We start from the raw sequence: 230188 nt of genomic DNA, 5'->3' as shown, positions 1-230188 counted from the left end.
GTGGCGTCCATCCCGTCGACGGCGGAGACCACGAACAGGGCGGCGTCGGCGGCCCGCAGGCCGGCGCGCAGCTCGCCGACGAAGTCGGCGTAGCCGGGGGTGTCCAGCAGGTTGATCTTGACGCCCTGGTGCACCAGCGGGGCGCAGGCCAGGCTCACCGAGCGCTGCTGGCGCACGGCGGCCGGGTCGTGGTCGCAGACCGTGGTGCCCTCGGCGACCGAGCCGGCCCGGCCGATCGTGCCGGTGGCGGCGAGCAGCGCCTCGACCAGGGTCGTCTTGCCGGCCCCGGAGTGCCCGACGAGCACCACGTTGCGTACCCCGCCGGGCTCGGTCACCGTCGGCGCGCCGCCGACGGCTCCCTTGTCCTGACTCTTCTGCGCCATGGGGCGCACCTCCCTTGGCCGGTGGTGGGTGGCGACCGCCGCGCGCGACGGGAAGCGGCCCGATGCCGCTGCCGCGGCGACATCCTCCGGTGATCCGCCGCACGGCGGGCACGGGACGGTCCGGCGGGTGAGCTAACTCACCCCCACGCTCGATCTCACACCTCTTGCGGAGCCGGCACAAGACTTCCTCGGGCGGGTCGGCGACCGGGGCGTACCGTCCCGGGGTGCCGGCCGTTATCGTGGGACCGCCATGGCGAAGATCTTCCAAGTGTCGGCCCGCGCGGGGATGACCCGCGTCGTCGAGCCGATCGCGCGCCGCCTGCTCCGCGCGGGCGTGACCCCGAACGCCGTCACCGTGACCGGCACCCTCGGGGTGCTCGTCGGTGCGCTCGGCCTCGGCGCCCGCGGCCATCTCGTCGCCGGCGCGCTGGTCGTGACGTTCTTCGCGCTCACCGACCTGCTCGACGGCACGATGGCCCGGATGAGCGGGGGCTCGACGCGGTTCGGCGCGTTCCTCGACTCGAGCATGGACCGGGTCGCCGACAGCGCCGTCTTCGGCGCGGTGGCCTACTGGCTGGCCACCGAGGGCGACCACGCCGGCGTCGCCGCCGCGCTGCTCTGCCTGGCCGCCGGGGGCCTCGTCTCCTACGTCAAGGCCCGCGCCGAGGGCCTCGGCATGACCTGCAACGTCGGCATCGCCGAGCGCACCGAGCGGCTGCTCATCGTCGGCGTCGGCGGCCTGCTCACCGGCGTCGGCGTCCCGTACGCCCTCCAGGTCGCCCTCTGGTTGCTGGCCGCCGTCTCGATCTTCACCGTGGGTCAGCGGATGGCCCACGTCTACCGGCAGGCCCAGGCGAGCACGCCGAGCGGGTCCCGGGGGTGAACCTCACCGAGCTGGGCTACGTCGCCGGCTGGCGCCTGGCCCGCGCGCTGCCCCGGCCCGTCGTGGCCGCGGCCTTCCGGGCGGGCGCCGACCGCGCCCACCGCGCCGGCGGCGGGGGTACGGCCCGGCTGCGCGCCAACCTGCGCCGGGTCGTCGGCCCCGAGCTGCCCGAGGCGGAGCTGGACGACCTGGTCCGTCGCGGCCTGCGCTCCTACGCCCGCTACTGGATGGAGGCGTTCCGGCTGCCGGCGCTGAGCCGCGCGCAGCTCCTCACCGGGTTCCGGCTCGCCCCCGACGGCGTCGACCGGCTCGCCGCCGACGTGGCCGCCGGCCGGGGCGCGGTGGTGGCGCTGCCGCACGCCGGCAACTGGGACGCCGCCGGGGCCTGGGTGGCCGCCACCGGCTGGCCGATCACCACGGTCGCCGAGCGGCTCAAGCCCGAGGGCGTCTACCAGCGCTTCCTCGCCTTCCGCCGGGGCCTCGGCATGGAGATCCTGCCCACCCACGGCGGGGACCGCCCCGCCTTCGACGTGCTGGTCGACCGGCTGCGCAGCGGCGCGGTGGTGCCGCTGCTGGCCGACCGGGACCTCTCGGCCCGGGGGATCGAGGTCGACTTCTTCGGCGCGCGCACCCGGATGCCCGCCGGCCCGGCGCTGCTGGCCATCCGCACCGGTGCCCCGCTCTACGTCGCCTCGATGTGGTACGAGCCGGACGCCGCGTGCGCCTCGATCGCCGGCCCGCTGCCCCTGCCCGACGCCGACAGCGGGCCGCTGGACCAGCGGGTCCGGGTGCTGACCCAGCACATTGCCGACGGTCTGTCGGCGGGCATCGCCCGGCATCCGGAAGACTGGCACATGTTGCAGCGGATGTGGCTGGACCAGCGCGGCACCGGCGACGGGTCCCGGCCCGCCGCCGGCCCGCCGGCCGCCACCGGGACGGCCTGAGGCGAAGGGGCGCGGAATGCGGATCGGCATCGTGTGCCCATACTCCTTCGACGTGCCCGGCGGGGTGCAGAACCACGTGATGGACCTGGCGGAGGCGCTGCTCGGGCTCGGGCACGAGGTGAGCGTCCTCGCGCCCGCCGACGAGGACTCCCCGCTGCCGCCGTACGTGGTGCCGGCGGGCCGGGCCGTGCCGCTGCCGTACAACGGGTCGGTGGCCCGGATCGCGTTCGGCCCGGTCTCCTCCGCCCGCGTCCGGCGCTGGATCGCCCGGGGCGACTTCGACGTGCTGCACGTGCACGAGCCGCTGACCCTGAGCCTGTCGATGCTGGCCGTCCTGTCGGCCAAGGGGCCGGTGGTGGCCACCTTCCACACCGCGATGACCCGCTCCCGGGTGCTCGCCGCCGCCCAGGGCGTGCTCCAGATCGTGCTGGAGCGGATCACCGCCCGCATCGCGGTCAGCGCGCTGGCCCGCAAGGTCCAGGTCGAGCACATGGACGGCGGCGCGGTGGAGATCCCCAACGGCGTCACCGTCGCCAAGTTCAGCCACGCGGCCCCGCTGCCCGGCTGGCCCGGGGGGTGCGGGCCCGGCGAGGGCGGCACGCTGGGCTTCCTCGGCCGGTTCACCGAGGCCCGCAAGGGCTTCCCGATCCTGCGCGACGCGTTCGTCGAGCTGGCCGCCGTCCGGCCCGGGCTGCGGCTGCTGGTCGCCGGGCCGGGCGACCCGGACGACCTGTTCGACCGGTTTCCCGCCCCGCTGCGCGACCAGGTCATGTTCCTCGGCCTGGTCTCCGAGGCCGACAAGGCGCGGATGCTGCGCAGCGTCCACCTCTACGTGGCCCCGAACACCGGCGGCGAGTCGTTCGGGATGATCCTCACCGAGGCCCTGGCCGCCGGCACGACCGTCGTCGCCAGCGACCTCGACGCGTTCCGCCGGGTCCTCGACGGCGGCCGGGCCGGGCAGCTCTTCCCCACCGGCGACGCCGGGGCGCTGCGGGCGGCCCTCACGGGCCTGCTCGACGATCCGGCGCGGCGGGCCGAGCTGACCGCCTGCGGCGATCAGGTGGTGGCGCACTTCGACTGGCCCGTGGTCGCCCGCCGGGTCCTGGAGGTCTACGCGGCGGCGATCGAGGCGACCGACGGGCGGGTCATCGACCAGGAATGGGCGGGGCCCGGCTGAGTGGTGTGACCGGGGTGGCTTCCGTGACGGGAGTGACGCCGGCCGCGTCGGCCGCACCCCGGACGAGGCGAACGGAGCAGCACTACGATGCCGGGCATGTGGTGGGTGGTGGGCGCGAGCCTGGTCGTCGGGCTCGTCGCGGCGTACCTGATCTGGACCGCCGGCCGGGTCGAGCGGCTGCGCGTCCGCGCGGAGTCCGCCGCCCGGGCCCTCGACGCGCACCTGCTGCGGCGCGCGGCGGCGGCGGCCGTGCTGGCCGAGCGGCGCTACGGCGTCGAGCTGTACGCGGCGGCCCGGATCGCGCTCGACGCCGAGCCGCAGGAGCGGGAGGCCGCCGAGAACGACCTCACCCGGCAGTTGCGGGCGGTGCGGCTGGACCCGGCCGACCCGGACTGCGAGGCGGTGATCGCCGCGAGCCGGCGGCTCGCGCTGGCCCGCCAGGTGCACACCGACCTGGTCCGCGACGCCCGCTCGGCGCGCGGCCGCCCCCTGGTGCGGCTGTTGCGGATGGGGCGGCGGCACCCCTGGCCGCGCTACTTCGACATCGACGACCCGACCCTGGAGCTCCCGGCCGACGTGCCCGCCTGAGCCGCGCCGGCCGGGTGACGACGGCCACAGGGCAGGCCACCGTGGGTCTGATTGGCTGTCGGAGCGGCGTTGCACCCGACGTAGCATTCAGCTAGCCGTCACCCCCCGAGCACGCCGAGGAGCGATGACCCGTGCCCGAAACCACCTCCCCGAACGCCAGCGCCACCCCCGTCGTCGGGACCGCCCGCGTCAAGCGTGGCATGGCCGAGATGCTCAAGGGCGGCGTGATCATGGATGTGGTCACCCCCGAGCAGGCCAAGATCGCTGAGGACGCCGGCGCCGTCGCGGTGATGGCCCTGGAGCGGGTCCCCGCCGACATCCGCGCCCAGGGCGGGGTGTCCCGGATGAGCGACCCCGACATGATCGACGGCATCATCGACGCCGTGTCGATCCCGGTCATGGCCAAGGCCCGCATCGGCCACTTCGTCGAGGCCCAGGTCCTCCAGGCCCTCGGCGTGGACTACGTCGACGAGTCCGAGGTGCTGACCCCCGCCGACTACGCCAACCACATCGACAAGTGGGCGTTCACCGTCCCCTTCGTGTGCGGGGCGACCAACCTGGGCGAGGCGCTGCGCCGGATCACCGAGGGCGCGGCCATGATCCGCTCCAAGGGCGAGGCCGGCACCGGCGACGTCTCCAACGCCACCATGCACATGCGCAGGATCCGCCAGGAGATCGCCCGGCTCAGCTCCCTGCCGGCCGACGAGCTGTTCGTCGCGGCCAAGGAGCTCCAGGCGCCGTACGAGCTGGTCCGGGAGGTCGCCGAGACCGGCAAGCTCCCGGTGGTGCTGTTCACCGCCGGGGGCATCGCCACCCCGGCCGACGCGGCGATGATGATGCAGCTCGGCGCGGAGGGCGTCTTCGTCGGCTCCGGCATCTTCAAGTCCGGCAACCCGGCGCAGCGCGCCGCCGCGATCGTGAAGGCCACCACCTTCCACGACGACCCGGACGTGCTGGCCAAGGTCTCCCGGGGCCTCGGCGAGGCGATGGTCGGCATCAACGTCGACGAGATCCCGCAGCCGCACCGCCTGGCCGAACGCGGCTGGTGACGGTGCAAGGAGGGGCCCCCTGTTAACGCATTCTGCATAGGAAGGGCCCCTTCCTCACCAACCGGCCAAGGAGAGGAGCGAACGTGACGGCAGCACCCGCCATCGGTGTGCTCGCGCTCCAGGGCGACGTCCGGGAGCACGTGGCGGCCCTGACCGGCGCGGGCGCGCACGCCCGCCCCGTACGCCGGCCGCGGGAGCTGGACGCGGTCGACGGCCTGGTCATCCCGGGCGGCGAGTCCACCACGATCAGCAAACTCGCCGACATCTTCGACATGCGCGAGCCGATCGACAAGCGGATCGCCGCCGGCATGCCGGTCTACGGCTCCTGCGCCGGCATGATCATGCTGGCCACCGAGGTGCTCGACGGCCGCCCCGACCAGCGGGGCTTCGCCGGCATCGAGATGACGGTCCGGCGCAACGCGTTCGGCCGGCAGGTCGACTCGTTCGAGGCCCCGGTGGCGATCGCCGGGGTCGCGGGGGAGCCGTTCCACGCGGTGTTCATCCGGGCGCCCTGGGTCGAGCGCGTCGGCGTCGGGGTCGACGTGCTCGGCGAGGTGACCGAGGGTCCGGCCGCCGGGCGGATCGTCGCGGTCCGGCAGGGCAACCTGCTGGCCACCTCCTTCCACCCCGAGCTGACCGGCGACCTGCGACTGCACCGCTACTTCGTGGACCTGGTGCGCGCCGCCTGAGCCGTGGCCGAGGGCCCGCCCGGACATCCGGGCGGGCCCTCGGCGCGTCCGCAGCCGGGCGTGCCGGTGCCGGGTGTGACACCGCCGCGTGCCACCTCGGTAGGATTGCCGCGGTTCGGCAGGGCTCCGCGCCCGCCGCGGCCATCCACGCAGAGCCGACCGGCCCGTCGTACGCCGGTGGAGAAGTGGAGTTGGCGCGGGCAGTCGACGCCGGCGTGATCAACAGACGGAGGTAGCAGATGTCCGGCCACTCAAAGTGGGCGACCACCAAGCACAAGAAGGCCGTGATCGACGCCAAGCGCGGCAAGATGTTCGCCAAGCTGATCAAGAACGTCGAGGTCGCGGCCCGCACCGGCGGCGGCGACCCGGCCGGCAACCCGACGCTCTACGACGCCATCCAGAAGGCGAAGAAGAACTCCGTACCGAACGACAACATCGACCGGGCGGTCAAGCGCGGCTCCGGCCTGGAGGCCGGCGGCGCCGACTGGCAGACGATCATGTACGAGGGGTACGGCCCGAACGGCGTCGCGATGCTCATCGAGTGCCTCACCGACAACCGCAACCGGGCGGCGACCGAGGTGCGCACCGCGCTGACCCGCAACGGCGGTTCGCTCGCCGACGCCGGCTCGGTGTCGTACATGTTCTCCCGCAAGGGCGTGGTGATCGTCCCCAAGGCCGGCACCAGCGAGGACGACGTGATGCTGGCCGTCCTCGACGCGGGCGCGGAGGAGGTCAACGACCTCGGCGAGGCGTACGAGGTGGTCTCCGAGCCGGGCGACCTGATCGCGGTCCGCACCGCCCTGGAGGACGCCGGCATCGAGTACGAGTCGGCCGAGTCGTCCCTCGTCCCCAGCGTCAACGTGCAGCTGGACGAGGACGGCGCGCGCAAGGTCTTCAAGCTGATCGACGTCCTGGAGGACTGCGACGACGTGCAGAACGTCTACGCGAACTTCGACGTCTCCGACGAGGTCATGGCGGCGGTCGGCTGACCCTTCGCGCCCGGGTGGCGCGCCGCCCGGGCCGGCCCGCAGGTGGCGGACCGGCCCGGGCGCGGGGCCTCAGGCGGCCCGGCGGCGGGCCTGCCCGGCGATGGCCACCGTGTTGCGCACCAGCGACGCCACCACCGCGACCAGGGCGATCGTGTAGACGACGTCGAGGTTGGCGCCGTCGCGCAGCCAGTCGACGCGCTGCACGAACTCGGGGTTGAGCAGCCGGTCGGTGAGGACGAGCCAGGCCACCGGCACCGCGAACGCCAGGTCGAGGGTGACCTTCGTGGCGACCAGCGGCCAGGTCCAGCGGCCGGCCCGGTGCCTGGCCACCTGGAGGGCGATCTCGGCGACCAGCAGGGCGATGAGCGCCGGCAGCCAGAACCGCCACAGCGCGGGGTCGAGCACCGGGATGTGGTCGCCCGCGTCGTCGCGCACCCAGGACCGGAAGTGCTGCCAGGGCAGGAACGCGATCAGGAGCACCAGGGCCGCGATCGACACGGCCGTGTCGGCGAGCGGGGCGGCGCGCCCGGCCGGCCGGTCCTCGGGGAGCTGGTCGACGGTCCACCGGGGCAGGTGGACCGGCAGGCTCAGCCGCTCGACGACCGCGAAGGTGAGCGTGACCCAGAAGGCGACCTGGACGACCACCTCGATGCCGGTGGTGACGCCGACGCCGATGGCCGAGCCCACGCTGCCGCCGTCGACGGCGTCGAGCACGGCCACCAGGGCACCGATGGCGATCGGCACGGTGGCGAGCAGCAGCCGCAGCAGCCGCCGCCAGGCCAGGTAGTAGGTGGGGCCGATGAGCTGGAGGCGATGGTCGGCGTACCGGGCGGCCAGCCGTTCGGGGTTGCCCAGCTCGGTGAGCACCTCGCGTTCGGCGGTCTCGCGGTCCTGGCCGGCGTCGGTGCGGCCGTCGATCATGTCGGCGATGGAGGCCCGCAGTTCGTCGGCGATCTCCGCCCGGCGCGGGGCGGGCACCGCCCGCAGCGTGGCGGCGAGGTAGCGGTCGGTCAGGGAACTCATCGGGCCACTCCTTCGATCAGGCCGGTGAGGGATCTCTGCACGGCGGAGAAGTCGGCGAGCAGCAGGCGCAGCACCGATTCCCCCTCGTCGCTGGTCCGGTAGAACTTCCGGGGCCGGCTCTCCTCGGTGTTCCACTCGCTGGTCAGCAGGCCCTGCTCCTCCAGTCGGCGCAGCAGAGGGTAGAGCGTGTTGGCGTCCACGGGGAAGCCGTGGTCGGTGAGCCGCTGGAGCAGGGCGTAGCCGTAGTCGGGTCGGCGCAGCGCGACCAGGCTCGCCACCACCACCGTGCCCCGGCGCAGCTCCTGGAGATGGGTCCGCAGGATGTCGTCGCTTACCACGACTCACACGATAGTGTGTGGCACACAATATTGCTAGCCGCCGGGGCTGCCGCTGCCGTTTTGTCCGTTTAACGCACCATTGGGGCATAGATCTGTTTTCCTCATGTGGCGTACTCCTTCCGAGGGCGGGAGGGCAGATGGACAAGAGGCAGAGCGTGAAACTGGTAAGACGAATGGCATCAGTGGCGACCGTTGCCGTCGCCGGAGCGGGGATGGCGGGGCTCGTCGCCCTGACGACCGGTGGTCCCGCCGTCGCGGCACCTGGTGACGCCAGCGCCCGTGGTGTGGTGGTGGATCTCTCCGCCAGCGTCCTGGGGGTGCCGGTCATCACCGCCAACGCCACCATCGGCAGCGCGACCGCGCCGCCCGGCGGCGGCACCGACACCACCACCGGGCTCGCCGTGACGATCCCCGGTGCGGTGGGGGTCACCGCCAGCGGCACCGTGCTGGAGGTCAGCGCCACCCGTGGGCCGACGGCGTCGTCGGCGAACGCCGACATCGCCGAACTGGCGCTCGGGATCCTGGGCGTTCCGGTCGTCGCCGCCGACCTGATCACCGCCGACGTGAACTGCCCGCAGAGCGGCGCGCTCACCGCCGACACCAACGTCGTCGGGTTGACCCTGTTCGGCGCGCCCGCCGTGCTGGTGCCGAACACCCCCGGGGTGACCGCCAGCGCCGCCGTCGTGGTGCCCGGCCTGACCGAGGCCAGCCTCACCGTCACCCTCACCGCGGTGGAGGAGACCACCGCCGACACCGCCGCCGCGGTCGCGGTGCTGGCCACCGTCCAGTTGACGGGCTCGGTCGACGGCGGCCAGGTCGTCGACATCCCGGTCGGCACCGTCATCCTCGCCGAGGCCAACTGCGAGCGGCCGTTGGCCCCGACGTCGCCGACGGCCACCCCGACGCAGCCGTCGGCGTCGCCCACCGTGACGCCGACGGCGTCGCCCACCCAGCCGACGGCGTCGCCCACCGTGACGCCCACGGCGTCGCCCACCCAGCCGACGCAGTCGCCGACCGCGTCGCCATACCCGACGCGCCACCCGCACCTGCCGGTGACCGGTGACAGCGGAACGGGGCTGTGGTGGACGCTGGGCCTGGGCACCGGGATGGTCACCCTCGGCGCGGGCGCCGTACTGGCCGTCCGTCGCTCTCGTCGGATGACCGGGGCGTCCTGACCGGGGCGTGCTGACCGGCTGTCGCCGCTGAGGCGGCGCGGGGTGGGACCCGGCGAAGGCCGGGTCCCACCCCGCGTCCGGGCGGCCCGATGCGGTCCCGACCCGACCCGTCATCGCGCGGGACCGCGGTCCGGGATCGTGGATGGGCGGTGACCGGCGATCCTGCCGACTGGGACAATCAGCTGGTGCCCAACCTGGACTTCTACGCCGCAGACGCCGACTGGTTGGCGGTCGTCGAGGCCGTCTTCGAGCTGGGCCTGTTCCGTGTCTTCGAGTCCGACTCCGAGCCCGGCTGCGAGCTGCGCGAGTTCCGAGCCGCCGCCGAGGCCGCCGCCGCGCCTCGGGCACGACACCTGGAGTTGTTCGTCGTCGGCTCCGGGCCGGAGCCGACGGTCAGCCGGATCGACCTTCTCGCGGAGGCGCCGGGCGACCCGACGTTCCGGCACTGCTGCGAAGGCTGGGGGCTCGTCCAGCTCCACTACGGCGGGCCGTTCGGCGCGCAGGAGCTGCGCTGGAGCCACACCAACCACAACTCGGAGAAGCGGGCCGCGGCGTGGGCGGCGACCGTGCCCCGACTGGGCGATCCCGCCGCGTGGGACTGGCCGGCGGTCAGCCGCGCCTCAGGCAGGCTGAACCGGGTGATCCGCCGGATGGCCGTGAGCAGGATCGGCGCGCACCCCGTGCTGCCGCACGCCGGCCGGCTCATCGCAGACGCCGGCCTGCGGTACGAGTACGGCACGGGGGCCCACGCGACTCCGTCCCACGGGTAGCCTTCGCGGCTCGTACCCTGAGCTGTCGCCGACAGGCACGGACTGCGCCGCCGCCCGACGTCGGCCGCCGACGCGGAGGGAGGACGATGGGCGGCTGCGCCGCCTGCGGCGACCGGGAGAGCCGCCTGGTCCGCGTCGACCTGTCGGGCGTGCCGCACGGGCAGCCGGGGCACCGGGTCTACCACCGCTGGACCGACCTGTACGCCTGTCCCGGCTGCGACGCCGGCCGGCTGGTCGTCTGGGCAACCTGGGGCCGGTCTTCCGGATGACCGGCCAGCCGCGCGAGGCCCTGCGGGTCATGGAACAGGCGCTGGAGCTGAACCGGCGGATCCGCCGCACCGCCGGCGTCGCCGTCAACCACAACAACCTCGGACTGCCACCAGCCGGGCACCGAGCGGATCGAGAAGCTGCTCGCCGTGCTCCCGACGGTCACCTCGCCCGGCTAGCCGCACCGGGAGGGCCCGGAGCCACCCTGCGGGTCGCGTCCGGCGCGACCGACGGGGACCGGCCGTAGGCAAGGATGGGTCCATGACCGAAAAGTTGACCGTCAGCGTCCTGGGCACGGGCATCATGGGTGCCGCCATGGCCCGCAATCTCGTCCGAGCGGGGCACGCCGTGCGCGTGTGGAACCGGTCTGCGGAGAAGGCGGCGGGGACCGGCGCGACCGTGGCGGACTCGCCGGCCGACGCCGTCCGCGACGCCGACGTGATCATCACGATGCTGTACGACGGCGGCACGGTGCGCGACGTGATCGGGCAGGCCGCGCCGGGGCTGAGGGCGGGCGCGCTCTGGTTGCAGACGACCACCGCGAGCCTGGGCGACGTGGCCGGGCTCGCCGCGACCGCCGCCGAGCACTCGGTGGCCTTCTACGACGCGCCGGTGCTCGGCACCCGGCAGCCGGCCGAGGCCGGCCAGTTGACCGTGCTCGCCGCCGGGCCGCACGCCGGCCGGGAGCGGCTCGCCCCGGTGCTCGACGCGATCGCGGCCCGGGTGGTGTGGCTGGGCGAGGACGGCGCGCGGGGCGACGGCACCCGGTTGAAGCTGGTGGCCAACAGCTGGGTGCTCACGGTGACGCACGGCGCGGCGGAGATGCTCGCGCTGGCCGGGGCGCTCGGCGTCGACCCGGACCGCTTCTTCGAGGTGATCGGGGGCGGCCCGCTCGACATGGGCTACCTGCACGCCAAGGCCGACCTCGTGCGGCAGGGCCGGCTGTCGCCGGCGAGCTTCGCGGTGGAGACCGCCGAGAAGGACGCCCGGCTGATCGTCGCGGCGGGCGAGGACCACGGCGTACGCCTCGACGTGGTGGCCGCCGGCGCGGAGCGGTTCCGGCGCGCGGCGGCGCAGGGGCACGGCGGGAAGGACATGGGGGCGTCCTACTACGCCAGCTTCACCCCGTGACCCGGCAACCGCCCCGCGCGGCGGCACGGACGAGGTCGACGGCGGCGGGGCCGGGTGTGGCGTGCCGTCACAGGTAGTCGGCCGGCCAGTGGAACGCCCCGGGCGCCGCCGTGATCGCGGCGACGTGGTCGGGTGTCGCGTGGACCGGCCGGACCATCCCGGTGGTGTCGGCCTCCGCCGCCGGGGCGGCCAGCAGGAACGGCAGCGCGGCGTCGATCGCCGGGTCGGCGGGCAGCCGGGCCACGCAGTGCCGCACGTCGCGCGCGGCGGCGGCGCGGGCGACGGCGCGGAACAGGGCGGGCAGGGCGTCCGGCCGGTCGGGCAGGGCGGCGGTCTCGACCACCCGGACGCGCCCGGGAGCCCAGTGCGCGGCCAGGTAGCCCGCCACCCGGCCCCGGTGGCGGGCCACCAGCAGTTCGGTGGGCGGGGAATACCAGACCGGCACCCGGAGCCGCCAGTCGTCGGCGTCCCGCACGGTGCTCAGCGGCCGGTCGGCGTTGAACGCCGCGTGCACCGGGGCCAGCTCCGCCCAGTCCACCCCGGGTTCCGCCCGCACCGTCCAGCCCGCCGGTGGGGCCGTGGCCGTGGCCGCCGCCGGCCGCCCGGCCGGGTAGCGCAGGGCGAAGGGCCGGTAGCCGCTGGACGCGTACACGCCGGGCGTGCCGGTGAACAGCAGCGACCAGGCGCAGCCGTCCGCGGCCATCGCCGTGACGGCCAGGTCGAGCAGGCGGCGGACGTGCCCGCGCCCCCGCGCCCGGAGCCGGGTGGCCACGTTGGCGACGCCGCCGACCAGGTCGACACCGCCGGCGGCGTCCCGGATCCGGCGGGGCAGGTAGTAGACGGCGGCGACGACCGTCCCGGCCTGCACCGCCACGAAGGTACGCGGAAGGCGGCCGGGGTCGCCGGACCACAGCCGGACGACGTGCGCGTCGTCGAACGCCTCCGCCCAGGTGGCGTGCAGCGACGGCACGTCCGCCGCGGTGGCCGGACGGTACGCGACCGGGGCGGTCACGCCGGTGCGAGTTCGGTGCGCTGCCGGCCGAGTCCGTCGATCTCCATCTCCATCACGTCGCCGGCGGCGAGGTAGGGGAACCGGCCGGAGAGCGCCACCCCCTGCGGGGTGCCGGTGTTGACCAGGTCGCCGGGTTCGAGCACGGTGAACTGGGAGAGGTGCCAGATCAGGTACGCCACGTCGAAGATCATGTCGGCGGTGCGGGAGTCCTGCCGTGGCGCGCCGTTGACCCACGAGCGCAGCCGCAGCGCCTGCGGGTCGCCCACCTCGTCCGGGGTGACCAGCCAGGGGCCGAGCGGGTTGAAGGTCTCGCACGACTTGCCCGTGGCCCACTGGCCGCCGGGGTCGGCGAACTGGTAGTCCCGCTCGGAGACGTCGTTGGCGACCGCGTATCCGGCCACGTGGTCGAGGGCTTCGGCGGGCGAGTCGAGGTAGCGGGCCGGTTTGCCGATCACCACGGCCAGCTCGACCTCCCAGTCGGTCCGGGTCGAGCCGCGGGGGATCAGCACCCGGTCGTGCGGGCCGACGACGGTGTTGGGTGGTTTGTGGAACAGGATCGGCCGCTCGGGCGGGGCGACGCCGGACTCGGCGGCGTGCGCGGCGTAGTTCTGCCCGATGCAGAGCACCGCGCCGGGCCGGGCGATCGGCGCGCCGACCCGCTCCCCGGTCACGTCGAGACGCGGCAGCGGACCGGCCGCCCGCACCCGCGCCACGGGGTCCCCGGCGAGGAACGCCGCGTCGATGTCGGCGGTGACCCCGCTCAGGTCGAAGTGGTCGGTGCCGTCGAACAGCACCGGCCGTTCGGCGCCGACCGGGCCGATCCGCATGAACTTCATGGTGTCCTCTCCAGATGGTGCGGCGGGCCCCTCGACGGGCCCCGGTGGTGGGGGGTGGCCGCGCCGGTCAGCCGGTCCGGGTGAGCAGCTCGGGCGTGACCGCGTGGGCGAGGGGCCGCCCACTGGCGTACCGGACGATCTCGTCGACGACGATCTCGCCCTGCCGCCGGCGGCCCTGCACGGTGCCGGCGGCCTGGTGCGGGGTGAGCAGCACGTTGGGCAGCCCCCGCAGGGGATGGCCGGTGGGCAGCGGCTCCTCGTCGAAGACGTCCAGGGCGGCGTCGATCCGGCCGCGGGTCAGCTCCGCGACGAGCGCCGCCTCGTCGACCAGCCAGGACCGGGCGGTGTTGACCAGCCCGGCGCCGTCGGGCAGCAGCGCCAGCTCGCGGGCGCCGAGCAGGTGCCGGGTCTCCGGCAGGGTCGGCGCGTGCAGCGCGACGATGCGGCTGCCGGCGAGCAGCTCGTCCAGGCCGACCAGCCGGGCGCCGAGCCGGGCGGCGTCCGCCGGGGTCAGGGTCGGGTCGCAGACGCTGACCTCCGCGCCGAGGGCACGGACCAGTTCCAGGTACGCCCGCCCGGTGCGGGACGCGCCGACGACGCCGACCGGGCAGCCGAGGATCTCGTGCCGGGGCGGCGCCTGCTCCGCCCGGTGCCACCCGGCGCCCGCGTGCAGGGCGTGGTCGAAGCGGGGCGTCTGGTGCAGCAGGGCCAGGGTGAACGTGAGGGCGACCTCGGCCACCGACCGGGCCATGCCCTGCCCGGCCTGGGTGACCGCGACGCCGCGGGCGAACAGCTCGGCGGTCACGAACGGCTTGACCGACGCCCCGGTGTGCGCGACCAGCCGCAGCGCCGGGGCCCGGTCGAGCAGGGCCGCGTCGAGCCGTGGCACACCCCAGGAGGTGACCAGCACCTCGGCCCGGGCCAGCACCGACGCCAGGTCGACGCCGGTGAGCGCCGCGTGGTCGTCGACGAGGGTGGCGTCGGTGGCCGCGGCCAGCCGGTCGCCGACCCGGTCGGGGAAGAACTGGGCCCGCAGCGCGGCGGGCACGCTGACCACGGTGACCGGGCGGCGCGCGCCGGTGGGCGGGGTCACCGCCGGGCCGCCTGCCGGCCCGGCGGCTGCCCGCTGCTCACCGGAGCCAGCCATCGCGGTGCTCCGCGACGAAGTCGTCGTCGGTCAGCCACGGGTAGGCGGCGCTCACCCGGGTCAGCTCCTCCGCCTGGCCGGGCGACAGCCCCTCGGCCGGGTCGAGGCACCACACCCCGTCGAGCAGCCCCTGCCGGCGCAGCACCTCGTGCACCCCGGCGATGCAGCCGTGGAAGCCGTTGGCGGCGTCGAACACCGCCGCGTTCGCGTCGGTGACCGCCGCGCTCCGGCGGGTCAGCTCCGCCAGCGCCGCCGCGTCGCCGTCCCGGGCCGCGCGGGCCCGCGCGAACAGCCCGACGGCGGCGCGGGTCCACACCGCCCACTGGCCGAGCAGCCCGCCGGCGAACCGGCGGCCGGCGAACTCGCCGAGCAGGTCACCGACGATGTGGTCGTCGTTGCCGGTGTAGAGGGCCACCTCCGCGCCCCGGTCGGCGGCGGCGATCCCGCGTACCGCCTCCAGGGTGCGGTACCGGTCGAACGGGGCCAGCTTCACCGCGACGACCGACGGCAGGTCGGCGAACGCGCGCCAGAAGGCCGGGGACAGACGCGGCCCGCCGATGGCCGGCTGGAGGTAGAAGCCGACGACCGGCAGCACCTCGCCGACCGCCCGGGCGCGCCGGAGCAGGTACGCCTCGTCGGCCCCCGGCACGACGGGGGACAGCAGCACGGCGTGGTAGCCGAGGCCGGCGGCGAGTTCGGCCTCGGCGACGGCCTGGGCGGTGTCACCGCACGCCCCGGCGACCTTCACCACGGGCCGCCCGGCCTCGGCGTCGACGGTCTCGGCGGCCAGGGCGAGCACCGGCCGCAGCAGGCCGGCCTGCCGGATCGTGAACTGGGTGGTGTGCACGCCGACGGCGAGGCCACCGGCCCCGGCGGCCAGGTAGTAGCGGGTCAGCGCGCGCTGCCGCCGCTCGTCGAGGCGGCGGTCGGCGGTCAGCGCGAGCGGGTGCGCGGGGATGACGGTCCCCGCGCGCAGCAGGTCCAGGGACACGGTCAGAACCTCCCGTCGCGGACGGCGAACCTGGTGGGCTTGCCCGAGGTGGGCAGGCCGGCGGCCAGCCAGTCGGCCTGCCAGTCGATCAGGGTGCCCAGCGCGACGTCCGGGTAGCCGAACAGCGCGTGGCAGCGAGTGGCGTCGTTGAGCAGTGCGGTCGACGCCTCCTCGCCGGTGTAGCCGACCGGCCGGCCGAGGCGCTCGCCCATCCGGGCGGCGATCCGGCGCACCGGGGCGGTCTCCGGGCCGGTCAGGTTCAGGGTGAACACGTCGGTGCTGGCGTGCCCGAGCGCGCGCAGCGCCACCTCGTTGGCGTAGCCCTGCCAGACCACGTTGACGTGGCCGGTGGTGACGTCGACCGGCTCCCCGGCGAGCACCGCGTGGCCGATGTCGGCGAGCACCCCGTAGCGCAGGTCGACCGCGTAGTTGAGCCGCAGCACCGCGACCGGGGTGTCCCGCGTGGCGGCGGCGTGCGCGAACACCTGCTCGCGGCCGAGGCAGCTCATCGCGTAGTCGCCGAGCGGCCCGGTCGGGTCGGTCTCCACGCAGCCGCCGGTGCCCACCGGCACCATCGGGTAGACGTTGCCGGTGGAGAAGGCGGCGATCCGGGCCGCCGGGTAACGCCGGGCCACCGCCGCGGGCAGCACCGCGTTGACCACCCAGGCCAGGTAGGGGGCGCTGGCGGTGCCGAACTTCGCGCCCACCATGAACACCACGTCGGCGGCGTCGGGCAGCCCGGCCAGGTCGCCGTCGCCGAGCAGGTCGAACGCGACCGGCTCCACCCCGTCGGCGGCCAGCGCGGCGGCGGTCGCCCGGTCCGACCAGCGCGACACGGCGTACACCCGGTCGCCGGTGCGGCCGGCGGCGTCGAGCCCCCGGCGGGCCAGCCGGCACAGCGACGGACCCATCTTGCCCCCGGCGCCGAGGACCACCAGGTCGCCGGCGCCGCCGGCCAGGTCGGCGACGAGCGCCGCCGAGGGCCGGGCGAGCCGCTCCTCCAACTCGGACTGACTAGTGAACACTGCACTCATCCCTTGATTCCGGACATCGTGACGCCCTCGGTGAAGTACCGCTGGCCCACGAGGTAGGCGGCGAAGATCGGCACGAATGCGACGACCGAGCCGGCGAGCATGACGTTGAGCGGCACCTGCTCCTTCTGGAGGGAGGCGATGCCGACGGTGAGGGTGCGCATGTCCCCGCTCTGCCCGATGATCAGCGGCCAGAGCAGGTCGTTCCAGTGCCACAGGAAGACGAACACGCCGAGGGTGGCCAGGATCGGCTTGCACAGCGGCAGCACGATCCGCACGAACATCCGCCACTCGGACGCGCCGTCGATCTTTGCCGCCTCGAAGAGCTCGTCGGGCAGGCCCTGGATGAACTGCCGCATCAGGAACACCGCCTGCGCGTTCGCCAGGGTGGGCAGGATCAGCCCCCAGTACGTGTCGACCCCGCCGACCTTGGCGATGAGGATGAAGGTGGGGATGAGGGTGACGTGGTACGGGACCATCACCATCGCCAGGAACGACCAGAACATGGTCTCCCGGCCGGGGAAGCGCTTCTTCGCGAACGCGTACCCGGCCATGGCGGCCAGCAGCAGCACCGCGACGACGCTGACCACCGAGTAGATGGTGGTGTTCAGCAGCCACCGCAGGATGTCCCGCGAGTCGAGCACCGTCGCGTACGCGTCGAACTCGATCGGCCAGGGCAGCAGGCTGCCGGGGAACTCGACGGCGGCGGCGGGCTTGAGGCTCAGCACCACCATCGCGTAGAACGGGAACAGCGTGACCACGCTGGCCACGGCGAGCAGCACGTAGCGCAGCACGACGCCGCCGGGCCCGGGTTGCAGGGCCCGGTACGAGCGCCGCCGGCGGCGCGGCGGGGGCGCCGGGGTGGGCGCGGGGGCGGTGGTCGTGGCGGTCACTTGTCCCTCCCGAGGGTCAGCCGCTGGATCAGCGCGACGACCAGCGTCATCACGAACAGGGCCACCCCGATCGCGCTGGCGTAGCCGAGGTCGAAGTACTTGAAGCCCTGGTCGTACAGGGCCATGACGAGGGTGTAGCTGGCGCGGGCGGGGCCCCCGCCGGTCATCGCGTACACCAGGTCGAAGACCTGGAACGAGGCGGTCGTCTCGATCACCAGCAGGAAGAACAGCACGGGCTTGAGCTGGGGCAGCACGATCCAGCGGAACCGCTGCCACGGGCCGGCGCCGTCGGTGAGCGCGGCCTCCTCCTGCTCGCGGGGCAGGTCCTGGAGGCGGGCCAGCACGATCAGCATGCCGTAGCCGAAGTGCGACCAGACGCCGACCAGGGCGAGCGCCGGCAGCACCAGCGTGCTGGAGGCCAGCCAGGAGTCGTCGGGCAGGCCGACCCAGCCGAGGATCCGCGACCACGGGCCGTCGGAGGAGAACACCCAGGAGAAGATCGTGGCGACCAGCACCAGGCTGGTGACCACCGGCAGGAAGAACACCGACCGGAACAGGCCGACGCCGCGGAAGCCGCGCCGGACCAGCAGCGCCAGCCCGACCGACGCGGCGACGGTCAGCGGCACGTACAGCACGGTGTAGCCGGCGGTGACCCGCAGCGCCTGCCAGAAGACCGGGTCGTCGACCAGCCGCCGGGCGTTGTCGAGGCCGGTCCATTCGGCGTCGCCGCCGATCGTGTAGTCCATGAAGCCGAGCACCAGGCCGGCGATCGCCGGGCCGAAGCGGAACGCCAGGAACAGCAGGAACGCGGGGAGGACGAAGAGCAGACCCCATCGTGCCTCGCGCCGGGCGATCACCCGCCGGGCTCTGCGGGCCGGCAGCTGAGCAGGTACGGCCATCTCGCCATCCTCTTCGCAGGTTCGACACCGGCCGGTCGGGCCGGTGTGGTGGTGCCCGGCCCGCCGCCGCACCGCGGCGGGCCGGCGGGGCTCAGAGCAGCGCGTCGGCGGCCTTCGCCGCGTCGGCGAGCGCCTGCTCCGGGGTCTTCTTGCCGATCAGGGCGGCCTGGATCTCGGGGGCGAGCACGCCCATCACCTCGCGGCTCTTCTCGTGGAGCGGGCCGACCGTGGTGGCGCCCAGGGTCTTCTCCATCTCGGTGCTCACCGGGTCCTGCGGGTACAGCGACCCGGCGGAGGTCTTGGCGGAGAAGTAGCCGCCGGCGACGTCGTACGCGGAGGCGACCGCCGGCGCGGTGACGAAGGTGATCCACTCGCCCGCGGCCTTCTTGGCCTTGCTGCCCTTGAGGATCGACAGGCTGCCCACGGTGCCGTAGCCGACGCTCTTCACGTCGCTCAGCGGCGGGAAGATCTTGATGTTCTCCTTGCCCCAGAACTGCTCCACGTCGGCGGGGACGTGCTGCCAGGTGCAGGCGACCTTGTTCTTCGCCACGTTGGTCTGCTCGAACGCCGGGATGCTGGTGATCAGGTCCTTCTGGACGTAGCCGCCGTCGACGAGCTGCTTGAGGAAGGTCAGCGCCTTGACGCCCTCGGGCCCGGCGAAGGCCACGGACGTGCCGTCGGCGGTGAACACGTCGCCCCCGGCCTGCCAGAGCAGCGGGTAGAAGGACTGGTTGAGCGTGGCGCTCGGGTCGGCGTAGTAGTTGGTGGCGTCGAAGCCCTTCGCCTTCAGCTTCGGCGCGAGGGCCAGCAGGTCGGCCCAGGTCTTCGGGTATTCGGTGAGCCCGGCGGCGGCGAACACCTTCGCGTTGCACATCAGCGGGTTGCTGCTGGTCAGCAGCGGCGCGCCGAGCATCTTGCCGTCGAGGGTGACGGCGGTCCGGACGTTCTCCCGGTAGTCGGCCTTCGCGTCGGCGGGCAGGTAGTCGTCCACCGGCTCGATCATCTTCTGGAACTTGCCGAGCTGGTCGGGGATCAGGTAGACGACGTCCGGGCCCTTGCCGCCGGCGATCGCCGCCGTCAGCGACTCCTCCCGCTTGGCCCACGGGAAGATCTCGACCTTGACGTCGACGTCCGGGTGGTCGGCCTTGAACGCGGCGACCTGCTTGTCCCAGAAGCCCTTGTGGGTGGCCTCGTCGGGGACCACCGGGTAGATCCACATGGTGACGCTCTGCCTGTCGCCGCCGGCCTCGGAGCCGCCGCCGCAGGCGGTGAGCAGCCCGGCCGCCAGCGCGACGGCCGCGACCGGTGCGAACCTGCGAAGTCTCATCTGTGCGTTCCTCTCGAAGTGGTTCACTGCGCGGGCACGGTCACGACCGTGCCGGTGTGCCGGGCCGTCTCGGCGGCGAAGACCGCGAGGTGGCTGGCGAGGGTCTCGTCCAGCCCGGACCGGATGTGGTGGCGGTCGCCGGTGGCCACGGCGCGGACGAAGGCGTCCATCAGCCCGGTGTCGCCGCCGCCGTGGTCGTCGGCGGCGGTGGACCCGCCGACCGTGCCGGCGTCGAGGACCTCGATCCGGTCGGTGCGGAAGTCGTGCACCCGGACCCGCTCGCCGTCGCCGGACAGGGAGCCGTGGGTGCCGAACAGCTGGGTCTGCCGGTGGGTCTGTTCGGTGAAGGCGGTCATGGTGAACGTGGCGGTGACGCCGCCGGTCAGTTCCATCGCCACGACCTGGTGGTCGACGACGTCGTTGTCGCCGGAGTACACGCACCGCCCGTACGGGCCGGTGCGCAGCGCCTCGACCAGCGCGGCCTCGTCGGTGCCGTCGGTGACCACGCTGACCGGCCAGATCGGCCCGTGCTCGCGCAGCACCGGCAGGTACAGCTTCGGCGCGGAGTAGGGGCAGCCCGGTTCGACCGGGCAGTCCAGGCACCGGGCGGCCGCGCCGGCCGGTGCCTGGTCGGGCCGGAAGTGGCGCAGCCCGCCGAAGCTGGCGACGCGCTCGATGCGCCGGCCGGTGACGTAGCCGAGCCAGTCCAGGTCGTGGCTGGACTTGGCCAGCAGCATCGGGGTGGCCAGCTCCTCCCGCCGCCAGGGGCCGCGCACGTAGGAGTGGGCGTAGTGCCACCAGCCGACCGGTTCGAGGTGCTGGACGCTGACGATCTCGCCCAGCACCCCGCTGTCCACCACCCGCTTCACCAGGTCGGTGTAGGGGGTGTACCGCAGCACGTGGCAGACGGCGAAGAGCACGCCGGTGGCGCGTACCGCGTCGACGATCTCCCGGCACTCGTCGGCCGTCGGCGCGAGCGGCTTCTCCACCAGCAGGTGCCGGCCGGCCTTGGCGAACGCGACGGCCGGCTCGACGTGCATCCGGTCCTGGGTGGCGACGACGACCGCGTCGACCGCCGGGTCCGCCGCCAGCAGGTCCCGCCAGTCGGCGAACTCCGCCGCGCCCGGGTGGGCGGCGGTGATCAGACCCCGCTGGTGGGGCCGCGGGTCGGCGACCGCGACGAGTCGCGCCCGCGCCGGGTTGGCGGCCACCCAGCGGGCGTACGTCTGGCCCCGGTTGCCCGCGCCCGCCAGCGCCACCCGCACCGGCCGGTCCTGCTGTCGCACCTGGCTCCTCGCCTTCTCTCGTCGTGGTGTGGTCAGACCGTGAGGTTCCCGGCGTCGCGGACGCGCGGGCCGGCGGCGGGCAGCTCCCGGGACACGCCCTCCTCGACGCACCCGGTGTGGTGCAGGTACGAGCCCTCGCCGAAGCCGGCGTCGGCCAGCCGCAGCTTCCCGCCGGTGAACTGGACGCCGACGGCGGAGTACCGGTTGGCGCCGGCGTCGACGGCGACGTGCGCGGTGCCGGCGTCGGCGGTGGTGCTGAGGTAGCCGCCCAGCTCCCACCGCACGACGCCGGTGGCCGCGGCGCGCGACAGCAGCGCCCGGGCGGAGTTGGTGCCGCTGAGCACCGCGCCGCCGCCGACGGTGATCCGCTGGTCGGCGGCGCCCGCGAGGCGGATGCCGGTGTCGGTGAGGGTGCCGCCGTGCACGCGCAGGTCGGCGGACTTGACGGTGGCCGGCGCGGCGTCGGGCGCGCCGACGAGCGTCACGTCGGTCAGGTGCAGCCGCCCGGTGCCGCTGAACGTGTGCCCGTCGACCCCGCGGATGGTGGTGCGGACCAGGTGCACCGGCGTGGTGACGCTGGCCTGCACCACGTCGGTGCCGGCGGTGGCGAGGGTGAAGGAGCAGCCCTCGATGACGTTGGGCCGCTGCGACCGGGTGGACTGCTGGGAGATGATCAGCGTGTCGTCGGCGGAGCAGCCGCGCAGCTGCACCCCGTCGGCGTTGACCCACAGCATCCCGGAGCCGGCCAGCCCGGCCTTGCGGATGACCTGGACGTCCTCCAGGGTCAGGTCGGTGACCTTGACCCGGGCCACGAACCAGGAGCACACGTGCTTGCGGACGGTGATCCGCTTCGCCGCCGAGCCCCAGGCCGCCCCGGAGTTGGCGAACGTCATCAGCCCGGAGTTGCCGGTGTAGACGAGGTCGTGCTCGTACTGGCCGTGGGTGACGAAGGGGCCCTGGTCGTCGCCGTCGCCGTGGCAGTTGGTGACGTACCCGTACGCGGAGGCGGTCCAGTCGTTGAGGTGCCGGGCGTTGGAGGTGCGGCAGTCCTCGACGTGCCCGTACAGGCAGTAGATCTGCTGGGTGAGGTAGCCGGCGCCGCCCCAGGTGACGGAGGTCGGGTTCCTCAGGGTGCACCGGGCGGTGTGGAAGTAGGTGCACCAGCGCCGCATGATCACCGGCCAGAAGGTGCCGGTGGCGTCGATGTCGGCGACGTCGCAGTGCACCGCGTACTCGTAGGCGACCGGGTGGGAGCCGGTGTACTGGTCCGCGCCGTTGCCGGTGAAGACGAGGTTGCGCACGTGCACCCGGCTGACCGGTTCGACCCGGGTCCAGGTGAGGGTGCGCCCGGCGGCCAGCTCCCAGCCGTTCTTGTAGTTGACCCGGATGTGGGTGCCGTCGACGATCTGGGTGACCTGGACGAGTTTCTGCAGCTCCCGCTCCCAGGTGCCGGCGAGCCGGTCGACCTCGACGGCGTACCACCGGCCGACGGCGAACGCCGCGGAGTCGGCGACCTGGAACGAGTCCCAGCCCTCCCGGACGGCCTCGGTGAGGGTGTGGGTGCGTACCTCGTCGGTGACCTTGCCCTGGAAGAACAGCACGGCGGCGAACGGGTCGTCGCGGCCGGCGTCGGCGATGCCGTCGGTGGACATGGTGTGCCCGCCGAAGTCGAGCACCAGGTCGCTGCGGGTGAACCGGTGCCGTTTCACGAAGTGCAGGTCGGAGTGGGCCTCGATGCGGTGCACGGTGGGGTCGGTGACCATCGCGTCGAGGGCCGCGTCGGCGGGGGTGCCGGCGTCGAAGATGCCGAAGTGCCGGAACTCGACGACGCCGTCGTGGAGCTGGAGCCAGCGGCCGGGCCGGCTGCCGTCGGGGGCGAGGACGGTGCCGCCGTTGGCGGGCGCGGTGCTGGCCGCGTCCCAGCGGAGCAGGCGGGCGGCGCCGTCGCCGGCGGCGTGGTAGCCGTCGACGTGCACGACCTGCCCGGCGCGCAGGGTGTGCGGCTTGACGGCGAGCAGGGCGGCGACGGTGCCCACGTGCAGCACCCCGTTGAGGCCGGGGGCCGGCGGTGCCGGCGGGGCGGGCGGGCCGTCCGGCTTGGCGGAGGCGGCGGTGGCGGGGGAGAGGGCGAGGGCGGTGCCGGCGAGGGCGAGCCCGCCGAGCCCGGAGGCGCGCAGCACGACCCGACGGGAGGCCGGCGCGAGGCGGTGGGTGGGTGTCCCGTCGGGGTTGGCGTTGTCGGCGTGCATGGGGTGTCTCCTCCTGCGGGGGCGGTCAGAGGGCGAGGTTGTCGCGGGTGACGACGCGGGCGGACTCGGCGGGCAGCTCGCGGGCGACCCCCTCCTCGACGCACCCGGTGTGCAGCAGGGTGGAGCCGGCGCCGAAGGCGGCGTCGGCGAGCGTCAGCCGGCCGCCGGAGAAGCGGGCGCCGACGGCGCGGTACCGGTTGACCCCGGCGTCGACGCGCACGTGCGCGGTCTGCGCGTCGGCCGCGGTGCTGCGGTAGTCGCCCAGCTCGATCCGGACCGCTCCGGTGCCGGCGGCCCGGGTCAGCAGGGCCCGGCGGGCGTTGGTGCCGGTGACCGCCGCGCCGCCGTCGACGACGAGGCGCTGGTCGCGCACGGCGGACAGCTCGATGCCGGTGTCGGTCAGGGTGCCGCCGCGCACCACCACCTCGGCCGCGCCGATCAGCAGCGGCGCCGCGCCGGGCGTCCCGGTCAGCGTGCAGTCGGTGAAGCGCACCGGGCCCGAGCCGCGCAGGATCGCGCCGTCGAGGCCGCGGAAGGTGGTGCGGACGAAGTGCACCGGGTTGCTCACCGGGGTCTGCACGATCACGGTGCCGGCGGGCTGGTCGAAGTCGCAGTCGGCGATGATCGTGGGCCGGCCCGATCGGGCCGAGCGCTGGGCGATGCTGAGCGTCCGCGCCGAGCAGCCGCGCAACTGCGCGCCGTCGGCGTTGACCTGGAGCGTGCCGGCCGGGTCGAACGTCGAGCGGGGGACGACCCGCACGTCCTCCAGGGTCAGGTCGGTGATCTTGGTGCCGGCGACGAACCAGGAGCAGACGTGCCGGCGGACGGTGATCCGCTTGGCGCTGATGCCCCACTGGCCACCGCTGTTGGCGATGTCCATCAGGCCGGAGTTGCCGGTGAAGACCAGGTCGTGCTCGTACTGCCCGTGGGTGGTGAACGGGTTGCCGCCGGCGTCGTCGCCGTCGCCGTGGCAGTTCTCCACCGTGCAGTACGCCGAGGCGGTGAGGTCGTTGAGGTGCCGGGCGTTGCTGCTGCGGCAGTCCACCACGTGCCCGTACAGGCAGTAGATCTGCTGGGTGAGGTAGCCGGCGCCGCCGTACATCACGGCCGGCGGGTTCTTCAGGGTGCAGTTCGCGGTGGTGAAGTGGGTGCACCAGCGGCGCATGATCACCGGCCACCAGGTGCCGGTGGCGTCGATGCCGGAGACGTCGCAGCGCACGGCGTACTCGTAGGCGACGGGGTGGGAGCCGCTGTACTCGCGGTCGTCCGGCCCCGACCCGGGGTACTCGCCGGTGAAGGCGACGTGGCCGAGGAAGACCATGTCGCGTACGTGGGCCCGCTGGACCGGCTCCACCCGCTGCCAGGTGATCCGGCGGCCCGGCTCCAGGGTCCAGCCGTTGAGGTAGCCCACCCGGATGTGGGTGCCGTCGACGATCTGGGTGACCTGGACCATCTTCTGCAGTTCGCGCTCGTCCGCGCCGGTGAGCGCGTCGCTGGTGGCGGTCCACCACTGGCCGACGGCGAACCGCGCCGAGTCCGGCACCTGGAAGACGTCGGTCAGCTCGGGGACGGTCTCGGTGAGGGTGTGGGTGATCACCGTGTCGGTCACCGTGCCGCGGAAGTACAGCACCGCGCCGAACGGGTTGTCGTGGGTGTTGCGCTCGATGCCGTCGGTGTGCACGGTGTGCCCGCCGAAGTCCAGTTCGATGTCGCTGCGGCCGAAGGTGTGCCGCTTGACGAAGCGCAGGTCGGTGTGGGCCTCGATCCGGCGGATCGCCGGGTCGCCGACCATGGCGTCCAGCGCGGCGTCGGCGGGGGTGTCCCGGCCGAAGATGCCGAACCGCCGGAAGTCGCCGGTCCCGTCGTGCACGGCCAGCCACCGGCCGCGCCGGTCGCCGCGGCCCGGGTACGGGGCGTGCACGGTGCCGCCGTTGCCGGCGGCGGTGCTGGTGGGGTCCCACCGCAGCAGGCCGCCGCCGCCGTCGCCGGGGCGGTGGTAGCCGGCGACCCGCACCAGGGCGCGGGCGGCCAGCGTGGCGGGGGCGAGCCGGGCCAGGTCGGCGACGGTGTCGACGCGCAGCATCTGGTCGTGGGGGGTGGGCGTGGACGTGCCAAGTAGACCCATGGAGAGCCTCAACCTTCGCGGTCCAGCCGTCCGGCGGGGCGCCGGACGGCGGCTTGAGGGCCTGGGGGCGCCAAGGGGCGGCCACAGGCGGGGGAAGGTCGGGCAAACGCGCGAGGCGCGCAGGCGGCGGAGCTGCTGACCGGAACGCCCGGCGCCGGGGCTGCGGCGCGACGGGAGTCAGCTGTTCGCCCGAGACGGCCGCGGCTGGGGGGCCGCGACCTGCCACGGCCGGGGCCGTGGCGTTGGCGGGAACGTTAAACAGCAGGTGAACCGGCTGTCAAGGGGTCTGCTCCGCCGGGACGTGGCCGAGCCGGACGGAGATGGCCTCGGCGGCCTGGCGCACCTGCCGGCCCAGCTCCTGGTAGCGCCAGCTGGGCAGGCCGAGCTTCAGCCCGGTCACGCTGATCGCGCCGCAGCACCCGCCGCTGTGGTCGCGCAGGGCGCTGCCGATGCAGAACACCCCCTCGGCGTCCTCCTCGTCGTCGAGGGCGTACCCGGCCTTGCGGACGTCGTGGAGGTGGGCCACGAGCGAGTCCAGGTCGGTGATGGTGTGGTCGGTGCGCCGGGGCAGCCCGACCCGGCCGATCAGCTCGGCCACCTGCGGCGGGGTCATCTCGGCCAGCAGGGCCTTGCCCAGCCCGGTGCAGTGCGGCAGCTCGCGGGTGCCCATCCGCAGCTCGATCTGGATGCGCTCGCCGTTGCTGACCTGGTCGATGACGACCGCGTGGGCGCCCTCGGGGACGGCCAGCCGGGAGCTGAGCCCGGTGTCGCGGGTCAGCGCGGCCAGCACCGGACGGGCGATGTCGCGCAGCGACAGCTGCTCCTGGGCGCGGACGCCGAGGCGGGCCAGGGCCATGCCGAGCCGGTAGCGGCGGTTCATGCCCTCGCCGTCGTCGGCGGCCAGGCCGTGGTGGCACAGCGTGTGCAGGGTGGCGAACGCGGCGCTCTTGGACAGGCCGCAGGCGCGGGCGACGTCGGTGACGCTCAGCCCCTCGTTGGGAGCGGCGGCGGAGAGCACCTCCAGCACCTCGGCCGCGCGGCTGACGCTGCGCACCAGGTAGCGGGAGCTGTCGCCGTCTTCGGTGGTGGTCATGGTCCCTCTTTCGGTCAGGGAAGCCGAATCTGTTCGCCAAGGCCGAACAGCGTAACAAACCCGTTCGGAAATCGGGTCCCCGCTGTTGACCGTCGCGATTTCGCCTGCCTAGTATGCCGAACATCGTTTGGTATGGCCGAACACTGTTCCGAAGTTCTGATGGGTTCCTCCCGCGGCGGACAAACCGCGGCGTCGCGACCGGGCTGGGTCGCCGCGCCGCACCGATGAGGAGAAGGTGTGAATTCACGATCGGCCCCGTCCGGCGTCACCCTCGCCGAGCGGGCACGCCGGGTCATCCCCGGCGGCGTCAACAGCGGGCAGCGCAGCATCCCGGGCCTCACCGAGATGGTGATCGCCCGCGCCTCCGGCGCGCGCTTCTGGGACGCCGACGGACGCCAGTACACCGACTACCACGCGGCCTTCGGGCCGCCCCTGCTCGGCCACAACGACCCGGACGTCAACGCCGCCGTCGCCGAGGCCGGCACGCGGGTCGACCTGTGCGGGGTGGCCGTCACCCACGGCGAGATCCAACTCGCCGAGACCCTCGCCGAGCTGGTCCCGAGCATCGAGAAGGTGCTGCTCACCAGCACCGGCAGCGAGGCCACCTTCCACGCCCTGCGGGTCGCCCGCGCGGCCACCGGCCGACGCCTGGTGGTCAAGTTCCAGGGCTGCTACCACGGCTGGCACGACTCGGTCAGCCTCAACGTGATCTCCGCCCCCGACCGGGTCGGCGTGCCCGACCCGATCTCCACGGGCATCCTGCCGGAGGTCCTCGACGCCACCCTCGTGCTGCGCTTCAACGACGTGGCCGCCGTCCGGGCCGCCTTCGCCGCGCACGGCGACGACATCGCCGCCGTCATCGTCGAGCCGGTGCCGCACAACGTCGGCTGCCTCCTGCCCGACCAGGAGTTCCTCCGGGCGCTGCGCGACGAGTGCACCCGGGCCGGCAGCGTCCTGGTCTTCGACGAGGTGATCACCGGTTTCCGGCACGACCTGGGCGGCTGGCAGCGGATCAGCGGCGTCACCCCCGACCTGACCACCCTCGGCAAGGCCATCGCCAACGGCTACCCGATCGGCGCCCTGGGCGGCCGCGCCGACCTGATGGACCTGTTCAGCACCCGTCCGGGCGCGCCCGCCTTCTTCGCCGGCACCTACAACGGGCACCCCGCGGTGGTCGCCGCCGCCCTCGCCACCCTCGGCAAGCTGCGCGCCGAGCCCGTGCACGAGCACGTCTACCGCCTCGGCGAGCGGGCCCGCGCCGGCATCCGGGAGGTCCTCGCCGACCTCGGCGTCCCCGCCGTGGTCACCGGGCACGGCTCCGTGTTCGTGACCTACTTCATGCCGGGCCCGGCACCCCGCAGCTACGACGACCTGCTGCGCAACGATGCCGGCATGTTCATCGGCTACCGTCGGCGGATGCCCGAGCACGGCATCTTTGAGCTGCCGCTGAACCTCAAGCGCAACCACATCTCCTACGCGCACACCGACGCCGACATCGACCACCTGGTCGAGGCCACCCGGGCGGCGGTGCGCGACACCCTCGCCTCCGGCGGGACGACCGAGCTGGCCGGCACCGCCACCATGGGCGGCGCGGTCGCCGGCGGGGAGGGGCGCTGATGCTCACCGTCGACAAGACCCGGCCGGTCGGGCCGGCCGGGCGGATCAGCCGGGTGGAGACCCTCACCCTCGGCACCGCCTGGCGCGACTTCTCCTACGTGCGGGTGCACACCGACGCCGGGCTGACCGGCGTCGGCGAGATCACCCACCCGTACCGGGCCCGGGAGACCTGCCAGCTCGCCGAGGCGATGGCCGGGCGGCACCTGATCGGCGCCGACCCGTTCGACGTCGAGGAGATCTGGCTGCGCATGTACCAGGGCGACTTCCTGCGCGGCGGCGACGTCGGGGGGATCGTCGTCTCCGGCGTCGACCAGGCCCTCTACGACCTCATGGGCAAGGCCCTCGGGGTGCCCGCGTACCGGCTCACCGGCGGCGCCTGCCGCGACCGGGTCCGGGTCTACGCCAACGGCTGGTACACCGGCGACCGGGAGCCCGCCGCGTTCGCCGAGCGGGCGCGGGCCACCGTCGCCAAGGGCTACCCGGCGCTGAAGTTCGACCCGTTCGGCGCCGGCCTCGGCGAGCTGTCCCGGGCCGAGCTGCGCCGCTCGATCGACATCGTCGCCGCCGTCCGCGCCGCCGTCGGCCCCGAGATCGAGCTGTTCGTCGAGGGCCACGCCCGCTTCGCCATGCACACCGCCGCCCGGCTGGTCCGGGAGCTGGAGCCGTTCGACCTCGGCTGGTTCGAGGAGCCGCTGCCGTGGACCCACATCGAGCGGTACGCCGAGCTGCGCGCCCGGGCCACCATGCCGATCTCCGGCGGCGAGCACTTCCACAACCGCTACGAGTACGCCCGGCTGTTCGCCACCGACGCCGTCGACATCATCCAGCCGGACCTCTCCATGGCCGGCGGCTTCACCGAGGTGCGCAAGCTCGCGGCCATCGCCGACCAGCACGCCATGGTGGTCGCCCCGCACAACTCCAACTCGCCGCTGTGCACCACCGCCTCGGTGCACGCCGTCCTCGGGATGCCGAACTTCAAGATCCTGGAGACCTTCGACGGGCTGCTGGAGGACTATGTCTTCGACGCCGTGCGGGGCGCCCTGCCGGTGGTCGACGGGCACATCGACCTGCCCACCGCGCCCGGCCTCGGCGTCGAGCTGGTGGACGAGGTGTTCGCCGAGCACCCGCCGAGCCACGGCTTCTGGAACATGTTCGCCGAGGGGTGGGAGAAGCGGGACCGCCGATGATCGTCGACGTGCACTCGCACCTGTTCGACTGCCCCGACCACGTCGGCGACCCGTTCGCCGCCGAGGCGGCGCGGGCCCACGGCGGCGAGGTCGACCTGACGGTGCGGTGGTCGCAGTACGCGGCCACCGCCCCGGCGGACACCCGCACCGTCGTCGTCGGCGGCAAGGCCCGCCGGTCCGGGCTGTGGGTCGACGACGCCGCGGTGGCCGCGTACGTGGCCGCCCGGCCGGACCGGCTCGTCGGGTACCTCGCCCTGGACCCCACCCAGCCCGGCTGGCGCGACGAGCTGGAGCACGGGCACCGCGACCTGGGCCTGCGCGGCATCAAGCTGATGCCGATGTACGCCGGCTTCGACCCCGCCGACCCCGCCCACGACGACCTGTACGCCTACGCCGAACGGCACGGGCTGCCGCTGCTGGTGCACACCGGCACCACGTTCGTCTCCACCGCGCCGCTGCGCTACGCGCTCCCGGTGCACCTCGACGAGGTGGCCATCCGCCACCCGGAGTTGCGCATGGTGCTCGCCCACCTCGGCCACCCGTACGAGGGGGAGTGCATCGCGGTCGTCCGCAAGCACCGGCACGTCTACGCCGACGTGTCCGCGCTGCACTACCGCCCCTTCCAGCTCTGGCACAGCCTGCGGCTCGTGCAGGACTACGGCGTGTGGCACAAGCTGATGTTCGGCAGCGACTACCCCTTCACCACCGTCGACGCCTCGATCGAGGGGCTGCGGGCGGTGGGGCGGGTGCCCGGCATCCCCGGCCTCGACCCGCTCGACGCCGAGCAGATCGAGCGGCTGATCCACCGCCCGTCCCTCGACCTGCTGGGGTTGGCATGACCTCCTCCGTCCCGCCGTCGTTCGACCTGTCCGGCCGGCTGGCCGTGGTGACCGGCGCCGCGCGCGGGCTCGGCGCCGCGTTCGCCGCCGGCCTCGCCTCGGCCGGCGCCGACGTGGTGGTGGTGGACCGGCCCGGCGTCGACCTCGACCCGGTCGTGGCCGCGGTGACCGGGCAGGGCCGCGCCTGCCACCCGTACCCCTTCGACCTCGCCGACACCGAGGCGATCGCGGCCTGGTTCGACGGGGTACGCCGCGACCGCGGCCCGGTGCACATCCTGGTCAACAACGCGGGCGTGGCCCGGCTGGAGCACTTCAACGAGATCACCGTCGCCGCCTGGCGGGACGTGATGCGGGTGAACGTGGACGCCGTCTTCTTCCTCGCCCAGCGCGCCGCCGAACACATGATCGCCGACGGCGTGGCGGGCCGGATCGTCAACGTCTCCTCCAAGAACGGGCTGGTGGCCGAGGCCGGGCTGGCCCACTACAACGCCTCCAAGGCCGCCGTCGAGCTGCTCACCCGGTCGCTCGCCGCCGAGCTGGGGCCGCACGGCATCACCGCCAACACGATCGCCCCCGGCATGATCGCCACCCCGATCGACGGCGAGTTCCCCCTGGACCGCGAGGCGTTCGAGGCCGCCTGGGCGGAGCGGATCCCGCTGCGCGGCGGCTACGGCACGCCGGCCGACTGCGTCGGCGCGCTGCTGTTGCTGGCCTCCGCCGCCGGCCGCTACATCAACGGCACCCACCTGGTCGTCGACGGCGGGGTGCTCGCCGACCAGATGCCCCGGCTGCGGTTCATGCCGCCCTACCGCAGCAGCCTCTGACCCGCGACCGGTCCCGCCGTGGTGTCCCCGGGCCGGGAGCGCGAGCGGTGCGACCGCTTCCGGCGCTGCCCCACTGTCGGTAGGTTGAAGCTGCCTCCGCGTGACGGCCACGGGGCGTCGTGAGGTGGCCGGCCCCGGGTTGGCGCCGAGCGGACAGGGGAGGCCCTCGAATGAAGATCGTCGCGTTGTCCTGCACGCAGAAGCGGCTGCCGTCGGTGACCGACGCGCTGCTCGAAGCGGCGATCGGCGGCGTCGTCCGGGAGGTCGGCGACGCGCGGATCCAACGGATCCGGCTGATCGACCACCGCATCGGGATGTGCGAGGGCGAGGACACCTGCCTCGATCCCGAGGTGGGCCGGTGCACCCTGGACGACGACTTCGCGCACGTCGTCGACCTGGCCGAGGGCGCGCAGGCGATGCTGCTCGCCATGCCGGTGTACGCGGGGAACGTGCCGGCCGTGCTGAAGATCTTCCAGGAGCGCCTGAAGAGCTTCATGAACGCCCGGCAGCGCCCGTTCGGCAACCTGCTGGTGGGGACGATCGTCCATTCGCGCACGATGCTGACCGAGCCCGCGTTGGGCTCGCTGTTCCCCTGGTACCTGCGCCTGCGCAACCGCAACGTGGCGTCGGCGTGCGTCACCCAGAACGACCACCAGGACCTGACCCGCACCGCGGCGATCGACCTGTGCGTGGCCGTGGGCCGGCAACTCGGCATGACGCTCGACGTCAGCCGGTCGCCGGCCCCGGACCGCACGGCGCTGCCGGTGGTTCAGCCGGTGGCGCGTCCCCGCTGCGGCGACCCGGCCGCGTCGCATTCCGTGGGCTGAGGGGACTCGGCGCGCCAGGTGCACCCGTCGCCCGCCTGCTCGCAGGTGACCGTGACGTCCGGTTCCACGTAGCGGGCGGCGATGGCGGTGTTCAGCTCCTGGCAGTACGCGCACGGCGACGAGAACGTGAGCACGACGCCCGCGCGGGCGGCCCGCTTGCGGTACCGCAGGATCCCGCAGTCGGCGTTGCGCAGGACGGTGCCCGAGGGGCCGGCCTCACTGGTCACCGCCGAGTCGTACAGCAGGAGCTGGTTGCGCAGCCGGGTCATGAAGTGGTCGGTGGCCGACACGCCGGTGGGCCGCTGTGCCCGCAGCAGCTCCGCGGTGATCCGGGAGTTGGCCTGGATCCACGCGGCCAGGCCCGCTTCGCCGTGCTCGCCGAGGACGAACTCCTCCGCGGCGGCCTGGGCCTCGAAGAACCGCTGACGCCACAGGTCGACCTTCTCGGCCGGGCCGAGGGGGGACGGCTCACCGGTCACGGTCCGCATCCTTTCCCGCGGTGGCGTCCAGCTCGGCGAAGACCTCCTGGGCGACGCGCAGCCCGTTGTTGGCCACCGGCCAGCCACCGTAGTAGGCGAGCTGGATGATGACCTCGACGACCTTCTCCCGCGACATCCCGAGGTGCAGGGCGGCGCCGATGTGGCCGCGCAGCTCCCAGTCGGTCCGGGCCAGCGCGACCGCGGTCAGCGCGACCAGCTCCCGCTCCTCGACGCTGAGGTGGGGGCGGGTCCAGATCTCGCCGAACAGGTGGTCGACGGTGATCCGCAGGAACTCCGGGTGGGAACCCGGGCGCGGTTCGCGGCCGAAGACCTGGTGGAACATGGCCACGCCCTGCTCGTGCCGGGCATCCGGCTGACTCATCGATCAACTCCTTCGCTTGGGCCGAACAGTTGGCAACGCCCACGACGCCACGAGGGCGGCGGACAGCAGCGCGGCACCGCTGCCGAAGGCGGCCGGAACCCCCACCCGCTCGGCGACGAGGCCGACCACGACCGGCCCGACCACGGCGCCGACATCGGTGCACATCGAGAAGACGGCGACGCCGCTGCCGGCGCGGCCGGCGACGACGTCCCCGATCAGCGCGGCCGGCGCGGCGTTGAGCAGCGCCGATCCCGCCGCGTACCCGCAGAGCAGCACGACGAGCCAGGCGTAGCTGTCCACGAACGCCAGGGCGGCGACGGCCGCCGCCGCCACCCCGGTGCCGGCGATCATGGCGGGCCGGCGGCCGGCCCGGTCGACGACCCGGCCGGCCGGCACGATCAGCAGCGCCTGGACGACGGCGGACGTGGTGAACGCCCAGCCGACCCACGCCACGTCGTGCCGCCACGCCACCACCACCGTGGGGACCAGCGCGCTGCGCAGCCCGAACAGCACCCAGCCCTGCGCCAGCGCGGCGAGGCACGCCACCTGGTAGCGGCGGTCCCGTAGCAGAAGTGGCAGCCCGACCGCGCCCCGGTCGGGCCCCGCGCCGACCCGGGGGCCGGTGCGCAGCACCGCCAGGGCCAGCCCGGCGGCGGCCAGCAGCAGCCCGGCGTACGCCAGGAACGGCGTGGACAGGTCGACGAGGGCGAGGAGCCCGCCCAGCGCCGGCCCGCAGATCCCGCCGAGCAGGAAGCCCGCCTCGAACACGGCGCTGGCCCGGCCCCGCTGGTCGGCCGGCGCGATCGACAGGAGCATCGCCAGGGCGGACACCGAGAACAGCACCGAGCCGACGCCGCCGAGGCCACGGAACACGAGGAGCTGCGCGTAGGACGAGGCGAACGCGGTGAGGGCCGAGGAGACCGCGCACAGCAGCAGGCCGGCGACCAGGACCCGCCGCTCCCCGAACCGGACGCCGAGCCGGCCGCAGAACGGGCTGGCGGCCAGCCTCAGCAACGCGAACAGGGCGACGAGCACCCCGATCTGGGTGGGCCCGGCCCCGAAGGTAGCCGCGTACACCGGGAGCACCGGGAGCACCAGTCCCAGGCCGAGCATGACGCAGCCGCCGACGACGCTGAGGACGTGGACCTCGCGCGGGAGGCCCGGCTGGGCGGTGGCAACGGGTGGGACGTTGCCGGTGTCGGCCGCCGTCACTGCCCGGTCACAGGATGATGCTGAGCTTGCCGTGCTCGTACAACGTCTCGTGGTCGAGCACCACGACCCGCCGCCGGATCCGGAACGACTCGCCGTCGACGACCAGCTCGAACCGGTACCTTCCGACGTAGGCGTCGGAGCGCCCGTGCCCGAAGCGGTGGACGACGACGTTGGCCGCCACGTCGAGGTGGGCGCCCCGATCGGCCAGGATCTCCACGTTGCCGATCATCCGGTTCGTCCGTGACCGGGGGTTCTCGCACCACACCTCGCCGTTGAGGAGCTGCTCGACGCGTTGGCGCAGCCGGGCGGCGTCGTCGTCGACGAGCCCGAGCGCGTCGCCCGCGCCGTCGCGGACGTCGGTGGCCGGCACCGCGTAGCGGATGTCGTCGGTCAGCATCTCGTCGTACCACTCGCGCAGCCGCCACTCGTCGAGCAGCCGCGCCTCGCGGAACAGGAACTGGCTCACCCGGTGCCACAGCCGCACCTGGGCCGCCCCGTCGACGCTCAACTCGATGGTCATCGTGGCCCCGCCCCCTGCGCCCCGGCCCGGCGGCCGGGCTCGTGGTGACCGTCGTCGCCGTGCATCAGCCGGTCCCACTGCCGCCAGAACTCGCGGGCGGGAAGCTCGTCGGTCGTCTCCGGGACCTCCTTGTTCATGCCCCGGGACAGGTCCGAGTAGCGGACCGCGCGGTTGAGGTAGCCCCGCTGGCACGACTCGATGATCTCGATGTCGTCGGGGGTGGCGAAGCCGGCGGGGCCGAGGAACGTCAGGTAGTGGCTCTTGCGGAGTTCGCGGATGTCCGGGTCCTCGTCCCTGGGTGCCAGGGCGACCGAGGTGATGGCCATCCGGCCGGCGCCGACCGGGTCGATCTTGCGGATCGTGATCGCGATCGCGTCGATGATCATCAGGTTGGGGAAGATCAGCAGCGCGCGGTTGGTGCCGGTGATCCGTTGCGCGCGTTCGGGGCCGAACCGCTCGACGAACCGCGCGGCCGTCGCCTCGATCCGGGGCCGCACCTCCGGGCCGAACATCGGTGTCCAGTAGGCGAGCGGGCGCGCCGCCGCCGGCGGCAGCTCGTTGGCCCCGTGCCCCAGCCCGAGGGCACGGCCGAAGCCGCCCCGCCGCCGGGGCGGCACCGACCCCAGCGATTCCATGTAGCCGACGTATCGCTTGTGCAGGGCCCGGAAATGGTAGATGTCGACGCTGTTCTCCATCATGAGTTTCCAGTTGGCCTGGGCCCCGTGCAGTTGCGCGCCGCGGATCACCTCCATTCCGGCCGCGGACTGGTCGTCGACGAGGTCGAGGTATTCCGTCGCGCCCGCCAGGTATTCCGTCAGGGTGCGCGGCTGCTGCGGATCGAAGGTGACGAACACGAAACCGCGGTAGCTGTCGCTCTGGTGCCGCGCGAGGCCGAAGTCCGCCTTCCGGAACCCCGGCCCGTACCCGTCGGGGATCGGGACACCGACCAGGTCGCCCTGGTTGGAGAAGGTCCAGTCGTGGTAGGGGCAGCGGAACGATCGGACCTGCCCGGCCGGCTGCGAGCAGACGAGGGCCCCACGGTGCGGGCAGCTGTTGGCGAACACCCGGATCACCCCGTCGGACCCGCGCGCCATCACCACCGGACGCCCGCCGACGTCGCGGGCCACGTACGAGCCCGGCGCGGGCACCTCCGACTCGTGCCCGACGTACAGCCAGCAGCGGTCGAAGATCCTCGTCAGCTCCCGGGCGGCCAGGTCCTCGTCGGTGTAGGCGCGGCGGTCCACCCGGAACGAGAGACGCTCGGGGTCGTCGAGCACGATCGGGTCGTGCACCGGCCGGTGCAGCTCGATGGTCACCGCGCCACCTGCCGCCGCAGCGTCTCGACCGTGCCGGCGACCAGCTCGGCCGTGCGGGCGGCGGAGTCGCCGCACTCCGGCTGCGCGGCGAGCAGCCGCGCCCGGTAGTCCCGGGCGGGATCGAGCAGGTCGGTGACGGCATCGGCGACGGCCTGCCCGGTGACGGCGGCCGGCTCCAGCGCCGTGCCGAAGCCCGCGCGGGCCACGAAGTGCGCCTGGATGGGCTGGTCCACCGCCAGCGGGACCACCAGCATCGGCGTCGCCGCCCGGACGGACTCCGCCACGGAGTTGTAGCCGCCGTGGGTGACGAACACGTCCGCGCGGTCGAGCACCTCACGTTGCGGCAGGTAGGGGGCGGTGAGCACGTCGTCGGGCAGCGCCAGCTCCGCCGCCAGGTCGCCCACGGAGGCGATCACCTGCGCGCCGGTCGCCGCCGCACCGAGGATCACCGTGCGCAGCAGGTCCGGCCGCCGGTAGAAGATCGTGCCGAAGGAGACGTAGACCACCGGGCGGTCGGGGTCGAGCCGGTCCAGGGCCGCGAAGGCGACCTCGTCGCCGCGGGCCCCCGCCGCGCCCGGCAGGCCGACGAGCTGCACGCCGTCGTCGGTGACCGCGTCGGCGCCGACGAGGGCGGGGATCGTCGGCATCAGGTTGAGGATCGGCGACCGCGCCGAGTGGGTCCGGGTCGACCACCCCACCCCGTGCCCGGTCAGGTAGTCGCCGACCTGCTCGTCGTAGGCCCAGCGGCCCCGCCGGTGCTCGGCCGGGCACACCCCGCCCAGGTTGGCCCAGATCATCCCGTACGGCACGCCGGAGGCGTGCGCGCCGACCATGGCCGCCGCCGTGACCGGCAGCGAGTCGACGAGCACGAAGTCCGGCTCGGCCGCCCGGATCGCGTCGGCCGTCTGCTCCGCCACCGGCGACGACCGCAGCATCGGGCCGATCCTCGCCGGGTCGCCGCTCCACGGCGCCATCTCGACCTTCCCGACCCCGTGGACCTGTGCCTTGCCCAGGGCCTGACGACGCTGCTCGTCGAGCGCGCCGCCGTCGGCGGACAACAGCAACAACGCGACCTCGCCGCCGGCGGCCTGGAGCGCGTTGACCACCGGGACATACGGGTTCAGGTGGCCGTGCTGAGTCGTGGTGAGCAGGGCGACGCGCATCAGATCTCCGATCCGTCGAAAGAGCCGGGACGGCGACGCACGAACGGCAGGACTTCACCCCCGGACAGGTGGGAGACGCCCGGCAGGCGAAAGGGACCGTCGACGTCCAGGTACTACTACGAGGCGCTATGCGTTTTCCCTCACCGCTGAGGGAAACGTCGATTGACGTTACTCGGCACAACTCGAAACAACCCGGTTCGCCGCCTGCCCGCAGACGGTGCACAAAGCCTGCCGGGGCGCGCAATCGATGTCAATGCCTGTGCGTGTCGCGGAGCGAACTGGCCGTGACCGTCGGCCATGGACCGCCGGTGGGGGAGGTTCCGCTGGCTGCCGCCCCGGGCCGCCGGATGTTACGGCTTGACGTCCGGAGTGTTATCGCACACAGTCAATGTGCTCGATGTGAGCGCTAACAGGAGTTGGTGTCGGCGGCTCCGGCCGCGCATCGACCGTCCACGAAGGAGGGACATGGCACTCATCGGACAGGTCATGCCGGGCGCGCGACGGCGTGGCCGGCTGTCCCGGGTCGCCGCCGCCGCGCTGGCGATGCTGCTCGGCGCGGGGATCGTCGCGGTGGTGCCGTCGGCGGCCGTGGCCGCGACGGTGGACACCACCGCGTGGTACGTGTTGGTGAACCGCAACAGCGGCAAGGCGCTGGACCTGTACAACCAGGCCACCAACGACGGGGCGCGGATCACCCAGTGGACGCGCAACGACGGCGCCTGGCAGCAGTGGCAGTTCGTCGACTCCGGTGGCGGCTACTACCGGCTGAAGTCGCGCCACTCGGGCAAGGTGCTGGACGTCTCCGGCGCGTCGACCGCCGACGGCGCGGCGGTGGTGCAGTGGTCGGACACCAACGGCACCAACCAGCAGTTCCGCCTGGCGGACTCCGCGGGCGGGTACGTGCGGCTGATCGCCCGGCACTCCAGCAAGGCCGTGGAGATCCAGAACGCCTCCACCGCCGACGGCGGGAACGTCGTCCAGTACGCCGACTGGGGCGGCAACAACCAGCAGTGGCAGCTCGTCCGCGTCGGCGACGGCGGCAACCCCGGCGGCTCCACGTACACCAACCCGGTCGTCTGGCAGGACTTCGCCGACGTCGACATCATCCGCGTCGGTGACGCCTACTACCTCTCCTCGTCCACCATGCACTACTCCCCGGGCGCGCCCGTGCTGCGCTCGTACGACCTGGTCAACTGGGAGTTCGTGGGGCACTCGGTGCCCCGGCTGGACTTCGGCACCAAGTACGACCTGCCCAGCTCCACCTCCCGGGCCTACGTCAACGGCATCTGGGCGTCGACGCTCAACTACCGCGCCAGCAACGGCACGTTCTACTGGATCGGCTGCATCGACTTCAACAAGTCGTACGTCTACACGTCGACCTCGGTCAGCGGCACCTGGCAGAAGCGCTCCGAGATCAACAACTGCTACTACGACGCGGGGCTGCTGATCGACGACAACGACACGATGTACGTCGCCTACGGCAACAGCACCCTGCACGTGGCGCAGCTGTCGGCGGACGGGCTGAGCCAGGTGCGTACGCAGCAGGTCTACACCACGCCGTCGAACATCGGCACGCTGGAGGGCTCGCGGTTCTACAAGCGCAACGGTTACTACTACATCTTCGTCACCAGGCCGGCCAACGGGCAGTACATCCTGCGGTCGACCAGCCCCTGGGGCCCGTACGAGACGCGGCAGGTGCTGCTGAACATGCCCGGCCCGATCTCCGGCGGCGGCGTGCCGCACCAGGGCGGCCTGGTGCAGACCCAGAACGGCCAGTGGTACTACATGGCCTTCGTCGACGCGTATCCCGGTGGCCGGGTGCCGGCGCTGGCGCCGATCACCTGGACCTCCGACGGCTGGCCGCAGATCCAGACCGTCAACGGCGCCTGGGGCAGCAGCTACCCGTCGCCGCTGCCGGCCCGGCCGGTCGCGCCGATGACCGGCGCGGACACCTTCACCGGCACGACGCTGAGCCCGCAGTGGGAGTGGAACCACAACCCGGACAACACGAAGTGGTCGACCGGCAGCGGGCTGCGCCTGCAGACGGCCACGGTCACCAACGACCTCTACAGCGCCCGCAACACCGCGACCCGGCGCATCCAGGGGCCCACCTCCACCGCCACCATCGAGCTGGACTACTCGACCATGCGCGACGGCGACCGCTCCGGGCTGGCCATGCTCCGTGACTCGTCGGCCTGGATCGGCGTGCGGCGGGACAACGGGGCGACCCGGGTGGTGATGACCAACGGCCTGACCATGGACGGCAGTTGGCGGACCACCAGCACCGGCACCGAGATCGCCAGCGCGGCGGTCAGCGGCGGCCGGATCTGGCTGCGGGCCAAGGCCGACATCAGGCCGGGCAGCGGGCGGCAGGCGTCCTTCTCCTACAGCACCGACGGGGTGAACTTCGTCCCGTTGGGCAACGCGCTGACGTTGAACAACGCCTGGCAGTTCTTCATGGGCTACCGCTTCGCGGTCTTCAACTACGCCACCCAGGCGCTCGGCGGCGCGGTCACCGTCCGCCGGTTCGACCTGACCACCCCGTGACCGACGCCGGGCCGGGGGCGACGCCCCCGGCCCGGTGCCACGGCCTGCCGGCCCTCGGCGGCTCAGCGCGCGAGCCAGCCCCCGTCGACCGGGATGACGGCCCCGTTGACGTACGCGGCCGCGTCGGAGGCGAGGAAGACGGTGGCCCCGGCGAGGTCGTCGGGCCGCCCCCAGCGACCGGCCGGGATCCGCTCCAGGATCGCCCGGTTGCGCTCCGGCTGCTCCCGCAGCGCCCGCGTGTTGTCCGTGTCGATGTAGCCCGGCGCGATCGCGTTGACGTTGACCCCGTGCGGGGCCCACTCGTTGGCCAGCGCCCGGGTCAGCCCGGCGACCGCCGACTTGGCCGCCGCGTAGCCCGGCACCGTCACGCCGCCCTGGAAGCTCAGCATCGACGCCGTGAAGATGATCTTCCCGGTGCCGCGCCGGACCATCTCCCGGCCGACCTCCCGGGCGAGCAGGAACGGTGCGGACAGGTTGACCTCCAGCACGTGGTCCCAGTCCTGCTCGGAGTGCTCGGCGGCGGGGGCGCGGCGGATCGTGCCGGCGTTGTTGACCAGGATGTCGACCGGCCGGGGCGACTGCCCGAGCCGCTCGGCGAGCGCGCGGACGGCGGCGCGGTCGGACAGGTCCGTCCGGTACGCCTCGAACGACCGGCCGTGGGCCGCCACCCGCCGGCCGACCTCGCTGCCGGACTCCTCCAGCGCCGCGCTGACGCCGACGACGTCCGCGCCGGCCGCGGCCAGGGCCTCCGCCATGGCCAGGCCGATCCCGCGCCGGCAGCCGGTCACCACGGCCAGCCGGCCGCTCAGGTCGAACGGGTTCACGCCGCACCTCCACAGTCCACGAGGACCTTCACCTCACCACCGGCGGCGAGCGCCCGGAACGCCTCCGCCACCTCGGTCAGCGGCACGATCCGGGTGATGAGCCGCTCGGCGGGCACCTGCCCGTCGTGCACCAGCCGGACGGCCTCGGTGTAGTCGTCGCGCTCGTACACCCGCACGCCGATCAGCTCCAGCTCGCGCCAGAAGACGCGGTGCAGGTCCACCGCCGGCGGGGTGGGGTGGATCGCCACCACCACCAGCCGCCCGCGTACGGCGAGCAGGTCGGTCGCGGTGCGGACCCCGGCGGCGGAGCCGGACACCTCGAACACCACGGCGGCGCCGGCCCCGCCGGTCGCCTCGTGGACGTGCCGCGCGACGTCGACCGCCGCCGGGTCCAGGGCGCGCAGCCCGAGCTCGGCGGCGAGCGCCCGGCGGTGCGGGTCGAGTTCGAGCACCGTCACCTCGGCGCCGACCGACCTGGCGACCGTGCCGATGAGCAGCCCGACCGGTCCGGCGCCGACGACCACGGCGTGCTCCCCGGCGGCGAGCCGGGAGCGCCGCACGTCGTGCACGGCGACCGCGGTCGGCTCGACCAGCGCGGCGTGGGCCAGGGGCAGGCCCTCGGGCAGCGGCACCAGCAGCCGCGCGGGCACCGTCCAGGAGCGCTGCATCGCGCCGGGCGAGTCGATGCCGACGAAGTTGAGCCGGTGGCAGACGTGGCGGTGGCCCGCGCGACAGGCCGGGCACTCGCCGCACCAGTCCAGCGGCATGACGGTCACCGGCTCGCCCACCCGGTAGCCCTCGACGCCCGCGCCGACCTCGGCGACGCGGCCGGACATCTCGTGGCCGATCACCGCGGGCACCCGGACCCGCCGGTCCATCGCGCCGTGCGCGACGTGCAGGTCCGTGCCGCAGATCCCGGTGTACGCGACGTCGAGGCGCACCTCGCCGGGGCCGGGCGGCACGGGGTCGGTGTCGGCGACGACGAAGGTGTTGTCGCCGACGTACTGCGCGCTGCGGTTCACGACGCCTCCTCGGTCAGGTGCCAGACCTCGTCCATCGGGGCCCACCAGTGCCCCGAGCCGGGCTCGGCGAGCGATTCCTGGCACGGATCGGTCAGCTTCCACCAGGCCCGCGTCTGCGGGTCCTCGGCGATGCGGCGCTGGTCGGCGTCGTGGTCCTCGCCCACGTACTCGTAGTAGCCGAACAGCAGGTCCCGGTGCAGGAAGATGCTGTAGTTGCGGATGTTCGCCTCGCGCAGCCGCCGTTCGACGTCGGGCCAGACGGCGGCGTGCAGCCGCAGGTAGGTCTCGCGGCGATCCGGGCGCAGCCGGATCACCCAGCCGTAGCGTCGCACGTCAGGCCCTTTCCGTCGGGTGTCGTCCCCCGGCGGATGCCGGGGGGAGCTGCGCGACCCGCCGCGCCAGGTCGTAGGCGCGCACGGCGGTGCCGGCGAGGATCTCGTGCCGCTCCGTGGCCGACAGCGGGGGCAGCGCCGCCGCCAACGCCCGGCCGACGCCGGCGTAGTCCGAGCGGAGCAGGCAGACGGGCCAGTCCGAGCCGAACATCAGCCGCTGCGGCCCGAACTCCTCCACCGCCACCTCGACGAACGGGCGCAGGTGCTCCGGCGTCCAGTCCGGCCCGGCCTCGGTGACCAGGCCGGACAGCTTGGCGGTGACGTTGGGGCAGGCGGCCAGGTCGGCCAGCGGGCCGCGCCAGCGCCGCAGCCCCGCCCCGCCGGAGTCGATGCGGGGCTTGCCGAGGTGGTCGAGGACGAACCGTAGCTGCGGCACCGCCCGGGCGGCCCGGGCCGCCGCCGGAAGCTGGTCGGCGCGGATCACCAGGTCGAACACGAGCCCGGCGGCGGCGAGCTCGGCGAGCCCGCGCCGCACGTCGGGCCGGTCGAGGTAGTCGGGGTCGGCCTCGCCCTGCACCTGCGAGCGCACCCCGGCCAGGTACTCGCCGCCGCGCAGCGCGCGGTACCGCCCGACGGTGGCGGACACGTCGCCGGACGCGACGTCGAGCCAGGCCACCACCGCGAGGATCGCCGGAGTGTCGGCGGCGTAGCCGAGGAACTCGGCGGCCTCGTCGGGGTGGCAGCGGCCGCCCTCCACCAGCACGGTGCCGTCGACGCCGGCCGCGGTGAGCTCGGCGGTCAGGTCGGCCGGGGTGAACGGCCGGCGGATGGTCGCCAGCTCGGGCGCGTCGAGCCAGGCGTAGCCGCGTTCCGGCCGCCACAGGTGGTGGTGCGCGTCGATGATCATGCGCTCGGCGCTCCCGCCGCCGCCGGCCGGCGCGTCCACTGCGGGCCGTCCGGGTAGCGGTAGTCGGTCACGGACGCGGCGACGATCTCCGCGCTCATCCCCGGCGCGGTCGGCGCCAGGTACCGCCCGCCGGTGACCCGCACCGGGTCCACGAAGTGCTCGTGCAGGTGGTCGACGTACTCGATGGCCCGGTCGTCGGCGCTGCCGCTGACCGCGACGAAGTCGAACATGGCCAGGTGCTGCACCAGCTCGCAGAGCCCGACCCCGCCCGCGTGCGGGCAGACCGGCACCCCGAACTTCGCGGCGAGCAGCAGGATCGCCAGGTTCTCGTTGACCCCGGCGACCCGGCACGCGTCGATCTGCACCACGTCGACGGCGTCGGCCTGGAGGAGCTGCTTGAACATCACCGCGTTGTGCACGTGCTCGCCGGTGGCCACCTTCACCGGCGCGAGGGCCTTACGCACGGCGGCGTGCCCGAGCACGTCGTCCGGCGAGGTCGGCTCCTCGATCCAGTACGGGTCGAACGCGGCCAGCTCGCGCATCCACCGGATCGCGTCCGGCACGCCCCAGATCTGGTTGGCGTCGACCGCGATCCGCACGTCGGGCCCGACGGCCTGCCGGGCGATGCCCATCCGGCGCACGTCGTCGGCCAGGTTCCCGCCGACCTTGAGCTTGATCAGCCCGTACCCGTCGCGCACCGCCTCGGCGCAGAGCCGGGCCAGCTTCTCGTCGTCGTAGCCCAGCCAGCCGGGGGTCGTGGTGTACGCGGGGTAGCCCTCGGCGAGCAGCCGGCGCTCCCGTTCGGCCCGGCCGGCGGCGGCGGCCCGCAGCAGCGCGAGCGCCTCGTCCTCGGTGAGGGCGTCGCGCAGGTAGCGGAAGTCGACCTGGGCGACGAGCTGCTCCGGGGTGAGGTCGGCGAGCAGCTTCCACAGCGGCTTGCCCGCCCGCCGGGCGGCGAGGTCCCACACCGCGTTGACCAGGCCGCCGGCCGCCATGTGCACGACGCCCTTCTCCGGGCCCAGCCAGCGGATCTGGCTGTCGCCGACGAGCCGGCGGGCCAGCGCGCCCGGATCGGCGGTCAGCGCGTCGACCGGCTGGCCGACCACCATCGGGGCGAGCGACTGGACGGCCGCGACCTGGATCTCGGTGCCGCGGCCCACCGTGAAGACGAGGCCGTGGCCCGTGGCCCCCGCCGAGGTCCGCAGGATCACGTACGCCGCGGAGTAGTCCGGGAACGGGTTCATCGCGTCCGACCCGTCGCGGTGCCGGGAGGTGGGGAATCGTACGTCGATGGTGGCTACGGACGTGATGCGCTCGGTCACCGCAACTCCTGGGGTAGAACGTCGGCCGGTGGGCGCCCGGCTCGTGGGGTCTGCCTCGTGACGGGCCCGACCGGCGGGCCGGGTCGCCTCACGTCTGCGCCTTGCCCCCGGTGATGCGGGAGACCACCAGGGCCACCAGGATGACGGCGCCGTTGAGGAAGTTCGTCCACTGCGCGGGCACCCCGGCCAGGGTCAGAACATTGATGATCATAAATAAAAGTAGCACGCCGGTGAAGGCGCCGAACACGGTTCCCCTGCCGCCGTTGAGGCTGACGCCGCCGATCACCGCCGCCGCGAAGACCTGGAAGATCGCGCCGCTGCCCTGGGCCGACGGCACCGCCGCGAGCCGTCCGCTGATCAGCAGGCCGGCGAGCGCCGCGAGCACGCTGGCCACGACGAGCGCGATCCACAGCACCCGGTCGGTGCGGATGCCCGCCGCGCGCGCCGCGTCCTCGTTGCCGCCGATCGCGTACAGCGCCCGGCCGGCGCGGGTGTGCCCGAGGACCACGATCCCGGCGGCGAACAGCAGCAGCGACACCCAGATCGAGGCCGGCGCACCGAACCAGCTCGCCGAGCCCAGGTACGTCATCGACCCGGGCAGCGCGAAGAAGGTCTGTCCGCCGGAGATGCCGGTGAGCAGCCCGCGCAGGATGATGAGCATGCCCAGCGTCACGATGAAGCCGTTGAGGCCGAACCGGACGATGAGCAGCCCGTTGAACGCGCCGACGAGGGCGCCGACGAGCAGGACCACCGGGATCGCCCAGCCGTCCGGCAGCACGCCGAGCCCGAGCCCCCGGGTGAGCGCGGGGTCGACGATCAGCCAGGCGGCGATGCCGGGCGCCAGGCCGAAGGTGGACTCCAGCGACAGGTCCATCCTGCCGGTGATCAGCACGATGGTCTGGGCGAGGACCAGGATGGCGATCTCCGACATGCTCTGCAGCACGTTGATGATGTTGTCGGAGCTGAGGAAGACCGGGTTGACGATCGACCCGACGACCGCGACCGCGATGATCGCCGGCACCAGCGCCAGGTCCCGCAGCCGGGCGACGACCAGGCTCCGCGACGGCGCGCGCGACGGCGGGGGCACCGGGGACGACGCCGTGGCGGTGGACAGCGTGTCAGACATGGTGGAGGTCCACCCCTTCCATGGCGGCTACCAGATCGTTGTCGTTCCAGCCGTGGGCCATCTCGCCGACGACCCGGCCCTGGAACATCACCAGCACGCGGTCGCAGATCCGCAGGTCGTCGAGCTCGTCGGAGACCACCAGCACGGTGCTGCCCCGGCCGCGCACCTGCTCGACGACGCCGAGGAGGGTCTGCTTGGACCGCACGTCGACCCCGGCGGTCGGCGTGACGAGGACCAGCACCCGGGGGTCGCTGGCCAACGCCCGGCCCATCACGACCTTCTGCTGGTTGCCGCCGGAGAGCTCCGAGACCGGCACCTGCGGCCCGGCCGCCTTGATCGCCAGGTCGGCGATCGTGTCCCGGGCCAGGGCGTCGCGCCGGGCCGACGAGATGAGGCCGTACCGCCCGACGCGGCGCGGCACGGTCATCGTGACGTTCTCCGCGATGGACAGCGCCGGCACCAGGCCCTCCCGGTGCCGGTCCTGCGGCACCAGCCCCACGCCCGCGTCGAGCGCGTCGGGCACGCTGCCCGGCCGCAGCGCCCGGCCACCGACGGCGACCGTCCCGCCCGCCGGGCGGGCCAGACCGACGATCGCCTCGGCGACCTCCACCTTGCCGCTGCCGCCGCCACCGGCGATGCCGACGACCTCGCCCACCCGGGCCTCAAGCGACAGCCGCGCGCCGGACGAGGTGACCAGGTCGCGCACCGACAGCAGCACCGGCGCGTCGGACGCCAGCCGCCGGTGTTCGGCCTCCGGCATCGTCACGTCCTCGCCGGTCATCGCGGCCACCAGCGCCTGCCGGCTCAACCCGGCCACGTCCGCGGTGACGACGTGCCGGGCGTCGCGGAAGACCGTCACCCGGTCGCAGAGCTCGTAGATCTCCTGGAGGTGGTGGCTGATGAACAGGAACGTCACCCCGTGCGCCCGCAGGTCCCGGATCCGGGCGAACAGCCGGCTGATGCCGGCGGCGTCGAGCTGGGCGGTCGGCTCGTCGAGGATGATGAACCGGGCCCCGAAGGACAGCGCCCGGGCGATCTCCACGAACTGCCGCTGCTCGACGGTGAGCGTCGACGCCGGCTGGCGCACGTCGACGTCGACCGACCACGCCGCGAGCAGCTGCTCCGCCTCCCGCCGCAGGCCCGACCAGCGGATCAGCCCGCTGCGGCCCCGCGCGTGCCGGTTGAGGAACAGGTTCTCCGCCACGGTGAGGGTGGGGATGATCGTCGACTTCTGGTAGACGCACGCCACCCGCTGCCGCCAGGCGTCGCGGTCACCCAGCGGCGGGGCCGGACGGCCGTCGAAGGCCACCGCGCCGGAGTCGGCGGCCTGCAACCCGGTGAGGATGCTCACCAGCGTCGACTTGCCGGCGCCGTTGCGCCCCACCAGGGCGTGCGTCTCGCCGCGGCGGACCAGGATGCCCGCCCCGGACAGCGCGAGCGTGGACCCGAAGCGCTTGGTGATGTCCACGGCCTCGACGACGGGCTGGCCGTCGCCGGCCGGCCCGTCGCCGGGGCGGTGCGGGGCGGCACTCATGCGTTGCGGCCCCACAGCGACGCGTCGTCGAACTTCACGGTGGGCTGCCCCGCGACCGGCGCGCCGTCCAGCGTCACCAGCGGCGCGGGGAGCTGGTCCTCCAGCAGGCCGTCGCGCACCTGGATGATGGTGCTGCCGTGCGGGGTCGGGCCCGGCTGGAACGTCCTGCCCTCGATCGCCGCCTTGGCGTACTCCAGCCCGTACCTGGCGTACAGGTCGGCCGGTTGGCTGACGGTGGCGTCGATCAGGCCGTCGCCGATGTTCTTCAGCTCCTCGGGGATGCCGTCGTTGGAGACGACGAAGACGTGCCGGGGGTCGGTCGGCGGCACCTGGAGGCCGCGCTGCTTGAGGATCTGCAACGTGCCCGACAGCGCGAACGAGGACTGCATGTAGATGCCCTTGACGTCCGGGTCCGACGCGAAGCGGGTCTGCAGCTTCGACGCCGCCACGTCGGCCTTCCAGTCGGTGGCCTCGCCGAACACGGTGATGCCGGGGAAGTCCTTGCGCATGCACTCGTTGAACGCCTCGGTGCGGTCCCGGCCGTTGATCGAGTCCAGGCCGCCCTGGAGCATGACGACCTTGCCCTTGCCGCCCAGCTTGGTGCCGAGGAACTGGCACGCCTTGGTGCCGTAGGCGCGGTTGTCCGCGCGCACCACCATGAACACCTTGCCGGTGTCCGGCCGGGTGTCGATGGTGACCACCGGGATCTTGCGGCTCTCGAACTGCGCCAGGGTCGGCGCGATGGCGGCGGTGTCCTGCGGGGCCATCACCACCCCCTTGACGCCCTGGCTCAGGAAGGTCTGCGCGTTGGAGATGAGGTTGGCGATGTCGTTCTGCGAGTTGGTGGTCTTCAGCTCGACGCCCAGCTCCTCGGCGGACTTCGGCACGTAGGTGATGTACGAGTTCCAGAAGTCGGTGTCCGAGCGGGGGTAGTCGACCCCGACGAGCGGCCGGCCGCCGCCCGCGCCGGCCCCGTCGCCCGCCTGGCCACCGCAGCCGGCGGTGAGGGCCGCCGTCGCGCCGAGCAGCAACGTCAGCCCCGTACCCAACAGGTTTCTTCGGTTCATCGTGTCCTCTCCATCTCTCCGGTGGTGGGCGGCGCGCCGCGGGGATCAGGCGGTGGTGACGGCCCAGAGCAGGTTGCCGCCGCCGTCGTGGCCGGTGTCGGCGTTGACGCTGGCCGGCGCGGTGCCGGTGGGCCCGCCCAGGGCGGCCAGCAGCGAACGTCGGGAGAGCGAGGGACGGGACATGATGCTCCCTCCAGCGGCGGAGTGGGGCGGCGGTGGTGTGGTGGCGTGCCTCACGGCCAAGACGTCAGACGTTAAAGGTTTCCGATGCGTAACGTCAATGCACGTCGGCGCTCTCAAGGGCCGCGCCTGCGGTGCCTTCCCGGCTGGGTTGCGGGCCTGCGCCCCGCAGGCATCAGACCAATACCCGCGGCACCCGTCGGGGCGGCAGGGTGTCGGCCGCGCTGCGGGCGGCGGCCGTATGAACGTTAACATCGATGGCCTTCATCTTCACCCCGGTCGCCCCGGGTTCACGCGACGCGGCGGCGACGCGGTGCGCGCGGGGGTTTCGGCGGTCGGGCCGCCTCCCGTAGCCTCGTGTGAGCGATAACATCGCGGCGTCGGCGATGGAGGGCTGCCTGTCGGCCCCGATTCCGGGGGCGTGGGTGGGAGTCCGGTAGGTGGGCGGAGTTTCCGCCTCGCATCTACGCCGTTAAATCTTGACGAGCGGCTATGTGATCGCTCACAGTGGGGAAACGCCGGCCGGCACGCTCGCGGCGGACGACGGACGCCGCCGCCCGCCGCGTCGACGGGACCGTCCTCCGGGTCGCCGACCTGGCCCGCTCGGGCCGGTCTCCGTTGCGCGCGCACGGGTTCCCCGGCCGGCGCCTGCGCCAGCGGGGCGACCAGTTCTCCCGCCACGAGACCGCCACCGTCGCCGAGAGGGGGAACGCGACCCGCCCGGTCGGCTGCCGGCCGAGCCGACAGCCACGCACGCCACCACCAGGAGATGACGATGACAGCCGCAAGCCCATCCGTGACCCGGGCCCGGATCAGACGCGCCGGCGCCTGGCTCGTGAGCCTTTTCCTGATCGCCACGCTGCTCCCGGCGAGCCCGGCCCACGCCGACAATCCGATCGTGCAGACGATCTACACCGCCGACCCCGCCCCGTTGGTCTACAACGGTCGGATCTACCTCTATACCGGCCATGACGAGGATGGGTCGACGTACTTCACGATGAAGGACTGGCGGGTGTTCTCCTCCGCGGACATGGTCAACTGGACCGACCATGGTTCGCCGATGAGCCTGGCCACGTTCTCCTGGGCCGAGGCCGACGCCTGGGCCGGTCACGTTGTCGCCCGCAACAACAAGTTCTACTGGTATGTGCCGGTGAAGCAGCGTGGTGGTGGGATGGTGATCGGTGTCGGGGTGGCCGACAGTCCGACGGGGCCGTTCCGGGATGCGATCGGCCGTCCTCTGGTGGGTAACGGTGAGATCGACCCGAACGTGATGATCGACGATGACGGGCAGGCGTACCTGTACTGGGGCAACCCGAACCTGTGGTACGTGAAGTTGAACGCGGACATGGTCTCGTACTCGGGGAGCCCGACGAAGATTCCGTTGACCACGGCGGGGTTCGGGACGCGGACGGGTAACGCGAGTCGGCCGACCCTGTATGAGGAGGGGCCGTGGGTGTACAAGCGTAACGGCATGTACTACAACGTGTTCGCGGCGGAGTGTTGTTCGGAGTTCATCGGTTACTCGACGGCGCCGGGTCCGACGGGGCCGTGGACGTATCGGGGGACGGTGATGCCGCGGCAGGGCGGCAGCTTCACGAACCACCCCGGTGTGATCGACTTCAACGGGGGGTCGTATTTCTTCTATCACAACGGGGCGTTGCCGGGTGGGGGTGGTTACACCCGGTCGGTGGCGGTGGAGAAGTTCTCCTACCGTAGTGACGGGACGATCCCGACCATGAACATGACCACCACCGGGGCGCCGCAGATCGGGACGTTGAATCCGTATGTGCGGCAGGAGGCGGAGACGATCGCCTGGTCGGTGGGGGTGGAGACGGAGCCTGCCGGTGAGGGCGGGATGAACGTGGGTTTCCTCAACAACGGTGACTACATCAAGGTGAAGGGGGTGGCGTTCGGGTCGGGCGCGGCGTCGTTGAGCGCGCGGGTGGCGTCGGCGGGCAGTGGTGGCACGATCGAGGCGCGGCTGGGCAGCCCGACGGGCACCCGGGTCGGCGTGTGCACGGTGCCGGTCACCGGTGGGTGGCAGACGTGGCAGACGGTGTCCTGCCCGGTGACCGGCGCGACCGGCACCCAGGACCTGTACCTGCGGTTCGTCGGCGGCAGCGGCAACCTGTTCAACCTCAACTGGTGGCAGTTCACCGCCGGCACCGGGACCGGCACGTCCTACCGCGTCACCAACCGCAACAGCGGCCAGGTCGTCGACGTGCAGGCGCCCAACCTGAACGACCTGGCCGTCATCGGCCAGTGGACCAGCAACGGCAACCCCTGGCAGCAGTGGAGGTTCAACGACGCCGGCAACGGCAACGTCACCCTCCAGAGCGTCAACAGCGGAAAGTGCGCCGACGTGCTCAACGCCTCGACCGCGGACGGCGCGCAGATCATCCAGTACACCTGCCACGGTGGGGCCAACCAGACCTTCACCTGGCGCTCGACCGGTGACGGCTACTACCAGCTCGTCAACCTCAACAGCGCCAAGTGCCTCAACGTGGCGGGCGGCTCGACCACCCCGGGCGCGGCCCTGGAGCAGCGCACCTGCGGCTCCGCGACCAGCATGCAGTGGTCCCGCGCCTGACGGCCGGAGACCCGCCCCCGGTGGGGGCCGACGCCGATCCGCCGCGCCGGCCCCACCGGGCACCCCGCGCCCGCCGTCCGCCACCCCCGGCTGCGGCAGGTGGGCGTACCACGCTCGCCAGCCGCAGCCGCAGCCGGCCGGGGAGCCGGGACGTTGCTCGACCGGCCGGGCGCCACCGCCGTGGGTAGGCTCTGCGGGATGAGGCTGGCGGCACGGTGACCGCGGTCCCGGTCGTCATCGTCGGCGCGGGTCCCACCGGGCTCACCGCGGCGACGCTGCTCGCCCAGCACGGCGTGCAGTGCCTGGTCCTCGACCGGTGGGCGGAGATCTACCCGCTGCCCCGGGCGGTCGCCCTCGACGACGAGGTGCACCGCATCCTTGCCCGGCTGGGGCTCCGGGAGGAGTTCGCCGCCATCTCCCGGCCGCACCGGGGCCTGCGCCTGGTCGACCGGAGCCTGCGGGTGCTGGCCGAGTTCCCCCGCGACGTGACGCCGGGCCGGCACGGCTACCCGCAGGGCAGCCTGTTCGACCAGCCGGAGCTGGAGGCGATCCTGCGCCGCAACCTCGGCCGGCACGACAACGCCACCCTGCGCGGCGACACCGAGGTCACCGCCCTGACCCAGGACGCGGACGGCGTGGCGGTGAGCGTCACCGACACGGTCACCGGCGCGCCGGGCGTCGTCCGCGCGGGCTACGTCCTGGGCTGCGACGGCGCCAACGGGTCGACCCGGGCCGCGATCGGCGCCGGCATGCGCGACCTCGGGTTCACCCAGCGCTGGCTCGTCGTCGACGTGGTCACCGAGGCCGAGCTCGGCCACTGGGAGGGCGTGCACCAGCTCTGCGACCCGGTCCGCGCCGGCACCTACCTGCGGGTCGGCCCGACCCGGCACCGCTGGGAGTTCCTGCTGGCCCCCGGCGAGGCCGCCGCCGACTTCCGCGACCCGGCCCGGCTGTATCCGCTGGTCGCCCCGTGGACGGGGGCCGTGCCCCGCGCGGAGCTGGAGGTCGTCCGGGCGGCCGAGTACACCTTCCGTGCCCAGGTCGCCGACCGGTGGCGCGACCGGCGGATCTTCCTGCTCGGCGACGCCGCCCACCTCACGCCGCCGTTCGTCGGTCAGGGCCTGGGCGCCGGGCTGCGCGACGCGATGAACCTCGCCTGGAAACTCGCCGGCGTGCTCGACGGGAGCCTGCCCGAGGGCGTCCTCGACACCTACGAGACCGAACGCCGGCGGCACGCCCACGCCATGATCAGGCTGGCGAAGCTGGTCGGCGTCGCCATGACGGCCGGCGGCCGGTGGGGGGACGCCGTCCGCCGGGTGGTGGCGCCGCGCCTGCGCCTCGTGCCCGGCCTGCAACGCCTCGCCACGGACAGCGAGACGCCCGCGCTGCGGCGGTCCGCCCTGGTGCGGCGGCCCCCGCTGGGCCGTGGCGTCGCGGGCCGGCTGTGCCCGAACGCCGTGCTCGACGGCGACGTCCGCTTCGACGACGTGGCGGCGGGCCGGTTCGCGGTCGTCACCTCCGTCGCGCCGTCGGCCGAGCAGCGGGCCGACCTGACCCGCCGGGGAGCGGTCGTCGTCGACGCCCCACCGGGCAGCGAACTGCGCCGGTGGCTGGCCGGTGGCCGCGCCCGGGCGGCCGTCGTCCGCCCCGACGGCACCGTCCTGGCCGCCGGCGGGACGCTGGCCGACCTCTGCCGGGCCGTGCCCGGGCTGCCGCCGGCGCGGCACCCGCCGACCAGCCGGGTGTGACCGTCCCCCGTGGGGCGGGGCTCAGCCGGCGAAGGGCTGGGCCGGGAAGCCGGGCACCTCGGGGCGGAACCGGAACAGCGCGCCCGCCGGGGAACGGTCGTCGTCCGGCAGGCCCAGGCGGGACGACGTGACGTAGAGGTCCGCGTGGTCGGGGCCGCCGAACGCGCACGCCGTCGGCCGCCGGACCGGCAGCTCCACGACGGCGGTGAGGCGGCCGTCCGGCGCGTACCGGTGGACGGCGCCCCCGTCCCACAGGGCGACCCACGCGCCGCCCTCGCTGTCGACGCAGAGCCCGTCGGGGGTGCCCACCGCCGGCGGCACCGTCACCACCGGCCGCCGGTCGCGCAGCTCGCCGGTCGCCGGGTCGAAGGCGAAGGCGTCCACCCGTTGGGTGGCCGAGTCGACGTACCAGGCGGTGCCGCCGTCCCGGGTCCAGGCCAGCCCGTTGGAGACGGTGAGCCCGGTGAGCACCGTCTCGACCGTCCCGTCGGCGGCGAGCCGGTGCAACGCGGCCCGGCCCGGCGCCGCGTCGTACGCCATCGAGCCACAGTAGAAACGCCCCAGGGGATCGCAGGCCCCGTCGTTCATGCGGATCGACGGGTCCGACCAGACCTCGGGCAGCAGCTCGACCGAGTCGTCCCCCAGCAGCGCGAAGCCCCGCTCGACGGCGACGACCAGCCCACCGGCGGACCGGGGGCGCAGGGCCGCGACCACCGGGGCGACGTGTCGACGGGTGACGGTGCCGGTGGCCGGGTCCAGCGCCAGGACGTCCCCGGCCAGCATGTCGACCCAGCGCAGCCGCTGGTCGGCCGGGCACCACACCGGCCCCTCCCCGTGCCCGGCCACGTTCGGGGTGACCTGTTCGACGTCGACCATCCGACACTCCTCAGTCGATCCGTTCGCCGGTCACGTCGAGTCGCGGCAGGGGATCGGCCGCCCTGGCCCGGGCGGTGGCGTGCCGGCGTCGGGATCGCTCCGGGTCAGTCCAGCTCGCGATAGTAGTAGAACATCGGCTCGGGTGCCCCCGGCTCGAAGTTGGTGAAGCCGTGCGCCTCGTAGAAGCGGCGGGCGTCGACGTCCTCGCCGTCGACGTTGATCTCCAGCGATCCGGCGCCGCGTTCGCCGGCCAGCCGGCAGGCGGCGTCCAGCAGGGCGTGTCCGTAGCGCTGCCCGCGCATCTCGGGGCGCACGTAGAGCTCGTCGAGGGTGGCCACCGGGCCGGCGTACCAGAGGCTGGGCCGGAAGGAGACCACCGCGACCCCGACGGCTGGCGCGCCGCCGAGCAGCACCAGGAAGTGCTCTCCGGCGAGGAGCCGCCGCAGCCGGGCGGCGAGCACCCGGGGCCCCGGCGTGGGGGTGTCGAACTCGCGGTTGAAGGCGTCCAGCAGCTCGGCGGCCAGGTCGGCGTCGGACGCGGTGGCCGGCCGGACCGGGCGCTCGGGTTCGGGCTCTGTCCCCATCCGGCGCAGCCTTGCGGTCGGCGCGGCGGCGGGCAACGCAATATCCCGGCGCGGCCGGGCGGCAGCCACGGCGCTCCGGGTGGCGGTGGTTCCGAATGTTTCGGTACCGGGTGCGTGGACTGGGGACGACGGGCGGGCGGTGCGCTTCCTCCGGGGCCCGGAGGGCCGCGGACGCCCCGCTCCTGCCTGCGCCGACGTGCCCCCGCCGGCGCGCCGGGCCTGCGGCGAGGTTTCCGAAACATTTCCGGAAGTTGTTGACACTGTGGCTGACCCGTATCGATACTGGCCCTCCGATAAGGATGCATGAACTTCGATTATTGGCGGCATGCCTCGAGGAGGGTCTGTGACCGGCAGCCTGAGACAGCGGAAGCGACTGACGAGAACCGCCCTGCCGGCGGCGGTGCTGCTGGTGGTGAGCGGCGCGGTGGCGGTCCAGTCCACCGCCCCCGCCGCCGCGGCCGAGACCACGCTGCGGGCCGCGGCGGCCAAGGCGGGGCTGTTCTTCGGCGTCGCCGCCTCACCCAACCGGCTCTACCCGATCGTCGGTCAGGAATTCAACCAGCTGACCCCCGAGAACGACATGAAGCCGGACCGGATCGCCACGTCCAGCGGCGGGTTGCAGAACACCGGCGGCGCGGACACCCTGGTCAACCACGCCCAGAGCAACAACATGCTGGTCCGGGGGCACACGCTGGTGTGGCACTCGCAGGCCGGCGCGTTGCAGGGCGCCAGCCAGGCGACGCTGAACACCTTCATCGGCAACGCCATCAACCGCTGGGGCAGCAAGATCGCCTACTGGGACGTCGTCAACGAGGCCCTGGAGGACAACAACACCGGCCGGCGGCGCAACCAGTGGCCGCACACCATGAACCGCGACGCCAACGGCGACGGCGACTACTTCGACGCCGGCGACACCGACGTCATCCGGGACTCGTTCATCCGGGCCAAGCAGGTCGTGCAGGCCGGCGGATACTCCACCAAGCTCTGCATCAACGACTACGACGTCGAGGGCCTCACGGTCCAGGGCGGCGGGCCGAACCGCAAGGCCAACGCCCTGTACGACATCGTCCGCACCTACCGGCAGTACATCGACTGCGTCGGGTTCCAGTCGCACTTCAACGACAACCCGAACAGCATCATCACCAACGACCTCCAGGCCAACATCCAGCGCTTCGCCGACCTCGGCGTCGAGGTGCACCTGTCCGAGGTGGACATCGACGACGACCTGAGCAACAACGACATCGGCGCGGGCCAGGCGGAGAACTACCGCAAGGTCGTGCGGGCCTGCCTGAACGTCCCCAAGTGCACCGGCATCACCGTCTGGGGCATCTCCGACAGCGAGTCGTGGCGCTCCTCCGAGCGGGGCCTGCTGTTCACCGGCGGCAACGGCAACTACCAGAAGAAGGCCGCCTACCACGCGGTCCTCGACGAGCTGAACAAGGGCCGCACCACCACGCCGCCGACGACCACGCCCCCGCCCACGACGCCCCCGCCCACGACGCCGCCGCCCACCACCCCGCCGCCGACCACTCCGCCGCCCACGACGCCCCCGCCGACCACCCCGCCGCCGACCACGCCCCCGCCCGCCGCGGGCTGCTCGGCCACGGTCTCGCTGAACTCCTGGCCCGGGGGCTTCGTCGCCACCGTCCGGGTCACCGCCGGCACCTCGCCGATCAGGGGCTGGACCGTCCAGGTCACCCTGCCGGCCGGGACCACGGTGACCGGCACCTGGAGCGCCACCGCCAGCGGCGCCAGCGGCAGCGTGCAGTTCACCAACGTCAGCTACAACGGCGCGGTGAACGCCGGCCAGTCCACCGAGTTCGGTTTCCAGGGCACCGGGACCGCCACCGGCCTGACCCCGGTGTGCACCGCCTCCTGAGCACCACCGCCCGTCCCCGACGGGCGCGCGACACCCGCCCAGGACGGGCGGGACGGTGATCGGCCACCGGCCGGCCCCGGGAACTCACCCGGCGCCGGCCGGTGGACGTCGTCCGGGCCGGCCGCCCCGGGCCCCGCCGGGTGAGCGCGGCGGCGGCGAGCACGGTCAGCCTCTCCGGCGTCGTCATGGCCCAACTCGCCGTCGGGCTGCTCGGCGTCGCCGTCGGTGTGCCCGTGCGCGCGACGGCGGGCGCGATCGCCATCGTCACCGCGGCGACCTTCCTGATTCCGGCGTTCACCCCGGCGCTGCCCGACTCGCTCGCCCGGTTCGTGGGCACCTACTGGCCGTCGATGGCGGGGCGGCAGCTCATGCTCGTGCACCGCGGCCCGAACCTGCCCGCCCCGTGGGCCGGGTTCGCGTTGCTGCTGCTGAGCGTCGCCGTGGTGCTCGCGGCGGCGTTCGTGGTGTTCCGCCGCCGGGACGCCTGAGACGAGCCGGGGCTTCCATTCAGTGAAAGCCCCGGTTCCCCGTCCGGGACGCCGCACGGGACGATTCGGCCCCATCGATGTTCGTTCGGGAGGGGGCCGGTCGCATGGCGTTCGCCCGTGACCAGTGGTACGTGGCGGCCTACGGTGCCGAGGTCGGGCGGGACCTGCTCGCCCGCACGGTGCTCGGCGAGCCGCTGGTGCTCTACCGCACCGGAGCCGGGGCGGCGGTGGCGCTCGCCGACCGGTGCGTGCACCGGCGCTACCCGCTGTCGGAGAGCCGCCTCGACGGTGACACGATCGTCTGCGGGTACCACGGTTTCACCTACGACCCGACCGGGGCGTGCGTCTTCGTGCCGGGCCAGCAGCGCATTCCCCGCACCGCGCGGGTCGCCGCGTACCCCGTGGTGGAGCAGGACTCCCTCGTCTGGGTGTGGATCGGCGACCGGGAGCGCGCCGACCCGGCCGGGATCCCCCGCGCCCCGTGGCTGGCCGACCCCCGCTACGCGGTGGTGCGCGGCATGGCGCCGTTGAACGCGCGGTACGGCCTGCTGGTGGACAACCTGATGGACCTGTCGCACGAGACCTACCTGCACGGCGGCCACATCGGCACCCCGGAGGTGGCGGACACCCCGATCGTCACCGAGGTGGACGAGGAGCGGGGCGTCGTCCGCGTCAGCCGGCACATGGACGACGCCGAGTGCCCGCCGTTCTACGCGCGCTCGACCGGGATCCGGGGCCGGATCACCCGGTGGCAGGACATCGAGTACCACCCGCCCTGCCTCTATCTCCTGCACAGCCGGATCGCGCCGCGGGGCGTCCTGCCGCCCGCCGAGGGTGAGGACAGCGGCGCGTTCCACGCCGAGATCGTGTACGCCATCACGCCGTCGACCGAGCACACCACGTACGACTTCTGGGCGGTGGCGCGTGACTTCGCGGTCGACGACGGGTCGGTGAGCGAGTACCTGCACCACAGCAACCACACCGTGGTCATGCAGGACGTGGCGGCGCTCGACGTCCTGGAGCGGGTGATCGCGGCCGAGCCGGACCGGTACCAGGAGCTGAGCGTCAACATCGACGCCGGTGGCCTGGCCGCCCGGCGGCTGCTGGCCCGGATGGTCGGGCCGGGGGCGGCGGGAGCGCCCCGGTGACCGCCCCGCCCGACCCGGCCGGCGGTGCGGACACGGCGATCGAGGTCGAGCTCGCGCTCTCCGGGCGGACGGTGACCGTGCCGCCGGGCACGTCGATCCTGCGCGCGGTGGAGGAGGCCGGCGTGGGGGTCCTGTCGTCCTGCCGGGAGGGCACCTGCGGCACCTGCGAGACCCCGGTGCTCGACGGCGTCCCCGAGCACCGCGACAGCCTGCTCACCGAGCGGGAGCGGGCCGCCGGGGACACCATGCTGATCTGCGTCTCCCGGGCCCGTACGCCCCGGCTCGTCCTGGAGCTGTGACCGGCCGGCGCGGGCGGGATGATGGCGGGATGCGCGGGCAGCCGGGCCGGTCGGTGACGGGGCGGACGCTGGCGCTGCTCGCCGCGTTCACCCCGGCCAGCCCGGCGTTGACCCTGACCGAGCTGGCCCGCCGCGCGGGGCTGCCGCTGCCGACCGCGCACCGGCGGGCGGCGGAGCTCCTCGCGTGGGGGGCGCTGGAGCGCGGCGACGACGGGCGGTACCGGATCGGGCTGCGGCTGTGGGAGGTGGGCTCGCTCGCGCCGAGGGGCCTGGGGCTGCGGGAGGTGGCCCTGCCGGTCATGGAGGACCTGTACGAGGTGACCCACGAGAACGTCCAGCTCGCCGTCCGGCAGGACCTCGAGGTCGTCTTCGTCGAACGGATCGCCGGGCGGCACGCGGTGCCGGTGCTGACCCGGGTCGGTGGCCGCTTCGCGTTGCACGCCACCGGCGTCGGGCTGGTCCTGCTCGCCCACGCGCCCGCGCAGGTGCAGGAACGGGTGCTGTCCGCGCCGCTTCGGCGGTACACCGACCTGACCGTGACCGACGCGGGCCGGCTGCGCCGCTGCCTCGCCGACGTGCGGCGGACCGGCTACGCGGTCAGCGACCGCCAGGTGACCATGGACGCCCTCTCGGTGGCCGCGCCGATCCGCGCGCCGGAGGGCGTGGTGGCGGCGATCTCGCTGGTGGTGGCCCACGACCGGGCCGACCCGGTGGCGCTGGTCCCGCTGGTGCGGGCCGCGGGCCGGGTGCTGTCCCGGGCGCTGGGCTGAGCGCGCGGCGGGGCGCGGCCGGTCACGGCAGCGGGCGGGCCAGGCCGGCGGCGGTGCGCAGCAGGTGGGCCAGCCGCTCGTGGTCCTCGGGCGGCACGGCGGCCAGCAGGCCCAGCTCCACGGCCCGCGCGGAGGCCTGGGCGCGGGCGAACAGGGCCCGGCCGGCGTCGGTGGCGACGAGGACGTTCGCGCGGCGGTCGGCGGGGTCGGTGCGCCGCTCGACCAGTTCCCGCCGTTCCAGGCCGTCGATGAGGGCGACGACCTGGCTCGGGTCGAGGCGGAGGAACTCGGCGAGCTCCCGCTGGGTGGGGCGGGTGTCGTCGGCGGCGAGGGCGAGCACCGAGTAGGAGCGCGCCTTCAGCCCGTGCTCGGCGAGGGCCGCGTTCGCGGCCGCGAGGGTGAGCGCGTTGGCGCGGGCCAGCAGGAAGCTCAGGTCGCCGGCGAGCACGCTGTCCCGCAGCCGGTCGGGTCCGGTCGGCCGGGTCTTCCCAGTTGGCGACATGCCGCCGATGGTAGCAAGATCTGTCAATAATTGACTTTATCAATGGATCGTGCTCAGATCGCATCGACGCGAAGGAGCATCCATGTCACTGGACGGCAGAGTCGCCATCGTCACCGGATCCGGGCGGGGCCTCGGGCTCGCCTACGCGCGGGAGCTGGCGCGGCGGGGGGCGTCCGTCGTGGTCAACGACGTCGACGCCGGGGCCGCGGCCGACGCCGTCGCGGCCATCGAGGCGTCCGGCGGCCGGGCCGTCGCGGTGGTCGCGCCGGTCGGCCCGACCGAGACCGCGAAGGAGCTGGTCGCCACGGCGGTCGGGCGGTTCGGACGGCTGGACGTCCTGGTGACCAACGCCGGCGTGCTGCGCGACACCGTGCTGTGGAAGATGAGCGACGACGACTTCGACACCGTCGTCGACGTGCACCTGCGTGGCACGTTCACCACCGCCCGCGAGGCGGTGCGGCACATGCGGCAGGCCGGCGAGGGCGGCCGGATCATCTGCGTCGGGTCGCCCACCGGGCAGCGGGGCAACTTCGGCCAGACCAACTACGCGGCCGTCAAGGCGGGCATCGTGGGCATGGTCCGCACCTGGGCGCTGGAGCTGCGGCGGGCCGCCATCACCGCCAACGCCGTCGTCCCGGTCGCCGCGACCGCGATGACCGCCACCATCCCCTACTTCGCCGCGGCCGTGCGGGCCGAGGAGAACGGGGAGCCGGTGCCCGCGTTCTTCCGGCACGACCTCGGGTTCGGCACGGCGGACGACGTGGCCGGGCTCGTCGCGTTCCTCGGCTCCGACGCGGCGGCCTCGGTGACCGGCCAGGTGATCGGGGTGGGTGGCGACCGGCTCCAGATCTGGACGCACCCCGAGGCGGCGCTGACGGCCCACCGCGCGGGCGGCTGGACCTACGACGCGCTGCGCCAGGCGTGGCCGACGACGTTCGCCGGGGCCGCGCAGAGCGTCGGCGAACGCTTCCCGGAGCTGCCCGAGGAGTTCCGGCCCGCGACCTCCTGACCCGCCCGACGAAGGTTGGCCCCCATGTACCAGCCCGCGATCGACCTCGACGCCGTCACGGCCATCGACGTGCACGTGCACATCGAGGTCGACGACCACGGCCACGCCTCGCTGCCCGAGCCGCTGGTGGCGGCGGCGTCGGCCTACTTCCGGACCGACGGGCCCCGGCCCGCGGTCGGGGCGGTGGCGCAGTACTACCGCGAGCGCGGCATGGCCGCCGTCGTCTTCACCGTGGACGCGCGCACCCAACTGCGGCACCCGCCGCTGTCCAGCGTCGACATCGCCCGCGCGGCGGCCGAGCACGCCGACGTGCTCATCCCCTTCGGGTCGGTCGACCCGCGCACCGGCGCGGCGGCCCTCGACCTCGCCGCCCGGCTGATCGAGCAGGAGGGCGTGCGCGGCTTCAAGTTCCACCCCACCGTGCAGGGCTTCGACCCCAGCCACGACGAGTACGCGCCGCTGTGGGGCCTGATCGAGCGGGCCGGCGTCCCGGCGATCTTCCACACCGGACAGACCGGCATCGGCGCCGGCACCCCCGGCGGCCACGGCCTGCGCCTCGGCCTGTCGAACCCGATGCTGCTCGACCCGGTCGCCGCCGACTTCCCCGACCTCCAGATCATTCTGGCGCACCCCTCGGTGCCCTGGCAGGACGAGGCGCTGTCCGTGGTCACGCACAAGCCCAACACCTGGATCGACCTGTCCGGCTGGAGCCCGAAGTACTTCCCGGCCGAGCTGGTGCGCCACGCCAACTCGTCGCTGCGGCGACGGGTCCTCTTCGGCACCGACTACCCCCTGCTCACCCCCGACCGCTGGCTGCGCGACGTGGCGGCCACCGACCTCAGGCCGGACGTGCTGCCGGGCATCCTCAAGGACAACGCGGCCCGGCTGCTGGGCCTCGCCCGGTGACGACGAGAGGAAGCGCCATGACGACGACCACCACCTACGAGCGGCTCGCCGACCTCGCCGGCGTCGACCTGGGCTGCACCGGCTACCGGACGGTCAGCCAGGACCAGGTGAACCTGTTCGCGGACGCCACCGACGACCACCAGTGGATCCACGTCGACCCCGAACGGGCGCGGACCGGCCCGTTCGGCGCGCCGATCGCGCACGGCTTCCTGACCCTCTCGCTGGCCGTTCCCTTCTGGACGGAGCTGCTGGAGGTCGAGGGCGTGGCCACGAAGGTGAACTACGGGCTCGACCGGGTGCGCTTCCCCGCCCCGGTCGCGGTCGGGTCGCGGGTGCGGATGCGGGCCACCGTCGTCGAGGTCACCGAGGTCCGCGGCGGCTACCAGCTCGTCGTCGACCAGACGATCGAGATCGAGGGCGGGACGAAGCCGGCGGTCGTCGCGCGCGGGCTGTACCGCTTCCACGCCTGAGCGCGGGAGGCTGTACCGCTTCCACGCCTGAGGCCGGGAGCCCGCCGGCCGGACCGGCACACCACCTCCACCACCAGGAGACCGACGATGCACCAGCACGGGATCGGCGTCTGGACGGCCAGGCGTCGGCTCAAGTCCCCGGACAAGGTCGCCCTCGTCCACGGCGAGGGCGACACCGTCACGTACCGGCAGCTCGCCGACGCCGTGGACCGGGTCTCGGCGGCGCTGCGCCAGCTGGGCGTCGGCCGGGGGGACGCCGTCGCCTACCTGGGGGAGAACAGCCCGGAGTTCCTCCAGGTGATGTTCGCGGCGGCGCAGGTCGGCGCGGTCTTCGTGCCGGTCAACACCCGCCTCGCGCCGCCCGAGATCGGCCACGTCCTCGCCGACTGCCGCGCGCGCGTGCTGATCCACGACCCCGACCTCGCGGGTTCGGTGGCCGTCGTCGGGCCGGCCGCCCGGCCCCCGCACGTCGTCGTCACCGGCGCGGGCGGCGCGGACCGGCCGGGCCTGGCCGACCTGGCGCGGGCCGCCGACGCCGGTGCCGCCGGCCCGGTCGAGACCGGTCACGGGGACCCGGCGGCGATCGTCTACACCTCGGGCACCACCGGCCGGGCCAAGGGCGCGGTGCTGACCCACGGGAACCTCACCTGGGTCGCGCTCAACTGCGTGGTCGACTACGACGTCGTCTCGACCGACGTGGCGCTCATGATCTCCCCGCTGTTCCACGTCGCCTCGCTCGGCATGGGCGCCCTGCCGGTCATCCTCAAGGGCGCCACCCTGGTCGTCGAGAAGGGCTTCGACCCGGGGCGGGCGCTCGCGCAGATCGAGCGGCACGGGGTCACCATGCTCAGCGGCGTGCCGACCACCTACCAGTTGCTGGCCGACCATCCCGCCTGGGCGTCGACCGACCTGTCGACGCTGGCGAAGCTCACCTGCGGCGGCTCGGCCGTGCCCGCGCGCATCCTCGACGCGTACGAGGCGCGGGGCCTGTCGTTCTCGCAGGGCTACGGCATGACGGAGGCGTCCCCGGGGGCGACCGCCCTGCCGACGGCGATGACCCGCGCCAAGCAGGGCAGCGTCGGCCTGCCGCACTTCTTCACCGACGTGCGCGTCACCGACGCGGCGGGCCGGCCGGCGTCCACCGGCGAGGTCGGCGAGATCGAGGTGGCCGGGCCGAACGTCTTCGCCGGCTACCACGGGCTCGCCGGGGCGACCGCCGAGGCGTTCACCGCCGACGGGTGGTTCCGCTCCGGCGACCTGGGCCACCTGGACGCCGACGGCTACCTCTACATCGCCGGCCGGCTCAAGGACATGATCATCTCGGGCGGCGAGAACATCTACCCGGCCGAGGTCGAGCAGCTCCTCGCCGAGATCGACGGGGTGGTCTCGGCGGCGGTCATCGGCGTGCCGGACGAGCGCTGGGGCGAGGTGCCGTGGGCGGTCGTCACCGTGCGGGCGGGGGCGAGGGTGGACACCGACACCGTGCGGGCGCGCCTCGACGGCCGGATCGCCCGCTACAAGCTGCCGAAGAACGTCGTCATCGTCGACGAGCTGCCGCGGACGGCGTCGGGGAAGGTGCGGAAGGCCGAGCTGCGGGCCCGGTTCGCCGGCTGACCGCGGGACGGGCCGCGACGAGCGCGGCGAACTCCGCCGTGGACGCCTCGGCCAGCGCCCGGTGCACCCGCCGGTAGGTCTCCACCGACCGGGTGGCCGGCCACTGCGCGTCCATGAACTCGGCCGGCAGCCGCGGGTCGGCGCGCAGCAGCGCGAGCCAGTCGGCCACCAGCATCGTGCGCACGGTCAGGGCGCTCGACGCCATCGCCGGCGCGGCCGGGTCGCCCCACACGTCGATGAACGCGAGGTGCGCGCGCCGGATCGCCTCGATGTCCCAGGCGGCGCGGACGCTCTCGGCGATCGGGAACCCGGCGAGCTCGCGGGCGTGGAACGCCACCACGGCGTGCGGCGGGAGGTCCTGCCGCAGCGGCTCCAGCGACCCGGCGAGGTCGACCTCGCCGGGGGCCAGCCACAGCCCGTCCCGCAGCGGCGCGAAGCCCTCCCAGGTCAGCGTCGAGCGCAGCCGGTGCCGCAGCATCCGCTGGTCCTCCGGGATCGAGAAGGTCACCAGGGTCCACCCGCTGCCCTGCGGGTCGAACGGCCGCGGCCCGCGCACCCGGTGGGTCGCCTCCCGCAGCACCGCCATCCCGTGCTCGGTCAGCGCGAACAGGATCTCCCGGCCGTTGCGGCTGCGCGCGAGGATGCCGCTGCGCACGAGCCGGTCGAGGGTCGCCCGCGTCGCCGGCGCGGCGACGCCCGCGCCCTCCAGCACCTGGATCAGGACGCTGGCCCGGATCGGCCCCGTGGCGCCGTCGACGACGTGCTCGCCGAAGAAGGCGAGCAGCAGTTGCTTCGGCTGGCGACTGGCCACGGCCCTTCCCTTCGCCGGGTCCGCCGTCACGGCGCGGGCCGTGGGGCGACGGCCCGCCCGCGCTTGGCCCGCTGGATCTCGCCGTAGACGTGCGTGCGCAGGTGCGTGAAGCGGGGCAGGGCGCGGGTGCCGATCTGGTCGCGTTCGGGCGGCAGGTCGATGGCGAGGTCCTCCTGGACCCGGGTCGGCGAGCTGGACAACACGATGACCCGCTGGCCCAGGTAGACCGACTCGTCGATGTCGTGGGTGACGAAGACGATCGACATCCCCCGGCTGGCGTGCAGCTCGCGGACCAGATCCTCCAGGTCCGCCCGGGTCTGCGCGTCCACCGCGGCGAACGGCTCGTCCATGATCAGGACCTCCGGCTGGTACGCGACGGCCCGCGCGATCGCCACGCGCTGCTGCATCCCGCCGGAGAGCTGCCACGGGTGGCTGGGCGCGGCGTGCGCCAGGCCCACCGCGTCGAGCGCGTCGTCGACCAGCCGACGCCGCTGCGCGCGGGAGAGCTTCTTGTGCCGCAGCGGCAGCTCGACGTTGCCGCGCACCGTCAGCCACGGATAGAGGCTGCGGCCGTACTCCTGGAACACGACGGCCATGGCGGGGCTCGGCCCGGTCACCGGCGCGCCGTCCATCTCGACCACGCCGCCGGTGGGCCGCAGCAGCCCGGCGAGACACTTCAGCAGGGTGGTCTTGCCGCAGCCGGACGGCCCGACGACGCAGACCAGCTCGCCGGCCGCCATCGTGAAGCTGACGTCCCCGATCGCCTCGACGCCGCCCGTCGTGGACTCGTAGACCTTGCGCAGGTGCTCCACCCGCAGCAGGGTGCGGTCAGGCACGGTGGACCTCCCGGATTCCGTGGTACCAGCGCAGGACGCGCCGTTCGACGAGACCGAAGGCGACGGCGAGCAGGACGCCGACTCCGCCGAGCAGGAGGATGCCGCTCCACATCTCGGCGATGAGGTAGTTGCGCTGGAAGTAGGCGATCCGGTAGCCGAGCCCGGCCGACGAGGCGAACATCTCGGAGATGACCATCAGGATGAGCGCGACCGAGAGGGCCTGCCGGACCCCGGTCATGATCCGGGGGCTGGCGGCCGGCAGCACGAGGAACCGGAGCCGCTGCCACCGGGACACCCGGAACGACCGGGCCGTCTCCGTCATGACGCTGTCGGTCGCCCGGACGCCCTCGACCGTGTTCAGCAGGATCGGCCAGACCGCGCCGGAGGCGATCACCACGACCTTCATGGTGTCGGTGATGCCGAGCAGGAGCATGACCACCGGGATCAGCACGGGCGGCGGGACCGCCCGGAGGAACTCCAGCAACGGTTCGAGCAGCTCGCGCAGCCAGGGGGTCAGGCCGATGACGGCGCCGGCGGCGACGCCCAGCACGATCGACGCGGCGACGCCGAGACCGAGGCGGTAGAGGCTCGGCAGCACGTCCTCGACGAACGCGGGGCCGACCCAGGTGTCCACGAAGGCGTCGAGGATCGCCGCCGGGCCGGGGAGGAACCGGTTCGTCGCCCTCGTCGCCGCCAGGCCCCAGGCCACCAGGAGCAGCGTCGGCAGCCCCAGCGCGTGGCCGAGGCCCGCCGCGATCCGGGGCCCGACGCCCCGACGGCGCGGCGTGGTGGCGATCCGGCCGGGGTGGGTCGTCATCCGGCCTCCTCCCCCCGTACGGACTGGTGCCACGACAGCGCCCGGCGCTCGACGAACCGGAAGACGAGGTTCACCGTAAGCCCGAGCAGCCCGGTGACCACGACGAGGGCGTACAGGCCGACGGCGTCCCCGGCGGAGCGGGACAGCTCGATCATGCGCCCGAGCCCGGGGTTGCCGATCACCATCTCCGCGGTCACGGCGAGGATGAGCGCGACCGCCGCCGCGAGCCGCAGGCCCGTCATCAGGTACGGCAGGGCGGTCGGCAGGACCAGGTGCGTCAGCCGCTCGCGGCGGGTCAGGCCGAAGCTGCGGGCGGTGTCGCGGGCGACCGCGTCGACGTCGGCGACGCCGTAGATCACCTGCACGAACACCTGCCAGAACGACGCGTAGACGATGATGACGAGGGCGGCCTGCCGCTGGATGCCGAACATCAGCACGGCGAGCGGGATGAGGGCGACCGACGGGACCGGCCGCAGGAACTCGACCGTCGTGTGGGTGGCGCGCCGCAGGGGCGGGGCGAGGCCGACGACCGTGCCGAGGACGACGGCGGCGCAGGTGGCCACCGTCAGGCCGATCGCCCAGGACGTCATGGTGGCGCCCAGCCGCCGCCAGAACGCGAGGTCGACGAGCTGCTCGGACAGCCGCGCCAGCACGTCGGTGACGTACGGCAGGTACTGCGGATCGACCAGGCCCAGGGCCGGGACGAGCTGCCAGCCGACGAGGAACCCGGCCAGGCCGGCGACGCCCAGCAGCGCCCTGCGCAGCGGCCGGGCGGCTCGGGTGGTGCGGACGCTCATGTCACCTCCGTGTTCGCGTGGGTGCCGGCCCTTTCCGCCCGGGTGGCCGGGGAGGGCGCGGGCGCGCCGGCTACCGCTGGCGGACGAGCCGGTCGAGGTCGGGCTGCCGGTCGAGCACCTGGTACTTCTGCGCGAGTTCGGCGAGCCTCTGGAGGCTCGACCGGTCGACCTGCCAGCCGAACGCCGGCAGCCGCACCGAGTCGGCCACCGGCGGCGGCAGTTGGAGGTTGTCCTTGATGGCCTGCCGGACGGCCGTCTCGTTGGCGGGGTCCCCGGCCCACTCCAGGGTCCGCTTCATCGCCGCCGAGAAGTCCTCGACCAGCTTGGCGTCCTTTTCCGTGCGGTCGGCGGTGGTGATCGTGGTGAGGGTGGTCAGGCCGGGCACGACCGCCTGGTAGGGCGCGACGACGAAGGTGTCGCCCCGGCTCCTGAGCTGGGTGACGAAGGGCTCCGGCACCCAGGCGGCGTCGATGTTGCCCGCCGCCAGCTGGGCCGGGGCGTCGGGGAAGGCGACCTCGACGAACTTGATCTTCGACGGGTCGCCGCCGTCCCTCTCGACCGCCGCCATGATCGTCACGTCGCCGGCGGCGCCCAGGCTGTTGACCGAGACCCGTTTGCCCGCGAGGTCGGCCGGCCGCCTGATGCCGGACTTCGCCGAGGCGACCACGGCGTTGATGTCGTCGCCCTCGGCGTACGAGGAGGCGTAGTTGCCGATGATGACGACGCCGAGGTTGCTCAGGTCGGCCCGGAACGGGCCGAAGGGCTGGCCGATCGCGAAGTCGATGTCGCCGTTGAGCAGGGCGGGGATGGCCTGCGCGCCGCCCTGGGCCGGCAGCACCTCGACCTGGAGCCCGCGCTCGGCGAAGAGGCCCGCCTTGATGCCGCCCCACAGCGCGGCGGTCTCGGTGATGGGCAGCGCCGCGACCCGGACCTTGCGCAGGTCGCCCGAGGTCTGCTCGGACGGGGCGGACGCGTCGGAGTCGGTGCATCCGGTGAGGGCGATCGCGGCGGCGGCGATCAGCCCGAGAGCCATGACCTTCTTCATTGACGGGGCCCTTCCTGGGCGGGGGTGGCGCGGGGTGGTGGTGCGTCGGAAGCCGGCGGATGCCTCGGGCCTGCGGGTGGATCGACCGCCGCGTGGGGGCGCACGCCGCCGTGCTGGCCATGGTCGGCCACCCGGGCATCGAAAGTCAAGAATTTCTGACGCCCGTCATGAATAGGTTGAACAACGCTCCGCTGTGGCGGCGTCGCTCCCCTCAGACCTCGGGCAGGCCCACGTAGTTCTCGGCCAGGCTCGTGGCGAAGGCGCGGGACGTGGCGACGTAGCGCAGCGTGGCGGTCTGCACCTTCGTCTCGTACGGGTCGTCGCGGTCCAGCCGGTGCAGCATGGAGGTCATCCACCAGGAGAAGTGCTGTGCCCGCCAGACCCGGCGCAGCGCCGTGGCCGAGTAGCCCGCCAGCAGGTCCGCGCGCCCCCGGTCGTACCACCCGGCGAAGGCGTCGGCGAGCAGCGCGACGTCGGCGAGGGCCAGGTTCATGCCCTTCGCGCCGGTGGGCGGGACGATGTGCACGGCGTCGCCGGCCAGGAACAGCCGCTCCCAGCGCATCGGCTCGACCACGAAGCTGCGCATCGGGGTGACGGACTTCTCCAGGATCGGCCCCGCGGTGAGCGACCAGCCGGGCACCGTCTCCAGCCGCGTCCGCAGCTCCGCCCAGATCCGCTCGTCCGGCCACGCGGCGACGTCCTCGTCGGGCGCGACCTGGAGGTAGAGCCGGGAGATCTCGGGCGAGCGCATGCTGTAGAGGGCGAAGCCCCGGTCGTGGTGGGCGTAGACGAGCTCCGTCACGGCCGGCGCGGCGGCGGCGAGGACGCCCAGCCAGGCGAACGGGTACGTCCGCTCGTAGGTGGTCAGCGCCCCCTCGGGCGCTGCGCGCCGGCTGACCCCGTGGAACCCGTCGCAGCCGGCCACGAAGTCGCAGCGCAGCTCCTCCTCGCGCCCGTCGCGTCGGAAGTGGACGACCGGCGAGTCCGAGTCGAGGCCGACCAGGCGGACGGCGTCGGCCTCGAAGAGGATCCGGCCGCCGGCCGCCAGCCGGGCGGCGATCAGATCCTTGACCACCTCCTGCTGCCCGTAGACGGTGATCGCCCGCCCGGTCAGCTCCGTCATCGGCACCCGGTGCGACTCCCCGGCGAAGCGCAGCTCGATGCCCTCGTGCCGCAGCCCCTCCCGCAGCAGCCGCTCGCCGAGCCCGGCGCGGCAGAGCAGGTCGACCGAGCCCTGTTCGAGGACCCCGGCCCGGACCCGGTGCTCGACGTGGTCGCGGCTGCGGCTCTCCAGCACCACGGACTCGATCCCGCGCAGGTGCAGCAGGTGCGACAGCATGAGCCCCGCCGGCCCGGCGCCGACGATCCCGACCTGGGTACGCATCAGCGGCATCCTCCCGGGAGTGTTCGCTCAGCGAACGGGTGTTCTCCTGTGGAACGTTGGCACGCGTCCCCGGCCCGCGTCAACGCGCGGCCCGCGCGCGCGGGCCCTCCCCGGTGGACGGTGGCCCCGGCGTTGACGGATGCCGTCGGCCGCGCCTACGTTCGACATCTGTACGGCGGTCCGCATGGCGAACGTCCGGCGTCCCCGGGCTCTCGTGGCCGGCGGGAGGCCCCGGCGGGGGCGCGTCGCCGCGACCGCCGACAGCCCGACGGGAGGACCATGACCCACGACACCGTCCACCAGGCCGGCGGCGGCCTGCCGCTGCCGCGCTACCGGCGCGACGACGTCGACGCCCACCCGCCCCTGCTCAGCCCCGGCTACCGGTCCACCGTGGCGCGCGCGCCACGGCGGCCGCCAGCCCACCTGCCGCAGCGGCTGACCGAGATCACCGGGCCACTGCTGGGGGCGGGGCGGCTCGGCGACCTCGACCACGACCTGACCCGCCAGCACGACGGGGAGCCGCAGGGCCAGCGGATCGTCGTGCACGGCCGGGTCCGTGACGGCGACGGGCGGCCCGTCGCGCACACGCTTGTCGAGATCTGGCAGGCCAACGCCGCCGGCCGGTACCGCCACGCCAGCGACACCTGGCCGGCGCCGCTCGACCCGCACTTCGACGGCGTCGGCCGGGCGCTCACCGACGAGCACGGGCGGTACCGCTTCGTCACCGTGCGGCCCGGCGCCTACCCCTGGCACAACCACGACAACGCCTGGCGGCCGGCGCACATCCACTTCTCCCTCTTCGGCCGCGCGTTCACCCAGCGGCTGGTGACGCAGATGTACTTCCCCGACGACCCCCTCTTCGCCCGGGACCCGATCGCCCAGTCGGTCCGCGACCCCGCCGCCCGGCAGCGGATGGTCGCCCGCTACGACCACGCCGCCACGATGCCCGAGTGGGCGCTGGCGTACGAGTTCGACATCGTGCTGCGGGGCCGGGAGGGCACCCCCTTCGAGGACGGGGCCGACGGCGATGGGTGAGCGGCTGGGCGTCACCCCCGCGCAGACCGTCGGGCCGTACCTGCGCATCGGCCTGCGCTGGCCCGACGGCCCGTACGTCGTGCCCGAGGGCACCCCGGGCGCGTTCTGGGTGCGCGGCCGGATCACCGACGGCGCGGGCGGACCGGTGACCGACGCCCTGGTGGAGAGCTGGCAGGCCGACCCCGACGGCCGGTTCGACCACCCCGACGACCCGCGCGGGGCCCGGCCGCCAGCGCTCGCGGGCTTCCGCGGCTTCGGGCGCAGCGAGACCGACGGGCAGGGCTGCTACCGGCTGCTGACCGTCAGGCCGGGCCCGCTGCCCGACCCCGACGGCGGCGTCGAAGCCCCCCACCTGACCCTGTCCGTCTTCGGGCGGGGGCTGCTGCACCGCCTGGTCACCCGGCTCTACTTCCCCGACGAGCCGGCGGCCAACGCCGTCGACCCCGTGCTGCGCGGCGTCGACGCCGACCGCCGCGACACGCTGCTGGCGGCTCCCGCGCCGGACGGGCTCCGCTTCGACATCCGCCTGCAGGGCGACCGTGAGACCGTCTTCTTCGCCGTCTGACGGCCTGCCCGGCGGGCTGCTCGGTGGCCTCTCCGGGGCCCCGGACGTCGACGCGGAACTCGGCGACCCGGCCCTGCTGCGGGCGATGCTCGACGTGGAGGCCGCGCTCGCCCGCGCCGCGGCGGACGCCGGCGTGACGCCCCCGGCGGCCGCCGACGCGATCGTCGCGCACTGCCACGCCGGGCGGTACGACCCGGTGGCGCTCGGCCGGGCGGCCGACGCCGCCGGCAACCCGGTCGTCCCGCTCGTGCGCGAGCTGACCGCCGCCGTGCCGGCGTCCGCCCGGCCCTGGGTGCACGTCGGGGCGACCAGCCAGGACGTCCTGGACACGGCGCTGACCCTGGTGGCCGTGCGGGCGCACGACCCGCTGCGGCGGCACCTCGACGCCGCCGTCGCCGCCGCCGCCCGGCTCGCCGCCGCCCACCGGGACACGGTGATGGTCGCCCGGACCCTCGGGCAGCAGGCCGCGCCGACCACGTTCGGACTCAAGGCGGCAGGCTGGCTGACCGGCCTGGCCGACGCCCGCGACCGGCTCCGGCAGGCGGCCGCGGCGCAGCCCGCGCAGCTCGGCGGCGCGGTCGGCACCCTGGCCGCGTTCGGCCCGGCGGGCCCGCAGGTCGCCGAGCGGTTCGCGGCGCACCTGGGCCTGCCCGCCACCGCGCTGCCCTGGCACACCCGCCGACAGCCCCGGCTCGACCTGGCCGCCGCCTGCGGCGGACTCCTCGTGGCCACCGGCAAGGCCGCGCTCGACGTCGGGCTGCTCGCCCAGACCGAGGTCGGCGAGGTCGCCGAGGGCGACGCCGGGCGGGGCGGCTCCTCGGCCATGCCGCACAAGCGCAACCCGGTGGACTCGGTTCTCGTCACCGCCGCGACGCGCCGCGCCCCGGGCCTCGTCGCCACGCTGTTCGCCGCGGCCGTGCACGAGCACGAGCGCGCCGCCGGCGCCTGGCACGCCGAGTGGGAACCCCTGCTCGACCTGCTGCGCTGCGCCGGCGGCGCGGCCGCCCGCTGCGCCCGGATGCTGGCCGGGCTGCGGGTCCACCCCGGGCGGATGCGGGAGAACCTCGACGCGGCCGGCGGCCTCGTGCTCGCCGAGGCCGTCGCCGCGCGGCTCGCCCCGGCCGTCGGCCGCGGCGTCGCACACGACCTGGTCGCCCGCGCCGCCGCCGCGCCCGCGTTCCGGGCCGCGCTGCTCGCCGACCCCGACATCCGCGCCCACCTGTCCGAGGCCGACGTCGACGAGGCGCTCGACCCGCGCCGCTGGCTCGGCTCCGCCGGCCGGCTCGTCGACCGCGCCCTGGCCGCCACCCGGGACGGCCACGGGTGACCGCCCGCCTGCACCTCGCCGTCGACGGCCCGGCCGCCGCGCCGGTGCTGCTGCTCGGCGGCTCGCTCGGCACCACCGGGGCGATGTGGGGACCCCAGGTCCCGGCGCTCGCGCGGCACTTCCGGGTCATCCGGTACGACCACCTGGGCCACGGCCGCTCGGCGGTGCCGGCCGGGCCGTACACGATGGACCTGCTGGGCCGGGAGCTGCTGCGGACGCTGGACGACCTCGACGTGCCGTGGGTCCACTACGCGGGGTTGTCCCTCGGCGGCATGGTCGGCATGTGGCTCGCCGCGCACGCGCCCGAGCGAGTGCGGCGGCTGGCGCTGCTGTGCACCTCGGCGTCGCTCGGCCCGCCCGGGCAGTGGCGGGCCCGGGCGGCGACGGTGCGCGCCGGCGGCCTGGCGGCGATCGCCGACGCGGTGGTGGCCCGCTGGTTCACCCCGGCGTTCGCCGCGGTCCGGCCGGACGTGGTCGCCGGCTACCGCGCCATGCTGACCGCGACCTCCCCGGCCGGCTACGCCGCCTGCTGCGAGGCGATCGCCACGATGGACCTGCGCGCGGATCTCGGCCGGATCGGCGCGCCGACGCTTGTCGTCGCCGGCGCGGACGACCCGGCCACCCCGGTCGCGCACGCCCGCGAGATCGTCCGACGGATCCCCGGGGCGCGGCTGGCCGTGGTCGACGCGGCGGCGCACCTGGCCAACGTGGAGCAACCCGGGCGGGTGGGCCGGCTCCTGCGGGACCACCTCCTCCCGCCCGGCCCCGTCGACGAGGAACCCGGTGACCGATGAACGACCGCGAGCGGCACGACGCAGGCATGACGGTGCGCCGGGAGGTGCTGGGGGACGCGCACGTCGACCGCGCGATCGCCGGCACCGACGCGTTCACCGCCGACTTCCAGGACTTCATCACCCGCTACGCGTGGGGGGAGGTGTGGACCCGGCCCGGCCTGGACCGCCGCGCCCGGAGCTGCGTGACCCTCGCCGTGCTCGCCGCCCTGCACCACGACGAGGAGCTGGCCCTGCACGTCCGCGCCGCGCTGCGCAACGGGTTGAGCCCGCAGGAGGTGGCGGAGGTCCTGCTCCAGGTCGGCGTCTACGCTGGCGTACCGGCGGCGAACCGGGCGTTCAGGGTGGCCCGGGAGGCCCTGCGGCAGGAGCCCGGCGAAGCGTGAGCCCGGTGGGCCTCGGCGCACGGGCCAGGAAGGGAGCGAGGGTGGCGCAGCGCAGAGCACTGGTGGTGCGGGGCGGATGGGAGGGGCACGAGCCGGTCCGGGCCACGGAGCTGTTCCTGCCGTTCCTCGAACGCAGCGGCTACGCGGTACGGATCGAGGAGTCGACGGACGTCTACGCCGACGCCGACGAGCTGGCCGCCACCGACCTCGTCGTGCAGTGCGTGACGATGTCGCAGATCACCCCGGAGCAGGTCGCGGGCCTCAGCGCGGCGGTCGCCGCCGGGACGGGGTTCACCGGCTGGCACGGCGGCATCGTCGACTCGTTCCGGATGTCGTCGGACTACCTGCACCTCGTCGGCGGCCAGTTCGCGACCCACCCGGGCAAGGAGCCGTGCGAGCGCCACGGCGGGGCGGAGGACAACTTCCTGCCGCACACGATCCGCCTCACCGACCTGGGCCGGGAGCATCCGATCACCGCGGGGATCGGCGACGTCGAGCTGGTCACCGAGCAGTACTGGGTGCTGCACGACGACCTGATCGACGTGCTGGCCACCACCACCCACCCGGCGCAGCCGTGGCAGCCGTGGCACCGGCCGGTCACCTCGCCGGCGATCTGGACCCGGCGGTGGGGCGCCGGGCGCGTCGTCGTGACCACCCCGGGGCACAGCCTCGACGTGCTGGAGCACCCGAGCATCCGCACCGTCATCGAGAGGGGCATGGTGTGGGCGACCCGCACCGCGTCGGCGTCGTAGGGCTCGGGGTCATCTCCCGCGCCTACCTGGACACGCTCGCGGACCACCCGGCGGTACGCGTCGTGGCGGTGGCCGACCTCGACCCCGCCCGGTCCGCCGCGACCGCAGCCCGGCTCCCCGGCGCGGAGGCGGTGCGCGTCGAGCGCCTGCTCGACCGCCCCGACGTGCAGACGGTGCTCAACCTGACGATCCCCGCGGCGCACGCCGAGGTCTCCCGCGCCGCGATCGACGCCGGCAAGCACGTGTACGTGGAGAAGCCGCTCGCCGCCACCTTCGCGGACGGCCGGGCGACCGTCGAGCGGGCCGCGGCGGCCGGCGTCCGCGTCGGGTGCGCGCCGGACACCGTCCTGGGCACGGGCACGCAGACGGCGCGCGCCGCGATCGACGGCGGGCTCATCGGCCGCCCGCTGTCCGCGTCGGCCGTCATGGTCACCCCCGGGCACGAGCGGTGGCATCCCCACCCCGACTTCTACTACGCCCCGGGCGGGGGGCCGCTGCTGGACATGGGGCCGTACTACATCTCGGCGCTGGTCCACCTGCTCGGGCCGGTCCGGGCGGTGCACGGAGCCGCCAGCCGGCTGCGCGACGAGCGCGTCATCGGCTCGGGCCCGCGCCTCGGCCAGCGGGTGCCGGTGCGGGTGGACACCCATGTCACCGGCGTGCTCGAACACGCCGACGGGGTGCTGTCCACCCTCACCACGAGCTTCGACGGCGTCGCGACCACGGCCGCGCCGATCGAGGTGCACGGGGAGACCGGCACCCTCGCCGTGCCCGACCCGAACCACTTCGACGGCGAGGTCCGCCTGTTCGCGCTCGGCGACGGCGGGTGGCGCGCCCTGCCACCGGGGGCCGGCTACGTCGACGGTGCCCGGGGCGTCGGCCTGATCGACGCCGTCACCGCCGACGGCCGGCGTGCGCCGCGGGCCGGCGGCGACGTCGCGCTGCACGTGCTCGACACGATGACCGCCCTGCTGCGCTCGGCCGCCGAGGGGCGGCGGATCGAGCTGACCACGGCCGTCAAGCGGCCGCCGCTCGTGCCGCTCACCCCGGCCGAGCAGTGGCGGGCACACCGGGCGTGACGCCGCGCGCGGTCAGTCGAGCAGCTTCTCCGTGAGCTGCATCAGATGTGCGGCGTTCTGCGGGTCGAGCGTGGGAAGGTCGAGCGGAAGCCGCTTGTGGCGGTCGACGGCCGTCAGCGGCTCGGCCGGTGGCGTGTCGAGGAACCGGTGGATCGGGGCGACCGAGTCCGCGACGGGGCGGGCCGCCACCGACGCCGCCGCCAGCAGCCCACGCACGAGCAGCGGCAGCGGGCCACGGTCGCCGCTGCGGGTGAAACCGGGATGGTAGAGCACGTAACGGGCGCGACTGCCGGACTGCGCGGCGAAGCCCACGCCGAGCAGATCGTTGGCGCGACCGGCCTGCAACTGGGCGGTGACGGCCGAGTAGCCCGAGGTCAGCTGCGGGTCGGCCCAGCGCACCCCGCCCCGCGTGACGCCGACGCCGGCGACGTTCACGATCACCGGTGCGGCGGCCCGGTCCAGGGCGGGACGCAGGCCGAAGCTGAGCAGATGGCGACTGAGATAGTAGAGCGCGAACGTCTGCTCCAGCCCCTCGTCGGTCACGACCCGACGCGGCGCCACCGCGTTGGCGAACAGCGTCAGCGCATCCACGACGTGGTGCTCGGTGAGGATGTGCGCGACGACCTGCCGGGTCTCGGCCACGCTGGAGAGGTCCACCGGAAGGAACGCGACGGACCCACCCGCCAGCGCCTCGCCGCGTTCGCGGTTGCGGCCGAGCACCAGCACCCGGTCACCGCGTTCGGCCCGCCCGACGGCGAACGCCCGTCCCATTCCGTTGGTGCCGCCACTGACCACCACGAAGCCCATGCCGCCTCCACTACGGTTCCTCACCGACCGGGTCCATCCTGGGCAGTCGACCGGCGCGAGCGAAAGAAGGCACCTTCATGGCCACAGGGAACACCGGTGTGCGTGCCGGGCTGGGCGGCCACCGGTTGCCGCAGCCCGTGCCGGCCGGCGAGTACGAGAACTGCCCGGTCACCGACGTGCTGCGGCGGGTGAGCGACAAGTGGACGCTGCTGCTGCTCACCCTGCTCGACCAGCGGCCGCACCGGTTCAACGAGTTGCATCGGGCAGTCGACGGCATCAGCCAGCGGATGCTCACCCGGAGCCTGCGCACGTTGGAGAGCGACGGTCTGGTCGAGCGGGAGGTGTTCCCCACGTCGCCGCCGAGCGTCGAGTACCGGCTGACGCCACTCGGCGTCAGCCTGCTGGAGCCGCTCTCCGCGCTGGCCGGTTGGGCCGTCGGCCACCATCCCGAGATCGCCGCGGCCCGTCGGCGATCCGCCCGGGAGCGGGTCTGACCCGGCGGCACGGTGACCCGGAGGGTGCGGCCACCGCCCCAGCCACGGCGGGCTAACCTGCCCTCATGGCGACTGCCGAGCTGGACGAGTTGATCGTCGCCGACGCGGACGCGCTGCGCGCGTGGCTGTCGACCCACCACGCCACGTCGCCCGGCGTCTGGCTCGCCCTGACCCGCAAGGGCGGCACCGTCACGACGCTGACCTGGCAGCAGGCGGTCGACGAGGCCCTGTGCTTCGGCTGGATCGACGGGCAGGCCCGCAAACGGGACCAGGAGACCTCCTGGATCCGGTTCACCCCGCGCCGGCCCCGCAGCGCCTGGTCGCAGCGCAACGTCGCCCACGTGGCCCGGCTGGAGGCGGACGGGCGGATGCTGCCCCCGGGCCGCGCGGCGGTGGAGGCCGCCAAGGCCGACGGGCGGTGGGCGGCCGCCTACGCCCCGTCGTCGGAGGCCGAGGTGCCGGCCGACCTCCTCGCCGCCATCGCCGCCGACCCCGCCGCCCAGGCCATGTTCGACGTGCTCACCAGGACCAACCGGTTCGCTCTCGCCCACCGGCTCAACGCCGTCAAGCGGGCGCAGACCCGCGAGCGGAAGATCGCCGAGTTCGTCGCGATGCTGGCCCGGCACGAGACCCTCCACCCGCAGAAGGCCAGGCCGCTCGACCCGCCGTGACCGGTCCGCCCGTGGCGTCGCCGCGCCCGGCCCGACGACCGGCGGTGCGGCGGGCGGCCGGAGTCGTGTTGACTCGGGCGGTGGATCGTCAACGGCTCAGCAGCATCGCGCACTCGCGCCACCCGATCGCGGCGCCGATCTTCGGCGTCAACGTCAACCGGCTCCTACGCCGGGCGGGCCGGCAACCGACGGCCCGCGTGCTCGACCTCGGCTGTGGCGAGGCGGCCTGGGCGTTGCAGGCCCTCGCCCACCATCCGGACGGGCACGCGGACGGCGTGGACGTCAGCGCGTACGCCCTCGAACGCGCCGCCGACGCCGCCGACGCGCGCGGCCTCGCGGACCGGCTCACCCTGCACCGGCGCGACGCACGGACGTACGTGCCCGACGGCGACTACGACCTGGTGCTGTGCGTCGGCTCGACCCACGCGTTCGGCGGCTTCGGCGGGACGCTGGTGCTGCGCCGCGACGGGCGGTGAGCAGCGCGCCCGCCCGGCGGCCCGACAGGCGCGGCCCCGCCGCCCCGCCCCGCTACCGCCGGACGGCCGGACGGCGGTGACCGGCGGCCACCGGCTCGGCGACCGGCAGCCGGATGGTGAAGGTGCTGCCCCGGCCGAGGACGCTCTCGACGCCGATCGTGCCGTCGTGGGCCTCGGCGAGCTTGCGGGCGATCGACAGGCCGAGCCCGCTGCCCCCGGTGCTGCGGGCCCGCGAGTCGTCGGCCCGCCAGAAGCGGTCGAAGATCCTGGCCTGGTCGGCGGGCGCGATGCCGGTGCCGGTGTCGGACACGGCGATGGCGACCTGGTCGTCGTGGACGGCGCAGCGCACGGTGACCGAGCCGCCGGCGGGGGTGTGCCGGACCGCGTTGGCGACCACGTTGCCGACGAGCTGCCGCAGCCGGGGGCCGTCGACCGGCAGCTCCGGGTCGGCGAGCAGCTCCGTGCCCAGCCGCACCCCGGCGGCCTCGGCGGCGCCCCGGTGCGCCTCGACGACCTGCTCCAGCAGGTCCGCCACGAAGTGCGGCTCGCGGTGGATGCGCAGGTCGCCGGCGTCGGCGGCGGCCAGGTCCCGCAGGTCGTCGATGATGTGCTGCAACAGCAGCGCCTCGTCGAGCAGCAGGCTGAGCAGCTGCGCGTCGGGCTGGGCGAGGCCGTCCTGGGCGGCCTCCAGCCAGCTGCGGATGTTGCTCAGCGGCGTCCGCAGCTCGTGCGCCACGTCGCTGACCATGCTCTTGCGCAGCTCCTCGGTCTGTTCCCGCCGGGCGGCGAGGTCGTTGAGGGCGGTGGCCAGCAGGCCGATCTCGTCGCGGGTGGTCACCGGCACCCGGGCCTGCTCGTCCATCGGCTGCCGGGTGGCGTCGGTCAGTGCCCGCAACGGCCGGACCAGCCGCCGCCCGACCAGGACGGTGATCAGCACGGTGGCGGCCAGCACCGCTCCCGTCACCTGGGCGATGCGGACCAGGTTCCCCCGGGACAGGTTGAACACCGGCCCGGTGGAGCCCTGGGCCTCGTCGGTCACGAAGAGCAGGGCCGGCGGGGCCACGTACGACCTGAGCTGGGCGAGCCGCGCCTTCTGGAAGCAGGCGTCGGCCTGCCGGTCGACGCGGGCGTCGCCGCTGCGGACCATGCTGCGGTCCGCCCGGATCGTGACCCGGTCGGGCAGCCTCGCCTCGCGCAGGCACGTCTTCGTCGCGGTCGTCAGCTGCGCGATCCCCTTGGCCTCGCTCGGCATCGGCTCGGCCAGCTCGGTCGGCAGGCAGAAGCCGGCGACGTCGCGCACGTCCGGCCCGGTCACCTGCACCGCCGCCCGTCCGCCCGGGCCGACGACGACCTTGCCGTCCAGCGTGGACTCGCCGCGGATGCAGCCGAGCCACCGGGAGGCCAGCGCGCGGCTGAAGGCGCTCTCCTGCGCGGTCAGCACGTACGGCCCGAGCACGCGCGGGTCGATCCGCTCGGTCCCGCCGGTCAGGCCCAGGTCCACCTGCAACGGGTCGACGGTCGCCGACGGCCGCGCCCCGTGCAGCGACGGGCCCTGCGGCGCGGAGTCGGCGATGACCTGCCGGTCGGGGGTCATCAGGGTGATCCGGCGTTCGAGCTTGCCGGCCCGCTCGGCGAGCACGGGGGCCACCTGCGACCAGTCCCGGTGGGTGGCGGCGTAGCCCACCATCGTGTCGTAGATGCTCTTGTCGTCGGCGAGCGAGCGGCCCTGCTCCTGCCGGATCGCCCGGGTCGTCGACTGCACGGCCAGCCAGGTCGTCGCCAGGATCGCGCAGACCGCCACCAGCAGGGAGGTGGCCAGCAGCCGCACCACCAGGCTCCGGTGCGGCGGCACCCGCTGCCGCCTCACGGCGCGCCGGGGCCGAGCTTGTAGCCGACGCCGTAGACGGTCAGCAGTTGCTGGGGCCGGCGGGGGTTGAGCTCGATCTTGCGGCGCAGGTTCATCACGTGCACGTCGATGGTGCGCTCGGTCGACTCCCGGTCGACGCCCCGGGTGTGTTCCAGCAGCTGGCCGCGGGTGAAGACCCGCCCCGGCTGGCGGGTCATCGCGGCCAGGATCGCGAACTCGCCGGCGGTGCAGTCGACCGGGACGCCGCCGGCGGTCACGGTGTGCCGGGGCTCGTCGACGGTGAGCCGCCCGACCCGGTGCACGGGGAACTCCTGCCCCGTCGTCCGGACGCGCCGCAGCAGCGTCCGGATCCGGGCCACCAGCTCCCGGGGGCTGAACGGCTTGGTCATGTAGTCGTCGGCGCCCAGGTCCAGGCCGCGCAGGAGGTCGTCCTCGCTCGACCGGGCGGTCAGCATCAGCATCAGCACGTCCGATTCCTGCCGGAGGATGCGGCAGACCTGCATGCCGTCCAGCCCCGGCAGCATCACGTCGAGCACGAGCAGGTCGAACGGCCGCTGCCGGGCCTGCCGCAGCGCCGCCTCGCCGTCGTGCACGACCGTCGCCTCGTGCCCCTCCGCGGTGAGGTAGCGGCGCAGCGCCTCGGCCTGCCGCCGGTCGTCCTCCGCGAGCATCACCTGTGCGCACATGGTGGGGACTATAGGTCAGGCGCGTCGCCCCCGAACCGGCCGTGACCTCGGCGGCGACGGGGGTGGCAGCGGGCCCGCGCAGCCCAGGGGCGGTGCGCCGCGGCCGCGTGGCGACGGTGCGGAACAGGTCACGTCCGGGCCTGACAGGATCCTGATATTCCCGGGCCACCATCGCGCCATGCCACTGCCCCGAACGGTGCCGCCGTCGGACACCGAAACCCAGGTCATTCCCGTCGTCGGCGCGGAGCCGGCCCAGCGCCGCCGACGCCTGCCGAGGCCGGTGGCGCCCGCCGTCGTCCTCGCGGTGCTGGCCGTCACGGCCGGTGTCGTCTGGTCCGGCCGGGACGCCGGGCCCCCGCCGGCCGTCGACGGATCCGCCGGGGTGCGCAGCGTGGCACTGGTGCAGCAGGACATGTCGATGTCGCAGTCGCTGCCGGGCACGCTCGGCTACGGCGCCGCGCGGGTGGTCAAGGGCGGCAGGGACGGCACGGTGACGTGGCTGCCCGCGCCGGGGGCGGCGGTCCGGCGCGGGAAGCAGCTCTACCGCGTCGACGACCGGCCGGTGCCGTTGTTCTACGGCGGGATGCCGCTCTACCGCCCGCTGCGTGACCTCGGCACGGTCGGCCGGGACGTGCGGATCGTCGCCGACAACCTCGACGCCCTCGGCTACGAGATCGGCGACCAGCCGAGGCCCGGCACCCGGCTGGTCCCGTCGCCGGCTCCGTCGCCGTCCGCGTCCCGCCCGGCGGTGACGGTAGGCCGGGGCGAGGCCGTCCTGACCACCGGGCTGCGCGCGGCCGTCAAGCGTTGGCAGGTCGACCTGGGGGTCCCGGCGACCGGCGCGGTCGAGCCCGGGGACGTTGCGGTGCTCGTCGGCGCGGTCCGGGTCGACTCGGTCGCCGCCCAGCCCGGCGACAGCGCGGACTCCCCGCTGATGTCGGTCACCCAGACCGCGAAGGTGGTCACGGTGCAGATGGACGTCGGTGACGCCGCCTCGGTGGGTCCGGGCGACGTGGTCGACGTGCGGCTGCCCGACGAGAGCGCGGTCGGCGGCAAGGTCGCCGCCGTCGGCCAGGCCGTGCAGGCCGCGGCGGGCGACGACCCGACGGGCGGCGGCCCGGCCAAGGTCACCGTGACCGTCACCCTGGACAGGTCCGCCGCCGTCTCCAAGATCAGCTTTGCCGACGTGCAGGTCGACTTCGTCGCCGAGACCCACGAGGACGTCCTCGTCGCGCCGGTCGGCGCGCTGCTGGCGCTCGCCGAGGGCGGCTACGCCGTCCAGGTCGAGGGCGGCGGCCTGGTCGCGGTCGAGACCGGCATGTTCGCCAAGGGCCTCGTCGAGATCAGCGGAGACGGGCTCGTCGCGGGCACGCGGGTGGTGACCACCTCGTGAGGACCGTCCTGTCCGCGCGCGACGTCAGCAGGCGCTACCCGGGCGGGGTCGACGCGCTGCGCGGGATCTGCCTCGACATCGCCGAGGGCGAGCTGCTCGCCATCGTCGGGCCGTCCGGCTCCGGCAAGTCGACCCTGCTCCACCTCATGGGCACCCTCGACCGGCCCAGCTCCGGCACGATCCGGATCGCGGGGCAGGACGTCGCCGCGCTCTCCGACCGTCAGCTCTCCGCCCTGCGGGGCCGCTGGCTCGGCTTCGTCTTCCAGCAGTTCCACCTCGCCGAGGGCCTCACCGCCGCCGAGAACGTGGCGACCGGCCTGCTCTACGCCGGTGTCGCGCGCAGGCGTCGCCGGGCGCTCGCGCTCGACGCCCTCGACCGGGTCGGCCTCGCCCACCGGGTCGGCCACCGCCCGGCCCAGCTCTCCGGCGGCGAACGCCAGCGGGTCGCCATCGCCCGGGCCATCGTCAACGGCCCCGCCCTGGTGCTGGCCGACGAGCCCACCGGGGCCCTCGACACCGGCACCGGGCAGGCCGTCCTGCGCCTGCTGCGCAGACTCAACGAGGAGGGCACCACCATCGCCGTCATCACCCACGACAACGAGATCGCCGACAGCCTGCCCCGACGCGTCGAGCTCCGCGACGGCCGGCTCGTGCGGGACACGGCGGCCGTCCGATGATCCGCCCGGTCCGCCTCTCCCCGCTCGACCTGCTCGACGTCGGGCTGCTCGGCATCCGTACCCGCAGGATGCGGGCCGCGTTCTCGGCCCTGGGCATCGCGATCGGCATCGCCACCACGGTCCTGGTCAGCGGCGTCCCCGCCGCCAGCCAGGCGGCGCTGCTGCGCGAGCTGTCCGCCCTGGGCACCAACAGCCTCCAGGTCATGGCGCAACCCGGCACGGACCCGCCGCGGCTGCCCGCGGAGTCCGTGGCGATGGTGCAGCGCATCGGCCCGGTCACGGTCGCGAGCGCCGTGGCCAACACCCACACGCTGGTGCGCCGCAACGACCGCACCGACGCCCGCGACGGCTCCGGCCTGACCGTGCTCGCCGCGCGCCTCGACCTGCCGCAGGCCATCAACGCCACGGTGCGCTCCGGGCGCTGGCTCGACCCCGTCACCGAGCGCTTCCCGACCGTGGTGCTCGGCTCGGTCGCCGCCACCCGGCTCGGGTTCGCGGACCTGCCCGCCGCCGGCGGCCCGGCCCCGATGGTGGTCATCGGCGACCGGTGGTTCACCGTCGTCGGCATCCTCGCCGCCACGCCGCTCTCCCCGGACATCGACCGCTCGGTCCTGGTCGGCTGGGAGGCGGCCCGCAGCCAGCTCCGCTTCGACGGCCACCCCACGGTCATCTACGTCCAGTGCCGCGAGCCGGCGATCGAGACCGTCCGCGCGGTCCTGCCCGCCACCGTCTCGCCGGAGCAGCCCGGGCAGGTCGTGGTGACCCGCCCGTCGGACGCCCTCGCCGCGAAGCGGGCCACCGAGGGCGCCTTCTCCGTCCTGCTCCTCGGCCTCGCCGCGGTCGCGCTGCTGGTCGGCGGGATCGGGGTGGCGAACACGATGGTGATCGCCGTGTGGGAACGCCGCACCGAGATCGGCCTCCGTCGGGCGCTGGGCGCGCACCGGGGCCAGATCCGCGCCCAGTTCCTCACCGAGTCGGCCGCGCTGGCCGCGCTCGGCGGTGTCGCCGGGACCCTGGTGGGGCTGGCCGCCACCGCCGCGTACGCGATCGGTCAGGGCTGGCCGGTCGTGGTCCCGCTGCCGGCGACGCTCGTGGGGCTCGGCGGCGCGGTCGTGGTCGGCGTCGTCGCCGGGGTCTACCCGTCGATCAGGGCCGCCCGGCTCACGCCGACCGAGGCACTCGCCTCGACCTGACCGGCGCGGGGGAGGCGGAGCACGCGGGGGAGGCGGCGAACGACCGCACCGTCGCGGGCGGCGAACGACGGAGGCGCCACCCGCACCGCGGGTGGCGCCTCCGGTCCGCGTGGTCACTTGCGCTTCGCGGCGACCTCACGCTCGCACTCCGGCGAGAACCGCATGCCCTTCGAGATCGACTCCGCGTCGTTCTGTTCGCCGCCGAACGACCAGCCCGGGCCGTCGGGGTTGACCTCGACGTAGCGCACGCCCTTCTCCTTGAGGCAGGCCACGACGTCCCGCGCGAAGTCCCGCGCCTCCGGGTTGGCCGGGTCGAGCTCCCACGGCGGCAGCGGCAGCAGGTTCTCGCAGGCCTTGTTCGCCTTCCCGATCCGGCCCGTGGTGACGCCGCCGGCCCGTTCCCGGTGGACGTCGACGCCGTGGTCGGCCATGCACTTCTCGTACGGCCGCACGCGCGCCTTCGCGTCCTCCTCGGTGTCGTCGAGGCGCTCGCGGGGACGCTCGGCCCCCGGCGTCGACGCGGCGACGGACGGCGTTTCGGTGCGCAGCGTGGCCACCTCCGGCGGCTCGGCGGTGTCGGCCCGGTCGGATCCGGTGGTCGAGCACCCCGTGCCACCGATCATGACGGCCACCAGGAGCGCGGCCATCGGGTACTTCCTCATCGTGACGCCTTCCTGTCGGACGTTCGGCGTGACGCGGTCACGCCGGTGCCCAGGATCGCCGCCAACTGTCAGGAAGCTGTGTGCCCGCCGCGTGCCGCCGGCGCCGATCGCGTGACCGGCACGGCTCAGCCGCCGGTGGGGTCGGCCGCCGGCGGCCGGGTGCGCCGCCAGCGGGCCGCCAGGGCGTCGCGGCCGGCGGCGTCGACGCGGCCGGTCACCCGCAGCCGGGCCATCCCGCCGTCGGGGAAGATGTCCAGCCGGACGTGGGTGGCGGCCCGGGGCGCGTCGACCGGGAAGCGGTGCCGGGTGTCCGGCCGCAGCCGGGTCTCCGGCAGCAGGGGGAACCACGCTGCCGGGTCGTCGAGGTCGCCCAGGCGCTCGTCGGCGGCGCGCAGCGTCGCCCGGCCCGGTGCGTTGCCCTTGAAGTGGCTGGTGTCCAGGTCCACGAAGTGCGCGACCCCCGGCACGCCCAGCCGGACCAGCACCCAGTCGTTGCCGTCGTCGCGGCGGCGGGCGGTCTCCCAGCCCTCGCCCATCACCCGGGCCGGGCCGGGGGCGAGCAGGTTCTGCGGGGCGCCGTAGAACCGGTCGCTGCACGCCTGCACCCGGCCGCCGTGCTCCGTCGCGGCCAGGTCGAGCACGTCGGGCAGCAGCCGGGGGTCGGGCACCACGTCGCCGTGCACCCGCAGCCGGGCGACGCCGCCGTCGGGGAAGATGGTCAGCCGCACGTGGGTGACGTGGTGGGGCACGTCGACCGGGAAGACGTTGCGGCTGTCGCCGGCCAGCGGCGAGCGGCCGAGCAGCGGCACCCAGCGCGCGCGGGCGAGCTCGTCCGGCCCGGGGTAGCCGTCGACGGCGCACCCGTCGACGGCGGCGAACGGCGGATAGTTGCCGGTGAAGAAGCTGGTGTCGACGACCAGCAGCCGCACGACGCCCGGCAGGCCGAGCCGGACGACGGCGTGGTCGGCGCCGGGCTCGCGGCGGCGGCGGGTCTCCCAGCCGTCGTAGACCTGGCCCTTCGCGGCGAACGTGCGGGGCGAGAACGTCGGCGGCAGCGGGTCGACCAGGTTGTCCGCGGCGGCGAAGAACTCGTCGTTGGCGGCGACCACGCCGCCGCCGAACGCGCGCGAGGCCAGGTCGGGCAGGGCCGCGAGGTCGGCCAGGTCGGCCGGGTCGGTGCGGGCGGCGGCCGGTTCGGGACGGCCGCTCACGGCGCGTCCGCCCGCAGCAGCCGACCGCGCGGGGCGTCGCCGGTCACCGGTTCGCCGCGTAGCCAGGTGGCCCGCACCACCCCGGTCAGCCGCCGACCGACGTACGGCGTCACGGGGTGCCGGTGGTGCAGCAACCCCGGCTCGACGCGGAAGCCGGCGTCCGCGTCGAAGGCCACCAGGTCGGCGTCGCCGCCCACCGCGATCCGGCCCTTGCCGGGCAGCCCGACCAGGTCGGCCGGGCCGGCGGCCATCCACCGCGCCACGTCGGCCAGGCCGTGCCCCCGGCGGCGGGCCTCGGTCCACACCACCGGCAGGCTGAGCTGCACCGACGCGATGCCGCCCCAGGCCGCGGCGAAGTCACCGGTGTCGGCCCGCTTCAGCTCCGGCAGGCAGGGGGAGTGGTCGCTGACCACGCAGTCGACCGCGCCGTCGGCCAGCGCCGCCCAGAGCCGGTCCTGGTTGTCCCGGTCCCGGATCGGCGGGCAGCACTTGAACTCCGTCGCCCCGTCGGGCACTTGCTCGGCGGTCAACGCGAGGTAGTGCGGGCACGTCTCCACGGTCAGCCGCACGCCGTCGGCCCGCGCGTCGGCCAGCTCGGCCAGCGCCGCGACCGACGACAGGTGCAGCACGTGCACGCGGGCGTCGGCGCGGCGGGCCGCGGCCACCACCGTGGCGACGGCGGACCGCTCGGCCTCCGGCGGCCGGGACGCCACGAAGTCGGCGTAGCGCGGCGACGGGGGCGCCCCGCGCACCGACCCCGGGTCCTCGGCGTGCACGACGAAGAGCGCGTCGACCGTCGCCAGGGCCCGCTCCAGCAGGCCGGCGTCGACCGGCGGGAACTCCGGCACGCCGGAGTCGACGAGGAACGCCTTGAAGCCGAACACCCCGGCCCGGCGCAGCGCCACGAGGTCGCCGAGGTTGCCCGGCACGACGCCGCCCCAGAACCCGACGTCGACGTGGCAGCGGCCCCGCGCGGCGGCGCGCTTGGCCTCCAGCGCGCCCACGGTGACCGTCGGCGGGACGCTGTTGAGCGGCATGTCGACCAGGGTGGTGACGCCGCCGGCCGCGGCGGCCCGGGTGGCGCTGGCGAAACCCTCCCACTCGGTGCGGCCAGGCTCGTTGACGTGCACGTGCGTGTCCACCAGGCCGGGCAGCAGGGCGACGTCGCCGAGGTCCTCGTCGACGACGGCGTCGAGCGGCGCGTCGTAGCCGGCGAGCGCGGCGATCCGGCCGGCGGCCACGGCGACCGCCGCCGGCCGCTGCCCGTCCGGCAGCACCGCCCGGCGGGACCGCAGCACCAGGTCGTAGCTCATCGGGCCCGATCCAGCAGCCGGCGGTGCGCCCCGGCGGCCGCCCGGGCGAGGGCGTCGGCGTCGGCGGTGCGCAGCTCCGCGTCCTCGACGACGGCCCGGCCGCCGACCAGCAGCAGCGCCAGCGGCGCCGGTGGGCCGAACACCAGGGCCGCCACCGGGTCGTCGATGCCGGCGTGGCCCAGCCCGTCGACGCGCCAGAGCGCGACGTCGGCGAGCTTGCCCACCTCCAGCGAGCCGATCTCGTCGGCGCGGCCGAGGCACCGCGCCCCGCCCATGGTGCCCAGGGCGAGGGCCTGCCGGGCGGTCAGCGCAGCCGGGCCGCCGCGCAGCCGGGCCGCGTACAACGCCTGGCGCAGCTCCGCGCCGAGCTGGCCGGCCTCCTGGGAGGCCGCGCCGTCGACGCCGAGGCCCACCGGCACCCCGGCGGCGAGCAGGTCCGGCACGCGGGCGGTGCCGGCGCCGAGGCGGGCGTTGGAGCTGGGGCAGTGCGCCACCGCCGTGCCGGTGGCGGCCAGCTTCGCCACCGCCGGGTCGTCCAGGTGTACGCCGTGGGCCAGCCACACGTCGTCGCCGAGCCAGCCGAGCTGCTCGGCGTACTCGACGGGGGCGCAGCCGTGCGTGGCGCGGCAGTATTCCTCCTCCTCGACGGTCTCCGCGAGGTGGGTGTGCAGCCGGACGCCCCGCCGCCGGGCCAGCGCGGCTGACTCCCGCATCAGGGTGCCGGTGACCGAGAACGGCGAGCACGGGGCCACGGCGATCCGCAGCATCGAGCCGGGGGACGGGTCGTGGTGGCGGTCGATGGCCGCCTCGGTGGCCAGCAGCGCCGCCTCGGTGTCCTCCACCAGCGAGTCCGGCGGCAGGCCGCCCGCCGACCGGCCGAGGTCCATCGAGCCCCGGCACGGCTGGAAGCGCAGCCCGACCAGCCGGGCGGCCTCGATCTCGGCGGCCAGCGGGTCGTCGCGGCCCGGGGGGAACACGTAGTGGTGGTCGGTGCTGGTGGTGCAGCCGGACAGCGCGAGCCAGCCCAGCCCGGCGGCGGCCGCCGCGTGCACGATCTCGGCGTCCAGGTGCGCCCAGACGGGGTAGAGGGTGGTGAGCCAGCCGAACAGGTCCGACTGCTGGGCCAGCCCCCGGGTCACCCACTGGTAGAGGTGGTGGTGGGTGTTGACCAGGCCCGGGGTGGCCAGGCAGCCGGTGCCGTCGATCCGGCGGGCCGCCGGGTCCACCGGGCCGGCGGGCCCGGCCCCCACGGCGGCGATCCGCCCGTCGTCGCCGATCACCAGGTGCCCGGCGTGGTGCTCGGTGCCGACGGCGTCGACCGTGGCGACGGCGCAGTTGTCGATGACGATCACGGCGTCACCAGTCGCCGTCGGCCGGGGCGACGCCGTCGCGGCCGACGGTGCCCTCGATCAGCCCGTACGGCTGGTCGGTGGCGACGAAGACGGCGTTGGGGTTGTCCAGCCCGAACGGCGACAGGTCGACCGGGAGGTGGTGCCGGTTGGGCAGCGACAGCTTTATCTCCGCCACCTCCGGCCGGGTCTCCAGCACCCGGCGGCCCATCGCGTACAGGGTCTGCTGCAACGACCTGCTGTACGTCTCGACGAACGCGGCGACCAGCGCCTCGCGCACCTGCCGGTGGGCGGCGTCCCAGTCCGCGTCGGCGTCGAGGTGCCGCCAGCGGGCGTCCACGGCGGTGGCCAGGATCCGGTCGGTGGTCTCCGGCAGCGTCGTGTACTCGTCGCGCACGAAGCCGTGGAACTCGGAGTTCGTGGTGTTCAGCAGCACCAGGTCGGTCAGCCCGGACACGACCCGGGCGGTCTCGCCGTCGTAGCTGACCGTCGCGGTGCGGGTCTCCGCGCCGCCGCGCTGGAAGGAGTGCTGCCCGAGCCGCTGCCAGCCGAACTCCCGCACCGCCACCTCGGCGCGCCGGACGGCCGGTTGGGCGTGCACGAAGTGCCGGGCCAGCAGGAGCGCGAACGCCTCGGGCGAGGCGACGCCGTGTTTGCGGGCGAACGCGTACACCGTGTTCTTCTGCGAGTCGGTCGGCAGCACCTGGCCGTTGTCGCCGGTGAGATGGGTGGCGGCGAGGTCGCCGGCGAGGGCGGTGCGCACGTCGAGGTCCCGCAGCGTGTGCCGGTCGCCGTCGCGGACCACGTGGACCACGCGCACCTGGGCCTTGCCGTACCGGTTGGGCCCCAGCACGATTCCCATCTGTCAACTCCCTCGGTAGGTGGTGTAGCCGAACGGGCTGAGCAGCAGCGGCAGGTGCAGGCGCGCCGCGGGGTCGCCGACGGTGAAGGTGAGCACCACCTCCGGGAAGAAGGGGGCCGGCCCAGGACGCGCGTCGAGGTCGAAGACGAGCCGGTAGCGGCCGGCCGTCCACTGTGCCGCCGGCACCCAGTCGCGCAGCCGGCCGTCGGCGTCGGTGCGGCCGGCGGCGACCTGCCGCCACCGCGTGCCGTCGAGCCGGTCGAGCCGGACGCCGACGTCCGGCGCGGGCGCGCCGACGACCGTGTCCAGCACGTGCGTGGACAGCGGCGCGGTCGCCCCCGCGTCAGGCCGGCTCATCGAGCAGCTTCCTGATCCGCAGCGCGGCGATCTTCGCCAGTTCCCCGCGCACCACCTCCCGCTCGGTGGCTTCGTCGTGCGCCAGCCGGGCCCGCGCGGCGGCCAGCAGCTCCGCGTCGGTGCGGCCGGCCGCGCAGACCAGGAACAGGTGCCCGAAGCGGCGCTCGTACGCCTCGTTGGCCTCGGCGATGGCGGCCCGGGTGCCGTCGGACGCCGCGTCCAGGCCGGACTGTTCCCCGCGCGACCAGCCGTCCTCCCGGCGCTGCCCCGTCGGACGCTGGCCGATGCGCGGGTGGGCGGCGAGCGCCTGCGTGACCTCCGGCCAGGTGAGCCGGGCGCTGGCGGCGTGCGCCGCGGCCAGCAGCGCGGCCAGGTCCGGGTACGGCCGCCCCGCCGCGACCTCGCGGGCCCAGCGGGGCACGGCGCAGCAGGCCGTCAACTCGTCCTCGGCCCGCTGCGCGGCGAGCGCGTTGAACTCCTCGATCCGTCCCACCGGTCGCCTCCCCTGGCCCCGCCTGGCAGGAGCAGTCAAACAGGCCGACCGGCGGGGTCGACAGCGCCGCGATGACCAAAACCGCGGGGCCCGCCGGCCCCGCCGTTGTACGTTCGTCCAGCGCCCACCGGCTCCGCCTCGCCCCGGCCGGGGCCCGACCGCAGCCACAGCTCGTGGCCGGAGCCGCAGCCAGCAGCCGCAGCCGCAGCCGTGGCCCGGGGCGCAGCCGTGGCCCCCTTCGGGGCGGGTCAGCCGTGGAGGTCGCCGGTGGCGTCGCGCAGCCGCCCGCCCGCGCGGCCGTGCCGCACCGCGACGAGTTCCGCGGCGATGCTGACCGCGACCTCGGCGGCGTCGCGGCCTCCCACGTCCAGGCCCACGGGGGAGCTCAGCCGGGCCAGCTCCGCGTCGGTGACGCCGGCCTCGCGGAGCCGGCCGAGCCGGTCGTGGTGGGTCCGCCGGGAGCCCATCGCCCCGACGAAGCCCAGCGGGAGGCCGAGGGCCAGCCGCAGCACCGGCACGTCGAACCTGGGGTCGTGGGTGAGCACGCAGACGGCGGTGCGCCCGTCCAGCCGACCCGCCGCGGCCTCGGCCGCGAGATAGCGGTGCGGCCAGTCGACCACCACCTCCCGCGCCTGCGGGAAGCGGCGCGCGGTGGCGAAGACCGGGCGGGCGTCGCAGACGGTGACCCGGTAGCCGAGGACGACGCCGACCCGGGCCAGCTCGGCCGCCACGTCGATCGCGCCGCACACGATCAACCGGGGCGGCGGGGGATAGGAGCGCACCAGCACCCGCACCGGCCCCGCCGCGCCGGGACCGGCGGGCGGCAGCCGCACCGGCCCGCTGCGGCCCTCGGCCAGCAGCCGGCGGCCGGCGGCCAGCGCCGCCTCGTCCAGCCCGGGGTCGCCGAGGCTGCCCTGGTGGCCGTCCGGCCCGGCCACGATCCGCCGGCCGAGCCGCCCCGGCGGCCCCTGCACGCAGGTCAGCACCGCCGCCGCCGTGCCCGCCCGGACGGCCCCGGCCAGCGCCGGCAGCTCCGCGAAGCCGGCGCGGTCGACCCGTTCGACGTACACCTCGATGGTGCCCCCGCAGGTCAGGCCCGCCGCGAGGGCGTCGGCGCCGGCCACCCCGAAGCGCAGCAGCGCGGGCCGCCCGGTGCGCACGGCCTCCCGGCAGGCGTCGTGCAGCGCGGCCTCGACGCAGCCGCCCGAGACGCTGCCGGTGACCGCGTCGTCCGGGCCGACCAGCATCGCGGTGCCGGCCGGGTGGGGGGCGCTGCGCCAGGTCTCGACGACGGTGGCCAGGCCGACGGCGTCGCCGTCCGCGCAGCGGCGGAGCAGCTCGGCGAGCACCTCATCCACGGCCGGGCCGCCCGTCGGCGTCCGGGGCGGCGGCCTCGGCGGGCGGGACGTCGAGGTCGGCGTCGTCGGCCACGTCGGCGCACGGCACGATCCGCACCCGGGCGAGCCGTTGCCGCAGGTAGCCGCCCGCGCCGCTGTCACCGACGGCCGAGGCGCACACGCCGGCCCAGTGCTCCCGGCCCAGCAACACCGGATGCCCCCGGCGGCCCGGCCCGTAGCCGGCCGTGGCCAGGCACGCCGGGGTGGCGTCGGCCGCGACCCGTCGCACCGCCTCGGCGGAGACGCCCGGCATGTCGACCAGCAGCACCACCACGGCCACCGCCTCGGTGCCGGCCAACGCCCGCAGCCCCACCCGCAGTGAGGAGCCCATCCCGGTGGCCCACCGGGGGTTGCCGACCACCCGGGCGGCGGAGAGGTCGGCGTCGGCGCGGACCCGGTCGGCCGCCGCGCCGAGCACCACCAGCGCCGGCCCGCAGCCGGCCTCGACCAGGGTCCGCACCGCGCGTTCCACCAGCAGCGAGCCGCGGTGGCGCACGAGCGCCTTGGGCCTGCCGTAGCGGCGGCCGGCACCGGCGGCGAGCACCAGCCCGGCGACGGCCGCGGGGGACGGACCGGGGGTACGGGACAGCTGCACGACGTCTCCCCTCGCGCCGGGTGGAGCGCCCCCGCCCGCCGACGCCCGCGTCGGGTCGCGGGCCGCCTCGTCGCGGCGTGGCCCGCGGGCGTCGGACCGGCCCACCATGCGGAGCGGGCCCGGCGGCTGTCAAGGGCGTCCGCCCCGGGTGGGGCGCGGCCCGCCCCGGTTTGGAGCTTCGTCCAACGCGGACGGTCCGGCCCCCGGTCGCGTTGTCCCCGGCGCGCATTGTCGGGCCGGCGGCCGGATTGCTTGGATTCCCCTGAACGGCCACCGCCACCGGCCCGGGCCCGCCCCACCCGGCGGTGGACGCCCGGCCGGCGGCATCCGCCCCGAACGAAAGCGCGAAGCCTGTGGACCTGTTCACCGTGCAGGACGTGATCGCCGCGGACGCCGACGCGTGGCGGGAGGGCGACCGCTGGCTCGGCGGCGGCACCCACCTCTTCGCGCAGCCGCAGCCGCAGGCGCGCCGGCTGCGCGACCTCACCGCCCTGGCCTGGCCCCCGCTGCGGCTCAGCCCCGACCCGGCCGAGCCGGGCCTCGACATCGCCGCGACCTGCACCGTCGCCGAGCTGTCCCGGTACGCGCCGCCGCCGCGCTGGCCGTCGCTGGGCCCGCTGGTGCGCGGCTGCTGCGACGCGTTCCTCGCCTCGTTCAAGGTGTGGAACGTCGCGACGGTCGGCGGCAACCTCTGCGCGGCGCTGCCGGCCGGGCCGATGATCTCGCTGGTCACCGCCGCCGAGGGGAGCTGCCTGATCCGGGACCTGGCCGGGCGGCGACGACGCGTGCCGGCGACCGAGCTGGTCCGCGACGTGGGCGTCACGGTGCTGCGCCCCGACGAGTACCTGCACACGATCCGCCTGCCCGCGCGGGTGCTGGGCGGCCGGTTCGCGCTGCGCCGGGCGTCGCTGCACCCGCTCGGCCGCTCGGCGGCGCTCGTCGTCGGCCACCGGGACCCCGACACCGGCGCGGTCACCCTCACCGTGACCGCCGCCACCCGGCGGCCGGTCGGCGTCGCCCTGCCCGGCCCGCCCCGGCCGGGTGAGCTGGCCGAGCTGCTGGACGCCCGGATCCCCGCCGGGGACTGGTACGACGACGTGCACGGCCTGCCGGCGTGGCGGCGGCGGATGACCCTGCGGCTGGCCGAGCAGGTCCGCGCCGAGCTGGCGCAGGTGACGGCGCGGTGAGCGTGCGGGTGAACGGCCAGCCGTGCGCCGTCGCGCCGGCCGGCGGCCAGTGCCTGCGCGGCTACCTGCGGGAACAGGGCTGGTTCGGGGTGAAGAAGGGCTGCGACACCGGCGACTGCGGGGCGTGCACGGTGCACGTCGACGGCGTGCCCGTGCACAGTTGCCTCTATCCCGCGGTGCGGGCCGTCGGCCGTGAGGTGACCACCATCGAGGGCGTCGCCGCGGTGCCCGGCGGGGCCGAGACGCAACAGCGGTTCCTCGACGCCCAGGGCTTCCAGTGCGGCTTCTGCACCGCCGGGCTGATCATGACCGCCGTCGCCCTCGACGAGGCGCAGCGCGCCGACCTGCCCGCCGCGCTCAAGGGCAACCTGTGCCGGTGCACCGGATACCGGTCGATCGCCGACGCGCTGCACGGCGTCCGCACCACCGAGGACGCGCCGGCGGGCGAGACGGTCGGCCGCAACCTGCCCGCCCCGGCCGGGCCCGACATCGTCACCGGCGCGGCCCGGTTCACCGCCGACGTCTCGGTGCCCGGCCTCGCCCACGTCCGGCTGGTCCGCTCCACCGTCCCGCACGCCCGGATCGTCGGCATCGACGCGAGCGCGGCCCTGGCCGTGCCCGGCGTGCTCGCCGTGCTCACCCACCGGGACGCCCCGGCGGCCCTCTTCTCCACCGCCCAGCACGAGAACGCCGCCGACGACCCGGCCGACACCCGCGTCCTCGACGACGTGGTCCGGCACGTCGGGCAGCGGGTCGCCGCCGTGGTCGCCGAGACCGAGGCCGCCGCCGAGCAGGGCTGCGCCCTGGTCCGCGTCGACTACCGGGCGCTGCCCGCCGTCACCGACCCCGAGCGGGCGATGCGGTCGGACGCGCCGGCGATCCACGGCGACAAGGACGCGCGGTCGCGCATCGCCCGACCGGCCGGGAACGTGGCCGCCGAGCTGCACGGCGAGTGCGGCGACGTGGCCGCCGGGTTCGCCGCCGCCGACGTGGTCTACGAGGAGACGTTCCGCACCCAGCGGGTGCAGCACGCGCACCTGGAGACGCACTGCGCGATCGTCTCGTTCGACCCGGACGGGCGGATCGTCGTGCGCAGCAGCACCCAGACGCCGTTTCTGACCCGGCGGGCCCTCGCCGGCATCTTCGACCTGCCGCCCGAGCGGATCCGGGTGGTCGCCGGCCGGATCGGCGGCGGCTTCGGCGGCAAGCAGGAGATGCTGGTCGAGGACGTGGCGCTGCTCGCCGCCCTGCGCACCGGGCGGCCGGTGAAGCTGGAGTTCACCCGGGCCGAGCAGTTCACCGCCGCCACCACCCGGCACCCGTTCACCGTCCGGGTCCGCGTCGGCGGCCGCCGCGACGGGACGCTGACCGCGCTGCGGCTGCGGGTGGTCTCGGACACCGGCGCGTACGGCAACCACGGGCCGGGGGTGCTCTTCCACGGCTGCGCCGAGTCGGTGGCGGTCTACCGGTGCCCCGCCAAGCGGATCGACGCCTACGCGGTCTACACCAACACGGTCCCGGCCGGGGCCTTCCGGGGATACGGCCTCGGCCAGGTCTCCTTCGCCGTCGAGTCCGCCGTCGACGAGCTGGCCCGCCGGCTGGGCGTCGCGCCGGAGGAGTTCCGTGCCCGCAACGCCGTCCGCGACGGCGACGACCTGATCACCCCGGCCGGGCACCCCGACGACCTCGCGATCCGCAGCTACGGCCTGGACCAGTGCCTCGACGTCGTCCGTTCGGCGGCGGCGCAGCCGGACACCGGGGCCGGCGCGCCGGCGGGATGGCAGGTCGGCGAGGGATCCGCGCTGGCCATGATCGCGACCGGCCCGCCGGGGGGACACCACGGCCGGGCCCGGCTGAGCCTCACCCCCACCGGCGGCTACCAGCTCGACGTGGGGACGGCCGAGTTCGGCAACGGCTCCACCACGGTCCACCGGCAGATCGCCGCCGACGTGCTGGGGACCACAGTGGACCGGATCCGGGTCCGGCAGTCGGACACCGCGCTGGTCGGGCACGACACCGGCGCGTTCGCCTCGACCGCCACGACGGTGGCCGGCACCGCCGTGCTCCGGGCGGCGACGGCCCTGCGCGCGCTGCTGCTCGACCTCGCCGCCGGGGCCCGCCCCGGCGGGCCCGGCGGCCTGCGGCTGGGCCCCGACGCCGTCCACGGCGGCGGCGAGCCGCTGCCCCTGGCCGACCTGCACCGGCTGGCCGCCGCCCGGGGCGTCCCGCCGACCGCCACCGGGCACGCCGACGGGGCCGAACGGTCGGTGGCGTTCAACGTCCACTGGTTCCGCGTCGCCGTCGACCCCGAGACCGGCGAGATCAGGGTGCTGCGCAGCGTGCACGCCGCGGACGCCGGCACCGTGCTCAACCCGATGCAGTGCCGCGCCCAGGTCGAGGGGGGCGTGGCGCAGGCGCTCGGGGCCACCCTCGCCGAGCACGTCCGCCTCGACGCCGAGGGCCGGGTGACCACCACCGGCTTCCGCGACTACCACCTGCCGACCTTCGCCGACGTGCCGCGCACGGAGGTGCACTTCGCCCGCACCGCCGACCCGCTGGGGCCGGCCGGGGCGAAGTCGATGAGCGAGAGCCCGTTCAACCCGGTCGCCGCGGCCATGGCCAACGCCCTGCGCGACGCGACGGGGGTCCGCTTCACCGACCTGCCGTTCACCCGCGACCGGGTCTGGCAACGCCTGTCCGGGCAGGACGGCCGGCGCGTTCCGCCGTGAACCGGCGAGGATCCGATACGAAACGGAAACCTCACCGTCCTACCGTTTTCCGATCGGGTTCCTCGACGACGGGGATGACGATGCTGCTGCGCGACGCCCTGGCCCTGCCGGCCCTCAGGCTGACCCTGCTCACCGGCGACGACGGGCTGGACCGGCCGGTGACCCAGGTCTTCGTCACCGACCTGCCCGACCCCCGCCGCTACCTCTGCGGCGGCGAGGTGGTGCTCACCGGCCTGATGTGGCGGCGGGGGGCCACCGACGCCGAGAACTTCGTCCGGGCCTGCGCCACGGCCCGGGTCGCCGCGATCGGCGCCGGCCACGCGGCCCTGGGCCGGGTGCCGGCCGACCTGGTCGAGGCGTGCCGCCGGCACGGCGTGCCCCTCTTCGAGGTCCCGGTGGAGGTGTCCTTCCGCGAGGTGATCGAGGCGTTCGCGCCGTCGGTGTGGAAGCAACGGGCCAACGGGCTGGCCACCGTGCTCGGCCGGCAGCGCGGGGTGGTCGCGGCGATGACCGCCGGGGCCCGGCTGCCCGACCTGCTGCCGGCCATCGCCGCCGACCTGGGCGTACGCTGCTGGTTGCTCTCGCCGGCCGGCCGGCGGATCGCCGGCACCGCCCCGCTGCCGGCCCCGGCCGCCCGGGACCTGTGCGCCGCCTTCCTGACGGCCCCCCGGCTGCCGTTCACCACCCGGGTCGACGGGGTCCCGGTGTCGGTCACCGCGATCACCGGGTCCCCGGAGCACCGGATGGCGTCCTGGCTGCTCGCCTGCGCCCCGGCCGTCCCGCAGGGGTGGGCCCCGAGCGGGCCGGAGCCGCCGGCCGGGCCGGAGCCCGGTGGTGACGCGCTGGCCGAGCTGGTCGACGTGGTCGCCCTGGAACGGACCCAGGCCGACGAGGCCGAGCGCGTCGAGCAACGCCTGGCCGACCAGGTGGGGCGGGCGCTGGCCGGCGACGGCGACGAGGCCGACCTGCGGGCCCGGCTGCGGGCCTGCGGGCTGTCGCCGGACCGGGGCTTCGTCGCGCTGGCCGCGACCCTGACCGGCCTGCGGACGCCCCCGGCGCTGGCCCTGGCCGTGCTGCGGGAGGCGGTCCGCGCCACGGGCCTGCCGGCGGCCGTGACGGCGGCGCTGCCCGGCGCGCCGGACGCGCCCGTGCTGGCGGTCGTGGGCGACGCCGCGTCGGGGCCGACCGCCGCGAGCGTGGCCGGCGCGCTCCGCGACGCCCTCGACGTCCTGGCGGCCGGGCTGGGCCCCGGGCGGCTCGCCGTCGGCATCAGCACCCCCGGCCGGGCCGGCACGGCGCTGCCGGGTCTCGTGCAGGAGGCCACCCACGCCCTGCGCGCGGCGGCGGCCCGGCCCGGGCCGGTGGCCGTGGTCCGCTCCGACGAGGTGGCCTCCCACCTGATGCTGCTCGCCGGGGTGCCGGCCGACACCCAGCGCGCCTTCCGGTCCCGGCTGCTCGACCCGCTGACCGGCTACGACCGGCAGCACGGCACGGACCTCGTGCACACCCTCAACGCGTTCCTGTCCGCCAACGGGGCCTGGCGGCGGTGCGCCGAGTCGCTGCACGTGCACGTCAACACCCTGCGGTACCGGATCGGCCAGATCGAGCGGCTCACCGGCCGCGACCTCGACCGGTTCGCCGACCGGGTGGACCTCTTCCTGGCCCTGCGGCTGGGCGAGCCGTCCGGTTCCTGACCCCGGCGGGGGCCGCCGACGCTTTTCCGCGCCGGCTGCTGAAACCTGCCGGCCCCCGCACGCGTCATCAGGTCGAGTCGAGTGAGGACGGCCAGCCGGCAGGGCTGGCCGGTCTCGGCCTGGGCCCCGGGGAGCCGGGGCGGTGGGGAGGTAACGGTGTTGGTGCGTAGGTGGCTCGCTGGGGCGGGCCTGGTGGTGCTGACCGGTGCCGCCGCGACGCTCTACGGGGCGTTGTCGGCGTCCGCGGGCGACGCCGCGCCGTCCGGGGTGGCGCCGGCGCCGGTGGCGGCCGGGGCGGTGCCGCAGGTGGCACCCCGTGCCGCGGCCCCGGCGGTCCCGGTGCCGCGGGCGAGCAAGGACCCGCTGCTGTCGGGCAAGCGCCGGGTCACGATCGTCCGGGTGGGGTCGTTCGAGTCGGGGCTGTCCCTGCTCGACGGCGGGCGGCTGGCGGAGGTGGACGACGACCGTGGCCGGCAGGTGTTCGTGCCGACCCCGCTGGGCGCGGGCGAATACCTGATCAAGGCGTACTACGGCGGCGGCACCGGGCAGCCGGTCTGCTGGCAGGCGCGCAACCCGGACAACGGCCAGCCGCTGTACGTCGCCGGAGCCCCCTGCCGGGCGGACGACCCGGCGCAGCGGTTCGCCATCGCGCCCGCCCCCGGCGGCGGGGCGCGCGAGTACCTGATCAGCAACCGGTGGGCGTACCTGCGCGACTCGGCGCGCTCCGGGCTGATCCTGGAGGAGCTGGGCGACGCCCCGCCGGCCAGCAGCTTCCGGTTCAACGACACCGGACCGGCCCCGCGGCGGTGACCACCGTCGGCGGCCCGGCCGGCCGTTCCCCGGCCGGGCCGCCGACGTCACCCGGGAGGACCCCGTTTACCGAACCGACCAGGTCTGGTGGAGACTTTGACCGATGCGTGACGCTGCGGAGTTCGACGCCTTCTACTCCGCGTCCGCCCACCGGGTGCTGGGACAGCTGTATGCGATGGTCGGCAACCGGGCCGAGGCCGAGGACGCGGTGGCCGAGGCGTACGCCCGGGCCTGGGACCGCTGGGCCGTGGTGCGGGGGTGCGACAGCCCGGAGGCGTGGGTGCGCCGGGTTGCGTACCGGGTGGCGGTGAGCGCCTGGCGCAAGACCGTCAACCGGATGCGTGCCCACCGCCGGGAGGCCACCGAGCAACGCGTCGACGCCGCCTCGGTCGACCACGTCGCGATCGTGGCCGCGCTGCGGCACATCTCCGCCGAGCAGCGCCGGGCCGTGGTGCTGCACCACCTGGTCGGGCTGAGCGTGGCCGAGATCGCGGCCGAGGTCGGCGCCAACGAGAACACCGTCAAGACGCGGCTGGCCCGGGGCCGGCGGGCCCTGGCCGCGCACCTGACCGAACCGGAGCACCACGGGGTGGACGAAAGGGCGCGGTCATGAGTTCCGACAACCAGCTCGCCGACGCCCTGCGGGCGCTGGCGGGCCACGGCGGGCAGGGGGGCGTCCCCGCCGCCGCCGACGTCCGGCGGCGCGGCGACGCCCGCCGCCGGCGACGCCGGGCGGCCTCGGTGTCGCTCGCCGCCCTCGCCGTCGTCGCGCTCGGCGCGGGTGTCGCCCTCGCCGGGTCCGGCGGCCCGCCGCAGCCCGTCCCGATCGGTCCGGCGGGCCCCACCTCCGCCCCGGCCGCGTCGCCCTGGCCGGAGCCGACGTCACCCGGGCCGGATCGCCTCTCGCCCACGCCGGAGCGCACGTCGCCCGGCCCGGACGACACGGCGTCCGGGCCGACCGGCGGCACGTCCGCCCCGCCCACCGGATCGTCCGGCCCGCCGGTCGGCGACCGGGTGCTGTCGGGACAGCGTCAGGTCACCATCGTGCGGGTGGCCGCGGAGGGTGGCGTGTCGCTGCTCGACGACGGCCGGCTGGCGGAGGTCGACGGCGACGAGGGCCGCCAGTTGTTCGTGTTCGCGCCGCAGGGGGACGGCTACCAGATCCGCGCCGCCGAGCCCGGCCCCGACGGGACCGACACCTGCTGGGAGGTCCGGTCCTCCGGCAGCGAGCCGCTGCGGGTCGAGGCGGCCGCATGCGCCCCGGACGAACCGAGGCAGCGGTTCACCGTCGTGCGCGACGGCTCGGCGTACGCGATCAGCAGCCAGTCGGCGTACCTGCAACACTCGCCGACGCGGGGGCTGATCCTGGAGGAGGCCGGCGACGCGCCCGTGACCGACCGGTTCCGCCTGGTCGACAACGGGTCCGCGCCGGACTGAACCCCCGGGCGGGGCCGCGCCGGCCGCTACGGGCGCTGCCGTCGCAGGTCGAGCGCGATGTCGACGATCATGTCCTCCTGGCCGCCGACCAGCTGCCGCCGGCCCACCTCGACGAGGATGCTGCGGGTGTCGAGGCCGTACTCGGCCGCGGCGGCCTCGGCGTGGCGCAGGAAGCTGGAGTAGACGCCGGCGTACCCCAGGGTCAGCGTCTCGCGGTCGACGCGCACCGGGCGGTCCTGGAGCGGGCGGACGAGGTCGTCGGCCGCGTCCATGAGCGCGAACAGGTCGCAGCCGTGCTCCCAGCCGGTGAGGTCGGCGACGGCGACGAACGCCTCGATCGGGCAGTTCCCGGCCCCGGCGCCCTGGCCCGCGAGGGACGCGTCGACCCGGTACACCCCCTCCTCGACGGCGACGACCGAGTTGGCCACGCCGAGGCCCAGGTTGTGGTGGGCGTGGATGCCGATCTGGGTCTGCGGCGCGAGCACGTCGCGGTACGTGCGCACGCGCTCCCGGACGCCGTCCATGGTCAACCGGCCGCCGGAGTCGGTGACGTAGACGCAGTGCGCGCCCGCCGCCTCCATGATCCGCGCCTGCTCGGCGAGCACCTTCGGCGACGCCAGGTGCGACATCATCAGGAACCCCGAGACGTCCATGCCCAGCTCCCGGGCGGCGGCGATGTGCTGGTTGGCGATGTCCGCCTCGGTGCAGTGGGTGGCGATGCGGATCGAGCGGATGCCGTGGTCCCAGGCTTTCCGCAGCTCGCGCACGGTGCCGATGCCGGGCAGCAGGAGGCCGGTGAGGGTCGCCCGCCCGACCACCTCGGCGGCGGCCTCGATCCACTCCCAGTCGGTGTGCGCCCCGGGGCCGTAGTTGAGGCTGCTGCCGGCCAGCCCGTCGCCGTGCGACACCTCGATCGCGGCGACGCCGGCCGCGTCCAGGGCCGCGGCGACGGCCCGGACCTGGTCGAGGGTGTAGCGGTGCCGGATGGCGTGCATGCCGTCGCGGAGGGTGACGTCCTGGACGTAGATCCGGGTGCTCATCGGGCCGTCACCGCCGTCGCCAGCCGCTCGCCGACCTGCCGCGCGGCGGAGGTCATGATGTCCAGGTTGCCCGCGTACGTGGGCAGGTAGTGGCCCGCCCCCTCCACCTCCAGGAACACGCTGACCACCCAGCGGTCGCCGGGTGGGGCGTGCGGGACGAGGTCGGCCTCCGGGCTGCCCGCCGTGATCCTGCGGAACTGGACGTCCTGCTTGAGCCGGTACCCGGGCACGTACTCCCGGACCTTCCCGACCATGGCCAGCACGGCCGCCGTGACCGCGTCGCGGTCGCAGTCGTCAACGACGCAGAAGACGGTGTCGCGCATGATCAGCGGCGGTTCGGCGGGGTTCAGCACGATGATCGCCTTGCCGCGCCGGGCCCCGCCCACCCGCTCGATCGCCCGCGCGGTGGTCTCGGTGAACTCGTCGATGTTCGCCCGGGTGCCGGGGCCGGCCGAGCGCGACGAGATCGACGCGACGATCTCGGCGTAGTGCGTGGTGGCGACCGAGGAGATCGCCGCGACCATCGGGATGGTGGCCTGGCCGCCGCAGGTGACCATGTTCAGGTTGGGCGCGCCGAGGTGCTCGTCGAGGTTGACCGGCGGCACCACGTACGGGCCGATCGCCGCCGGCGTCAGGTCGACGAGCGTGAGGCGGGCCCCGCGCAGGGCGGCGTCGTTGGCGAGGTGGGCCTGCGCCGACGTGGCGTCGAACACGATCCGGACGTCGCCGAAGTCGGGGTGGTCGAGCAGCCCCCGCACGCCGGTCGGGACGACCGGCACGCCGAGCCGGGCCGCCCGCGCCAGTCCGTCGGAGCGGGGGTCGATGCCGACGAGGGCGGCCACCTCCATCGTCTCCGCCCCCCGCAGAATCTTGATCATCAGGTCGGTGCCGATGTTCCCGGAGCCGATGATGGCGACCTTCGTCTTGGGCATGTCTCCTGCTCCCTGGCCTGGGACGAAACGGACACCCGGCCGTCGCGCCCGGCGGAACGGGCCTGCCGGGGTGCCCGGCATCCGGCCTCCAGGTGTAGACGCCGCGCCGGCCGGCTGGCAACCTCGTGTTCCATGCCACGGAACGACACGGCGGGATTCGCCGACACGGACGGCCCGGGGGCGTCGCCGCCCGCCCCGGCGGGCCCCGGCCGGGGCAACGTGCTCGACCGGGGGGTACGGCTGCTGCGCGCGTTCCGCCCGGGGGAGGAGGCCCTGCGCCTGACCGAGCTGTCCCGGCGCACGGGCCTGCCGAAGGCCACCGTGCACCGGCTGGCCGAGCAACTGGTCGGGCTGGGGCTGCTGCAACGCGCCCCCGTCGGGTTCGGGCTCGGCATCGGGCTGTTCGAGCTGGGCGAGCTGGTGCCGGTCAAGCTGCGCCTGCGCGAGGCCGCGCTGCCGTTCCTCCAGGACCTCTACGAGGCCACCCACGAGACCATCCACCTCGCCGTCCGCGACGGCCTCGACGTGGTCTACGCCGACCGGATCCGCGGGCACACGGGCATCGACACCCCGGCGCGGGTCGGCGGACGCCTGCCGTTGACCTGCACCGGCGTCGGCAAGGTGCTGCTCGCCTGGTCCGGGCAGGAGCTCGTCGACGAGGTGCTGGCGCAGCCGTTGCCCCGGCTGACCGCGCACTCCGTCACCGACCCCGGGCGGCTCGCCGACGAGCTGGCCCGGATCCGCCGCTGCGGGGTCGGCTACGACCGGCAGGAGGCCGCCCCCGGGCTGTCCTGCGTGGCGTCGCCCGTCCTGGTGCACGGCCGGATCGTCGCCGCGCTGTCCATCTCGGTGCCCGCGCACCAGGCGCCGCCGGCCCGGCTCGCCCCGGCGGTGCGCACCGCCAGCCTCGCCCTCTCCCGCGTCCTGTCCCGGGCCGGCCCGCGCCGGTGAGCCGGCCGCCCCGGCGCGCGGCGGCCACTGCGGACACCGGCGGCCACTGCGGACGCCCCGGCCGACCGCGCCGGCTCGGTGCCGCGCCACGCGGCCCCGGCCGGGGCCGACGCGTGGCTCAGGCGAGCAGGACCTCCCGCATCCGCGCGCCCGGGTTGAACCCGCCGACGACCCGGGGCCCGGCCGGGTCGTGCACGTCGAGGGTGTTGTTGCGGCGCATCAGCTCGCGCACGGCGGGCGGCAGCCGGGGCGGGTCGTCCATGGTGGCGAGGACCCGGCCGGCGGCCGAGATCAGGCGCTCGGCCAGGGCGGCGGCGTCGGTGTCCACCCGCACCCGGCCGTACTCCCAGCCGGCGGTGGTGAGGTCGAGCACCTCGAACACGTGGGTCACCAGCGGGGTCGGGTCGGTCACCCGGTCGAGCCGGGCGGCCCGGCTGCCGACCACCGTGGCGGCTGCGGCCACCTGCGCGTACGGGTGCAGGCCGGACGGCAGCGCGAACAGGGGCCACCGCAGCGAGGGGCCGGCCTCCTTCCACAGCGGCCGGTAGTTGCGCCGGTGCAGCAGCAGCCGCCGGCCCGTGCGCCGGTGCACGTCGTGCACCTGGGCCTGTAGCGCCGCATGGGCCTCGTCGGCGGCCTCGCCCAGGATCCGGGCCGCCACCACCAGCCCGTCGTCGTCGTCCAGCAGCCGGGCGATCGCCTCGGCCTGCTCGGGGAACCGCTGCGGCGAGCGGGCGCCGTAGCGGTTTCGGACGTCGCGCAGCAGTGTCTGCTGCCGCTCCGGGTCGAGCTGGACCCGGTTGCCACCCAGCAACTGCCGCAGCCAACGCATCTCGCCTCGATTCAGCAGACGTCGTGGACCGCGGCAATGCTAGTGGGCGGGGCCCGCCCCGTATCGTGGTGGGGTGGCCCAGCGAACCCTGACCCTGATGGCGGTGCACGCGCACCCCGACGACGAGGCGACCAGCACCGGCGGCGTCCTCGCCCGCTATGCGGCGGAGGGCGTCACGACGGTGCTCGTGACCTGCACCGACGGCCGGTGCGGCGACGGCCCCGGCGGCGTCAAGCCGGGCGACGAGGGGCACGACCCGCAGGCCGTGGTGGCGATGCGCCGGGCCGAGCTGGCGGCCAGCTGCGAGGCGTTGAAGGTCACGCACCTGGAGACGCTGGACTACGCCGACTCCGGGATGATGGGCTGGGCGGCCAACGACGCGCCGCACGCGTTCTGGAACACGCCGGTGGCGGAGGCGGCCGACCGGCTGGCCGGGCTGATCAGGCGCTACCGGCCCGACGTCGTCGTCACCTACGACGAGAACGGCTTCTACGGCCACCCGGACCACATCCAGGCGCACCGGATCACCATGGCCGCCGTCGAGCGCACGGGCATCCCGGCGAAGGTCTACTGGACCACCGTGCCGCGCAGCGCGTTTGCGGAGTTCGGCCGCGTGATGGCGGAGATGGGCATCGAGTTTCCCGTGCCGGAGGGGCAGGTGGAGCTGCCGCCGCTCGGCCTGCCCGACGAGGAGATCACCACCTGGGTGGACACGAGCGCCTACGGCGCGCAGAAGTTCGCGTCGCTGGCCACCCACGCCAGCCAGGCCGAGAACATCTTCTTCCTGCAACTGGGCCAGGAGCGGTTCACCGAGCTGATGGGCGTGGAGACCTTCGTCCGGGTCCGCGACACGACCGGCGCGCCGACGCCCGAGAGCGACCTGTTCGCCGGGCTGCGCTGAGGCGGACGCGCCCGCCCCGGCGGGCCGTGTTCCCCGCTGTCCCCCGACGCGACGGGGCCCGCAGCCGCTTGGCTGCGGGCCCCGCCTGTTGCCGGGCGCGGGTCAGGCGGGCGCGCCCGTGACCGACGTCCCGGACTTGGTCACCTGGTATTTGATCTTCGTGCCGCTCCAGAAGTGGAACGTCAGGGTGACCGGGCCGTCCTTGACCTCGGCGAAGAACTCGGGCTTCATGATGATCGTGTTCGCCGTGTAGTCGGGCTGGAAGTTGGACCAGAACTCCTTGTAGGGGGTCCAGTTGGCCGGGCCGGCGGGGCTGCCGTCGGCGTACGTGGCCTCCATGGTGGCGAGCTGGTCGCCGCGGAACTGGGTGGGGATGGTGAACGAGCTGGTCGTCCCGGTGGCCGCCGCCTGGGTCGGTGGGTCGTAGGTGATGATGCTGATCTGCCACGGCACGCCCTGTGAGAAGCGGGCCTCGATGGTGGCGTTGACGCCGTAGGCGCGGCTGCCGACCAGCCGGGTCAGGGCCGAGGCGGTCAGGGTGAGGGTGCTGCCGGAGACGGTGTAGTCGGTGCCGTTGACCAGGTTGGTGCTGCCCTGCCGGAGGCCCTGGAACGTGGCCCCGTTGAGGTTCAGGGTGAGCGACCTGCTGGTGACGGCGCCGGTGCGGGGCACGTAGACCTGGTCCGCGGAGGCGGTGGCGGAGCGGGTGGTCAGGCTCGCCTTCATCATGTCGTAGATGCCCTGGTCCCGCCATTGCAGCGTGTTGCGGTCGAGGAACGAGCCCGCGTCCCAGAGCATCGTGGTGAGCTTGCGGATCCGGGCGTGGTAGCCGACGGCCTCGAAGAACTTGAGCAGCTCGCCGCGTTCGATGATGCCGGGCCGGGTGTAGTCGTAGCTGAGCAGCGCCCACTCGCCGACGATCACCGGGATGCCCCGGGAGACGAACGTCCGCTGGACGCGGTCGAAGCCGTCGACGAGGTCCTGCTCGACGTTGGCGTCGTAGCGGGTGCCGCCGGCGATGTTGACGCTGAACGGCCACCAGCCGTAGAAGTGGACGGTCGCGGCGATGTTGCGGTCCCCGAGCTGGTCGATCGTGGCCGTCAGCGCGTCGAGCCGCTCCTGGTTGGAGTTGGTGTAGAGGGTGGGCAGCACGAGCAGCCGGGTGGCGTTGTTGCCGCCGGACTGGCGCATCAGGCGGACGAACGCGACGTTCAGCTCGCGCAGCATCTCGTCGCTCTGGGCGTCCCCGGACGTGCCGGTGAACTGCGGCTCGTTGATGCTCTCGAACGTCAGCTTCGAGGAGTAGTCCCGGAAGGTGGTGGCGAGCTGGGTCCACAGGGCGGTGTACCGGTTCATCACGTTCGTGCGGTCGCCCGGGTAGGTGTTGATCCACTGCCAGGAGTCGTGGTGCAGGTTGACCAGCACGTAGAGGCCCTCCGCGAGCGACCAGTCGACGACCTGCCGGACCTTGGCCAGCCAGGCCGGGTCGAGCGGGTACGTCGGCGCCGGCCCGTGGTGGTTGCTCCAGGTCACCGGGATCCGGATGCTGCGGTAGCCCTGGGACCGGATCTTCTGGAGCAGGGCCTGGGTGACCGGCGGGTTGCCCCAGGCGGTCTCGTCGGGGATGGCGTCGTAGGTGTTGCCCAGGTTCCAGCCGGGCTGCATCGCCGCGACCGTGGCCATCGGGTCGCCACCCGGGGACGGCGACGGCGAGGTGGTGGGTGTCGGGGACGGGGGAGGGGTGGTGGTCGGGGTCGGCGTCGGCGTGCCGCCCACGTTGCCGGTGCAGGCCACCCCGTTGAGGGTGAACGAGGTCGGCGCGGTGTTGCTGCCCGACCACGAGCCGTTGAAGCCGAAGGAGACCGAGCCGTTCGTGGCGATCGCCGCGTTGTAGCTCAGGTTCTTCGCGGTGACCTGGTCACCGGACGCGGTGACCGTGGCGTTCCACGCCTGGGTGACCCGCTGGCCGGACGGGAACGTCCAGCCCAGCGTCCACCCGTCGATCGCGTCGCCGAGGTTGGTGACCGACACGTCGGCGGTGAAGCCGCCCTGCCACTGGGACGGCACCGCGTACGCCACCCGGCAGCCGGCCGCCGCCTGGGCGTTGCCGGCGACCATCGTGCCCGCCATCATCAGCGCGGCGACCGCGCCGGCGATCAGGCCGATGCGTCGGCGTGTCTTTCCGAGGTACTGCGAACTCATCAGGGACTCCTCGCCATGGTGGCGCGTGTGAGGGGGTACGCGGGGCGCGCCGGTGGACGTCGCCGCCCGGCCGCGCGACCGGGGAATGCGGAGGGTGCGGACGCTGCCCAGGCGTCCGCCGCGACCTTCAAGGCTCCCGAATGGAAACGATCGGACCATCAAGGCCGAAAGTTTCCGGTCCGACCGTACGGCACGCGCTGATGCGCGTCAATGAAGCTCCCCTCGGGGGGTGCGAGGGTGCCGCGGGACGGCCTCGCAGACTCCCTGCCAGGCGGGACGGCGCCCCGACGCGCCATGATCCACCTTGGAAACTTTCCGCTGCGGTCCCGCAATGCCCTCGGCACCCACCGCGCGACGACGGAACGGCTATCCTTGCGCCCGGAACGACGCTGGTGGCCCGCCACGCGGCCGGGACGGGCGCGGCGTGCGGCCGGCGCGGAAGCGCGCAGGAGGAGGCCGGGTTGACGCACGCCGAGTCGGGCGAGCCGGTCGCCGGGGCGGGGCCGGCCGCCGACCCGACCAGGCCGGTGACGATCGCCGTCATCGCCCGATCGGCGGGAGTGTCCATCCCGACCGTGTCCAAGGTGATCAACGGCAGGTCCGGCGTCGCCGCCGACACCCGGGCCCGGGTGGAGGCCGCCCTCAGCGAGCACGGCTACCGTCGGTCGGCGCCGGCCACCCGCAGCAACATGATGGAGCTCGTCTTCGACGAGATCGAGGACATGTGGGGCCTGCAGATCATCCGCGGCGTCGAGCGGGCGGCCCGCAAGCAGCGGGTCGGGGTCGTGCTGACCGAGTTCGGCCCGCAGCGCAACGCCATCCGGTACTGGATCGACGACACCCTCGCCCGCCGACCGGACTGCCTGGTGGTGGTGGCCCAGCTCGACGAGGAGCAGCACGACCAGCTACGCGCCCGTGGCATCCCGTTCGTGGTCTTCGACCCCACCACCGAGCTGCCCGACGACGTCCCGTTCGTCGGCGCGACGAACTGGGCCGGCGGCCGGTCCGCCACCCGCCACCTGATCGAGCTGGGCCACCGGCGCATCGCGATGATCGGGGGCCCCCGGGACATCCTGTGCTGCCGGGCCCGGCTCGACGGCTACCGCGCCGCCCTCGACGCGTCCGGCCTGCCGGTCCGGCCCGGCATGGTCGTCCACACCGGGTTGAACCTCGCCGACGGCAGGTCCGCCGCGCTCGACCTGCTGGCGCGGCCCGACCGGCCCACGGCGATCTTCGCCTGCAACGATCAACAGGCCCTCGGCGTCTACCAGGCCGCGCGGGAGCGCGGGCTGCGGATCCCCGCCGACCTCAGCGTGGTGGGCTTCGACGACCTGCCGCTGGCCGCGCTGCTCGACCCCCCGCTGACCACCGTCCACCAGCCGCTGGTCGAGATGGCCGTCACCGCCACCGAGCTGGCGCTCGCCCTCGGGCGGGGGGAACGCAGCGCCCAGGTGCGACTGGAGCTGGCGACGACCCTCACGGTCCGCCGCAGCACCGCGCCCCCGGCGAGCTGACGTGGCCCCGGGCCGCGACAGGTCCCGGCCCGCCGGACCGGCTGCGCGGCTGGCGCAGGGGTGGCCCGGCCGTCCGGCGGGAGGCGCGTCACTTCCTCGTCACCGCCACGGGGCACGATGGCGGGATGAGCACGAAGGGCTATGCGTTCGACAACGCGAGTGAACAGGCCGTCAGCCACCACGACGCGCTGGCCGACCTGCTGGACGGGTCGACCCGTGAGCTGATCGGGGAGCTGACCGAACTGGACGGCAAGCGCTGCCTCGAGGTGGCCGCCGGCGCGGGAAGCATCGCCGCGTGGCTGGCCGAACGGGCCGCCGAGGTGGTCGCCACGGACATCGCGCCGCAGCACATCCCGGCCCGTGCGCGCCTGACCGTCCGCCGACACGACATCGTCGTCGACGAGCCGCCGGGCCTCTTCGACCTCGTCCATGCCCGCCTGCTGCTCGGCCACCTGCCCGGACGTGAGGAGGCCCTGCGGCGGCTGGTCGCGGCCGTGGCGGACGGCGGCGTGCTGCTCGTCGGGGAGTTCGCGCCCGCGCCCGGGAACTTCGTGACGTACGCGCCGGAGGAGGCGACCGCCGACGTGCTGACCCGCTACCTGGCGGCCCACACGGCGGCCCTCGTGGCCGCCGGCTACGACCTCGCGTGGCCCCAGCGGGCGCCTGCGGCCTTCGTCGCGGCGGGCCTCGCCGAGGTGGCCTTCCGGGTGCGGGGAGGCAGTTGGCGCGGCGGCGGTCCGGGCTGCCGGCTGCTGCGCGCCAGCATCCCGCAACTGCGGCCCGCGCTGCTGGCGCAGGGCCTGACCGAAGCGGACCAGGGGGCGGCGATCGAGGCGCTCGGCGATCCCCGGGTGATCGTGAACGGCTTCCACTTCATCCAGGTCAGCGGCCGCGCCGCGGGCCGACGCGGCGCGGCCTGAGCCGGATTCCCCGACGCCGGGCGACGACGGCCCGGTGGGCTATCCTGGCTCCAGCCGACGGGACAGGAGCACGACGTGGCAGGTGACGACGACATCTCCGGGTGAGCGCCCCGGAGCGGTGACCGACGGAGCACGACCCGTGCCGTCGCGTCGCCCATGTCGTCGTGCCCTGCTCACGCCGGGCGGCGTGTGCGCGCCCGGATCACCTGTCTGCTGAGGTTCCCCATGTCCGACAGTCATGTCGTCAGCTCCGCCCTGTCCTTTTCCTGGCCGGACGGCACGCCCCTCTTCCGGGACCTGTCGTTCGCCGTGCCCGGCGGCCGCACCGGCCTGGTCGCGCCCAACGGCGCCGGCAAGTCGACCCTGTTGCGGCTCGTCGCCGGCGAGCTTCGGCCCACCGGCGGCAGCATCACCGTCGAGGGGCCACTGGGCTACCTGCCCCAGCACCTGCCCTTCGCCCGGCGGGAGACGGTCGCCCGGGTGCTCGGGGTCGACCGGGTCGTCGCCGCGCTGCACGCCATCGAGGCCGGCGACGCCGCCGAGGAGCACTTCACCGCCGTCGGCGACGACTGGGACGTCGAGGAACGGGCCCGCGCCGAACTCGACCGCCTCGGGCTGACCGACGTCGCGTTGGACCGCCGGCTCGACACCCTCAGCGGCGGCGAGGTGGTGTCCCTCGGCCTCGCCGCCCAGTTGCTCAAGCGGCCCGACGTGCTCCTGCTGGACGAGCCGACCAACAACCTCGACGGCGCGGCGCGGGCGCGGCTGACCGCCGTGCTCCGTTCCTGGACCGGCTGCCTGCTCGTGGTCAGCCACGACCGGGCGCTGCTGGACGAGATGGACCGCATCGCCGCCCTCGACCACGGCGAGATCCGCTGGTACGGCGGCAACCATGCCGAGTACGAGCAGGCGGTGCGGGCCGAGCGGGAGGTCGCCGAGCGGCAGGTGCGGCAGGCCGCGCAGGACGTCAGGCGGCAGAAGCGCGAGCTCCAGCAGGCCCGCGAGCGGGCCGCCCGCCGCGCGTCCACCGCCGCGCGTAACCTCGCCGACGCCGGGCTGGCCCGGATCGTCGCCGGCAACCTCAAGCGCGACGCGCAGGTGTCGGCGGCCCGGTCCCACGACGTGCACGCCGCGCGCCTCGGCGCGGCGCAGGCCCGGCTGGACCAGGCGAGCACGGCTGCCCGCCGGGACGACGACCTCGCCCTCGACCTGCCGGAGACGACGGTGCCCGCCGGCCGCACCGTCTTCCACGGCGAGGCCCTCCAGGCGGCCTACGACGGGCGTCCGGTCTTCGCCGGCGACGGCGTCGGCCTGGACATCCGCGGCCCCGAACGGGTCGCCCTCGTCGGGCCGAACGGCGCGGGCAAGTCCACCCTGCTGCGGTTGATCGGCGGCCACCAGGAGCCGGTCTCCGGCGCCGTCACGCGGGCGGAGGGCCGGATGGCGTACCTGTCGCAGCGCCTCGATCTGCTCGACGCGGACCGGACGGTCGCCGAGAACCTCGCCGTCTTCGCGCCGTCGCGCAGCGCGGCGGACCGGATGAACCTGCTGGCCCGCTTCCTGTTCCGGGGCGTCCGCGCCCACCTGCCGGTCGGCGTGCTGTCCGGCGGGGAGCTGCTGCGCGCCACGCTGGCGTGCGTCCTGAACGCCGAGCCGGCGCCGCAGCTGCTGCTGCTCGACGAGCCCACCAACAACCTCGACCTGGCCAGCGTGGCGCAGCTGGAGAGCGCGCTCCTGTCGTACCGGGGGGCGTTCGTCGTGGTCAGCCACGACGACCGTTTCCTGGCCGCGATCGGGGTGGACCGCTGGCTCCGGCTGGCCGGCGGCCGGCTCACCGAGGTGGGCGGGCCGTCGTGACCGGCGCACCCACCCGGCCACCCCTTTTGTCCTAGGACGCTCCAGGGGGTGTGCGCCGGTCCGGCCGGCCGGGTGGGCCACCGCCCGGGACGGGGCCCGCCCCGTGGGCCCGTGACATGATGGCGCCCATGGCAGATCAGCGGGACGTCGGCGGGTCCCACCGCCGCAGTGGGTCGGGCACTCTCGCGGACGGCGCGGACGGTGCCGACGCCGAGGCGCGGCTCGCCCTCGCCGAGGATCCCGAGACGCCCCACCTGGCCCTCATCGACCTGGCGGCCGACCCGTCGCCGCTGGTCCGCAGGGCGGTCGCGAGCCGCGCCGACGCGCCCGCGCAGGCGCTGCGGCCGTTGGCCCGGGACCACGACCGTCAGGTCCGGGAGGCCGTGGCGAGGAACCCCTCGGCCTCGGTCGGCAACCTCGTGCGACTGGTCAAGGACGCCGACCGGTGGGTCCGCTGGGCCGTCGCCGGCAACCCGGCCTGCGACGGGTCGGTTCGTGAGGTGATGGCGCAGGCCCACGACAAGGAGCTTCGCGGCCTGCTCGCCGAGTCGCGCGAGCTGGAGCCCGAGCTGGCCGCGCGGCTGGTCGACGACATCTCGCCCGAGGTGCGGGAACGGCTCGCCACCCACACCCACGACCCCGAGGTGATCACCGCCCTGATGGCCGACCGCACCGCGCGCGTCCGCAAGGGGCTGGCCCGCAACCCGCGGACCACCCCCGCCCAACGTGGCGCGCTCGCCCGGGACCCGGTGGCGGACGTGCGGGTCGCGTTGGTCCTCGCGGTCGAGCTGACCGAGGCGGACCTGCGACGCCTGGTCGACGACCGCTCGGTGCAGGTGCGGATGGCGGTGGCGACGTCGGAGCTGGTCCCGCCGCACATCCGGCAGGCGCTCCGTGACGACCCCGACGAGCTGGTCGCCGACGCGGCGCGGAGCGGCCGCCCCGGGCGCGCGAGCTCCCCGGTGGTGCAGGCTCCCCGCGTCGGTCAGCGGACCGCCCGCGCCGGCCGGGGCCGCCCCGGCGACGCCCGGCGCTGACGCCGGCGGCGAGAGGGATCAGGATGACCGGAACCGGCTGGCGGCCGGGCGCGCCGGGCGTGCTGCGACTGCCGTCCGGGCGGCTGGTGCGCGGCCGTGGCCTGCGGAACCCCTTGCCGGACGGGCCCGAGCCGCAGTTCGGGGTCTACCTGGTGGGTGCACCGCCGGAGCCGGTCCCGTGGGACAGCCGGTGGGTCCGCTGCCGCGACTTCTGGCTGCCGGCCGACCGCGCGGACTTCGCCGCCGCCCTGCGCGAGGCGCTGGACCGGGCCGGCACGCAGCGGGTCGAGCTGGCCTGCGGGGGCGGCTTCGGGCGGACCGGGACGGGGCTGTCGTGCCTGGCGATCCTCGACGGCGTCCCCCCGGCCGAGGCCGTCGCCTACGTCCGCGAGCACTACCTGCCCCAGGCCGTCGAGACGCCGTGGCAGCGGCGTTTCGTCGCCCGCTTCGACCCGGCGGCGCGCCCGCGGCGCTGACCGGCCGGCGTCCCGCTCCGGCGGTCGGCGGCCTGTCGCGGCGGCCCGCCGGCCGGTAGCGTCGTCGGCGTGGACTGCGTCGACATCGCCGCCCGGCTCGGGGTGCCCGTCGAGGACGTCGAGCGCGTGCACCGGCTCGCCGGGGACCGGCCGTCGGCCCCGCTGCCCGCCCGGGCCGACGCGCCCGCGATCCTCGACCGGCTCGCGGTGCCCCCGGACGACGCCGCCGAGATCATGGCGGGCTGGCCCGACGCCGACTCTCCGCTGTGGACACCCGAGCTGCGCTGGCTGCTCGACCGCTCCGTCGCCCTGGTCCGCGCCGACCTCGGGGGCCACGGCTGGCTGTCGCCCGGCCCGGCGCTGCCCCGCGACCGGGGCCCCGCCTGGCGGCACCTCTACGCTTACGCGTACCTGGCCCTAGTCGGCGTCGTCCGGGGCTACCACCGCGACCACGGCATCCCCGACGCCGTGTCCTGGACGACCCTCGCGGACCTGGGCCGCAACCTCGCGGTCGACCGGCGGATGCACGGCGAGGGCTGGCCGGTCATGCAGAGCTGGCTGACGCTGCACGCGCGCGGCGGCCTCTACGAGCTGGGCCGGTTGCAGCACCACCGGGGCGACGACGCCATCGGCCTGCACGTCCCCGACGCGGGGCCGTTGACCCCGGAGGCGGTCGCGGCGTCGCTCGACGCGGCCCGGGCGTTCTTCCCACGCCACTTCCCCGACGAGCGCTACCGGGCGTTCGCCTGCGGCTCGTGGCTGCTCGACCCGCAGCTTCGGGAATACCTGCCCGAGAGCTCCAACATCGTGCGGTTCCAGCGGAGGTTCGCGCTGGAGCCCTACGAGGAGCCGGACGGGCTCGACGCCGACGTCGAGGTGCTGCGGTTCGTGTTCCGCACCCTGAGCACGCCGCTGGACCGGCTGCCGCGCCGCACCGCGCTCCAGCGCGCGGTGGTCGACCACCTGGCGGCCGGGCGGCACTGGCAGTGGCGGCAGGGCCGCTTTCCGCTCTAGTGCGGCAAGGGCGGTTGGCCAGGGGTAGCCGCGTCGGCGGTGGCGGAACTATCGGGACCTATCCCGTGGGGCGCCGGATGCCGGTGACCGCGGTCCGGGGCAGGCGTCCGGCGCGGGAGTGGCCGGAGAGGGTCTGATCGTCGACGACGACGTCGAAGTCGAGGTTGAGGCGCATGGGGCGGGTCACGGACTGCTGCCAGGTGACGCGGCTGCCGTCGCAGACGACGGTGCTGAGCGGCACGGTCTCGGACGTGGTGGACGCGGTGCCGGTGATCACGCCGTCGGCCTCGGTGAAGACGTACGTCGCGCGCAGCGTGCCGATCGGGGTCTTCAGGCTGACGTCCCAGGAACCGAGAATGGGCAGCACGGGCATCTCCTTTCAGACCGCGATCGGCGTACGGCCGGTCGCACGCCACACGACGCCACGCCGTTCGTGCTCGAACAGGGTTTCGACCGCGTGCGCGATCCGGGGGCCGAACTCGCGTTCGAGGAGGTAAAGACCAAGATCCAGGCCGGACGTGACACCGCCGGCGCTGATGAGGTCGCCGTCGTCGACGATCCGGGCTCGCACGGCGTGCACACCCGTCGCCTCGAGCACATCCATGCCGAGGTGATGCGTCACCGCATGCCGGCCCTCGATCAGGCCGGCCATGGCCAGGGCCAGCGAACCGCCGCAGACGGTGGCGACAGTCACGTCAGGATTGTCCAGAGCGGTGCGCATCAGCGGAGCCGCCGCCGATTCGGCGAACCGGGCCAGCAGCACGGGGATGGTCTGGACGCCCTGATCCGGGTCACCGCTGACGGGGCCGCTGGCACCGGGCACCACGACGTAACCCGGCCGGTCGGGTCGCAGCTTCGCGGTCGCCCGTAGCGTCAGGCCGCGGGTGCCGCTGACCACTTCCCGAGGACCCTCCGCGGTGACGAGTTCCACGTCCAGCGCACCCGCTGCCGCGCGTTCCTCGGCCGCGGGCCCCCCGGCGGTGACTCCGGCGACGGCGTCTCCTCCGGCGGCCAGGACCTCGAAGGGCCCGACGACGTCAAGCGGGTCGAATCTGTCGAACAACACCATCTGCACCAACATGCCGTCGATTCTCAGGCCCGCCGATCACCGCGAACAGTGGCAGGATTGCCATCCACCGACTCTTTCCTGCCACAGAGCCGGCCCGCGCCCCCAGGAGGTCGCCATACACACCGTGCTCGTCCTGGCCCTGCCCGACACGATCGCATTCGACCTCGCCACGCCGATCGAAGTACTCGGCCGGGCGCGGCTGGCCAGCGGAAGACCCGGCTACCAGGTGCAGATCTGCGGTAGCGAGCCCGTCATCGACGCCGGGCCACTACGCCTTGCCGTCGACCACGGCCTCGATGCTCTTTCCCACGCCGACACGATCATCGTGCCCGGCCGCAACGACCCTGCCGCGGCAGTCCCCGCCTCGGCACTGGACGCATTGCGGGCCGCGGCGGCCACCGGTACCCGCATCGCCTCGATCTGCGTCGGCGCCTTCACCCTCGCGGCGACCGGCCTGCTCGACGGACGGCAAGCCACGACCCACTGGGCCGCCGCCGATCAGTTCCGGTCCGCGTTCCCGGCCGTCTCCCTGAACCCCGAGGTCCTCTACATCGACGCCGGGCAGTTCATCACCTCGGCCGGGGCGACCGCCGGCGTCGACATGTGCCTACACCTGGTGCGCCGCGACCACGGAGCCGCGGTCGCCGCCGACGCTTCCCGGCTCGCCGTGGCCCCACTGCACCGCGACGGCGGGCAGGCGCAGTACATCGGGCGCCCGAACGCGCCCACCACCGGAGCCGGCCTCGACACCGTCCTCGCCTGGATCGAGACCCACGCCCACGAGAAGATAACCCTGGCGACACTCGCGGACCGCGCCAGGCTCAGCGTGCGTACGCTCAACCGCCGCTTTCACGAGCAGACCGGCCAGACACCCATGCAGCGGGTCACCGCCGCACGCGTGCGCCGGGCACAGGAACTCCTGCAGACCACCGACCTCGGCATCGACCACATCGCGCACCTGGCCGGCTTCGCGTCACCGGCCCACTTCCGCACCCAGTTCAAGCGACTGAGCGGCGTGGCCCCGCACGCCTACCGCAACACCTTCCGTCCACCGCCGCCGGCCACCACACGTTGAGCGCCGATGGCCGGGACTGCCGCGGCCGCCCCGGACCATCCGCCGTTGCCGCACCAAGCCGCCGGGCGGGCCGGCTCGGCATCAGCGCGCCGGCTGCCAGCCGAGCAGGGGGCCCAGCCGGGTCGCGATGTCGGTGAGCAGCTGCACGTAGTCGGCGTGGTCGAAGGTGAAGGGCAGCGCGAAGGCCACCTCGCCGACCTCCCGGAACGCGGCGAGGGAGGCCAGCTCCTCGGCGATCCGCTCGGCCGGCCCGATCAGGTCGCGGGCGTAGACCATCCGCTGCGGCCCCTGCGGCGACGTCGTCCGGGGGAGACGTCGCCGGACGTACTCCTCGTAGCGGGCGCGTTGCCCGGCGGTGGCGCTGTCGGTGGGAACGACCACCAGCCCCTGCGACACCCGGGCGGCGGGACCGTCCGGGTGGTGGGCGCGGTACGCGCGGATGTGGGCGAGCTGGATGTCGTCGAAGTCGGTGGACTCCTCGGCCTTGACCACGCTGCTGGTCAGCAGGTTCATGCCCTGCTCGCCGGCCCAGCGCGCCGACCGGAGGCTGCCGGCGCCGTACCACATCCGGTGGATCAGGCCGGGGGAGTGCGGCTGCACGCGGCGGGAGTACGCCTCGAACCCCTCGACGCCGTCGACGTCGCCGGCCGGCTCCCCGCGGACGAGGTCGAGCAGCCGGCGGACCCGGGCGTGGCCGAAGTCCTCGGCGTCGCCGGTGTCCGGGTACAACGCGTGCCGCACCCGGTCGTAGTGCATCGGCGGGCCCACGCTGACCCCCGGGTTCAACCGGCCGCCGGAGAGGACGTCCACCGTGGCCAGGTCCTCCGCGAGGCGCAGCGGGTTCTCCCAGCCGAGCGGGGTGACCGCGGTGCCGAGCTCGATGCGGCGGGTGCGCTGCGAGGCCGCCGCGAGCACGGCGACCGGCGAGGAGATGCCGAACTGGAGGTGGCGGTGGCGCACCCAGGCGCTGTCGAAGCCGAGCTGCTCGCCGAGCTCGATGAGGCTCAGCGTCGACTCGTGGCCCGCCCGGGGGTCCGCCTCGTCGAAGAGGCCGATCGTGAGGAAGCCGAGCTTGTGCAGGGACACCGGGGGCTCCGTCGCTGGTGGGAGAGGACGCCACCACGATAACCCCCCTGGGTCATGGGAAATGGGCGGCCGGTGGTGACTGCGTCGCCGGGGTTTCGGTGCGATGCTTCGACGGGAGACCATGAGCGACTACGCCGGCCGGACGCCCGTCCCGGCCGAGTGGGGAGAGTCATGACCGGCGAGTTCACCGGACTGACCGCCGTGGTGACCGGCGGCGCCTCCGGCATCGGCCTGGCCACCGCCCGCATGCTCGCCGGGCGGGGGGCGGCCGTCGCGTGCCTCGACCTGGACCCGTTCGGGCTGCCGGCCCCGCTGCACGGCCTGCGCTGCGACGTCACGAGCGACCCGTCGGTGACCGATGCCGTCGCCGCCGCGGCCCACCACCTCGGCGGCATCGACATCCTGGTGAACAACGCCGGGGTCGGCGCGCAGGGGTCGGTCGAGGCGAACCCGGCCGACGAGTGGCACCGGGTCTTCGACGTCAACGTGGTGGGCATCGTCCGGGTCACCCGGGCGGCCCTGCCCCACCTGCGGGCCTCCGCCTGCGCGGCCGTCGTCAACACCTGTTCCATCGCGGCGACCGTGGGCCTGCCCGAGCGGGCGCTCTACAGCGCCACGAAGGGCGCCGTGCAGGCGTTGACCCTCGCCATGGCCGCCGACCACGTCGCGGAGGGGATCCGGGTCAACTGCGTCAACCCGGGCACCGCCGACACCCCCTGGGTGCGCCGGCTGCTCGACTCCGCCGCCGACCCGGCCGCCGAGCTCACCGCCCTGCGGGCCCGCCAACCCATGGGTCGACTGGTCGCCGCCGACGAGGTCGCCGCCGCGATCGCCTACCTGGCCAGCCCGCTGGCGGCCTCCACCACCGGGACCATGCTCGCCGTCGACGGCGGCGTGCACGGGCTGCGCGTCCGGGCGGCCGACGCCGGCGGCTCCCCGCCGGGCGCCCACCCCCGATCCGGCACCGAGGAGACGGCATGAGGACCACCCGCCTGGGGCGCTCGTCGGCCCCGGTGACCGCCGTGGGGTTCGGCGCGGCCGGGATCGGCAACCTGTACCGGGCGGTCGACGACGACACGGCCCGCCGGGCGGTCGAGGCCGCGTGGCAGGCCGGCATCCGCTACTACGACACCGCCCCGCACTACGGGCTGGGCCTGTCGGAGCGCCGGCTCGGCGCGGCACTGGCGGGCCGGCCCCGCGCCGAGTTCACGGTCTCCACGAAGGTCGGCCGGATCCTGGTGCCGTCGCCGCGGACCGCGCACCTGCGCGACGACGCCGGCGGGTTCGACGTGCCCGCCGACCACGTGCGGCGCTGGGACTTCAGCGCCGACGGGGTACGCCGGTCGCTGGAGTCCAGCCTCGCCCGGCTCGGCCTCGACCGGGTGGACGTCGTGCTGATCCACGACCCCGACGACCACTGGCGGCAGGCGGTCGACGAGGCGTACCCGGCCCTGCACGAGCTGCGCGACGCCGGTGTGGTGGGCGCGATCGGCGTCGGCATGAACCAGTGGCGGATGCTGGAGCGGTTCGTCACCGACACCGACGTCGACGTCGTGATGCTCGCCGGCCGTTACACCCTGCTCGACCAGTCGGCGGCGCGGACGCTGCTGCCCCGCTGCCGGGAACGGTCGGTCGGGGTGCTCGCCGCCGGGGTCTTCAACAGCGGCATCCTCGCCACCGAGCCGCCGGGCCGGACCTACGACTACGGGCCGGCGCCGGAGGCGACGTACGCCAGGGCGGTGCGGATCGCCCAGGTGTGCCGCGCGCACGGGGTGAGCCTGCCGCAGGCGGCCCTGGCCTTCGTGGCGCGGCATCCCGCCGTCGTCTCCGTGCTGTTCGGCGCGGCCGACGCCGAACAGGTCGCGCGCAACGCGCGCCTCGCCGCCGCGTTGGTGCCCGAAGCCCTGTGGGATGAGCTGCTGGCCGAGGGACTCGTCGACCCGTGACCCGCTCCGTCGCCGGTCGCCCGCGCCCCGCCGGGCTGAGCACCGGCCGGACCCAGGTGCCCGGTCGACGTCTCCGTCGAAGACCCGACCCGTCCCCCGGAGAGAAACGGAGCCCCGATCACCATGGCTGAGCACGTAGTCGTCATCGGCGCCGGCGTCTACGGTGCGGCGGTGACCGCCGCGCTGACCCGGCGCGGCGCCCGTGTCACCGTCGTCGACGCGGCGGCGCCGGCCTCCGGCGTCTCCGGCGCGACGTTCTCCTGGACCAACTCCTGCGGCAAGCAGCCCCGGGCGTACCACGACCTGAGCGTCGCGGGGATGGCGGCACACCGCAGGCTGGCGGCCGAGGCGCCACTGAGCGACTGGTACCACGAGGGCGGCAACCTGGAATGGGCCGACGACGAGGCCGGGCGCGCGAAACTGCGCCGGAAGGTCGACGGCGTCCTCGACTACGGGTACGAGGCGCGCTGGCTCACCCGGGCGCAGGCGCTGCGCCTGGAGCCGGACATGAGCCCCGCCGAGCTGCCCGACGACGGGATCGCCTACTTCCCGCAGGAGGGCTGGATCGAGCCGACCCGGCTGGTCGGCCACCTGCTCTCGACCTCGGTCGTCGCCGGCGCGGAGCTGGTGCGCGACGACGCCGTCACCGGCATCGAGGTGACGGACGGCCTGGTCCGGTCCGTGCGCCTCGCCTCGGGGCGGAGGATCGTCGCCGACGCGGTCGTGAACTGCGCGGGGCCGGGGGCCGCCCGGATCGCCGGCCTGGCGGGGCTGGCCCTGCCGATGCGCAACACCCGGGGCGTGCTCGTCTACACGTCCCCGGCCGCGGTCGCGGTGTCCCGCGTCGTCCACGCGCCCGGTGTGCACCTGCGCCCCGACGGCGGCGGCCGGCTCCTGCTGCACACCCACGAGATCGACGACGCGGCGCACCTCGACGACGACGGCCGGACCAGCGTCGAGCAACCGGCGGTCGACAGGGTGCTCGCCGCCGGCCGCGCGTTGTACCCGGGGATGCGGCACGTGGTCGTGGAGAGCGTGCGGGTCGGCGAGCGCCCCATCCCCGGTGACGGCCTGCCGGTGCTGGGTCGCGTGGTCGACCTGCCCAACTTCCACTTCGCCGTCTCGCACAGCGGGGTGACCCTGAGCGTGCACGCCGGTGACCTGGTCGCCGCCGAGGCACTCGGCGAGAACCGGGACGACGCCCTGGCCGCGTTCCGGTTCGAGCGGCTCTGACCCGTCGGCCAGCCCCGGCGTCCCGTCGGTCACCGCCTCCTCGCCGATCAGGACGACCAGCGGGTCGGCCGGGTGGTCGCGCATCTCGTCGACCAACGCCTCCAGCACCTCGGCGGCGCCCTCGGCGTGGACGTGCTCGACGACCAGCACCCCGCCCGGCGCGTCGCCGGCCACCGACACCCGGACCACCTGGCCGGTCGGCACCAGACCCAGTTCGGACAGCGCCGCGGCGTAGTGCCGGGCGTACTCGGTGCGGCCGTCGCCCCGGCGGCCGGTGATGACGACGTTGCCGGCCCGGCCGATCGACCGGCGACGGCCGTGCAGCCGGCAGAGCTCCACCAGGGTGGCCGCAGCGGCGTCGCGCACGCTCCCGTCGCCGACCAGCTCGCCCATCCGCCGCCAGCCGTGGGTCGCGTCGACCGCGCCGGCCGGGTCGGCCGCCGCGTCCGGCACGGCGTCGGCCGGCATCGGCAGCTCGTCGAGCAGGGCCAGCTCCGGCCCCAGGTCGGCCGCGGTCAGCCGGTTGAGGGGGACGTCCCGGCCCGGCGGCAGGGCCGCCAGCCGGGACGCCTGATTGTTGATCATCGCCTCGAACAGCTTGCGGGCGACCCGGCCGTTGCCGAACGTCGGGCCCTTCGGCACCCGCTCGAAGTAGCGGGTCACGGCGTCCTGGGCGTCGTCGGTCAGCTCGTAGTAGTGCTTGGCGCACAGGTTCGACGTGATGGCGACCAGCTCGTCGACCGAGTAGTTCGGGAACTCGACGGTCCGGGTGAACCGGGAGGCCAGGCCGGGGTTGGAGTCGAGGAACCGCCCCATCAGCTCCGAGTAGCCGGCGACGATGACGACCAGCTCGTCGCGGTGGTCCTCCATCATCTTCATCAGCGCGTCGATGGCCTCCTGCCCGAAGTCGGGCCCGGAGCCGCCCGAGCCGGCGGAGAGCGTGTACGCCTCGTCGACGAACAGGGCCCCACCCAGCGCCCTGGTGACCAGCTCGGTGGTCTTGATCGCGGTCGACCCGATGTACTGCCCGACCAGGTCCGCCCGGGCCGCCTCGACCAGGTGCCCCTTGGTCAGGACGCCGAGCTCGGCCAGGACCGAGCCGTAGAGCCGGGCCACCGTGGTCTTGCCGGTGCCCGGCGGGCCGGCGAAGGCGAGGTGCCGGCTCATCGGCGGCATCGGCAGGCCCATCCGCGGGCGTCCCGCCGCAGATCAGGTCACGATCGCCTTGTCGCCAGCTCTGGACAGTTCATTGCCGGCACGTTACGGTTCCCACATTCTATTGAATCCAGAATGTAGAACCGGGTGGAGGTGCAGGCGATGGTGATGGCGACCTCCCGCGCGGCGATCGTCACCGGCCCCGACGGACCGGTGGAGATCCGTGAGTACCCGGTGCCCACACCGGGGCCGGGCGAGGCGGTGATCCGGGTCGAGCTGTGTGGCATCTGCGGCACCGACGCCCACGTCTTCCACGGCCGCCTGCCCAGCATCACCTTCCCCGTCCTGCTGGGTCACGAGATCGTCGGCACCATCGCCGCGCTCGGCCCCGGCCTGGACCGGGACTTCGCCGGCCGGCCGGTCACCGTCGGCGACCGCATCGGGGTGTTCCCGGCGGCCAGCTGCGGCACCTGCTACGAGTGTGTGGTGCTGCGCCGCCCCGGGCAGTGCCGGCGCCGCCCCCAGTCGTACGGCTTCAAGTCGCCGGTCGACGTCGGATCGGCGCTCAGCGGCGGGTTCGCCGAGTACCTGCACCTGGCCAACCCCTGGACGGTCTTCTACCGCACCGAGCTACCGCCCGAGGTCGCGATCCTCGCCGAACCCATGTCGGTGGCCCTGCACGGCATCCACCGGGCCGGCGTCGGGCTCGGCTCCACCGTGGTGGTGCAGGGCGTGGGCGCCATCGGCCTGATGGTCGTCGCCGCCGCGCGGGCCGCCGGAGCCACGCGGGTGGTCGCCGTCGACAGCAATGCCAGCCGCCTCGCCCTCGCTGCCGAGATGGGAGCCGACTCGGCGATCGACATCGGTACGCTCGATCCCGGCACGTCGCGGCACGCGGCCGTACGGGGCGTGCTGGGCGGGACCGGAGCCACCGCCGTGCTCGGCTGTAGCGGCTCCCCGGCCGGATTCGCCGAGGCGATCGGCTACGTCGCAGACGGCGGCACCCTCGCCGAGCTGGGCAACTTCACCGATCGCGGGCCGATCGCGTTCAACCCCTACAGCGATCTGGTCCGGCGGGACGTCACCATCACCGGCGTCTACGGTGCCGGTCCGGACATGCAGGCGCGTTACCTGCGCGCCCTGGAGATCCTTGAGCGGGGCGGCCCGTCCTGCGCCCGGGTGGTCTCGCACCGTGTCCCGCTGCGGGACGTGGAACTGGCACTGCGATCGATCAGCACGGGCGGTCGACTCTACGGGAGTGACGTCGTGAAGATCGCCGTCGACGTGTCCCGGTAGGCGGCAACCGGGCGACAGCCGGGGCGCAACACCCATCCCCCACCGAAATACCACTCCCTTGAGAGGGGCTACCTGTGCACAGCCTTTTCCGTGCCACGCACGGCACGACCCGTAGAGCGCTCCTGGCGGGCGGCCTGGCCGCCACGGTGGCGATGTCCCTCGCGGCCTGCGGCTCCGGTGACGACGACAGCATCACCGGCGGTGGTGTGGGCACCGCCGAGAAGCCGGTCTCCATCCGGATGATCGCCAACGACGCGTTCGCGCGCCAGTGGCAGGAACAGATGGTGCCGGAGTTCAACAAGGCCTACCCGAACATCAAGGTCACCATCGACGGCGTGCCCTACGGCGACCTGCTCGCCAAGGAGATGCTGGAGCTGACCGCCCCGGAGCCGACGTACGACATCGTCGTCGCCGACGACCCGTGGATCCCGCAGCTGGCCAAGACCGGCGGCCTGGCCGACCTCAAGGGCGACCTGGGCGCGTTCACCAAGTCCGACTACGACTGGGACGACTTCAACGCCGCGCCGCTGGCCGCCGGCGAGTGGCAGGGCAAGCAGTACGCCGTGCCGCTGCGTTCCAACCTGCTGCTCATGTTCTACAACAAGACGCTCTACGCCAAGGCCGGGCTGCCCGAGCCGACGCCGGCCCTGACCTGGCAGCAGTACCTGGAGCAGGCGCCGAAGCTGGTGCAGGACACCAACGGCGACGGCAAGACCGACGCCTGGGCGGTGGGCACCTACTTCACCCGGGACCCGCTGACCCCGACGATCTGGCAGACCATCCTCAACAGCAACGGCGGCCAGATCCTCGACGACGACAACAGACCGGCGTTCAACACCCCGGCCGGCGTCGCCGCCCTGCAGACCCACGTCGACCTGCTCAAGTACGCCCCGCCCGGCGCGGCCACCTACCAGTTCAACGAGCCGCTGGAGGCGTTCCGGCAGGGCAAGACGGCCACCATGTTCATGTGGGGCAGCGTCTACCGGGGCACCGCCATCGACCCGAAGACCACCACGCTGAAGCCGGAGGAGGTCGGCATCCAGGTGATGCCGGTCGGCTCGCTCGGCGCGGGTGCCCACCGGGGCATGTGGACCGGCGCGGTGGCGAAGAAGAGCAAGCAGGCCGAGGCCGCCTGGGCGCTGCTGCAGTGGCTCTCCTCGAAGCAGGGCGAGAAGTGGCAGGTCAACACCCTGGGTGTCTTCCCGGCGCGCAAGTCGACCCTGTCGTCCACCCCCGAGCAGGCCTGGCTGACCCCGGTCTTCAAGGCCATCACCGACGGCTACGCGGCGGTCGAGAAGGGCAAGATGTGGCGGCCGAAGCTCCCCGAGTCCGATGCCATCCAGCAGATCCTGGCGACCCAGCACAGCCTGGCGATCTCCGGGCAGGTCACCCCGGCCCAGGCGTTGCAGAACGCCGAGGACGAGATCAACAAGTTGTTGAAGTCCAAGGGCTACTGAGCGCGGAGCATCAGGTGCCTATCACGACTCAGACGGCGGCGGGGAGCGCGAGCGCGCCCCCCATCGCCCCGGCGGTGCCGTCCCCCCGACGCCGGCCGATCGGCCACCGCCTCCGGGACCTCGGCAGCCGGTGGCTGTTCCTCGCCCCCGCGCTGGCGATCCTGGTGGCGGTGCTGGCCTACCCGCTCTTCTACACCGTCCAGATCAGCTTCTCCGAGCTGGACCTGGCCACCTTCACCCCGGCCAGGAACGTCGGATGGCTCAACTACCGCACGGTCCTCGACGATCCGGGATTCCTCAACTCGCTGAGGGTCACCGGCGTCTACCTGGCCTTGGCGCTGCCGTTGCAGATGGTCCTCGGCTTCGGCATCGCCTTCCTGCTCAACGTCGAGTGGCGTGGCCGGGGGGTGCTGCGGTCGCTCTTCCTGATCCCGATGGTGGTCGTCCCCGTGGTCGCCGGTGGCGTGTGGAAGATGCTGCTCGACCCGATGTGGGGCTTCGTCAACTACCTGCTCGGCCTGGTCGGTCTCGGCCCGGTCGACTGGTTGGCCGACCCCACCCTGGCGATGGTGAGCCTGGTGCTGATCGACACCTGGCGGTGGACGCCGTTCGTCGTGCTCATCGCCTCCGCCGGGCTCATGTCGCTGCCCGGTGACGTGTTCGAGGCGGCCCGGGTCGACGGCGCGGGCTGGTTCGCCACCCTGCGCAGGATCACCCTGCCGCTGCTCGCCCCGGTGATCCTGGCCGCGTTCATCGTGCGGTGGCTCGGCGCGGTGAAGATGTTCGACATCGCCCTCGCCGCCACCAAGGGCGGGCCGGGCCAGGCGACCGACGTGGTCAACCTCTACATCTACGAGAAGGCGTTCCGTGGCCTCGAGTTCGGCACGGCATCGTCGATGGCGACCCTCGTGCTCGCCATCACCATGCTGCTGACCTTCCTGTTCCTGCGGCTCAACCGGTTCCTGGAGAAGCGATGGTGACGACGACGGCGGCGCTTGCCACCGGCCGCGGCCGGTCCCGACACGGCCGGCTCGGCCGCAGAATACGCATCGGCGGCGCGGTCGCCGCGACGGTGGTGTTCCTGTTCCCGGTGCTGTGGATGATCAGCACCTCGCTGAAACTGCCCCGGGACATCTTCGCCAGCCCGCCCCGCTGGTTCAGCACCGTCACCTGGGAGAACTACACCAGCTACTTCGCGCAGGCCGACATCGGCCCCCGGATGGTCAACACGGTGATCGTCGCGGTCGGCGCGGGCCTGCTGTCGATCACCGCCGGGTCGATGGCCGGGTACGCGCTGGCCCGGCTGCCGATCCGGGGAGCCGGGCTGATCGGTGGTCTGATCCTCGCCTCGCGGGGCGTGCCACCGATCGCGCTGGCCGTGCCGATGTTCCTGGTCGCCCGCCGGTTCGACCTCACCGACCGGCACATCACGTTGATCCTGGCGTACTGCACCTTCCTGATCCCGTACGTGATGTGGCTGATGCGCTCGTTCTTTCTGGGCCTGCCGAAGGAGCTGGAGGAGTCGGCGATGCTGGACGGCGCCTCCCGGCTCGGCGCGTTCTTCCGGATCATCGTGCCGTGCAGCCTGCCCGGCCTGATCTCGACGCTGATCTTCAGCATCATCCTGGCCTGGGAGGAGCTGCTGTTCGCGCTGGTGCTGACCAACCGGGACGCGGCGACGATCCCGGTCGCCATCGCCGGGATGGCGGCCGACACCGAGCAGGGCGCGATGTGGGGACCCCTGACCGCGGTCGGCACCCTCACCGTCATCCCGGTGGTGGTGTTCGCGCTGCTCGTGCAGAAGTGGCTGATCAAGGGTCTGGCGGAGGGCGCGACCAAGGGCTGAGGCCCGAGGTCGCCCCCGGAGAAGGTGGCGGAAAGCATGAAGATTCGGGACGTCCGCGCCTCGCTGGTGGAGATCCCCTATCCACGGCCGTTCGTGCCGTCCTGGGCGCCGGAGGGGGAGCACCGGACGATGGCGGCCGTTATCGTCGAGGTGGAGACCGACTCCGGCGTGGTCGGGGTCTCCGGCGGCGACATGGGGCACGGATCCGGCCCGTTGCTGCTCGCCACGATCCGGGACGTGCTCCGGCCGCTGCTGGTTGGCCACGACCTGTTCGCCACCGAGCACATCGCCAACCGCCTGCGCTACACCGCGCAGTACTTCTTCCCCCGCCCTTGGGTGGTCGGCGTGGCGGTCTGGGACGCGGTCGGCAAGGTCTGCGGCCGGCCGCTCTACCAGCTCTGGGGCGGCACCGCCGACGAGATCCCGGCGTACGCCAGCTTCGGCGAGGTGCGCGACCCGGCGCGGCGGGTCGACGACGCGCTGGCGGCGGTGGCGGCCGGCTTCCGCGGCATCAAGCTGCGCGTCCACTCGGCGACCGTGGCCGAGGACCTGCGTCAGGTCGCGGCGGTGCGGGAGGCGGTCGGACCGGACGTCATGCTGGCGGTGGACGCCAACCAGGCGGCCTCCCGGTGGCGGTACGCCCCGGACGGCAGCCGGCTGATCTGGACGTACGAGCGGGCGCTGACCACCGCCCGGGAGCTGTCCGACCTGGATGTCGCCTGGCTGGAGGAGCCGCTGCCCCGGCACGACTACCAGGCGCAGCGCAGGCTGACCGCGGCCGCGCCGGTGCCGATCGCCGGCGGCGAACACAATCGGGGCTTCGCCGAACTGGTCCGGCTGTTGGAAGATGACTGCTTCGATATCTACCAGCCCGACGCCAACGAGAGCGAGGAGATCCATGCCCTGCGGCAGTTCGGGACCATGGTCGCTGCCCGGCACCGGCGGATCATCCCGCACGCCTGGGCGACCGGGCTGGGCATCGCGGGCAACCTCCAGCTCTGCGCGTCCCTGCCGTCCTGCGAGTGGCTGGAGTACCCGTTCGACCCGCCCGTCATCGTGCCGGAGGTCTTCCAGGTGATGCTGGCCGAGCCGCTGTTGCCCGACCCGGCCACCGGCGCGGTGCGGGTGCCGACCGCGCCCGGCCTCGGCGTCACCCTGGACCGGGCGGCGATCGACCGGCTGACCGTGCAGAGAGTGTGAGGGGACACCGGTGACCACCGAGACCTTCCAGATGAAGTCCGACATCGCCATCAGCCACATCAAACAAATGATCATGTCGGGTGACGCCCCGCCGGGCAGCCGGATCGTCGCCCGGGTCGTCTCCGAGGCGCTGGGCATCAGCGAGACCCCGGTCCGGGAGGCGATCAAGTCGCTGGTCGCCGACGAGTGGCTGGTGTTGCGTCCGCACGTCGGGGCGGTGGTGGCGAGCGTCGGCCTGGACAACATCCAGGAGGTGTACGGCATCCGGGGGGCGCTCGGCGGGCTCGCCATCGAAATCGGCGGCGCGGCCTACCCGGCGGAGCGGCTCGCCGAGATAGACGCCGTGCTGCGCGCCTGCGAGCCGGTGGTGGCCGCCCGGGACGTCGACGCGTTCTCCACGCTCAACCGGCAGTTCCACGCGCTGCTGTCGGACACCCCGCAGACGACGGTGATCAACCGGATGCTGACCTCGCTCTGGTCGCGCACCGAGGGGGCCAAGTACGGCTTCCGCTTCGTGCCGTGGCGACTGGCCGAGTCGCACGCCGAGCACGTCGCGATCCGGGACGCGATCGTGGCCGGAGATTTCGCCCGCGCCGCGCGGCTCGTCCGGGAGCACGAGCAGGCGGGCATGGAGGCGCTGCTGCAAGGCATGCAGCACCAGACCGAACCGCGGCCGACCGGCCGCCGACAGGAGACCGTATGAGTGACGTGGGACGGGCCTACATCGACGGCGAGTGGTGCGAGCCGGCCGGCGGGGCCGTGTTCGAGGTGCGGGAGCCGGCCACCGGCGCCGTGCTCGGCACGGTGGTCGACGCCGCGGCCGCCGAGGCGAGGGCGGCGGTCGAGGCGGCCGGCCGGGCCCTGGCCGGGTGGCGGGCGCTCCCGGCCCACCTGCGGGCCGAGAAGCTGCGCGCGGTCGGCGCGGTGCTCAGCCGGCGGGCCGACGAGATCGCCCGGACGATGACCCGGGAGCAGGGCAAGCCACTGGCAGAGGCGCGGGCCGAGGTGCTCTCGGGCGCCGAGCACCTGCTCTGGTCGGCCGAGGAGACCCGCCGGTTGTACGGCGAGACGGTGCCGTCCACCTCGGCCAGCTCGCGCATCTGGCTGCTGCCGGAACCGGTGGGCGTGGTCGCCGCGATCACCCCCTGGAACTTTCCGCTGTCCATGGTGACCCGCAAGCTCGGTCCGGCGCTGGCCGCCGGGTGCCCGGTGGTGCTGAAGCCCTCCGAGCTGACCCCGTTCTCCGCGCTCGCGGTGGCCGAGGCGTGCGCCGAGGCGGGTCTGCCGCCGGGCGTGGTGAACGTCGTGCCGACCACCCGGCCGGCCGAGGCGGCCGAGGTCTTCATGGCCGCGCCCGAGGTGCGCAAGGTCTCCTTCACCGGATCCACCCGGGTCGGCAAGCTCCTGATCGCGGCCAGCGCGCCGGACGTGAAGCGGATGTCGGTCGAGCTGGGCGGGCACGCCCCCGTGCTGGTCTTCGCCGACGCCGACCTGGAGAAGGCGGCGGCGGGCGTGGCCCGGGCCAAGTTCTACAACGCCGGGCAGGCGTGCACCTCGCCCAACCGCATCTTCGTCCACTCGTCGGTGGCCGGGGAGTTCGGCCGGCTGCTGGCCGCCCGCACGGCGGCGCTGCCGGTGGGCGACGGGCTGGCCGACGGCACCCGGATCGGCCCGCTGATCAGCTCGGCGGCCGTGGACAAGGTCAGCGCCCACGTCGCCGACGCGCTGGGCCGGGGGGCGCGGGTCCTGACCGGCGGTGACCGGCCCACCGACGGGCCGTACGCCGGGGGCAGCTTCCACTCCCCGACGGTGCTGGCCGGGGTGACCGACGAGATGCTGGTCAGCACCGAGGAGACCTTCGGGCCGGTCGCGCCGCTGTTGACCTTCGAGTCCGACGAGGAGGCGGTGGCCCGGGCCAACGCCACCCCGTACGGCCTGGCCTCCTATCTCTGGAGCCGGGAGCTGTCCCGGGTGATGCGCACGGCCGAGGCGCTGCGCTTCGGCATGGTCTCGGTCAACGGCGGCAGCTTCGCCGCCCCGCAGGGGCCGTTCGGCGGGATCAAGGGCAGCGGGTACGGCCGGGAGGGCGGCCACCACGGCGTCGAGCACTACCTCGACTACAAGTACCTGGCGGTGGAACTCGATGGATGAGCGACTTGCCCGCGACCACCTGACCCACGAGCGGGAGATCACCGACCGGGTGGACCTGTGCCTGCCCGACGGTCGGCTGAACCTCGACGCGGTGGGCTGGACCCGCCGGCCGCTGCACCGGGCGAACCTGCGCGGCTGGGGCCGCAACAAGCGGTTCGAGTACTGGTGCGTGACCACGCCGACCCACCTGGTCGCGGTGAACGTCTCGCACGCCGACTACCGGGTCACCTACGCCGCGTTCTTCCTGGACTTCGCCACCGACCGGGCGATCCAGGTCGCCGAGCGCCACGTGCTGCCGACGGGTGCGCCGATGCCGGCGGTGTCCGGCGAGGGCTGGGTGCGGGCCCGGGGCCGGCGCATCGCCCTCGGGTTCGACGAGACCGCGTCCGGCACCCGGTTGCGCGCCCGCTCCGACCGGCTCTCGGTCGATCTGGAGGTGGACCGGCCCGACGGGCACGAGTCGCTGGGCGTGGTGGTGCCGTGGGACGACCGGACCTTCCAGTACACCCGCAAGGACAACTGCCTGCCGGCGCGGGGGCGGGTGGTCGCCGACGGGCAGGCGTACGAGTTCGACCCGTCGACCGCGTACGCCACGCTGGACCACGGTCGGGGCCGGTGGCCGTACTCGATCGTGTGGAACTGGGGCGCGGCCAGTGGCCGGTGCGGCGGCCGGGAGATCGGCCTACAGATCGGTGGCAAGTGGACGGTCGGCACCGGGATGACCGAGAACGCGATCCGGGTGGACGGCCGCCTCCACAAGATCGGCGACGAGTTGACCTGGTACTACGACAGCCACGACTGGCTGGCTCCGTGGCGGATGGTAGGCCGGCGGGTCGACCTGACCTTCACCCCGTTCCACGACCGGGCCGCCTACAGCAGTTGGCTGGTGGTGGAGAGCGCCGAGCACCAGGTGTTCGGGCACTACTCGGGTCACGTGGTGACGGACGAGGGCGAGCGGGTTCCGGTCGACGGGCTGCTCGGCTGGGCCGAGGAGGTCCGGCGCCGATGGTGACGCCGAGCTCTGCCGACAGACAGATTCTATATTCTGCGGAAAGGACCTGGACATGGACAGCGGAGTGATCGACGGCGCCCGGCGGGGCGCGACCCTGGCGGCACTGGAAGACGGCACCTACGACCTCCTGATCGTCGGCGGCGGAATCACCGGCACCGGGGCTGCCCTCGACGCGGCGTCCCGAGGGCTGCGTGTGGCCCTGGTCGAGGCCGGTGACCTCGGTGGCGGCACCTCCAGCCGGTCCAGCCGGCTGCTGCACGGCGGCGTGCGCTACCTGGAACAGCTCGAGTTCGGGCTGGTCCGCGAGGCGCTGCGGGAACGGGGACTGCTCGGCGGCCGGCTCGCCCCGCACCTGGTCCGCCGGCTGCCGTTCGTGCTGCCCCTGACCCACCGGATGTGGGAACGCGCCTACATCGGCGCCGGCCTCAGCCTCTACGACGGCATGGGACAACTCCCGGCCGGCAGAGCCGACCGCGTCTTCCGGATCCACCGGCACCTCAGCCGGCGTGGCCTCGCCCGGGCCATGCCCGCCCTGCGGGCCGAGATCACCTACGGCGCCCTGGAGTACGACGACGGCCAGGTCGACGACGCCCGGCTCACCCTCGCCGTCGCCCGCACCGCAGCCCGGGAGGGCGCGGTCATCGCCACCCGGCTGCGCGCCGTCGGCTACCACCGCGACCCGGACCGGGTCCGGGTCACCGTGCGCGACGAGCTGACCGGCGTGGAGAGCACCGTCCAGGCCCGGCAGGTGCTCGCCGCCTCCGGCGTCTGGACCGACGAGGTGCAGCGCCTCGTCGGCCGCGAGGTGCTGCGGGTACGCGCCTCCAAGGGCGTGCATCTGGTGGTGCCCCGGTCGGCGCTGCGGGTCGACCGGGCGGTGATCACCCGCACCGAGCGCAGCGTGCTGTTCGTCATCCCGGTCGGCTCGACCGTGCTGGTCGGCACCACCGACACGCCGTACTCGGGTGATCCGCGGGACGTGGCCGCCGACGGCGACGACATCACGTTCCTGCTGCACCAGGTCAACCGGTGGCTGCGCCGCCCACTGGAGCGGGCCGACGTGGTCGGTGTCTACGCCGGCCTCCGCCCCCTGGCGGACCGGGCCGGCACCGCCGACACCGCCAGGCTCAGCCGGGAACACGTGGTGGCGAAGATCGACGACCGGTGCCTGGCCATCGCCGGCGGCAAGCTCACCACCTATCGGGTGATGGCCCGCGACGCGGTCGACGTGGTGGTGCAACGGCTCGGCGGCGGTTACCCGCCCTCCTGCACCGACCGGCTGCCCCTGATCGGCGCCGACGGGTTCCAGGCCCTGTGGAACCGCCGTGGCCTCCTCGCCCGCGAGCACGGGCTGACCGTCGACACCGTCGAGGACCTGCTCCGCCGGCACGGAGCCGCCGTCACCGACGTGCTGGCCGCAGCCGGCGAGACGGGCCTGCGGCCGGTCGCCGGAGCCGGTGGACTGCTCCGGGCCGAGGTCACGCATGCCGTACGGCACGAGGGCGCGCTCGCCGTCGAGGACGTGCTGCTGCGCCGCAGCCACGCCGGCCTGGAAACGGCCGACGGGGCCGCCGACGCGGCCGGCGAGGTGGCCGCCCTGATGGCCGACGCGCTGGGGCGCGACCACCACTGGACCGACCAGGAGGCGGCCCGCTACCGCCAGGTGACCGGCGTCAACCGGTTCGCGCTGGCCGGGTTGGTGGCCTGATGGCCGTCCTCGCCATCGACGCCGGCACCACCGGGGTCACCGCGGTCGTCGTCGACCCGGACGGCACCGCCCTGGCCCGGGGCCACCGGGAGTTTCCGCAACGCTTCCCCCGGCCCGGTCGGGTGGAGCACGACCCGGACCGCATCTGGGACGCGGTCCGGGCGGCCTGTGCCGAGGCGCTCGCCGCCAGCCCGACCCCGCCGAGCTGCGTCGGGATCACCAACCAGCGGGAGACGGTTGTCCTGTGGGACCGACGGACCCTGGCCGCACCCCGGCCGGCGATCGTGTGGCAGGACCGCCGTTCGGCGGCACTGTGCGAGCGGCTCCGCGCCGAGGGCCACGAACCGCTGGTCACTGCGCGGACCGGGCTGCGGCTCGACCCGTACTTCTCCGCCACCAAGCTCGCCTGGCTGGCCGCCGAGGAGCCGGCGACCTGGGCCGACGTCCGCGCCGGCCGGACCCTGATCGGCACCGTCGACAGCTACCTCGCCGCCCGGCTCACCGGCGGCCGGCTGCACGTCACCGACCCGTCGAACGCCTCGCGCACCCTGCTGTTCGGCCTGGCCGAGGGCGACTGGTCGGCGGAGCTGTGCGCGTTGTTCGACGTGCCCCGGGCCGCTCTTCCGGAGATCGTCGCCACCAACGCGGTGGTCGGGCGGACCGATCCGGACGCGTTCCTCGGGCTGGACATTCCGGTGGCGGCGCTCGTCGGTGACCAGCAGTCCGCCCTGTTCGGGCAGGCATGCTTCACCGTCGGCAGGTCCAAGTGTACCTACGGCACCGGGTCCTTCGTGCTGGTCAACACCGGCACGGAGATCGCCCGCCCGGCCGCCGGGTTGGTCGCCACGGTGGGCTGGCAGCTCGACGGCCGACCCACCACGTACGCCCTGGAAGGGGCGATCTTCGTGACCGGGGCGGCCGTGCAGTGGCTCCGCGACGGGCTCGGCATGATCCCGGCAGCGGCGCAGGTCGAACCGCTGGCCGCCGCCGTGCCCGACTCGGGTGGAGTCGTGTTCGTGCCGGCCCTGACCGGTCTCGGCACGCCCGACTGGGACCCGCACGCCCGCGGGGCGGTGTTCGGGCTCACCCGCGGCACCACCCGGGCCCACCTCGCCCGGGCCACCCTGGATGCGATCGCCTTCCAGGTGCGGGACGTTACCGACGCGATGGCCCGATGCGCCGGGCGGCCGCTGATCGGGCTCACCGTCGACGGCGGGGCCGCCGTCAACGACCTGCTCTGCCAGTTGCAGGCCGACCAGCTCGGCGTGCCGGTGCGCCGGCCCACCAGCACCGACGCCACCGCGCTCGGCGCGGCCTACCTGGCCGGCCTGGCCACCGGCGTGTGGGACAGCACCGACGAGATCACCGAGCGGTGGCACCTGGACCGGGAGTTCACCCCCGGAGCGGGAGCCGGCGCCGGCGTCGACGACCGCGACGGGGCGCACCGGCGCTGGCGGCGGGCCGTGGCCGCAGCCAGGGCGTGGTCGGCGTGACCGGTGCCCTCGGCGGCCTGCTGGTGGCCGACTTCAGCCGGGTGCTGGCCGGTCCGTACGCCACCATGCTCCTGGCCGACCTCGGCGCGGACGTGGTCAAGGTGGAGCGGCCCGGCAGCGGCGACGACACGCGGTCCTGGGGACCGCCGTACGACGTCGACGGCACTGCCACCTACTACCTGGCGGTCAACCGCAACAAGCGGTCGATCACGCTGGACCTGACCGACCCGGCCGACCTGGCCGTGGCCCGGGAACTCGCGTGCCGGGCCGACGTGGTCGTGGAGAACTTCCGCCCCGGCACGATGGCCCGCCACGGCCTCGGCTACGCCGACATCGCCGAGACCAACCCACGGGTGATCTACTGCTCGGTCACCGGCTTCGGCTCCGGCGCGGGTGCCGACCGCCCCGGATACGACCTGCTCGTGCAGGCCGTCGGCGGGCTGATGAGCATCACCGGAATCCCGCCGGGCGAGCCGGTCAAGACCGGGGTCGCTGTAGTCGACGTGATCACCGGGCTGCATGCCACGATCGGCGTCCTGGCCGCGCTGCGCCACCGGGAGGCCACCGGCGAGGGGCAGCACGTCGAGCTCAGCCTGCTCTCCTCACTGCTGTCGGCCCTGGTCAACCAGGCATCCGGGTACGTCTCGGCGGGCGTGGTCCCGGGCCCGCTGGGCAACGCGCACCCGAGCGTGGTGCCATACCAGGTGCTGCCCACCGCCGACCGGCCGCTGGCCGTGGCGGTCGGCACCGACGCGCAGTTCGCCGCGCTCTGCGCGGTGCTCGACCTTCCGGCCGTCGCCGCAGACCCCCGCTATCTGCGCAACGCCGACCGGGTACGGCACCGCGAGACGCTGACCGCCACCCTGACCGAACGGACGCTGACGCGCCCCGCCCACGAGCTGGCCGCCGCCCTCGGCGCGGTCGGCGTGCCGTCCGGGCCGGTCAACGACCTGGCCGGGGCCTTCGACCTGGCCACCGAGCTGGGCCTCGCCCCCGTGGTGGAGATCGACGGGCCGGGGCGGGCCCGGCCGGCACGGCAGGTGGCCAATCCGATCACCCTGTCCCACACGCCGGCCGCCTACCGTCGCCCGCCGCCCCGGCTCGGCGAACACACCGACGCCGTACTCGACTGGCTCGCCGCGCCGCCGCCGGCCGCCCCTGCGGCGGGAGCCGCACCGCAGACCGAACCGTCCTCCCAGGAGAGCAACTGATGACCGACCCCATGGAACTCTTCGCGATCGACAGCCTCTTCACCGACGAGGAACGCGACATCCGGGACACCGTGCGCCGGTTCACCGCCGACCGGATCAGGCCGTCCATCGCGCAGTGGTACGCCGCCGGCGACCTGCCCGCCCGGGAACTGGCCCGGGAGTGCGGCCGGCTCGGCCTGCTCGGCATGCACCTGGAGGGCTACGGCTGCGCCGGTGCCGGTGCGGTCGCCTACGGGCTGGCCTGCTTCGAACTGGAGTCGGCCGACTCCGGCGTACGCAGTCTGGTGTCGGTGCAGGGCTCGTTGGCCATGTACGCCATCCGGACCTTCGGCAGCGAGGAGCAGCGCCGGCGGTGGCTGCCGGCGATGGCCGCCGGTGAGGCGGTCGGCTGCTTCGGGCTGACCGAGCCGGACGCCGGTTCCGACCCGGGTGCGATGCGCACCTGGGCCCGCCGCGACGGGGGCGACTGGATCCTCAACGGCGAGAAGATGTGGATCACCAACGCGGCGATCGCCGACGTGGCGGTGGTGTGGGCCCGCACCGACGCGGGCATCTGCGGCTTCGTCGTGCCGATGGACACCCCCGGGGTGAGCACGCTGCCGGTCGGGCACAAGCTGTCGCTGCGGGCCTCGGTGACCTCGGCCCTGGTGCTGCAGGACGTCCGGCTGCCAGGCGACGCCCTCCTGCCCGAGGCGACGAGCCTGCGCGCACCGCTGAAGTGCCTCAACGAGGCCCGGCTCGGCATCGTCTTCGGCTCGCTCGGCGCCGGGTACGACTGCCTGCGCGCCGCCATCGACTACGCCGGCAGCCGGGAGGCGTTCGGGCGTCCGATCGCCGGCTTCCAGCTCACCCAGGAGAAGCTGACCGAGATGACCCGTGGGCTGGTCAACGGCCTGCTCCTGGCCGTACACGTGGGGCGGCTCCGGGAGGCGGGGAAGGCGACCCCGGCCCAGGTCAGCCTCGCCAAGCTGAACAGCTGCGAGACCGCGATCGGCATCGCCCGCACCGCCCGGACGATCCTCGGCGCCAACGGCGTGACGCTGGAGTACCCGGTGCTGCGGCACGCCAACAACCTGGAGGCGGTGCTCACCTATGAGGGCACCAGCGAGGTACACAAGCTGGTCGTCGGCCAGGCTCTGACCGGGCAGGCCGCGTTCCGCTGACCACGGTCGGCGGCGATGGCCGCCAGCCAGTCACGGTCCGGGCCGCTCGACCGGCTGCTGCGTCGCACCGCGCTCCAGCACGCGGTCGTCGACCACCTCAAGGCCGGCCGCCACTGGCCCCGGTGGGCCCGGGGACGGCCGGCAACTTCTCCGTCCTTGCCGGAGCCGAACCGACCAATGCCGGCCCGAGCTTCCTCGCCCAGAGTCTCGGCAGGTTCCCAGGAACCACCGCGTCGGGCTTCGGAACAGCGACCATCGGTGGTGAGGTCCATCTCCCGCCGTCACCCTCGACACCAACGTCATCAGCGCACCGGCGTGCGCAGCGCCTTCCGGCCGGCCCGCCCGGACCAACCGGCCCGCCCGGACCATCTGGCGCGCCGGGTAGTCCGGGTGCTCCGGGTAGCCCAGGTGGACCGGGCGGAAAGATGTTGCCGGTCACCGGCGGTGACGTGGTCCCTGTCCTGACAGGGGTTGGCAGTGCCTGGTGGCCTTGGGCGGGGAGCGATGGGGCCGCGCCTCTGGTTCGCCCGCCACCTTCCGGTGCAATCCGCCCTCGCCCCGGGCGCGGCGCGATCCCTGGGCTGCTCGACGTGGACTGACGGTCCGCGCAGCGGGGTGGGCGAGCCGGCGTGGCGCCGGGCGGTCAGGGTGACCGGGTCAGCCTCGCCGGCAGCGGCTTGCTGTGCAGGATGACCAGTTCCGCGACGGCCCGGGTCAGCGCGACGTAGAGGCGGTTCATGCCGCGTGGTTCGGCGGTGACGATCTCGGCCGGCTCCACCAGCACCACCCGGTCGTACTCCAGGCCCTTGACCTGGCTGACCGGGACGGCGTCGAGGGCGGCGGCGAGGTGGTCGGGGGCGATGACCGTGCCCGTCTCGCGGGCGACTGCCTCTGCCAGGTCGTCGACCCGGCGGATCTCCAGGCTGCCGCCGGGCCGGAAGGACCGGGTGGGCGCGATCCCGGGCGCGAGGGCGCGGGCGGCGAAGTCGGCGATGACCTGCGGCACCCGGTAGCCGGTGGGCAGGTCGAGCGTCCTGGCCCCGCGCTTGCCCAGCCGCCGTACCAGCTCCGGCCAGGAGTCGGCGGCCAGCGGGTGGGTCGCCTGGCCGAGGTCGCCCACGATGGTCATCGAGGCGTGCGCGGCGCGGCGGGCGATCATCCGGCACTCCATCGGCGACAGGTCCTGCGCCTCGTCGAGGATGACGTGCAGGTACACGTCGTCGACGGGCTCCTCGGTCTCGGTCACCGGCAACGGCTCGGCCAGCACCGGCACGTAGCCCTCCTCACCGTACGGGTCGAAGCCGTCGACCCAGCTCACCACCTGGTGGCCCTCGCGCAGGACGATCGCGGCGGCCCAGCGTTGCGCGGCCCAGTAGCCGTTGTGGTCGATGGACTGGCCGGACGACGCCATCGGCGCGGCGAGGCCGGGCGCGAAGAGCTGCCAGCCGTCGTTGAGGCTCCAGCTCAGCACGAAGGTCTCCGCGAGGCGGACACCGCTGTGCAGCTCACGGAGCTGCCACTCGGGTCTGGCCCGGGTCGGCTCCGGCGGCCGGCCCAGGATCTCGGCCAGCTCGTCGAGCAGCGGGACGTCGTCCACCGACCACTGCCCGTCCTGGGCGGGAAGGACGTCCTGCGGGGTCATTGGCGGCCACCACGCGTTCAGGAAGGTGTCCGGCACCTCCCTGCCGCCCAGCAGCTCCGAGAGCACCTTGGCAGCCTCCGCCCGGGCGCCGTTGACGGTGACGCCCGTGGCCTCGCATCTGCGCCGGATCTCGACGCGGGCCTTCGCCAGGTCGTCGGCGGTGAGGGTGCGCAGGTGGTCCGGCGCGCTCGGCGGGGTGTCCCAGGCCAGGTCGGCCAGCACCCGCACCATCTTCAGGTCGCCCTTGGACCGGGCCACGGCGGCCGGGTCCCGCCGGGTGGCGACGACGCCGTCGAACAGCTCACCGATCGCGCGCAGGTGGACGCTGTCCTCGCCGAGCCCGGGCAGCACCCTCCCGATGTACTCCGTGAACACCGTCGACGGGCCGACCACCAGCACCCGCCCGTCGGTGAACCTGCCCCGGTCGGTGTAGAGCAGGTAGGCCGCGCGGTGCAGGGCCACCTGGGTCTTGCCGGTGCCCGGGCCGCCGGTGATCAGGGTGACGCCGTGCGCGGGAGCGCGGATCGCCTCGTCCTGCTCGCGTTGAATCGTCGAGACGATGTCGCGCATGTGTTCGCCGCGCGCCCGGGTCAGCGACGTGAGCAGGGCTCCCTCGCCGACCACGCCGTCGATGTCCTTCGTGGAGAGGACCTCGTCGTCGAGGTCGACCACCCGGGGGCCCTCGCAGGTGATGATGCGGCGGCGATCCACGCCGAGCGGCTCGCCCGGGGTAGCGCGGTAGAACGGTGCGGCGGCGGGCGCGCGCCAGTCCACCACGAGCGGCTCCCGGTCCTCGTCGCGCACGCCGAGGCGGCCGATGCGGTAGGTGTAACCGTCGTCGAAGTCCAGCCGACCGAAGACGATGCCCTCCTCCTGGCCGTCCAGTTCCGACAACCTGGCGGCGGCGCGCAGGACCATGGCGTCCCGCTCGACCAGTCCGGTGACCGGCCCGGAGCCGGCCCGGCTGTGTCCCTCCGCGTTCAGCTGTCTCGTCTGCTCGCGCATGACCTCAAGGCGCGCGTACACCCGGTCGACCACCTGCTGTTCGACGGCGATCTGGTGTGCTGCTTCGGACACGGTGCCCCCGATCCCTGGTGCTTCTCGCCGCGCGGTGCCGGCGTGCCCCCTCGGTGCGTGTCTCCTCGGAGGTGTTGCGGCTTGCGCGCCCGAACCGGCGCGTGCGGCCGGCGCGGACTGGTCGAGACTATGCGTCGGCCAGGGACGGAAGATCGGTATCCAGGACGATTCGGGCGGCTTGACCGACCCATATGATGGAGATGGCACAGGGCGGGACCTGCCCGGTTCGCGCGGACGGCGGCGACGCCCGCCGGTGCTCCGGGGAGGCACGCCGGCGCATGCCCGTCCCCGGAGCTCGGCGTCGTCAGGCGACGGTGCAGGACGCGCCGTTGAGGGCGAACGAGGTCGGCTTGGCGGCGTTGCCGCTGTGGGTGACCTGGAAGCCGATGTCGATCGATCCGTTGGCGGGGATGGCTGCGTTGTAGGCGAGGTTCCTGGCCGTCACCTGCCCGGAGGTGGGGGAGTAGGTGGCGTTCCAGCCGGAGGTGATGGCCTGTCCGGCGGGCAGACCGAACGCCAGGGACCAGCCGTTGACGGCGCTGACGCCGGTGTTGGTGATGGTGAGGTTGGCGGTCAGCCCGGTGTTCCAGGCGTTGACGGTGACGGTCACGCGGCAGGCGCCGGAGGCCGGCGGCGTGGTGGGCGGCGGCGTGGTGGGCGGCGGGGTCGTGGGGGGCGGGGTGGTGGGGGTCGTGGTGGGGGTGGGCGTCACGGTGGGGCTGGGCGTGCTGGTCAGGCCGAAGAAGGCGATGGCGGCCGCGGCCATGCCGCCGGCGGGCAGGCTGTGCCCGGCGCCCTGGATGCTGTACGCCTCGACCTGCACGGTGCCGCTGCCGTCGGCGTACCGGCGGCGGTTCCAGCCGGCCTGCGGGGTGTCGGTGGACGTGGGGGTCTGGCTGAGGCCGAACACGTTGGTCCACTGCTCGATCGACTCCTGGAGCAGGCTGTACGGCACGAGCGTGTCGGCGGTGCCGTGCCACACCTGCACGCGCGGGCGTGGGCCGGAGTAGCCGGGGTAGGCCTGCTGGCGGACCGCGTCGCCCCACTGCTGCGGGGTGCGGTTCATGTTGCCGCCGGTGCACTGGCTGCTGCCGGGCGGGTAGTCCGCCGCGCCGGCGAAGCAGTTGTAGGGCACCCCCATGAACGCGGCCCCGGCCTTGAACACCTCGGGGTAGACGGCCAGCATGTGGTTGGTCATCATGCCGCCGGACGAGCTGCCGGTGGCGTAGACCCGCTCGGGGTCGGCGTTGTACTGCTGCTGCGCGTAGCGGACCATCGAGACGAGCGACACGGGGTCGCTGCCGCCGTCGTGGCGCTTGGCGGCGTCCGACCAGGTGTCGAAGCAGTTGCCGAAGCCGGCCTGCTGGGTCGCGGTCGGGTAGATCACGATGAACCCGTACCGGTCGGCGAGGGGTGCGAACTCGCTGCCGGAATAGAAGGCCGGGCCCGAGCCGCCGCAGCCATGCATGGCGATCACCGTCGCCGGCCGGGCCGGGCGGTTGTCCGGCACGTAGATGTGCATGCGCATCCGGCCCGGGTTGTTGCCGAAGCTGGTCACCTCGACCAGCGACGCCGCGTACGCGGGCTGGAACGACGGGGCCACCAGGCCGGCCGCCACCAGGGTCGTGGCCAGGCCGAGCAGCAGTTTCCTTCTGATTCTCACGGGACGACTCCTTCGGTCACCTGTGCAGGCTGAAGTCGGGCCACGCGCGGTCCGGTCGGGGTATGCCCGGCCCCGCGGGATCGCGTGTCGCCCCTTGCGTGTGCTCCGTCCGCCCGCCCGGCTCCGTAGGGCATCGCGTAGCACTTAGTGTTCCCCCGGGTCCCACAAGTGTCAATCGATGCACCTCGATCACGTTGGGTCGTCGGTCGGGCCGGTCCGGGGCGGGCGCGCCACGGCGCGCCGGGTCGCCGGAGATCCGTCTACAGTCGTTGTTCCGTCCCCGAGTTCGAGCCCGGAGCGCCTGTGGCAAGCCCGTTCAGCATCGAGGAGATCTATCCGGACGACGAGCACCCGCTGCGGCTGCCCCGGAGGCAGTCCGGCAACTCGCCCCAGGGCGTCGCGGTGACCCTGCTGGCGGACTACACGCTGCGGACCCGGGCCGCGCTCCCGTCCGCCGCCATCGTCGCGTTGCTCGCCGAGGCCGGGGTGTCCACGGCCGGTGCCCGGACCGCGATCAGCCGGCTGGCCCGCCGGGGCGTGCTGGAGGGCAGCCGCCAGGGCCGGCGCAGCGCCTACCGGCTCAGCCGCGCCGCCGCCGCCAGCCTCGCGGCCGGGGGGAGCTGGATCGTGGCGTCCACCGCCACGGCGGTGCCGTGGGACGGGTGCTGGACGATCGTCGCCTTCTCCCTGCCGCAGGAGCGCAGCGCGCAGCGGCGGGCCCTGCGCGGTCGGCTCCGCTGGCTCGGCTACGCGCCCCTGTACGACGGCCTGTGGATCTCGCCGCACGAGCTGACGCCCAAGGCGCGGGCGCAGCTCGCCGAGCTCACCCCCGGTGCCGTCACGGTGTTCCGGGGCCGGCAGGCCGCCCTCGACGCGATCAGCCACCGCGCCCCCGTCGACGCCTGGGACGTGGACGCGATCAGCCGGCACTACGAGGCGTTCCTACGCCGGTGGACGCCGCTGCTGCCCCGGGTGCGCTCCGGACGGCTCGACGGCCCGGTGGCGGTGCGGGCACGCACCGAGGTGATGGACACCTACCGGCGCTTTCCCACCCTCGATCCGCAGCTGCCGCTGGACCTCCTGCCGCAGGGGTGGCCGAGGCAGCGGGCCCGGGAGTTGTTCGCGGCCGTCTACGACGGCCTCGCCGAGCCCGCCGAGCGGCACGTCCGGGCCGTGGTCGCGCGGTTCGCCGACGGCGCGCAGCCCGGCGTCGCGGCCCACACCACCGCCGATCTCCTCGCCGGCGTGTGCGGCGCCGCCGCGCCCGTGTCCTGACCTCCCCGCCCGCCGGTGGGACGCGCCGGGCCGCCGGCCGCCGACCGGCCCCGGCGCAACGATCAGGAATCGAGAAGCACGGCCACGCCGTCGGGCCTAGCCTTTTGCCAGGTGACCGGCACTCCGCCGGCCCTGAACGGTGCAAGGGAGCCCCGCATGTCCGCCAGCGAGTCCACGACCGGGTCCGACGGCTTCACCCCCGAGGAGCGGGCCGCGATGAAGGAGCGCGCCGCCGAGCTGCGCGCCGAGGGCAGGAAGGGCGCCAAGAGGGCCGACGGGATCCAGGCGGTCCTCGACCGGATCGCGCAGATGGCGCCGGAGGACCGCGCGCTCGCCGAGCGGGTGCACGTGGCGGTGACCGCCGCCGCCCCGCAGCTGTCGGCCAAGACCTGGTACGGGATGCCCGCCTACGCCGACGCGAACGGCAAGATCGTCGTCTTCTTCCAGGACTCGGGCAAGTTCAACTACCGCTACTCGACCCTCGGTTTCCAGGATGCGGCCAACCTCGACGACGGCGACCTGTGGCCGGTGGCGTACGCGCTGCGGGCGTGGAGCCCCGCCGTCGAGCGGAAGGTCGTCGAGCTGGTCAGGGCCGCTGTCTCCTGACCGGGGCCGGACGGCCGTGGTCGATCGTGAGCGTGGCCAGCAGCCCCGGGTGGTCGGTCGCGTCGCGCATGCTCACCGACCGGCCGGCGTCGACGGTGACGCCCGGGGTGGCGACGATCTGCTGCACCGCGCCGTCGTCGACGCGGGGACGGTCCGGCGGCACGCACGACCGCAGGTCGGGTGAGCCGCCGACGCGGAGGTTGAGGTCGCCGCCCAGCACCGTCGGCGCGTACCCGGCGCGGCCGAGCACCGCCGGCACGACCGTGTCGAACAGGTGGCCGCACTGCGCCAGCGCCGTGCCGGCGCTGAACGCCGCCAGGTGCGTGGTGCAGGCGTTGACGACGTCGGGGACGTGGACGCAGAGCCAGGCCCGCAGCTCCGGGTCCGCGGGGTCCTGCACCGGGTAGGTCCCGCTGTGCACCAGGTGCCTCTGGTCGGGCGTGGGGAGCCGCACCAGCAGGCCGATGCCGTACGGCTGGCCGTCGCGGCACCGGGTGACGCCGCCGCTCGGACGGTCGTCGGCGGCCCTGAACTCCGCCACCACCGGGCCGCCGCGGTGGACCCGCCCGAACACCCGCCCGAGTGCGGGCACGTCGCCCTGGCAGATCTCGTTCAGGGTCACCACCTGCGGGGCCTCGGCCCGGATCACCTCGGCGGCCCGGGGCACCGCCCGGCCGGTGTAGCAGCCGGCCCGGCCGCTGTTGCAGAGGTTGAGCTGGAGAACCCGCAGCGTCGTGGTCGTGGCGGGGGACGCCGACGGCACGGCGGGCACCGAGGCGGCGCCGGCCAGGAGCACGGCCGCCAGGGCCCGGCGCAGGGCGCGCCGTCGACGACCGACCACGACCGGATCCTACTGCCCCCGGCGGCCGGCGGTGGCCGGCTCGGTGGCCGGCTCGGCGGCCTGCGCCCCACGGCGTCGGCGCGAACCGGTGCGATTCGGCAGGACTTGACGAACGACCTTGTTATCGTTCACAGTCGATGTCGAGGATGCCGGCGTCGATGGCCCACCGGGCGGGCCTGCCGGTCGCACCTCGGGATCGCGGCTTCCCCACAGGGCATGCGGGCGTCGGATCAGCATCCCCATCGGCGCTGTCAGTGACGGCGGGACGGGCCTCGCGCGGCAACAGCGACCGTTTCAGGATCATCCGCCCGGATCTCCTTCGCGGAACCAATCCGGGCGCACCACCACCGCTGCAATCCACCCGGAGAAGGAATCGACATGAGACGCAAGAGAGCCCTCCTGACGACGGTGACCCTCGCGGTCACCGGCGCACTCACCGCCGGCGTGCTGGTGACGATGGCCCCCGCCGCCAGCGCCGGGACGACCCTGCGGGCTGCCGCGGCCGAGAAGGGCCGCTACTTCGGCGCCGCGGTCGCGACGGGCAAACTCTCCAACAGCACGTACACGACGATTCTCAACCGCGAGTTCAACAGCGTCGTGGCCGAGAACGAGATGAAGTGGGACGCCACCGAGCCGCAGCAGGGCCAGTTCAACTACAGCGGCGGCGACCGCCTCGTCAGCCACGCCCGGGCCAACGGGATGAGCGTGCGGGGCCACGCCCTGCTCTGGCACCAGCAGGAGCCGGGCTGGGCGCAGGGCATGTCCGGCAGCGCCCTGCGCAGCGCGATGATCAACCACGTCACCCAGGTCGCCACCCACTTCAAGGGGCAGATCTACGCCTGGGACGTGGTGAACGAGGCGTTCGCCGACGGCAACAGCGGCGGCCGGCGTGACTCGAACCTCCAGCGCACCGGCAACGACTGGATCGAGGCGGCGTTCCGCGCCGCGCGGGCCGCCGACCCGGGCGCGAAGCTCTGCTACAACGACTACAACACCGACGGGGTCAACGCGAAGTCGACCGGCATCTACAACATGGTGCGCGACTTCAAGTCCCGGGGCGTGCCGATCGACTGCGTCGGCTTCCAGTCCCACCTGGGCACCACGCTGGCCAGCGACTACCAGGCCAACCTCCAGCGCTTCGCCGACCTCGGCGTCGACGTGCAGATCACCGAGCTGGACGTCATGACCGGCGGCAACCAGGCGAACATCTTCGGCGCGGTGACCCGGGCGTGCATGAACGTGTCGCGCTGCACCGGCATCACGGTGTGGGGCGTGCGGGACTGCGACTCGTGGCGGGGGTCCGACAACGCCCTGCTGTTCGACTGCAACGGCAACAAGAAGCCGGCGTACGACTCCGTCCTCAACGCCCTCAATGCCGGCACCGGCATCCCCAACCCGACGACCACCCCGCCGAACCCCACCACCACTCCGCCGAACCCGACGACTCCGCCGCCGGGTGGGGCCGGGTGTTCGGCGACGGTGTCGGCGAATTCGTGGACGGGTGGTTTCGTGGCCACGGTGAAGGTGACCGCTGGTTCTGGTGGTACCCGGGGTTGGAACGTGAGTGTGACGTTGCCGGGTGGTACGAGTGTCACGGGTACGTGGTCGGCGACGGCCAGTGGTAGTTCGGGGACGGTGCGGTTCGCCAACGTGGACTACAACGGTCAGCTCGCCGCCGGTCAGGTGACCGAGTTCGGGTTCCAGGGCAACGGCACCGCGCCCACCCAGACCCCCACCTGCACCGCCAGCTGATCCGCCCGTCGGCCCGACCCGGAGCACCCCGGGTCGGGCCGACGACCCCTCGTCCGGCCGGCCCGTCGACCGCCGCACGGCCTGACGGGGCCGGGCACCGCCCGCCGCCGCACCCCACCCACCATGAAGGAAGCGCCGATGAAACGAAGGATCGCCCTGCTGGCGGTCGCGCTGGCGACGGCCCTGGCGACGACGACGGCCGTGATCAGCGCCGCCCCCCCGGCGTCGGCCGCGACGCTCACCCAGGTGACCAACTTCGGCACCAACCCGACCAACCTTCAGATGCACCTGTACGTGCCGGACCGGGTGGCGGCCCGGCCCCCGCTGCTGCTGGCCCTGCACTACTGCACCGGCAGCGGCCCGGCGCTGCACACCGGCTACCAGCTCAGCTCCCTCGCCGACCGCTACGGCTACATCGTGATCTACCCGTCGGTGACCCGCAGCAGCAAGTGCTGGGACGTCTCCTCCCCGCAGGCCCTGCGGCGTGACGGCGGCAGCGACCCGGTGGGCCTCAAGTCCATGATCGACTACGTCCGGGCCCGCTACCCGGTCGACGCGAACCGCATCGGCGTCCTCGGGTTCTCGTCCGGCGCCATGATGACCAACGTGATGGCCGGCCTCTACCCGGACGTGTTCCACGCCGGGGTGAGCTCCTCCGGCGTGCCCTTCGGCTGCTTCGCCACCACGAACGGCTCGGAGTGGAACAGCGAGTGCTCCGGCGGACGGATCGTCAAGACCCCGCAGCAGTGGGGTGACCTGGTGCGCAACGCCTACCCCGGCTACACCGGCAGGCGTCCCCGCATGCAGATCTGGCACGGCACCACGGACACCACGCTGAGCTACGTCAACTTCGGCGAGCAGATCAAGCAGTGGACCAACGTGCTCGGGGTGTCCCAGACCCCCGTTTCCACCGACTACCCGCAGACCAGCGCCACCCGCACCCGCTACGGCGGCACCGGCGGCACGCCGCCGGTCGAGGCGATCAGCTTCCAGGGCTACGGCCACTCCATCCCGTTCGACACCGCGCAGGCCATCCGCTTCCTCGGCTTCGACGTGGCCAACCCCACCACGCCGCCCCCGACGACCCCGCCCCCGACGACCCCGCCCCCGACGACCCCGCCCCCGACCACGCCGCCTCCGACCACCCCGCCTCCGACGACTCCGCCGCCGGGTGGGGCCGGGTGTTCGGCGACGGTGTCGGCGAATTCGTGGACGGGTGGTTTCGTGGCCACGGTGAAGGTGACCGCTGGTTCTGGTGGTACCCGGGGTTGGAACGTGAGTGTGACGTTGCCGGGTGGTACGAGTGTCACGGGTACGTGGTCGGCGACGGCCAGTGGTAGTTCGGGGACGGTGCGGTTCGCCAACGTGGACTACAACGGTCAGCTCGCCGCCGGTCAGGTGACCGAGTTCGGGTTCCAGGGCAACGGCACCGCGCCCACCCAGACCCCCACCTGCACCGCCAGTTGACGCTACGCGTACACAGAAGAGAGCGACATGTCCAGAAACAGGTTCTTCTCCGGCCCCATCGCGCTGGCGGCCCTCCTCGTCGTGACGGCGGGTGGCGTCACGCTGAACGGTGGCCTCGGCGCCGTCGAGACGGTTGCCGACGTGGGCGCCGCCGCGGCGACCGCAGGCTGCGGCAAGGCCCCGACGCTGCGCAGCGGCACCCACACGATCCAGAGCAACGGCAAGAGCCGGAGCTTCATCCTGCGGATGCCCAACAACTACAACAACAACAACCAGTACCGGTTGATCTTCGCGTTCCACTGGCGGGGCGGCACCGCCACCGAGATCGACAACGGCGGCACCAGCGGGGCCGCCTGGTCCTACTACGGCCAACTGGAGCAGTCGAACAACACCGCCATCCTGGTCGCTCCCCAGGGCCTCGGCAACGGGTGGGGCAACGCCGGCGGCGAGGACGTCACCTTCGTCGACGACATGCTCCGCCGCATCGAGGGCGACCTCTGCGTCGACACCACCCAGCGTTTCGCCCTCGGCTTCAGCTGGGGCGGTGGCATGAGCTACGCCCTCGCCTGCGCCCGCGCCACGGTGTTCCGGGCGGTCGCGGTCATCAGCGGCGCGCAGATCAGCGGATGCAGCGGCGGCACCCAGCCCATCGCGTACTTCGGGCTGCACGGCATCAGCGACACCGTCCTGAACATCTCCCAGGGCCGTGCGCTGCGCGACACGTTCGTGCGCAACAACGGCTGCACCGCCCAGAGCCCGCGCGAGCCGGCCCCGGGCAGCAGGACGCACATCACCACCGCGTACTCGGGCTGCCGGGCCGGGTACCCGGTGCAGTGGGCCGCGTTCGACAACGGCCACATGCCGGGCCCCGTCGACGGCACGTACGCCGAGAGCGGCGTCACCACCTGGACCAAGGTCGAGATCTGGCGCTTCTTCGCCCAGTTCCAGGGCACCCCGAACCCCACGACTCCGCCGCCGAACCCCACCACCACTCCGCCGAACCCGACGACTCCGCCGCCGGGTGGGGCCGGGTGTTCGGCGACGGTGTCGGCGAATTCGTGGACGGGTGGTTTCGTGGCCACGGTGAAGGTGACCGCTGGTTCTGGTGGTACCCGGGGTTGGAACGTGAGTGTGACGTTGCCGGGTGGTACGAGTGTCACGGGTACGTGGTCGGCGACGGCCAGTGGTAGTTCGGGGACGGTGCGGTTCGCTAACGTGGACTACAACGGTCAGCTCGCCGCCGGTCAGGTGACCGAGTTCGGGTTCCAGGGCAACGGCACCGCGCCCACCCAGACCCCCACCTGCACGGCCTCCTGACCGCCGGACGGCGGCAGGCGTACCCCGGCTCCGGGGCGGCGGACGCACCTGGTCCGTCGCCCCGGGGCGCGTCGTGCTCCCGGCGCGGCGTCGGCCGTGTCCGCGCCGGGAGGCAAACATGTGACGTCTCCTATAGTGGGGTGCTGCCGGCATCCGCGGGGCGTGGGTGCCGGGTCCCGTGCCGTCGGCGTATGGCGGCGGGCGCTGAGGGGGCCGGGGTGGCACTGACCGACGACGCGATCGCGAAGATCCGCAGCATGATCCAGAGCGGCGAGCTGCCGCCGGGCGCGCGGCTGCCACCGGAGCCGCAACTGGCCGCGCAGATGGGGCTGTCCCGCAGCGGGGTGCGGGAGGCCGTGAAGGTGCTCGAATCGGCCCGGGTGCTCGACGTGCGGCGGGGCGACGGGACGTACGTCACCAGCCTCGCCCCCCGGCTGCTGCTGGAGGGCCTGGGCGTCGCGGTGGAGCTGCTGCGCGACGACACCCTGCTGGAGGTGATGGAGGTGCGCCGGATGCTGGAGCCGGTGGCGACCGGCCTGGCGGCGCTGCGGATGACCGACGCCGACCTCGACGGGCTCAGCCGGATCCTGGAGGAGATGCGGGCGGCGGCCGACGACGCGGAGAAGCTGATCCGGTTCGACACCGCCTTCCACCACACCGTCGTCGCCGCGACCGGCAACGAGACGCTCACCTCGCTGCTGGACGGGCTGTCCAGCCGTACGGTGCGGGCGCGGGTGTGGCGCGGGTTGATCGAGGGCAACTCGGCGCACCAGACGATCGACGAGCACCACGCGATCTACCTCGCGCTGCGCGCGGGTGACCAGTTGCTGGCCCAGGCCAGCGCGCTGATGCACGTCAACACCTCCGAGGCGTGGCTGCGGCGGGTGCTCGCCGTCCAGGCGACGGACGCCTGACCCGGCCCCCGACCGGCCCCGCCGCCGGGTCCCGCCCGCCGGGGCCGTCGCCGTCCCGGCCCGGGAGGGTTGACCCGCACCCCCGCGAGAGATATAACGTATGACGACTAACTAGTCGACGTTTATCTATGAATAGGCGCGACCCGATCCTCCCTCATGCCGCACCGCACCACCACCACACGGGTGTCGGTCCCAGCGGGGTGACCAGGCCGGCGAGGTCGAGCCGTGTTCCCCGGGGAGGCCCGACCCATGTCAGGAACCAGGCGGCTCCTTCGCCGCCCATCGGCCCTCGCGCTTCTGCTCGTCGGCACTCTGCTGGCCGTCGGCGGCGCGGTGGGCGGGCTCGCCGCGCCGGCCCGGGCCGCCACCTCGATCACGATCAACGGCGCGTCGGGCGGCAAGACCTTCGACGGCCTCGGCGCGGTCAGCGGCGGCGGCGGCAACAGCCGGCTGCTGATCGACTATCCCGAGCCCCAGCGCGGCCAGATCCTCGACTACCTCTTCAAGCCCGACTACGGCGCCTCGTTGCAGATCCTCAAGGTGGAGATCGGCGGCGACACCAACTCCACCAGCGGGTCCGAGCCGAGCCACTCCCACTTCCGCGGCGACCTCGACTGCAACCGGGGCTACGAGTGGTGGATCATGGAGCAGGCCAAGCTCCGCAACCCGAGCATCAAGCTCGTCGGGCTGGCCTGGGGCGCGCCGGGCTGGATCGGCAACGGCACCTTCATGTCCCAGGACTCGATCGACTACCACCTGTCCTGGCTGGGCTGCGCCAAGCAGCACAACCTGACCATCGACTACCTCACCGCCGCCCAGAACGAGCGGTTGTACGACGCCAACTGGACCATCAACCTGCGTACCGCGCTCAACAACAACGGCTACGCGGGCGTGAAGCTCATCTTCGGCGACGACTACCCGGGCAGCTGGAACCCGGCCAACGTGGCCGTCAACAACGCGGCGCTGCGCAACGCGATCGACGTCATCGGCGGCCACTACCCGTGCGGCTACCTGGCCGCGCAGACCACCTGCACCGTGTCGGCCAACGCCACCGCCACCGGCGAGACCCTGTGGAACAGCGAGGGCGGCTCGCAGGACTACAACGACGGCGCCAAGCCGCTGGCGCGCGGCATCAACCGGGGCTACCTCGACGGGCGGATGACCGCGTACATCAACTGGAACCTGATCGGCGCGACCACCACGAACATCCCCTGGGCCACCGTCGGGCTGATGCTGGCCAACCAGCCCTGGTCCGGCTGGTACGCCGTCGGCAAGAACGCCTGGACGCTCGCCCACACCACCCAGTTCACCGCGCCGGGCTGGAAGTACCTGGACTCGTCCAGCGGCTACATCGGCGGCGCGCGCAACAACGGCAGCTACGTGTCGCTGAAGTCGCCGAACAACACCGACTACACCACGGTCGTCGAGACCATGGACGCGACCGCCGCGCAGACCCTGGACCTCACCGTCACCGGCGGGCTCTCCACCGGCTCCGTGCGGGTGTGGTCGACCAACCTGAACTCCAACAACACCGCCGACCACTTCGTCCGCGGCGCCGACATCACCCCCTCGGGCGGCCGCTACTCGCTGACCGTGCAGCCCGGCCGCGTCTACACGATCACCACCACGACGGGCGGGGGCAAGGGCACCGCGACCAGCCCGCCGCAGGGGCAGCTCAGCCTGCCCTACAGCGACAACTTCGACAGCTACCCCGCCGGCAAGCTGGCCCGGTACCTCCAGGACAACCAGGGCGCGTTCGAGACCGCTGCCTGCGGCGGCGGCCGGGCCGGCATGTGCCTGCGCCAGTCGTCGCCGATGGCCCCGATCACCTGGAAGACCCTGGCCGACCCCAGCACGTACGGCGGCAACCTGAACTGGAACAACTACACGGTCTCGGCCGACGTGCTGCTGGAGAAGGCCGGCTACGTCCAGCTGGAGGGCCGGGTCGGCAGCCAGAACCTCGACCCGGTCAGCGCCCAGAACGCGTACTTCCTAAGGGTCACCGACGCCGGCGCGTGGTCGATCCTGCGCAACAACACCAGCAACCAGCTCACCACCCTGCGCAGCGGCACCGTCGCCGCGCTCGGCACCAACCGCTGGCACAGCCTCGCCCTGGGCTTCTCCGGCAGCACCATCACCGCCACCGTCGACGGGGTCACCGTGGGCACGGCCACCGACTCGTCCTTCGGCGCGGGTCTCGTCGGCTTCGGCACCAGCCAGGGCCAGACCGCCCAGTTCGACAACCTCAGCGTCGTGCCGGGCGTGGGCGGCGGCACGCAGGTCGCGCTGCGCAACACCAATGCCGGCCGGTGCCTGGACGTCCCGTCGCAGTCGCAGACCAACGGCACCCAGCTCACCCTGTGGGACTGCAACGGCGGGGCCAACCAGCAGTGGACGCAGACCGCCGGCAAGCAGCTCCAGGTGTACGGCACGAAGTGCCTCGACGCCGAGGGCGCGGCGACCTCGTCGGGGACCAGGGTGATCATCTGGGACTGCACCGGCGGCACCAACCAGCAGTGGAACCTCAACTCCGACGGCACGATCACCGGGGTGCAGTCCGGGCTGTGCCTGTCCCCGACCGGCGGCGGCACCGCCAACGGCACGCAGGTGGTCATCGCGACCTGCACCGGCGGCAACAGCCAGAAGTGGACGCGGAGCTGACCGCTGCCCGCGCCTGTGCGGGAGGGGCTGCCCCAGGGGAGCCCCTCCCGCAGGCGGCGCGTCCGTCAGCGCACGAGCCGGGCGGTGTCCGGCCCGCTGCGGCGGACGAGCCACGCCTCGGTGATGTGGGTGCTCATGGCCGCGGCCGCGCCGTCGGGGTCGTGGGCCGCGATGCGCTCGTAGATGCGCCGGTGCCCCCGGTTGGACGCCACGCAGAGCGCGCGCTCGGTGCGGCCCATGTACCGGGCGGTGTTCACCACCTGGCTCTCCAGGGCCCGCACCACGCCCCGGGCGATGCGGTTCCCCGACGCCTGCATGATCACGTCGTGGAACGCGCGGTCGTGCTCGTGGTAGGTGACGTGGTCGTCGACCAGCTCGTCCATCCGGTCGACCAGGGCGCGCAGCCGGTCGACGGTCTCCTCGTCGGCCAGGCGGGCGGCGACGTTGGCCATGTCGGACTCCAGCACCCGGCGGGTGACGACCAGGTCGTCGAGGATCGCCAGGCTGTCGTCCTCGGCGATGGTCGCCGCGAGCACGAGCTCGTCGAGCATGTCCCACGTCGACGGCGGGGTGACGATGGTGCCGCTGCCCTGGCGGACCTGCACGAGCCCCTTCTCCTGGAGGATCTTCACCGCCTCCCGCACGACGGTGCGGCTCACGGAGAACGCCCCGCACAGCGCCGGCTCGGGGGGCAGGGGGGTCCCCGGGGGGTGCACCCCCCGGACGATGCGCTCCACCAGTTCCGCGGTGACCGCCGTGGCGAGGTTCGCGGGCCGCCGCGCCCACGCCGGGGAGCCCGAGATGCTCGGGGTGGTCTCCTGTGCTGCCGTCATGTCCCCTCCAGTGCCCCCGCGGGCGGCGGTCGTGGCGCCGTCGGGAAATTCTACGCCTCAGTGTTGACGTCATACGTCATACGAGTTACCTTCTCGTCAATTCTTGCATCGACGGCCGGCTCTCCGGCACCCGCATAGTCGAAGGTGAGCAGCGATGAAGCAGCGAGCAGTGTGGCCAGCGATCCTCGTCGCGGCACTGGTGCTGGGTGGCTGCGGGAGCGCCTCGGGGACGCGTTCCTCGCCCGGCGGATCCGACGCCAAACTGGTGGTCTGGGACTGGAAGTCCGGTGAGCCCACCGCCGCGCAGTACATCGAGAAGGCGAAGGCGGACTTCGCCAGGAAGCACCCCGGCGTGACCGTCGAGTTCGTCGCCCAGCCCCACGACCAGTACTACACCCTGCTCGGCACGGCGATCCAGTCGGGCAAGGGCCCCGACGTGATCCTGTTCAACGGCGGCGGGCAGATCCGCGACCGGGTGGACGCGCTCCTGCCGCTGGACGAGTACGTGGCCGAGGACCGGCAGCGGCTCGCCGGCTGGGACGCGTTCACCAAGGACGGGAAGACCTACGCCGGCCCGGTGACCCTCCAGGGCCACCCGATCTACTACAACCGGTCGCTCTACGAGAAGGCCGGCCTCGACCCGGCGAAGCCGGCGGCCACGTGGCCCGAGTTCGTGGCCAACTGCGCCGCCATCACGAAGCGGACCGGCACGAAGTGCTTCGCCCTCGGCAACAAGGAGGGCATCGGGATCCAGTTCTTCCTCTCGGCCTTCGGCTCGGGCGTGCTCACCCCGCAGGAGTACGACGCCTGGATCGCCGGCAAGCGGGACTGGACCTCGCCGCACGTCAAGCGGATCTTCGCGCTCTGGAAGGAGACCCAGGACGCGAAGCTCAACAGCGACGGGCCGAACTCGACGGCGATGTTCAACGACGCGTTCGCGCTCTTCCAGTCCGCCAAGGCGTCCCACGTCATCGGCCTGATGTCCGACATCGGGCACTGGAAGGACTTCGGCGAGTTCCTCACCGCCGACAAGGTCGGCGTGATGCGCGCGCCGGTGGTCGTCCCCGGGGCGACCCCCAGCCTGCCGTTCGACGGCGGCATCGGGTACGGGGTCGCCAGGTGGACCAGGGACCCGAAGCTGGCCGCCGACCTGGTGCGGTCGTTGACCTCGACCGACGCCCTGACGGCCTTCCACACGCAGGCCGGCGCGATCGCCGCCGACACGACGATCGACGTGTCGCAGGGCGGCCCGGCCGTGACCACGATCGTCGCGGACCTGGCCAGCGGCAAGCCCGCCCTGCACGTGGCGCTCTCCTCGCGCACCCTGGACCTGATGGGCCGGGTCTCCCAGCAACTGCTGAGCGGCTCGATCACCGTCGACGAGGCCGTGCGGCAGTTGGCGGCCTCGGATCAGGCCGGTTGACCCGTGCCGAGTGGAGAACCGTTGACGTCGGTCCGTCCGGTGGTGGCCGGGCGGACCGACCGGGCGCGACACCAGCGGCCGGCGCTGCCGGGCGCCGCGGCCCGGCGTGGCCGTGGCGCCCGGCGGAGCGAACGCCTCGCCCCCTACGTCCTGCTCGCCCCCGCCGTGCTGGTCATCGTGCTGCTGCGGCTGTGGCCGCTGCTGCTCGGGGTCAACTTCTCGTTCACCGGGGACGGCGACCGCGACGGGACGATGGTCGGCCTCGACAACTACCGGGAGCTGCTGGCCGACCCGCTGTTCCGGGGCGCGCTGCGCAACGTCGGGCTGCTCGTGCTGCTGCTGCCGGTGGCGGTGGCGATCCCCGGCCTGCTCGCGACGTTCATCTACCTGCGCGTGCCCGGGCACCGCTTCTACCGCAGCGTCTACTTCTTCCCGGCGGTGCTCTCCCCGGTCATCGTCGGCGCGATCTTCAACCTCCTGCTCGCCTTCGACGGCCCGCTCAACACCGTGCTCGGCGGCGTGGGCATCGGGCCGACGGACTGGCTGGGCGACCCCGACGTGGCGATGTTCGTGGTGGTCGGCGTCCACATCTGGGCGACCTTCGGCATGGCGCTTGTGGTCTTCCTCGCCGGGTTCGCCACCCTGGACGCCTCGCTGCTGGACGCGGCCCGGGTCGACGGCGCGTCGCTGCCGCAGACCATCCGGCACGTGATCGTCCCCAGCCTCTCCCGCACCATCCAGTTCGTCTTCGTGACCACGATGATCGGGATGCTGACCTCCATGTTCGGCCTGCTCTACGTGATGACCAGCGGCGGCCCCGAGGGCTCGACCTATCTGCCGGAGTACTACATCTGGATCCAGCAGGGACAGATGAACCGCCCGGCGCTCGCGTCGGCCGCCTCGACGGTGCTGTTCGTCGTCATGCTCGTGGTGGGGCTGCTGCAGATCAGCCTGCTCCGGCGGGGGGTGAGGGAGGCGTGACGTCCCGCGTCCGGCCGGGCAGGTGGCTGCTCGCCGTCCCGATGAGCCTCCTGGCGCTGGCCACGATCTACCCGCTGGTGTTCACCGCCAACGTGGCGATGAAGACCCGCCGCGAGTACATCCTCGACCGCTTCTCGCTGGCCGACGCCCTGCGCTGGGAGAACGTCGCCACCGCGTGGAACAGCGTCGGCATGGCCCGGTACCTGGCGAACTCGGTCGGCACGGTGACCGCCGCGGTGGTCCTGCTGCTGCTGTTCGGTTCCATGGCCGGCTTCGCCCTGAGCCAGCTGCGCTTCCGGGGCTCGTCGGCGCTGTTCCTGGGCTGCCTCGCGGCGCTCTTCGTGCCGTTCCAGGTGATCATGGTGCCGTTGAACCGGATCATGGCCGACGCCGGGCTCGTCGACACCTACCCCGGCCTCGTCCTCGCCTACGTCGCGCAGTTCCTCCCCTTCACGATCTTCCTGATGACCAGCTACTACCGGACCATCCCGACGGAGATCGTCGACGCGGCCCGCATCGACGGCAACAGCGTGTACGGCGTCTACCGGCGGATCATGCTGCCGCTGGGCGCCCCGGCGTTGCTGTCGGTCGGCATCCTCGACGCCCTGTTCTGCTGGAACGACGTGCTGATCGCGCTGCTGCTGATGCCCTCGACCGAGCACCGCACCCTCATGGTCGGGGTGACCTCGCTGCGCGGGCAGTACTCCGCCGACATCCCCACCTTCGCCTCCGGGGTGCTGATCGCCGCGATCCCCGTCCTGGTGATCTACCTCTTCCTCCAGCGTCAGATCGCCGATGGCGTCGCCGCCGGCTCCACGAAGGGGTGACATGCGGATCACCGGTTACCGGACCCTGACCACCAGCCAGGAGTGGGGACGCCCCGTCGGGGACGCCAACGGCGTCTTCGCCGACGGCGTCACCGCCGTGCCCATCGTCGTGGTCGAGACCGACGAGGGCATCAGCGGCGTCGGCCTCGGCCCGCACGGGGACATCGAGAACATCTTCGCGGCGCTGCACGGTGAGGATCCCCGCGCCGTGACCAGCCTGTACGACCGGATGCTGCGGCAGACGTTCAAGGCGGGCCACGCGGGCTCGGTGTTCGGCACCATCGGCGCGCTCGACACCGCACTGTGGGACATCAAGGCGCGGGCGGCCGGGCAACCGCTCTGGCGGCTGCTGGGCGGCCGCGACCGGCGGGTCCCCGCCTACGCGTCCGGCCTGGACATCGGGCTCGGCGACGACGAGCTGGCCGCGGCGTACCAGGAGTACGCCCGGCACGGCCTGCGGGCCGCCAAGCTCAAGGGCGGCCTCGACATCGAGCGGGACCGCGACCGCCTGCGCCTGGTGCGCGACGTGCTGGCCGACGCCGCGCACGGGCAGCGGCCCGGCCTGATGCTCGACGTCAACGAGGCGTGGACCCGCAAGCAGGCCGTCCGGCACGTCTGCGAGCTCGAACGCGACCTGGACCTGGTCTGGATCGAGGAGCCCGTGCGCCGGTGGGACGCCGAGGGCCTCGCCGCCGTCGGGCAGGGCATCCGCGCCTCGGTCGCGACCGGCGAGAACCTCACCGGCCTCGAACAGTACCGTCCGCTGCTCGCCGCGGCGGCGGTCGACGTCGTCCAGGCCGCCGCGGTGTGGGGCGTCACCCACTTCCTGCGGGTGTCCGCCCTGGCGCACGCCTTCGACCTGCCGGTCAGCCCGATCGGCAACAGCCCCATCGGCCTGCTGCACGCCGCCACGTCGGTGCCCAACCACCTGGTCAGCGAGTTGCAGGACCTGCACGCCCCGGTCGGGCTCAGCCTCGACCTGCACGTCTCCGACGGCGCGTTCGTCCTCGGCGACTCGCCGGGCCTGGGCGTCACGGTCGCCGAGGACCAGCTCCGCGCGCCCCACCGCCGCCCGCAGCCCCCGGCCGCCGACGGGCCCAACGTGCGGCCGGAACGGGCCGGGCGACGCCTGCTGGCGGTGGCCGACCACGCCCACACCACGGCCCGACCGCACGCCACCACCCGGCCCGGCGGGCCCGCGCACACCCACGACGGCGCCGCGCCCGCCGTCCGGCCCTGACCCCGGCCGCCACCCCACCACGATAGGAGCCCCGCCCGTGCCCGTCCCGTCATCACCCAGCAGGCGTCGGCCGGTGCTGGCCGCCGTCGCCGCGGCGACGGCCGCCGCCGCGGCCGCCGTGTTCGCCCCGGCGACACCCGCCCTCGCGGCCACCACCACCCTCTACGCGTCCCCCGCCGGCAGCGGCACCGCGTGCTCGGCCAGCCAGCCGTGTTCCCTGACCGAGGCGCAGAACGCCGTCCGTTCCCGCACCGCGGCGATGTCCGGCGACATCGTCGTCGAGCTGGCCGACGGCGTCTACCGGCTCGCCGCGCCGCTGCGGATGACCGCCGCCGACTCCGGCACGAACGGCTACACCGTGACGTGGCGGGCCGCGGCGTCCGCCCGACCCGTCGTCAGCGGTGCCCGGGCGGTCACCGGCTGGTCGCTCGTCGACTCGGGCAAGAACATCTGGCGGGCCAGCGTCCCCGCCGGGCTCGACAGCCGGCAGCTCTACGTCAACGGCGCCGTCGCCACCCGCGCGCGCACCGCCGTGAACCGGGCCGACTTCACCTTCACCACCTCCGGCCTGCGGTTCAGCAACAGCGCGCTCAACTACCTGAACAACCTGGGCAACCAGAACCGGGTCGAGGTGGAGAGCGTGGGCTCGTTCACCGACCGGTACTCCCCGGTGCAGAGCATCAGCGGCAACTTCCTGACCATGCAGCAGCCGGCCTGGAACAACAACACGTTCGGCTTCGACACCCTCTCCAGCCCACACCGCGCGGGCCCGTTCTACCTGACCAACGCGTACGAGTTCCTCGACGCGCCGGGGGAGTGGTACCTCAACCCGGGCAGCGGGCAGCTCAACTACATCCCGCTGGCCGGGCAGAACATGAGCAGCGTCAGCGTCGAGCTGCCGCAGTTGCAGTCCCTGGTGAACGTCGGCGGCACCTACGACGCCCCCGCGCACCACATCTCGTTCAGCGGGATCACCTTCACCGGCACCAGCTGGCTCGGCCCCAGCAGCAGCAACGGCTTCGCCGACCAGCAGACCGGCGCGCACATCGTCGGCACCTGGGCCCGCCCGGCCGACGCCCTGACCTCCTGCCAGGCCGGCTGCCCCCAGTTCGAGGCCACCCGGCCGAACTGGGCCCAGATGCCCGCCGCCGTGCAGGTCTCCGCCGCGAACACCATCACCTTCAGCGACTCGCAGTTCGTCAACCTGGGGCAGACCGCCATCGGCATCGGCAACGACGCCAACGCCCACGCCAGCGGGGTCGGCCTCGGCGCCAGCAACATCACCGTCACCCGTTCCGAGATCGCCCGCAACTCGGCCGGCGGCATCGTCGTCGGCGGCGTGCGGGCCGACGCCCACCACCCCAGCGACCAGCGGATGGTCAACCGCAACATCACCGTCAGCAACAACCGGGTGCACGACCTGGGCCTGGAGTACCGGGGGGTCGTCTCGATCCTGACCACCTACGTCAGCACCGCCCTGGTCTCCCACAACGAGGTCTACAACATGCCGTACACCGGCCTGTCGGTCGGCTACGGCTGGGGCGCCAACGACGCCGGCGGCAGCAACCACTACGCCAACCGTGGCCTGTACAACTACCAACCCCGCTACACGACGGCGACCACCGCGTCCAACAACCAGGTCATCGGCAACTACGTGCACGACGTCATGCAGCAGATGACCGACGGCGGGTGCATCTACACGCTGTCGGCGAACCCGGGCGCGACCATCAACGAGAACTACTGCCTGCGCACCAACGGCTGGTTCGGGCTCTACTTCGACGAGGGGTCCCGTTACTACACCGCCCGCACCAACGTGTTCTCCAACACCGGCACCTGGGCCACCGCCAACTACTGGTACGCCGAGAACATGGGCAACTTCACCGTCACCAACAACTGGTCGACCAACAACAGCACCAACGTGACCAACGGCGACCGGGGCAACGTCGTCAACAACAACACGGTCGTCAGCAACAACAACTGGCCCTCGGGCGCCCAGACGGTGATGGCCAACGCCGGCGTGCAGGGCGGCAGCAACCCGTCGCCGCAGGGCGCGCAGATCGTCGGCGTCCAGTCCGGCCGGTGCGCCGAGATCGGCGGCTCCAGCACCACCAACGGCACCCAGGCCCAGCTCTGGGACTGCGTCGGCGCGGCCAACCAGCGGTGGACGCAGACCGCCAGCCGGCAGCTCATGGTGTACGGCAGCAAGTGTCTGGACGCCTCCGGGCAGGGCACCGCCAACGGCACCCAGGTCGTGATCTGGGACTGCAACGGCCAGGCCAACCAGCAGTGGAACGTCAACGCCAACGGCACGATCACCGGGGTGCAGTCCGGGCTGTGCCTGGACGCCAACGGCGCCGGCACGGCCAACGGCACGAAGCTCATCCTCTGGGCGTGCAACGGCGGCACCAACCAGCAGTGGAGCCTGCGCAGCTGAGTCGGGGGCGCGCAGGGCCGGCCCGTCGCCGGCCCTGCGCGCCGCGCCCGCGCCGGCCTCCCGGGCGGCGACGACGTCGCAGGCGGCGCGTCGCGTGCCGGCCGCCGGCCCGGCTAGTGGCGTCGCGATCCCCGGATGAACTGGTCGACGGCGGTCTGCGTGATCCCGTCGAGCAGCTCCGACGCCACCAGGTTGCCGTTGACCAGCATGGCGATGCCCTGCAACGTCGCGAACAGCACGATGCCCACGCGCTCCGGGTCGCCGGGCTCCAGCACCCCCTGCGCCTGCCCCTGCACGATCAGGTCCTGCATCAGCCCGAACGGCGCGGCGGCGGCCTCGACGAGATGATCGGCCCCCGCGCGGTGCTTCCTGGTGAACATCAGCTCCAGCAGCGCGGCGTCCTCGGTGGCGAACCGCAGGTAGGCCGCCGCCATGGCGTGCAGGCGCGGCCCGAAGTCGCCCCCGGCGGCGGCGAGCGCCGCGCGGAGTTGTGCGTGCAGCCGGGCGAACCCGGCTTCGGCGAGCGCGTCGAGCAGCGCCTGACGGTCGGGGAAGTGCCGGCGCGGCGCGGCGTGGCTGACCCCGACCTCCCGCGCCAGCTCGCGGAGCGAGAGCTGCTCCGCGCCGTGCTGGCGCAGGCTGCGCTCGGCGGCGGCGAGCAACGTCGGGCGGAGGTTTCCATGGTGGTACGCGGGCACCGGGTCATGGTAGCCAACGATGTCGTCATTGCCGACATTGTTGTCACCGGATACATTGTTTCCCATGACAACATTCACGCTCGCCCAGCTCCCCGCCATGACCGGCCGTACCGTCGTCGTCACCGGCGCGAACAGCGGCATCGGCCGCGCCGCCGCCCGCGCGCTCGCGGCCCGGGGCGCCCGCGTCGTGCTCGCCGTCCGGGATCCCGCCAAGGGCGAAGCCGCCGCCGCGACCATGACCGGCGACGTCGACGTTCGCCGGCTCGACCTCGCCGACCTCGCCTCGGTCCGCGCGTTCGCCGAGGGCTACGCCGAACCGATCGACGTGCTGATCAACAATGCCGGCGTGATGATCCCGCCGCTGGGCCGCACCGCCGACGGGTTCGAGCTCCAGTTCGGCACCAACCACCTCGGGCACTTCGCGCTCACCAACCTGCTGCTGCCCCGGATCCGCGGGCGGGTGGTCACCGTCTCCTCCAGCGGGCACCGGGCGGGGAGGATCGACTTCGCCGACCTCAACTGGGAGCGCCGGCCCTACCGGGCGTTCCCCGCGTACGCCCAGTCGAAGCTCGCGAACCTGCTGTTCACCGCGGAGCTGCACCGCCGGCTCACCGAGTCCGGCTCGCCGGTGCGCGCGACCGTGGCCCACCCCGGCCTCGCGGCCACCAACCTGCTCGGCCACCTCGACGGCGACCGCTCCCTGCTGCACCGGCTCCAGACGGCGGTGACCGACCGCCTGGCGCAGAGCGACGAGGACGGCGCGCTGCCCACGCTCTACGCGGCGGTGGCCGACGTGCCGGGCGGCAGCTACGCCGGTCCGGGCGGCTTTCTCGAGGCTCGCGGCACGCCGAAACTCGTCGGCCGGTCGAAGGCCGCCCGCGACGGCGCCGCCGCCCGTCGCCTGTGGACGGTCTCCGAGGAGCTGACCGGGGTCGCCTTCCCGCTGGCCGCCCAGCGCGCCCGGTAGCGGTTCCCCGGCCCGCCGGCCACCTGACGGAGGCAACCCCGCGTGACGGTCCGGCCACTGTCCCGGGCCGGGCGGGTAACGGGGAGGGCTATGCTTCGGCGCGGAGCGTGGCCCGTCCCCCGAGCGCCGGGGCGGGCGTCGAGTCGAGGGCGGTGTGATGAACATCGGGGAGATCGCCCGGCGGGCGGGGGTGTCCCGCAGCACCGTGTCGTACGTGCTGAGCGGGAAGCGGACCGTGTCGGAGCCGACCCGGCAGCGGATCCAGGCGGTCATCGACGAGCTGGACTACCGCCCCAACGCCAGCGCCCGCGCGTTGAAGGAGGGGCGCACCCGCACCCTCGGGCTGGTGATCCCCCCGGCCAGCCAGCGGCTGACCGACATGCAGCTGGGCTTCGTCGCCAGCGTCGTCGAGGCGGCGGCCCGGCACGACCTGGACGTGCTGCTGTCCCCGTCCGGCGGCGACCACGACCGCTCGTTCGAGCGGATCGTCGCCGGGCGGCGGGTCGACGGGGTGGTCCTGATGGAGATCCGGCTGTCCGACGACCGGGTGACCCGGCTGGCCAAGGTGGGCCTGCCGTTCGTCACGATCGGCCGGACGGCCGAGCCGCACGGCATGAGCTGGATCGACGTCGACTACGCCGGGCTGATCGCCCGGTGCGTGCACCACCTGGCCGACCTGGGGCACCGGCACGTGGCGCTGGTGAACCGCTCCGCCGAGCTGGTCGCCTCCGGCTATGGGCCCAGCCACCGGGCGCTGGCCGGCTTCCGGGCGGCGGTGGCGGAGCGGGGCCTGGTCGGCGTCGACGTCTGCTGCGGCGACGACGCCGCCTCCGGCGAGGCGTGCGTGGCGCAGTTGCTCGCGACGTACCCGCAGCTCACCGCGATGGCCACCATCAACGAGGCCGCGCTGCCCGGGGTGCAGCGCGCCCTGGCCGGCGCCGGGCTGGCCGTGCCGGGGGACTTCTCGGTCACCGGGGTCGCCGCCCGGCACTGGGCCGAGGACTTCTCCCCGCCGCTGACCGCCGCCGACGTGCCGATGGCCGACATGGGCACCGAGGCGGTGGCGCTGCTGTTGGAGATCATCGCCGCCCCCGGCGCCGTGCCGCGCCACCGCCTCTACAACCCGCCCGTCTCGCTGCGGTCCAGCACCGGCCCGGCCCGACCCCGCTGACCGGCCCGGCTACCCGCCGGCGGCCCGCCGCCCCTGCTGCGCGGCGGCGAGGATCAGGTAGCTGCTGGCGGTCCAGGTGTAGGCGCGGTCCCGCAGCCCCGCGCCGGTCTCGGCGTCGAAGTTCTCCGCGAAGCCGGACTTCTCGCACAGGGCGAGGAAGCGCCGGCTGATCTCGTCGGCGAGGCCGGTGTGCCCGGCCCGGCGCAGCCCGTCCTCGACCAGCACCGTGGAGGGGGCCCAGATGGGGCCGCGCCAGTAGCCGTCGGCCAGGTAGTCGGCGGAGTCCGGCGGCTCGGTGGCCAGCCCGTGCGTGGTCAGGTGGGCCTCGACGCCCCGGGCCAGCGCGGCGGCGACCGGGGTGGGCAGGTCCGCGCCGAGCGTGACGGGCATCAAATCGAGCAGGCTGCGGCTCGCCCGCCGCCGCCCCGTACGTGGGTCGCGGGCGGTGAAGCGCGCGCCGTCCCACAGGTCGCGGAGCAGGGCCGCGCGGATCCGGTCGGCCTCGGCGGACCAGCGGCCGGCGGGCTCGCCCAGCTCGGTGGCGAGGTCGGCCAGGCAGCGCAGCTGCGCGACCAGGAACGCGGCGAGGTCGGCGGTCTGCACGACCCGCCCGCCGTCGAAGGTGGTGGCGTTGTCCCAGCCGCTGTCGTTGCCGTGCTGGTAGTGGGGTAGGTCCTGGCCGGGGGCCCGGCGCGCGTCCAGCCAGAACCCGGTCCAGCGGGCCAGCCGCTCGTACGTCCGGGCCAGCGCCGCCCGGTCCGGCGGCGCGGGCAGGCGGCGGCGCAGGCGCCGCAGGGCCCAGCCGTGGATGGGCGGCTTGACGTAGTTGTGCAGGACCTCGGAGTGGGTGACGGAGTCGGGCAGGGCACCGGCCGGGTCCTGGTGGTCGAAGGGCAGGTGGAACTGGTGCCAGGCCAGCTCCGGCTCGCCGGCGGCCAGGGCGATCGCGTTGAAGCAGTGGTCCCAGCTCCACACCTTGTCCATCCAGTGCTTGGACATCAGCACGGCGGGCCGGGTGACGAAGCCCGCGGGGGCGACGGTGGCCGACCACAGCACGTACGCGGCCAGGTCGGCGGCCGGGGTGTCCGGGCCGCGCCACGGCGCGACCGCGTCGACGAAGGCGGCGAACTCGGTGCTGCGGTCGTGGTGCAGCCGGTCGAAGGTGGCGGTCGCGGCGTGCGGCGCACGGGCGGTCGCGTACTCCTCGATCGCGACCTCCCACGGCTGGTCGCCGGGGAGGTCGAGGAACCGGTCGGCGGTGCCGAGCGCCTCGACGCCCCCGGTCCGCCGCAGCGCGCCGGAGAGCACGGTGACCCGGTAGCGGCGACCGGTCTCGTACGAGGTGAACACGTGCGAGCCGTCGAGCGGGTCGAGGTAGAGGTAGGTGCCGCTGAACGGGGTGAGGGTGGCCGCCGCCGCGGCGATCCGCAGCCCGAGCCGCCGGCCCCGCAGCCGCAGGGTGTCCGGCCCCGCGTAGACGGCCTCGATCCGGCCGGCCCTGTCGCGCCAGGTGAGCAGCGTGGGGGTGGCGACGACCGTGGCGTCGGACCCGGCGGGGGTCAGGCGCAGCACGGCGTGCAGCCCGGTCTGGTGCGAGACCAGGTGCAGGTCGTCGGCGTACGTCTTCTCGGCGATCACCGGGGAGATGTCGAGCCAGGACCCGCGGTAGCTGAACGGGATGTCCTGGATGGGGAACTCCGGGCCGGGCGGGGCGACGGTCATGGGTGACGGGTGCCTTTCTGTCGTGCGGGCGGTCGGTCCTTGACAGCACCGGAGGTCAGTCCTTGACGGCGCCGGCGGTCACGCCCGTCGAGACGTACCGCTGGGCCAGGACCAGCAGCACGGCGGCGGGGACGGAGGCGACGACGGCGGTGGCCATGATCGCGTTCCACTGCTGGTTGTTGTTGCCGATGTAGTGGTAGATGCCGAGGGTGATCGGCTGGTGTTCGCCGCCGCCGGCCAGGGTGGAGGCGTAGACGAAGTCCGACCAGGACCACAGGAACGCGAACAGCGACACCGTGACGATCGAGTTGCGGCTGACCGGCAGCACGACCGACCAGAAGGTGCGCAGCCGGCCGGCGCCGTCCACCAGGGCCGCCTGGGTCAGCTCGTCGGGGATGCCGGACATGAAGGCCGTGAAGATCAGGACGCCGAACGGCACGGCGAGGGTCGAGTCGGCGAGGATCAGGCCGGGCAGGGTGTTGAGGACGCCGAGCTGGAGATAGCCGGCGTAGAAGCCCATCGCCATGATGATCCCGGGGATCATCTGCGCGATCAGCAGCACGAAGCTCAGCACCGGGCCGCCGGGCGGCTGGAGCTTCGCCAGCGCGTAGCCGGCCGGGGCGGCCAACGCCACGGTCAGTGCCACCGTGCCGAGGCCGACCAGAAAGCTGGTGCCGAGGTACGGCAGTTGCTGGTCCAGCACGGCCCGGTAGCCGTCCCAGGTGCCGTCGGCCGGGAACAGGTGCGGTGGGCTGGCCCGCATGTCCCGGTCCCGGGTGAACGAGACGTTGACCATCCAGTAGACGGGGAAGAGCATCAGCCCGGTCAGCGCCAGGCCGACCCCGGTCTTCCACCACGAGCGGCGGGTGGCGGCCCTCATCGCAGGCCCTGCTTCCACTGGGCCCGCAGGTAGCCGAGCCCGGCGACCAGGGCCGCCGCGATGAGCAGGTTGCCGACGGCCGCGCCCGGCCCGAACTCGGGCAGCAGGTTGCCGAAGCCGAGCCGGTACGACCAGGTGGCCAGCGTGGTGGAGGAGCCGGTCGGGCCGCCCCTGGTCATGATCCAGATGATGTCGAAGACCTTCAGCGTGTAGATCAGCCCCAGCAGCAGCGTGACCGCGGAGACGGGACGCAGCAGCGGGAAGGTGATCGACCAGAAACGCTGCCAGCCCGTCGCGCCGTCCAGCGCGGACGCCTCGTAGACCTCGGCCGGGATCGCCTGTAGGCCGCTGTGCAGCACCACCAGGTTGAACGGGATGCCGATCCAGACGTTCGCGACGATCACCGAGACGAGCGACCAACGCGGCGAGGTGAGCCAGTTGACCGGCTCCACCCCGACGACGCCGAGCGCCGCGTTGACCAGCCCCGAGTCGCTGTTGAGCAGCCATGACCAGGTCGATGCCGAGACGATCAGCGGCAGCAGCCACGGCACGAGGATCAACGCCCGCAGCGTGCGGGACAGCGGGAAGTGCTGCTGGAAGAAGAGCGCCAGCGCCATGCCGATGGTGAACTGGAAGGCGAGCGACGCGGCGGTGAAGACCAGGGTGTGCGCCACCGCCGGCCCGAAGGTCGGGTCGGCCAGCACCGTCCGGTAGTTGTCCAGGCCGGCGAAGGGGGCGCCGCCCTGGACGAACGAGCGGACCGTGTATTCGCGCAGGCTCAGCTCCACGTTGCGGTAGAGCGGGTAGGCGTAGCAGGCGACCAGGTAGCCGGTCACCGGGGCCAGGAACCACCACGCCGACCATCGGCCGGGCCGGCGGCGCCGGGGCCGGGGAGGCGCGCCGGTCGCCCCGCCCCGGCCCCGCGCGGTGGGGGACGTCCGTGTCGTGGGCAGCATGGTGTCGGTCTCGACGCGCTCTACCTGGCCGCTGCCGCGGCCTGGGCGGCGGCCAGCGCCTCCGGCGGCGTCTTCGCGCCGCTGAGGGCCGCCTGCACCGCGGTCCACAGCGGCTCGGAGATCTTCGGATACCGGGTGCCGAGGTTGTCGCCGGTGCGGCCCCGGGCCGCCCGGACCGCCTCGACCCAGACCTTGAGCTTGGGATCGGCGGCCACCTGGCGGTCCTGCACGGCGGCGACGGGCGCGACGTAGGAGAGCGTGGTGTCGGTGGTGAGCAGGTTGTCGGGGCTGGTCAGGCAGGCCACCAGCCGCTGCGACGTGGCGTACCGGCCGGTGTCCCGCTGCACGGGGATGGAGACGAACTCGCCGCCGGTCGGCGCCGGCGCCGGGCCGCCCGCGCTGGCCGGGATCGGGATGATGCCGTACGCGAAGTCGAGCTTCTCGGCGTTGGCGAGCTGCCAGGTGCCGTTCTCGGCGAAGGCGTAGTCGCCGGTGGCGAACTCCTGCCAACTCGTGGTCTGGGTGTTGTTGATGACGGAGTTCGGGGCGTGGCCCTGCCTGAGCCAGTCGGTCCACAGCGTCAGCGCGGACGTCGCCTGCGGGGAGTCCAGGGTGGTCAGTTGGGCCCCGGCCCCCCAGAACCAGGGCAGGAACTGGAAGCTGCCCTCCTCGGTGCCGATCGCGGAGAAGGTGATGCCCTTCTTCCCCCTGGCCTTGACTCTGGTCAGCGCCGCGTCGAGCGACGTCCAGTCGGTGATCGCGGCGGCGTCGACGCCCGCGGCGGTCAGCACGTCCCTGTTGTAGTACAGGGCGAGGGTGTTCGCGCCGATCGGCACCCCGTACGTCTTGCCCTCGCGCTGGCCGGCGCCGAGCAGGTTCGTCGCCATGCCGGAGACGTCCAGCTTGTTCTCGTCGGTGGTGGTGAGCGCCCCGGCCTCGGCCAGCGTCGACACGACCGGGTTGTCCACGATCAGCACGTCCGGCGCGTTGCCCTGCTGGGCGGCGAGCAGCGCCTTGTTGGTCAGGTCGGTGGTGTCGTAGCCGGTCCGCTCGACCGTCACCCCCGCGGCGGTGCCGCACCTGGTGAGCAGCGCGACCCACGCGGAGTCGTCGGCGAACTGCGGATACGGATCCCAGACGAGATAGGCGCGGTCGCCGCCGGAGGAGCCGCCGGAGGTCGACGAGCAGGCGCTGCCGGCGGCTGCGGCGAGTGCTATCACGGCGGCGGCGGCCAGGCGTCGCCGCCGGCTGGGTCCTGTCATGTGCTGCCTCACTTCACGTCGATCGTCGGGGGCGGGCTCGGGAGGGGTACGGCCGTCGCGGGCCGGACGCCGGTGGGTGAAAGGTGCCTTCGGGCGGTGGCGAACCGATTCGACGAACCGGTTCGGACGAAGATAGGTCCGTCGATGGCTGGCGGTCAAGGTGCGGCGGGTGACGGGGGATCTACCAGGTGGGAAACGGCGTCGTCACCGCACCGTCATGTCATTGACATCTATCGACGCCCGGCCCTACGATCCCTGCGAATCGGTTCGCAAGTGCTGCCCTCCGGAGAGCGTCCCCCACGCCCCACCAAGGAGCCGCCCGTGAAGACCCCGTCCCGCAGCAGGCCAGGAGGAGCCCGTGCGCTCGTCGCCCGCCTCGTGGTCGCCCTGCTCGCCGCCACCGCCGCCGTGACCGTCGCCGGGTCCCCCGCGCGGGCCGCCGACGAGTCGATCACCGTCAACTTCGCCACGACCACCGGCACGCCCACCTACCGGGCGTCCGGCTGGATCTACGGCATGACCGAGAACGCCAGCGGCCCGGCCGACCACTTCTACCGCGACGTCAAGTTCCAGTACATGCGCGCCGGCGGCGCGCAGCTGCCCGGCAGCGGCTGGGTCGGCGGCAACTACGACCGTCGCTGGAACTCCACCCTCGCCCAGGCCCGCCGGACCGCCGCCCTCGGCGGCCAGTTCATCATCCTGCCCCACGACCTGTGGGGCGCCGACGGCGCGGGCATCTCCCGCTTCCCCGGCGACAACGGCAACTGGACCGACTACGACAACTTCCTCACCCGGCTCATCGGCGACGTCCGGGCGGCCGGGCTGACCGTGCAGTGGGACATCTGGAACGAACCCAACATCACGATCTTCTGGAACCGCCCGATCTCCCAGTACCTCGAACTGTGGCGGCGCACCTACCAGCGCCTGCGCGCGGAGTTCCCCAACCAGCTCATCGTCGGGCCGAGCTGCGCCTGCGTGCCGTCGACCAACCACGCGTTCTGGAACCAGTACCTGGACTTCGTCCGCTCGACCAACACGGTGCCGGACATCGTCAGCTGGCACGCGCTGCCGGGCGACCCGGTCGCCAACGTCGCCGCCGCCAACGCCACCCTCGACCCGCGCGGCATCGCCCACCCCCGGCCGTACCAGATCAACGAGTACGGCGCGACCGACGAGCAGAACCCGGCCGACGGCGCCTGGTACATCGCGCGCCTGGAACGGGCCCGCGCGGACGGCCTGCGGGCCAACTGGGCCGGCGGCGGCAACCTGCACAACGACCTCGGCAACCTGCTGGTCCGCAACTCCGCCGGCCAGCACCAGCCCAAGGGCGAGTGGTGGGCCTACCGCTACTACGCCTCGCAGACCGGCCAGGCCGTCGCGGTGACCGCCAGCCAGTCCTACGACGCGTACGCCACCAAGGCCACCGGCGCGGCGAAGGTCCTCGTCGGTGGCGGGCGCACCACCGGCAACCTCACCGTCAACCTGCAACGGCTGGACACCACCAGCGGCATCGTGCAGAACAACCAGGTACGGGTCCTCACGCAGCGCATCCCCTACAACAACGGCGGGGCGGTGCAGGGGCCGGTCACGGTCTCGAACAGCGTGGTCGGCGTGGCCAACAACAACGTCGCCGTGACCCTGCCGTACGGCAACCAGACCGACACCTACACCGTCACCCTGCTGCCGCCCTCGGACACCGGCTTCCAGTCGGTGGCGGTGGCCCAGCACTCCCAGCAGTGCCTGGACAACACCGGGCTCAGCGCCGCCGACGGCAACCCCCAGCAGCAGTACCCCTGCGAGGGCGGGGACCAGCAGCTGTGGAACTTCCGCCCGGTCGACGGCGTGGCCAACACCTACACCGTGGTCAACCAGGGCAGCGGCAAGTGCCTCGACGTCAGCGGGGCGTCCACCGCCGACGGCGCGGCCGTGCAGCAGTGGACCTGCCAGAACAGCCCCAGCCAGCAGTTCGCGCTCCGCAGGGTGACCTACGCCGGCAACGACCCGCACGACTACCAGCTCGTCGCCCGGCACAGCGGCAAGTGCGTCGACGTCAACGGGGTCTCCACCGCCGCCCAGGCGCGGGTTCTCCAGTGGACCTGCAAGCCGGTCGGCCAGGGCAGCCCGCTGAACCAGACCTGGCGGATCTGGGGCCGGTAGCCCGTCCCGCCCCACCCCCACCCACGGAAGGAGCAACCCCGTGCGAACCCCGTCCCCCAGCGGGCCAGGGCCGGCCCGCGGGCCTGTCCCGAGGCGGCGTCGCCCGCGCCGCCTCGGCGTCCTGGCCGGCGCGCTGCTCGGCCTCCTCGTCGTCGGCGCCGCGCCCGCCGCCCTGTTCCCGGCCGCCGAGGCGGCGTCGGCGGTGGCCGCCATCGAGCCGGGGCAGAGCACCCCGGTCGTGGGCGTCCAGTCCGGCCGGTGCGCCGAGGTCCCCAACTCCAGCACCACCAACGGCACCCAGACCCAACTGTGGGACTGCCGCGGCAGCGCCAACCAGACCTGGACCTGGACGTCCGGCCGGCAGTTCATGGTGTACGGCAGCAAGTGTCTGGACGCCTCCGGGCAGGGCACCGCCAACGGCACCCAGGTCGTGATCTGGGACTGCAACGGCCAGGCCAACCAGCAGTGGAACGTCAACGCCAACGGCACGATCACCGGGGTGCAGTCCGGGCTGTGCCTGGACGCCAACGGCGCCGGCACGGCCAACGGCACGAAGCTCATCCTCTGGGCGTGCAACGGCGGCGCCAACCAGCAGTGGACGTCGCCGACGACCCCGCCGACCACCACCCCGCCGACGACCGCCCCGCCGCCGCCCGGAGGGCGGCCCTGCGACATCTACGCCTCTGGCGGCACCCCGTGCGTGGCGGCGCACAGCACGACGCGGGCGCTCTACGCGGCGTACAACGGCAACCTCTACCAGGTCCGGCGCTCGTCGGACAACACGACCCGCAACATCGGCCTGTCGGGCGCGGGCGGCACCGCCAACGCGGCGACGCAGGACTCGTTCTGCGCCGGCACGACCTGCGTGATCACGGTCGTCTACGACCAGTCCGGGCGCGGCAACGACCTGTGGTACCAGGGGTCGAGCGTGGTGCCGGGCTCGCCGCAGAGCAGGCCGGCGGTCGCCACCTCGGAGTCGCTCACGGTGGGCGGCGCCAAGGCGTACTCGCTCTACATCAACCCCGGCAACAGCTACTGGCGCGACGGCCACCTGACCGGCGTGCCCACCGGCGCCGCCCCCGAGGGCATGTACATGGTGACCAGCGGCACCCACGTCAACAACGGCTGCTGCTTCGACTACGGCAACAGCGAGACGACGAGGAAGGCCGACGCCGCCGGGGCCATGGACGCCATCAACTTCGGCACCCAGTGCTGGTTCGGCGGCTGCTCCGGCACCGGCCCGTGGGTGCAGGCGGACCTCGAATGGGGGCTGTTCCCCGGCGGGAGCAGCTCCTGGAACCCCAACCAGCGGGCGTTCACCAGCAAGTTCGTCACGGCGACGCTGAAGAACAACGGCACGACCCGCTTCGCGATCAAGGGCAGCAACGCCCAGTCGGGCGGCCTCTACACGCTGTGGGACGGCGCGCTCCCGCCCGGCTACAGCCCGATGAAGAAGCAGGGGGCCATCATCCTGGGCAGCGGCGGGGACTGCTGCAAGCCCGACGGCGGCGCGAACCTGAGCGCCGGCACCTTCTACGAGGGGGCGATGGTCGCCGGCTACCCGTCCGACGCGACGGAGAACGCGGTGCAGGCCAACGTGGTGGCCGCCGGCTACCGCTGACCTGACGGCGGGGCCCGGCAGAGCCGGCCGGGCCCCGCCGCGCCGGCTCGGGCTCAGCCGGTCCGCGCCCGGCGGGCGGCCAGCTCGGTGCGGTTGCGCACCCCGAGCTTGCGGAAGATGTTGCCCAGGTGGAACTCGATCGTCTTGACCGAGACGAACAGGCGCTGCGCCGCCTCCCGGTTGCTGAGCCCGTCGGCGATCGCGGCGGCGACCCGGGCCTCGGCGTCGGTCAGCGCCGGCCGACCCGCCGCGCCCGGGAACGCGGCCGCCGCCGACGGGTCCACGCCGACCGGCCCCGCGCCCTGCGTCCCGGCCGGCGGCTGGCCGCCGAGCAGCCGCAGGTCCTTGAGGACCAGGGCGAGCAGGCCGGCGGCGCCGGCGCGGGCGTAGCCGGCGGACGCCTGCTCCAGCAGCCGGGCCGCCTCGCCGCGCCGCCCGGACCGCCCGTGGTGCGCGCCGAGCAGCCAGGCGACGCGGGCCGCCAGGAGCTGCTCGATGGGGCGGGTCAGCCTCCCGAGCGCGGCCGTGAGCGCGGCCGTGGTCGCGGGCGAGTCCGGATCGAGGATCCAGGCCCGCCACGCCGGCAGCACCGGGCCGCCCGGCCAGGAGTCGGGCGGGTCGGCGACGTCGGCGAGCAGGGTGGCGGCCAGCCGGGGTCGGCCGGCGAGGGCGTGGTGGGTGGCCAGCTCCCAACGGTGCTCGTGTTGCAGGCCGGCGGTCACTCCGGCGTCGGTGGCCACCACCAGTTCGAGCAGCCCCACCCACGCGTCGTGGTCGCCGCGCGCGAACGCCAACGCGACCGTGCACTCGGGCAGATGCCGGGCTACCCAGGCCGAGCCGACCCGCGCCGCGAGGCCCCGGGCCTGGTCGAGATGGTCCGCCGCCTCGTCCAGGTCACCCCGGAGCGCGTCGCACTTGGCCAGCCACGACGTCGCCTCGGCCTGCACGTCCAGGCTGTCGCAGAGCGCGGCGAGGCGCACCGCCTCCCGCAGCTCGGCCTGCCCCCGCACCAGGTGCCCGGCCCACGCGTCGCCGGCCCCGATCATCGCGAGCAGCCGGGCCCGGTCCACCGGCGTCAGGTCGAGGGCGTCGACCAGCGGGGCGAAGCGCCGCGCCTCGTGCGGGCGCATCAGGGTCAGCGCCGCCGTCAGCGCGCACTCGACCAGCACCGGGTCGTCGCCGAAGGCGTTCTGGTCGAAGATCCGCAACGCGCTGTCGAGGTGTTCCGGCCCGTCGGGGAGGCCGGCCCGGGTCGCCGCGGTCCCCGCGAGCGTGCAGTAGATCAACTCTGTCCGTGGCGAGCGGATCGCGCCGTGCGCCTTCCGCGCGCGGGCCAGGAACGGCAGCATCTGGTGGCTGTCGGCGGTGCGCGACAGCGCGACGAACGCCCGGAAGGCCAGGCGGGCGGCCCGTTCCGGGTCGGCGCCGTCGGCCGCCGACAGGAGACGCTCGGCCGCGATCTCGGTAGACACGCCGGTGAGCGTAGAACCGGGGTCCAAGCCCGGGATTTCCCCGGTGTCCCCCGACCCCCGCCGGCAGACACTGCTTGCCATCCGCCGGCCCTCCGGCGGCGACCTCGTCCGGAGCCCCCATGATCCTCATCCTGACCGCCCCCGACGACGTGCACGCCGACGCGGCCGAAGCGGAGCTGCGCCGCCGCGGCGCGTACTGGGTCCGCTTCGACCCGGCCGACGTGCCGGCCCGCGCGGCGCTGTCGGTGGCCGTCCGCGACGGGCGGCTGACCCGTACCCTCGTCCGCCACCCCGACCCGTCCGATCCCGCCGGCCGGCAGGTCGTCGACCTCGACGCGGTGACGGCCGTCTGGTTCCGCCGTCCCGGCAACCCCGTCGCCCCCGCCCACCTCGGCGACCCCTACGCGCGGTACGTGGCCGAGGAGAGCCGGCAGTTCGTCGGCGACGTCTGGGAGACCCTCGCCGAGGTGCCGACCCTGCCCGCGCCCCGCCCGGTGGTCCTGCGGGCCCAGCAGAAGGTCCGCCAGCTCCAGCTCGCGCTGCGCCTCGGCTTCGACGTGCCGGCCACCGTGGTCGGCAACGACCCGGCCGCCGTGCTCGACCTGTTCGGCCACACCGGCGGCCGGATGATCGCCAAGCAGGTCGGCCTGACCGACATCGGCGACGGGCTGATGCGCTTCACCGAGCCGGTCACCCACCGCGACATCGGGCACGTCGACGGGGTACGGCACTGCCCGTTCATCGCGCAGGCCCGCGTGCCCAAGCAGGTGGAGCTGCGGGTGACCGTCGTCGGCGACCGGGTCTTCACCGCGGCGATCGACTCGCAGCGCTCCAACCACGCCCGCCACGACTGGCGGCGGCAGGACGGCCGCAACACCCCGCTGAGCCCCTACGACCTGCCCGCCGACGTGGCGGCGCGCTGCGTGGCGCTGACCCGCGCCCTCGGCCTCTGCTACGGCGCGCTGGACCTGATCGTCACCCCTGACGGCCGGCACGTGTACATCGAGATCAACCCCAGCGGCCAGTACCTGTGGGTCGAGGAGGAGACGGGGCTGCCCATCACGGCGGCCGTGGTCGACCTGCTCACCCGGGCCGCGTCCACCCCCGGAGCCGCCCTGTGAGCACCCTGGACCCGGCCCTGCTCGACGAGGCCCTCGCCCTGGTGCGGGAGCTGACCCACGCCCGCGCCGGCCTGCGCGACGCGCAGGACCGGCTCGCCCCCCTGCGGAGCCGCTGGCCGCAGGCCGATCCCGCGCTCGTGCGCGACGCGGAGGGCAGCGACGGCTCGGTCTCCTTCGACGTGCTGCTGCGCGAGCCCGCCGGCACCGTCTCCGTCGCGTACAGCCCGGCCCCGGCGCTGCCGTGGCCGCTGCGCGGGGCGATCCGGCACTCCGAACACCATCTCGCCCGGGTCGGCACCCGGACGCTGCTGGTGGGGGAGGCCCTGACCGCGCTGGACTTCCTCTGGTACGACCACGACGTGCTCGCCCGGCTGGTCGACACCGGCGTGCTCGCCGCCGAGCTGGAGCTGCACCCCGTCGAGGTCACCGACGCCGAGCTCCAGGCGGCGGCCGACGCGTACCGCCGGGCCAAGGGCCTGCTCGACCCGGCGTCGACCGCGCGGTGGCTGGCGGAGCGGGGCCTGTCCGCCGGGGACTTCGCCGACCTGGTCGCCCACACGGTCGCGGTGGCCCGGCTGCGCGAGCGGGTGGTGGGCGACCGGCTGCCGGCCTGGTTCGCCCGGCACCGCTCGGACTTCGACACCCTCGTCGTCGCCTGGGCCGCCGACGCGCCGCCGCCCAGCGAACCGGAGGCGGCCCTCGCGGCGGTGGCCGGGGCCGTGCGCGCCGGCCGGGCCGCGGGGGTGCTGCGGACCGTCGCCGCCGCGGCGGCCCCGGAGGTGCGCGACGCTACCGGGCCGGTGCCGACGGTCGTCGCCGGCACGCCGGTGACCGCCGTCGTGGTGGCCCGGGAACCCGCCGAGCTGGACGACGCCACCCGGCCGCTGGTCGAGCGGGCCGTGTTCGACGAGTGGCTGGCCGACCGGCGGGCGGCCACGGACGTCGAGTGGTTCTGGCTGCCCCGGGAGCGGACGGCGCGACCCCGGTGACCGGCCGGCGGCGGGTGCCCGTGGTGCTCCAGGTCGCCGCCACCGACTGCGGCCCCAGCGCGCTGGCCATGCTGCTGGCGGCGTCGGGCCGGGCGGTGCCCGTGGCGAGGCTGCGGGCCCACCTCGACGTCGGCCGCGACGGGCTGAGCCTGCGCGACCTGCGGGACGCGGCGCACGAGTTCGGGCTGCGCTGCCGGGCGATCGCGCTGCCGGCCCTGCGGCAGGACGCGACGCGGCTGCGGGACCTGCCGCTGCCCCTGGTGGCGCACTGGAACGGCGACCACTACGTGGTGGTGGAAGGCGTCGGCCGGCACGGCGTCGACGTCGTCGATCCGGCCGTCGGGCGGCGGCGGCTGACGCCCGCCCAGTTCTGCGCCGGCTCGACCGGGGTGGTGCTGCTGGCCGAACCCGCCGGCCCCGCGCCGCCGGCCACCCCCACCCCCGGGCCGGTGCGTGAACTGCTCGCGCCGGTGCTCCGCCGGCACACCGGGCTGCTCGCCGTGCTCGCGGCGGCGTCGCTGCTGATCACCGTGGCCGGGCTGGCCGTGCCGTGGGCGACGGCCGCCATCATCGACGCCACGACGCCCCCGCGGGCGTCGTGGCTCGCCGCCGTCGCCGCGCTGGCGGCGGTCACCGGGACGCTGTCGCTGGCGCGGGGGCTGGCCGTGACCGCCCTGCAACGCCGCATCGGCACCCGGCTCGGCATCGACACGGTGACCCGGCTGTTCGGGGTGGTCTACCGGTACTTCCAACGCCGCTCGGCCGGCGACCTGATCGACCGGGTGCGCGCGGTGAGCGCCGTGCGGGACCTGCTGGCGTCGTCGCTGGTGGCCACGGCGCTCGACGCGCTGCTGGTCGTCGGCTACCTGACCGTGGTGGCCGTGCTGGCCCCGCTGCTGGGCCTGGTGGCCGCCGGCGTCATCGCCGTGCAGGTCGGCACGGCGGCGTGGATCGGCAGCCGCGCCGGCGCCCTGCAACGGGAGGAGCTGCTGGCCTCCGGCGAGGAGGCGGCCCGGCTGACCGACGCGTTGCAGGGCATGGCGGCGATCCGGGTCGCCGGGGCGCAGCGGCGGGTGCTGCGGCGGTGGCAGGAGTCGTTCGACCGGGGCGTCGACGCGGCGTACCGGCTGGCCCGGCTCTCGGCGGCCGGGGAGGCGCTGCTCGCCGCCTGGTCGGTGGCCAGCCCGGTGCTCATGCTCCTGGTGGCGGCCCGGCTGGCCGACTCACCCGGGCGGGCGGCCGGGCTGGCCGCGCTCGCGGTCGCCGCGATCACCCCGGCGGTGGCGCTGGCCCAGCGGCTGCCGTCGTTCACACTGCTGACGCCCACGGTGGACCGGCTGGCCGACATCGCCCAGGCACCCGTCGAACAGCCCGCCCCGGGGCGGCCCGCGCCCGCGCTGATCGGCCTGGTCACCCTCACCGGGGTGGGCTTCCGGTACGACCGGCGCTCCCCCTGGGCGCTGCGGGAGGTGACCGCCGTGTTCCGGCCGGGGGAGAAGGTCGCGGTGGTCGGCGGCTCCGGCAGCGGCAAGAGCACCCTGGTCGGGCTGCTGACCGGGCTGTACGCGCCGACGCAGGGGCAGATCCGGTTCGACGGCGTCGACCTGGCCACGCTGGAGCTGGCCTCGGTGCGCCGGCAGATCGGCGTGGTGTTGCAGGAGACGTACGTCGGCGCGGGCACGCTGCGCGAGGCGCTGACCCTGTCCCGGCCCGACGCCTCCGACGCGGCGATCGCCCGCGCGATCCGGCTGGCCGCCCTGCACGACGACGTGGCGGCCCTGCCCATGGGGTTGCAGACCCGCCTCGGTGACGGCGGGGCCGGCCTGTCCGGCGGGCAACGGCAGCGGGTCGCGCTCGCCCGGGCCCTGCTGGCCGAACCCGCCCTGCTGATCCTGGACGAGGCGACGAGCGCGTTGGACACGGTGACCGAGGCGGCGGTCGAGGCCGGCCTGCGCGCGCTGCCGATGACCCGGGTGGTCATCGCGCACCGGCTCTCCACGGTCGCCGACGCCGACCTGGTGCTGGTGCTCGACGGGGGCCGGCTGGTGGAGTGCGGGCCGCCGGCGGCCCTGCTGGCCGGCGGCGGCCCGTTCGCCCGGCTGGCCGGCGCGCCAGCCGTGCCCGGCACCGGCCGGGCGAGGTCGGGCACGGCTCCCTGACCGACCCCAGCGATCTTGTCGGTCGCTACTGTTAGCCTCCGGGCGTCGTCGATCATGGCGGATTCCTTGGGGAATCTGGTGATTCCGCCATTACGGAGGGTATTCCTGATGGGCTGGCTAGCGGTGGGAGACTCGCACGAGATCTCCCTCGTCGACGGAAAGGTGGCGGCCCGGTCGGCCGGCCCGCGGGCCACCGGGCGTCCACTCAAGACCTTCCCCAAGGCGCTGCGGGACGACCCGGAGGTGGACCGGCTGCGGCAGCTCGCCCAGTGGCTCGACCGGCACGCCGCCGAGTGCCTGGCCCGGGTCGACGCCTGGGTGGTGTCCTCGCTGCCGGTGCCGACCGCGCTGCTGGCCCGGGTCTGGCCGGACCCGGCCTGGCGCGACGCGCTGCGCGACCTCGTGGTGCTCGGCGACGACCCCGCCGCGCCGGGCTTCCTGCGCGACGTCACCGACGGCGGCGACCTGCGGATGGTCGACCTCGACGGGGAGACCGTCCGGCTCTCGCCGACCAGCGCGCGGCTGCCCCACCCGGCGCACCTGCCCGCCCTGGCCGACCTGCGCGAGTTCGCCGACGAACTCGACATCGCCCAGCGCGTCGAGCAGTTGCACCGGGGCACCTTCGCCCGGCCCGCGACCCTCGCCGACCGGGACACCGCCGTCACCGACTTCCGGGGCACGAAGGTGCCCAACCGGTTGGCCGTCCGCGCCGCCACGTTCGGCTTCCGGGTCTCCGGCTCCCAGGCCAGGTGCCGCGTCTGGGAGGACGGCCGCACGGTCGAGGCCGCCCTGGGCTTCGACGAGGACTACTGGGACTCCGAGGCGACCCTGGGCAGCCTCTCCTGGACGGTCGTGGACGGGCAGACCCTGCGGCTGGCCGAGGTCGGTCCGGTCGCCTGGTCGGAGGGAATGCGCATGGCCACGGCCCTGTCCGGGGCCGCGACCACCACGGGGAGGACGGCATGACCGCGACCACCACCAGCACCGCAGCTGCCCCGCCGTCGGCGGAGAGCCTGCTGGCCGCCGGGGCGGTGCTGCCGACCGGCACCGCCGGGGCCGGCGACGCGGTGCCGCTGACCGCCCGCAGCTACCGGCACCCGGTCCTCGACGACCGGCCGGTGGTACGGCTGGTCGACGCCGCCCTCGGCGAGGGCGAGGACGCCGCGCTCGCCTTCCTCGGCCTCACCCCGGCCGCCGAGCCGGCCGTCGTCGGGCTCGGCCCCCGCCGTCCGCTGGCCTTCCCCGAGTGGGTGCTGGTCCACCACCCGGCCGACGGCCGGCACGTCCTGGCGGTGGTGCCCGAGCTGCGCAAGCTCGCCCGGCAGGCCCGGTCCCGGCCCAAGGCCGCCCTGGACGGGCACCTGGCCGTCGCCGAGCGCTTCGCCCGCACGTTGCCGCACGTGCTGCCGACCTTCTTCGAGCAGGCGGCGCGGGTGTTCCTGGCCGCCGGGCAGGACACCTACGCGACGCAACTGTTCAACAAGGCGCGGCGGGCGGAGGCGCAGCACGGCCTGCCCATCGACCTGAACCGGCTCGACGAGGTCTACCTGGAGTTCGCGGCCGCCAAGGTGGTGTCCGGCGCCGCGCTGGCCGGCTACGCGCGGGAGCTGTCCGCCCAGTTGCCGCCCGGCGAGGCCCTGGACCGGTTCTGCCGGCTGGCGCTGCGGGCCGCCACCGCCGGCGTGGCGCCGTCCACCCAGTCGGCCACCGCGGTCAACCGGCTGGCCCGGGCCGCCGGCAAGGCCGACGCCGACGCCGCCGACCGGGTGGCCGCCTACCTGAGCGAGCTGCTCCGGCTGCCCGCCGTCGCCGACGCGCCGGCCGGCTGGTGGCGGGCGCACCTGCCGGCGCTCGCGGCGCTGGCCGGCCGGGACCCGGCGGTGCGTGGCAGCCTGCTCGACCTGATGCCCACCGACCGGGACGATCTGGTGTCCTGGCTGGTCCTGCTGACGGAGACCGGCGCCCTCGCCGGGCTGGCCGACCCCGACGTGCCGGACGCGGCCCGCCCCCGCGACGGCGTCGCCGGCTGGCTGCGCCGCTTCCTCGACCGGGCCACCTCCGGCTACCGCCCCCCTCGGCTTCCGGCGCTCTATCCGCTGGTCGAGCGGATGGCCGACCGGTTGCGCGCCGAGCTGGCCGAGCGCGGCGAGACCCTCCCCATCGGCGAGGACCTGGACCTGCTCGACCTGCTGCTCGCCCTCGACCTGCCGGTCGCCGAGCCGCGGCAGCGCGAGACCCTGGACCTGGCGCAGTGGGCCAAGGCCGGGGGAGAACGGGACCTGCGCGCGCTGGCCGGCGACGACCGGTTCACCGAGCCCCTGCGCCGGGGGCTGGCCCGGCTCGACAACGAGTCGGAGACGCTGCGCCGGCTGGCCGGCACGCCGGGCCTGCGGCCGCTGCTGGCCGACTGGCTGCGGGGCCGCGTCCGCGACCGGTTCGCCGCCGGGCTGCCGTACCTGCGGGATTCGGTGAGCTGGCTGGGCGGGCTCCCGGTCGAGGCGCTCCGGCTGGTCACCGACGACGCCGACGGGCCCGCCGCCGGCCAGGGCGCCCTCGGGCGGGCGCTCGGCACCGACCTCGCCGAGCAGGTCGCCGCCAGCCTGCGCGGTGGCATCTTCGACGAGCTGGGCTGGCCGGAGTGGGAGACGGCCTGGCAGGAGGTGACCGGCGGCGACCACCGGGTCGAGACGACCTGCCAGGAGGCCTGGCCCTACGTGATCCTCGGCAGCCCCACCACCGTCCGCGTCGTCGGCGCCGAGGGCATCGTGCTCCGCCACGACCTGCGCATCCCCGCCGGCGACAGGTGGGGCGAGCCCGGCTACCACTACGTCGACGGCCGCCTGCTGGTCTACTGGCGCTCCCAGGAGCTCGACTACAACCTGCGCGGCTACTGGCACACCGCCCCCGACGAGCCGCAGCCCCTCCAGGGCCGCACCCGGGGCAGCCAGCCACGGCGCAACACGATCACCCTGCCCCTGCCCGGCGGCGGGCGGACCACCGGTGGCGGCGTGCTGCACGCCGGGGACACCGCCGTCCCCGACGAGGTGCCGGTCATCACCGACGGCACCGCCCACTGGGTCTACCGCACAGGCGACGACGGCGACCGCGGCTGGCGCGAGTACGACCCGGCCGGCGACGCCCACGGCCGGCGCAGCCTGCCCCGGTTCCTGGCCGACCTGCCCGCCGGGGAGCACCTCACGGAGCGGGCGAGCTGGCTGCGGCCCGCCCTGTCGCCGCAGGCCACCCCGGCCGCCGCGCCGGTGGACGGCCTGCTCGGCTGGCGGGTCGTCACCCGGCCCGACGGCTCCGTGCGCGGTGAGGACCTGGCCGGCCGCGCCGTCACCGTGCCGGCGGGACAGGAGCCGGTCGCCGCGCTGGTGCTGCCCGGCGACGACCGGCCCCGCGCCGTGCTCGGCAACCTCGCCCTGCTCGGCCCGGACGGCGTCGCGTCGGCCGTGGCCGGGGAGTCCGGCCGGCACTACACCCCCGGCGCGGTGCCGCTGCCCGGCGCGGAGTTCCTCGGCAACCTGCTGCCCCGGGACCCGGCCGGCTCCGCCGCCCTGCGCCGGATCGACCGCGACGCCGTGGCCGGCCTGCTCGCGGCCGCCGTCGACGAACGGCGCGCCCAGCTGGCCGACGCGGCGACGAACCGGACGGGCACCGGCCGCCCCGGCCCGGCCGCGCCGGCGCCCACCGGCGGGCAGGCCGCACCCACCCCCGACCCGCTGGCCGCGCTGATCCGGTCGGCGGTGCCGGCGATCCGCCACGACGCCCTGCTCGCCGGCGTCGCCGGGGTGCTGCGGATGGCCGCCCGCGTCCGCACCGACCTGGACGCGGCGACCGGGCGGCTCACCCGGGCGCTGTCCGCGCCGACGCAGGCCCCGGCGGCCACCGCCACCGGGCCCACCGACCGGCGGCTCGGCGCGGCGCTGGACGGACTGCGGGGTACGGCCTACGGGGAGGCCGACCTGGCCCACGCCTTCACCCAGTTCCAGGCGCTGGCCGCCCAGCGCTCCGCGACCGGCGGCGTCGACCCCGCCGTGCGGCTGCACATCGACGGGCCGGCGCTGCCCGGCGCCCTGCACTGGTGGCCGGTGCTCGACGGCGTCGCGGCCGTCGCCTACCGGGCCGTCGCGGCGGTCACCCCCGACGAGCAGCGGGAGGACCTGGCCGCCCTGCTCACGGAACTCGACCGGCTCGACCTGACCACCGCCACCGAACCCGCCCGGTGGCGGCGGCTGCGGCTGCACCTGCTCGACGACGACCTGCTCGACGCGCAGGGCAACCGCCGCCGCCCCCGGTCGGGCATCCTGCCGCTGCCCGACGGGGCGTTCCTCGCCGTCCTCACCGCCAGCGGCACCCGCACCGGTTACCACCTCGACGCGCTGCACCACGACCCGGCCGGCGTGTTCGCCGTGCCCGAGCCGTACACGGTGGACTCCTCGGCGTCGGTCGGTGACGAGCGGCCGGCCGGCTGGCTGGCCCGCTTCCGCACCGAGTGGGCCGCGCGCGGCCCGCTGCCGTGGCGGCCGGAGGCGGCCGAACGGTTCGCCGAGCTGACCGGCGTCACCCCCACCGCAGCGAAGCTGGTGCTGGCCGGGCTGCCGCACGTGGACTCGGCGACCCCCGTGCCGGTCGAGACCCGCCGGGCGCTCGGCATCCGGCAGGTCGGCGAGGTCAAGCTGGCCTTCGGCGTGCTCAACGAGGCCAGCGCGCCGCTGCGCCGGGCCGTGGTCGCGGCCCTGCTGCCCGCCGATCCGGCCCGGCTGTGGACCGACGGGCCGGACGTCGACGCGGCGGCGCAGGTCTGGACCGCGGCCCTCGGCCGCCGGGTCGTGGTGCCCGAGCAGCTGCTCGCCGCGGCGGTGCGGGCGGTCCGCGCCGCCTGGAGCCCCGCCCGGGCGTTGCCGGCGCTGCTCGACCCGGCCCGTTCGGTCGAGCTGGGCACCGACCTGGCCTTCCGGATCAGCGGCGACCGGGCCCGGCCGGTCGACGAGCGGGCCGCCGGCTTCACCGGCGCGGTGCTGACCTCGACGGTCGCCCTGGCCGCCTGGGTCGCCCACCACGCGCCGGCCGGCGACCCGTGCCGGGCCGCGCTGCCGGCCGCCCTCGCCGCGATCCGGGACCGGCTGGCCAACCCCGAGCTGCTGCTCGACCTCGACCGGTACGTCTCCCTGCCCGACTTCCGCCAGGTCGCGGGCACCCCGTCGGAGACCGGGCCGGGCTGGGAACGCTACGGCGCGATCGTGCTGGCCACCCACGACGACCAGCCCTCGCCCGCGCTGCGGCCGGACCTGCTCGACGCCGACGGGACGGACCCGTACCTGCCGGCGCTGCGCCACGACGCCGCCCGGCCGTACCCGATGGAAGTGGCCCTGCGGCTGGTCCGCGACCCGCGGTTCGCGGCGCTGCTCGCCGACCCCGGCGACCCGGCCGGCGGCGAGCGGGCCGCCGACGGGACGTGGTGGCCGCAGGACCCGACCCGGTCCGTGCCCGACCTCGTCGCCGAGGTGGCCACGGCGCACGGCCTGGGCGCCGACGCGGCGGCGGTGTACCTGATGCTGCTGGCCATGCCGGACCCGACCGACCGCGACACGGCGACGTGGACCGGCTGGAAGCCGGCCCGGCTCAAGGCCGCCCGCGCCGAGCTGGCCGGCACCGACCTGGTCGTCGCCGCCAGCCGGCCCCGCGCCGGCCGGTCGCTGTTCCTGCCCGGCCCGTGGCTGGCCCGCGGCGGCGGGCAGGCCCCGATCGAGGGCTGGAAGGCCAGCCTGTTCGACCTGGCCCCCGACGGCACGGCCGCGCTCGGCGTCACCGTGCCCGGCGAGCCGGTCGCCGACCTCTACCGGCGGGCCTGGCGGCGGGTGCGCGACGGCGACCCGCCCCGCCTCGACGCCCCGGCCTCCCGCGCCCCGCGCTGATCCCCGCGTCGGTGGCGGGGCCGCCGGCCCCGCCACCGACCCGCCCACCCGTCCGACACCAGTGAGAGATCGAGGAACCCCCGTGACCGTGACGGAACACGTCCGCCCCACCGCGGCGCCGGACGACGCCGCCGCCCAGGTGCTCTCCGCCGAGCAGCGGTACGCCGACGAGCTGGCCTTCCTGGCCGCCCACGACGACGGGGCCCGGCCACCGGGCTGGGCGCTGACCCCGCGCGCCGTGGTCACCTTCATCCGGGGCAGCGACGGCGAGGCGCTGTCGCTGCCGGCCGACCGGCGCGGCCGCCCCGGCGGCGTCGACCTGCCGGCCAGCATGACCATCGCGCCGAAGTTCGTCGGCGAACGCAGCCTGGTCGAGCGGTGCGTGGTCACCCTGGCCGGCGAGCGGGGCCTGCTGCTCGTCGGCGAGCCCGGCACCGCCAAGTCGATGCTCTCGGAGCTGCTGGCCGCCGCCATCTGCGGCACCAGCGCGCTGACCGTGCAGGGCACCGCCGGCACCACCGAGGACGCCTTCCGGTACGGCTGGAACTACGCCCTCCTGCTCGCCCAGGGCCCCACCCCGCAGGCCCTGGTCGACTCGCCGGTGCTGACCGCGATGCGCACCGGCCGGGTGGCCCGGATCGAGGAGGTCACCCGCTGCCTGCCCGAGGTGCAGGACGCCCTGGTGTCCATCCTGTCCGACCGGCGGATGAACGTGCCGGAGCTGTCCGGCACCGGGGACGGCCTGATCCGCGCGACGCCCGGGTTCACCGTGATCGCCACCGCCAACCTGCGCGACCGGGGCGTGTCGGAGATGTCCTCGGCCCTCAAGCGCCGGTTCAACTTCGAGACGGTCCACCCGATCGCCGACGCGGGCACCGAGACCGACCTGGTCCGCCGGCAGGCCACCGCCGCCGTGCAGCGCGCCGGTGCCCCGTACACGGTGGACGACGCGGTGCTCGACGCCCTGATCACGGTGTTCCGGGACCTGCGTACCGGCCGGTCGGGCGAGGGCTGGGACGTGGAGCGGCCCGGCACCGTGATGTCCACCGCCGAGGCGGTGCAGGTGGCGGCGTCGCTCGGGCTGGCCGCCGCGTACCTGCCCGGCGGTGACCCGCTCGACCTGGTCCCGGGGCACCTGCTCGGGGTGGTCCGCAAGGACGACGAGAACGACCACGCCCGGCTGCTCGGCTACTGGGACGGCCCGGTCCGCCGCCGCGCCGAGGACGGCTCGGCGATGTGGCGTCGGCTCTGGGACCTGCGGGCGAGCCTGCGGTGACGGCGGCGTCCCGCGAAGCCGCCGGCCCGACCGGCGCACCGGCCGTGATCGACCCGCCGGGCGTCGGCCCGGTGCCGGTCGACCCGCCGGCCGACGACCCGCGCGCGGTCGTCGACGCGCTCGCCGGTTCGGCGCGGCCCTACCTGATCGGGGTGCGGCACCACAGCCCCGCCCTGGCGTCGGTGGTCCCCGCCCTGCTGGACGCCGCCGGGGCCGAGGTGGTCGCCGTCGAGCTGCCGGCGGACTTCCAGCACTGGCTGCCGTACCTGTCCGACCCGGCCGCCCGGGCCCCGCTGGCCGTGGTCGGCACCCACGGCGCGGACGGGCCGCTGGGCTTCTACCCGTTCGCCGACTTCTCGCCGGAGCTGGCGGCGATCCGCTGGGCCCGGCAGCGCGGCGTCGAGGTGATCTGCTGCGACCTGCCGCTGGCCGATCCCGGCTGGACGGCGACGGGGGCGGGCACCGGCGCGGCCCCGACGGCCGACGACGGTGCCGACGCGGACCCGGGCGTGCCCGGCCCCCGCCCGGCGCGCTACGCCGCCGGGCTCGGCGCGAGCGGCACCGGCCGCGACGGCGACGACATGTGGGACCGGGTGGTCGAGGTACGCGCCCCGGGCTGCCCGCCGGAGGCCGTGCGCCGGGCCGCCCTCGGGGTGGGCTGGGCGATGCGTGCCGACAGCGCCGGCGACGAGGGCGTGCCGGCGCGGGACCTGGCCCGCGAGGCGCACATGCGCCGGGTGCTGGCCGACGCGGGCGCGGACGGTCGGCGGGTCGCCGCCGTCGTCGGCGCCTTCCACGCTCCGGCCCTGCTGCTCGCCGCCGCGCCCGACCCCGCCGGTCACGCCGACCCCGCCGGTCACGCCGGCCCGCTGGGCGGGGCGGCCGACCGGCCGGGCGCCGCGCCCGGCGGCGACGCGGTCGCCACCTCGCTGGTGCCCTACGCGTTCGACCTGCTCGACTCCCGGTCGGGCTACCCGGCCGGGATCCGCGACCCACGCTGGCAGCAGGCGGTCCTCGCCGCCGCCGGTGACCCGGACCGGATCCGGGCCGCCGCCGCCCGGGCCGTCACCGACGTGTGCCGCGAGCTGCGCGCCGCCGGGCACACCGCCGGCACCGGCGAGGCCGCCGAGGCGGTCCGGCTGGCCGACGACCTGGCCCGGCTGCGCGGCCTGCCCGCCCCCGGCCGGGGCGAGGTGCTGGAGGCGGTCACCACCGTGCTCGGCCAGGGCGAGCTGCTCGGCCGGGGCCGCGCCCTGGCCCGCGCGCTGGAGACCGTGCTGGTCGGCGCGGACCGGGGCCGGACGGCCCCCGGCACGCCCCGCTCCGGGCTCGGCCCGGCGGTCGAGGCGGCGCTGGCCGCGCTGCGCCTGCCCCACCCCGACAGCCCGAAGGCCCGCGAGGTCCGGCTGGACCCGCTGCGCACCGACCTGGACCGGCGGCGGGAGGTCCTGCTGCACCGCCTGCACGTCTGCGGCGTCGGCTACGGCGAGCCCGTCGCGGTGACCGGCACCGGCGACGGGGCCGCCCTGACCACCCGCTGGCAGCTCGCCTGGACCCCGTCCGTCGCGGCCCGCCTGGACCTGGTCGGCGTGCGCGGGGTCACCGCGGCGCTGGCCGCGACCGGCACGCTGCGGGAGCGGTTCCGCCGCGAGGTCGCCGACGGCGGGCCCACCGCCGCGCAGCTCCTCGCCGGGCTCCGCGACGCCGCCCGCTGCGACCTGCCCGAGCTGGTCGCCGACCGGCTCGACCTGGCCGCCGCCGTGCTGCCCGCCACCGGCACGCTGCCCGAGCTGCTGGCCGCGCTGGACCTGCTGGAGGCGCTGCGCCGGCAGCACCTGCCGGGCACCACCGCCGAGAGCCGGGAGCAGGCGGCCGAGCTGGCCGTCGTGCTGCTGGACGCGGCGGTGCGCGGGCTGCCCGGCCTGGCCGGCAGCGACGCGGCTGACGACGCCGCCGCCCTGGTCGACCTCGCGATCCGGGCCGGACAGGACCGGATCGGCCTGCGCCTGGACGCCGCCCTCGACGACCTGACCCGGTCGGGCTCGGCGCTGATGCAGGGCGCCGCCCTGGCCGCCCGGGTGCTGCTCGACCTGACCGACCTGGCGACCCTCGGCACCCGGGTGGCCGGCTGGATCGACGCGGCCACCGGGCCGGACACCCGCCGGCACCTGCACCGGCTGCTCGGCGGCCTGCTCACCGCCGCGCACCCGCTGCTGCAGTCCGCGCCCGCCGCGCTGGACCCGCTGCTGGACCGGGTCGAACGGCTCACCGATTCCGAGTTCCTGGACCGGCTGCCCGCGCTGCGGGGCGGGTTCGACGCGCTCACCCCGGCGGCCCGGGAGCGGCTGTTGGACACCGTCGCCGAACGGCTGGGCGACCGGCTCGACCTGTCCCTGTCCGCCCCGCCCGAGCTGCTGGCCCGGTGGGCCGCCGCCGACGCGGCCGGTCGGGCCGTGCTGCTCGCCCGCGCCCTGCCGATCCCCGGCCCCGACACCGGGGCCGTCGACGCCCCCGTCGACGGCGGCGACCGGGCGGCGGACGCGCCGGGCGGCGGGCTCGCCCCGACCGACCGGTGGCGGCTGCTGCTCGGCCGCCAACCCGACCGGCTGCCGGCCGACGCCCGCCGCTACGCCCGCGCCCTCGACGAGTTGTACGGGGCGGGGCGCGGCGAGGGCGGCATCGACCTCGGCCCCTCGGCCGGCGGTGGGCAGGAGGCCGCCTTCCCGACGGCCCGCGAGTGGGCCGACGAACTGGAGGCGCTGTTCGGCACGACGGTGCGGGAGGAGGTCATCGCCCGGGCCGCCGAGAGCGGCCGCACCGACGTGCTCAGCGAGCTCGACCCGGCCTCGGTGCGCCCGTCGGTGGAGCTGCTGGCCTCGGTGCTGTCGCTGGCCGGCGGCCTGCCCGAGGCGAAGCTGGCCGCGCTGCGGCCCCTGGTGCGGCGGCTGGTCGAGGAGCTGACCGCGCGGCTGGCCAACCAGGCGCGGCCGGCGTTGACCGGGCTGTCCAGCCCGCGCCCGACCCGCCGCCCCGGCGGGCGGATCAACCTCGCCCGTACGCTGCGGGCGAATCTGGCGCACACCCGGCGGCTCGGCGACGGCCGGACGGTCGTCGTGCCGCAGCGCCCGGTGTTCCACACCCGTACCCGCCGGGAGGCCGACTGGCGGCTGGTGCTGGTGGTCGACGTGTCCGGCTCGATGGAGGCGTCGGTGGTGTGGTCGGCGCTGACCGCCGCCGTGCTGGCCGGGGTGCCCACCCTGTCCACCCACTTCCTCGCCTTCTCCACCGAGGTGGTCGACCTGACCGACCGGGTCGACGACCCGCTGTCGCTGCTGCTGGAGGTGCGCGTCGGCGGCGGCACGCACATCGCCGCCGGGCTGGCCCACGCCCGCTCGCTGGTGACCGTGCCGAGCCGCACCATCGTCGCCGTGGTCAGCGACTTCGAGGAGGGCTACCCGCTGGCGGGGCTGCTCGGCGAGGTCCGCGCCCTGGCGTCGGCCGGCGTGCACCTGCTGGGCTGCGCCGCGCTCAACGACCGGGGGGCGCCCTGCTACTCGGTGCCGGTCGCCGAGCAGCTCGTCGCGGCCGGGATGCCGGTCGCCGCGCTCAGCCCGCTCGAACTCGCCCGCTGGGTGGGCGACCGTGTCCGGGGAGGATCACGTTGACGAACCGTACCCCCACCGCCGTGGCCGCGGACCGGTTGCCGCCGGTGTCGCCGGCGGTCGCCGCCGCGGCGGTGGCGGCGCTGCCGTCGCGGCTGCGCCGCCGGCTGGACGCCACCGTCGAACGGCTGGCCGCGGTGCCCGTGGGCCGGGTCGACGGCGGCGTGTCGGTCGACTGCGGGCCGGAGGCCCTGGTCGTCCTGCGGCCTGGGCCGGACGGCGCGGTCACCGGCCCGGACCAGGCCCGGTGCGCCTGCCTGCTGGCCCCGCGCTGCCTGCACCTCGCGGCGGTCCTGGCCGCCTGCCCGGTGGCCGACCCGGCCAGCCACCCCGATCCGGCGCCCGCCGTGCCGTCCACCCCGGACGGCACCGGCCGCCCCGCCGGGCGGGCCGCCGGGGCCGGGCGGGTGGGCGCGACCGGCCCGGCCGCCACCGCCGGCCCGCCGACGAAGGCGCAGCGGGCCGCCGCCGAGGCCCTGTGGCGGGCCGCCGCCGCGGTGCTCGCCTCCGGGGTCCCGGCCGCCGGCGCGGTCGGCCAGGCCGACCTGTTGCGCGCCGCGCACGGCACCCGCCTGGCGGCCCTGCCGCGCGCCGAGGCGGCCGCGCTGCGCCTGGTGCGCGGCCTGCGCGCGCAGCGGTCCCGGCAGACCGGCCACCGGCTCGCCGACCTGGTCGAGGTGCTGCACGACCTGTTGTACGTGTCCGGTCGGCTCGCCGCCGGCGATCCCGATCCGGCGCTGGTCGGCGTGCTCCGGCGGGCCTACCAGCCGGACGGCACGCTGGAGGTGTACGGCATCTGCCGGGAACCGGTGATCAGCGCGACCGGGTACGCCGGCGTGGTCACCCACCTGGTCGCCGCCGACGGTCGCCGGCTCTCGTTCGCCGACGTGAAGCCGGGCGGCCCGAACCGCGCCAGGGACTGCGCCCACGCGGTCACGGAGATGGGCGCGGCCTCGGTCGACCACGCGGCGCTGGCCCGGGGCGGCCTGCGGATCACCGGCACCACGGTCTCCCCGGACGGCCGGCTCGGCGCCGGCGCGGGGGTCCGGTCCACCCCGGTCGCCGGGGCCGACTGGTCCACCGGGCCGCTGGCGGAGCTGTTCGCCCGGCCGCTGGCGGACGTGGTGTCCGGGCAGCTCGCCGCCGACGACCCGGCCGATCCGGGCCGGGCCGGCACGGCGCTGCTCGGCGCCGACCTGGTGGTGGTCGGCGCGGTAGGCGACCAGGTGCTGGCCCGCGAGCTGGCCCCCGGCGCGGGGCCGGACCGGCCCCCGGTGCCGGACGGTCCGGTGATCCGGCTGGTGCCGGCCGACCCGCACCCCGTGCTGGCGCACGTGGCCAACCTGCGGCGGCTGGCGTCCTGGCCGGGCCTGCGGATCCGGGTGGTCGGCCGGCTGGACCCCGACCGGGCCGGCACGCTGCGCCCGCTCGCGGTCGGCGCGGTGCCGGGTGCCACCGAGACCCTGCGGCTGCCGCCCGAGTGGCGCGGCCGGGCGGACCTGGGCTACGACCAGCTCCAGGGCGCGCACCTGCCGCCCCGCGCGGAGGCCGGCCCGGCGCAACCGGCGTCGGCCGTCGACACGGTCGCGGAGTCCCCGCTGTGGCGGGTGCGTCGGCTGGTGGAGCTGGCCGTCTCCGGTGGCCGCCGGGCGGTGGCCGAGGCGGCCCGCGACGAGGCGGCCTCGCTGACGGCGCCGCTGCGCCGGGCCGGCTTCACCACCGCCGCCGCGGTGGCCTCGGCGCTGGTGGCGGAGTCGGACCGGCGCGGCCGGGACGCGTTCGGCCGGCTCACCGACCCCGACCCGGACCGGTACGCCTGGGCCTGGCTGGCCGCGACCGCCCACCTCGCGGCCACCGAGCGGGAGCTGATCCGGTCCTCCTGGGTGGCCCCGGCGATCTGCTGATCCCCGGGGCGGGCCCGGCCTGACGGCCGCCCCCACGACGCCTGGTGCGGGGCGGCCGTGGGGGCGGCTCCAGCCGCCGCGGGGACGGCGCGCGACGCACTCCGTTTGATCTAATTCGATCTCCGGGGGCGGCGTCGCCGTCCCGGCCCCGCGAGGACCAGGAGAATCGTCATGACCGTCCCGCAGCGTGTCGCCGTCGTGACCGGCGGTTCCCAGGGCATCGGCCGGCAGGTGGCGCGCCGGCTGGCAGCGGACGGCTTCGCGGTGGTGGTCAACTTCGTCACCGGCAAGGTCGAGGCGGAGCAGGTGGTGGCGGCGATCGTCGCCGCCGGCGGCGACGCGGTGGCGGTGCGGGCCGACGTCGCCGACGAGCTGGCGGTGGCGGAGCTGTTCGACGTCGCCGAGCGGACGTACGGCGGGATCGACGTCGTCGTGCACTCGGCCGGGGTGGCGTCGCACGCCTCGGTGGTCGAGTTGGATCTCGCGGAGCTGGACCGGGTGCACCGCGTCAACGTGCGCGGCACCTTCGTGGTCGACCAGCAGGCGGCCCGCCGGATCCGGCCCGGCGGCGCGCTGGTCAACATCTCCAGCACGACGCCCCGGTTGTCGCTGCCCGGCTACGCCGCGTACGCCGCCAGCAAGGCTGCGGTGGACGCGATCACGTTGATCCTGGCCCGGGAGCTCCGCGGGCGTGACGTCACGGTGAACGCGGTCGCGCCGGGCGCCACGGCCACGGCCCTGTTCCTGGCGGGCAAGGACGAACAGGCGATCGCCGCGATGGCGGCCATGTCGCCGATGGGGCGGCTCGGCGAGCCGGCCGACACCGCCGAGGTGGTGGCGTTCCTGGCCGGCCCGGCCCGTTGGATCAACGGCCAGGTGGTGTACGTCAACGGGGGCGCGGCCTGACCGGCGGGGCGCGGCGCGAACCACCCCGGGTCGCGTACCCCATTCCTTCCGACCGGACGGTAGCATTGTGGGGCTGTGCAGGGGATAGGAGGCCACCAATGGCGCGTGCCACGTCCAACCGGCCGGAGTCGACCCGTCGCCGGCAGCGGTGGCCCGACGGCTACGACCCGGAGAACACCCGCAAGTCGTTGATCGCCAGCGCGCTGGAGCTGTTCGAGAAGCGCGGCTTCGACCGCACGTCGGTGCAGGAGATCGCCGACCGGGCCAAGCTCACCAAGGGCGCCTTCTACCACCACTTCGAGAGCAAGGACGACCTGCTGCGCCACATCCAGGAGGAATACCTGGAGGCGCAGCTCGCCGCGATCGCGAAGATCGAGGCCGGCAGCGACGACCCGAAGGTGCGGGTGGCCGAGCTGATCCGGTTCAGCCTCACCAGCGTGGCCGAATACCGGGCGCACGTGACGATCTTCTACCAGGAGCGGCGCAACCTCACCGCCGACCTGTTCGCCGAGGTGACCCGCAAGCGGAGCCTGGTGGAGTCGGCCTTCGCCGGGATGATCGCCGACGGCGTCGCCCGGGGGGCGTTCCGCTCCGACGTCGACCCGCGCATCGCCACGTTCGGGCTGGTCGGGATGTGCGCCTGGGCGTACCAGTGGCTCAACGTCGGCGGCCCGCTCAGCGTCGAGGAGGTGGCGCGCCAGTTCAGCGCGATGGTGCTGGAGGGCCTCCACGCCTGACCGCCGACCGGCCGGGCGTCGGCCGGGCCGGCGGCCGGGGAGGCTGTCGACCGGGCCGGCCCCGACCGGTCGCCGACCGGGTCAGCCGCCGAGGAGCTGGCGGGCCATCACGATGCGCTGCACCTGGTTGGTGCCCTCGTAGATCTGGGTGATCTTGGCGTCGCGCATCATCCGCTCCAGCGGGAAGTCCCGGGTGTAGCCGTAGCCGCCGAGCAGCTGCACCGCGTCGGTGGTGACCCGCATGGCCACGTCGGAGGCGAAGCACTTCGCCGCCGCGCCGAAGTACGTCAGGTCTTCCTCGCCGCGCTCGGACCGGCCGGCGGCGGCGTACGTGAGCTGCCGGGCCGCCTCCAGCGTCATGCCCATGTCGGCCAGCATGAACTGGACGCCCTGGAAGTCGGCGACCGGCCGGCCGAACTGCCGGCGCTGGCGCACGTAGGCCAGCGCGTGGTCGAGCGCGCCCTGCGCGATGCCGAGGGCCTGGGCGGCGATGGTGACCCGGGTGTGGTCCAGCGTCCGCATCGCGGTGGCGAAGCCGGTGCCCGGCGCGCCGATGATCCGGTCGGCGGGGATGCGGCAGTCGTCGAAGTAGACCTCGCGGGTCGGCGACCCCTTGATGCCGAGCTTCCGCTCGGGCGCGCCGAAGCTGATCCCGGGGTCGGAGCGCTCCACCACGAACGCGGAGATGCCCCGGGAGCGGGCGGCCGGGTCGGTGACGGCGAACACCGTGTAGAACTCGCTCAGCCCGGCGTTGGTGATCCACCGCTTGACCCCGTTGAGCACCCAGGTGTCGCCGTCGCGCTCGGCGCGGGTGCGCATGCTCGCGGCGTCGCTGCCGGCCTCGGGCTCGGACAGGCAGTAGGAGAACATGGCCTCGCCCCGGGCCACCGGCGGGAGGTAGCGCTGCCTGAGGTGCTCGTCGGCGGCCAGCAGCAGCGGCATGGTGCCCAGCTTGTTGCCGGCCGGGACGAGGGAGGAGCAGGCGCAGGCGCGGGCGACCTCCTCGATGACGATCGCGGTGGCGAGGGCGTCGGCCCCGGCGCCGCCGTACTCGGCGGGGACGTGCGGGGCGTGGAAGTCGGCGGCGCGCAGCGCCTCGTAGGAGGACTGCGGGAACTGCCCCGTCTCGTCGGCCTCGGCCGCGTGGGGCGCGACCTTCGCGTCGCACACCGCGCGGACGGCCGCCCGCACCGCCGCGTGCTCCTCGGGCAGCTGGTACGCCTCGAACACCACGAACCCCCTCGTCGGACACCTTGTCGGCGCAGAATACCATCCGGTCGGTATGAAGTGCGCCCCTTGAGTTGGCCCGCCGGGCGTGGTAGATACCTTCCAGTCGGTATGTAGGGGGTTTCGAGTGACACGCGCCGTCCGGGCACCGGCATGAGGGCCGCCCACGTCGTCCAGCCCAGCGCCGACCACCCCGTCGACGCCCTGCGCGTCGGCGACCTCGCCGCGCCGCAGCCGCCCCCCGGCTGGGTGGGCGTCAACGTCCGGGCCGGCGCGCTCAACATGCACGACATCTGGACGCTGCGCGGCGTCGCCGGCCGCCCCCACGGCGGGCCGCACGTCATCGGCAGCGACGCCGCCGGGGTGGCCGACGGCCGGGACGTCGTCGTCTACCCGGTGCTGCCCACCGCGCCCGACGGCCGCGCCGTCGCCCACGCGACCCTGCTGCCCGACGCCGGCCACGGCCTCCTCGCCGAACGCGCCGTCGTGCCGGCGGGCCACCTCGTGCCCAAGCCCGCCGCCCTGAGCTGGGCCGAGGCCGCCTGCCTGCCGACGGCCTGGCTGACCGCGTACCGGATGCTGTTCACCAAGGCCACGGTCGGGCCCGGACGGGTCGTGCTCGTGCAGGGCGCGGGCGGCGGCGTCGCGACCGCCGCCGTCGGCCTCGCCGTGGCGGCCGGCGCCACCGTCGTCGTCACCTCCCGCTCCCCGGCCAAGCGCGAGCGGGCGCTCGCCCTCGGCGCCGCCGTCGCCCTGGACGTCGGCGAACGCGTGCCGGAGCTCGCCGACGTCGTCGTCGAGACCGTCGGCCCCGCCACCTTCGCGCACTCGGTGCGCTCGACCCGGGCCGGCGGCGTCATCGTCGTGTGCGGCGGCACGAGCGGCTTCACCGCCCAGCTGGACCTGCCGCGTCTGTTCGCCCGGGAGATCACCGTGCACGGGTCGACCATGGGCACCCTCGACGAGTTCCGGGCCCTGGTCGACTACGTCGACACCCACCGCATCCGGCCCGCCGTCGACAGCGTCGTCGACCTCGCCGACGTCCGTGCCCAGGCCGCCCGGATGCTCGCCGGCGTCGCGTTCGGCAAGCTCTGCGTGAGCCTGGCATGACCGCCGTCGTCGTCACCCGGCGCGGGCCCGCCCTCTGGGCCCGCATCGACCGCCCGGGCGCGGGCAACGCGTGCGACAGCGCGGTGCTCGCCGGCCTCGAACGGTGGCTCGCCGGCGCGGACGATCCCGGCGTACGGGCGCTCGTGCTCACCGGCACCGGCCGCAGCTTCTGCGCCGGCGCCGACCTCACCGAGGCAACCGGCCTGCTCGGCGACCTGCCCGCGCTGCTGGCCTTCCTCGACCGGGGCCGCTCACTCGTGCGCGCGATCCGGGCGGCCCGGGTGCCCACCGTCGCCGCGGTCAACGGGGCGGCCTTCGGCGGCGGGCTCGAACTGCTGCTGGCCTGCGACGTCGCCGTCGCGGCCGGCAGCGCCCGCCTCGGCGACCGGCACCTCGCCGCCGGCCAGGTCCCCGGCTGGGGGGCCAGCGTCCTGCTGCCGCTCGCCGTCGGCCCGGCGCTGGCCCGGCGGCTGCTCGTCACGGGCGAGACGTGGTCGGCCGACGAGGCCGCCCGCCGGGGCCTGGTCAGCGAGGCCGTCGCCGACGCCGACCTCGTGCCGCACGTCGACGCGCTGGTGGCCACCGTCGCGGCCCGCGACGAGACGGCGGTCCGCCGGATGCTGGGCCTGGCCCGGCCCCCCGTCGCCGACGCGGCCTGGGAACGCGAGTGGGCGGCCCTCGCCGCGCACGTCGCGGACCAGGCGGCGGCCCGGCCCGGCCCTCCCGGGCCCTCGGCGTAGTCCACGACCCTGTCCCGCCGCAGCCCTCGACCGACCCGCTGGAACGGAGCGAACCATGCGCACCGCGAAGAAGACGATCGTGCACACCCCGGGCGACCTGCTCGACCTCGTCGGCCAGGACCTCGGGGTCAGCGAGCCCCGGGTGGTGACCCAGGAGCAGGTCGACCGGTTCGCCGACGTCACCGGCGACCACCAGTGGATCCACGTCGACGTCGAACGGGCGCGCTCCGGGCCGTTCGGCACGACGGTCGTGCACGGGTTCCTGACCCTGGCGCTCGTCCCGCTCCTGCTCGCGGACATCCTCGAGGTGCGCACGCACTCGATGGGGGTCAACTACGGCCTGGACCGGGTCCGCTTCGTCCGGCCGCTGCCGCCGGGCGTCGAGATCCAGGGCACGGCGACCCTCGTCTCGGCCCGGCCGATCCCGGCGGCGCAGGACGGCTCGCCCGGCGGCGTGCAGGCCAAGGCGGCGGTGGTCGTGGAGTTCGCCGACCGGTCGCAGCCCTGCTGCGTGGCGGAGATCCTGTTCCGCTACTACGGCTGAGCCCGCGCCCAGGGCCGGGCGTCGGGCCGGCGCGACCCGGCGGGTCGCGCCGGCGCGGGCCCGCCGGTCGGTCGCGCCGGCGCGCTCACTGCGGCGCGGCGTCCGACGGGGCGACGAACCGGCCCCGGTAGAACGACAGCGCCGGCACGCCCGTCGGCTTCAGGTGCACGTGGTCGACGTCCAGCAGGACAATCACGTGGTCGCCGCTGGTGATGACCTCGTCGCGGCGGCCGGCGAGGATCGCCGGCGTGCCGGGCAGCAGCGGGACGGCGTCGGGGCCGGGCACCCAGGACACGCCGTCGAGCCGCTGCGCGCCGGACAGGCCGGAGGTGGCGAACCGCCGGGCGACGTCCTCCTGGTTCTGGCTGAGGATGTGGATCGCGATGCGGTCGGCCGCCATCAGGACCGGGAAGCTCGACGAGTGGCTGGTGACGCAGAACAGCACCTTCGGCGGCCGCAACGAGACCGAGGTGAACGAGTTCACGGTCAGCGCGGCGACCTCGCCCGCGCCGGTCACGGCGGTCACGGCGGTCACGCCGGTGGGGAAGTGCCCGCACACCTGGCGGAACTCGGCGGAGTCGAACAGGGGCTCGGCCATCATCGGGTCACCGCCGGGTCGCAGGAGTCGGGTACGGGGCGGAGCCCGCCTTCGAGCTGGATGAGGCACAGCGTGTGCCCGCCCGGGTCCTTGATCAGGTGCAGGCGTCCGTGCGGGCTGTCGACCGGCCCGACGGTCGGCGTGCCGCCCAGGGCGGCGACCCGGGCCAGCGCGTCGTCGAGGTCGGCGACGGCGAAGTAGGTGATCCACTTCGACGGGATGAGGTTGGGCCACTCGTTGTCCAGTTCGAGGACGCCGGCCACCGGGACGTCGCCGAGCATCAGCAGCGTGTACGGCCGGGCCGTCGGCGCGTCGCCGCGCTGGCGGGTGGTGTAGCCGAACAGGGCCCGGTAGTAGGCCACGGCCCGCGCGGGCTCGCCGGTGTCCAGCTCGTTCCAGCACAGCGCGCCGACCGAGTTGAGGGCCTGGACGCCGGCGCGCGACTCGCCCTGGTAGAGGCCGAAGGTCGCGCCGAAGGGATCGACGACCGCCGCCCCGGTGCCGGCCGCGGGCAGGTAGCGCGGGGGTGTGACCAGCTCCCCGCCGAGCGCGACGGCCTGCCGCGCCGACGCCGCGACGTCGTCGACCGCGAAGTAGGTGAGCCAGCCCCGGGGGCGGCCCCCGTGCAGCGCGGCGGCGTCGGAGATGCCGGCGACGTCGCGCCCGTCGACGCCGCACATGCGGTAGGTGCCGACGCCCAGCCGCTCCGCGCGCACCGTCCAGCCGAGCAGGTCGCCGTAGAAGGCCTCGGCCCGCTCGGGGTCCGGGGTGCACAGCTCCACCCAGACGGCCTCGCCGGGCCGGAACGGCCGGCTCACCCGGACACCGCCCGCGCGGCGAGGCCGGCGACGATCGTGCGCGCCGAGACGTCGTACGCGTGGTCGGGGGCCCCGCTGGCCAGGCTCGACTCGACGACCTCGACCACCGCCCGCACGGTGCCCTGCGGCAGGGCGAGCAGCGAGTCGACGAGGTCGTCCACCTCGCGGTCGAGGTGGGCGTCGGGGACGACCCGGGCGACCAGGCCCCAGGCGTGCAGCTGGGCGGCGGTGGCGGTCGCCGCGCCGGTCAGCAGGTGGTAGGCGTGCGGCCGGGGCAGGGCCCGGGTGATCGTGTGGCCGACCCCGGCGGGCGCGAAGCCGAAGCGGGCCTCCGGCAGCGACAGCCGGGCGTCGGCGGCGGCGACGGGCAGGTGCACGGCGTCGAGCAGGCCCGCGCCGAACCCGACGACCCGGCCCCGGACGGCGGCGACGACGGGCACCGGGAGCCGCCGGATCTGCGCCAGCGCGGCGTCGCTGCCGCGCAGGCGGGCGGCGACCGTCTCGGGGGGCGCGCCGGCCAGCCCGGCGAAGGACGAGGTGTCCCAGCCGCCGCAGAAGTGCCGCCCGGCCATGTCGAGGCGGATCACCACGCAGGTCTCGTCGGCGGCGGCGGCCGTCATGGTGTCGACGAGTTCGCGCAGCGCGGCGTCGTCGACGCAGTTGCCGCGGGCGGCGTTGTCGTAGCGGACGCACGCCACGCGGCCGTCGTGCCCATGGGTGAGGGTGATGGTCACCGCCGCATCATACATACCGGTCGGTATGAATACAACGCCCCTGGCGGGCGGCCCTTTGACACACGAACGTCACGGACGAGATACCCGCTCGACCCGTTGACTTGATACCGGCTGGTCGGTACTTTGTGGCGAACGTCACCGCCGGCTCAGGCCGCGACCTGGCGGGTCCATCGCCTCTGAAGGACGCCCATGATGATCACGAAATTCCTGCGCTCCCGGCGGCCCCTCGCCGCGGCCGCCGCCCTTGCCATCGCGAGCGCCAGCCTCACCGCGTGCGGCGGGTCCGACTCCGATGACGCCCGGTCGTCCGGCTCGGCCACCGTCCGGGCGCTGCTCGCCGCCCAGCCGGCCACCCTCGACCCGATCGTCGGCGCGCGCTCCGCCCAGATCGTCTGGGCGACGATGCTGGAGCCCCTGATCAACACCGACAAGGACCTCGCCCCGACCGACACCGGCCTGGTCACGAGCTGGACGCGCACCGACGCGACGACCTGGACCTTCAAGGTCCGGCCCGACGTCGCCTTCAGCAACGGCGAGAAGGCCGACGCGGCCGCCGTGGCGAACACCATCACGCTCACCCGCGACGCCGCCGCCTCCCAGCTCAAGTCCTACTTCACCAACGTCACCGCGATCGAGGCGCCCGACGCCACCACGGTCGTGGTCAAGACGAAGACCCCGCAGTACAACATCCCCGACCTGCTCACCACGGTCTACCTGGTGCCGCCGAAGTACTACCAGGAGAAGGGGTCGGAGGGCTTCGCCGCCGCCCCCGTCGGCACCGGCCCGTACGTGTGGGGAGGCGCGAACGCCGGCCGCGACATCTCGGTCAAGAAGAACCCCGACTACTGGGGCACGAAGGCCGCCAACGACGGCATCACCTTCACCTGGGCCAACGAGGCCGCGCAGCGCCTCGCGCTGATCCAGAGCAAGAGCGTCGACATCTCCTTCGACCTGCCGCCCGCGCAGGCGAGCGCGGCCAAGAACGCCGGCGTCGACGTGGTCAGCACCGAGACGGCCATGAAGATCATCGCGTTCCTCGACTCGACGAAGGCCCCCTTCGACGACCCGAAGCTGCGCGAGGCCGCCGCCCTGGCCATCGACCGCGACGCGATCGTCAAGGGCATCTTCGACGGCCAGGCCGTCGCCGACGCCGGGCTGCTCAACGTCAAGCCGGGCCAGCAGCCGGCGCGGAGCGTGACCGCCGACGCCGCCCGGGCCAAGGAACTCGTCGGCTCCGCCGCCCCGACCGTGCAGATCAGCTACCCGGCGGCCCAGTACACCAACATCGAGGAGGTCGCCCAGGCCGTCGGCGGCAGCCTCGAACAGTCCGGCTTCAAGGTGACCTACGTCCCGCTCGACTACGGCACGCTCGTCAAGCGGATCATCGGCCGTCAGGTGCCCGGCATCTCCATCTTCGCCGGGGTGCCGAACGTCGCCGTGCCGGACTACTTCGTCAGCGGCTTCATGAAGACGAAGTCGATCACCGGCAACTGTCCCGACCCGAAGATCGACGAGCTCGCCCAGCAGGCGCTGGAGCAGGACGGCGCCGAACAGGCCGCCCCGATCTACGACCAGCTCAACACGATCGGCGTGGTGGACAAGCACTGCTACGTGCCGCTGTACCGGCAGGTGTTCAACTACGCGACCGCCCCCGGCGTCTCCGGCGTGGTGTTCGGCCCCCTGAACACCGTGGACTTCACGAAGACGACCCGCTGACGATGACCGAGGCAGTGCGCAAGGGGGTGTCGGGCGAGGCCGCCCGGCACCCCCGCACCCCGGAGCCGGAGACCCCGGTGCTGGTGGTCGACGACCTCGTCGTCGAGCACCGCGACCGCGGCACCGGCCAGGTCTTCCGCGCCGTCGACCACGTGTCGCTGCGCATCGACGCCGGCCAGAGCGTCGCCGTCGTCGGCGAGTCCGGCTCCGGCAAGACGACGCTCGCGATGGCCGCCACCGCGCTGGGGCCGCGCGGCGGGGGCGACATCCGGCTGCTCGGCCACTCCCTGTCGGAGATCAGCCGTACGCGGCTGCGCCGGCTCCGGCCCGAGGTGCAGGTCGTCTTCCAGGACCCGCACGGCTCCCTCGACCCCCGCCAGTCCGTGCGGTCCGGGCTGCGGGAGCTGCGCGCCCTGCAACCCGAACGCACCTCCTGGATCGGCGACGCCGAGCTGCTCGGCAGCGTCCGGCTCGCCCCCGAGCTGCTCGACCGCTACCCGCACCAGCTCTCCGGCGGCCAGGCCCAGCGGGTCTGCATCGCCCGGGCGCTGCTCATGCGCCCGCGCCTCATCGTCGCCGACGAGCCGACCTCCGGCCTCGACGTCTCCGTCCAGGCCGACGTGCTGGCCCTGCTCCGGCAGATCCGCGCCACCACCGGCGCGGCGCTGCTGATGATCAGCCACGACCTCGCCGTCGTCCGGTCGCTCTGCGACGTCGTGCACGTCATGTACCGCGGCCGGGTCGTCGAGTCGGGGCCCTGCGAGCAGGTCTTCGTCACCCCCGAGAACGACTACACCCGCGAGCTGCTCGCCGCCATGCCCGGAGCGCGCTGGAGGTCCCGCCGATGAAGGCCAGCACCGTCCGCCGGGTCGGCAGCCGGCTCGCGTCCCTGTTCGCGTCGCTGCTGATCGCCCTCAGCCTCGCGTTCCTGCTGGGCCGCCTTTCCGGCGACCCCACCGCGACCATCCTCGGGCCGATGGCGCCGCCGGAGCAGCGCGAGGCGCTGCGCCACGAGCTCGGCCTCGACCTGCCCCTGGTCGTGCAGTATCTCGACTACCTGCGGGGCATCCTCACCGGCGACCTCGGCCAGTCGCTCCAGTTCTACCAGTCCAACACGTCGATGATCGCCGACCGGCTGCCGTACACGCTGCAACTGGTCGCCGCCGGCATGGGCCTCGCCCTGCTCGTCGGCGTGCCCCTCGGCGTCCTCGCCGCGACCCGCGAGGGCACCTGGTGGGACCGGGCCGCCTCCACCGTCGCCCTGCTCGGGCAGTCCGTGCCCGTCTTCTGGTTCGGCATGATGCTCGTGGTGCTGTTCGCCGTGAAGCTCGGCTGGCTGCCCGCCGGGCAGTCGGGCACCCCGAAGCACCTGATCCTGCCCGCCCTCACCATGTCGGTCTACCCGATGGCGCACATCGCCCGGCTCACCCGCGCCTCGATGAGCGAGGCCCTCGCCGAGCCCTACATCGACTCCGCCCGCGCCCGGGGGCTCGGCAACCGCCGGGTCGTGTGGCGGCACGCGTTCGCCAACGCCATGATGCCGATCCTGACGATCGTCGTGCTCCAGACCGGCATCCTGCTCTCGGGCGCGGTCGCCGTCGAGTACGTCTACTCCTGGCCGGGCCTCGGGCAGCTCGCGCTCCAGGCCATCCAGTTCCGCGACTTCCCGCTCGTGCAGGCGATCGTCGTCTTCGGCGCGCTGGTCTTCGTCCTGCTCAACCTGGTCGTCGACGTCCTGCACTCGATCGTCGACCCGAGGGTGAGGTGACCGGCGTGAGCCAACTCGAACTCGACCCGACCGCCGCGGGGGCACCGCCGCGGCGGCCCGGCCGGCGCGCGCGTACCTCCGTGTTCTGGCTGTCCCTGCCGCTGGCCGTCGTCTCCGCCGGGGTGTTCGTGCTGCCGCTGACCGGACTGCTCCCGGCGGCCGGTCAGGACCTGGCCGCGACCCGGCAGCCGCCGGCCTTCCTGTCCGGCGGCACCTGGGCGCATCCCCTGGGCACCGACAAGCTCGGTCAGGACGTGCTCACCCAGTTCGTCACGGCCGGCCGCCTGACGATCGTCATCGGCCTGGTCGGCGCGCTCGTCGCCATCGGTCCCGGCACGCTGCTCGGCGTGCTCGCCGGCTACTTCCGGGGCTGGGTCGACCGGGTCATCTCGGTGCTCATCGACGCCCAGCTCGCCCTGCCGTTCATCCTCGTCGCCCTCGCGATCATCGCGAACCGGGGCAGCTCGCTGCCCGTGCTGTTCCTCGTGCTGGCGCTCACCGGCTGGGCCGTCTGCGCCCGCGTCACCCGCTCGGCGACCATGGCGATCCGGGAGCGGCAGTTCGTGTTCGGCCTGCGCGCGGCCGGCGCGTCGGAACCCCGGATCGTCTTCCGGCACATCCTGCCCAACCTCGCCGGCACGACCGTCGCGCTCGGCACCCTCCAGGTCGGCACGGCCATCCTGGTCGAGAGCGCGCTGAGCTTCCTCGGCCTGGGCGTGGTGCCGCCGATGAACAGCTGGGGCTCGATGCTGGCGTCCGGCCAGGACGAGCTGAGCCAGGCGTGGTGGATCGCGTTCTTCCCCGGGCTCGCCATCACGCTGCTGGTGCTGCTGGTGAACCTGCTCGGCGACGCGCTGCTCACCCACCACGACCCCCGGAAGGCGCGCCGATGAGCGTCCTGCTGAAGGCCGACGGCCTCGCCGTCACCGCCCGGCTCGCCAGCGGCGACCTGCGCCTGCTCGACGACGTCGACCTGGAGATCCGCCGGGGCCAGATCGTCGGCGTCGTCGGGGAGTCCGGCAGCGGCAAGACCACCCTCGCCCGCTGCGTCGTCGGGCTGCTCGACCGCAACGTCCGCGTCGAACGCGGCTCCGTCGCGCTGGCCGGCGACGTGGTGGTGGCCCCCGGCGTCGACCGCACCGACCGGGTGCGCGGCAGCGCCGTCGGCATGGTCTTCCAGGACGCGTCGCGGTCGCTGAACCCGCTGATGCGGGTCCGCGCCCAGCTCGCCGAGGTGCTGCGCCGGCACGTCCGCGACATCACCCGGGCCGAGGTGCGCCGCCGCTCGCTGGAGGTGCTGGAGCAGATGCGCATCGCCGACCCGGCCCGCGTCCTCGACAGCTATCCCCACCAGCTCTCCGGCGGCCTGCGCCAGCGGGTCGCCATCGCACTCGCCGTCGTCACCCGCCCCGCCCTGGTGATCGCCGACGAGTGCACCACCGCCCTCGACGTCACGACGCAGACCAAGGTCGTCGGCCTGTTCCGCACCCTCGTCGACGAGCTCGGCATCGGCCTGCTCTTCGTCACCCACGACCTCATGCTCGCCAGCGACCTCTGCGACCGGATCACCGTGATGAGCGGCGGGCGGGTGGTCGAGGCCGGCGACGCCGAGAGCGTGCTGGACCGGCCGCAGCAGGAGTACACCCGACGGCTCCTGGCCGCCATCCCCTCCTGGACCTGAAGGAGAACCGCCACCCATGCCCGAACAGCCCGGCATCGACGCCTACGCGGCCTACCTCCCGGCGTACGTGCTCGCCGACAACCGACTCGACGCGACGACGCCGCCCCGGCCCGGCGGCCCGGCCCGGGGCGTCGCCGCGTTCGACGAGGACACCGTCACGATGGCCGTCGAGGCGCTGCGCCATGTCGCCGCCGCCACCCCGCCCGGCCGGCAACTGCTGTTCGCCACCACCAACGCCCCGTACGAGGCGAAGACCTCCGCCGGGGTGGCGCACGAGGCCCTCGGCCTCGACCCGGCCACCGCCGCGGTCGACCTGCGCGGGCACCGCAGCGGCGCCACCGCCCTCGACCTCGTCGTCCGGGCCGGCGCGACCGCCGCCCTGGCCGACCTGCGCACCACCCGCCCCGGCGCGCCCGACGAGCTGGCCCAGGGCGACGCCGCCGTCGGCCTCGTCGGCGGCGGCCCGGCCGCCGCCGCGCTCCTGGCCCGCGCCGGGCGCACCGCCGAGGTCCTGGAACGCTGGCGGCTGCCCGGGGAGCGCCACGACCGGGTCTGGGACGAGCGGTTCACCGCCGAGGTCCTCGCCGCCGCCGGCCTCGACGCGGCCCGCCACGCCCTGGCCGAGGCGGCCCTCGACGCCGTCGACACCGTCGTCGTGTCGTCGTCGAACCCGCGCGCGGCGGCGGCGCTGCGCCGGGCGCTGCGCGGCGACGGCCGGGACGCGACGACCGAACGGGCCACCGGCTTCACCGGGGCCGCCCACCCGGGGCTGCTGCTCGCCGCCGCGCTCGACGAGGCCCGCCCCGGCCAGACGATCCTGCTGCTGTCGGCCACCGAGGGCGCCGACGCGTTCGTCTTCCGCGTCGGCGACGGGGTACGCGCGGCGCGCGGCGGCCCGTCCGTGCGCGACCAGCTCGCCGCGCGCCAGCCCCTCGGCTACGGCCGCTACCTGCGCTGGCGCGGGCTGCTCGACGTGCAGGGCCCGGCCCGGCCGGCGGCACCCGCCCCGGCATCGCCGCCGATGCGCCGCCGCGCCGGCTGGAAGTACCGGCTGGAGGGCAGCCGCTGCGACGCCTGCGGCGCGGTCACCACGCCCCCCGGTCGGGCCTGCGCCGCCTGCGGCATCGCCGCGACGCCCGACGCCACCGGGAAGGTCTCGCTGCGCGAGCGCACCGCCCGGGTCGTGTCGGTGACCCGCGACCACCTGACCACCATGCCGGAGCCGGAGGTCGCGGTCGTCGTCGCCGACGTCGACGGCGGCGGCCGGCTCAGCGCGTACGCGACCGACGTCGCGCCCGCCGACGTCACCGTGGGCATGGCGATGACGCCGACCTTCCGGCGGCTGTGGACCACCGACGCGATCCACAACTACTTCTGGAAGCTCCGCCCGACGCCCCAGGACGCCCCGCCCGGAAAGGACACCACCGATGGCCAGTAGGCGCACGGTCAACGACGTCGCGATCGTCGCGATGGGCTGCACCCCGTTCCGCGACCACTGGCACGCGTCGGCCGACGACCTGCTCGTCGACGCCGTGCGGGAGTGCGTCGGGTCGACGCCCGCGCTCACCCTCGACGACGTCGACGCGTTCTGGGTCGGCACGCAGGGCTCGGGCATGTCCGGGCAGACCCTCGCCCGGCCGCTGCGGCTGACCGGCAAGCCCGTCACCCGCGTCGAGAACTACTGCGCCACCGGCTCCGAGGCGTTCCGCAACGCCGCGTACGCCGTCGCGTCCGGCGCGTACGACATGGTCATGGCGACCGGGGTGGAGAAGCTGAAGGACTCCTCCTACTCGGGGCTGTCCGCCGTCTACCCACCCGCCGACGGCACCGACGTCGACTGGACCGCCCCCGCCGGCTTCTCCCTGCTCGTCCCCGCCTACCAGCGGGCGTACGGGGTGGACGCGCGCGGCATGCGCGACGCCCTGACCCGGGTCGCCGTGAAGAACCACGCCAACGGCGCGCGCAACGAGCGCGCCCAGTTCCGCAAGGCGGTGACCGCCGAGACGGTGGAGAACTCGCCGCGGGTGGCCGGCCCGCTGGGCGTCATGGACTGCTCGGGCGTCTCCGACGGGGCCGCCGCCGCGGTCCTCGTGCGCGCCGAGGACGCCCACCGCTACACCGACCGGCCCGTCTACCTGCGGGGGATGGGCTTCGTCGCCGGGTCGGGGGCCGGGCTGGCCACCGACGGCTACGACTTCACCACCTTCCCGGAGGTGGTCGCGGCGGCCCGGCAGGCCTACGAGCAGGCCGGCGTCACGGACCCGGCCACGCAGATCTCCCTGGCCGAGGTGCACGACTGTTTCACACCGACGGAGGTGGTGCTCATGGAGGACCTCGGGTTCTCGGAACGCGGCAAGGCCTGGCGCGACATCCTCGACGGCCGCTACGACCTCGACGGGGCGCTGCCGGTCAACACCGACGGCGGCCTCAAGTCGTTCGGCCACCCGATCGGCGCGACCGGGCTGCGGATGATGTTCGAGTGCTTCACCCAGCTCCGCGGCGAGGCCGGCAGCCGGCAGGTGCCCGACGCCCGGCTGGCGGTCGCGCAGAACCTCGGCGGGCAGCCCGGCTCCTGCGTCGCGTTCGTGGCGGTCCTGGGGAACGAGCGATGAGCGCCCGGGTCACCCTCGACGGCCGGGTCGTCGTCGTCACCGGGGCCGGCAACGGCATCGGCCGGGCCCACGCCCTCAGCCTCGCCGAGCGGGGCGCGTCGGTGGTCGTCAACGACCTCGGCGGCACGGTCGACGGCTCGGGCTCCTCCGGCGCGGCCGAGCAGGTCGTCGCCGAGATCCGCGCGGCCGGCGGCGCCGCCGTCGCCTCGACCGACTCGGTGGCGACCGCCGAGGGCGGCGCGGACCTGGTGCGCCGCGCCGTCGACGCGTACGGCCGCCTCGACGCGGTCATCCACAACGCCGGCATCCTGCGGGACCGGACGCTGGCCAAGATGGGCGACGACGACGTCACCGCCGTGCTCGACGTGCACCTCGCCGGGGCGTTCCACGTGCTGCGCCCCGCCTGGCCGCACCTGGTCGAGCGCGGCTACGGCCGGATCGTGCTGACCAGCTCGTCGTCCGGGCTGTTCGGCAACTTCGGCCAGGCCAACTACGGCGCGGCGAAGGCCGGGCTGATCGGCCTGATGAACGTCCTCGCGCTGGAGGGCGCCCGGCACGGCATCCTGGTCAACGCGATCGCGCCCACGGCGGCGACCCGGATGACCGAGAACCTCCTCGGCGACCTGGCCGACCGGTTCGACCCGCGGCACGTCGCGGCGGTGGCCACGTACCTCGCCTCCGAGCGGTGCCGGATCAACCGGCACATCCTCACCGTCGGCGGCGGCCGGGTCGGCCGGATCTTCCTGGGCGTCACCCCCGGCTGGTACGGCGGGCCCGCGCCGGCCACCCCCGACGACATCGACGGGTCCATCGACGACATCTGCCGGCTCGACGACTTCGTCGTGCCCGACAGCGGCGCCGACGAGGTCACGCTGATCCAGCGGGTCCTGGCCGGCCCGCCCGGACCGGCCGCCTGAGCCGCGCGGACAACCCAGAAAGCGAGTCACCATGCCGGTCAGCGAAGTGCACCACGTGGCCATCACCGTCTCCGACGTCGACCGGGCCGCGGACTTCTACGAGCGGGCCCTCGGCTACCGCAGGACGCTGCGCACCGACGTCGGCGGCCCCGGGATCGAGGTGTCGCTGGGCCTGCCCGCCGGCACCACCGGGAAGGTCCAGTACCTCCAGGGGCCCAGCCGCGTCGGCCAGCTCGAACTCATCGAGTGGAACGGCGTCACCACCCGGACGGCGACCGGCGGCCACCTGGAGCGGGGGCCCTTCCTGCTCAGCTTCGAGGTGCCGCTCGACGAGATCCACGAGCTGCACCGGCGGCTGGTCGAGCTGGGCGCCGACTGCCTGACCGCCCCCAACCGGGTGCTGCTGGAGAACTACGGCCACATCACCGCGTTCGCGGCCCGCGACCTCGACGGCAACCTGCTGGAGTTCGTGTCGCTGCCGTCCCGGGAGGAGATCCTGGCCCGGCGGCGCGACGGCGGCGGCAACTGATGGCCGCCGGCAACGTCACCGAGCACCTGCGCCGGCAGGCGCTGCGCCGCGCCGACCGGGAGGCCCTCGTCGACGCCGACCGCCGCTGGACGTACGCCGCGCTCGACGCCGACGTCGACCGGCACGCCGCGGCGCTGCTGGCCGCCGGCATCACCGCCGACGACCTGGTCGGCGTGCTCGGCCGCAACACCGCCACCTACGTCATCGAGCTGCTCGCGCTCAGCCGCATCGGCGCGATCTCGGTGCCGCTGAACTGGCGGCTGCACGTCACCGAGCAGGCGTACGTCCTCGACCAGGCCGGGGTCACCGGCCTGCTCTACGACGACGACTTCGCCGACGACGCCGACCGGCTGGCGACCGCGGCCGGGCTGCGGACCCTCGTCGCCAACGGCGACCGGGTCGTCGGCGGCGCGCGGCGGCTGGCCGACCTGCTCGCCGGGCAGCCGGCCGGCGTGCGGGTCGCCGACGCCGAGAAGGGCCCCGCCGACGTGCACCGGCTGCTCTACACCTCGGGCACCACGGCCCGGCCCAAGGGGGTCGTGCACACCTACGGCAACCTCGCCGCGAACCACCTCGCGCAGGTCCTCGAACTGGAGCTGACCGCCGCCGACCGGATCCTGGTCTCCGCGCCGCTGTTCCACGTCAGCGGGCTGGAGGCGCCGGGGCTGGCGACGTTCGTGGCGGGCGCGACGATGGTGCTCACGCCGACGTTCAAGGCGGCGGACATCGCCCGCATCGCCGCCGAGGAACGCATCACCGGCATGGTGCTCGCCGCGCAGATCCTCTTCGGCGTGCTGGACCTGCCCGACCCGCCGGACCTCGCCGCGCTGCGCTACCTGCTCTTCGCCGGCGTCGCGCCGGGCGTGCGGCGGGAGGTGAAGCGCCGCCTGCCGCACGTGCGCCTCGTCGACACCTTCGGCATGACCGAGCTGTGCAACGGCGTCTGCTATATGGACGCCGCCCACGAGGAGGCGAAGCTGGGCGCGCTCGGCGCGCCGTTCCCCGGCGTGCACATCCGGATCGTCGACGAGCACTTCCGGCCCGTCGCCCCCGGCGTGGCGGGGGAGATCGTCGTGCGCGGCGAGAAGGTCTCGCCCGGCTACTGGAACGACGACGAGGCCAACCGGCGGACCCGCCGCGACGGCTGGTTCCTCACCGGCGACGTCGGGCGGATCGACGCCGACGGCTACCTGTGGTTCGTCGACCGCCGCGCCGACCTGATCAAGTCCGGCGGGGAGAACATCGCCAGCGCCGAGATCGAACGGGTCCTCGCCCGGCACCCCGACGTCGCCGAGGTCGCCGTCGTGGGCGTGCCGGACCCGCAGTGGGACGAGGTGCCGAAGGCGTTCGTCGTCCTGCGCGACGGCGCGGCCACCGCCGCCGAGGAGCTGCGCGGGCACTGCCGGGCCGAACTGGCCCGGTACAAGGTCCCCAAGTACGTCGAGGTCGTCGCCGCGCTGCCGCGCAACGACTCCGGCAAGGTCCTCAAGACGCTGCTGCGCCAGGGCGGCACCGGGACGCCGCCATCGGAGCACAACTCCCCGCGCCCGGCGGTGGCCGGGTGAGCACCGCGAACATCGCCGCGATGCTGGCCGGCAACGCCCGGCGCTTCGCCGACGCCGACGCGCTCGTCCTCGAGGGCCGCCGGTGGACCCACCGGCAGCTCGACGCCGACGTCAACGCCCTGGCCGCGGGCCTGTCGGCCGAGGGGGTACGCCGGGACAGCCGGGTGGCGATCGTGGCGAACAACGTGCCGGAGTTCCTCCTCCTGTCCCTGGCGCTGGCGAAGCTCGGCGCGGTCTTCGTGCCGCTGAACTACCGACTGACGGCGGGGGAGCTGGCCCGGCTGCTCGCGCACGCGCGGGTCCAGGCGGTCGCGACCGTCCCGGAGTTCGCGGCGTTGACGGAGGCCGCCCTGACCGATGCCGCCCTGGCCGGGGCCGCGCCGGCCGACGCCGCGCCGGCCGCCGGCGGTTCCGGCCCGGCGGGCGTGCGCCGGTTCGCCCTCGAACCGATCGGCGACGGCTGGCTCGACCTGCGGGCGCTGATCGACGCCCACCGGGGGGCCCGGGTCGCCGACGCCGACCTCGACGACGCCGCCCTGCAACGGATCGTCTACACCTCCGGCACGACCAGCCTGCCCAAGGGCGTCCTGCTCACCCACGGCAACGTGAACATGAACATGCACGCCCAGATCGTGGAGCTGGGGCTGCGCCCCGGCGACCGGATCCTCAACTTCGCGCCGCTCTACCACGTCGGCGGCACCGACCTGCCCGGCTACGGCATCTGGCACGTCGGCGGCGCGATGGTGCTGCTGCGGCGCTTCGAGCCGGCGGCCGTGCTGCGGGCGATCGAGGCGGAACGGATCACCGGCATGGTGATGGCGGCGACGATGCTCGACATGTTGCGCCGCGCGACGGGCGTCGCGGCCGACCTGTCGTCGGTGCGCTGGGTGATCTACTCGCAGGTGACGTCGGCGCTGTTCGCCGTGGCGCGGGGACTGTTCCCCCACGCGCGCCTGATCGAGGGCTACGGCCTCACCGAGACGTGCAGCGGGCTGACCTACCTCGACGCCGCGCACCAGGAGTCCAAGCAGGGTTCGGTGGGCCTGCCGGTGCCGTGGGTCCAGGTGCGGGTGGTGGACCCGGACGGCCGCGACGTGCCGGTTGGCGAGAGCGGCGAGGTGGTCGCGCGGGGGCCGAAGGTGAGCCCCGGCTACCTCGACGACCCGGAGGCGACGCGGGCGGCGTTCCGCGCCGGCTGGTTCCACACCGGCGACATCGGCTGCCTCGACGCCGACGGCTACCTCTACATCCGCGACCGGCTCAAGGACATGATCCGCAGCGGCGGGGAGAACATCGCCAGCGCCGAGATCGAGAACGTGCTCGCCGGGCACCCGCTCGTGCTCGCCGCGTCGGTGGTGGGCGCGCCGCACCCGGTGTGGGTGGAGGTGCCGGTGGCGTTCGTCGTTGGCCGGCCGGGGCTTCGGGCTGGGGACCTGATCGCGTACGCCCGGCAGCGGCTCGGCCGGTTCAAGGTGCCGAAGGAGGTCTTCCTGGTGCCGGAGCTGCCGACGAACCCGTCGGGGAAGGTGCTCAAGCGGACCCTGCGCGAGCTGCGCGCCGAGCTGCGGCCGGACTGGGCGTACGCCGAGCCCGGGCGCGGCTGACGCCCGGGCGCCGACGCCTACCGGGCGGCGCGGGTCACGTGCCGCAGCAGGGCGAGGGTGTGCATCAGGGAGAAGCGCCGGGTGCCCCGACCGAGCTCGTCCCACGGCTTCCTCCACGGCATCCGGGGGGCCAGCCGCCACGCGTCGAGGCCGTCGCCGGCCAGGTCCCGGACCCGGTCGACCTCGCCCCGATGGAAGGCCGCGAGCGCGTCGGCGCGCGCCGCCACGTCCCGGTAGGGGAACTGGTGGGCGGGGCAGGCGATGGTCGCGCCGAGGTCGCGGATGCGCGCCAGGGTGCGTAACAGGTCGCCGGCCGGGTCGTCGTCGGGCCGGCTCACGATCGCGAGCTGGGTCGGCCCCTCGGCCATCATCGTGTCGCCGGTGAAGACCAGGCCGCGGGTGTCGTGGAAGACCGTGTGCCCGTAGGTGTGCCCGGGGGCGGGCACGGCGCGGATGGTCACGTCGCCGAAGCGGAACTCGGTGTCGGCGTCGAGGGCGACGTCGAGCCGCAGCGTCTCGTGGTGCTCGGCGACCGCGACGGCGTCGGCGTACATGCAGTCGACGACGTCGGCCGGCGCGCCGGTGAGGTCGAGGGCGGCGCGGAGCTGGGCGAGGAAGGTGCCGCGCGTGCGGTGCGCGGTGGCGAAGTCGTCGGCGCGGCCCATGACGACGCGCGCCCCGGAGACCTCCCGCAGGCGGGCGGCGAAGCCGACGTGGTCGGGGTGGTTGTGGGTGAGGAGGACGGTCGTGATGGCCTCGACCCGGTGGCCGAGCGACTCGACCGACCGCCGGAACGCCGCCCAGCAGGCCGGGTGGTCGTAGCCGGCGTCGACGAGGACCGGGCCGTCGCCGGTGTCGACCAGGTAGACGGTGACGTAGCGCAGGGCGCTGCCGTCCAGGGGGATCGGGACGCCCCAGACGCCGTCGACGACCTGGACGGGGTCCGGCACCTGGCGGGCGCGGTAGCTGGCGGCGTGTGCGTCGCTCACGGGTATGGACATCGTCGGACGGCTCCCTTACTGTGTGACAACAACATACCGGATGGTCGGAATTTAATTCAAGGAGTCCGATGAGCGAGGAACGGACGGGGTTTCGGCTGTGGGCCGTCGCCGAACCGGACCTGTGCGCGATCGTGACCGCCGACGATCGGCGGATCTCCTACGGCGAGCTGTTCGCCGAGGTGAACCGGATCTCGCACGGCCTGCGCACCCGGGCGGGCCTCCGTCTCGGCGACACGGTCGCGGCGGTCATGACGAACAGCGCCGGCATGGTGGCGCTCTATCTCGCGGCGATGCAGTCGGGGCTCTACCTCGTGACGCTCAACTACCACCTCACCGCGCCCGAGGTCGGCTACATCCTCGCCGACAGCGGCGCGAAGGTGGTCGTCGGCTCCGCCCGCGTCGAGGACGTGGTGGTCGCCGCCGCCGGGGCCGCACCCGACATCGAGGTGTTCGTCGACGGCACGCCCCGCACGGACCGGGCCCGCCCGCTGTCGGCGCTCACCGAGGGCATGCCCGACACGAGCCCGCACGACACGCCGGCCGGCTCCCTGATGATGTACACCTCGGGCACCACCGGCCGCCCGAAGGGCGTCAAGCGGCCGCTCAGCGGCGTCGACGCCGACACCGGCGCGCTGACGTACGTCTGGCTGTTCAAGGAGTTCGGGATGGAACGCCCCGCGTTCGCGTCCTGGCTGGTGTCCGCGCCGATGTACCACTCGGCCAACATCACCCCGGCCATGGGCGCGCTGCACGCCGGCGGCACCCTGGTCCTGATGGACGGCTGGACGCCGGAGGGCTTCCTGCGGCGGGTCCACGAGCAGCGGGTCACCGGCACCAGCATGGTGCCGACCCACTTCTACCGGCTGCTGCAACTGCCCGCCGAGGTGCGCGACGCCTACGACGTCTCCTCGCTGCGCTACGTGCTGCACGGCGCGGCGCCCTGCCCCCGCGAGGTCAAGCAGCGCATCCTCGACTGGTTCGGCCCCGTCGTCTACGAGTACTACGGCTCGACCGAGGTCGGCACGACCGTCGCGCGGCCCCACGAGTGGCTCGCCCACCCCGGCACGGTCGGCCGCCCGGCCTCGATCTCCACCCTGAAGATCCTCGACGAGCTGGGCAACGAGGTGCCGGTCGGGCAGACCGGCATCGTCTACATGCGCCAGGGCGACGACCGGGTCGAATACCACAACGACCCCGGCAAGACCGACGGCGCGCGCCGCGACGGCCTGATGACCGTCTGGGACGTCGGCCACGTCGACGCCGACGGCTTCCTCTACGTCACCGGCCGCGCGGCCGAGCTGATCCTCGTCGGCGGGGTCAACGTCTACCCGGCCGAGATCGAGGCGGCGCTGCTGGAACACGACTGGGTCGTCGACGCCGGCGTGATCGGGGCGCCCGACGAGGAGTTCGGCGAGGTGCCGCAGGCGCACGTCGTGCTGGCCGACGCCGCGCCCGACGCCGACGCGGCCGTGGCGGCGCTGCGCGGCCACCTCGCGCAGCGGCTGGCCAAGCCGAAGCGCCCGGTGTCGTACGTGGTGCGCGACGCGCTGCCGCGCGACCCGAACGGCAAGCTCTACAAGGCCCGGCTCACGCGCTCCGAGGAGCTCTCCGCGTGACCGGCATCGACGACGACCCGGTGGGGGATGGGCATGGACTTCGCTGACAGCGACGCCGACCTGGCGTTCCGGCGCGAGGTCGGCGACTGGCTCGACAAGGCGCTGGCCGACGTGCCCGACCAGGAGGAGCTGGCGCAGGACGAGCGCGAACACTGGTCGCGGGTGTGGCAGGACCGGCTGTGCGCCGGCGGCTGGGCCGGCCTGTCGTGGCCGACCGCGCACGGCGGCCGGGGCCTGGACTCGCTGGCACAGGCCATCTTCAACGAGGAGGCCGCTGTGCGCGGCGCGCCGTACCCGCTCAACGGGGTCGGCATGATGCTGGCCGGGCCCACGATCATCGCCCACGGCACCGACGAGCAGCAGGCCCGGCACCTGCCCGGGATCCTGCGCGGCGAGACGTACTGGTGCCAGGGCTTCAGCGAGCCCGGCTCCGGTTCCGACCTGGCGAGCCTGCGCACGGCCGCGACCCGGGTGGACGGCGGGTGGCGCGTCAACGGCGCGAAGATCTGGACGTCCAACGCGCACAACGCGTCGAAGTGCCTGCTGCTGGCGCGCACCGACCCCGACGCGCCGAAGCACCGGGGCATCACCTACTTCCTCGCCCCGATGGACGCCTTCACCGTCCGGTCGCTGGAAATGATCAACGGGGACACCGAGTTCAACGAGATGTTCCTCGACGACGTCTTCGTGCCCGACTCCGACGTGCTCGGCGGCGTCGGCAACGGCTGGACCGTCGCGCTCACCACCCTGGCCTTCGAGCGCGGCAGCATGGCGCTCAACCTGTGGGTGTGGGCCCGGCAGGCGGTGGACCGGGTGGTCGACCTCGCGGTCGCGCGCGGCGTGGCCGACGACGGCGCGTTCCTCGACACGGTGGGCGCGCTGCACTGCGACGCCGAGGCGGTCCGGATCGGGTCGATGCGGATGCTCGGCGAGAGCCGGGCCGGCGGCGTGCCGGGCCCGGAGACGTCGGCGCTCAAGAGCCTGTGGGCGCAGGTGGTGCAGAACGCCAACCGCCTCGCCGTGCAGCTCGACGAGGCCGGCGGCGTGCTGCTCGACGGCGACGGGGCCGCCGCCCGGATGCGCCGCTACCTGCGTGCCCGCGCCCACACCATCGAGGGCGGCACGGAGGAAGTCCAGAAGTCGATCCTCGCGGAGCGGGTGCTGAACCTGCCCCGCTCACGCTGAGCGGAGTGCCACATGCGAGCAACCTTCACCCCGGAGCAGCGGGAGATCGGCGACACCGTCGCCGCCCTCGCGGCGGGGGAGAAAGTCCGGGCGCGCGACGCCCTGACGGGCCCGTGGCGCGCCCCGGCCTGCGACGGCCTGCTGCTGGGCGACTTCGGCCTCCTCGGCGTGCCCGAGGCCGCCGGCGGCGTCGGGTCGCACCTGATCGACCTGCTGGTCGCCGTCGAGGCGCTCGGCGAGCGGCTCGTGCCGAGCCGGTTCCCGGCGCACGCGGCCGCCGTCCAGCTGCTCTGCGGCGGCGATCGGCCCGACCCGCTGCCCGACGAGGTGCTCTCCGGCGGCCGGGTGCTCACCTGCGCGGTCGACGTGCCGGGCGGCTCCGGCTGGGCGGACGGGGTCTCGCCCGATCCGCTGGTGCGGACCCTGGTGCCGTACGCGGCGCAGGCCGACGGCGTCGCCGTCCTGGGCCCCGACGGGGTCTGGACCGCCGAGGCGGCCGGGGTCGCCGCGCGGGACTCCGTCGACCCGTCGGTGCCGCTGTCGGACGTCACCCTGGCCGCGCCTGGGCGGGTGACGCCCGCCGGCGCGGGCGCGTGGCGCGCCGCGCTGGTGGTGGCCGCCGAGCTGTGCGGGGTCGCGCAGGGCGCGATCGACCTGGCCGCCGAGCAGGCCCGCACCCGCCGGCAGTTCGGCCGGGTGATCGGCTCGTTCCAGGGGGTCGCGTTCCAGCTCGCGGAGGCCGCCACGGCGCGCAAGGCCGCATGGGACCTGACCCTGTACGCCGCGTGGGCGGTCGACACCGGCCGCCCCGACGCCGGGATCCAGGTGCACGCGGCGAAGGCCGCGGCCGGGCGGGCGGCGGTCTTCGCCGCCGAGCGGTGCATCCAGGTGCACGGCGGGATGGGCATCACGATGGAGGCGGACCCGCACCTGTTCCTGCGCCGGGCGCTGGTGCTCGACGCCCGGCTCGGGCGCGGCTCGTGGCACCGGCGTCGCGCCGGCGAGCTGCGGGTCGGCGCGCGGGTCGGCGAGTCGCCCGTGCCCGGGCGCACCGCAGCGGCCTGACCTGCGCAACCCTTGCAGGCCATCTAGTACGGCAGTAACATACCGGCTGGTCGGAATAAACGAGGAGAGGCCGTGAAGTTCGGAATCATGAACCTGTTTCCGGTGAGCGATGGCACATCGGACCATCAGGTGCTGCGGGAGACCCTCGACGAGATCCAGCTGGCCGACGAGCTGGGCTTCGACTCGATCTGGCTGGCCGAGCACCACTTCTCCAAGTACGGCATCCTCGGCAGCCCGGTGAACTTCGGCATGGCCGTCGCCGAGCGCACCCGGCGGATCACCATCGGCACCGCCGTCCTCGTGCTGCCGCTGCACCACCCGCTGCGCCTGGCCGAGGACATCGCCGCCCTCGACGTGCTCAGCGGCGGCCGGGTCCGCATCGGCGTCGGCCGGGGCTACCAGCCCGCCGAGTTCGCCGGCTTCGGCATCCCCCTGGAGGAGTCGAAGCAGCGCTACCAGGAGACCCTGGAGATCCTGCGGCTGGCGCTGTCGCAGGAGAACTTCTCCTACCACGGCCAGATCTTCCACTACGACGACGTCACGACCTACCCGCGCCCGCACACCCCCGGCGGCCCGCCGATCCTCCAGGGCACCGTCTCCCCCGACAGCTTCCGCGAGCGCGGCGCGGTCGGCGAGTCGATCATCACCTCGCCGAACTTCACGCCGTTGGGCATCATGCAGAAGAACTTCGGCCTCTACCGGCAGAGCATGCGGGAGAACGGGTTCGACATCGCCGACTACGAACTGCCGTTCATGCAGCAGGTCTGGTGCGGCGACGGGGAGGAGGGCCTGCGGGAGGCCGCCCTGGCCGCGATGAACTACTACAAGTCGGTCGGCAAGGTCATCCCCGGCTCGGAGGAGGCCATCGAGCAGGAACGCTCCTACTACGCGGCCGTCGCGAAGAACATCGAGCTGCTGACCCTGGAGCAGACGCTGACCCACGGCGGCAACTTCGGCTCGGCGCAGCGGGTCATCGAGACCATCGAGATGCTGCGCGAACAGCTCGGCATCAACCACTACATCGGCTGGCTGCGCATCCCGTCGCTGGACCGCCGGGCCGCGCTGCGGTCGATGGAGGAGTTCGCCGAGAAGGTCATCCCGCACTTCCGCGCCCAGGAGCAGGCCGACGCCGCCCCGGTCGCCCCGCCCGTCACCGAGGCGGTCGTCGGGTGAGGATCAGCTGCTTCCTCAGCGCCCAGTTCGACCCGTCGGCCTCCGCCGTCGACGGCATCGACGGCGTGCTCGCCCAGGCCGCCGCCGCGGAGGCGGCCGGCTTCCACGCCGTCTACCTCGGGCACCACTACCTGGCCCGGTCGGCGTTCGTCCAGCCGATCCCGCTCGCCGGGTACCTCGCCCGCGCCACCTCGCGGGTCCGCATCGGCTTCGGGGTGCTGCTCGCGCCGCTGCTGAACCCGGTCGCGCTCGCCGAGGACCTCGCGTCCCTCGACGTGCTCTCGGGCGGCCGGCTGACCGTCGGCATCGGCGCCGGCTACCGCAAGCGGGAGACCACCGCGTTCGGCGTCGCCTGGGACGACCGGCTGCGCCGCCTGCGCGAGTACGTGCCGACGCTGCGGTCGCTGTGGAACGGCGAGACGGTCGACCTCGCCGGCAGCTGGGGCGAGGTCCCCGGCGCGTCCCTGGCGCTGCGCCCCGTGCAGCCCGGCGGCCCGCCGCTGTGGATCGGCGCGTTCGCCGAGCCCGCGATCCGCCGGGCGGCCCGGCTGGACGCGCCGTGGCTCATCGGCCCCAAGGGCAACGACGCCGAGCTGGCCCGGCTGCTCGGCATCTACCGCGCCGACCTCGTCGAGCGCGGCTTCGCCCTCGACCGGGAGTACCCGATGACCCGCGAGGCGTACCTCGGCGACAGCTACGCCGCCGCCGTCGCCGCCGTCCGCCCCCACCTGCAACGCCAGTACGCGGGCTACAAGTCGTGGGACGACGCCCAGTCCCTCGACCTCGACCGCTACCTCGCCGAGGACTGCCTCGTCGGGTCGGCCGACGAGATCGTCGACAAGCTGCGCCGCTGGGAGACCGACCTCGGCATCACCGAGGTCTCCCTGCGCCACCAGTTCGTCGGCGCCGGCCAGGACGAGGCGATGGAGCAGCTCGCCCGCTTCGGCGCGGAGGTCATCGCGCGCGTCGACCCCGCACCGACGGCACGGGAGGTGTCCCGATGAGCGCCGGCAACCTCGCCCGCATCCTCGACCGGCGCTGCGCCGACCGCCCCGACGTGCCGGGCCTGCACGGCGAGGACGGCCGGTCGTGGACGTTCGACCAGATCGACCTGCTCGCCGGCGGGGTCGCCGCCGCGCTGCGCGCCGAGGGCGTCGGCCCCGGCGACCGCGTCGCCTGCTACCTGACCAACGGCCCGGAGATCGTCTTCTTCCTCTTCGGCGCGTGGAAGGTCGGCGCGGTCCCGGTCACCGTGAGCAGCCTCTACAACGCCGCCGAGCTGGCCGAGTCGGTCGCGAAGACCGACCCGCGCCTGCTGCTCGTCGACGACCGCCGCCCGGACGTGATCGCCGAGTTCCTCGCCGCCGCCGGGGACGCGCCGCCGGTGCGTAGCGTCGCGGAACCGCTCGCCGGCGCGGCGGCCCTGCCGTGGCGGCACGAGGCGCGGGTGCCGACGGTCGACGTCGCGCCCGAGGCCGAGGCGTGCATCCTGTTCACCGGCGGCACCACCACCGGGCGGCCGAAGGCGGTCAGCGTCACCCACGGCGGGACCCGCGAGTCGCTCGGGCGGCTGGCCCGGGTCAGCACCGGCACCGACGCCGAGGGCACCGCCGCGCCCGACGCCGCCCCCAACCTCATCGCCCTGCCGCTGTTCCACAGCGGCGGCCAGCACTCGCTGCTGTTCGCCTACTTCGTCGGGCGGGCCGCCGTGGTCTGGGAACGCTTCGGCGTCGACCGGCTCGCCGGCCTGATGGACCGGTTCGCGTTCGACAACCTCTTCCTGCTCCCCACGATGGTCTTCGACATCGTGCACGCCGAGCGGGACCTGCCGTTTCACGGGGTCAAGTCCGTCCTCGTGGCCGGGCAGGCGATCTCCTGGCCGGTGCGCCGCGCCTTCGAGGAGCGCTACCGGGTGCCGATCCTGGTCAACTACGGCTCGACCGAGGCCGGGCACATCGCCGGCTGGACCGGCCGGGACATGAAGGCCGGGCGGTGGAAGCCCGGGTCGGCCGGTCGGGTCTACCCGGGCGTCGAGCTGGAGATCCGCGACGACGCGGGCGAGGCCCTGCCCACCGGCTCCTCGGGCGAGGTGGTCGTCCGGTCCGCGCTCACCCGGGGGTACGTCGACGACGCCGAGGCGTCCCGGGACCTGGTCCGCGACGGCTGGGTGCACACCGGCGACATCGGCTACGTCGACGCCGACGGCGTCCTGTTCCTCGTCGGCCGCAAGCGCGACATGATCAAGTGCGGCGGTTTCCAGGTGTGGCCCGAGGAGATCGAGGACGTGCTGCGCGAGCACCCGCTCGTGCGCGACGTGCGGGTGCTCGGCCGCGCCGACGACCGGCTGGGCGAGATCCCCGTGGCGCTCGTCGTGCGGGAGGCCGACGACGCGGTCACCGACGCCGACCTCGCCGACGCCGTCGTCGCGTACGCCCGGGACCGCCTCGCCCACTTCAAGACCCCCCGGCGGGTCGAGTTCGTGCCCGCCCTGGAACGCAGCACCACCGGCAAGACCAGCCGCGCGGCGGCACCCCTGCCGGAGGCGGGCAAAGCGGCAGCCGTGTCGCAGGAGGGAGGAAGCCGATGAGGTTCGGCATCATGGCGTCGCACCAGTACCCGCACGGCGACGACCTGCGCGCCCACCTCGACGACCTGTTCGGCACCGTCGAGCTGGCCGCCGAGCTGGGCTACGACTCGGTGTGGACGATCAACCACTTCCAGTCCAACCTGGCCACGCCCCAGCCGATCTCCATGCTGGCCAGCCTGATCCCGCGCTCCGGCGACATGCTGCTCGGCACCGGCATCCTGCTGCTGCCGATGTTCCACCCGGTGCACGTCGCCGAGGAGTTCGCCACCCTCGACCACCTCTCCGGCGGGCGGGTGGTCCTCGGCGTCGGCGCCGGCTACCGCGACAACGAGTTCGCCGCGTTCGGCATCGACCCGGAGACCCGGTTCCGCCGCTTCGACGAGAGCCTGCGGCTCATCCGGGCCCTGTGGACCGGGCAGCCCGTCACCCACGAGGGCGAGTTCTACCCGCAGACCGACGCCACGATCGGGGTGCGCCCGCTGACCCCGGGCGGGCCGCCGATCTGGATCGGCGCGGGCGGCAAGAAGGCCGTCCGCCGGGCGGCCCGCCTCGGCGACGCCTGGTACGCCCCGGGCAACTCCCCGAGCCGCCGCTTCCTGCCCGAGCACCTGGCCGTCTACAACGAGGCCCTGGCCGAGTACGGCCGCGACCCGGCGACCGTGCAGCGGCCCGTCGGCGTCGAGCTGTACTGCGCGCCGACCACCGAGCGGGCCGTCGCGGAGGCGCTGCCGCACGCCCGCGTCGAGTACTCGACGTACGCCGAGTACCCGGCGCTGCGCTGGCAGCGGGACCGGTTCGACGAGCTGGTGCGCAACACGCTGCTGCTGGGCTCCCCGGAGTTCCTCGTCGAACGGATCTCCGCCCTGCGCGACCTGGGCTTCGACCACCTGATCTTCCGTCCCGGGTGGCTGGGCATGCCCACCGAGAAGCTGCGCGCCTCGCTGCGGCTGTTCGCCACCGAAGTGATCCCCGCCTTCCGCACCCCCGCCACCTAAGGAACCGCCGTGAAGAAGACCGAAGCCGAGCTTCTGGAACACCAGTGGGACGTCGAGAACATGGAGGTCGACCCCGAGGTCCTCGCGAAGTACGTCCGCTACGACGTCGACGAGGAACGGTCCGTCGCGACCATCACCTTCGACCGCCCCGAGCGGCTCAACGCCATCCCCGTGGCAGCGTTCGAGCGGGTCGGCGACCTGGTCCGGGAGGCCGAGACCGACGACCGGGTCAAGGTCATCGTGTTCAAGGGCGAGGGCGAGCACTTCGGCACCGGCGCGGACGCCGCCGAGCTGGGCCACTACATCGGCTACCGGACCGGCACCGACAAGGCGTCGCGGCGGCGGCCGGCGCAGCGGCAGCGGATCCTGCCCGACCGCAACGTGCTCAGTTCCGGCTTCACCCGCCCGATCATCGAGTCGCTGAAGGCGACCATCTGCCAGGTGCAGGGCTACTGCTACGGCGGCCACTTCCAGATCGCGCTGTCGGCCGACATCGTCATCGCCTCCCCGGACGCCCGGTTCACCCACCCCGCGTTCCGCTACCTCGGCCCCGCCCCGCAGGACATGTACCACTGGATCGAGAAGGTCGGCCTGACGACGATGAAGGACGTCATGCTGACCATGCGGGCCATCGGCGCCGAGGAGGGCGAGCGCAAGGGCCTGGTCACCAAGGTCGTCGAGCGCGACGAGCTGCAGCGCTGGGTCGACGACTACGCCGACGCGATCGCGGTCATGCCGCTGGACTCGCTGATGATGGGCAAGTCGATGATGCAGGTGGTCATGGAGGCCCGGGGCAAGGGCCTGGGCGCGATGACCGGCTGGGTCGGGCACGGCTGGGCCACCAACGTCAGCTTCGACGAGGGCGACTGGAACTTCCTCAAGGAGCGCCGCGAGAAGGGCATCGCCCAGGCGCTGGCCGACCGGGACCGGCTGGTCGCGCCCTACTTCCGGCTCAGCGACACCCGGTCCCGGGAAGAGTAGGCGCGCGGCGTGCGGTTCGGCATCCTCCTCGACCACCAGTACGCCCCCGGCGACGACCTGGGCCGGCGCATCGGCGAGACCGTCGAGTACGTCCAGCACGTCCGCGACCTGGGCTACGACTCGGTGTTCGGCATCCACCACTACCTGTCGTCGCTGCGCACGCCGCAGCCGCTACCGCTGCTGAGCCGGCTCGTGGACCACTCCGGGACCATGCAGCTCGGCACCGGCATCCTCATCCTGCCGCTGGGCCACCCCGTGCACTGGGCCGAGGAGATCGCGACCATCGACCAGATGTCCGGCGGCCGGTTCGTGCTGGGCATCGGCTCCGGCTACCGCGACGTCGAGTTCGCGTCGTTCGGCATCGACCGGCGCACCCGCGTGTCGCGGATGAACGAGGCCCTCGCGGTGATGCAGCGGCTGTGGACGGGGGAGACGGTCCACCACGAGGGCAAGCACTTCGCCCTCGACGGCGTACGGTGCAGCGTCCTGCCCGTGCAGCGCCCGCACCCGCCGGTGTGGGTCGGGGCCAACGGCCCGACGGGCATCGCCCGGATCGCCCGGCAGGGCCTGCCGTGGCTGGCCCCGTCGAACGTGCGGCGCAACTGGGCCGTCGGCAACCTGGCCGACTACCGGGAGCAGCGCCGGGCGGCCGGCTTCGGCGAGGAGGGCGCGGTGTTCCCGATCCACCGCGACCTGTGCGTCGCGGACTCGGCGGAGGCCGCCTTCGCGGTGGCCGGCGACGCGGTGCGCCGCTCCTACGGCGAGTACGTCCAGTACGGCATGGACTTCTTCGAGTCGCAGTGGGACGCGATCAAGGAGAAGGCGCTGTTCTTCGGCTCGCCCGACGACATCGCCGCGAAGATCCGCGACTTCGCCGACGCCGGCTACAACCACTTCGTCTTCCGCGCCCAGTGGCTCGGCCTGCCCATCGAGCGCTCCATCGAGATCGTCGAGCGGTTCGCCCGCGAGGTCATGCCGAGGTTCCGCCCATGAGGATCGGTCACGTGATCGTCCCCGCCGGGGACCTGGACGCCCAGCTCGCCTTCTACACCGGCCTCGGCCTGACGGTGCGGTTCCGCGACGGCGACCGGTACGCCGCCGTCACCGACGGCACCGTCACCGTCGGCCTCGCCGACGCCACCCAGCAGCCCGTCGCCGGGCGGACCCTGCTCAGCGTGCAGGTCGACGACCTGGACGCCTGCCTGGCCGGGCTGGTGGCGGCCGGCGCCACGGCCGGTGCCCCGCAGGCCGGCCCGCACGAGCGGCGGGCGGTGGTCGTCGACCCCTGCGGCAACCCGCTCGTCGTCTACGAAAGGAACCCGGCATGACCGTCAGCGACGCGCTTCGCGGCCGTACCGTCGCCGTGCTCGGCGGCACCGGCCCGCAGGGGCGCGGCCTCGCCCGCCGCTTCGCCGCGGCCGGGCTCGACGTGGTGCTCGGCTCGCGGGACGCCGACCGGGCGGCGCAGACCGCGGCGGCGCTGCCCGGCCGGGTCCGGGGCGCGGCGAACGCCGACGCGGCGGCGGCCGGCGACATCGTCGTGGTCGCCGTGCCGTGGGACGGCCACGCCGAGCTGCTCACCGAGCTGGCCCCGGCGCTGGCGGGGAAGGTCGTGGTCGACTGCGTCAACCCGCTGGGCTTCGACCGGCAGGGCGCGTACGCCCTCCCCGCCGCGGAGGGCTCGGCGGCCCAGCAGGCGGCGGCCATCCTCACCGCGTCGACCGTCGTCGGCGCGTTCCACCACGTCTCCGCCGTGCTCCTGGAGGACCCCGACCTCGACACGGTCGACACCGACGTGCTCGTGCTCGGCGACGACCGCGCGGCCACCGACCTGGTCCAGGACCTCGCGGCCGTCATCCCCGGCGTGCGCGGCGTCTACGGCGGGCGGCTGCGCAACGCGCACCAGGTGGAGGCGTTCACCGCCAACCTCATCTCGGTCAACCGCCGTTACAAGGCGCACGCCGGCCTGCGCGTCACCGACGTGTGAGCCGCGGGAACCGGCTCAGCCGGTCGGCCTCGCCGGGCGGTTCGCCCGCACGCTCCACCGTCCCTCGACGCGGGTGAGCCGGACGGGATGGTCGAAGCACTTGCTGACCTGGTCGTTGGTGAGGACCTCGTCGGCGGGCCCCGACGCCAGGCAGCGCCCGTCCCGCAGCAGCAGCACGTGGGTCGTCCCGGGAGGAAGCTCCTCCAGGTGGTGGGTGACCAGGACGGACGCGAGTTCCGGGTAGGCGTGTTGCAGCTCGTCGAGCCGCTCGATGAGCTGTTCCCGGCCGGCGACGTCGAGACCGGTCGCGGGCTCGTCGAGCAGCAGGAGCCGCGGGCTGGGCATCAGCGCGCGGGCGATGAGCGCGCGGCCCCGTTCCCCCTGCGACAGGGTCGGCCACCGCGCGCCGTGGCGCTCGCCGAGGCCGAGCAGGCCGATCAGCCGGTCGGCCTGCGCGACCTGTTCGGGTGTCGGCGCCCAGCGGGGCACGCGTTCGACGGTGTTGGTCAGCCCGGTCAGCACGACGTCGTGCACCGTGAGGGGCGAGCGCAGGTCGTGCCGCGGATCGACGTGGCCGACGTGGGCCCGCAACTCGCGCATGTCGACCCGCCCCAGCCGGTGGCCCAGCACCTCGACGGTGCCCCGGGTGGGGTGCGTGACGGCGCCGAGGAGACCGAGCAGCGTGCTCTTGCCCGCCCCGTTGGGGCCGAGCAGCGCCCAGTGCTCGCCGGCCCGCACGGTCAGCGACACCTCGCTCAGGATCGGTCTGCCGTCGCGGACCACGGTCGCGTCGGTCACGCGCAGCACCGGGGGAGCGGTCACGAGGAGGCCCGCCCGCGGCGGCGGCCCAGAGGACGAGGTCCGTGCGTCGGCACCCGGGTACGGTAACCCAGCCGCGCGGGGCGGCCGGCACCGACCTCCATGGGTGACCGCCGTCGCCGGGATGCGGGCGGACCCCTTTTGCGGCGCGTCATGACGACTGACCGGGAAGCGCCCGTGAAGTGACAGTTGCGGGGCGGCGGGCAACCCCGCCCGGCGGCATGTACGCATCGTCATCCGTCTATTACGATCGGTGCTCCGGCCGGCCGGCGGAACGGGGTCGTCGTGATTGCACCGTGCGCACCGGCGTTCGCCGCCGCCGCCCCGCTGCGGGCCGTCGAACTCGCCGACGTCGCGGGCCGTCCCCAGGTCGTCGCCTGGGACCGCGGCACCGGGCGGCGCCGGGTCCTGACCGGGGCGCGGCACGGGGTGGACGCCTGCGACCTGGAGCCGGACGGCGGCCACGTCTGGTGGTTCGACGCCGGCCCGGACGGCGTGGGCGTCTGGCGACGCCAGCCGTTCGACGGCGGACCGGCCGCGCCCGCGCTGACCGGGCTGCCCCGGGGCCGGCCGTACGGCATCGCCTTCGACCACGCCGGCACGCTGGCGGTCGTCTGCGTCGGGCGCGCCGCGGAGTCCCGCTACCACCTGGGCCCGCCCGGCGGCCCGGCCCGGCTGGTCGCAGCCGTGGCCGGCTACGCGCCGCTGGTGGACCTGAGCCCCGACGGCGCCCTGCTCGCCCTCGCCGGCCGGCCGGACGGGCCGGCCGCCGTCACGGTGGCCCGCCTCACCGACGGCCACACCGAGACCCTCGCCGGCGGCCCGCACCGCCGGCTGTGGGGCCTGGAGTTCCGCCCCGACCCGGCCGGCGACGCGGAGCTGCTGCTGGTCGTGGAGGCGGGCGGGCGTTACACCGTCGGCACCTGGCGGCCGGGCCGGGACGTCCGGCTGCACGGGCGGCTGGCGTTCGACACGGAGATCACCGCGCACTGGCACGTCGACGGCCGCCGGGTGCTGGTCCAACAGGACCGGGCGGGACGCAGCCGGCTGCTCCTGGCCGACCTCGACGGCGGCGCGCCGGCCGTCCTGCCCACCCCGCCGGGGACCATCCTGGAGCTGGCCTGCGCCCCCGAGGGCGCGATCCACTACGTGTGGAGCCGGGAGGCGACGCCGCCGCGCCGGCTCGTCGTCGACCCCGCCGCCGGCCCCCGTCCGACGCCGGGCCCGGCGAGGGTGCCGGGCCGCCGCGAGGTGTGGACACCCCAGTCGTACGGCCGGATCCACAGCTTCCTGGCCACCCCGCCCGGCCCGGGGCCGTGGCCGACGATCCTCCTGCTGCACGGCGGGCCGTTCCTGCACGACCGGGACAGCTACGACCCCCGGGTGGAGCTGCTCACCGGGGCCGGCTACGCCGTCGCGCGCACCAACTACCGGGGGTCCACCGGCTACGGCCCGCGCTGGCGGCACGACTTCGGCCACCGGGTCGGCCTGGCCCAGCTGGAGGACCTCGCCGCCGTACGCCGGCACCTGGTCGAGCTCGGCGTCGCGCAGCCGGGGCGGGTCGGGCTGTGCGGCTACTCCTGGGGCGGCTACCTGGTGCTGCTCGCGCTGGGCGTCGCGCCCGACGACTGGGCGGTCGGGCTGGCGGTCTCCCCGGTGGCCGACTACTCCACCGCGCACCGCACGACGTCGCCCGCCGTGCGCGAGGCGGACGAGGAGCTCTTCGGCGGGACCCCCGCCGAGGTCCCCGACCGGTACCGGGCCGCCGACCCGATGACGTACCTGGACCGGGTGCGCGGGCCGCTCTTCGTCGCCGCCGCCACCGACGACGAGCGGTGCCCCGCCGAGGCGGTCGGCCGGTACGCGGCCGCGCTGCGGGACCGGTCGGTGCCGCACGAGGTGCTCTGGACCACCGGCGGCCACCACGGGGACCCGGCCGGCCAGACGGCCGTCTTCGCCGCCCTGCTCCGCTACGCCACCGCGGTGCTGCCCCCGCACGGGCCGGCCCCGGCGGCCCCCAGTCAGGACCACCGCGACCGGCGGGGTCCGACCCCCGACCGACCGGAGGGAGGTGAATGCAATGAAGCGACGCACTGTGCGGCACGACCCGATCAGCACGGGCGAGCGGGACCGCGGCGCCGTCATCGTCAAGATGCTCCTCGATCTTGACCGGGCGGTCCCGGCCGCGCGGCCCCAGGTGACCGAGACGCCGCCGGCCGCCAAGTGACCCGGCCGTGGTGACGCACGTCCACGACGTCGTTCCGGGGCGCCGCCGCGAGGCCCCGGAACGATGCCCAGCCCGCCCGGAGAGGAGACCGGCGATGAAGGTCGTCCTGGTGCACATGCCGTGGGGATCGCTCGACGTCCCGTCGCTCGCCCTGGGCATCCTGCGCGCCACCGCCGGCGTCGCCGGCCACGAAGTCGAGGTCCGCTACGCGAACCTCGACTTCGTCGACTGGGCGGTGGACCGCCTTACCTTCGGCCTGGCCGACTACCAGTACTTCTCCGAGACCTCCTACTTCCAGGGGGCCGGGGACTGGGTGTTCGCCGGGGCCCTCTACGGGCGGCGGCGCGACTTCGCGCCGCTGCACCGGCTGCTGGCCGACGCGGGGGCCAGCCGGGCCGAGGCGGCGCTGACCGCCACGCTGCACGAGCTGGTGCCGGAGTTCGTGGCGACCCTGGTCGCCGAGCTGGACGCCGCCGCGCCCGACGTCGTCGGGTTCACCAGCACCTTCCAGCAGAACACCGCCAGCCTGGCCGCCGCCCGGCTGCTCAAGCAGCGCAGGCCCGCCGTGCGGACCGTCCTCGGCGGGGCCAACTGCGACGGGGCGCAGGGCGCGGCGCTGCACCGCAACTTCCCGTTCCTCGACTTCGTCGTGCGCGGCGAGGGGGAGGCGGCCTTCCCCGCGCTGCTCGCCGCGCTCGATGCCGCGCCGGACACCGGCGGCGGCGACCCGCGCCCCGGCGGCGGCCTCGCGGACATCCCCGGGCTGTGCTGGCGGGACCCGACGGGCGGCGCGCGGGCCAACCCCATGTCGGCGCGACCGCTGCCGCCGGCCCGGATCGTCGCCCCCGACTACACGGGCTTCGTCGAACGCCTCGACGCCTCGGCGGCGGCCGAGTGGGTGGCCCCGAAGCTCGTCGTCGAGGGCTCCCGGGGCTGCTGGTGGGGCGAGAAGCACCACTGCACCTTCTGCGGCCTCAACGGCTCGTCGATGCAGTTCCGCAGCAAGAGCCCGGGACGCTTCCTCGACGAGGTGCTGGACCTGGCCCGCCGGCACCAGATGCTCGACTTCATCGTGGTCGACAACATCCTGGACATGGCGTACTTCGACTCGGTGCTGCTGCGGCTGGCCGAATCCGACTACGACGTCCGCCTGCACTTCGAGGTCAAGGCCAACCTGCGCCGGCAGCACTTCCAACGGCTCGCCGAGGCCGGGGCGGTGCAGGTCCAGCCCGGGGTGGAGAACCTCAGCACCCACGTGCTGCGGCTGATGGACAAGGGCGTGACCGGCTGCCAGAACGTCCGCGCGCTGCGCGAGGCCCAGAGCGCCGGGGTGACGACGAGCTGGAACTACCTCTACGGCTTCCCCGGCGAGACCGCCGAGGACTACACCGACGTCGTCGCGCAACTGCCGGCGCTGCACCACCTCGACCCGCCGATGGGCGCGGCGCGCATCGCCATCGAGCGGTTCAGCCCCTACTTCAACCAGCCGGAGCTGGGCTTCCCGGTGCTGGAGCCCGCCCCGCAGTACCGGGAGATCTACGACCTGCCCGCCGCCGAGCTGACCGACCTGGCGTACATCTTCACCACCGTGGCCCGGGGCATCGGCCGGGCCGAGGCGGCGGCGCTGGACGCGGCGATCGACCGGTGGCGGACCGAGTACCCGGTCAGCCGGCTCACCTACCAGGAGATCGACGACCGGGTCGTGCTGGTCAGCCGCCGCGCCGCGTACGACTGGTCGGTGCGCGAGCTGGCCACGCCGGCCGAGGTGGCGCTGTTCCGGCTGCTGGCGCAGCCCCGCACGGACGCCACCCTGGCGGCCCGCGTCCCCGGCGGGGCGGCGACGGTCCGGCCGCTGCTCGACCAATGGTCGGAGCTGGGCATCGTGTTCCACGAGGGAGGCTGCTGGGTGCACACCGCCGTCGAGTCGCACAACCAGGTGCTGGCCCGGGTCGACCACCAGCGGGCCGCCGCGGACGCCGCCGCGCGCGCCGGACAGGACCGCCATGCCGTCGCCGCGGGGTGACTTCGGCGCGACCGTGGTCGAGGTCGAGCTGTCCCGCGACTACGACCCGGCCGCCGCGCGGCTGCCCGGGATGGCGCTCGGCACGCGCCGGCTGGTCGGGCCGTGCGGGGAGACGGTGGCCGGCTGGTACGCCGCCGGCGCGCGGCACGCGCGACTGGCCCACCCGGTGGACCTGTGCGCCGACGCGGACGCCCGCGCGGCGCGGTCCCTCCTGCTGGTCCGCGAGCTGACCGCCCGGGGGATCGCGGTGGACTGGACGGCGCGCTGCCGGGACGGCTGCCACGGCGGCGACCTGTTCACCCACCTGTGCCCACCGTCCCGCCTCGACGGGGACGCCACCGGCACGGTCGCGGCCCGCTGGCGGGCGGCGTTCTTCCTCGGCCGCTGCGTCTACCGGCGCGGCCCCGGCTTCGTGGAGGTCCGCGACCGGCGCTCCGGCGCCCTGGAGGTGGTGACGATCGACGAGCCGGGCCACCTGGCGGCGATCGCGCCCCTGGCCGAGGGCGTCGCGGCGACGGCGGTGCCGGCCGACGTGCGCCGGGACCTCGTCGGGGCGCACCTGGTCGCCGAGCAGGCCGGCCACCTGTGGTGGCTGCCGACCCGCGCCCACCGCTGGCCCTTCCCCGCCCTGATCGTCTAGCGCCGCCCCGATCGTCCAGCACCGCCCGAGCGCCACCGAAGAGGAGACCCATGACCGCCGCCGAGGACGGGCCGACGCCGCCGCCACAGGCCCCGTTCGTCGTCGACCCCTACCCGACGCTGGCCCGGATCCGGGCCAACGGCCCGGTGTCGATCCTGCACAGCGACGAGGGGCTGCCCATGTGGGTCGTCGCCCGCTACCGCGACGTGCGCGCGGCGCTGGCCGACCCGAGGTTCGGTCAGGACGCCCGCCGCGCGCAGGAGCTGGCCGACCGCCGGGTGGCGGGGGTGACGCTCGGCGGCGACATGGTCCACATGCTCAACAGCGACCCGCCCGACCACACCCGGCTGCGCCGGCTGATCCACGGGTTCTTCACCGCCCGCCGGGTGGCGGCGATGCGGCCGCTGGTGCAGCGGATCACCACCGCCCTGCTCGACGAGGTCGCCGACCGCGACACCGTCGACCTCGTGGCGGACTTCGCGTTCCCGCTGCCCATGCTGGTCATCTGCGAGCTGATCGGCTTCCCGCCCGAGGAGCGGGCCGCCTACCGGAGCTGGTCGACGGCGATCCTGACCCACGGCGACGACCCGGAGGCGTTCGGCCGGGCCCTGCGGGAGCTGACCGCGCACATCGCCGTCGTGCTGCGGCGGCGGCGCACCGACCCGCGCGACGACCTGCTGACCGTCCTGCTCGCGGCCCGCGACCAGGGGCAGCTCACCGACGACGAGATCGTGGGCATGGTGTTCCTGCTGCTCATCGGGGGCCATGAGACGACCGTCAACCTGCTCGGCACGGCCACCCTGGCGCTGCTGCGAAATCCCGACCAGCACGCCTGGCTGCGGCGCAACCGGGCCGCGCTGCCCGCCGCGGTCGACGAGTTCCTCCGGTACGAGTCGCCGGTGAGCATGGCCACCCTGCGGTTCACCACCGCGCCGGTGGACGTCGACGGGGTGGAGATCCCCGCCGGTGAGCTGGTGCTGGTGTCCCTCGGCGGGGCGAACCGCGACCCCGACCGGTTCCCCGACGCCGACCGGCTGCTGCTCGACCGGGGCGACGCCGGGCACCTCGCCTTCGGCCACGGGACGCACCGCTGCCTCGGCGCGTTCCTCGGCAAGCTGGAGGGCGAGGTGGCGCTGGCCGGGCTGCTGGACCGCTTCCCGGCGCTGGCCCTGGCCGGCGTCGAGGCGGACCTGCGCTGGCGCAACACGATCATGCTGCGCGGGCTGGAGTCGCTGCCGGTGGCCCCGCGTGGCTGACCCCACCGCCACCCGGACCCCCCGGCGTCGGCTGCGGCTGAGCCTGGCGCCGCTGCGCTCCCGCGACTACCGGCTGCTCTTCGTCGCCGAGTCGGTGTCGGTCTTCGGCGACGCCTTCCACGCCGTCGCGCTGCCCTTCCTCGTCTACCAGGTCGGCGGGGGCGCGCGGGAGCTCGGGCTGCTGGTCGCCGGCTACGGCCTGTGCCGGCTGGCGACCACCCCGCTGGGCGGGATCCTCGCCGACCGGGTCGGCCCGTGGCAGGTGATGCTGGCCTCCGACCTGCTCCGGCTGGCGGCCACGGTCCCGATCGCGGTGGCCGCCGTCGCCGGCGACCCGGGCCTCGTCCTGATCGGGGCGCTGGTCGCCGTCGCCGGCCTGGGGGCCGGCCTGTTCCAGCCGGCCGCCTACGCCATCACGCCCCGGCTGCTGCCGGCCGAGCAGTTGCAGGCCGGCAACGCGCTGCACAGCGCCGCCGGCTTCGCCGCCGGGCTGGTCGGGCCCGGGGTGGCCGGGCTCGTCGTCGTGCTGCTCTCGCCGGGCGTCGCGTTCGGCGTGGACGCGCTGACCTTCGCGGTGTCGGCGGCCTGCCTCGCCGTGATCGGGGCGCACCACCGGCGGGCCGCGCCGGCCGCCGCCCCGCCCGCCGCCGGCGCGCCGCCGCCGCCACGGCTGACGTTCTGGCAGCTGCTGCGCGGGTCGCCGCTGCTGCGTACCGTGCTGGTGGTGACCGCCGCGGCCAACCTGACCGTCGGCGGGATGGTCCGGGTGGGCCTGCCCTCGCTGGCCAGCGCCGACCTGGCCGCCGGGGCCGAGGGCTTCGGCGGCCTGCTGGCCGCGTTCACCGGCGGCTCGCTGGCCGGCGGGTTCTTCACCGCCGGGCTGACCGGGATCCGGCGGCGCGGCGTCACCGCCATGCTCGCCGGCCTGGTGCTGGCCGTGGCGGTGGCCCTCGTGCCGTTCACCGGGTACGTCGGGGCCCTCGTCGCGCTGGCCGTGGCCGGGGTCGCCAGCACCGTGACCAACGTCCTGGTGATCACCGTCGTCCAGCAGCACACCGCCCCCCACCTGCTCGGCCGGGTGATGAGCGCCATCCTCCTCGCCGCGCTGGGCCTGTTCCCGCTCTCCGGCGCGGCGGCGGGGCTGGTCGTGGACGCGTACGGCAGCCCGGTGCTGTTCCTGGCCACGGCCGCGACGTTGGGGGCCGCCTTCGGTTTCGGCCTGTCCCGCCGGGTGCTGCGCGACGGCTGAGGCGTCCCCGCGCCCGGCCCGGCCGGCGCGGCCGTCAGCCCGCGGCGCGCACGTCGAGGGCGGCGACCGACGGGTGGGGGCGGTCCGCCGCGTCGTCGACGGCCACCGCGAGCCCGCCGGTGGACCGCGGCCCGGCCGGCGTCGGCACCCGCAGGGCGGGGCCGCCGTCGACCCGGGCGACGGTCTCGCCGTCGCGCACCGTCACCGTCACCCGGTGGGTGGCGGCCGGGGCCAGGGCGGCCTCGGCGACCACCCGGTCGCCGCGCAGCAGCGCCACCCGGCCGTGCGCGACGCGCACCGACACCGGGTCGTCGCTGTCCACCCGGACCGTCAGGGTGACCGTGCCGCCGTCGGCCCGCAGCCCACGCGGCGTGGCGTCGACCGTGTAGTCGGTCCAGTCCGCGCTGGCGTAGGCGAGCAGCGTGCCGTAGGCGCGGCGCGGGCTGGCGGCGGTGAACCGGCCGGCGGTCAACGACGACAGGTCCGTCATCGGCTCGCCCTGCTGGTCGCGCCAGTCCCACGGGTTCGTGAACGGGGCGCTGACCCGGGCGGGCACCGCCGTGCGCTCGACGACCGCGCTGACCAGCTCGGCGGCGCTCGTCGTGGCGTACACCTCGGCCCGCTCGACCTGGCCACCGGCTGCGGACCGGCGGCTGCTCGGCTCGGGCCCCCGCGACTTGTTGGTCAGCGCGGCGGCGAACCGCCCGGCCACCAGCTCGCGGCTGAACCCGGCCGCCGCCGGGTCGGTCACGGCGTCGCCGACCTCGGAGAACGGGTACGCGAACAACTGCGGCCGGGGCAGGTCGTGGGCGGCGAACGCGGCGAACATCGCGTCGAGGTCGGCGGTGAGCCGCTGCCGGTAGGCGGCCAGGCTCTCCTGCGCCCCCGTGGCCGGGTCCCACCGCCGGTGGGTCAGCGGCGAGCCCTGCGTGCCCGGCCCGGTCTGCACCCGGGTGTGCAGGTCGTGGGTGTGCGCCTGGAAGTCCCACCGGCCGGAGCGCGCCATCCGGGCGATCTCCGCCCAGCTCAGGTAGTACGGCCGGTGCTCGCCCACCTGGCCGGTGATCAGGTAGGAGGCGGCCACCATGTCGTGCCGGGCGAGGATCCGGTCGGCGTACGCCCACAGGCCCCGGGTGCCGTCGTCGAAGGTCAGGTAGACCGAGCGTTCCGGCACCGCGCCGCCGCGCAGGTAGTCGACGTACTGCGCCGTGGAGATCGACCGGTAGCCGGCCGCGCGCAGGGCGGTGAGCTGCGCGTCGAACTCCTCCGGGCTGACCACGTAGTGCTCCCGGCCGCCCGGCTCGGTCGCGGCCGGGTCGTCGCCGTGCGGCCGGACGTCGTGGTAGGCCACCACCACCGGCGCGGCCCGCTGCGGCAGCCGGCCGGCCAGCTCCGTGAACCGGCGCAGGTCGGCCGGGTCGAGCCGGGTCACCGCGGTGTCCCGCTGCGCGCCGACGTGCCGCCGCAGGTCGGCCAGGTACCAGGAGACCCCGAACGGCGTCGCCACCACCAGCAGGGTGACCAGCGAGAGCAGCGCCCCCAGCGGGCGGGGCCACCAGCGCGTCACCGCAGCACCTCCCCACGGGTGAACACCACGACGTAGAGCGCGACCAGCACCACGGCACCGGCGAGGGTGAGCGCCACCCGGGCCAGCCCGGCGAGCAGCCGCCGGCCCGCGTTCACACCGCGCTCCGCGACCAGACGCCGCGCCGGATCGTGCCCACCGAGTAGGGCAGCAGCCAGGACAGCACCGTGGCGGAGAGCACGCTCATCAGCGGCCGGTACGCCCAGCGCGGGTCGCCCGGGTTGTCCAGCCGGTAGGCCAGCCCCCAGAAGGTGCCCTTGAGCAGCACCCCGCACAGGTAGAGCAGCGGCACCGCCCACCAGCCGTGCAGCGGGGCCCACACCAGGTGGGCGAAGGCCATCGCCGGGGCGACCGCCACCCACAGCGCGTGCCCGTAGTAGAGCGCCGCCGGGCCGGGCCCGCGCCGCCACATGAACGTGCCGGTGAAGAAGAGGTTGCGCACATAGCTCTTCTTCCAACGGGTCTGCTGGCGCAGGAACGGGCGCGGCCGCGCCGGCACCGTCGTCCACACCCGCGCCGAGCGGACGTACCCGACCCGCCAGGCCCGGGGCGGGTGGTCCTCGTCGCGGACGAACGGCGAGTCGGCGAAGCGCCGCTTGAGGCGTACGCCGATCCAGCGCTGCCCGAGGACGTAGCCGGTGAGCTGCCGGTCGGTGGCGAAGCGGAACTCGCCGCCGAGGAACCGGTCCGCCGCCCAGGCCGGCAGGTAGTTGATCACGGCTGCCCGCCGGAACACGGCCAGCGGGCCGGAGACGCAGGTGACCGCCCCGAACGACGCCTCGGCGGCCTTGGCCACCCGGAACTGGCCCTCGTACCAGACGTCCTGCACCCGGGTGAGCAGCGACTCGTCGGGGTTGAGCGCGCGGGCGTGCCCGCTGACCGCGCCCAGGTCCGGCTGCCGCAGCAGGGCCTCGACGCAGCGGCGCAGCGCGTCC

General features: G+C 74.5%; 203 protein-coding genes and 1 pseudogene (2 of these 204 only partly in view). 127 read left to right on the top strand and 77 right to left on the bottom strand.

Annotated elements, in window-relative coordinates:
• A protein-coding gene (locus HDA31_RS18155) for an elongation factor G-like protein EF-G2 (RefSeq protein ID WP_178064268.1) crosses the window boundary here: on the bottom strand, positions 1–383 show its 5' portion. The gene continues 1741 nt to the left of window position 1, outside the view; only the first 383 of its 2124 coding nucleotides appear in the window; it begins with the start codon at positions 381–383; its stop codon lies beyond the left edge, outside the window.
• 250 nt (positions 384–633) lie between these two features.
• Here HDA31_RS18155 and pgsA point away from each other — a divergent pair, with 250 nt between their 5' ends.
• From pgsA to HDA31_RS18120, 7 genes are all read left to right on the top strand, one after another.
• Positions 634–1266 (top strand): phosphatidylinositol phosphate synthase, encoded by a 633-nt coding sequence (gene pgsA, locus HDA31_RS18150; protein ID WP_074475966.1) that lies wholly within the window; start codon positions 634–636, stop codon positions 1264–1266.
• Entirely contained in the window at positions 1263–2210 is a 948-nt protein-coding gene (locus HDA31_RS18145) for a phosphatidylinositol mannoside acyltransferase (protein WP_074475967.1), read from the top strand. Before pgsA ends, HDA31_RS18145 begins: the two co-directional genes overlap by 4 nt.
• A gap of 16 nt (positions 2211–2226) precedes the next feature.
• On the top strand, positions 2227–3387 hold the full coding sequence (locus HDA31_RS18140; protein WP_178064269.1) for a glycosyltransferase family 4 protein: 1161 nt from the start codon (positions 2227–2229) through the stop codon (positions 3385–3387).
• 87 nt (positions 3388–3474) lie between these two features.
• Positions 3475–3975 carry a hypothetical protein gene (locus tag HDA31_RS18135; RefSeq protein WP_074475969.1) on the top strand — a complete coding sequence of 167 codons (501 nt, stop codon included), beginning with the start codon at positions 3475–3477 and terminating at the stop codon, positions 3973–3975.
• A 131-nt stretch (positions 3976–4106) separates the two neighbouring features.
• Positions 4107–5024 carry a pyridoxal 5'-phosphate synthase lyase subunit PdxS gene (pdxS, locus tag HDA31_RS18130; protein ID WP_043962916.1) on the top strand — a complete coding sequence of 306 codons (918 nt, stop codon included), beginning with the start codon at positions 4107–4109 and terminating at the stop codon, positions 5022–5024.
• 83 nt (positions 5025–5107) lie between these two features.
• The gene (pdxT, locus tag HDA31_RS18125; protein ID WP_178064270.1) at positions 5108–5713 is read left to right on the top strand and encodes a pyridoxal 5'-phosphate synthase glutaminase subunit PdxT; all 606 of its coding nucleotides are present in this window, start codon (positions 5108–5110) and stop codon (positions 5711–5713) included.
• Positions 5714–5952: 239 nt separating this feature from the next.
• A complete protein-coding gene (locus tag HDA31_RS18120; protein ID WP_178064271.1) occupies positions 5953–6702 on the top strand; it encodes a YebC/PmpR family DNA-binding transcriptional regulator in 750 nt (249 codons plus the stop codon).
• A gap of 69 nt (positions 6703–6771) precedes the next feature.
• Here the strand turns inward: HDA31_RS18120 and HDA31_RS18115 are convergent, their stop codons facing one another.
• Both HDA31_RS18115 and HDA31_RS18110 read right to left on the bottom strand, forming a co-directional pair.
• Positions 6772–7725 (bottom strand): permease prefix domain 1-containing protein, encoded by a 954-nt coding sequence (locus HDA31_RS18115; protein WP_074475974.1) that lies wholly within the window; start codon positions 7723–7725, stop codon positions 6772–6774.
• Positions 7722–8063: a PadR family transcriptional regulator gene (locus tag HDA31_RS18110; RefSeq protein ID WP_074475975.1), complete on the bottom strand. Its 342-nt coding sequence runs from the start codon at positions 8061–8063 to the stop codon at positions 7722–7724. Before HDA31_RS18110 ends, HDA31_RS18115 begins: the two co-directional genes overlap by 4 nt.
• A gap of 182 nt (positions 8064–8245) precedes the next feature.
• On the opposite strand from HDA31_RS18110, the gene HDA31_RS18105 reads away from it, so the two are divergent.
• From HDA31_RS18105 to HDA31_RS18090, 4 genes are all read left to right on the top strand, one after another.
• Complete coding sequence (locus HDA31_RS18105) at positions 8246–9238, top strand: hypothetical protein (protein WP_178064272.1); 993 nt, start codon at positions 8246–8248, stop codon at positions 9236–9238.
• Between the two features lie 149 nt (positions 9239–9387).
• The gene (locus tag HDA31_RS18100; RefSeq protein WP_178064273.1) at positions 9388–10008 is read left to right on the top strand and encodes a hypothetical protein; all 621 of its coding nucleotides are present in this window, start codon (positions 9388–9390) and stop codon (positions 10006–10008) included.
• An 86-nt stretch (positions 10009–10094) separates the two neighbouring features.
• Positions 10095–10277 (top strand): hypothetical protein, encoded by a 183-nt coding sequence (locus tag HDA31_RS18095; RefSeq protein WP_178064274.1) that lies wholly within the window; start codon positions 10095–10097, stop codon positions 10275–10277.
• 259 nt (positions 10278–10536) lie between these two features.
• Complete coding sequence (locus HDA31_RS18090) at positions 10537–11406, top strand: NAD(P)-dependent oxidoreductase (RefSeq protein ID WP_178064275.1); 870 nt, start codon at positions 10537–10539, stop codon at positions 11404–11406.
• A 67-nt stretch (positions 11407–11473) separates the two neighbouring features.
• Here HDA31_RS18090 and HDA31_RS18085 read toward each other — a convergent pair whose 3' ends face one another.
• The 12 genes from HDA31_RS18085 to HDA31_RS18030 form a co-directional block, all read right to left on the bottom strand.
• Positions 11474–12418: a GNAT family N-acetyltransferase gene (locus HDA31_RS18085; protein WP_178064276.1), complete on the bottom strand. Its 945-nt coding sequence runs from the start codon at positions 12416–12418 to the stop codon at positions 11474–11476.
• Entirely contained in the window at positions 12415–13245 is an 831-nt protein-coding gene (locus HDA31_RS18080; RefSeq protein WP_425488121.1) for a fumarylacetoacetate hydrolase family protein, read from the bottom strand. The genes HDA31_RS18085 and HDA31_RS18080 overlap by 4 nt, the downstream gene beginning before the upstream one ends.
• A gap of 76 nt (positions 13246–13321) precedes the next feature.
• Positions 13322–14401 carry a hydroxyacid dehydrogenase gene (locus tag HDA31_RS18075; RefSeq protein WP_178064278.1) on the bottom strand — a complete coding sequence of 360 codons (1080 nt, stop codon included), beginning with the start codon at positions 14399–14401 and terminating at the stop codon, positions 13322–13324.
• Positions 14385–15392, bottom strand: coding sequence for a dihydrodipicolinate synthase family protein (locus HDA31_RS18070; RefSeq protein ID WP_219825024.1), 1008 nt, complete (start codon positions 15390–15392; stop codon positions 14385–14387). The genes HDA31_RS18075 and HDA31_RS18070 overlap by 17 nt, the downstream gene beginning before the upstream one ends.
• Positions 15393–15394: 2 nt before the next feature.
• A complete protein-coding gene (locus tag HDA31_RS18065; RefSeq protein ID WP_219825025.1) occupies positions 15395–16417 on the bottom strand; it encodes an NAD-dependent epimerase/dehydratase family protein in 1023 nt (340 codons plus the stop codon).
• A gap of 5 nt (positions 16418–16422) precedes the next feature.
• Positions 16423–17316 (bottom strand): carbohydrate ABC transporter permease, encoded by an 894-nt coding sequence (locus HDA31_RS33050; RefSeq protein WP_077937264.1) that lies wholly within the window; start codon positions 17314–17316, stop codon positions 16423–16425.
• Complete coding sequence (locus HDA31_RS18055) at positions 17313–18215, bottom strand: carbohydrate ABC transporter permease (RefSeq protein WP_074475982.1); 903 nt, start codon at positions 18213–18215, stop codon at positions 17313–17315. The genes HDA31_RS33050 and HDA31_RS18055 overlap by 4 nt, the downstream gene beginning before the upstream one ends.
• Positions 18216–18306: 91 nt before the next feature.
• The gene (locus tag HDA31_RS18050) at positions 18307–19542 is read right to left on the bottom strand and encodes an ABC transporter substrate-binding protein (RefSeq protein WP_178064280.1); all 1236 of its coding nucleotides are present in this window, start codon (positions 19540–19542) and stop codon (positions 18307–18309) included.
• A 23-nt stretch (positions 19543–19565) separates the two neighbouring features.
• A complete protein-coding gene (locus HDA31_RS18045) occupies positions 19566–20828 on the bottom strand; it encodes a Gfo/Idh/MocA family protein (RefSeq protein ID WP_246384554.1) in 1263 nt (420 codons plus the stop codon).
• Between the two features lie 32 nt (positions 20829–20860).
• Positions 20861–23077, bottom strand: coding sequence for a putative phage tail protein (locus HDA31_RS18040; RefSeq protein ID WP_219825026.1), 2217 nt, complete (start codon positions 23075–23077; stop codon positions 20861–20863).
• Between the two features lie 25 nt (positions 23078–23102).
• Positions 23103–25202 carry a putative phage tail protein gene (locus HDA31_RS18035; RefSeq protein ID WP_219825027.1) on the bottom strand — a complete coding sequence of 700 codons (2100 nt, stop codon included), beginning with the start codon at positions 25200–25202 and terminating at the stop codon, positions 23103–23105.
• A 277-nt stretch (positions 25203–25479) separates the two neighbouring features.
• Positions 25480–26295, bottom strand: a complete 816-nt coding sequence (locus HDA31_RS18030; RefSeq protein ID WP_219825028.1) for an IclR family transcriptional regulator — start codon at positions 26293–26295, stop codon at positions 25480–25482.
• A 237-nt stretch (positions 26296–26532) separates the two neighbouring features.
• On the opposite strand from HDA31_RS18030, the gene HDA31_RS18025 reads away from it, so the two are divergent.
• The 5 genes from HDA31_RS18025 (at position 26533) to HDA31_RS18005 (ending at position 31589) form a co-directional block, all read left to right on the top strand.
• Positions 26533–27912: an aspartate aminotransferase family protein gene (locus HDA31_RS18025; protein WP_178064281.1), complete on the top strand. Its 1380-nt coding sequence runs from the start codon at positions 26533–26535 to the stop codon at positions 27910–27912.
• Positions 27912–29099, top strand: coding sequence for a mandelate racemase/muconate lactonizing enzyme family protein (locus HDA31_RS18020; RefSeq protein ID WP_178064282.1), 1188 nt, complete (start codon positions 27912–27914; stop codon positions 29097–29099). Before HDA31_RS18025 ends, HDA31_RS18020 begins: the two co-directional genes overlap by 1 nt.
• The gene (locus HDA31_RS18015) at positions 29096–29938 is read left to right on the top strand and encodes an amidohydrolase family protein (RefSeq protein ID WP_074475989.1); all 843 of its coding nucleotides are present in this window, start codon (positions 29096–29098) and stop codon (positions 29936–29938) included. Before HDA31_RS18020 ends, HDA31_RS18015 begins: the two co-directional genes overlap by 4 nt.
• Positions 29935–30762, top strand: a complete 828-nt coding sequence (locus HDA31_RS18010) for an SDR family NAD(P)-dependent oxidoreductase (RefSeq protein ID WP_178064283.1) — start codon at positions 29935–29937, stop codon at positions 30760–30762. The genes HDA31_RS18015 and HDA31_RS18010 overlap by 4 nt, the downstream gene beginning before the upstream one ends.
• Before the next feature lie 170 nt (positions 30763–30932).
• Positions 30933–31589 (top strand): flavodoxin family protein, encoded by a 657-nt coding sequence (locus HDA31_RS18005; protein ID WP_178064284.1) that lies wholly within the window; start codon positions 30933–30935, stop codon positions 31587–31589.
• On the opposite strand, the gene HDA31_RS18000 is transcribed toward HDA31_RS18005, so the two are convergent.
• From HDA31_RS18000 to HDA31_RS17975, 6 genes are read right to left on the bottom strand one after another with little or no spacing between them, the layout of a single operon-like run.
• Positions 31532–32068 (bottom strand): hypothetical protein, encoded by a 537-nt coding sequence (locus HDA31_RS18000; RefSeq protein WP_178064285.1) that lies wholly within the window; start codon positions 32066–32068, stop codon positions 31532–31534. The genes HDA31_RS18005 and HDA31_RS18000 overlap by 58 nt on opposite strands.
• Positions 32058–32450, bottom strand: a complete 393-nt coding sequence (locus HDA31_RS17995; RefSeq protein WP_178064286.1) for a carboxymuconolactone decarboxylase family protein — start codon at positions 32448–32450, stop codon at positions 32058–32060. Before HDA31_RS17995 ends, HDA31_RS18000 begins: the two co-directional genes overlap by 11 nt.
• Before the next feature lie 3 nt (positions 32451–32453).
• Positions 32454–33662, bottom strand: a complete 1209-nt coding sequence (locus HDA31_RS17990; RefSeq protein ID WP_178064287.1) for an MFS transporter — start codon at positions 33660–33662, stop codon at positions 32454–32456.
• Positions 33663–33669: 7 nt separating this feature from the next.
• Positions 33670–34182, bottom strand: a complete 513-nt coding sequence (locus HDA31_RS17985) for an aromatic-ring-hydroxylating dioxygenase subunit beta (protein ID WP_178064288.1) — start codon at positions 34180–34182, stop codon at positions 33670–33672.
• Positions 34179–35498, bottom strand: a complete 1320-nt coding sequence (locus HDA31_RS17980; RefSeq protein ID WP_246384555.1) for an aromatic ring-hydroxylating oxygenase subunit alpha — start codon at positions 35496–35498, stop codon at positions 34179–34181. Before HDA31_RS17980 ends, HDA31_RS17985 begins: the two co-directional genes overlap by 4 nt.
• Positions 35495–36661 carry a glycosyltransferase gene (locus HDA31_RS17975; RefSeq protein ID WP_178064290.1) on the bottom strand — a complete coding sequence of 389 codons (1167 nt, stop codon included), beginning with the start codon at positions 36659–36661 and terminating at the stop codon, positions 35495–35497. The genes HDA31_RS17980 and HDA31_RS17975 overlap by 4 nt, the downstream gene beginning before the upstream one ends.
• 465 nt (positions 36662–37126) lie before the next feature.
• Between HDA31_RS17975 and HDA31_RS17970 the strand changes: the two genes are divergently transcribed.
• On the top strand, positions 37127–39208 hold the full coding sequence (locus HDA31_RS17970; protein ID WP_178064291.1) for a family 43 glycosylhydrolase: 2082 nt from the start codon (positions 37127–37129) through the stop codon (positions 39206–39208).
• A 62-nt stretch (positions 39209–39270) separates the two neighbouring features.
• On the opposite strand, the gene kduD is transcribed toward HDA31_RS17970, so the two are convergent.
• The 9 genes from kduD to HDA31_RS17925 form a co-directional block, all read right to left on the bottom strand.
• Positions 39271–40032, bottom strand: a complete 762-nt coding sequence (gene kduD / locus HDA31_RS17965) for a 2-dehydro-3-deoxy-D-gluconate 5-dehydrogenase KduD (RefSeq protein ID WP_074475999.1) — start codon at positions 40030–40032, stop codon at positions 39271–39273.
• Complete coding sequence (locus HDA31_RS17960; protein WP_178064292.1) at positions 40029–41054, bottom strand: zinc-dependent alcohol dehydrogenase; 1026 nt, start codon at positions 41052–41054, stop codon at positions 40029–40031. Before HDA31_RS17960 ends, kduD begins: the two co-directional genes overlap by 4 nt.
• Positions 41051–41386: an L-rhamnose mutarotase gene (locus HDA31_RS17955; protein WP_178064293.1), complete on the bottom strand. Its 336-nt coding sequence runs from the start codon at positions 41384–41386 to the stop codon at positions 41051–41053. The genes HDA31_RS17960 and HDA31_RS17955 overlap by 4 nt, the downstream gene beginning before the upstream one ends.
• A 1-nt stretch (position 41387) precedes the next feature.
• Positions 41388–42293 carry an amidohydrolase family protein gene (locus HDA31_RS17950; RefSeq protein WP_178064294.1) on the bottom strand — a complete coding sequence of 302 codons (906 nt, stop codon included), beginning with the start codon at positions 42291–42293 and terminating at the stop codon, positions 41388–41390.
• Positions 42290–43615 carry an enolase C-terminal domain-like protein gene (locus tag HDA31_RS17945; protein ID WP_178064295.1) on the bottom strand — a complete coding sequence of 442 codons (1326 nt, stop codon included), beginning with the start codon at positions 43613–43615 and terminating at the stop codon, positions 42290–42292. Before HDA31_RS17945 ends, HDA31_RS17950 begins: the two co-directional genes overlap by 4 nt.
• An 88-nt stretch (positions 43616–43703) precedes the next feature.
• Positions 43704–44741, bottom strand: coding sequence for an ABC transporter permease (locus HDA31_RS17940; RefSeq protein WP_178064296.1), 1038 nt, complete (start codon positions 44739–44741; stop codon positions 43704–43706).
• Positions 44734–46275: a sugar ABC transporter ATP-binding protein gene (locus tag HDA31_RS17935; protein ID WP_178064297.1), complete on the bottom strand. Its 1542-nt coding sequence runs from the start codon at positions 46273–46275 to the stop codon at positions 44734–44736. The genes HDA31_RS17940 and HDA31_RS17935 overlap by 8 nt, the downstream gene beginning before the upstream one ends.
• A complete protein-coding gene (locus HDA31_RS17930) occupies positions 46272–47342 on the bottom strand; it encodes a sugar ABC transporter substrate-binding protein (RefSeq protein ID WP_178064298.1) in 1071 nt (356 codons plus the stop codon). Before HDA31_RS17930 ends, HDA31_RS17935 begins: the two co-directional genes overlap by 4 nt.
• 45 nt (positions 47343–47387) lie before the next feature.
• A complete protein-coding gene (locus HDA31_RS17925; RefSeq protein WP_178064299.1) occupies positions 47388–47525 on the bottom strand; it encodes a hypothetical protein in 138 nt (45 codons plus the stop codon).
• Positions 47526–48297: 772 nt separating this feature from the next.
• On the opposite strand from HDA31_RS17925, the gene HDA31_RS17920 reads away from it, so the two are divergent.
• Positions 48298–50112: a family 43 glycosylhydrolase gene (locus tag HDA31_RS17920; RefSeq protein WP_178064300.1), complete on the top strand. Its 1815-nt coding sequence runs from the start codon at positions 48298–48300 to the stop codon at positions 50110–50112.
• Positions 50113–50327: 215 nt separating this feature from the next.
• Entirely contained in the window at positions 50328–51860 is a 1533-nt protein-coding gene (gene mhpA, locus HDA31_RS17915; protein ID WP_178064301.1) for a bifunctional 3-(3-hydroxy-phenyl)propionate/3-hydroxycinnamic acid hydroxylase MhpA, read from the top strand.
• Between the two features lie 21 nt (positions 51861–51881).
• Here the strand turns inward: mhpA and HDA31_RS17910 are convergent, their stop codons facing one another.
• Both HDA31_RS17910 and HDA31_RS17905 read right to left on the bottom strand, forming a co-directional pair.
• Positions 51882–52736 (bottom strand): SMP-30/gluconolactonase/LRE family protein, encoded by an 855-nt coding sequence (locus HDA31_RS17910; RefSeq protein ID WP_178064302.1) that lies wholly within the window; start codon positions 52734–52736, stop codon positions 51882–51884.
• A 104-nt stretch (positions 52737–52840) separates the two neighbouring features.
• Positions 52841–53320, bottom strand: coding sequence for a GNAT family N-acetyltransferase (locus HDA31_RS17905; protein WP_074478736.1), 480 nt, complete (start codon positions 53318–53320; stop codon positions 52841–52843).
• A gap of 343 nt (positions 53321–53663) precedes the next feature.
• Here HDA31_RS17905 and HDA31_RS17900 point away from each other — a divergent pair, with 343 nt between their 5' ends.
• From HDA31_RS17900 to HDA31_RS17880, 5 genes are all read left to right on the top strand, one after another.
• Positions 53664–55199: an endo-1,4-beta-xylanase gene (locus HDA31_RS17900; RefSeq protein WP_074478737.1), complete on the top strand. Its 1536-nt coding sequence runs from the start codon at positions 53664–53666 to the stop codon at positions 55197–55199.
• 101 nt (positions 55200–55300) lie between these two features.
• Positions 55301–55687 carry a hypothetical protein gene (locus HDA31_RS17895; RefSeq protein ID WP_178064303.1) on the top strand — a complete coding sequence of 129 codons (387 nt, stop codon included), beginning with the start codon at positions 55301–55303 and terminating at the stop codon, positions 55685–55687.
• A gap of 104 nt (positions 55688–55791) precedes the next feature.
• Entirely contained in the window at positions 55792–56835 is a 1044-nt protein-coding gene (locus HDA31_RS17890; RefSeq protein WP_178064304.1) for an aromatic ring-hydroxylating dioxygenase subunit alpha, read from the top strand.
• Positions 56832–57134 carry a 2Fe-2S iron-sulfur cluster-binding protein gene (locus HDA31_RS17885; RefSeq protein ID WP_246384558.1) on the top strand — a complete coding sequence of 101 codons (303 nt, stop codon included), beginning with the start codon at positions 56832–56834 and terminating at the stop codon, positions 57132–57134. The genes HDA31_RS17890 and HDA31_RS17885 overlap by 4 nt, the downstream gene beginning before the upstream one ends.
• Before the next feature lie 29 nt (positions 57135–57163).
• Entirely contained in the window at positions 57164–57904 is a 741-nt protein-coding gene (locus HDA31_RS17880) for an IclR family transcriptional regulator (protein ID WP_178064305.1), read from the top strand.
• A 22-nt stretch (positions 57905–57926) separates the two neighbouring features.
• Here HDA31_RS17880 and HDA31_RS17875 read toward each other — a convergent pair whose 3' ends face one another.
• Positions 57927–58406 (bottom strand): MarR family winged helix-turn-helix transcriptional regulator, encoded by a 480-nt coding sequence (locus HDA31_RS17875; RefSeq protein ID WP_178064306.1) that lies wholly within the window; start codon positions 58404–58406, stop codon positions 57927–57929.
• 82 nt (positions 58407–58488) lie between these two features.
• On the opposite strand from HDA31_RS17875, the gene HDA31_RS17870 reads away from it, so the two are divergent.
• From HDA31_RS17870 to HDA31_RS17855, 4 genes are all read left to right on the top strand, one after another.
• Positions 58489–59415: an SDR family NAD(P)-dependent oxidoreductase gene (locus HDA31_RS17870; RefSeq protein WP_178064307.1), complete on the top strand. Its 927-nt coding sequence runs from the start codon at positions 58489–58491 to the stop codon at positions 59413–59415.
• 24 nt (positions 59416–59439) lie between these two features.
• Positions 59440–60321: an amidohydrolase family protein gene (locus tag HDA31_RS17865; protein WP_178064308.1), complete on the top strand. Its 882-nt coding sequence runs from the start codon at positions 59440–59442 to the stop codon at positions 60319–60321.
• A gap of 17 nt (positions 60322–60338) precedes the next feature.
• Entirely contained in the window at positions 60339–60791 is a 453-nt protein-coding gene (locus tag HDA31_RS17860) for a MaoC family dehydratase (RefSeq protein WP_074478743.1), read from the top strand.
• 87 nt (positions 60792–60878) lie between these two features.
• The gene (locus tag HDA31_RS17855; protein ID WP_178064309.1) at positions 60879–62405 is read left to right on the top strand and encodes an acyl-CoA synthetase; all 1527 of its coding nucleotides are present in this window, start codon (positions 60879–60881) and stop codon (positions 62403–62405) included.
• On the opposite strand, the gene HDA31_RS17850 is transcribed toward HDA31_RS17855, so the two are convergent.
• The 6 genes from HDA31_RS17850 to HDA31_RS17825 form a co-directional block, all read right to left on the bottom strand.
• On the bottom strand, positions 62329–63216 hold the full coding sequence (locus HDA31_RS17850; protein ID WP_178064310.1) for a PaaX family transcriptional regulator: 888 nt from the start codon (positions 63214–63216) through the stop codon (positions 62329–62331). The genes HDA31_RS17855 and HDA31_RS17850 overlap by 77 nt on opposite strands.
• Positions 63217–63242: 26 nt before the next feature.
• The gene (locus HDA31_RS17845) at positions 63243–64052 is read right to left on the bottom strand and encodes an ABC transporter ATP-binding protein (protein WP_178064311.1); all 810 of its coding nucleotides are present in this window, start codon (positions 64050–64052) and stop codon (positions 63243–63245) included.
• Complete coding sequence (locus HDA31_RS17840) at positions 64045–64869, bottom strand: ABC transporter permease (RefSeq protein WP_083302991.1); 825 nt, start codon at positions 64867–64869, stop codon at positions 64045–64047. Before HDA31_RS17840 ends, HDA31_RS17845 begins: the two co-directional genes overlap by 8 nt.
• On the bottom strand, positions 64866–65666 hold the full coding sequence (locus tag HDA31_RS17835; protein ID WP_178064312.1) for an ABC transporter permease: 801 nt from the start codon (positions 65664–65666) through the stop codon (positions 64866–64868). The genes HDA31_RS17840 and HDA31_RS17835 overlap by 4 nt, the downstream gene beginning before the upstream one ends.
• A gap of 70 nt (positions 65667–65736) precedes the next feature.
• The gene (locus tag HDA31_RS17830; protein WP_246384559.1) at positions 65737–66699 is read right to left on the bottom strand and encodes an ABC transporter substrate-binding protein; all 963 of its coding nucleotides are present in this window, start codon (positions 66697–66699) and stop codon (positions 65737–65739) included.
• Positions 66700–66922: 223 nt separating this feature from the next.
• Positions 66923–68095, bottom strand: a complete 1173-nt coding sequence (locus tag HDA31_RS17825; protein WP_178064314.1) for a 4-hydroxybenzoate 3-monooxygenase — start codon at positions 68093–68095, stop codon at positions 66923–66925.
• 279 nt (positions 68096–68374) lie between these two features.
• On the opposite strand from HDA31_RS17825, the gene pcaH reads away from it, so the two are divergent.
• Genes pcaH through HDA31_RS17790 form a run of 7 tightly spaced genes read left to right on the top strand, consistent with a single transcriptional unit; the run spans position 68375 to position 74030 of the window.
• Entirely contained in the window at positions 68375–69130 is a 756-nt protein-coding gene (pcaH, locus tag HDA31_RS17820) for a protocatechuate 3,4-dioxygenase subunit beta (RefSeq protein WP_178064315.1), read from the top strand.
• Positions 69123–69695: a protocatechuate 3,4-dioxygenase subunit alpha gene (gene pcaG / locus HDA31_RS17815; protein WP_178064316.1), complete on the top strand. Its 573-nt coding sequence runs from the start codon at positions 69123–69125 to the stop codon at positions 69693–69695. The genes pcaH and pcaG overlap by 8 nt, the downstream gene beginning before the upstream one ends.
• Positions 69670–71022 (top strand): 3-carboxy-cis,cis-muconate cycloisomerase, encoded by a 1353-nt coding sequence (pcaB, locus tag HDA31_RS17810; protein WP_178064317.1) that lies wholly within the window; start codon positions 69670–69672, stop codon positions 71020–71022. The genes pcaG and pcaB overlap by 26 nt, the downstream gene beginning before the upstream one ends.
• Positions 71019–71816: a 3-oxoadipate enol-lactonase gene (pcaD, locus tag HDA31_RS17805; protein WP_246384561.1), complete on the top strand. Its 798-nt coding sequence runs from the start codon at positions 71019–71021 to the stop codon at positions 71814–71816. Before pcaB ends, pcaD begins: the two co-directional genes overlap by 4 nt.
• Positions 71813–72199: a 4-carboxymuconolactone decarboxylase gene (gene pcaC, locus HDA31_RS17800; protein ID WP_178064318.1), complete on the top strand. Its 387-nt coding sequence runs from the start codon at positions 71813–71815 to the stop codon at positions 72197–72199. Before pcaD ends, pcaC begins: the two co-directional genes overlap by 4 nt.
• 41 nt (positions 72200–72240) lie before the next feature.
• Positions 72241–72951 carry a ThuA domain-containing protein gene (locus HDA31_RS17795; protein ID WP_178064319.1) on the top strand — a complete coding sequence of 237 codons (711 nt, stop codon included), beginning with the start codon at positions 72241–72243 and terminating at the stop codon, positions 72949–72951.
• The gene (locus HDA31_RS17790) at positions 72921–74030 is read left to right on the top strand and encodes a Gfo/Idh/MocA family protein (RefSeq protein ID WP_178064320.1); all 1110 of its coding nucleotides are present in this window, start codon (positions 72921–72923) and stop codon (positions 74028–74030) included. Before HDA31_RS17795 ends, HDA31_RS17790 begins: the two co-directional genes overlap by 31 nt.
• Before the next feature lie 12 nt (positions 74031–74042).
• On the opposite strand, the gene HDA31_RS17785 is transcribed toward HDA31_RS17790, so the two are convergent.
• The gene (locus HDA31_RS17785; RefSeq protein WP_178064321.1) at positions 74043–74837 is read right to left on the bottom strand and encodes an SDR family NAD(P)-dependent oxidoreductase; all 795 of its coding nucleotides are present in this window, start codon (positions 74835–74837) and stop codon (positions 74043–74045) included.
• A 77-nt stretch (positions 74838–74914) separates the two neighbouring features.
• Here HDA31_RS17785 and HDA31_RS17780 point away from each other — a divergent pair, with 77 nt between their 5' ends.
• The 3 genes from HDA31_RS17780 to HDA31_RS17770 all read left to right on the top strand — a co-directional run bounded on the left by HDA31_RS17780 (position 74915) and on the right by HDA31_RS17770 (position 76478).
• Positions 74915–75331, top strand: coding sequence for a winged helix-turn-helix transcriptional regulator (locus HDA31_RS17780; protein ID WP_178064322.1), 417 nt, complete (start codon positions 74915–74917; stop codon positions 75329–75331).
• Between the two features lie 65 nt (positions 75332–75396).
• Complete coding sequence (locus tag HDA31_RS17775) at positions 75397–76002, top strand: YdeI/OmpD-associated family protein (RefSeq protein WP_178064323.1); 606 nt, start codon at positions 75397–75399, stop codon at positions 76000–76002.
• Between the two features lie 80 nt (positions 76003–76082).
• Positions 76083–76478, top strand: a complete 396-nt coding sequence (locus tag HDA31_RS17770; protein ID WP_246384565.1) for an SAM-dependent methyltransferase — start codon at positions 76083–76085, stop codon at positions 76476–76478.
• A 52-nt stretch (positions 76479–76530) separates the two neighbouring features.
• On the opposite strand, the gene HDA31_RS17765 is transcribed toward HDA31_RS17770, so the two are convergent.
• Positions 76531–78330: a sensor histidine kinase gene (locus HDA31_RS17765; RefSeq protein WP_178064324.1), complete on the bottom strand. Its 1800-nt coding sequence runs from the start codon at positions 78328–78330 to the stop codon at positions 76531–76533.
• A gap of 11 nt (positions 78331–78341) precedes the next feature.
• Positions 78342–79031, bottom strand: coding sequence for a response regulator transcription factor (locus tag HDA31_RS17760; RefSeq protein WP_178064325.1), 690 nt, complete (start codon positions 79029–79031; stop codon positions 78342–78344).
• A 178-nt stretch (positions 79032–79209) separates the two neighbouring features.
• Here HDA31_RS17760 and HDA31_RS17755 point away from each other — a divergent pair, with 178 nt between their 5' ends.
• The 3 genes from HDA31_RS17755 to HDA31_RS17745 are packed head-to-tail and all read left to right on the top strand — an operon-like array spanning position 79210 to position 82294.
• Positions 79210–80424, top strand: a complete 1215-nt coding sequence (locus HDA31_RS17755) for an efflux RND transporter periplasmic adaptor subunit (RefSeq protein WP_219825029.1) — start codon at positions 79210–79212, stop codon at positions 80422–80424.
• A complete protein-coding gene (locus tag HDA31_RS17750; protein ID WP_178064326.1) occupies positions 80421–81101 on the top strand; it encodes an ABC transporter ATP-binding protein in 681 nt (226 codons plus the stop codon). The genes HDA31_RS17755 and HDA31_RS17750 overlap by 4 nt, the downstream gene beginning before the upstream one ends.
• Positions 81098–82294, top strand: coding sequence for an ABC transporter permease (locus HDA31_RS17745; protein WP_178064327.1), 1197 nt, complete (start codon positions 81098–81100; stop codon positions 82292–82294). Before HDA31_RS17750 ends, HDA31_RS17745 begins: the two co-directional genes overlap by 4 nt.
• 113 nt (positions 82295–82407) lie before the next feature.
• Here the strand turns inward: HDA31_RS17745 and HDA31_RS17740 are convergent, their stop codons facing one another.
• The 9 genes from HDA31_RS17740 to HDA31_RS17700 form a co-directional block, all read right to left on the bottom strand.
• The gene (locus HDA31_RS17740; protein ID WP_178064328.1) at positions 82408–82956 is read right to left on the bottom strand and encodes a hypothetical protein; all 549 of its coding nucleotides are present in this window, start codon (positions 82954–82956) and stop codon (positions 82408–82410) included.
• A gap of 125 nt (positions 82957–83081) precedes the next feature.
• Entirely contained in the window at positions 83082–84167 is a 1086-nt protein-coding gene (gene alc / locus HDA31_RS17735) for an allantoicase (protein WP_246384566.1), read from the bottom strand.
• Positions 84164–85480: an allantoinase AllB gene (allB, locus tag HDA31_RS17730; RefSeq protein ID WP_178064329.1), complete on the bottom strand. Its 1317-nt coding sequence runs from the start codon at positions 85478–85480 to the stop codon at positions 84164–84166. Before allB ends, alc begins: the two co-directional genes overlap by 4 nt.
• Positions 85477–86832 (bottom strand): 8-oxoguanine deaminase, encoded by a 1356-nt coding sequence (locus tag HDA31_RS17725; protein ID WP_178064330.1) that lies wholly within the window; start codon positions 86830–86832, stop codon positions 85477–85479. Before HDA31_RS17725 ends, allB begins: the two co-directional genes overlap by 4 nt.
• 4 nt (positions 86833–86836) lie before the next feature.
• Positions 86837–87691 (bottom strand): factor-independent urate hydroxylase, encoded by an 855-nt coding sequence (gene pucL, locus HDA31_RS17720; RefSeq protein ID WP_178064331.1) that lies wholly within the window; start codon positions 87689–87691, stop codon positions 86837–86839.
• Between the two features lie 3 nt (positions 87692–87694).
• The gene (uraH, locus tag HDA31_RS17715) at positions 87695–88048 is read right to left on the bottom strand and encodes a hydroxyisourate hydrolase (protein ID WP_178064332.1); all 354 of its coding nucleotides are present in this window, start codon (positions 88046–88048) and stop codon (positions 87695–87697) included.
• Entirely contained in the window at positions 88035–88541 is a 507-nt protein-coding gene (gene uraD, locus HDA31_RS17710; RefSeq protein ID WP_246384569.1) for a 2-oxo-4-hydroxy-4-carboxy-5-ureidoimidazoline decarboxylase, read from the bottom strand. The genes uraH and uraD overlap by 14 nt, the downstream gene beginning before the upstream one ends.
• A gap of 248 nt (positions 88542–88789) precedes the next feature.
• Positions 88790–89899: an XdhC family protein gene (locus HDA31_RS17705; RefSeq protein ID WP_178064333.1), complete on the bottom strand. Its 1110-nt coding sequence runs from the start codon at positions 89897–89899 to the stop codon at positions 88790–88792.
• Entirely contained in the window at positions 89892–90533 is a 642-nt protein-coding gene (locus HDA31_RS17700) for a nucleotidyltransferase family protein (protein ID WP_246384570.1), read from the bottom strand. The genes HDA31_RS17705 and HDA31_RS17700 overlap by 8 nt, the downstream gene beginning before the upstream one ends.
• 353 nt (positions 90534–90886) lie before the next feature.
• On the opposite strand from HDA31_RS17700, the gene HDA31_RS17695 reads away from it, so the two are divergent.
• The 6 genes from HDA31_RS17695 (at position 90887) to HDA31_RS17670 (ending at position 98390) form a co-directional block, all read left to right on the top strand.
• Positions 90887–91720, top strand: coding sequence for an FAD binding domain-containing protein (locus HDA31_RS17695; protein WP_178064335.1), 834 nt, complete (start codon positions 90887–90889; stop codon positions 91718–91720).
• Complete coding sequence (locus HDA31_RS17690) at positions 91717–94449, top strand: molybdopterin-dependent oxidoreductase (RefSeq protein ID WP_178064336.1); 2733 nt, start codon at positions 91717–91719, stop codon at positions 94447–94449. The genes HDA31_RS17695 and HDA31_RS17690 overlap by 4 nt, the downstream gene beginning before the upstream one ends.
• 74 nt (positions 94450–94523) lie before the next feature.
• The gene (locus HDA31_RS17685; RefSeq protein ID WP_219825030.1) at positions 94524–96143 is read left to right on the top strand and encodes a PucR family transcriptional regulator; all 1620 of its coding nucleotides are present in this window, start codon (positions 94524–94526) and stop codon (positions 96141–96143) included.
• Positions 96144–96299: 156 nt separating this feature from the next.
• Positions 96300–96953: a hypothetical protein gene (locus HDA31_RS17680; RefSeq protein ID WP_178064337.1), complete on the top strand. Its 654-nt coding sequence runs from the start codon at positions 96300–96302 to the stop codon at positions 96951–96953.
• Positions 96954–97056: 103 nt separating this feature from the next.
• Positions 97057–97566 carry a sigma-70 family RNA polymerase sigma factor gene (locus tag HDA31_RS17675; RefSeq protein ID WP_074478772.1) on the top strand — a complete coding sequence of 170 codons (510 nt, stop codon included), beginning with the start codon at positions 97057–97059 and terminating at the stop codon, positions 97564–97566.
• The gene (locus HDA31_RS17670; protein WP_178064338.1) at positions 97563–98390 is read left to right on the top strand and encodes a hypothetical protein; all 828 of its coding nucleotides are present in this window, start codon (positions 97563–97565) and stop codon (positions 98388–98390) included. Before HDA31_RS17675 ends, HDA31_RS17670 begins: the two co-directional genes overlap by 4 nt.
• Positions 98391–98416: 26 nt before the next feature.
• Here the strand turns inward: HDA31_RS17670 and dmpG are convergent, their stop codons facing one another.
• Both dmpG and HDA31_RS17660 read right to left on the bottom strand, forming a co-directional pair.
• Positions 98417–99430, bottom strand: a complete 1014-nt coding sequence (dmpG, locus tag HDA31_RS17665; RefSeq protein ID WP_178064339.1) for a 4-hydroxy-2-oxovalerate aldolase — start codon at positions 99428–99430, stop codon at positions 98417–98419.
• Positions 99427–100362, bottom strand: coding sequence for an acetaldehyde dehydrogenase (acetylating) (locus tag HDA31_RS17660; protein WP_178064340.1), 936 nt, complete (start codon positions 100360–100362; stop codon positions 99427–99429). The genes dmpG and HDA31_RS17660 overlap by 4 nt, the downstream gene beginning before the upstream one ends.
• A gap of 132 nt (positions 100363–100494) precedes the next feature.
• Between HDA31_RS17660 and HDA31_RS17655 the strand changes: the two genes are divergently transcribed.
• Positions 100495–101313 carry an IclR family transcriptional regulator gene (locus tag HDA31_RS17655; RefSeq protein ID WP_246384572.1) on the top strand — a complete coding sequence of 273 codons (819 nt, stop codon included), beginning with the start codon at positions 100495–100497 and terminating at the stop codon, positions 101311–101313.
• Positions 101314–101431: 118 nt separating this feature from the next.
• Here the strand turns inward: HDA31_RS17655 and HDA31_RS17650 are convergent, their stop codons facing one another.
• Positions 101432–102145, bottom strand: coding sequence for a hypothetical protein (locus tag HDA31_RS17650; RefSeq protein WP_178064341.1), 714 nt, complete (start codon positions 102143–102145; stop codon positions 101432–101434).
• 73 nt (positions 102146–102218) lie between these two features.
• Here HDA31_RS17650 and HDA31_RS17645 point away from each other — a divergent pair, with 73 nt between their 5' ends.
• Positions 102219–103046 carry a PIG-L family deacetylase gene (locus tag HDA31_RS17645; RefSeq protein ID WP_178064342.1) on the top strand — a complete coding sequence of 276 codons (828 nt, stop codon included), beginning with the start codon at positions 102219–102221 and terminating at the stop codon, positions 103044–103046.
• 102 nt (positions 103047–103148) lie between these two features.
• On the opposite strand, the gene HDA31_RS17640 is transcribed toward HDA31_RS17645, so the two are convergent.
• Positions 103149–105248 (bottom strand): cellulase family glycosylhydrolase, encoded by a 2100-nt coding sequence (locus tag HDA31_RS17640; RefSeq protein WP_178064343.1) that lies wholly within the window; start codon positions 105246–105248, stop codon positions 103149–103151.
• Between the two features lie 461 nt (positions 105249–105709).
• Between HDA31_RS17640 and HDA31_RS17635 the strand changes: the two genes are divergently transcribed.
• The 6 genes from HDA31_RS17635 to HDA31_RS17610 all read left to right on the top strand — a co-directional run bounded on the left by HDA31_RS17635 (position 105710) and on the right by HDA31_RS17610 (position 112066).
• Complete coding sequence (locus HDA31_RS17635) at positions 105710–106762, top strand: LacI family DNA-binding transcriptional regulator (RefSeq protein WP_218107438.1); 1053 nt, start codon at positions 105710–105712, stop codon at positions 106760–106762.
• Between the two features lie 125 nt (positions 106763–106887).
• Complete coding sequence (locus HDA31_RS17630; protein ID WP_178064344.1) at positions 106888–107682, top strand: class I SAM-dependent methyltransferase; 795 nt, start codon at positions 106888–106890, stop codon at positions 107680–107682.
• 225 nt (positions 107683–107907) lie between these two features.
• On the top strand, positions 107908–109539 hold the full coding sequence (locus tag HDA31_RS17625) for an ABC-F family ATP-binding cassette domain-containing protein (protein ID WP_178064345.1): 1632 nt from the start codon (positions 107908–107910) through the stop codon (positions 109537–109539).
• Between the two features lie 128 nt (positions 109540–109667).
• Entirely contained in the window at positions 109668–110576 is a 909-nt protein-coding gene (locus HDA31_RS17620) for a hypothetical protein (RefSeq protein WP_178064346.1), read from the top strand.
• 23 nt (positions 110577–110599) lie between these two features.
• Positions 110600–111052, top strand: a complete 453-nt coding sequence (locus HDA31_RS17615; protein ID WP_178064347.1) for a protein phosphatase — start codon at positions 110600–110602, stop codon at positions 111050–111052.
• Positions 111053–111121: 69 nt separating this feature from the next.
• Entirely contained in the window at positions 111122–112066 is a 945-nt protein-coding gene (locus tag HDA31_RS17610; RefSeq protein ID WP_178064348.1) for an acyltransferase domain-containing protein, read from the top strand.
• Positions 112067–112124: 58 nt separating this feature from the next.
• Here the strand turns inward: HDA31_RS17610 and HDA31_RS17605 are convergent, their stop codons facing one another.
• Positions 112125–112433, bottom strand: coding sequence for a hypothetical protein (locus HDA31_RS17605; RefSeq protein ID WP_141724050.1), 309 nt, complete (start codon positions 112431–112433; stop codon positions 112125–112127).
• Positions 112434–112445: 12 nt separating this feature from the next.
• A complete protein-coding gene (locus tag HDA31_RS17600; RefSeq protein WP_178064349.1) occupies positions 112446–113147 on the bottom strand; it encodes a DJ-1/PfpI family protein in 702 nt (233 codons plus the stop codon).
• Between the two features lie 103 nt (positions 113148–113250).
• On the opposite strand from HDA31_RS17600, the gene HDA31_RS17595 reads away from it, so the two are divergent.
• Entirely contained in the window at positions 113251–114210 is a 960-nt protein-coding gene (locus HDA31_RS17595; RefSeq protein ID WP_178067295.1) for a GlxA family transcriptional regulator, read from the top strand.
• A gap of 81 nt (positions 114211–114291) precedes the next feature.
• Here the strand turns inward: HDA31_RS17595 and HDA31_RS17590 are convergent, their stop codons facing one another.
• Positions 114292–115296 carry an LLM class flavin-dependent oxidoreductase gene (locus HDA31_RS17590; RefSeq protein ID WP_246384573.1) on the bottom strand — a complete coding sequence of 335 codons (1005 nt, stop codon included), beginning with the start codon at positions 115294–115296 and terminating at the stop codon, positions 114292–114294.
• Positions 115297–115467: 171 nt separating this feature from the next.
• On the opposite strand from HDA31_RS17590, the gene HDA31_RS17585 reads away from it, so the two are divergent.
• From HDA31_RS17585 to HDA31_RS17575, 3 genes are all read left to right on the top strand, one after another.
• Positions 115468–116277 carry an SDR family NAD(P)-dependent oxidoreductase gene (locus HDA31_RS17585; protein ID WP_178064351.1) on the top strand — a complete coding sequence of 270 codons (810 nt, stop codon included), beginning with the start codon at positions 115468–115470 and terminating at the stop codon, positions 116275–116277.
• Positions 116274–117242: an aldo/keto reductase gene (locus HDA31_RS17580; RefSeq protein WP_178064352.1), complete on the top strand. Its 969-nt coding sequence runs from the start codon at positions 116274–116276 to the stop codon at positions 117240–117242. The genes HDA31_RS17585 and HDA31_RS17580 overlap by 4 nt, the downstream gene beginning before the upstream one ends.
• Positions 117243–117365: 123 nt before the next feature.
• Positions 117366–118475, top strand: a complete 1110-nt coding sequence (locus tag HDA31_RS17575; RefSeq protein ID WP_178064353.1) for an NAD(P)/FAD-dependent oxidoreductase — start codon at positions 117366–117368, stop codon at positions 118473–118475.
• Here the strand turns inward: HDA31_RS17575 and HDA31_RS17570 are convergent.
• Positions 118413–119672, bottom strand: a pseudogene (locus tag HDA31_RS17570) (AAA family ATPase); the annotation flags it as partial. The gene HDA31_RS17575 and the pseudogene HDA31_RS17570 sit on opposite strands and share 63 nt — an antisense overlap.
• Before the next feature lie 120 nt (positions 119673–119792).
• On the opposite strand from HDA31_RS17570, the gene HDA31_RS17565 reads away from it, so the two are divergent.
• The 12 genes from HDA31_RS17565 (at position 119793) to HDA31_RS17510 (ending at position 134167) form a co-directional block, all read left to right on the top strand.
• On the top strand, positions 119793–120926 hold the full coding sequence (locus tag HDA31_RS17565) for a zinc-dependent alcohol dehydrogenase (RefSeq protein ID WP_178064354.1): 1134 nt from the start codon (positions 119793–119795) through the stop codon (positions 120924–120926).
• Between the two features lie 74 nt (positions 120927–121000).
• Positions 121001–122383: an ABC transporter substrate-binding protein gene (locus HDA31_RS17560; RefSeq protein ID WP_219825032.1), complete on the top strand. Its 1383-nt coding sequence runs from the start codon at positions 121001–121003 to the stop codon at positions 122381–122383.
• Between the two features lie 14 nt (positions 122384–122397).
• Positions 122398–123363, top strand: a complete 966-nt coding sequence (locus HDA31_RS17555) for a carbohydrate ABC transporter permease (RefSeq protein ID WP_219825033.1) — start codon at positions 122398–122400, stop codon at positions 123361–123363.
• On the top strand, positions 123357–124229 hold the full coding sequence (locus HDA31_RS17550; RefSeq protein ID WP_178064355.1) for a carbohydrate ABC transporter permease: 873 nt from the start codon (positions 123357–123359) through the stop codon (positions 124227–124229). The genes HDA31_RS17555 and HDA31_RS17550 overlap by 7 nt, the downstream gene beginning before the upstream one ends.
• A gap of 36 nt (positions 124230–124265) precedes the next feature.
• Positions 124266–125429 (top strand): mandelate racemase/muconate lactonizing enzyme family protein, encoded by a 1164-nt coding sequence (locus tag HDA31_RS17545; RefSeq protein ID WP_178064356.1) that lies wholly within the window; start codon positions 124266–124268, stop codon positions 125427–125429.
• Between the two features lie 10 nt (positions 125430–125439).
• Positions 125440–126132: a GntR family transcriptional regulator gene (locus HDA31_RS17540; RefSeq protein WP_178064357.1), complete on the top strand. Its 693-nt coding sequence runs from the start codon at positions 125440–125442 to the stop codon at positions 126130–126132.
• Positions 126129–127580, top strand: coding sequence for an NAD-dependent succinate-semialdehyde dehydrogenase (locus HDA31_RS17535; protein WP_178064358.1), 1452 nt, complete (start codon positions 126129–126131; stop codon positions 127578–127580). The genes HDA31_RS17540 and HDA31_RS17535 overlap by 4 nt, the downstream gene beginning before the upstream one ends.
• Positions 127573–128592, top strand: coding sequence for a DUF2804 domain-containing protein (locus HDA31_RS17530; RefSeq protein ID WP_178064359.1), 1020 nt, complete (start codon positions 127573–127575; stop codon positions 128590–128592). The genes HDA31_RS17535 and HDA31_RS17530 overlap by 8 nt, the downstream gene beginning before the upstream one ends.
• 52 nt (positions 128593–128644) lie before the next feature.
• Positions 128645–130300 carry a glycerol-3-phosphate dehydrogenase/oxidase gene (locus HDA31_RS17525; protein ID WP_178064360.1) on the top strand — a complete coding sequence of 552 codons (1656 nt, stop codon included), beginning with the start codon at positions 128645–128647 and terminating at the stop codon, positions 130298–130300.
• Entirely contained in the window at positions 130300–131793 is a 1494-nt protein-coding gene (locus tag HDA31_RS17520; protein ID WP_178064361.1) for an FGGY family carbohydrate kinase, read from the top strand. Before HDA31_RS17525 ends, HDA31_RS17520 begins: the two co-directional genes overlap by 1 nt.
• The gene (locus HDA31_RS17515; RefSeq protein WP_219825034.1) at positions 131790–133004 is read left to right on the top strand and encodes a CaiB/BaiF CoA transferase family protein; all 1215 of its coding nucleotides are present in this window, start codon (positions 131790–131792) and stop codon (positions 133002–133004) included. The genes HDA31_RS17520 and HDA31_RS17515 overlap by 4 nt, the downstream gene beginning before the upstream one ends.
• A complete protein-coding gene (locus tag HDA31_RS17510) occupies positions 133004–134167 on the top strand; it encodes an acyl-CoA dehydrogenase family protein (RefSeq protein WP_178064363.1) in 1164 nt (387 codons plus the stop codon). The genes HDA31_RS17515 and HDA31_RS17510 overlap by 1 nt, the downstream gene beginning before the upstream one ends.
• Before the next feature lie 643 nt (positions 134168–134810).
• Here HDA31_RS17510 and HDA31_RS17505 read toward each other — a convergent pair.
• Entirely contained in the window at positions 134811–136886 is a 2076-nt protein-coding gene (locus HDA31_RS17505) for a HelD family protein (protein WP_178064364.1), read from the bottom strand.
• 304 nt (positions 136887–137190) lie between these two features.
• Positions 137191–138549 carry an extracellular catalytic domain type 1 short-chain-length polyhydroxyalkanoate depolymerase gene (locus HDA31_RS17500; protein ID WP_178064365.1) on the bottom strand — a complete coding sequence of 453 codons (1359 nt, stop codon included), beginning with the start codon at positions 138547–138549 and terminating at the stop codon, positions 137191–137193.
• 303 nt (positions 138550–138852) lie between these two features.
• Between HDA31_RS17500 and HDA31_RS17495 the strand changes: the two genes are divergently transcribed.
• Positions 138853–139824 carry a PaaX family transcriptional regulator gene (locus HDA31_RS17495; RefSeq protein WP_178064366.1) on the top strand — a complete coding sequence of 324 codons (972 nt, stop codon included), beginning with the start codon at positions 138853–138855 and terminating at the stop codon, positions 139822–139824.
• 156 nt (positions 139825–139980) lie between these two features.
• Positions 139981–140430 carry an iron chaperone gene (locus HDA31_RS17490; RefSeq protein WP_178064367.1) on the top strand — a complete coding sequence of 150 codons (450 nt, stop codon included), beginning with the start codon at positions 139981–139983 and terminating at the stop codon, positions 140428–140430.
• Here the strand turns inward: HDA31_RS17490 and HDA31_RS17485 are convergent.
• The gene (locus tag HDA31_RS17485; RefSeq protein WP_178064368.1) at positions 140411–141271 is read right to left on the bottom strand and encodes an endonuclease/exonuclease/phosphatase family protein; all 861 of its coding nucleotides are present in this window, start codon (positions 141269–141271) and stop codon (positions 140411–140413) included. The two genes, HDA31_RS17490 and HDA31_RS17485, sit on opposite strands and share 20 nt — an antisense overlap.
• A gap of 378 nt (positions 141272–141649) precedes the next feature.
• Here HDA31_RS17485 and HDA31_RS17480 point away from each other — a divergent pair, with 378 nt between their 5' ends.
• The 5 genes from HDA31_RS17480 (at position 141650) to HDA31_RS17460 (ending at position 149382) form a co-directional block, all read left to right on the top strand.
• The gene (locus HDA31_RS17480) at positions 141650–143023 is read left to right on the top strand and encodes an endo-1,4-beta-xylanase (RefSeq protein WP_178064369.1); all 1374 of its coding nucleotides are present in this window, start codon (positions 141650–141652) and stop codon (positions 143021–143023) included.
• Positions 143024–143161: 138 nt separating this feature from the next.
• A complete protein-coding gene (locus tag HDA31_RS17475; RefSeq protein WP_178064370.1) occupies positions 143162–144490 on the top strand; it encodes an extracellular catalytic domain type 1 short-chain-length polyhydroxyalkanoate depolymerase in 1329 nt (442 codons plus the stop codon).
• 27 nt (positions 144491–144517) lie between these two features.
• Entirely contained in the window at positions 144518–145807 is a 1290-nt protein-coding gene (locus HDA31_RS17470; RefSeq protein ID WP_178064371.1) for a CE1 family esterase, read from the top strand.
• Positions 145808–146025: 218 nt separating this feature from the next.
• A complete protein-coding gene (locus HDA31_RS17465; RefSeq protein WP_074478849.1) occupies positions 146026–146721 on the top strand; it encodes a FadR/GntR family transcriptional regulator in 696 nt (231 codons plus the stop codon).
• Between the two features lie 249 nt (positions 146722–146970).
• Entirely contained in the window at positions 146971–149382 is a 2412-nt protein-coding gene (locus HDA31_RS17460; protein ID WP_178064372.1) for an RICIN domain-containing protein, read from the top strand.
• A 65-nt stretch (positions 149383–149447) separates the two neighbouring features.
• Here HDA31_RS17460 and HDA31_RS17455 read toward each other — a convergent pair whose 3' ends face one another.
• On the bottom strand, positions 149448–150215 hold the full coding sequence (locus tag HDA31_RS17455; RefSeq protein ID WP_178064373.1) for a FadR/GntR family transcriptional regulator: 768 nt from the start codon (positions 150213–150215) through the stop codon (positions 149448–149450).
• Positions 150216–150369: 154 nt separating this feature from the next.
• Here HDA31_RS17455 and HDA31_RS17450 point away from each other — a divergent pair, with 154 nt between their 5' ends.
• The 5 genes from HDA31_RS17450 to HDA31_RS17430 are packed head-to-tail and all read left to right on the top strand — an operon-like array spanning position 150370 to position 157120.
• The gene (locus HDA31_RS17450; RefSeq protein ID WP_178064374.1) at positions 150370–151638 is read left to right on the top strand and encodes an ABC transporter substrate-binding protein; all 1269 of its coding nucleotides are present in this window, start codon (positions 150370–150372) and stop codon (positions 151636–151638) included.
• Between the two features lie 21 nt (positions 151639–151659).
• Complete coding sequence (locus tag HDA31_RS17445; RefSeq protein WP_221486631.1) at positions 151660–152619, top strand: carbohydrate ABC transporter permease; 960 nt, start codon at positions 151660–151662, stop codon at positions 152617–152619.
• Positions 152616–153446 carry a carbohydrate ABC transporter permease gene (locus tag HDA31_RS17440; protein WP_246384575.1) on the top strand — a complete coding sequence of 277 codons (831 nt, stop codon included), beginning with the start codon at positions 152616–152618 and terminating at the stop codon, positions 153444–153446. Before HDA31_RS17445 ends, HDA31_RS17440 begins: the two co-directional genes overlap by 4 nt.
• A 1-nt stretch (position 153447) precedes the next feature.
• Entirely contained in the window at positions 153448–154686 is a 1239-nt protein-coding gene (locus tag HDA31_RS17435; protein WP_178064375.1) for a mandelate racemase/muconate lactonizing enzyme family protein, read from the top strand.
• A 37-nt stretch (positions 154687–154723) separates the two neighbouring features.
• Entirely contained in the window at positions 154724–157120 is a 2397-nt protein-coding gene (locus HDA31_RS17430) for an RICIN domain-containing protein (RefSeq protein ID WP_178064376.1), read from the top strand.
• A gap of 113 nt (positions 157121–157233) precedes the next feature.
• Here HDA31_RS17430 and HDA31_RS17425 read toward each other — a convergent pair whose 3' ends face one another.
• Complete coding sequence (locus HDA31_RS17425; protein ID WP_074478854.1) at positions 157234–157818, bottom strand: TetR/AcrR family transcriptional regulator; 585 nt, start codon at positions 157816–157818, stop codon at positions 157234–157236.
• Positions 157819–157882: 64 nt separating this feature from the next.
• Here HDA31_RS17425 and HDA31_RS17420 point away from each other — a divergent pair, with 64 nt between their 5' ends.
• Entirely contained in the window at positions 157883–158785 is a 903-nt protein-coding gene (locus HDA31_RS17420) for an oxidoreductase (RefSeq protein ID WP_178064377.1), read from the top strand.
• A 157-nt stretch (positions 158786–158942) separates the two neighbouring features.
• Positions 158943–159956, top strand: a complete 1014-nt coding sequence (locus HDA31_RS17415; RefSeq protein ID WP_178064378.1) for a LacI family DNA-binding transcriptional regulator — start codon at positions 158943–158945, stop codon at positions 159954–159956.
• Between the two features lie 9 nt (positions 159957–159965).
• Here the strand turns inward: HDA31_RS17415 and HDA31_RS17410 are convergent, their stop codons facing one another.
• The 4 genes from HDA31_RS17410 to HDA31_RS17395 are packed head-to-tail and all read right to left on the bottom strand — an operon-like array spanning position 159966 to position 164776.
• Entirely contained in the window at positions 159966–161678 is a 1713-nt protein-coding gene (locus tag HDA31_RS17410; protein ID WP_178064379.1) for an amylo-alpha-1,6-glucosidase, read from the bottom strand.
• Between the two features lie 55 nt (positions 161679–161733).
• The gene (locus HDA31_RS17405) at positions 161734–162558 is read right to left on the bottom strand and encodes a carbohydrate ABC transporter permease (protein WP_178064380.1); all 825 of its coding nucleotides are present in this window, start codon (positions 162556–162558) and stop codon (positions 161734–161736) included.
• A complete protein-coding gene (locus tag HDA31_RS17400; RefSeq protein WP_178064381.1) occupies positions 162555–163514 on the bottom strand; it encodes a carbohydrate ABC transporter permease in 960 nt (319 codons plus the stop codon). Before HDA31_RS17400 ends, HDA31_RS17405 begins: the two co-directional genes overlap by 4 nt.
• Before the next feature lie 20 nt (positions 163515–163534).
• Positions 163535–164776, bottom strand: a complete 1242-nt coding sequence (locus HDA31_RS17395) for a sugar ABC transporter substrate-binding protein (protein WP_178064382.1) — start codon at positions 164774–164776, stop codon at positions 163535–163537.
• Between the two features lie 321 nt (positions 164777–165097).
• Between HDA31_RS17395 and HDA31_RS17390 the strand changes: the two genes are divergently transcribed.
• Both HDA31_RS17390 and HDA31_RS17385 read left to right on the top strand, forming a co-directional pair.
• Positions 165098–166933, top strand: a complete 1836-nt coding sequence (locus HDA31_RS17390; RefSeq protein WP_178064383.1) for an RICIN domain-containing protein — start codon at positions 165098–165100, stop codon at positions 166931–166933.
• A gap of 40 nt (positions 166934–166973) precedes the next feature.
• Positions 166974–168554, top strand: a complete 1581-nt coding sequence (locus HDA31_RS17385) for an arabinofuranosidase catalytic domain-containing protein (RefSeq protein WP_219825036.1) — start codon at positions 166974–166976, stop codon at positions 168552–168554.
• 53 nt (positions 168555–168607) lie between these two features.
• Here HDA31_RS17385 and HDA31_RS17380 read toward each other — a convergent pair whose 3' ends face one another.
• Entirely contained in the window at positions 168608–170026 is a 1419-nt protein-coding gene (locus HDA31_RS17380) for a helix-turn-helix transcriptional regulator (protein WP_178064384.1), read from the bottom strand.
• 119 nt (positions 170027–170145) lie between these two features.
• On the opposite strand from HDA31_RS17380, the gene HDA31_RS17375 reads away from it, so the two are divergent.
• The 10 genes from HDA31_RS17375 (at position 170146) to HDA31_RS17330 (ending at position 188701) form a co-directional block, all read left to right on the top strand.
• Positions 170146–171147 carry an ATP-grasp domain-containing protein gene (locus HDA31_RS17375; RefSeq protein ID WP_178064385.1) on the top strand — a complete coding sequence of 334 codons (1002 nt, stop codon included), beginning with the start codon at positions 170146–170148 and terminating at the stop codon, positions 171145–171147.
• Positions 171144–172136 carry a TIGR04500 family putative peptide maturation system protein gene (locus HDA31_RS17370; RefSeq protein ID WP_178064386.1) on the top strand — a complete coding sequence of 331 codons (993 nt, stop codon included), beginning with the start codon at positions 171144–171146 and terminating at the stop codon, positions 172134–172136. The genes HDA31_RS17375 and HDA31_RS17370 overlap by 4 nt, the downstream gene beginning before the upstream one ends.
• A complete protein-coding gene (locus HDA31_RS17365; protein WP_178064387.1) occupies positions 172094–174295 on the top strand; it encodes a peptidase domain-containing ABC transporter in 2202 nt (733 codons plus the stop codon). The genes HDA31_RS17370 and HDA31_RS17365 overlap by 43 nt, the downstream gene beginning before the upstream one ends.
• A gap of 123 nt (positions 174296–174418) precedes the next feature.
• Positions 174419–175261, top strand: coding sequence for a DUF4132 domain-containing protein (locus HDA31_RS17360; protein WP_219825037.1), 843 nt, complete (start codon positions 174419–174421; stop codon positions 175259–175261).
• A complete protein-coding gene (locus tag HDA31_RS17355) occupies positions 175258–180216 on the top strand; it encodes a DNA-binding protein (protein WP_178064389.1) in 4959 nt (1652 codons plus the stop codon). The genes HDA31_RS17360 and HDA31_RS17355 overlap by 4 nt, the downstream gene beginning before the upstream one ends.
• 82 nt (positions 180217–180298) lie before the next feature.
• Positions 180299–181492, top strand: coding sequence for an ATP-binding protein (locus HDA31_RS17350; protein ID WP_178064390.1), 1194 nt, complete (start codon positions 180299–180301; stop codon positions 181490–181492).
• Complete coding sequence (locus HDA31_RS17345; protein ID WP_246384577.1) at positions 181489–185157, top strand: DUF5682 family protein; 3669 nt, start codon at positions 181489–181491, stop codon at positions 185155–185157. Before HDA31_RS17350 ends, HDA31_RS17345 begins: the two co-directional genes overlap by 4 nt.
• Positions 185154–187058: a hypothetical protein gene (locus HDA31_RS17340; RefSeq protein ID WP_219825038.1), complete on the top strand. Its 1905-nt coding sequence runs from the start codon at positions 185154–185156 to the stop codon at positions 187056–187058. Before HDA31_RS17345 ends, HDA31_RS17340 begins: the two co-directional genes overlap by 4 nt.
• A gap of 171 nt (positions 187059–187229) precedes the next feature.
• Positions 187230–187964 carry an SDR family oxidoreductase gene (locus HDA31_RS17335; protein ID WP_178064391.1) on the top strand — a complete coding sequence of 245 codons (735 nt, stop codon included), beginning with the start codon at positions 187230–187232 and terminating at the stop codon, positions 187962–187964.
• Between the two features lie 98 nt (positions 187965–188062).
• A complete protein-coding gene (locus HDA31_RS17330) occupies positions 188063–188701 on the top strand; it encodes a TetR/AcrR family transcriptional regulator (protein ID WP_074478869.1) in 639 nt (212 codons plus the stop codon).
• 81 nt (positions 188702–188782) lie between these two features.
• Here HDA31_RS17330 and HDA31_RS17325 read toward each other — a convergent pair whose 3' ends face one another.
• Positions 188783–189931, bottom strand: a complete 1149-nt coding sequence (locus HDA31_RS17325) for an acyl-CoA dehydrogenase family protein (protein WP_178067309.1) — start codon at positions 189929–189931, stop codon at positions 188783–188785.
• A gap of 150 nt (positions 189932–190081) precedes the next feature.
• On the opposite strand from HDA31_RS17325, the gene HDA31_RS17320 reads away from it, so the two are divergent.
• The 3 genes from HDA31_RS17320 to HDA31_RS17310 are packed head-to-tail and all read left to right on the top strand — an operon-like array spanning position 190082 to position 192322.
• Entirely contained in the window at positions 190082–191038 is a 957-nt protein-coding gene (locus HDA31_RS17320; RefSeq protein ID WP_178064392.1) for a zinc-binding dehydrogenase, read from the top strand.
• Complete coding sequence (locus tag HDA31_RS17315) at positions 191035–191778, top strand: enoyl-CoA hydratase/isomerase family protein (RefSeq protein ID WP_178064393.1); 744 nt, start codon at positions 191035–191037, stop codon at positions 191776–191778. Before HDA31_RS17320 ends, HDA31_RS17315 begins: the two co-directional genes overlap by 4 nt.
• 55 nt (positions 191779–191833) lie before the next feature.
• Positions 191834–192322: a MaoC family dehydratase gene (locus tag HDA31_RS17310; RefSeq protein WP_178064394.1), complete on the top strand. Its 489-nt coding sequence runs from the start codon at positions 191834–191836 to the stop codon at positions 192320–192322.
• An 85-nt stretch (positions 192323–192407) separates the two neighbouring features.
• Here the strand turns inward: HDA31_RS17310 and HDA31_RS17305 are convergent, their stop codons facing one another.
• From HDA31_RS17305 to HDA31_RS17295, 3 genes are read right to left on the bottom strand one after another with little or no spacing between them, the layout of a single operon-like run.
• Positions 192408–192923 (bottom strand): flavin reductase family protein, encoded by a 516-nt coding sequence (locus HDA31_RS17305; RefSeq protein ID WP_178064395.1) that lies wholly within the window; start codon positions 192921–192923, stop codon positions 192408–192410.
• A complete protein-coding gene (locus tag HDA31_RS17300; RefSeq protein WP_074478878.1) occupies positions 192920–193738 on the bottom strand; it encodes a VOC family protein in 819 nt (272 codons plus the stop codon). The genes HDA31_RS17305 and HDA31_RS17300 overlap by 4 nt, the downstream gene beginning before the upstream one ends.
• The gene (locus tag HDA31_RS17295; RefSeq protein WP_178064396.1) at positions 193735–194472 is read right to left on the bottom strand and encodes an enoyl-CoA hydratase/isomerase family protein; all 738 of its coding nucleotides are present in this window, start codon (positions 194470–194472) and stop codon (positions 193735–193737) included. The genes HDA31_RS17300 and HDA31_RS17295 overlap by 4 nt, the downstream gene beginning before the upstream one ends.
• Positions 194473–194661: 189 nt before the next feature.
• Between HDA31_RS17295 and HDA31_RS17290 the strand changes: the two genes are divergently transcribed.
• Genes HDA31_RS17290 through HDA31_RS17240 form a run of 11 tightly spaced genes read left to right on the top strand, consistent with a single transcriptional unit; the run spans position 194662 to position 206864 of the window.
• On the top strand, positions 194662–196188 hold the full coding sequence (locus HDA31_RS17290) for an ABC transporter substrate-binding protein (RefSeq protein ID WP_178064397.1): 1527 nt from the start codon (positions 194662–194664) through the stop codon (positions 196186–196188).
• A gap of 2 nt (positions 196189–196190) precedes the next feature.
• Positions 196191–197036: an ABC transporter ATP-binding protein gene (locus tag HDA31_RS17285; RefSeq protein WP_074478881.1), complete on the top strand. Its 846-nt coding sequence runs from the start codon at positions 196191–196193 to the stop codon at positions 197034–197036.
• A complete protein-coding gene (locus HDA31_RS17280) occupies positions 197033–197956 on the top strand; it encodes an ABC transporter permease (protein ID WP_074478882.1) in 924 nt (307 codons plus the stop codon). The genes HDA31_RS17285 and HDA31_RS17280 overlap by 4 nt, the downstream gene beginning before the upstream one ends.
• 5 nt (positions 197957–197961) lie before the next feature.
• The gene (locus tag HDA31_RS33045) at positions 197962–198849 is read left to right on the top strand and encodes an ABC transporter permease (protein ID WP_178064398.1); all 888 of its coding nucleotides are present in this window, start codon (positions 197962–197964) and stop codon (positions 198847–198849) included.
• A complete protein-coding gene (locus tag HDA31_RS17270) occupies positions 198846–199637 on the top strand; it encodes an ABC transporter ATP-binding protein (protein ID WP_178064399.1) in 792 nt (263 codons plus the stop codon). The genes HDA31_RS33045 and HDA31_RS17270 overlap by 4 nt, the downstream gene beginning before the upstream one ends.
• A gap of 16 nt (positions 199638–199653) precedes the next feature.
• The gene (locus HDA31_RS17265) at positions 199654–201075 is read left to right on the top strand and encodes a zinc ribbon domain-containing protein (protein WP_178064400.1); all 1422 of its coding nucleotides are present in this window, start codon (positions 199654–199656) and stop codon (positions 201073–201075) included.
• Positions 201065–202249 (top strand): acetyl-CoA acetyltransferase, encoded by a 1185-nt coding sequence (locus tag HDA31_RS17260; protein ID WP_178064401.1) that lies wholly within the window; start codon positions 201065–201067, stop codon positions 202247–202249. The genes HDA31_RS17265 and HDA31_RS17260 overlap by 11 nt, the downstream gene beginning before the upstream one ends.
• Positions 202246–203166: an SDR family NAD(P)-dependent oxidoreductase gene (locus HDA31_RS17255; protein WP_178064402.1), complete on the top strand. Its 921-nt coding sequence runs from the start codon at positions 202246–202248 to the stop codon at positions 203164–203166. Before HDA31_RS17260 ends, HDA31_RS17255 begins: the two co-directional genes overlap by 4 nt.
• A 31-nt stretch (positions 203167–203197) precedes the next feature.
• Positions 203198–203695, top strand: a complete 498-nt coding sequence (locus HDA31_RS17250; RefSeq protein WP_178064403.1) for a VOC family protein — start codon at positions 203198–203200, stop codon at positions 203693–203695.
• Positions 203695–205260: a class I adenylate-forming enzyme family protein gene (locus HDA31_RS17245; RefSeq protein WP_178064404.1), complete on the top strand. Its 1566-nt coding sequence runs from the start codon at positions 203695–203697 to the stop codon at positions 205258–205260. The genes HDA31_RS17250 and HDA31_RS17245 overlap by 1 nt, the downstream gene beginning before the upstream one ends.
• Positions 205257–206864: a class I adenylate-forming enzyme family protein gene (locus HDA31_RS17240; RefSeq protein WP_219825039.1), complete on the top strand. Its 1608-nt coding sequence runs from the start codon at positions 205257–205259 to the stop codon at positions 206862–206864. The genes HDA31_RS17245 and HDA31_RS17240 overlap by 4 nt, the downstream gene beginning before the upstream one ends.
• A gap of 17 nt (positions 206865–206881) precedes the next feature.
• Here the strand turns inward: HDA31_RS17240 and HDA31_RS17235 are convergent, their stop codons facing one another.
• Positions 206882–207853: an MBL fold metallo-hydrolase gene (locus tag HDA31_RS17235; RefSeq protein ID WP_178064405.1), complete on the bottom strand. Its 972-nt coding sequence runs from the start codon at positions 207851–207853 to the stop codon at positions 206882–206884.
• A gap of 80 nt (positions 207854–207933) precedes the next feature.
• On the opposite strand from HDA31_RS17235, the gene HDA31_RS17230 reads away from it, so the two are divergent.
• From HDA31_RS17230 to npdG, 11 genes are all read left to right on the top strand, one after another.
• Positions 207934–209481, top strand: a complete 1548-nt coding sequence (locus HDA31_RS17230; protein ID WP_178064406.1) for an AMP-binding protein — start codon at positions 207934–207936, stop codon at positions 209479–209481.
• A 33-nt stretch (positions 209482–209514) separates the two neighbouring features.
• The gene (locus tag HDA31_RS17225) at positions 209515–210666 is read left to right on the top strand and encodes an acyl-CoA dehydrogenase family protein (RefSeq protein WP_178064407.1); all 1152 of its coding nucleotides are present in this window, start codon (positions 209515–209517) and stop codon (positions 210664–210666) included.
• Positions 210667–210678: 12 nt separating this feature from the next.
• Positions 210679–211731: an acyl-CoA dehydrogenase family protein gene (locus HDA31_RS17220; RefSeq protein ID WP_178064408.1), complete on the top strand. Its 1053-nt coding sequence runs from the start codon at positions 210679–210681 to the stop codon at positions 211729–211731.
• 87 nt (positions 211732–211818) lie between these two features.
• A complete protein-coding gene (locus tag HDA31_RS17215) occupies positions 211819–212904 on the top strand; it encodes an LLM class flavin-dependent oxidoreductase (RefSeq protein ID WP_311774387.1) in 1086 nt (361 codons plus the stop codon).
• Entirely contained in the window at positions 212901–213908 is a 1008-nt protein-coding gene (locus tag HDA31_RS17210) for an LLM class flavin-dependent oxidoreductase (RefSeq protein ID WP_178064410.1), read from the top strand. Before HDA31_RS17215 ends, HDA31_RS17210 begins: the two co-directional genes overlap by 4 nt.
• Entirely contained in the window at positions 213905–215491 is a 1587-nt protein-coding gene (locus HDA31_RS17205; protein WP_178064411.1) for a class I adenylate-forming enzyme family protein, read from the top strand. Before HDA31_RS17210 ends, HDA31_RS17205 begins: the two co-directional genes overlap by 4 nt.
• Positions 215488–216486, top strand: coding sequence for an LLM class flavin-dependent oxidoreductase (locus tag HDA31_RS17200; protein WP_178064412.1), 999 nt, complete (start codon positions 215488–215490; stop codon positions 216484–216486). The genes HDA31_RS17205 and HDA31_RS17200 overlap by 4 nt, the downstream gene beginning before the upstream one ends.
• A 9-nt stretch (positions 216487–216495) precedes the next feature.
• Complete coding sequence (locus HDA31_RS17195; protein ID WP_178064413.1) at positions 216496–217467, top strand: enoyl-CoA hydratase/isomerase family protein; 972 nt, start codon at positions 216496–216498, stop codon at positions 217465–217467.
• A gap of 9 nt (positions 217468–217476) precedes the next feature.
• Complete coding sequence (locus tag HDA31_RS17190; protein ID WP_178064414.1) at positions 217477–218460, top strand: LLM class flavin-dependent oxidoreductase; 984 nt, start codon at positions 217477–217479, stop codon at positions 218458–218460.
• A complete protein-coding gene (locus HDA31_RS17185) occupies positions 218457–218795 on the top strand; it encodes a VOC family protein (protein WP_074478897.1) in 339 nt (112 codons plus the stop codon). The genes HDA31_RS17190 and HDA31_RS17185 overlap by 4 nt, the downstream gene beginning before the upstream one ends.
• Entirely contained in the window at positions 218792–219454 is a 663-nt protein-coding gene (gene npdG, locus HDA31_RS17180) for an NADPH-dependent F420 reductase (RefSeq protein WP_178064415.1), read from the top strand. Before HDA31_RS17185 ends, npdG begins: the two co-directional genes overlap by 4 nt.
• 15 nt (positions 219455–219469) lie before the next feature.
• Here npdG and HDA31_RS17175 read toward each other — a convergent pair whose 3' ends face one another.
• The gene (locus HDA31_RS17175) at positions 219470–220252 is read right to left on the bottom strand and encodes an ABC transporter ATP-binding protein (protein ID WP_246384578.1); all 783 of its coding nucleotides are present in this window, start codon (positions 220250–220252) and stop codon (positions 219470–219472) included.
• Between the two features lie 306 nt (positions 220253–220558).
• Between HDA31_RS17175 and HDA31_RS17170 the strand changes: the two genes are divergently transcribed.
• The 5 genes from HDA31_RS17170 (at position 220559) to HDA31_RS17150 (ending at position 227668) form a co-directional block, all read left to right on the top strand.
• Positions 220559–222442: a S9 family peptidase gene (locus HDA31_RS17170; RefSeq protein ID WP_178064417.1), complete on the top strand. Its 1884-nt coding sequence runs from the start codon at positions 220559–220561 to the stop codon at positions 222440–222442.
• A 152-nt stretch (positions 222443–222594) separates the two neighbouring features.
• Positions 222595–224523 carry a RiPP maturation radical SAM C-methyltransferase gene (locus HDA31_RS17165; RefSeq protein WP_178064418.1) on the top strand — a complete coding sequence of 643 codons (1929 nt, stop codon included), beginning with the start codon at positions 222595–222597 and terminating at the stop codon, positions 224521–224523.
• Positions 224504–225163: a DUF5825 family protein gene (locus HDA31_RS17160; protein ID WP_178064419.1), complete on the top strand. Its 660-nt coding sequence runs from the start codon at positions 224504–224506 to the stop codon at positions 225161–225163. Before HDA31_RS17165 ends, HDA31_RS17160 begins: the two co-directional genes overlap by 20 nt.
• Positions 225164–225213: 50 nt before the next feature.
• Complete coding sequence (locus tag HDA31_RS17155) at positions 225214–226419, top strand: cytochrome P450 family protein (RefSeq protein WP_178064420.1); 1206 nt, start codon at positions 225214–225216, stop codon at positions 226417–226419.
• A complete protein-coding gene (locus HDA31_RS17150) occupies positions 226412–227668 on the top strand; it encodes an MFS transporter (protein ID WP_178064421.1) in 1257 nt (418 codons plus the stop codon). The genes HDA31_RS17155 and HDA31_RS17150 overlap by 8 nt, the downstream gene beginning before the upstream one ends.
• A gap of 34 nt (positions 227669–227702) precedes the next feature.
• Here the strand turns inward: HDA31_RS17150 and HDA31_RS17145 are convergent, their stop codons facing one another.
• On the bottom strand, positions 227703–229235 hold the full coding sequence (locus HDA31_RS17145) for a polysaccharide deacetylase family protein (RefSeq protein WP_178064422.1): 1533 nt from the start codon (positions 229233–229235) through the stop codon (positions 227703–227705).
• 112 nt (positions 229236–229347) lie between these two features.
• On the bottom strand, positions 229348–230188 hold the 3' portion of the coding sequence (locus HDA31_RS17140) for a glycosyltransferase family 2 protein (protein ID WP_178064423.1). It continues 536 nt past the right edge of the window; 841 of the gene's 1377 nt are visible here — the last part of the coding sequence; the start codon falls outside the window, past its right edge; its stop codon occupies positions 229348–229350.

The organism is Micromonospora carbonacea (assembly GCF_014205165.1).
Lineage (GTDB): Bacteria > Actinomycetota > Actinomycetes > Mycobacteriales > Micromonosporaceae > Micromonospora > Micromonospora carbonacea.
The sequence above is the reverse complement of the archived record's forward strand: the minus strand, read 5'-3'. Positions and strand labels throughout refer to the sequence as shown.

Coding starts and splice junctions, on each gene's coding strand:
- pgsA (WP_074475966.1), top strand. CDS start 634: ATGGCGAAGATCTTCCAAGTGTCGGCCCGCGCGGGGATGACCCGCGTC.
- HDA31_RS18140 (WP_178064269.1), top strand. CDS start 2,227: ATGCGGATCGGCATCGTGTGCCCATACTCCTTCGACGTGCCCGGCGGG.
- HDA31_RS18135 (WP_074475969.1), top strand. CDS start 3,475: ATGCCGGGCATGTGGTGGGTGGTGGGCGCGAGCCTGGTCGTCGGGCTC.
- HDA31_RS18120 (WP_178064271.1), top strand. CDS start 5,953: ATGTCCGGCCACTCAAAGTGGGCGACCACCAAGCACAAGAAGGCCGTG.
- HDA31_RS18115 (WP_074475974.1), bottom strand. CDS start 7,725: ATGAGTTCCCTGACCGACCGCTACCTCGCCGCCACGCTGCGGGCGGTG.
- HDA31_RS18095 (WP_178064274.1), top strand. CDS start 10,095: ATGGGCGGCTGCGCCGCCTGCGGCGACCGGGAGAGCCGCCTGGTCCGC.
- HDA31_RS18090 (WP_178064275.1), top strand. CDS start 10,537: ATGACCGAAAAGTTGACCGTCAGCGTCCTGGGCACGGGCATCATGGGT.
- HDA31_RS18080 (WP_425488121.1), bottom strand. CDS start 13,245: ATGCGGATCGGCCCGGTCGGCGCCGAACGGCCGGTGCTGTTCGACGGC.
- HDA31_RS18075 (WP_178064278.1), bottom strand. CDS start 14,401: ATGGCTGGCTCCGGTGAGCAGCGGGCAGCCGCCGGGCCGGCAGGCGGC.
- HDA31_RS18055 (WP_074475982.1), bottom strand. CDS start 18,215: ATGGCCGTACCTGCTCAGCTGCCGGCCCGCAGAGCCCGGCGGGTGATC.
- HDA31_RS18050 (WP_178064280.1), bottom strand. CDS start 19,542: ATGAGACTTCGCAGGTTCGCACCGGTCGCGGCCGTCGCGCTGGCGGCC.
- HDA31_RS18040 (WP_219825026.1), bottom strand. CDS start 23,077: ATGCACGCCGACAACGCCAACCCCGACGGGACACCCACCCACCGCCTC.
- HDA31_RS18035 (WP_219825027.1), bottom strand. CDS start 25,202: ATGGGTCTACTTGGCACGTCCACGCCCACCCCCCACGACCAGATGCTG.
- HDA31_RS18030 (WP_219825028.1), bottom strand. CDS start 26,295: ATGACCACCACCGAAGACGGCGACAGCTCCCGCTACCTGGTGCGCAGC.
- HDA31_RS18020 (WP_178064282.1), top strand. CDS start 27,912: ATGCTCACCGTCGACAAGACCCGGCCGGTCGGGCCGGCCGGGCGGATC.
- HDA31_RS18015 (WP_074475989.1), top strand. CDS start 29,096: ATGATCGTCGACGTGCACTCGCACCTGTTCGACTGCCCCGACCACGTC.
- HDA31_RS18010 (WP_178064283.1), top strand. CDS start 29,935: ATGACCTCCTCCGTCCCGCCGTCGTTCGACCTGTCCGGCCGGCTGGCC.
- HDA31_RS18005 (WP_178064284.1), top strand. CDS start 30,933: ATGAAGATCGTCGCGTTGTCCTGCACGCAGAAGCGGCTGCCGTCGGTG.
- HDA31_RS17995 (WP_178064286.1), bottom strand. CDS start 32,450: ATGAGTCAGCCGGATGCCCGGCACGAGCAGGGCGTGGCCATGTTCCAC.
- HDA31_RS17985 (WP_178064288.1), bottom strand. CDS start 34,182: ATGACCATCGAGTTGAGCGTCGACGGGGCGGCCCAGGTGCGGCTGTGG.
- HDA31_RS17975 (WP_178064290.1), bottom strand. CDS start 36,661: ATGCGCGTCGCCCTGCTCACCACGACTCAGCACGGCCACCTGAACCCG.
- HDA31_RS17970 (WP_178064291.1), top strand. CDS start 37,127: ATGGCACTCATCGGACAGGTCATGCCGGGCGCGCGACGGCGTGGCCGG.
- HDA31_RS17950 (WP_178064294.1), bottom strand. CDS start 42,293: ATGATCATCGACGCGCACCACCACCTGTGGCGGCCGGAACGCGGCTAC.
- HDA31_RS17940 (WP_178064296.1), bottom strand. CDS start 44,741: ATGTCTGACACGCTGTCCACCGCCACGGCGTCGTCCCCGGTGCCCCCG.
- HDA31_RS17935 (WP_178064297.1), bottom strand. CDS start 46,275: ATGAGTGCCGCCCCGCACCGCCCCGGCGACGGGCCGGCCGGCGACGGC.
- HDA31_RS17930 (WP_178064298.1), bottom strand. CDS start 47,342: ATGAACCGAAGAAACCTGTTGGGTACGGGGCTGACGTTGCTGCTCGGC.
- HDA31_RS17925 (WP_178064299.1), bottom strand. CDS start 47,525: ATGTCCCGTCCCTCGCTCTCCCGACGTTCGCTGCTGGCCGCCCTGGGC.
- HDA31_RS17920 (WP_178064300.1), top strand. CDS start 48,298: ATGACAGCCGCAAGCCCATCCGTGACCCGGGCCCGGATCAGACGCGCC.
- HDA31_RS17910 (WP_178064302.1), bottom strand. CDS start 52,736: ATGGTCGACGTCGAACAGGTCACCCCGAACGTGGCCGGGCACGGGGAG.
- HDA31_RS17905 (WP_074478736.1), bottom strand. CDS start 53,320: ATGGGGACAGAGCCCGAACCCGAGCGCCCGGTCCGGCCGGCCACCGCG.
- HDA31_RS17890 (WP_178064304.1), top strand. CDS start 55,792: ATGGCGTTCGCCCGTGACCAGTGGTACGTGGCGGCCTACGGTGCCGAG.
- HDA31_RS17880 (WP_178064305.1), top strand. CDS start 57,164: ATGCGCGGGCAGCCGGGCCGGTCGGTGACGGGGCGGACGCTGGCGCTG.
- HDA31_RS17875 (WP_178064306.1), bottom strand. CDS start 58,406: ATGTCGCCAACTGGGAAGACCCGGCCGACCGGACCCGACCGGCTGCGG.
- HDA31_RS17870 (WP_178064307.1), top strand. CDS start 58,489: ATGTCACTGGACGGCAGAGTCGCCATCGTCACCGGATCCGGGCGGGGC.
- HDA31_RS17865 (WP_178064308.1), top strand. CDS start 59,440: ATGTACCAGCCCGCGATCGACCTCGACGCCGTCACGGCCATCGACGTG.
- HDA31_RS17860 (WP_074478743.1), top strand. CDS start 60,339: ATGACGACGACCACCACCTACGAGCGGCTCGCCGACCTCGCCGGCGTC.
- HDA31_RS17855 (WP_178064309.1), top strand. CDS start 60,879: ATGCACCAGCACGGGATCGGCGTCTGGACGGCCAGGCGTCGGCTCAAG.
- HDA31_RS17840 (WP_083302991.1), bottom strand. CDS start 64,869: ATGACGACCCACCCCGGCCGGATCGCCACCACGCCGCGCCGTCGGGGC.
- HDA31_RS17835 (WP_178064312.1), bottom strand. CDS start 65,666: ATGAGCGTCCGCACCACCCGAGCCGCCCGGCCGCTGCGCAGGGCGCTG.
- HDA31_RS17830 (WP_246384559.1), bottom strand. CDS start 66,699: ATGGCTCTCGGGCTGATCGCCGCCGCCGCGATCGCCCTCACCGGATGC.
- HDA31_RS17825 (WP_178064314.1), bottom strand. CDS start 68,095: ATGCGTACCCAGGTCGGGATCGTCGGCGCCGGGCCGGCGGGGCTCATG.
- pcaH (WP_178064315.1), top strand. CDS start 68,375: ATGACCCACGACACCGTCCACCAGGCCGGCGGCGGCCTGCCGCTGCCG.
- pcaG (WP_178064316.1), top strand. CDS start 69,123: ATGGGTGAGCGGCTGGGCGTCACCCCCGCGCAGACCGTCGGGCCGTAC.
- pcaC (WP_178064318.1), top strand. CDS start 71,813: ATGAACGACCGCGAGCGGCACGACGCAGGCATGACGGTGCGCCGGGAG.
- HDA31_RS17785 (WP_178064321.1), bottom strand. CDS start 74,837: ATGGGCTTCGTGGTGGTCAGTGGCGGCACCAACGGAATGGGACGGGCG.
- HDA31_RS17780 (WP_178064322.1), top strand. CDS start 74,915: ATGGCCACAGGGAACACCGGTGTGCGTGCCGGGCTGGGCGGCCACCGG.
- HDA31_RS17775 (WP_178064323.1), top strand. CDS start 75,397: ATGGCGACTGCCGAGCTGGACGAGTTGATCGTCGCCGACGCGGACGCG.
- HDA31_RS17760 (WP_178064325.1), bottom strand. CDS start 79,031: ATGTGCGCACAGGTGATGCTCGCGGAGGACGACCGGCGGCAGGCCGAG.
- HDA31_RS17755 (WP_219825029.1), top strand. CDS start 79,210: ATGCCACTGCCCCGAACGGTGCCGCCGTCGGACACCGAAACCCAGGTC.
- HDA31_RS17745 (WP_178064327.1), top strand. CDS start 81,098: ATGATCCGCCCGGTCCGCCTCTCCCCGCTCGACCTGCTCGACGTCGGG.
- HDA31_RS17740 (WP_178064328.1), bottom strand. CDS start 82,956: ATGAGGAAGTACCCGATGGCCGCGCTCCTGGTGGCCGTCATGATCGGT.
- allB (WP_178064329.1), bottom strand. CDS start 85,480: ATGAGCTACGACCTGGTGCTGCGGTCCCGCCGGGCGGTGCTGCCGGAC.
- pucL (WP_178064331.1), bottom strand. CDS start 87,691: ATGGGAATCGTGCTGGGGCCCAACCGGTACGGCAAGGCCCAGGTGCGC.
- uraH (WP_178064332.1), bottom strand. CDS start 88,048: ATGAGCCGGCCTGACGCGGGGGCGACCGCGCCGCTGTCCACGCACGTG.
- HDA31_RS17685 (WP_219825030.1), top strand. CDS start 94,524: ATGACGATGCTGCTGCGCGACGCCCTGGCCCTGCCGGCCCTCAGGCTG.
- HDA31_RS17675 (WP_074478772.1), top strand. CDS start 97,057: ATGCGTGACGCTGCGGAGTTCGACGCCTTCTACTCCGCGTCCGCCCAC.
- HDA31_RS17670 (WP_178064338.1), top strand. CDS start 97,563: ATGAGTTCCGACAACCAGCTCGCCGACGCCCTGCGGGCGCTGGCGGGC.
- dmpG (WP_178064339.1), bottom strand. CDS start 99,430: ATGAGCACCCGGATCTACGTCCAGGACGTCACCCTCCGCGACGGCATG.
- HDA31_RS17660 (WP_178064340.1), bottom strand. CDS start 100,362: ATGCCCAAGACGAAGGTCGCCATCATCGGCTCCGGGAACATCGGCACC.
- HDA31_RS17655 (WP_246384572.1), top strand. CDS start 100,495: ATGCCACGGAACGACACGGCGGGATTCGCCGACACGGACGGCCCGGGG.
- HDA31_RS17650 (WP_178064341.1), bottom strand. CDS start 102,145: ATGCGTTGGCTGCGGCAGTTGCTGGGTGGCAACCGGGTCCAGCTCGAC.
- HDA31_RS17640 (WP_178064343.1), bottom strand. CDS start 105,248: ATGAGTTCGCAGTACCTCGGAAAGACACGCCGACGCATCGGCCTGATC.
- HDA31_RS17630 (WP_178064344.1), top strand. CDS start 106,888: ATGAGCACGAAGGGCTATGCGTTCGACAACGCGAGTGAACAGGCCGTC.
- HDA31_RS17625 (WP_178064345.1), top strand. CDS start 107,908: ATGTCCGACAGTCATGTCGTCAGCTCCGCCCTGTCCTTTTCCTGGCCG.
- HDA31_RS17620 (WP_178064346.1), top strand. CDS start 109,668: ATGGCAGATCAGCGGGACGTCGGCGGGTCCCACCGCCGCAGTGGGTCG.
- HDA31_RS17615 (WP_178064347.1), top strand. CDS start 110,600: ATGACCGGAACCGGCTGGCGGCCGGGCGCGCCGGGCGTGCTGCGACTG.
- HDA31_RS17600 (WP_178064349.1), bottom strand. CDS start 113,147: ATGTTGGTGCAGATGGTGTTGTTCGACAGATTCGACCCGCTTGACGTC.
- HDA31_RS17585 (WP_178064351.1), top strand. CDS start 115,468: ATGACCGGCGAGTTCACCGGACTGACCGCCGTGGTGACCGGCGGCGCC.
- HDA31_RS17580 (WP_178064352.1), top strand. CDS start 116,274: ATGAGGACCACCCGCCTGGGGCGCTCGTCGGCCCCGGTGACCGCCGTG.
- HDA31_RS17575 (WP_178064353.1), top strand. CDS start 117,366: ATGGCTGAGCACGTAGTCGTCATCGGCGCCGGCGTCTACGGTGCGGCG.
- HDA31_RS17565 (WP_178064354.1), top strand. CDS start 119,793: ATGGTGATGGCGACCTCCCGCGCGGCGATCGTCACCGGCCCCGACGGA.
- HDA31_RS17550 (WP_178064355.1), top strand. CDS start 123,357: ATGGTGACGACGACGGCGGCGCTTGCCACCGGCCGCGGCCGGTCCCGA.
- HDA31_RS17545 (WP_178064356.1), top strand. CDS start 124,266: ATGAAGATTCGGGACGTCCGCGCCTCGCTGGTGGAGATCCCCTATCCA.
- HDA31_RS17535 (WP_178064358.1), top strand. CDS start 126,129: ATGAGTGACGTGGGACGGGCCTACATCGACGGCGAGTGGTGCGAGCCG.
- HDA31_RS17530 (WP_178064359.1), top strand. CDS start 127,573: ATGGATGAGCGACTTGCCCGCGACCACCTGACCCACGAGCGGGAGATC.
- HDA31_RS17525 (WP_178064360.1), top strand. CDS start 128,645: ATGGACAGCGGAGTGATCGACGGCGCCCGGCGGGGCGCGACCCTGGCG.
- HDA31_RS17520 (WP_178064361.1), top strand. CDS start 130,300: ATGGCCGTCCTCGCCATCGACGCCGGCACCACCGGGGTCACCGCGGTC.
- HDA31_RS17510 (WP_178064363.1), top strand. CDS start 133,004: ATGACCGACCCCATGGAACTCTTCGCGATCGACAGCCTCTTCACCGAC.
- HDA31_RS17490 (WP_178064367.1), top strand. CDS start 139,981: ATGTCCGCCAGCGAGTCCACGACCGGGTCCGACGGCTTCACCCCCGAG.
- HDA31_RS17480 (WP_178064369.1), top strand. CDS start 141,650: ATGAGACGCAAGAGAGCCCTCCTGACGACGGTGACCCTCGCGGTCACC.
- HDA31_RS17475 (WP_178064370.1), top strand. CDS start 143,162: ATGAAACGAAGGATCGCCCTGCTGGCGGTCGCGCTGGCGACGGCCCTG.
- HDA31_RS17470 (WP_178064371.1), top strand. CDS start 144,518: ATGTCCAGAAACAGGTTCTTCTCCGGCCCCATCGCGCTGGCGGCCCTC.
- HDA31_RS17460 (WP_178064372.1), top strand. CDS start 146,971: ATGTCAGGAACCAGGCGGCTCCTTCGCCGCCCATCGGCCCTCGCGCTT.
- HDA31_RS17455 (WP_178064373.1), bottom strand. CDS start 150,215: ATGACGGCAGCACAGGAGACCACCCCGAGCATCTCGGGCTCCCCGGCG.
- HDA31_RS17450 (WP_178064374.1), top strand. CDS start 150,370: ATGAAGCAGCGAGCAGTGTGGCCAGCGATCCTCGTCGCGGCACTGGTG.
- HDA31_RS17435 (WP_178064375.1), top strand. CDS start 153,448: ATGCGGATCACCGGTTACCGGACCCTGACCACCAGCCAGGAGTGGGGA.
- HDA31_RS17420 (WP_178064377.1), top strand. CDS start 157,883: ATGACAACATTCACGCTCGCCCAGCTCCCCGCCATGACCGGCCGTACC.
- HDA31_RS17415 (WP_178064378.1), top strand. CDS start 158,943: ATGAACATCGGGGAGATCGCCCGGCGGGCGGGGGTGTCCCGCAGCACC.
- HDA31_RS17410 (WP_178064379.1), bottom strand. CDS start 161,678: ATGACCGTCGCCCCGCCCGGCCCGGAGTTCCCCATCCAGGACATCCCG.
- HDA31_RS17405 (WP_178064380.1), bottom strand. CDS start 162,558: ATGAGGGCCGCCACCCGCCGCTCGTGGTGGAAGACCGGGGTCGGCCTG.
- HDA31_RS17400 (WP_178064381.1), bottom strand. CDS start 163,514: ATGCTGCCCACGACACGGACGTCCCCCACCGCGCGGGGCCGGGGCGGG.
- HDA31_RS17395 (WP_178064382.1), bottom strand. CDS start 164,776: ATGACAGGACCCAGCCGGCGGCGACGCCTGGCCGCCGCCGCCGTGATA.
- HDA31_RS17375 (WP_178064385.1), top strand. CDS start 170,146: ATGATCCTCATCCTGACCGCCCCCGACGACGTGCACGCCGACGCGGCC.
- HDA31_RS17355 (WP_178064389.1), top strand. CDS start 175,258: ATGACCGCGACCACCACCAGCACCGCAGCTGCCCCGCCGTCGGCGGAG.
- HDA31_RS17335 (WP_178064391.1), top strand. CDS start 187,230: ATGACCGTCCCGCAGCGTGTCGCCGTCGTGACCGGCGGTTCCCAGGGC.
- HDA31_RS17330 (WP_074478869.1), top strand. CDS start 188,063: ATGGCGCGTGCCACGTCCAACCGGCCGGAGTCGACCCGTCGCCGGCAG.
- HDA31_RS17320 (WP_178064392.1), top strand. CDS start 190,082: ATGAGGGCCGCCCACGTCGTCCAGCCCAGCGCCGACCACCCCGTCGAC.
- HDA31_RS17315 (WP_178064393.1), top strand. CDS start 191,035: ATGACCGCCGTCGTCGTCACCCGGCGCGGGCCCGCCCTCTGGGCCCGC.
- HDA31_RS17310 (WP_178064394.1), top strand. CDS start 191,834: ATGCGCACCGCGAAGAAGACGATCGTGCACACCCCGGGCGACCTGCTC.
- HDA31_RS17305 (WP_178064395.1), bottom strand. CDS start 192,923: ATGATGGCCGAGCCCCTGTTCGACTCCGCCGAGTTCCGCCAGGTGTGC.
- HDA31_RS17290 (WP_178064397.1), top strand. CDS start 194,662: ATGATGATCACGAAATTCCTGCGCTCCCGGCGGCCCCTCGCCGCGGCC.
- HDA31_RS17285 (WP_074478881.1), top strand. CDS start 196,191: ATGACCGAGGCAGTGCGCAAGGGGGTGTCGGGCGAGGCCGCCCGGCAC.
- HDA31_RS17280 (WP_074478882.1), top strand. CDS start 197,033: ATGAAGGCCAGCACCGTCCGCCGGGTCGGCAGCCGGCTCGCGTCCCTG.
- HDA31_RS17270 (WP_178064399.1), top strand. CDS start 198,846: ATGAGCGTCCTGCTGAAGGCCGACGGCCTCGCCGTCACCGCCCGGCTC.
- HDA31_RS17265 (WP_178064400.1), top strand. CDS start 199,654: ATGCCCGAACAGCCCGGCATCGACGCCTACGCGGCCTACCTCCCGGCG.
- HDA31_RS17260 (WP_178064401.1), top strand. CDS start 201,065: ATGGCCAGTAGGCGCACGGTCAACGACGTCGCGATCGTCGCGATGGGC.
- HDA31_RS17255 (WP_178064402.1), top strand. CDS start 202,246: ATGAGCGCCCGGGTCACCCTCGACGGCCGGGTCGTCGTCGTCACCGGG.
- HDA31_RS17250 (WP_178064403.1), top strand. CDS start 203,198: ATGCCGGTCAGCGAAGTGCACCACGTGGCCATCACCGTCTCCGACGTC.
- HDA31_RS17245 (WP_178064404.1), top strand. CDS start 203,695: ATGGCCGCCGGCAACGTCACCGAGCACCTGCGCCGGCAGGCGCTGCGC.
- HDA31_RS17230 (WP_178064406.1), top strand. CDS start 207,934: ATGAGCGAGGAACGGACGGGGTTTCGGCTGTGGGCCGTCGCCGAACCG.
- HDA31_RS17225 (WP_178064407.1), top strand. CDS start 209,515: ATGGACTTCGCTGACAGCGACGCCGACCTGGCGTTCCGGCGCGAGGTC.
- HDA31_RS17220 (WP_178064408.1), top strand. CDS start 210,679: ATGCGAGCAACCTTCACCCCGGAGCAGCGGGAGATCGGCGACACCGTC.
- HDA31_RS17215 (WP_311774387.1), top strand. CDS start 211,819: ATGAACCTGTTTCCGGTGAGCGATGGCACATCGGACCATCAGGTGCTG.
- HDA31_RS17205 (WP_178064411.1), top strand. CDS start 213,905: ATGAGCGCCGGCAACCTCGCCCGCATCCTCGACCGGCGCTGCGCCGAC.
- HDA31_RS17200 (WP_178064412.1), top strand. CDS start 215,488: ATGAGGTTCGGCATCATGGCGTCGCACCAGTACCCGCACGGCGACGAC.
- HDA31_RS17185 (WP_074478897.1), top strand. CDS start 218,457: ATGAGGATCGGTCACGTGATCGTCCCCGCCGGGGACCTGGACGCCCAG.
- npdG (WP_178064415.1), top strand. CDS start 218,792: ATGACCGTCAGCGACGCGCTTCGCGGCCGTACCGTCGCCGTGCTCGGC.
- HDA31_RS17165 (WP_178064418.1), top strand. CDS start 222,595: ATGAAGGTCGTCCTGGTGCACATGCCGTGGGGATCGCTCGACGTCCCG.
- HDA31_RS17160 (WP_178064419.1), top strand. CDS start 224,504: ATGCCGTCGCCGCGGGGTGACTTCGGCGCGACCGTGGTCGAGGTCGAG.
- HDA31_RS17155 (WP_178064420.1), top strand. CDS start 225,214: ATGACCGCCGCCGAGGACGGGCCGACGCCGCCGCCACAGGCCCCGTTC.